The following is a 227,840-nucleotide window of genomic DNA, read 5'->3' as shown; positions in this document are numbered from 1 at the left end:
CGGCGCGCACCACCGGGTCGACGGCGCTGAACGGCTCGTCCATCAGCAGCACCGGCGGGTCGGCGGCCAAGGCCCGCGCCACCCCGACGCGCTGCTGCTGACCGCCCGAGAGCTGCGCCGGATAGCGCTGCGCCAGACCACGATCCAGGCCGACGCGATCGAGCACGTCCAGCGCGGCGGCGCGGGCGTCCTTGCGGGAGGCGCCGAGCAGCATCGGCACGGTCGCCACATTGTCGATCACCTTGCGGTTGGGCAGCAGCCCGCCGCTCTGGATCACGTAGCCGATCCCGAGGCGCAGCCGCACCGGATCGACCGCGGCGATGTCGCGGCCGTCGAGGGTGATGGTGCCCGCGCTGGGCTCGACCATCCGGTTGATCATCCGCATCGAGGTGGTCTTGCCGCAGCCCGACGGGCCGACGAACACGGTGAACGACCCCGACTCGATCCGCAGATCCAGGCCGCGCACCGCCCTGGTGCCATCGGGATAGGTCTTCTCGATTCCGCGGAATTCGATGTCGGACAACGGGTCTCCTAGCCGATGGGGGAGTTCAGCCCCTGCGCGGTGATCCAGGCGAGTGCGGCGGCCTTGGGCTCGATCTTGCTGTCACCGGAGACCGCGGTGTTGAGCGAGATCAGTTCGGTGGTGGTGAGCTTGGCCGAGACGGCGTCGAGCACGGCCACCGCCTTGTCGGTCTTCTTGGCGGAATTGAACAGCGGCACCACGTTCTGGGCGGCGAAGTTGCTCTTCGGGTCGGCGAGCACCACGAGGTTGTTCTGCGCGATCGCGGGCGAGGTGGTGAAGATGTCGGCCGCGGTGACCTGGCCGTCGACCAGCGCGCGCACCGTCGCGGGACCGCCACCGTCGGCGATCGGCACGAAATTGGCGTCGGTGATGTCGAGCCCGTAGTTCTTCTTCAGGCCCGGCAGGCCGCCGGGGCGCTGCGCGAACTCGGCGGGCGCGCCGAACTTCACCTCGGCCGAGTGCGGGGCGAGATCGGCGATGCTGGTCAGCTTCCAGCGGTCGGCCGTCGCGCGGGTGACGACCACCGCGTCGGAATCCTGGCCCGGCGCCGGGGTCGCGATGGCCAGCTCGCTGCCCAGCGCCGCGGTCAGTGCCGCGTTCACCTCGGGCTCGGCGGTGGCGGTGGCGTCCTTGTTCAAGTACTGCAGCAGGTTGCCGGTGTATTCGGGGATCAGCGAGATCGCGCACTGGCGCAGCGCGGGGATGTAGGCCTCGCGGCTGCCGATGTTGAACTTCGTGTCGACCTTGAAGCCGTTGATCCGCAACACCTCGGTGTAGATGTTGGCCACGGTCTCGGACTCGGGGAAGTTGGCCGAGCCGATGATCAGGGCGTCGCTGGCGCAGTCGCCCTTGGCGGCGAGCGGGTCGGAGTTGCCGCAGGAGGCGACGATCATGGCGGCGGCCAGTGCGACGGCGGCGGCGAGCACCCGGCCCGCTCGGACGGCGAGGCGGCGTGCCGGTCGGCGTTGTCCAGGTATGGAGGAGGCGAACGCGGTTTTCACTGGTGTCCTTCCGGCAAAGGCGGGCAGTGCGCTGTGCACGCGGCCACGGGGCCGCGGGTACATTCTGGTTGTTCATACTGCCCCGCGTCGCGCCGAATTGCGTGGGTTGACGGCAAATACAGGAAGGTGGTGTCGGCGGATGGGGTCGCGAGCGGTGCGGAGGACGGTCACCGCGATACTGGTCACCACCTGGTCTTTCGCCCTTGTTTCCTGCGCCGCCGACGAGTCGCGGACGCCGGTCGCGGTGGGCGCCGACGCCTCCACCGAATCAGTTCTGCTCGCCGAGATCTATGCCCAGGCGCTGGCCAGGACCGGCACACCGACCACGGTCGTGCGCGACTCTCCGGCGCCACTGGCCGATCTCGACGCGGGCCGGATCGCGGTCCTGCCCGCCCGCAACGGCGCCCTGCTCGACCGCTGGAATCCCGACGCCCCCGCCCGTACCCCCGAAGCCGTCGGTGGCGCGGTCAATGCCGCCCTGCCGCAGGGCCTGTCGGTCTCCGACCCCGCCGACGGCACCGACCTGCGCCCCCGGCTGCTCGTCACGCCCGAGCTCGGCGTCACCACCGTCGCCGCCCTGGCGCCGCGCTGCGCCGAACTCACCGCCGGATACGCCGCGGTCCCCGGCCTCGCCGCCACCGCGCCGCCCCAGCTCGCCGACTGCGCGTTCGCCGCGAGCAAGCCCTACCCCGACCCGGCGGCACTGCGAAAGGCCCTGCGCGACGGCGAGATCCAGGTGGGCGTCGTCAACGGCCCACCCGCCGACGCGGATTCCGCCGACCTGGTGGTCCTCGACGATCCGAAGTACGCCCTGCGCGCCCAGAACCTGCTCGCCGTCTACCGCTCCGGCATCTTCGACCGCGCCGAATCGAAGAAGCTCAACTACGTCGCCGGTGAACTCACCACCGAGGACCTCGTCGACCTCGTCCACCAGGTCGACACCGGCACCACCCCGGCCACCGCCGCCCGCACCTGGCTCGACGCCCACGGCCTCTGACCTACGGCGAGACCCGCCCCCGATGGCGGGTTCGGACCGGCCTGTCGGGCCGCCGCGTACCGCCGGGCGCATACTCGACAAGTGCACTTGACCGATATCGCGGGCAACGCCCAGGGCGGCGTGTTCTCGTCGTGCGCCCACCGCCGCGTGCCCGGAACCACCCCGGTCGACGACGCCCTCGCGTCGGCCCGCGAGAAGGAACCGCTTCGATGACCACTCAACGAAATCCGTGGCTGGCGCTGTTCGCGCTCGTGGTCGGGTTCTTCATGATCCTGCTGGACATGACGATCGTCGCGGTCGCCAACCCGGCGATCATGGCGGACCTGAACAGCGACATCTCCAACGTCATCTGGGTGACCAGCGCCTACCTGCTCACCTACGCGGTGCCGCTGCTGGTCACCGGCAGGCTCGGCGACAAGTACGGGCCGAAGAACATCTATCTGATCGGCTTGGCGATCTTCACCGGCGCCTCGCTGTGGTGCGGCCTGTCGGGCAGCATCGGCATGCTGATCGCCGCGCGCGCCGCGCAGGGCATCGGCGCGGCGCTGATGACACCGCAGACGATGGCCGTGATCACCCGCACCTTCCCGCCCGACAAGCGCGGTGCGGCCATGGGCCTGTGGGGCGGCGTGGCGGGGCTGGCCACGCTGGTCGGCCCGATCCTGGGCGGGGTGCTGGTCGACAATCTCGGCTGGGAGTGGATCTTCATCGTCAACGTGCCGGTCGGCATCATCGCGTTCGGGCTGGCCGTGTGGCTGGTGCCCGCCCTGCCGACCAACGACCACAAGTTCGACCTCGTCGGCGTGGTGCTCAGCGGCGTCGGCATGACGGCGCTGGTGTTCGGCATCCAGGAGGGCAACACGCACGACTGGTCGCCGCGGATCTGGCTGCTGATCGGGTTCGGCGTGGTGATGCTGGTGGCGTTCGTGATCAACCAGGCCAGGAACCGGGGCGAGCCGCTGGTGCCGATGAGCCTGTTCAAGGATCGCAACTTCTCGCTGTCGAACCTGGCGATCGCCGCCATGGGCGCCGCGGTCACCTCGCAGATGGTGCCCGCCTACTTCTACCTGCAGGGCGTGCGCGGGATGTCGCCGACCACGTCGGCGCTGGTGTTCGCGCCGATGGCGATCGTGACCGGCGTCAGCGCGCCGCTGATCGGCAAGTTCTCCGACCGGCTGCCGCCGCGCCTGGTGCCGACCATCGGCTTCACGCTGTTCGCCGGCTCGATCTTCGGCTTCGCCGCCCTGATGCGGCCGGACTCCTCGATCGTCTGGTTCCTGCTCGTCGCGGCCGTGGCCGGGTTCGCCAACGCCTGCATCTGGGCCCCGCTGGCCTCGACGGCCACCCACAACCTGCCGATCGCGCAGGCAGGCGCGGGCGCGGGCGTCTACAACACGACCCGCCAGGTCGGCTCGGTCCTCGGCAGCGCCGCCATCAGCGCCCTGATCGCGGCCCGGCTCACCGCCAACGGGCTCGGCGGCGACGCCCCGGTCGGCGAGGGCATGGGCACCGGCCCCCTGCCACCCCACGTCCTCGACGAGTTCAGCACCGCCCTGTCCCAGTCGATGCTGCTCCCCGCCGCCATCCTCGTCATCGGCATCATCGCCTCGGCCCTGTTCGTCGGCCACGCCAAGTCCGGCGCGGGCAGACCCACCGAACGCGCCAAGGCCGACACCGCCGCCTGAGCGCGCGACAACGTCATCGGACGAGGTCGGTCAGCCGCTTCCAGTCGATCTCACAGCGCACCGGAGCTTCGATCGTCACCGGCCCGTCCGACGGTCGAAGCTCCAGATGTGGGGTGTACTGACCGAGAACGTGATCGAGAACGAAGATCTTGATCAAGCTGATGCTGTTGTCGGCTACCCACACCAGCCAGTACCAGGGAATGCCGGCGAGCGCGTACTCGGTCTTCTTGTCGGCGATATCGACCATTTCGCTGCCTGGGGACACCACTTCGATCGCGATCTTCACCATGGAGGCGGGTAGCGGGCGCAGGTCGTTGGGAGCGCAGTCGATCAGTGCGACGTCAGGTCGCCTGATCGTCGTCCGCGGTGCCTCCCACAGCACGACATCGAAATCGGTGTCGACATCGAGGCAGCCGCCGTACTGGCTGATATGGGCTTCAGCGGCGGATTCGACGAGATCGGCGAGCCGTCGTGCGGCCTTCTGGTGGGCGCGTTGGGGAGACTCGGCCCGGACGATATCCCCGTTCACCACCTCGACCTGGCGGCAATAGTCCTCCGGCAGTTTGCGCCAGATCTCCAGCGTCACCGGTTCCGGCTGCAGGTTGTCGCTGGTTGCCCAATCGAAGATGGCGGACACGTGCGCTCCTCAGTTGTGCCGTGTTGTGCACGAACATGCACCATCTTGCCAGCACGCGGGGGCGTCTACAGCGGCTACCGCACCTGGATGGTGAGGGTGGGGTAGCCGGTGGCGCCGTCGGGGATGACGTCCTGTTCGACGGCGGTCTGGGGTTGGCCGGTGGTGTCGATGGTGCGGGCACGGAGGGTGTGCTGGCCTGGGGTGGCGTCCCAGTCGAAGGCCCATTGACGCCAGGTGTCGATGGAGACCTCGGTGGACAGGCGGGCGGGTTGCCAGTCGCCGTCGTCGATCTGGACCTCGACGCCGGTCACGCCGCGGTGCTGGGCCCACGCCACGCCGGCGATCACGGTGCGGCCCTGCGGGATCCGGCCGCGGCCGCGCGGGGTGTCGATGCGGGTCCCGGTCTTGATCGGGCCGAGCGCTGACCAGCCGCGGCGGGTCCAGTACGCGGTCGCGCGGTCGAAACGGGTGACCTCGAGTTCGGTGACCCACTTGGTGGCCGACACGTAGCCGTAGAGGCCGGGCACCACCAGCCGAGCCGGATAGCCGTGCTGGACGGGCAGCGGTTCGCCGTTCATGCCGATCGCGAGCAGCGCGTCCCTGCCGTCGGTGAGCACCGAGAGCGGCGTGCCCGCGGTCCAGCCGTCGTGACTGTGGGACAGGACCATGTCGGCCTCGGGCAGCGGGCCCGCCTCGGCCAGTAGTTCGTCGAGCCGGTAGCCGAGCCAGCGGGCGTTGCCGATCAGGTCGCCGTTGACGGGATTGGAGACGCAGGCCAGCGTCACCAGCTTCTCCACCGGCGTGCGCCGGGCGAGATCGTCCCAGCCGACCACGATCTCGCGTTCGACGAGGCCGTGGATCCGCAGCGACCACGACTCGGTGGACACCTTGGGAACCACCAGCGCGGTGTCGATCCGGTAGAAGTCGTCGTTCGGCGTGAGATACGGGGTGAGTTCGGGCAGACGCAGGTCGGCCTCCGGGGGCAGGTCGGGGAGCGGCGCGGCGGGACCGGGAAGGTCGACGGTGGCCCGCTCGGCCGACACATCGGTGCGCGCGCCGCCGAGCATCCGCCCCGCCAGCCCGGCGCCGAGCGCGAACACTCCGGTGGCCGCGATCCCGCCGAGTACCCGCCGCCGACCGGTGCCTTTCGACGCGACGGGAGGGGGATCCGACGGTCCAGGCACCGCGGTGTCTATCTGGTTCGCCTCGTGCTCGTCGCTCGCCTGCGACAGTCCATGGCTGTCCGGTCGGCCTGCCACGTCGCCGGTGTCTGTCGGGTGCGCGGCGTCAGTGGCCGTATCCGCCCGCGCGTCATCCGGTCTGACCGTCCCCGCGCCGGCGAGCGGCGCCGAGTCGGCGGGGTCTGCCCCGCCCTGCACGCGATCGACCGTCGTTGTTCGGGTTCGCCCAGGGCTGACCGGTCGGGTATCACCTGACCGGTCCGAACGCGCGGCGTCGATTCGATGCGTGAGCCCGCGCAACGCGAGAACCCCCGCGGCGGTGCCGATCACAGCGGGCAGCGCGCCGCCGATCCCGCCGATCCGTCCCGCCCCGATGATCGCGGCGACCAGGCCGAAGACGACGAAGAGGGCGGATCCGACCGGCCGGGTGCGGCGCTCGAGCACCCCGGCCAGCGCGGCGACGATCATCGCCACCACACCCATGCAGACGAACAGCACGGCCTTGTCGTTGGTCCCGAAGGTCTGGATCGCCCATTCCCGGAGCCCGTCGGGCGTGTGGTCGACGACGGTCGCCCCGAGCGCGTACGCGGGCGCGCTCTCCGCGCCGACGACGGCCGCGACCAATTCCGCCACTCCGAAAACCATCGCGGCGGCCACGATCCCGGCCACCGCCCGCAACAACGCCATGCGCCGAGCCTACGTCGCCGTGACCGACGCCGATTCGTGACAACCGAACGCCTGCGGGAACGGGCGGCTGAAAACTACACTGCGTAGTAGAACTGATCCCACTCGGCTGGAGAAACCGATGACCGAGACAGCAACCGATTCCACCCTGCGGGTCGCGACCGGCGTGTTCGCCGTCGCCCTGCTCGTCCACGGCGCCGATCATCTACGACGGGGCATGGGCGTCAGCTCCGCCCTGGTGAACACCCTCGGCACCCTGCAACTGCTCTTCGCCCTGCTCACGGTGTTCCTGGTGTTCCGCCGCAGGCCGGAGGCCCCACTCGCGGCGACGATCGTCGGCTTCGCCAGCGCGGTCGGCTTCACCCTCGTGCACGTGCTCCCCGACTGGTTCGGCCCGCTCAGCGACAGCTTCGTCGCCGCCCCGCCCGAAGCCCGCGTCACCGGATTCTCCTGGTTCGCCGCCCTGTTCGAGATCGCCGCCGACCTCGCCATCGGCATCGCCGGACTCCGCGCCCTGCGCGCGGCCAGGCAGCGCCGGGCTTTCGAGCTGAGCGCCGGAGCCGCTCCCCGCTGACCGGGCGTGGATCACCGCCGCCAACCTCCCCGCAGCGCTCGCGGCTGGTGCGCTCGACGCCCCCGGCGAAGGACGAGGTCGCCCTCGCCTCGTTCAGCGACCCCGTCTCCCTGGGGCCGACCGCCGAGCGCGCACCGTCCACGGGCAACGGCGGAACCGCTGAGACGCCCGTCCTCTGATCAGCAGGCCGCGCCGCCGTCGGTCAGATCGAGTCATCGTCCGAAAAATGCTGCCGGAGAGCGTGTTTCGATGCTCAGGAGGCTCCCGCATGGTCGGCGCGCCGAGCCATGGTGTCGATCCTGGTCTGCAGGCGGCGGGTGATCTCGGCGGGCGGGCCGGGGATGACGGTGAAGCTGTCGGCGTCGTGGTACTGCATCAGGTAGCGGCCGTCGTCCGGGTAGTCCAGCCAGAGGAAGGCCGAGCCGTCGTCGGTCGGGCGGGCGTCGAGCGCGAAGCCCGGGTAGACCGTGATCTCGCCCGTGCCGCTGCGGGGACGGCGGAAGAACTTCTGCAGTTGTTCGATCGGTGACAGCCGGGTGGGGTTCCTGGCGTAGACGGGCGCGTCGAGATCGGCGCGACGCCCTTCGAAACGCGGCAGGCTCCCGCCGACGACCTGGGGCAGCGTGGCGACGATCTGCGCCGCGACGGCACTCGCGGGCAGGCGCGTGAGCGTGATGTCGCCGCCGTCCTCTCGCGTGGCCCCCGGCGCCTGGACGGCGAGAGTCGCCTCGGCGCCGCTGATTCCGGCGTAGATGCGGACAGCCTCGGTCTGGCCGGGCCCGGTGAAGCCCTCGATCTCGACGCGGACCCGCGGCTCGAGCAGGACCTCGAACACGCGGTGCAGGTCCTGGTCGTAGATCTCACGCATCCGCAGGGCAGTGGCTCGGCGCCGCTCACCGAGAACCTCGAGCGATTCGGCGAACTCGGGCCTGCGGCGCAGGGGATACGGGATGCGATCGCGACCGTTGCCCTCCAGCGTGAGGGCGAATTCGGCGGGGGACAGCCGCCAACCCGCCGTCGTCGGTGGTTGGTTCACGCGCCGATCACTCCGCCCGGCGGTAGCGTCGGCGGCAACGTGCCGATCAGCTCGCTCTCCCGATCCTGGATCAGGTAGTCGGGCGAGGTGTGCTCATCGTCGTCGTCTCCCTTGGCGCCACGACCGGCGCCGCCCATCATGCCGGGCATCCCCGACATGCCGCGCGCGCCCGCAGTGCCCGTGCCCGCGCGCACCCCGGCTGCCTGCGCCGCGCCACCGCCCGTGGTCCCCGGGCGCGAGGTGCCGGCTCCCGGCACCCCGGCCGCCCCACCACCGGGCGAACCGCCACCCGAGCCGCCGCCGGGTGAACCGCCGCCGGGCGAGCCGGTTCCCGGCGTGCCGTCGCCGAGCTTGGACCCGGTCGGATCCGCCGTCGACGCGGGCGCCGTGGACCCGTCGTCGGTGGTCGTCGGCGTGGTGTCGGTGTCGTCGTCGGTCGTGTCGTCGTCGGTGCTGTCGTCCTCGGTGGTGTCGTCGGTGTTGGTGGGTTGATCGGTGGTCGCCGGGTTCTGTTGCGTCGCAGCGGGATCAGTCGACGGATTGTTCGTGTTGGGGTTGCCGCCACCGTTGTTGGTGTTGTCGCCGTTGTTGGGGTTGCCGTCGCCCCCGGGATCGGTCATGCCGTTCTTCGGCGTTGGCAGCACCGGGGTCTGGCCGTCGACGGTCGTGGCGCCCGGCTGATAGGTGCCGATCATGAACAGCTGCGCGGAGGCCTCGGCTTCGTTGGCGCGGTGACTCGCCATCTTGAGTACACCGTTGCCGGGCATGTGGGAGAGCCAATCGTCGGCGAGGGACAGGTCTTCCGGCTCCGGGATGGTGATCTTCGCCTGCCCCAACAGACCCTGCATCCAGTCGATCCCGTTGGCGACCATCTGGAAACTGGTCGACAACTGCGTCGCCTCGGTCGTGTACGTGCGGATCGCCTCGATGGCCGCGTTCCCGGACTGGCCGGACCACTTCTCCGCCACCACCGCGTCGAACTTGCTGCGGTACGTCGTCACGGCGGTTTCCAGACCGGTGGTGAGCCTGCGCCAGCCGTCGGCTCCGGCATTGACCTGATCGGCGTCAACGGCGCCGTCGGCACCCGCGTTGAGCGCGTCCCAGATCTGCTGGTGCGTCCACGAACTGAACGCTTCCGGTTTCTCGATGGCGGTCTTGGCCCTGGTCAAGGCCGCGCCGTTGGAGAGCCGTGCCCACTCGTCGCTGATGATGCCGCGGTCGCCCTCCCACTGCTGCTTGCCCTGATCGACGAGCTTGCCGCGCTCGGTGGCGGCATCGTGGGATTCGATCTGGTTGAAGATGGTGGCGGTGCCGATGGTGGCGACGGTGGTGCTGACCGCCTCGAGGGGTGAGACGACCACCGCTCCAAGAAAGCTTCCGACGTCGTCCCAGCCCATCAGATCGCCGCCCCGGTCGTGCCGAGCGCACCCGCGGTCTGCTGGTCGACGGCCTGCAATTTGCCGATAGCGGCGAGGAAGGTGTCGCGCTGATCGCGGGCGATGGCGATGTGCTGGTCGATGCGGGCGACGGCGGAGTCGTCGGCGCCGTCGGGACCACCTGCCACGGCCTTCTTCTCGTACTTTGCTCGCAGGTCTTTGGCAGAGGGCAGTCCGCCCCAGCCGGACAGACGGTCGAGGAATCGCGCGTCGTCTCGGAGTATTTCTAGGTCAGTGATGTATTGGCTGGCGACGTCGGCGATGGACTTGCCGAGGTCCTCGTCGATCTTGAACTCGCCGTTGATCGCTTGCTGTTTCATCTGGCGCCAGTAGGCGGCCTGGTCCTGAGTCATCGTTGATCCCCCTTCGGTTACTTCGGCAGGTCCGGTTCGAGCGCCTCGGCATACTGCTGGGCCATGGTGCACAGGTCCCCTACCCGCGGTCCTTCGGTACTGAGCCAAGAGGAGCGGATCTCGAACATTCCTTGCTCGGCGGAGAAGGACACGTAGCACGAATCAACGTCTCTGTTCTGCTGCGACACCAGTCCAGGCCGTGAGTTGACGGTGGTGGCACGAAGTACCGTGGCGTCTTCCTTCTTGCGAAGATCATCGAGCGTGAACCTGGTCGAAGCAATGCCGATGGTGCGCCGCCCCGACCCGTAGCGGTCATCAAGGGGTCGCCAAGTGCATACCCGCCAGGCAGACGCCCCTGTGGGGGGATCGGTCACGACGTGCAGCGTCGCCGGATCGAGGCCTGCCTCGCGCAGAGCGGCATCACTCATCGCCCCCCGGCACGGATTGAACAGATTGTCGCCGGCAGCATTCGCCGAAGTGGTCGCCCCCGACCCACCCCCCTCATTCCCCGAACACCCCGCGAGAACCGCCACCCCGACCATCCCGCCGACCACGACCCGCATCACCGCAACGTTGCGCACAGCTCTCCTACCTGACAACTCCGGCGGAAACCCCACCGCTATCTGTTTGGACGCGCCACCGGCCCGATCGGTTCCCTCGAGTCCCGCCCCGCGCGTAACACCCTATAAGCCCCGCTGCCTGGCTCACGTAAGCGACCGTCGACCCCGAAGCCGATAGCGGCTGGTCACCGTCGTCCTCGGTGAACATCCGCAGATGTCGGAGGTCGGACTGTGCTCCGGCAGGGCGCCGATGGCTCCGATCGGGTTGGGGCGAGGAACGTCAGCTGATCAGTTCGACGCGGCACGGAAGCCCGTGGGACTTGGCGAGTTTCGCGTCGGCGGTCAGCAGTGGGATGTCGAGGCGGGCGGCCAGCGCGGCATAGAGGCCGTCATAGAAGGAGATGCTGTGGCGCAGTTCCCACGCGTGTTCGGCCAGCCAGCCGTGCTGCGCATAGCGGTTGTCGACGACGGTGGTGACCATCCGTAGGCCCAACGCTGCCTCGCCCGCGGTGATCAGTCCTCCGCGTTCGTGGCGGCGCAGCACGTTTCCCACCTCGGCATCGATGAGATGGGGCGCGTGGCAGACGGTGGCCTCGAGCAGTCGGCCGACTGCTGTGCCGACGGCGTCCTTGCGAATGAGTGCCGTCAGTGCGGCGGAGGCGTCGACAACGAACTCCTCACTCGCCACGGGCGTCCGCCAGCGCGTCGAGGATGGATTCGTTCGTGGCTCCTGGACTTTCGGAGTTCGCCAGCGATTCCCTGATCGCCGCCATCGCTTCGGCCTTGGTGCGACGGCGTGCGGCGGCGATCAACTCGCGGCGCATGTACGCCTGCAGTGACATCCCGGCCTCCTCGGCGCGCCGGCGGAAGACTTCGGCGGCTTCCTCGGGGATGTCCCGGATCTGGATGGTGGCCATAGCGCCATAATAGCGCTGAATTGGCGTGTGTGTAGCGTTCAATCCTGAACGGGCTCCGAACGGCCGGAAGGCCGGTCGCGTTCGCACGCGACCGGCCTTCCGGAAGTTCAGCAGACGATCAGCTGTAGATCTTGTCGACCTCGGACGCGTACTGCTTCATGACGACGGCGCGCTTGAGCGACATCTTCGGGGTGAGCTCGCCGCCCTCCTGGGTCCAGTCGACCGGGAGGATGCGGATCTTCTTGATGGCCTCGGCCTTGGAGACCTTCTTGTTGGTCTCGTCGACCGCGGCCTGCACCTCGGCGACCAGCGCCGGGTTCTCGATCAGGTTCTCGATCGCGGTGTCGGCGGGGACGCCGTTGCGCTCCTTCCAACCCGGCAGCGCCTCCGGGTCGAGGGTGATGAGCGCGCCGATGAACGGCTGGCCGTCACCGACCACCATGACCTGGCTGATCAGCGGGTGCGCGCGCAGGGAGTCCTCGAGCACGGCGGGGGAGACGTTCTTGCCGCCCGCGGTGACCAGGATTTCCTTCTTGCGGCCGGTGATGGTGATGAAGCCGTCGGCGTCGATGGCACCGAGGTCGCCGGTCTTGAACCACCCGTCCTCGAACGCCTCGCTGGTGGCCTCGTCGTTGCCCCAGTAGCCGCCGAACACGACCGAGCCCTTGAGCAGCAGCTCGCCGTCGTCGGCGATCTTGGCGGCGTGGCCCTGGATCGGGCGACCCACCGAACCCACCCGGATGTGCTGGGGGGTGTTCACGCTGAACGCGGCGGTGGTCTCGGTCAGGCCGTAGCCCTCGTAGATGGTGACGCCGACGCCACGGAAGAAGTGGCCAAGGCGCGCGCCCAGGGGGCCGCCACCGGACACGGCGGCCAGGCACTGCCCACCGAGGGCGGCGCGCAGCTTGCTGTAGACCAGCTTGTCGAACACGAAGTGCTTGAGCTTCAGGATCAGATCCGGTCCGCCCTTTTCGAGCGCCTCGCTGTAGGCGATGGCGGTCTCGGCCGCGGCGTCGAAGATCTTGCCCTTGCCGCCGTCGTGCGCCTTCTGCTTGGCGGAGTTGAACACCTTCTCGAACACGCGGGGCACCGAGAGGATGAAGTCCGGCTTGAACTCACCGAACTGCTCGACCAGGGTCGTCCAGTCCGAGGAGTGGCGGATGGTCACCTTGGAATCGAAGGCGATCAGCGCCACCGCGCGGGCGAACACGTGCGCCAGCGGCAGGAACAGCAGGGTCTTCTGGCCCTCGGTGACGAACGCCGACAGCTCGATGCCGCCCGAGCGCGACTCGGCCCACAGGTTGGCGTGGGTGAGCTGCACGCCCTTGGGCTTGCCGGTGGTGCCCGAGGTGTAGATCAGGGTGGCCGGGGAGGCCGCGCCGACCTGCTTGCGGCGATCGTGCACGACCGAGTCGTCCAGCTCGGCGCCGCGCTTGGTGATCTCCTCGATCGCGCCCTTGTCGATCTGCAGGGTCTCGGTGAGCGCGGGCAGCGAACCGGCCTCGATCTCCTCGATCGTGGCGCGGTGCTTGTCGTTCTCGACGACCAGGATCTTGGTCTCGGAATCCTGCAGGATCCACTTGGCCTGCTCGGCGGCCGAGCTGTCGTAGATCGCGACGGTGACGCCACCGGCGGCCCAGATCGCGAAGTCGAGCAGCGTCCACTCGTACCGCGTCGCCGCCATGATCGCGACCCGGTCGCCCAGCTCGACGCCGCTGGCGATGAGGCCCTTGGCGACGCCGGTGACGGCCTTCGCGAACTCCTTCGCCGTGACGTCGTTCCAGCCGCCGCTGCCGTTCGGGACGTTGAACAAGACCGTGTTCGGTGACTCCTCGCCGAAGCGGAAGACGTTGTCGGAATTGTTCGCGTTGTCCGGGATGGTGTAGGAAGCCGGAACTTCGAACTCTCGCATCAGTGCCCTTCCAGTGGGTTCTACTCGCCAGTAATCTACGACACGTTCGCGCGGGTCGCGATATCGCCGCCCGAAATGACCTTCACCAGGCCTTATCGTAAATCGTCGATCGATACCGGCTGAATTGCTTCTCGCAGGAATTCCGCGAGTTCGCTGAGTGCCAGCGCGGCCTCGGTGACCAGCGCGGCTTGCAGTTGCGCGACATGCCACAGGCCGCGGGTCTCGGTGAAGCGCACGTGCACCCCGGCGCCGCGCAGCGCCGCGACGAGCCGTCGGCACTGATCGTGTAACAGTTCGCTCACATCGACCTGCACGTAGGTGGGAGGCAGCCCGATCAGGTTTCCCGTGAGCGGAGCGTAGCCCGCCTCGGTCGCGGCGGCGTCGCCGAGGTAGTGCGCGGCACACGCCTGCGACCAGGCCCGGTTGATCACCAGATCGCGCGACTTCGCGGGCACCTGCGTCGGGTCGACCCAGGGCGCGATGAGGCCCAGCGCGGCCGGGGTCATGGCGTGCCGTTCGATCAGGCGCTGGGCCAGCGCGAGCGCGAGCCCACCGCCGGCCGAGTCACCGGCCAGGCTGATCTGCTCGGGCCGGTAGCCGACATTGCGCACCAGATCCAGGAACGCGGCCTCGGCGTCGTCGAGACCGGCCGGGAACGGATGCTCCGGCGCCAGCCGGTAGTCCAGCGAGTACACCGCGCAGGCGGTCTCCCTGGCCAGCCGGGCCACCAGCGACCGGTGCGTGGTCAGCGAGCCGACCACGTAGCCGCCGCCGTGCAGGTACAGCACCGCGCCCGCGGCGCGCTCCGGCGGCACGGCCCCGGTACGCGAACCGGGGATGGCCGTCTCGGCGATGACGCGCTCGGCCGGGCGGCCGCCCAGCTGCAGGTGTTGCACGACGGAACCGTCGGGCACCAGCTGCATCAGGGAGGCCGCGTCGAGCAGGGCGCGCTGCACCGCCACCGGCAGCCGCGCGTTCAGCGTGACCCGGAAGATCGGGTCGAGCAGCACACGGGCGATCGGCAGCGGAATCTTGAACTCGCGCATGGCGTTCCGATTCTCAGTGCGGCATGAAGCGGCCGTTGACCACGGCCGAGATCCGGTTGTAGCCCGAGGCGAGGAAGCGCACGCTCACGTCGAGCACCTTGGCCTCCCAGCCGATCAGCACGCGCGCGTGGCCCTTGCTCACACCCTCGGTGATGGTCTGCGCGGCCATCTCCGGGCTGTGGATCGCCAGGTACTTGTCGAACAGCGAGGCGGTGTTGGCGCCGTCGATGCCCTCGGCATAGGTGGCGTTGCGGGCCACCGCGGTCTTGATGCCGCCGGGGTGCACGCAGGTCACCTTGACTGGCGCCTTGGAGATCTTCATCTCCTGGTACAGCGCCTCGGTGAAGCCGCGCACGGCGAACTTGGCCGAGTTGTAGGCCGCCTGGCCGGGCACGGTGACCAGGCCGAACAGGCTCGACACGTTGACGACGTGGCCGTCACCGGACTCGATCAGCATCGGCAGGAACGCCTTGGTGCCGTTGACGACGCCCCAGAAGTCGACATCCATGATGCGTTCGATGTCTTTGAAATCGGTCTTGACGACGTCACCGTGGTACGCGATACCAGCGTTGTTGTAGATCTGGTGCACGACACCGAAATGCGCCTTCACCGAGTCGGCGTAGAGCAGGAACGCCTCGCGCTCGGCGACGTTGAGCCGATCCGCCTTCACCTGCGCGCCGAGCCCCTCGACGATGCGCACGGTCTCGGCCAGGCCCTCGGCGTCGATGTCGGACAGCGCCAGCTTGGCGCCACGACGAGCCAGGTTCTCGGCCAGCGCGCGGCCGATGCCGGACCCGGCGCCCGTGATCACACAGACCTTGTTCGTGAAGTAAGCATCTTTGCTCACTGTGCTGCCACCACTTTCAGTTCGGTGTCGGAGTCGGTCGAGGAAGTCGTGTTGTAGGCCGCGACGTCGAAATTCTTGGTCAGCCTACGGAACTGGAAGGTGAAGTCCGGCCACAGCGTGGTGTTGTTGCCGTGCTTGTCCAGGTACCAGCTGGCGCAGCCGCCGTTCATCCAGACGCTGCTCGCCATCTTCTCCTGCAGCTCGCGGTTGTACACGCGCACCGCTTCGGGGCTGACCTCGACGGTCTTCAGGTTCTTCTCGTCGATGGTGGCCAGCGCGTCGGCGATGTAGTTGATCTGCGATTCGATCATGAACACCATCGAGGTGTGGCCGAGGCCGACATTGGGGCCGAGCAGGAAGAACATGTTCGGGAAGTTCTCGATGGCCGAGCCCTTGTAGCCGCGCTGGCCGACCTCGTCGAACTGCTCGGACAGCGTCTGGCCGGTGCGGCCGACGATCGTCTCGAACGCGGGGGAGTCGGTGACGTGGAAGCCGGTGGCCACGATCAGCGCGTCGATCTCGCGCTCGGTGCCGTCCTTGGTCACGATCGAGCCGGACTTGACCTCGGCGATCCCGTCGGTGATCACGTCGACGTTGTCGCGGTCGATCGCCGGGTAGTACTCGTTCGAGATCAGCATGCGCTTGCAGCCGATGCGGTAGTTCGGGGTCACCTTGGCGCGCTTGACCGGGTCGCGGACCTCGGCCAGCAGCTTGCCGCGGGAGATGGTCTCGAAGATCTTCATCAGCGCGGGGTACTTGGCCAGGCCGACGACCTGGGTCTCGCGCGCGGCGTAGATGGCCGCGCGGGACAGGCGCTGCACGCCGGGCAGGTACTTGAACGCCAGGCGCTCTGGCAGCAGGTACGGGCGGTCCATGCGGGGCAGCAGCCAGGGCGCGGTGCGCTGGTACAGGTCGAGGTGGGCGACCTTGCTCGCGATGGCGGGCACGATCTGGATCGCCGAGGCGCCGGTGCCGATCACCGCGACGCGCTTGCCGGCGAGCTCGACATCGTGGTCCCAACGGGCCGAGTGGAAGATGTCACCTTCGAAGTCGTTGATGCCCTTGATGTCGGGCAGCGAGGGCTCACACAGCGCGCCGACGGCGGAGACGACGGTGTGGGCGGTGAAGTCGCCCTTGCTGGTGGTGATGTCCCAGCGGTTGGTCTCGGCGTTCCAGCGCATGCCGAGCACGTCGCAGTCGAACAGGTGCTTGTCGAGCACGTCGTTCTGCTCGGCGACCTTGCGGATGTAGGCCTGGATCTCGCCCTGCTTGGAGAACGAGCGCGACCAGTCCGGGTTCAGTGCGAAGGAGTACGAGTACAGGTGCGAGGGCACGTCGCAGGCGGCGCCGGGGTAGGTGTTGTCCCGCCAGGTGCCGCCGACATCGCTGCCGCGTTCGAGGACGAGGAAATCATCGCGACCCTGCTGATGCAGGCGGATCGCCATACCTAGGCCCGCGAAACCGCTGCCGACGATGATCGTCTCGAAGTGGCGCGCGGCGCGGTTGTCGACAGCTTTGTCTGTAACCTTGCGACTCATGTAATCCAGCCTACGTCCCTATTGAGCCCGAGTCAACAGCTATTGAGCACAGTTCAGTAGTGGCTAGGATGGTGGATGTGAGTATCAGGAGTTCGGGAGCGACCAAGCGGGTCCGGCTCAGCCCCGAGGAGCGGCGGCTGCAGCTGATCACCCTCGGTGCCGCGATGCTGGCCGAGCGATCGCTCGAGGACATCGCGGTCGACGACATCGCCAAGCAGGCAGGCATCTCGCGGGGATTGCTGTTCCACTACTTCGCCTCCAAGCAGGAGTTCCACGAGGCGATCGCCCGGCACGTGAGCGCGGAGTTCTTCGCCGCCGTCACACCCAACCGCGAACTCTCGCTGTTCGACATGCTGCGCGACTCGATCGAGCGCTTCGTCGACTACGCGACCGAACACTCGGCCTCCTACCGCGCGGTGCTGCGCGGCCCGGCCAGCGTGGCGCCCGCCGTGGTCGGCTACGTCGACGAAACCCGCGGCGCCATCGCCGATCTCATCGTCAGCGAACTCCCCCTGCCCCCCGACGACCCCGATCTGGCCCGCCTGACCCTGACGGTCCGCGGCTGGATCGCCTTCGTCGAGGAGACCATCCTCACCTGGATGATCGAAAAGCCCATCACCCGTGAACAATTGGTGGACCTGCTGGTGGAGTCGCTACCAGCCCTGGCCCTGAGCCCGGCCCTGATCGCCGCCCTGCAGGGCTGAGACCGTCCGGTGGTCCGAGGTCTCGCATGAATGACCCGGGGACTCCCCACGGGCGACAGCTCGATCGCCCCGATGGTGCGACGCTGCGGGGGCAGGTGCGCGGCGCGGGGCCGAACGTCCTGCTGCTACACGCCGGTGGCGAGCGACGGCAGGTATGGGAGCCGGTGGTCGATCGTCTGGCCGCGGAGGGCTTTCGATGTATCGCCTTCGATCTGCGCGGGCACGGACAGAGTGGTGGTTCCGCGCGGTCGGTGACGACCTGCGCGGCCGACATCGCTGCGATGATTCGCGACGAACCGCCCGGCTGTGTCGTCGTCGGCGCCTCGCTGGGCGGGCTGGCCGCGCTCGCCGCCCTTGCCGATGCCGAGGTGCGCGCGCGGGTCGCCGGTCTGGTGCTGGTGGACGTCGTGCCGACCATGGATCCCGTTCGCGTCCGCGAGTTTCTTTCCGGTGCACCGGATTTCGGTTCGTATGTCGAGATCGTCGAGGACGTTCTCGATCGGATTCCTCAGCTCGAACAGGCTGCCGTGGCGCTGGAAGTGCCCGTACTGCTCGTGCGAGCCGGTGAGCGGACGCCGGTCACCGAGGACTACGTCGACGAGTTCGTGCGCCTGGTGCCGCATGCCGACGTCCACCGGATCGCCGGCGCCGGTCATCTCGTGGCCAGGGAGCGCCCCGGCGAACTCGCCGAGGTCATCGTCGGGTGGCTGCCGCGGGGCTGATCAGTCGGAGCCTTTGGGTCGGGCGCGGAGGTGGGCTCGTTCGCCCTGTTTGCCGAAGAGGCTGAGGAATTCGACGGGGTTGTCGTCGGCGGTGCCGAACCAGTGCGGGACGTGGGTGTCGAATTCGGCGGCTTCGCCCGGGGTGAGGACGATGTCGTTGTCGCCGAGGACCAGGCGCAGGCGGCCGTTGAGGACGTAGAGCCATTCGTAGCCCTCGTGCACCTTCGGTTCCGGGGTGGTGCGGGTGTTGGGGGCGATGATCATCTTGAAGGCCTGGATGCCGCCCGCGCGCTTGGTGAGCGGGAGCATGGTCATGCCGAAGCGGGTGACCGGGCGCAGGTGGATGCGGGGGTCGCCGGTCTGCGGGGCGTCGACGAGTTCGTCGAGGGTCACGCCGTGCGCCTTGGCCAGCGGGAGCAGCAGCTCCAGGGTGGGTTTGCGGTCGCCGGACTCCAGGCGCGAGAGGGTGCTCACCGAGATGCCGGTCTCGGCAGCCAGGTCGGCCAGGGTGGTCTGCCGCTGTTTGCGCAGCGTGCGCAGCCGGGGGCCGACCGCGTCGAGGGCTTGATCGAGGTCGTCCATGCGGATTAGTTTGCCATAACGGCAACAATTGTTGCCAGTGTCGGCGGTGTGGGCGCAAGGTGGAGCGCGAAGGAGGTCGAGATGACTGAGTTGAACGAAACCTATGACGTGGTGGTGCTCGGCGGCGGGGCGGCCGGACTGAACGGGGCGCTCATGCTCGCCCGCTCGCGGCGCTCGGTCGCCGTGATCGATGCCGGGGCGCCGCGCAACGCGCCTGCCGACGGTGTGCACGGATTGCTGGCCCGCGAGGGGATGCCGCCGCTGGAACTGCTCGAGCGGGGGCGCGCCGAGGTGCGCGGGTACGGCGGGCATGTGGTCGAAGGCCGGGTCGTCGGTGTCGAACGTCTGCCTGATGGTTTCACCGAATCGGAATCCGTTGGTGTGGGGCAAGATTCGACGGCCGACGGCCGCCCCGTCGCCGTCGCGCCGGTTTCCGCCGGGTCGGCGCCCGAGTTCCGGGTGACGCTGGAGGACGGGCGAGCCGTGAACGCGCGCCGCATCCTCGTCACCACCGGTCTCGCCGACGAACTCCCCGAGGTCACCGGCCTGCGCGAGCAGTGGGGTCACGGCGTTCTGCACTGCCCGTACTGTCACGGCTGGGAGGTGCGCGACCAGCGCATCGCCATCCTGGCCGCCGGCCCGATGTCGGTGCATCAGGCGCTGCTGTTCAGCCAGCTCAGCGACGACATCGTGTTCCTCACCCACACCGCTCCCGCCCTGTCCGCCGAGGACGCGGAAAAGCTGGTGGCCCGCGGTATCTCGATCGTCGACGGTGAGGTCACCGAGGTGCTGTCCACCGACGGCGCGCTGTCCGGCGTCCGCCTCGCCGACGGCACCGTCATCGCCCGCGACGCCCTCGTGGTGGCTCCGCGCATGAACACCCGCGCCACCTTCCTCACCGACCTCGGCCTCACCCCCGAGCCGCACCCCTCCGGCATGGGCGACCACATCCCCGCCGATCCGGCCGGCCGCACGGCCGTCCCGGGCGTCTGGATCGCGGGCAACGCCACCGATCCCTCCGCCCAGGTCGGCGCGGCAGCCGCGGCCGGCGCCATGGCGGGCGCCCAGATCAATGCCGAACTGGTGATGGCCGAGACGGCAGACGCGGTCGCGGCCCTCCGTGCGGCCGCGACAGTGGGCGTCGAGGCCTGAACCTGTTCACCGCGTTCGGGTGAGGGCCTCGTCGATCGCCCTCGCCAGCGCGGCGCGGGCGGCGTCGGCAGTGAGCTGGCCTACGCTGACGTGCAGAGCCAGCCCGTCGAGGAGGGCGAGAAGGGTCTCGGCCGCCGCGGTCGGGTCGGGGTGGTGGGGGAGCAGGCTCGCGACGTGGTCGCGGAAGGCCATGCCGTTGGCAGCCAATTTCTCGGCGACCTGCGGGCGGACCGAGGCGAAGGCGAGATAGCCGATCATCGTGCGGGTGTCGGCGGCGGACTCGGCGTCGGTGGGCAGGAGTGCGGTGAGCAGGTCGTGCAGGTCCGGGTCGGGGCTCGCAGCCGTCACCCGGGCTTCGATGCGGGCCGCGATGGTGCCTGCCGCGAACTCCATCATCGCGTCCTTGCTGGGGAAATAGTGCTGCACCTGGCCAGCGGAGACGCCCGCCTCGGCGGCGACGTGGCGCAGGCTGATGGATTCGAGGCCGTCGCGGGCGAGCAGGCGCATCACGGCGTCGCTGATCGCGGCCCGGCGAGAACTGTGGTCCACCCTCTTCGGCATCGCGACATTCTTTCACGATGCAGTCGTATTGCTATACCGGCCTCCGGCTCTTTACAATGCAATTGTATTGAATAGGAGGCCGAGATGCGCCAGATCCTGCTGCTCACCCGCCGTTTCGTCCGGTGGGAGATCGATGTGTGGGTGAGCCTCGCGCGGGCGATCGCCCGCAGGGCCGATACCGCCGACGGCGCGCCGATTCGCTACGCGGGCGCGATGTCGGCGGTGCTCTGGGCCTTTGTCATCGTCAGTGCGGTGGAGATCCCCGCGGTGCACCTGCTCATTCCGTGGGCGCCGGTCCGCCTCGCCGCGCTGGCGCTGGGCGCATGGGGGCTGCTGTGGATGCTCGGCCTGCTCGCCGCCCACCACATGTACCCGCACCTGCTCGCCGCCGAACATCTCCGCCTGCGCTACCTGCGCCGCACCGAACTCGCCGTCCCGCTCGCCGCCGTGCGTGCGGTGCGCGGCGACCTGCGTGCCTACGACGATTCGAAGTCGTTGCACCGCACCGAAAACGGCATCATCGCGCTCCCGGTCGGCAGCTCCACGAACGTTCGCGTCGACCTCACCGCGCCCCATACCTTCACCACCGGCCACGGCGAACTCACGTCGGAAACCATCGCCTTTTGGGTCGACGACCCACGCGCAGCCATCGCCGAGATCAGAGCGGCGCTCCCGAAGCAACGCTCCGAAGCCTGATCAGTCGGGCACCGGTGCATCCTCCGGGAACCGCCGGACCACCTCGATCACACCGACGATATTCCGGTTGAACTCCGCGAGATCCTCGGCGGGAATCCAGTATTCGAGGATCTCGCGCCCACCGGCCTGCTGGACTTCGTAGTTGTCCAGAAAGTCCGTGCGCACCTCGAATCGCGTCACGTACCCCGCCCCGGAGGCCGGGACATTCCAGTCCCGCGCGATCAAGACCGCGTAGGCCTCGTTGAGCACCGGATAGAAGATCGGCTGATCCGGCAACCGCGCAGGCCAAGCCCGCCAGCCGGATTCGGCGACCAACCCCAGTTCCGCAGGCCCCGTCGGCCGCCACAGCGTCGTCGTCCGCAGTGCGCTCATCGCCCCTCCCTCGTCGAAGCACGCACCTTATCCCGCGCCCCGCCGCGAAATCACCCGATATTCAGGCGGGGGTGATCCGTTGCCGGCGGGCAGCCAGTGAAAGACCGAGCCGTAGAGCTCGGTGAGATAGCCGAGGTCGGCGGCGTTGCGTGCGCTGAACCGCGCCTCGTCCCTCGTGACTGTCGACGCGCACAGCGCTCCGGTGATCGCGAGTTCGTCGATGGCGCGTTCGACGGCGGCGTTCGTCCGGTAGTGCGACATCACCGAGTGGTCGAGGAGATACCTCGGCCGGACGGTGGCCGCGCTCACCGGCGCTCGGGGCGATCGGCCGCGAGCTCCTCGGCGGTCAGCAACGGGTTGTGGTCCATCCGCTCGAGCCGTGCGAGCGCTTCCCGCTGGCGGTAACCCTGGACGAGCTCGGACATCGCGAGATTGATGACCGCCCTCTTGGTCGGCAGTCCGGTCAGCCGCAGGGCCTCCGCGAGTAACTCGTCCGGGATCTCCACCGTTGTCGCCATCACGCCTCCATATTTGATTCGGAGTTTGAGCCCGGACGGAACGGCGGGGTTATCCCGCGTCGAAGGCTTCGAGGCCGGTGACGCGGAGGAGGTCGAGGGCTGTCGCGGTGGGGGTGTTCGGGGGTGCGGAGTAGATGATGATGGTTTGGTCGGTGTCGGGGACGTGCATGGCGTCGCAGTCGAGGGTGAGAGTGCCCAGGTCGGGGTGGGCGATGGTTTTGGTGAGGCTGTGCATGGTGCTGGAGCGGCCCGCGAGCCAGTGGGACTCGAATTCCGTGCTGCCGGTGCGTAGTTCGGTGATCAAGCGGGTCAGGCCGGGGTCGTCCGGGTAGGTGGCCTTGACCGCGCGCAGGCAGCCGACGCAGGCGGCGGCATTGCTGTCGGCCTCCTCGGGCGTCATGACCACTCGGCCCATGCCCGTGCCGAGGAAGCGCTGCCACATGATGTTGCGCCGCGCCGGCGGAATGGCCGAGAAATCGCCGAGCAGCGCCGCCGACAACGGGTTCCAGGCGAGGATGTCGGATTTCGCCGAGAGGACGAGGACCGGCAGATCCGCCAGCCGGTCCAACAGCCGCTGCACGCTCGGGCGGATCACCAGCGGAATCCGCCCGGCCTGCGGTGGTTCGGCCCCCGCGAGCCGATAGACCAGATCCCGATCGACATCGGTGAGCCGCAGGGCTCTGGTGAGCGCGCCGAGCACCTGATCGGACGGCTTCGGTCCGCGCCCCTGTTCCAAGCGCACGATGTAGTCGACGCTCACGCCGGCCAGGCTCGCGACCTCCTCGCGCCGCAGTCCGGGTACCTGTCTGCGCGCTCCGGCGGGCAGACCCGCGTCGGCGGGGCTGAGCCGGGACCGCGCGCTGCGCAGCACCGTCGCCAATTCCGCTCTGTCCACGTCCTCCATGGTGCCGCAGGTCGGCCTGCCCGGGGTGGTACCGCCCGTCCTAGGCGGAACCGGCACTGGAGCGCGGCCCGGCGCGGCGCGAATCTGGGGGCATGACACAGACGATCGCCCTGGTCACCGGGGCAAACAAAGGGCTGGGCCGGGAAACCGTGCGTCGGCTTGCGGGCTCGGGCTGGCGGGTCTTTCTCGCCGCCCGAGACAAGAGCCGCGGCGAGGTGGCGGCCGCCGAACTCGCCGCGACCGGGCTCGACGTGCGGTTCGTCGCACTGGACGTGACCTCCGACGAATCCGTGGCCGCCGCCGCGGACTTCGTGCGCACCGAGGCGGGCCACCTCGACGTCCTGATCAACAACGCGGGCATCGGCGGTCCACGGGCCGCGCCGAGTGAGACCGGGCCTGATGACCTGCGAGAAGTGTTCGAGACCAATGTCTTCGGCCCGATCCGGGTGACCAACGCGTTCCTGCCGCTGCTGCGCCGGTCCGGCCTGCCGCGGATCGTGATGGTCTCCAGCGGCGTCGGTTCGATCGCCACGATCACCGATCCGAAATGGGCGGGCCTGCTGCCGCCCGCGCTCGGCTATCCGAGCACCAAGGCGGCGCTCAACATGCTCACCGTCATGTACGCGAGCGAGCTCGGCACCATGAAGGTCAATGCCGTCGATCCCGGCTACACGGCCACCGACCTCAACGGGCACAGTGGATTCCAGACCGTCACCGAGGGCACGGATGCGATCGTGGCCATGGCGATGGTCGGCCATGACGGCCCGAGCGGCGGTTTCTTCGACCGTGCCGGGGCCGCACCGTGGTGAGAGCCGGCGCCCTGCTCGCGGCGGTGCTCACGAGTGTCGGTGCCGTCGTGTATCTGATGGGAATGGAGAACGCAGTGGCAGAACAGGATCCGAATTCGGTGCTCTCGATCGGCCTGCACCCGAGCGCCGTCGACTATTCCCGTTATCCGGGACTGGACGAGGCGATCCTGACCGCACGCATCACCGCGGGAGAAACAGCGTTGCGGGAGGCCGGTTTCGACCTCGTCAGCTGCCAGTTGCCCGCAGAACCCGACGCGGCCGAGGCACAGCTGCGCGAGTGCGTGGCCGGCGGGGAGTTCCGCGTCGCGATGATCGGCGCTGGTGTGCGGATGGCCCCCGAACACACGCTGCTGTTCGAGCGCCTGATCAATGTCACGTCCGAGCTGGTGCCGGGAATCCGGTTCTGCTTCAACACCTCTCCGGAGACCACCATCGACGCGCTGCGCCGGTGGGTCCAGCCGGGCTGAACCCGCTCGGCTACTTGTGCCCGCCGCCGTGGCTGTGGCCGTCGCCGCAGGTGTCGGTGCGCCTGCCGTCGGTGGCCGCCTGCCCCGCGCCGTGGCCTTCCAGCGCCGCGAAAGGCCCGCACTCGTGCGGGGCGATCCACACATGCACCATCGGATTCCCCGCCCCGGGATTGATCGAGTTCGGCGGGCAGTTGCCCTGCGCGTCGGTGACACCCGCGACCTGGGGGCCGTTGTCGCCCGCCTTCCAGCACAGATTGTCGTGCACGTGCCACTGCATCAGGCTGCCCGCGTAGTCGGTGAGGGCGGGGTCGTCGATCTTCTTGCCCTTGGCCATGTACATGGCCGAGACGAGGGTGCGATTCTGCCCGTCGACCCGGTAGACCAGCGATTCCGGCCGGGTCGGGTCGAGGAATGCGTCGTCGCGGATGTAGCCGGTGTTGATCCAGTGCTCGTAGCCCGTGGCGGAATCGCCGATCGAGCGGAAGCCGAGCGCGCCGATGGTGGTGACGTCGGCGAAGGCGGGCAGCTTCTCCTGGGTGCGCTGGATCAGCGCGGTCGCGCGCTGCTCCTGCTCGGCCGTGACGCCGGGGACGCCGGAGACGTCGATCGGCTTGGTCGGGTCGAAGGGGCGCGGCCACGCGTCGCCGGTGTCGGCATGGTCGTCGCCCGCGGCGTGCGAATGACCACCTGCCGCGTGTTCGTCGCCGCCGTGGCTGTGCACGTGCCCGACGCCGTTGAGCATGGCCGCCAGCGCGAGGACGCCGACCGCGCTCGCCGCGATCCCGGACCGCAGGGGTGGCAGCGTGGCATCGGGCCGCAGCAGGGCGATACCCGCGGCGATCACGGCCAGCGCGCCCAGGGCGGCGCACGCGGTGTCGGCAACGCCCGGCGCCTCCGCGGTCAGGCCGGTGACCAGCGAGATGTCGGCGAAACGGGTGAACCCCCACACTGCCACCGCGAACGCGTTCACCGCGGCCAGCGCCGACACGATGATCTTGCGTTCGCTCAACAGCACCGCCAGACCGGTGGCGCACTGGATCGCGGCGAGCACGACCATCAGCCTGGCCAGCGTGGCGTGGTCGGTGTGCATGCCGGCGGCCAGGAAGTGCACCGCCCCCGCGCCCACCGACGCGATCCCGCCGAGCAGCAGGAATCCATTACGTCCGCTCACTATGTGCCTCCAGATCCGAGAGTTCGCGGCGGAGGTTACTCGCCGACCGTGTGAGAAGTGTGCCGCGTGGTTGAGAGAACTCTGTGACCCGCGTCTCCGCGACCCGTTGCCACATCGAGACCGTTACGGTGGTTAACGAACGCCGGGCGGGTCGCGAAATCCAGGGCATGAGTCTGAAAAGCACACAAGGACAACGGGTTTCGGTTCAGGTCGGGGTGGCCGCCGCAGCGGCCGTTGCCGCGCTCGTCGGGTTCAGCAGTCCAGCGGCGGCCTTGCCGTCCGACCAAGTCGTCCAGTTCAACCCGACCCTCGCGAGGACACCGGGCATCGGCTGCGCGGCCATCATCAACGCGGAGACGGTGCCCCAGCCCCAGGCGGGGCAGCTCGGGGTCCGGGTGAAGATCGTCCAGACCGGCCAGAGTTGTGAGGGCTATCGTGTCTCGGTCCGGTGGAAGAACCTCGACACCGGCGTCGCCAACGGCCAGTCCCACAAGGTCGACGGCAACGGCGTCGTCGAACACGCCCCCGACGGCGTGATCACCGGCATGGGGATGGCTCCCGGCCCCGGCCGCGTCGAAGCGACGATCGTCGCCACCTCCGACACCTACCCCAACCACCATGACCTGGAACAACTCTCGGGCATGGCCTGGATCACCCTCAACGCCTAGGAAGGCTCGCGGGGGCGGATCCTGAAACGGATCGCCCCCGCCGGTCCACCCGGCTCGTGGCCACCCACCACGGGGAGCGAGTTGCTCCCGGCAGTCGCGTGCACCTAGATTCGACCCGACCCAGGTGCGCCGAGCCTCGTCGCTCTGGACTGCGGCGGTAGAAGGTGGGCAGGGGTGGAACGCGGGACACTGTTCGCCGGGTACACGATCGAACGACTCCTCGGTACCGGCGGAATGGGCGCGGTGTACCTCGCCGAGCACCCGCGGCTGCACCGCCGCGTCGCGATCAAGGTGCTTGGCCACGGACTGTCGCTGGACAGCAAGGCGCGCAACGCCTTCGAACGCGAAGCGACGGTCGCCGCACGGCTCGAACATCCCAATATCGTCTCTGTCTACGACCGAAGCGGTCCGCACGATCAGGTGCTGTGGCTGTCGATGAAATACGTCGCGGGTGGGGACGCCATCGGTCTGCTCGGGGCCGAGCCCACCGGGCTGACCCCGGCCCGGGCTCTGCGCCTGATCCAGGGCGCCGCCGCGGCGCTGGACTTCGCGCATGAGCAGGGTGTACTGCATCGCGACGTCAAACCCGCGAACCTGCTCGTCGAACGTGATGCGGCGGGCGGGGAAACCGCGCTGCTCACCGACTTCGGGATCGCCCGCACGCTCGACGACACCGTCACCCTGTCCGGGATGGCGGCGACCTTCGCCTATGCCGCGCCCGAACGGTTCCACGGGCACACGGTGGACCATCGCGCCGACATCTACTCCCTCGGCTGCACGCTGTTCCAATTGCTCACCGGGCAGCCGCCGTTCCCGCGCGGCGATCAGGCCGCCGTGATCGCCGCGCACCTCGGCGCGCCACCACCGCGCCCCACCGAGCTCCGGCCGGAGCTACCGCGCGCCATCGACGCGGTCATCGCGACGGCGATGGCGAAACGGCCGGAGGATCGATTCGCCCGCTGTGCCGATCTCGCCGCCGCGGCGACCAGAGCGTTCGACACCGTTGCCCCGCCGACATCACCGGCCGATCCGGTCGTGGTCGATGTTCGGGCCGCATCGCCCGGTCGGCGGTGGGCTCGGGGCCGGGCGCTGCTGCCCGCGGCACTCACCGCCGTCCTGACAGCGGCGACGGTCGCGTTGCTCGTCGTCATGACGACCACCGACCTGATCCGTGGCGAACCCACCCGGGTCTACACCACGCAGAGTGTCGGCAACGCCTGTGAGCTGCTCGATCTCACCTCTCTCGAACAGCTCGGCGGGGCACCCGAATCGCCCCTGCACTCCGAATCCGTGGACTCCGAACCGTATTCGAGTCACCACTGCTCGGTCTCCTTTCGCGGTCTGGCGGTCACCGTGCTCGCCAAGGTCGTGAACGACGGGCACGGTGCCGAGGAGTTCTTCCGCGGCGACCGGGAGTTGGCGCGCGCGTCGGGGACCAATTCGGTGGATCGCACGCTCGGCGTCGGTGACGATTCCTATCTCTACCTGCGCCGGCTGGCGTACATGTACGGCCCGACCTGCGAGCTCGGCCTCTTCGACGACAACGTGGTCGTCGCCGTCACGCTGCACACACCGGCGCAGACGACCGTGGACGAATCGGAGATGACGACGGCCTGCGAACATCAGGGACGAATGCTCTGGGAGCGCCTCGCATGACGCCACGACGACGGTTCTCGTTGCCCTGGTCGGCCGCGGCGGTGTCGGCGTGTGTGCTGGCGGTGGTCATCGTGGTCGCCACCGTGATGTGGCTGGGGCGCGAGAACGGAGCGTCGGCGATCTCGCAATGGACGCCGGGCACACCGATCGACATCCCGACCTCGCGCAAGTACCGCGAACTGGAACAGGACAGTCACTGCGAGCTGATGGATCTGGCGGAACTGGCGCGTCGCGGCAGTGCCGGGTGGCAGCAGAACCGCCAGGAGCCCATCGGTTCGACCGGCTACTGCTCCGGCACCTTCGGTGATCTCACCGTGTCGCTGAATCTGGATGTCACGCGGGCGGGCGCCGACCGGCGACGGCAATACGACAACTTCAAATATTTTGTCGGCGAGCGTGTCTCGGACCCGAATGCGAGTTTCGAATACCTGCCCGGGCTCGGCGAGGACGCGTTCGTCCGGGAAGGTGCCAACGAGGACAGGCGCGCGGTGACCGAAGTGCGGATCGGCGTGCTCGACGAAAATCTGTTCGTGGACACCACACTGACGATCCACGGCAGCCGGATCGGCCGCGTCGAACTGCGCAGGCTGACCGAACAGCATGTCCGCACGGTGATGCGGAACCTGCTGGCCTGACAACGGCCGGCATGGCGCGGCGGGAGATGTGGCGGAGCTTGCCGAGGCGGTCGCCCCCACACCGTGTTTCGAGATCTCCTCAGCATCCCGCCCGGAGGAAGAGCTGCCTCTTCTCGCCGGAATCGTGGATGACGACCCACCTGGTCGGGCTCTTGTTCAGCTCGACCAGGTGTTCGTTCCCGGCATCCTGCGCCAGCGACTGCGCCTCACCGATGGCACTCCACGTTTGACGCCAGTAGTTGGGCACCCCCGGTGCGAACTCGGTCAGCTGCGATCGCTGCTTGAATTCCGGGACCGCGGCCGCGGATATCTCGACAACCGCGTCCAGGAGAGTGTCGCCGAAGGTGTCGTTCTCCTGAAACCAGATCACCTTCGCGTCCGCCGGGAACACGAACTCCCCGCAGGTCGCCAGGTTCTGCAAGCTGTCGGAGTCGCCGGAACAGCCGACGACCAGCCCTGCCAGCAGGCACGCCAGAGCGCCCGAGAAGATGCGCTGACGCGCGACCCGGCTCACAGCGATCCGCTCCAGTGGAGCATGGCGGATTGACCCCTGGACTTGAACGCGCGCGCCCACCCCGCCTCCTCCAGTTGCCGCGCTTCGTTGTTGATGGTCTTCGCGGGATTGATGTTGATCAGGTGATCACCTTTGAGGTCGAAGTTGTAGTAGTCGTAGACGTATATCCGGTAGTCCATTTCCGCTCGGAGACCGCCGTCGTCGGCTTGATAGACCGTGGTGTCGGTTCCTACCGCGACGTCGAAGTGTCCGAGAGCATTGGACAGGTCGTCGTCATCGCTGATTTCGACATTGCCGATCCAGGCAGCGGGCGTGATTTCCCTCGTCACGCCGATGCGAGGATCCGCCCGCGCCAGATCTTTCACCTCGTCCAAGCTGGCGGCCGCCGCCCGCTGCACGGCGCTCGTTTTGACGATCTTGCGGATCTCGGCGCTGTCGAATCGGTAGTTGTGGTTGGGACCCTCGTCACGCATATAGATTCGCAGCAGCTTCGGCGCGAGGTCGTAGCCCATCGAATCCCAGGCCACCAGAACGGCCGTGAGGTCGGTTCGTGCCAATCCCGCTGCCACCTTGCTCATGACTCCGGTGTCGGAACCGTAGATGGCCCGGTTGCTCGGCAGTTCCCGGTCTTCAGGCGGATGCAATGCTGTTCTCCCACCACACGTTGTCGTCGAGGCCGTATCGCCGCACACCCACGTCAGCGGCCACCTTGTCCGGGATCTCGAACTCGGTCGCGTTGTAAGTCGGGGTCGCCCGGCCGGGCGAATAGCCCATCGCCTGGGAGATGCGCTCGAGCGCTGTGGTTATCGCATCCCGTCTCGTGTTCGCCGATGTCTTCATCGCGTCGATGGCGGCAACGATCTCCGTGCGGAACGACTCGCGCATCGGCCCGTTGATCATCAGGGCCCAATGCGACAGCGGGAGCGTGATGTCCAGAAAGGTCATCGGCTGTGTGAGCGCGCTGCTGAGCCCCACTGCCTGGTTGTAGACCAGGCGCTCGAGGTAGGCCCCGCCGTTTCGGACGATCTTCGACACTGCGTCCAGGTCATCGCTGCGCGCGGATATCGCTTGTCCGAGGGTGGTTGCGCTCGTCGCAAAAGCTGCGGCCGCAGTCCCGGTCCAGGTGGACTGTAACCACTGGAGTCCTCCGGAGAGATTCTGCGACGACACGAAGTCATTGATGCTGAGCTGGGAGATCCGATTTCCGAGTGGTTGCAGGACCTCCCAGTCCGCGGCCAGCGGGGTCAGGTAGTCCGCGGCGGGTCTGATGCCAATCGCCTCGTTCAGCCTGTCGTCATAGGGCGAGAGAACCTCGATGCCGCTGTTCACCAACTGTCGAACCGTGAACTGGGCATCGTCGGTCGCCGTGAGCGTCGGAAGTTGCAGTCCGGCGAATCTGTTCACCGTCCCGGGGTCGCCGGAGACACTCACCGCCGCACTGTCACTCACCGCGGAAATCGCGTTCGCCGTGGTCGTGTCCAATGTCAGGTACTGGGTCCCGGCCGTGGCGAGACCGGAGCCGAATGCGGCCAGGGTTGTCACATCTTGTCCGTGGCACGACGACAGGGTGCTGTTCAACGTCTCGAATGACGGCGCCACAGTCGCCAGCAGCCCCGTGGTGCCGGCGGGGATCGTGAAAGACGACAGCATTCGTGACGCATTCGATGAGAAGTTCGCGCCGAGTTCCTCCAGGTCCAGCCGGAACCCGGCGAGGCTACCCAAATGGACCGAGAAGTCGTTCACCGCAGCTGCCGATGGCATCGGCCGGAATTGACCTCGAACATCACGAAAACAACTTTCCCCCAGGATGATTCATGCCGGCTCACCCTACCGCGTCGCCCCGACGCGGCCTAGCCGAAAGAGGACGGAAAACGGCTGACGCCGGGGGATCTGGTGATCCTCCGGCGTCAGCCGTTGTGCGGGAAGAACTTACGCGGTCGGCTCGAAGGCCTCGGCGATGATCTCGGCCTGTTCCACGGCGTGCACCTTCGACGAGCCCGAAGAGGGGGCCGACATGGCGCGGCGGGAGATGCGGCGGAGTTTGCCGAGGCGGTCGGGGAGGACCTCGGGGAGGTTGAGGCCGAAGAACGGCCAGGCGCCCTGGTTGGCGGGCTCCTCCTGGACCCACGCGATGTCGGTCGCGTTGGGGTACTTGGCCAGTGCCTCGTTGAGGCGGTACGTCGGGATCGGGTACAGCTGCTCGATCCGGACGATCGCCACGTCCTCGCGCTTGTGCTTGGCTTTCTCCGCGGCCAGCTCGTAGTAGAGCTTGCCCGAGGTCAGCAGGATGCGCTTGACCTTGGCGGTGTCGCCGATGCCCTGTTCGTAGGTGGGCTCGTCGAACACCGAACGGAACTTCGATTCGGTGAAGTCCTTGATGTCGGACACCACGGCCTTGTTGCGCAGCATCGACTTCGGGGTGAAGACGATCAGCGGACGACGGATGCCGTCGAGCGCGTGCCTGCGCAGCAGGTGGAAGTAGTTGGCCGGGGTGGACGGCACCGCGACGGTCATCGAACCCTCGGCGCACAGCTGCAGGAACCGCTCGATGCGGCCCGAGGTGTGGTCGGGACCCTGGCCCTCGTGGCCGTGCGGCAGCAGCAGCACCACGTCGGAGAGCTGGCCCCACTTGGCCTCACCCGAGGAGATGAACTCGTCGATGATCGACTGCGCGCCGTTGACGAAGTCACCGAACTGGGCTTCCCACAGCACGAGCGCGTTCGGGTTGCCCAGCGAGTAGCCGTACTCGAAGCCGACCGCGGCGTACTCGCTCAGCGCCGAGTCGTGCACCGCGAACCAGCCCGGCTTCTCCGAGCCGATGTTGTGCAGCGGGGTGTACTCGTTGGCGTTGAGGCGGTCGATGATCACCGCGTGGCGCTGGGTGAAGGTGCCGCGGCGCGAGTCCTGACCGGTCAGGCGCACATCGTGGCCCTGGTCGATCAGCGTGCCGAAGGCCAGCAGCTCGGCGAAGGCCCAGTCGACCTTGCCCTCGTAGGCCATCTCACGGCGCTTCTCCAGCACCGGCTTGACGCGCGGATGCACGTTGAAGCCGTCCGGCGGGGTGTTGAAGGCGTCGCCGATGCGCTGCAGGACCGACTTGTCGACCGCGGTCTGCACGGTGGCGGGGACCTTCTGGTCGTCCTCGACGGATTCCGACGGCTCGGGGACGTACTTCTCCAGCTCGCGGACCTCGTTGAACACGCGCTCCAGCTGGCCCTGGTAGTCGCGCAGCGCGTCCTCGGCCTCCTTCATGGAGATGTCGCCACGACCGATCAGCGATTCGGTGTAGGCCTTGCGCACCGACCGCTTGGTGTCGATGACGTCGTACATCTCCGGCTGCGTCATCGAGGGGTCGTCGCCCTCGTTGTGGCCGCGGCGGCGGTAGCAGACGAGGTCGATGACGACGTCCTTGCGGAACTTCTGCCGGAAGTCGACCGCCAGGCGCGCGACCCAGTCGCAGGCCTCCGGGTCGTCACCGTTGACATGGAAGATCGGCGCGCCGATGAACTTCGCGATGTCGGTGGAGTACTCGGTGGAGCGGCTGTTCTCCGGCGCGGTGGTGAAGCCGATCTGGTTGTTCACCACGATGTGGATCGTGCCGCCGACGCGGTAACCACGCAGACCCGACAGGTTCAGCGTCTCGGCGACCACGCCCTGACCGGCGAACGCGGCGTCGCCGTGCAGCATCAGCGGCATGACCGAGAAGCCCTCGGGGCCGTCGCCCTTGTCGAGCAGGTCCTGCTTGGCGCGCACCAGACCCTCGAGCACCGGGTCGACCGCCTCGAGGTGCGAGGGGTTGGCGGTGAGCGAGACGGCGATCTCGTTGTCGCCGAACATCTGCAGGTACTGACCCTCGGCGCCGAGGTGGTACTTCACGTCGCCGGAGCCGTGCGTGGCCGCCGGGTTCATGTTGCCCTCGAACTCGGTGAAGATCTTCGAGTAGGGCTTGCCGACGATGTTGGCGAGCACGTTGAGGCGACCGCGGTGCGGCATGCCGATGACGACCTCGTCGAGCGAGTGCTCGGCGCACTGGTCGATGGTGGCGTCCATCATCGGGATGACGGCCTCGGCGCCCTCGAGCGAGAAGCGCTTCTGACCGACGTACTTGGTCTGCAGGAAGGTCTCGAACGCCTCGGCCGCGTTGAGCCGGTTCAGGATGTACTTCTGCTGGGCGACCGTCGGCTTGACGTGCTTCTGCTCGACCCGGTCCTGGATCCACTGCAGCTGCTCGACGTCGAGGATGTGGGTGTACTCCACACCGACGTGGCGGCAATAGGCGTCGCGCAGGATCGACAGCACGTCGCGCAACTTCATGCGCTCCTGGCCGTGGAAGCCCGCGACGTTGAAGGTGCGGTCGAGGTCCCACAGCGTCAGGCCGTGCTGGGTGACGTCGAGGTCGGGGTGGCTGCGGAACTTGTCCTTGACCAGGCGCAGCGGGTCGGTGTCGGCCATCAGGTGGCCGCGGTTGCGGTAGGCCGCGATCATCTCGAGCACGCGGGCGCTCTTGTCGACGCCGCGCTCGGCGATGTCCTTGCGCCAGCGCACCGGCTCGTACGGCACGCCGAGGCCGTGGAAGATCTCGTCGTAGAACTCGTCGGAGATCAGCAGGTTGTGGATGGTGCGCAGGAAGTCGCCCGACTCGGCGCCCTGGATGATGCGGTGGTCGTAGGTCGAGGTGAGCGTCATCAGCTTGCCGACGCCGATGTCGGCGAGGCGCTCGTCGCTCATGCCCTGGAACTCGGCCGGGTACTCCATCGCGCCCGCGCCGATGATCGCGCCCTGGCCGGGCATCAGGCGCGGCACCGAGTGGACGGTGCCGATGGTGCCGGGGTTGGTCAGCGAGATCGTGACGCCGGCGAAGTCGTCGGCGCCGAGCTTGCCCTCGCGGGCGCGGCGCACGATGTCCTCGTAGGCGGAGTGGAACTGGCCGAAGCTCATGTCCTCGGTGCCCTTGATGGCGGCGACGACGAGGGAGCGGTTGCCGTCCTTGCCCGCGAGGTCGATGGCCAGGCCCAGGTTGGTGTGCGCGGGGGTGACCGCGTTGGGCTTGCCGTCGACCTCGGCAAAGTGGCGGTTCATGTTCGGGAACGCCTTGACCGCCTGCACGATCGCGTAGCCGAGCAGGTGGGTGAACGAGATCTTGCCGCCGCGGGTGCGGGCCAGGTGGTTGTTGATCACCAGGCGGTTGTCGATCATCAGCTTGGCCGGGATCGCGCGCACCGAGGTCGCGGTGGGGATGGTCAGCGAGGCCGACATGTTCTTCGCGATGGCGGCGGCGGGGCCGCGCAGCACCTTGGACTCGTCGGCGGTGGCGACGGCGGCGGCCTTGGGCGCGGTGGCCGGTGCGTTGGACACCGGTGCAGGCGTGGTCTGCGGGGTGCGCGTGGTCGCGGGCGCGGGCTTGGCGGCCGGAGCCGGAGCGGGGGCCGGCGCGGGAGCCGGGGCCGGCGCGGGAGCCGGAGCAACCTTCGGCTGCGCGGTCACCTTCGGCGCCGCGGGGGCAGCGGCCGCGGGCGCCGGCGCGGCGGCCGGAGGCTGGCTGTTACCGGATTCGGTGCTCGCCTCCGGGGTGTAGTCCGCGAGGAACTCGTGCCAACTCGCGTCGACCGAGGACGGGTCCTGTTTGAACTTCTGATACATCTCGTCGACTAGCCACTGGTTCTGTCCGAACTGGGAAGTTGAGCTGCTCACAGCTGGTGTTCGCCTCATTTCGTTCTTCGCGCTGCGACGTTTGTGACGTGCCCGGCAGGGGTATCAGCGGATGGCTGCCGATGCGCCCTCACCGAGCATATGCCCAGGGGCATAGTGGCGCTGCTACTGACCCGATCTCCGCGTAGCAGCCCGGTCACCGGGCGAGAATATTCCCTCCTGTTTCCGCGCCGCCGACCAGAGTCGCGCGTAACGTCCGCCGGCGGCCAGGAGTTCCTGATGCGTCCCGAATTCGACGATCCGGCCCTGCGCGACGACGCCGATCAGATCCGCGCGCGCCGCCGTGGCGAGCCGGTGCGCGACCACGACCGTGGTCCGGCCGCGCGCCAGCGATCGGCTCGCTACCAGCACCGACGCCTCGGTGTCCGGGTCGAGCGTGGAGGTCGCCTCGTCGAGTAACAGCAGGTCGGGGTCGACCAGTTCGGCGCGGGCGAGGGCGATCAGCTGACGCTGTCCGGCGGACAATCCCCGCCCTCTTTCGCCGACTGGTTGGTTTGTTTTTTGCGGTAATCCGGCGATCATCTCGGCCGCGCCCACGTTCTGAGCGGCCGCGTCGATCTGCGCCGGTGTGGCGAAAGGTTGTCCGAATGCGATGTTGCTGGCCACGTCGCCGGTGAACAAGTGAGCTTCCTGCGGCACAATTCCCAGCCGCCGCCGGTAGTCGGTGAGCGGAAATTTACGAATATCGACCCCGTCGACCCGGATCGAGCCGGCCGCCGGATCGTCGGGCAGGTCGTACAGACGGGCCAGCAGCTTCACGATCGTCGACTTGCCCGCGCCGGTCTCGCCGACGAGCGCCAGCGTCGCACCCGCGGGCACGGTGAACGAGACGCCGTCGAGCGCCGGATTCGTCGCGCCCGGGTAGCGGAAGACGACGTCGTCGAAGACGACCGCGCCGTCGAGCCGGTCGATCGGCACCGCGTCGGGTGCGTCCGGCGCGATCGAGGACTCCGTCCGCAGCAGCTCGCCGATGCGGCGCAGGCCGACCCTGGCCTGCTGGTAGCCGTCGAAGACCTGGGAGAGCTCCTGGATCGGAGCGAACAGCAGCCCCAGGTACAGCACGAAGGCGACGAGCGTGCCCGCGGTCGTCCGGCCGTCGGCCACGGCATTGGCCCCGAGATAGACCACCACCGCCAGTGCCAGGTCGGCCCAGGCGAGCCCGAAGGAGAAATAGGCCGCGATCGCGCGCTGGGCCCGGATGCGGGCGTCGCGGTAGCGGTGCGAGTACTCGGTGAAGCGCCGCGCCGCGGTCGGTTCGTTGCGGGCGGCCTGCACCGCGCGCAGGCCCGCGATGTTCTCCTGGAAGTCGGCGTTGACCGCGGAGACCCGTTCCCGCGAGACCGAGTAGGCCACCGAGGACACCCGGCGGAAGGCCAGCGTGGCCAGCAGCATCGGCGGCACGGTCGCCAGCACGACCAGCGCGAGCCCGGCATCGATGAAGACCAGCCCGGCGGCGACGCCGACCAGGGTGATCAGGCCGACCAGCCCGGTCGCGACCCCGGTCTGCAGGAAGGTCGAGAGGGCGTCGACGTCGGTGGTCATCCTGGTCATGATCCGGCCGGACAGTTCGCGCTCGTAGAAATCCAGGCCGAGGCGTTGCAGGTGCGCGTAGCTGCGCACGCGCAGGCCGAACAGCACCCGCTCGCCGGTACGCGCGGTGAGCACGGTGACCGCGGCGCCCACCGCCAGCCCGGCCAGCACCAGCACGATGCCGAGCCCGCCCGCCACCGCCAGCGCGGTGCCGTCGCCCGCGGTGACGCCGGTGTCGATGGCGTAGCGGACCAGCGGCGGGAAGGCGACGCCGATCAGCGCATCGATCGCGAGCAGCGCCATGACCGCACACACCAGGCCACGGACCGGGCGCAGCAGTGCGCGCAGGCCGAAGTCGGGTTGCGGCGCGCGCAGGTCACCGGGCAGGCCGGGCTCCTCGGTGGCGGGTGGCAGCGCGTCGACGGCGGCGCGGAGTTCGGGGGTTTCGCTCAGGTCGGCGGAGGCCGCGGCCATCGAGCGGGGACGGCCCAGTTCGGCCGGGCGCTTGACGAGCGAGGGCGCGGCGGGGACGGCCGTGGCGGTGGGCGCGGGCAGCCGGATGACGCGGTCGGCCTGCGCCAACGTCGATTCGCGGTGGGCCAGGATCACGGTCGTCCGGCCGCCGGGATCGGGCAGCCTGCGGAAGATCTCGGCCTCGGTGACGGCGTCGACGGCGGAGGTCGCGTCGTCGAGGACGAGCACGCGCGGCCTGGTCAGCAGCACCCTGGCCAGGGCGATGCGCTGGCGCTGCCCGCCGGAGAGGGTGAGCCCGCGCTCGCCGATGACGGTGTCGTATCCGTCGGGCAGCGCGGTGATGAACTCGTCGGCGGTCGCGGCGGTCGCGGCCGCCGCGATCTCGGCGTCGGTGGCCTCGGGCCTGCCGAGGGCGATGTTGGCGGCGATGGTGTCGGAGAACAGGAACGGGTCGTCGAAGACCACGCCGAGCGCGCCACGCAGTTCGTCGGCGCGCAGGTCCGCCAGGTCGACGCGGGTGCCGTCGGCGCCGACGAGGCTGATCCGGCCCGAGTCGGGCGCGTAGAAGCGGGGGAGCAGCAGTGACAGGGTGGACTTGCCGGAGCCCGCGGGCCCGATGACGGCGACCGTTTCCCCCGGCCGCACGGTCAGATCGAGGTCGCGCAGCACGGGCTGGTCCGGGTCGAAGCCGAAGCTCACGGCATCGAACTCGATGCCGAGCGGGCCCGGCGGCAGCGCGACCGGCTGGTCCGGGTCGACGAGCACGGGCGCGGCATCGATCACCTGGAAGACGCGGTCGACAGCGGCCTTGGTGAGCTGGCCCATGATCACCACCGAGGTGATCGTGCGCGCCGAGGACGTCATGGTGGCGAGGTAGGCGGTGAAGGCGAGGAACGTGCCGACCCCGATCGCGCCGTTCCGGGCCAGCACGCCGCCGACGATGATCACCGCGACCAGGCCGGCCTGCGGCAGCGCCGAGACGACCGGCGCGAATCTGGCGTTGATCCGCGCCGCGCGCAGGCGCTCGGCGAACAGGCGGCGGCTGTGGTCCTCGAGCACGTCGACCATCCGGGCCTCCTGCCCGAAGCCCTTCACCACTCGCACGCCGGTGACGGTCTGTTCGACGTGTTCGGCCAGGTCGGCGGCGCGCTGCTGGGCCGACCAGGTCGCCGCGTACAGCCGCGGCCGCAACCGCAGCACCACCACGGCCATCGCCGGGGCGACGAGCAGCGCGGCCAGTGCCAGCGGCGGGCTCAGCCACACCATCACCACCGCCGACAGCACGAATTGCAGCACCGCCAGCCCCGACCACGGCACCATCGCCAGCAGGCCCTGCACCAGTTGCAGGTCGGTGATCGAGCGCGAGACGACCTGTCCGGTGCGGATCGCGTCCTGTCCGGCGCCGTCGAGGCGCTGCAGCGCGGCAAGCAGCGAGACCCGCAGGCTGTGCTGGACCTCGAGGGAGAGCTTGCCCGCCCACAGCCTGCGCGCGAAGGAGACGAAGAACCGGCCGACGGCGAGCAACGCCAACAGCGCGGCGGCCGTGCCGATCACGCCGGTGTCGCCGGCGACGGCCGCGTCGACGGCGCGTTTGGTGGCCAGCGGCGCCGCGATCGACACCGCGGCGCCCGCCAGCACCGAGGCGAGGATCCCGGCGAGCAGGCGCGGATACGCCAGGCTCAGCCGCCAGAGTCGGCGGATCCAGCCGGGTTCGGTGGCGCCCACCGGCACTACAGGTCGCGGCCGCGCAGGTCCCACCAGCCCGCGGCACCGACCCCGGCGGTCCACAACAGCAGCACCACCAGCGCGGCGGGTGTCGGCGCGAAGACCTCCGCCTCGGCGAAGGAGCCGGCGCTCACCCCCGCGACGGTCGCCGCGACCGGCAGCACCGCGGCGAAGCCACCGGCCCCGAAGCCCTTGGCCACCAGCCAGACCAGCGGTTCCAGCACGAACGCCCAGCCGAGGATCAGCCACAGCGCGCTGTTGACCGTGCGGGTGAGCAGCCCGATTCCGGCGCCGAGCACCGCCCAGCACATGGCCACCAGCAGGCCGGCGCCGAGCACCTCGAGCAGGCGCCAATCGAATTCGAACTTGCCGCGCGCGGCGACCACGAGCGCCAGCAGGCTCGCCAGCTCGGTGGCGAGCGCGACCGCGAAGGCGTACCCGGCGAGCGTGACGTACTTGGCGGTGACCAGCCGATCGCGGTCAGGGGCGAACAGCACGGTCAGCGCCATGGTCTTGCGGCGGTATTCGCCACCGGTCGCGGCGCTACCGAGCAGCGCGGCCGTCACGAAGGCCGCGATCAGTCCGAGGTAGAGCCCGATGGTCGCCGCGCCCGTGGCGGGCTGGCCCTTCGGATCGATCGGTCCGGCCATCAGCCCGGTGATCAGCGTCGCGACCAGCGCCAGCACGACGGGCGCGCCGAGCAGGAGCCGGGACTGGCGCACGGCGAGCACCTTGCGCGCCTCGGACTCGATGCCGGGGACGAGGTCGGCGGGCAGCACAGAGGTCATCGTGGCATCCCGGGGGAGGTCGGGGCCGGGCCGAACACGGCGGGAGCCGCCGGTGGCGTCGGCCTGGTGTGCCGGTGCCTGCGCGGTTTCGTCAGCGAGGCCAGCACCCGGTCGGGGTGGATCGGATCGGTGACGACGCTCGCGATGCGCACCTGCGCGGTCTCGGCGATGGAACGGATGGTCGCCTCGCTCGCCTCGGCGACCGCGAGGCGCCCGTCGGGCCGCATCACGGCGTCGGTGAACCCGCGCGCGGCCAGTGCGGTGGCCAGCGCGATCGAGGGCGCCGCCGCGACGACGAGCCGGTCGGGATGGCCGCGGCGCAGTTTCGTCGGGGTGCCCTGCCAGACGACCGCGCCCTCGCTGAGCACCACCAGCTGATCCGCGCTCGCCACCACGTCGGCGAGCTTGTCCGAGCTCACCAGCACGGTGCCGCCGCGGGCGGTGTGGCGGCGCAGCAGGTCGTGCAGCCAGCCGCGTTCGAACGCCTCGGCGCCGACGAACGGATCGTCGAGCACCAGCAGCGGGGGATCGGCGAGCAGCGCGGTCGCCAGCGCGAGCCGGGTCTGCTGACCGGGCTGCAACCCGGCGATGACGGTATCGGCCACCGCCGCGAGCCCGGTTTCGCCGAGCACCGCGTCGACGCGCCGCCGCGACACCCCGGCCACCGGCGCGTAGCACCGCAGATGGTCGTAGACGGTGCGCGCGGGATGCAGGCCGCGCGGATTGAGGACCGCGCCGATCCGGTGCGGCCCCGTGCCGGGCAGGTCGATCTCGACGGCGCCGGTGCTCGGCCGCCGCAGGCCGACGATCATCCGCAGCAGGGTCGACTTGCCCGCTCCGGTCGGGCCCACCAGTGCCGTGACTGTCCCTGTCTGCACCGCGAAGTCGACCTCGCGCACCGCGTCGACGAGGTCGAACTGCTTGCCGACGCCGCGCACCCGCACGGCGTCGCCGCGGCGCGCGCTCACGGCTTCTTCGCCGGGGCGGCGTCGATGGCGGGCAGCGGGTCGGCGTCGATCACCCGGTGCAGCGGCGTCGGCCAGACCGCGGGCGCGGGCCCGAAGGCCTTGCGCGCGTTGTCGATCGTCACCTTGCCCAGCGCGCGGTTGCCCGCGCCGCCGATGGCCGCGCCGATGCCGGCGGGCAGGATCTTGCCCGCCATCAGCGCGGCGCGCTTGGTGATGAAGCGCTTGATGAACTGCTGCAGCAGCCGGTTGTTGATCGCGGCCATGCCGGGGACCTTGTTGGCGAGGGTGCCCGCCCAGTTCTTGGACGAGGTGCCGAGGCCCTTCTGCACGATCGCCATGCCCGCGTCACCGAGGACGACGGCCAGCACCATCGCGCGCCTGGCCTCCTTGTCCTCCGGCTCGATGCCGTGCACGTAGGCTTCGGCGAGGGTGAACAGAGCCGAGGCCTCCATGAAGAACGCGGTCTCGGCGCCGACCGCGCCGAGCGCGGCCAGGGTGCCGACGCCGGGCACTGCGGCGGTCGCGCCGACGGCGGCGCCGCTGCCGGTGACGGCGAGCAGGTACTGCTTCTCCAGCCGCTCCACGATCTGGGCCGGGTTCTCACCGGGATGACGCTCACGCAGGAATTCGACGTAACGCCGCACGGCGGGCGCCTGCAGTTTCGAGCCGGTGTCGAGCACATCGACCACGGCCTTCTCGATCGCTTTGTTGAACACGGCGTCGTCCTCCTCCTCGCCCCGACGAAACGAACTGTAGGGCACCGTGGTCCCCGACAGTTCATCTTGCCAACGAGTACCGACACCTCGCTGGTTCCGCTGTGTGGGCGCGGTCTCGTTCCGCCGGTTCTAGGCTGACCGGATGAGTGAAACGAACCCGACCCGCCTCACCCGCGAGTTCACCGCCGCCGGCGCCGAGATCGCCACCATCACCCTCGCCCACCCGCCGCTGAACCTGTTCGACCGCGCGCTCATGGACTCGCTGATCGCCGACATCGCCGCAGTGAGCAAGCAGCCGCCGCGGGCCGTGCTGATCAAGGCCGAGGGCAAGGTCGTCTCCGGCGGTGTCGACGTGAACGTCTTCGACGGGCTCAGCGTCGAGCAGGGCGCGCAGCTGTGGCGTGACCTGTTCGGCCAGATCATCCATCCGCTCGAGGCACTGCCGTGCCCGGTGGTGTTCGCCGCGCACGGGCTCACCCTCACCGCGGCGTTCGAGATCTCGCTGGCCTGCGACATCATCCTGGCCGCGCCGAAGGCCAAATTCGGGCTGGTCGAGACGGTCGTCGGGCTGACGCCGTCGATGGGCGGCCCGCAGCGCCTCGCCGAGCGCGCCGGTTCCGGTCGCGCCCGCGAGTTCGTGATGACCGGCGACCTCTACGACGCCGCGACCATGGCCGAGTGGGGCGTGGTCAACGCCGTGCACGAGGACCTCGAGTCCGCGACCACCGCGCTGCTCACCCGCCTGGCCGAGGGCCCGACCCGCGCGCACGCCGCGACCAAGCAGATCATCGAGGCATGGCGCTCCGGCGGTGTGGCACACGCGGATTCGGTGACGCCCGAGGTCTCCGGCGAGCTCTTCGCGACCGCCGACCTGCGCGGCGCGGTGCGCAGTTTCCTCGAGGTCGGCCCCGGTAAGGCGACCTATCGCGGCGAATGACCCGCCCGAGTGACTGACAGCGATGTGATCCACGTCATATAGTCGGTGGTGCGGTACCGCATCGACGTACGTGGAGGTCGGGGATGGGTCAGAACGAGAACGAGCAGGGCGCGACCATCATCGAGTTCCCCGCCAAGGGTGCGGCCGGCCGGCTGACCAGGGGGTCCGACGGCATCCTGCGCTATGGCGATCTCAATCCGGCCCTGACCGAGCTGCTCGACCTACGCGTCCACTCGTTCACCGGCCGCGAGGCGGTGGTGGAGGTCGGTGGTCCGCGCCTGACCTATCGCGAACTGTGGCACAGCGCCTCGCGCATCGCCGGCGGTCTGCAGGATCACGGCATCGGCTACGGCGATCGGGTCGCGGTGCACATGCCGACGAGCGCGCGCTGGGTGCAGGCCTTCCTCGGCGCGCTGCTCTCCGGCGCCGTGCCGGTGCTGGTGCCCGATACGCTGCCCGCCGCGATCGCCGAGCGTGTGATCGCCGACAGCAGCGCAGATTTCGTGCTCGGCCCCGACGGGCCGCTGCCCGACAGCGCCGCCTACATCGACGACGGCGCGGCCCTGGCCGATCCCGCGCTGCTCTGCTACACCGGCACCGCGGCGCGGCAGCCGGTGCCGACCGGCGTCGAGCTGACCAACGAGAACCTGCTCTCGGCGGTGTCCTCGGTGGTCGGCGCGCTGGATCTGCCCGCCGACGGTGTCCGCAATCTGATGCTGCTGCCCTTGGCGCACGCCAGTGGCTGCGTCGATCAGCTGCTGCCGACCTTCGCGGTCGGCGGCACCGTCGTGCTGGCGCCGCGCCCGCACCGCCTCGCCGATGTCCTCGCGGCCGAGCGGATCGACACCGTCTCGGCCACCCCGCGCATCCTCGCGGGCCTGCTGCCCGAACTCGTCGGCAGCGGCGCGGGGCGCGGCGTGCGGCGGATCAGCAAGGCCTGTCACCGCTCCGAACGAGCCGCCGCCGCGGCGCCTGCCTCGCTCACCGCAGCGCTACGCGAACAGTTCCCCGCCGCGCGGCAGTGGTCGGTATGGGGCGCCACCGAGACCAGCGGCATCGGCCTGATGGTCGACGACACCGATCGGGCCGAATCCGGCTCGACCCTCGGATTCGCCTTCGGCGGTACCGAATTGGCGCTCGCCGGGCCGCAGGCGCCCGCGGGTCGCGGCGAATTGCTGTGTCGCGGACCGAATGTCAGCAGGCGGTACTGGAACGATCCCGGCGCCTCGGCGGTGCGATTCAGCGGAACGTGGTTCCACACCGGCAATCTGGTGAGCATCGACGCCGACGGACTGGTCAGCGCCGTGCTGCCGGTCCGTCAGCGCCGGGTCAGCGGGCTCTGACTCAGACCAGCCGCGCGCGCAGGGCCTCGCGCAGTGAGCCGGTGAGCCCGATTCCGCGCAGGTAGCCCTCGGTGTCGCCGTAGCTCTCGCGCACGGTGGTGTCGGCGGTGCGCAGGTAGTCGACCTGCACGCCGAGCAGGTCGTCGGAGAGTTCGGCGCCCGCCGCGATCTTGGGTTCGAGCATGGTGCGCAGCGGCTCGACGGCGGCGTTGCTGGCCAGGTAGTCGGTGTAGACGTCGTCCTCGGTGACGCCGACCGCGCGCAGCAGGGTGGCCACCGCCCAGCCGGTGCGGTCCTTGCCCGCGGCGCAGTGCACCAGGGCGGCGCCGTCGCCGTCCACGAGGGAGTGCGCGAGCCGGATGATCGCCTCGCTGGCCTCCGGCATCACCGGGAACGCCCGGTACACCTCGATCATGTGGTCGCGCGCGGAGACGGCCTCCTCGGCCTCGTGCGGCGGCGCCTCGCCCATCCGGGAGTCGAACGGGGTGACGTGCAGGCGCACGCCCTTGGGCAGCGAGTCGTGCCCGATGTGGTCGATCTCGGGCAGGCCGCGCAGGTCGTGCACGTCGGTGACGCGCAGCGCGCGCAGGGTGTCGTGCCCCTTCGCGTCGAGACCGCTCAGCATGGCCGAGCGCAAGAGCACGCCGGATCGGGTGGCCGCGCCGTCGGCGGTACGGAGTCCGCCCACATCGCGGAAATTGAAGGTGCCGCTCAGGGCGAACTGATCGGCGGGAGGCGAGAGAGTCACTCGACCAGGTTATCGGCGGCATTGTCGCCGCCGCGCCCGAGTTCGCCGTTCCGACACGCACTGTGTTGTGTCCGTTTCGTCGGGTGCCACTGTGCCGTCGCCCACAGGAAGTGGCCGGACCTGCGGTGACTTGTAGTATTGATCGGTAGTCCGACTACGGCCCGGGGCGCCGAAGTCGCCGAATGGACAAATTCAAGCCGTATGGTCGGTTTTACATAAGGTCGCATTCGGGTAACAAAACAATCTTTCAGTCTGAAAAGGGCGGCTGAACCAGTTCGTGAATCCAGAAAACCTTCTAAGATCGAGCTTGTTGGATAGGTTGATCCGCATCCGGACGATCTCTCCGCGAAGCTCGCACCGCCGCGGGCAGCGAAATTTGTTGCCGAGGAGTTGTCGTTGAGCGCCAGTCGTGAACTTTCCGAAACCTCGCTGCGACCTGCTGTATGCCGGGCCGTCGAGGAAGCGGCCGCGAGCTCGGACGCCACCGGCGTACGGGCACTGCGGGTGCTGCTGCATGCCGGGCTCAGTGCGTATTGGCCGCTGGTGAAGGCCGCGCCCGACCGGCAGGTCGCCGCCTACGAGGCCGCGCTGCAGACCCTGCGGCAGCGGTGGTCGCCCGGTGGCGAGACCATCGGCGATCCGACCGCCGCGACGATGTTCCAGCGGATGGACGACGAGGCCATCAGCTTCCTCGGCCTCTCTGCCCGGCTCTCCGGGACCGAGTGGCTCGAACCGCTGGATTCGGTTGCCACGTATATGGTTTCGGTCATCCATGGCGCGGTGCTGCGCTGGCTGGCCGACGGCAACGACGAGACTACCCTGGTCGTCATCGACGATCTCGTCGGCTGCCTGACCCTCAAGGCCGTGGAAGCCTGACACCCGGCAATGCTGGACGACTGACCAGATAGGTGGTTCAGTAGTCAGGTGACCCACACGACATCGCTGCACGATCTGCACGCGGCGACCGCCGAACTCGACCCGCCGCTGGCCGCACTCGACCTCGCCGCGCTCGACGCCAATGCCGCCGACCTGGTCCGCCGCGCGAACGGGGTCGCGGTCCGGGTCGCCAGCAAGTCGGTGCGCTGCCGCGCGGTGCTCGAGCGGGTGCTCGGCACCGGACTCACCGCGCAGGGCGGCTTCGCCGGCATCATGGCGTATTCGCTGCGCGAGGCCATCTGGCTGGCCCGCCTCGGCGCCCGCGACATCCTGCTCGGCTACCCCGTCCTCGACAGGGCCGCGCTGGCCGAACTCGCGGCCGCGCCGACCTTGCTCAGCGCCATCACGTTGATGATCGACGACGTCGCCCAGCTCGAACTCACCCGCGCCGCCCTCGGTACCGACACCGTGCACCCGCGCGTCTGCCTCGATGTCGACGCCGCCCTGCGCATCGGTCCGCTGCACCTGGGCACCCGCCGTTCCCCCGTGCGCAGTCCCGACCAGGCGGCGGTGCTGGCCACCGAGGCGCGCAAGCGCGGCTTCGAGGTGGTCGGCGTGATGACCTACGAGGCCCAGATCGCGGGCCTGCCCGACAGCAATCCCGCCGTGCGGGTGGTCAAGCGCCTGTCGGCCATGGAGATCGGCCGCAGGCGCACGCAGGTGCTCGACGCGGTCCGCATGGTGACCGGGCCGCTCGAGATCGTCAACAGCGGCGGCACCGGGTCGATCGAGGTCTCGATCTCCGATCCGGACGTCACCGAGGTGACCGCGGGCTCTGGCCTGTACGTGCCGACCCTGTTCGACCACTACCGGTCCTTCACCCCGCGTCCTGCGCTGTTCTTCGCCACGCCGGTGCTGCGCAAGCCCACCCCGAGCATCGCCACCGTCTTCGCAGGCGGCTACATCGCCTCCGGCCCCGCCGGGCCGAGCCGGGTGCCGCTGCCGGTCTGGCCTGCCGGACTGAAGCTGCTCGGCGCCGAAGGTGCGGGCGAGGTGCAGACCCCGCTCGCCGGCGGGGCCGAACTCGAGATCGGCGACCGCGTCTGGTTCCGCCACGCCAAGGCGGGCGAGCTGTGCGAACGCTTCGCCGAGATCCACCTGGTCGACGAATCGGGTACGCACACAACGGTTCCCACCTATCGCGGCGAAGGCCAGTGCTTCGGCTGATCGTCAGCCGCGCAGCCGGTCGACGGCGAGGACGTGACTGCTCGGCGGTGACAGCGCCAGCAGCGCCGCGGCCGCCGCGGCACTGAACACCGACGCGTTCAACGGTGTCTCGAAGCCGCTGAAGAAGAACATGGACCCGCCGAACGCGACCAGCGTCACGAAGCTGGCGGTCCCCGTCCAGGCGACATTGCTCGTCCCTGGGTCGCCCCACAGCCCGAATCTGTCCGCGACGGCGGACAGGAATCCCGCGCCGAGCGCGGCGCGGGTGAAAAGGGTTGCCGCGGCCCATGTTCCGCGCCGATCGTCGGTGGTCCGCGGCTTTCCGGTGGTGTCGGTGAACGCCATGCGTCTGCCCTGTCTTTCCTGATGGTCGGGTCGTGTTCGACCGGGAAACGGAAGCGGAATCAACTTCCGATTAAGGAATACGGCAGAGCGGAGGGGCTGTCAAGAGCCCGTAGGCGGCTGGTCAGGCGGAGGGTGTCAGGCCCGCGAGGGTGATGTCGACGAAGCGGTGCCAGTCGCCCAGGTTCGCGCGGGCGACCGTCGCCAGCGCGCCCACGATCATGTAGAGGTCGGCGAAGGTGACGTCCGCGCGGAGGGTGCCGTCGGCCCGGCCCTGGTCGACGAGGGTCGTCCCGAGTTCGCGCAGCGCCAGCGCGACCTCTCCCCGGGGCGCGGTGTCGCCGAGCGTCGACTCGATCAGGCTCGACAGCGTGCGCCCCTCCTCGTGCACCCGGCCGACGCGCAGCAGTAGCGCGCGCACGGCCTCCCGGCCGGTGGGCGCCTGTGCGGATTCCGCCCGCGCGAAGTCGAGGATCTCGACGAAGCGCTGCTCGGCGACGGCCTCGATGAGGGCCTGGCGGGTGGGGAAGTGGCGATAGACGGTGCCGACGCCGACGCCCGCGGCGCCGGCGACCTCGGCCATCTGCACCGCGTCGCCGCGCTCGGCGAACAGCCGGACGGCGGCGTCGAGCACGTTGGCGCGATTGCGCCCGGCGTCGGCGCGGAGGCGGCGCGGGGGAGTCGTCATGGGTCCTCGGCTGATCGGAACGGGATTCCGATTGAGCACAGTACCCGAGGTGGGCGGGCCGAATGTCCGCCGTTGACAGCCCGGTGCCGCGGTGTCATTCTTTCGGAACCGGAATCCTATTCCTATTGTGAACGAGGTGCGCAATGTCCGATGACCGCTTCTTCCTGCTGGACGCCGGCGCTTCCCGGCCGACCCGAGTGCCGCTCCCACCCTGGGCGAGCGTCAAAGCGGGCAGCCGGGACACGCAGGGCCGATTCACCCTGATGGAGAACCGCGGGGGCGGCGACATCCCGCCGCACGTGCACGACACCTTCGACGAGTTCGTCTACGTCGTCGACGGCGCGCTCGGCCTCGACTACGGCGGGGCGACGCACGAGGTCATCGCAGGCATGTGTTTCCTGGTGCCCAGGGGTGTCACGCACGCCATGCGCACGCTCGGTGACGCGCCCGTGCACGCCCTGCAGTTGTCGGCTCCCGGCGGATGGGAGCGCTACCTCGAAGACGTCGCCGAAGCGCGCCAGAGCGGCGACTGGACCGGTGATCGCGACTGGGACAGGGCCAACGAGCTCGGCAAGCCGCACGGCATGCGTTACCACCTGGGCGAGGGCGATCCCGGCGAATGGGGCGACCAGGACCGCTTCTATCTCCTCGGCAAGGGCGAGGCGCGTCCCGGCCGGATCCCCGTACCGCCCGCGTTCAGCGTGAAGGCGCGGACGGGCGACACCGACGGATTGTTCTCGGCACTGGAAGTCTCTGTCGCCCAGCCGATCCCGCGCCACACGCACCACGTCGCCGACGAGTGCGTCTACGTGCTCGACGGCGTGCTCGAGGTGGAGTTCGACGACCGCGTCCACAGCGCCGGCCCCGGGCAGTTCGTGTTGCTGCCGCACGGCGTTCCGTACGCTCTGCGCCCGGGGTCGACCCCGCCGCCGCGCGTCGTGCAGATCTCCTCGCCCGGCGGCTGGGAGTGCGTCGTCGAGGCGATCATCGAGCATCGCGCCGAGGTCAGCGCGGGCGGGCGCTTCGACCCCGCGGCCCTCAATCGGCACACACGCCGCTATCACGTCGTCTACGAGGAGAACTGAGTCAGCTCAGCAGTTCGGTGACCTCGTCGTCGGTGAGCTGGTGGAAGTCGTTGTAGGCCATGCCGACTCCGCCGAGTTCGGCCGGTGTCCACAGGCAGACGAGTTCGTCGCATTCGCGCCGGACGCGGCGGGCCGCCTCCGGGGAGGACACCGGCATCGCCACCACCAGCCGCTCGGGCCGCTGGGCACGGGCGACTCGGCACGCGGCCACGACGGTCGCCCCGGTCGCCATGCCGTCGTCGACGATCACCACGGTGCGCCCGGTCAGCGGGATCGGTTCGGTGGTCCGCAGGGCGGCCTGACGACGGGCCAGCTCGGCACGTTCGGCCCGCTCGACCTCGTCGAAAGCCTCCTCGGTGACGCCGCCGCGCTCGACGACGTCGCGGTTGAGCACCAGCACGCCGGTCTCGCCGAGCGCGGCCATCGCCAGCTCGGGTTGCCAGGGCAGGCCCAGTTTCCGTACCAGCAGCACGTCGAGCTCGCCGCCGATCTCGGCGGCGACCGCCGCGGCGACCGGCACACCGCCGCGCGGCAGCCCGAGCACCACGGGACGCGCGTCCCGCAGGTGTTCGAGGGCCGTGCCGAGGACGCGACCCGCCGCTGCGCGATCCGGATAGACCATCGCCTCGAACGCTACTCCGCCACGGGCTCCGGCGAAACGCGCTCGATCACCTCGAACCGGCGCAACGCCAGGCTCGGGTTGGCGGTGCGGACCCTGGCCACGTGCGCGGGATCCACCGTCGCGGTGAGCACGCCCGGCTCGTCACCGAGTTCGGCGAGCACGCTGCCCGCCGGGTCGACGATCATCGACGCGCCCGCACCGCGCGGCGCGCACTGATCGGCCGCCGCCACGTAGATCGTGTTCTCGATCGCGCGGGCGCGCAGCAACGTCGTCCACTGGTCGACCTTGGCCGGGCCGGGGATCCACTGCGCGGGCAGCAGCAACACCTGGGCGCCCGCCGCGGCGACACGCCGACATCCCTCCGGGAAACGGAGATCGAAACAGGTCTGCATGCCGAAGATCACACCGTCGACGGTGAAGGTGGCGGGCGCGACGAGCGGCCCGGCCTCGACCACGTCCGATTCCTTGTGCCCGAACGCGTCGTACAGATGGACCTTGCGATAGACCGCGACCCGCGCGCCGTCGGGCCCGTGGGCGACGAGGGTGTTGCTGATCCTGGTCGCGCCCGGCGACGGCCGCTCGACGACACCGGCCACCAGATACACCCCGAATTCGGCTGCGAGCGCGCTCAGTCCGCTGGTGAACGGGCCGTCGAGGGGTTCGGCGATCGCCACCACCCGCTCGTCGAGGCGGGTCACCGCGTACATGGAGTACTCGGGGGTGATTACCACCCGCGCGCCCGCCTCGGCGGCCCGGCGGACGTGTTCGCGCAGCGTCGTCAGATTGGCCGCCGGATCGGTCTCCGGTGCGAACTGGACGACCGAGATGGGCACCTCGGCGGGCGCCGGTTCCTGATGTGCTGACCCGTTCTGCAGTTGCATAGGTCTCACCGTATTCACCCGGTGGCCGGGACAGCTACCGCCAGGCAGTAAACTGCTGGTCAATGAGTACCAATGAGGTCGACAGCGTTCCTGCCGACGACGACAGGCACGAAGAAGGCCCGACTTTCGCCGATCTCGGGATCGATGACCGCGTCCTCGCGGCCATCGCCGATGTGGGCTACGAGTCGCCGTCCCCGATCCAGGCGGCGACCATTCCGCCGTTGCTGTCGGGCGCCGATGTCGTCGGTCTGGCGCAGACCGGCACCGGCAAGACCGCGGCCTTCGCGATCCCGATCCTGATGGGTCTGGACACCGCGCAGAAGAAGCCGAGCGCGCTGGTGCTCGCGCCGACCCGCGAGCTCGCCATCCAGGTCGCCGAGGCCTTTGGCAAGTACTCCTCGCACATCCCCGGCCTGCACGTGCTGCCCATCTACGGCGGTCAGAGCTACGGCGTGCAGCTGTCGGGCCTGCGCCGCGGCGCGCACGTCGTCGTCGGCACGCCCGGTCGCGTGATCGACCACCTGGAGAAGGGCACGCTCGACCTGTCGCAGCTGCGCTACCTGGTGCTCGACGAGGCCGACGAGATGCTCAAGATGGGCTTCCAGGAAGACGTCGAGCGCATCCTGCGCGACACGCCGAACGACAAGCAGGTCGCGCTGTTCTCCGCGACCATGCCCGGCGCGATCCGCAAGATCTCCAAGCAATACCTGAACGAGCCGGTCGAGATCACGGTCAAGTCGAAGACGCAGACCAACACCAACATCACCCAGCGCTACGTGCAGGTCTCGCACCAGCGCAAGCTCGACGCCCTGACCCGCGTGCTCGAGGTCGAGGACTTCGAGGCGATGATCATCTTCGTCCGCACCAAGCAGGCCACCGAGGAGCTGGCCGAGAAGCTGCGCTCGCGTGGTTTCTCCGCCGCGGCGATCAACGGTGACATCGCGCAGAACCAGCGTGAGCGCACCATCGGTCAGCTGAAGTCGGGCGCGCTCGACATCCTGGTCGCCACCGACGTGGCCGCGCGTGGTCTCGACGTGGAGCGCATCTCGCACGTCGTCAACTACGACATCCCGCACGACACCGAGTCCTACGTGCACCGCATCGGCCGCACCGGCCGCGCGGGCCGTTCCGGTCAGGCGCTGCTGTTCGTCGCGCCGCGCGAGCGGCACCTGCTCAAGTCGATCGAGCGCGCCACCCGGCACCCGCTCATCGAGATGCAGCTGCCCAGCGTGGACGACGTGAACGCGACCCGCGTCACCAAGTTCGGCGACATGATCACCGAGAACCTGTCCTCGGACAACGTGGCGCTGTTCCGCAAGCTGATCGAGGACTACGAGGCCGAGCACAACACGCCGCTGGTCGACATCGCGGCCGCGCTGGCCGTCGGCGGCTTCGACGGCGACAACTTCTTCATGGAGCCCGAGCCGGAGCCCGCACCGCGCCGCGAGCGTGACCGCGACCGGGATCGTGACCGCGAGCGGGCCCCGCGCCGCTACGACGACGAGGACCGCGGCAGCCGCGGCCCCTCCTTCTCCCGGGAGACCGGTCAGGAGCTGGCGACCTACCGCATCAGCGTCGGCAAGCGGCATCGCGTGGTGCCCGGCGCGATCGTCGGCGCCATCGCCAACGAGGGCGGGCTGCGCCGCAGCGACTTCGGGCACATCAGCATCCGGCCCGACTACAGCCTCGTCGAGCTGCCCGCCGATCTGCCGCACGAGACGCTGGAAGCGTTGCGCCGCACCAGGATCAGCGGCGTGCTGATCCAGCTGCAGCCCGATCAGGGCCCGCCGGCGCAGCGGCTGAACTCGCGCGGCCCCCGGCGGGATCGTGACTTCCGGCCGCGCACGGAGCGGCGCAAGCCGCGGTCCTGAGCGCCGGGCTGCTCGGCGTTTGCTCGACATGTTCGCCGGGCGCGCCCTGGACGCGCGCCGTGCTGGTTAAGGTGTTTGCCGTCGGGTGTGCGTGAACACAGCAGGAGGGCCGCGGTTGTTCGTCTCCGGTGATCGGGTGATCGGTGCCGTCGGCGACCTCGTGCGCGCGGCGGACTGCGAGTTCGCGCTGCTGCGCACCGTCGACGCCGCCCTCGGCAATGTGCCCGGCGTCGCCGAGAATGCGCTGCCGCTCGTGCGCGCGGCCGAAGTGTCCCCGGACGTGCTCCGTCGGTACGGCGATGCCCTGGTCCGCATCGAGTCGCCGGACGCGCCCGGGGCCGCCCCCGCCGCGCGCATCGCCGCACTCACCGCGGCCGCCGAACAGACCCTCGCCGCCGTGCGGGCCGGTGCCGCCGCCATCCAGGGCGCGATGTTCTTCGACGGCCGATTCGCCTGCGGGGTGGATTTTCTGGTCCGTGATGCGGCCACCGGTCGATACACGCTGTGCGCCGGGGCCGGGGGTCCTGTGGGCCTGCCCTCGGTCGCCCCCGATCGGCCGCGTGCGTACGGCGAGCCGGGTGATACCGGGCAAGCGCCGGAGGACGAACAGCGTGCACCGTTTGCGCAGGCGACCGCCGCTCACGCGCACCGCGCGGGGGAGACGGACACTGCCGATCGGGACACCGAACGTGTCGGTGTGTTCGGGTCCGGGGCCGTCGATCGGGCGGCGATGGGTTCGGCAGGTGAGGTTTCCGCCGATGTCGACGAGTCGCGGCCCGGTGGAGACGGTGCCGCGTCGGCTCCCGGCGCAGCGGGGACCTGGATCGACGGCGCGAGAGCGTCTTCGGCCGACCCGAGGGTGATGCGGCGTGAACTGGCGGCGGGCCGGACGCCTTTCGAGCGGGCGACCGCGTCGATCGGTGTGCGCGAAGCCGATTCGGCGCGGATCGTGACGCGGGCGCGGCTCGGGATCGCGGCCTGCGCGCAGATGCTCGCCGCCGCGGACATCGAGGTGGACGCGTGGGCGTCGCTGTCGACGGCGGCGGGGGAGCAGCGCGTGCGGGCCGACGAGCTGGCGCCGGTGTATCTGGCTCGGCGGGCCCGGCTGGAGCGCATCGTCGAGGAGAAGTCGATCGAGCTGCTGCCGGTGCAGTGGGGAGATCCGCGCTACCTGGCGTGTGGACGGTGCGCGCGGTGTCGCGATGCCGTGCGCACCGCGCGGGATCTGCTGCTGGTCGCGGGGATTCGGCCGACCCAGCGCGCCCGGCTGCGCGAGGCGGGCGTGCTGACCATCGACCGGCTCGCCACCACCACGACCCCCGTCGCCGGTCTCACCCCGCGCACGGTGACCTCGCTGCGGCGCCAGGCCGAGATCCAGTTGCAGCGGGAGACCACCGGCGCACCGGCTTTCGCCCTGCGCGACGCGACCGCGCTCGGCGCCCTGCCCGCACCGTCGGCGGGTGACCTCGCCCTGCTCATCGACCTCGACGCGCGGGGCGCCGTCGCCACCGTGGAACTGGCCGACGCGCGGTCGGTCGTCTACCAGCCGACGATGCCCGGCGCCGTCGAGACCGAGGTGCTCGACGAACTCCTCGACATCATCGGCGAGCACCGCGCGATCGACCCGACTGTGCGCGTGTACCACTACGGTTCGGGCGTGCGCACCGCCCTGCTCGACTGGGCCGGGCGCCTCGGCACCGGCGCCGACCTGCTCGACGAGCTCCTCGCCGACGGGGCCCTGGTCGACCTGGCCCCGATCACGCGCACCGCCCTGCTGATCGGCGAACAGTCCTACGACCTCGCCGGCCTCACCGCGCTCCTGCCAACGACCGGGTCCCGGTCCGCCGAGGCGATTCCGGAGGACTCGGCGCCCGGTCGGGTCGTGGCGTCCGGGCACGCCCCCTCGCGGGCGGATGCCGTCGGATCGGACGCGGCAACGGCATTCGATCCGGCGACGAACGCTCCGGGTGACCCGGCGGGTCCGGCCGCGCGACTCGACCGGACTGTCGCCGGCGGCTCAGCGGGTCCGGATGTGTCGGCCGGCGCGAGCACACCCGACGACCACTACCCGGCGGACTGGTCCGTGCGGGCGGGGCGCGTACTCGCGCTGCGTGACTGGTTGCTCGAGCGGGCGGCCGAGGCCGGGATCGAGGTGCCGGGCAGCCGGTTCGCGGTGGCCGAGTCCGACGTGCCGCCGTCCCTGCGGACCGGGTCGCTGGAAGCCGCGCTGACCGAATTCGCCGCGGGCGCCACCGGCGAGGCCGCGCGCGCCGCCGCCGTGACGGCCGCGGTGCTCGGATACCACCGCAGGGAGCGACAACCGCGCTGGTGGGCGCACATCGATCGGCTCGGGCATCCGGTCGGGGAGTGGGCGGATTCGCCGGGCGTGCTCGTGGCCGAGTGGGGCACCGTCGACACCAAATGGCATCGCACGCCGCAACTTCCGACGATGCGGCGCTATCTCACGCTCACCGGCAGGCTCGGCACCGGCGCCACGCTCACCCCGGGCACCCAGATGGTGACCATCTACGACGGGGCCGCCGCGGCGGGCATGACCCAGGCGCTCGGCCGCCGCGCCACCGCCACGGCGACCGTGCTCGGCTGCGCGGTCGACGCCAACTTCGACGACACCGTCCGCCTCGAGGAGCTGCTGCCCGCGGGCTGCCCGCCCTACGACGACCTGCCCGCCGCCATCGCCCCCGGACCGCCCGACGGCGAGGCCGAAATCGACGCGGCGCTGGAACTCACGGCCCAGGACCTGCTGATGACGCTGCCCGGGGTACCCGAGTCGGCCGTCTTCGATCTGCTGCTGCGGCGCGCGCCCCGGCTGCGCGACGGCATGGCGCTGCCCGAGGTGCACGGTGACGTGGCGGCCGCGCTCGCAGGCGCGGTCGGCGCGCTCGATGCCTCGTACCTGGCCGTGCACGGCCCGCCCGGCACCGGCAAGACCGGCACCACCGGTCGCGCGATCGAGCGGCTCGTCACCCGCCACCGGTGGCGGATCGGCGTCGTCGCGCAATCACACGCGGTGATCGAGCGGATCTTCGACGCCGTCGTCGACGCCGGGCTGCTGCCCGAGCTGGTCGCCAAGAAGGACGTCGCCTCGGTGGGCCCGGAATGGTCGGCGATCGACGCCGACCGGTACCCGCGCTTCCTCGACAACGCGGTCAACGGCTGCGTGATCGGCGGCACCACCGCCGATTTCGTCGACGAGAACCTCATCGCGCCCGGCGCGCTCGACCTGCTGGTGATCGCCGACGCGGGCGCGAGCTCGCTGGCCGACACCGTCGCCGTCGCGGTGAGCGCCCGCAACCTGCTGCTGATCGGCGACCCGGTGCCAGCGCGCGCGCAGGCCGCGCACCCCGAACCCGTGCAGGTGTCGGCGCTGGAATGGTTGTGCGACGGTGCCGCCACCCTGCCCGAGGAGCGGGGCTACTTCCTCGACCGCACCTGGCGCATGCACCCGGCGCTGTGCGACCCGGTGTCGGCGAGCTGCTACGACGGCCGCCTGCGGTCCAGCGAAACGATCACGCTCGCACGGGATCTGGCGGGTATCGCGCCCGGTGTGAGCACCGTGCTGGTCGAGCACCGGGGCAGCGCCACCGAATCCGACGCCGAGGCGCGGGAGGTGGTGCGCCGGGTGCGCGCCCTGCTCGGGGAAACCTGGACCTCCGGCGGCCAGGCCAGAAGGCTGCACCCGCACGACGTGTTCGTCGTCGCGCCCTACGCCGCGCAGGTCGCCCGCATCCGAACCCTGTTGGCGCGCGCCAAGATCGAGGACGTGCTCGTCGGCACACCGGATCGCTTCCGTGGGCGCGAGGCCGCCGTCGTCGTCCTGTCGATGACGACATCCACCCCCGCCGACGCCCCCTTCGGCATGCGAACCCTGCTGTCGCGCACCATGATCCACGCGACCCTGTGCCGCGCCATGTGGAAGGCCATCGTCATCCGCTCGCCCCTGCTCACCGAATACCTCCCGGACACACCGGAGGAACTCGACGCACTGGCAGGGTTCCTGCGACTCGGCTGATCCGCTCTCACCGGAGGTCCAGCACGGCCTTTCCGTTCAGGCCGCCCGCGAGCAGCGCGTCGATCGCCTGGTCCGCGTTGGTCCAGTCGCCGCGCCAGGTGATGCCCGGGTCGAGATCGCCGGCGGCCACACGCGCCGCCAGCCAGCTCAGATCGGGGCCGAGGCGCGCGCAGGAGAGCAGGAAGAACGTGGTGAGCGTGCGGTCGTGGCGGCCCTGGTCGCCGAACAGCGCACCGTACGGGAAGGTCTCGCCCTGCTCGGCCGCGTGGCCGACCGCTACCAGCGTGCCGCCCTCGCTGAGTCGCGTATATCCCTCGACCAGCATGGAACCGCCCACCATGTCGATGATTCCGTCGACCTCGGCGGACAGGTCGGCCGGGCCTGCGACGACCTCGTCGGCGCCCAGCGTGCGCAGTGCCGCGCCGCGACCCGCCGGGTCCGCGCTCGTCGCGATGACGTGCGCGCCGCCGCGCGCGGCCAGCTGGACGGCGTAGCGCCCGACGCCGCCGCTCGCCCCGATGATCAGCACGCGCCGCCCCAGGATCGGGCCGAGCCGATGCAGCGCGCGCAGCGCGGTCGCGCCTGCCACCGGGATCGTGCCGATGGCGCCGGGGTCGGCGCCCGCGGGCGCCACGCCGAGCAGATCGGTGTCCACCGCGCGCAGCCGCGCCCACCCGCCGCTCTCGCCGAGGGTGACCACCGGGGTGCCGACCGCGGGCCCCGATCCGTCGGCGGCGGCGCGCACCACGGTCCCCGCGGCGTCCCAGCCGAGAACCGCGCCGTCGGGCGCGCCCGCCAGGCCGAAGCGCACCTCGCCACTGTTGAGCGAGGTCGCCGACACCTCGACGAGGGCTTGATGGGGAGCCGGGACGGGGTCGGGCACCTCGCCGAGCCGTAGCCCGGAGGGGGTGGAGTGGTCGACGACCAGGGCACGCATGGACAACGCCTTTCAACGGAGGATCGCATCCAGAATGTGCCACTGAGTGGCAAATGATGTCAAGGGGCGAAAGCCGCCGAAGGGCATTGCCCGGTTAGACTGGCGACCATGGTTGATGTCGTGGCGCGTCCGCTGCCGTTGCGCGAACGCAAGAAGCAACGGACCAGGCAGGCGCTGATCGACACCGCGCTCGAGCTGTTCGCGGCGCGCGGATTCGAGCACACCACCCTCGACGAACTCTGCGATGCCGTCGAGGTCTCCAAGCGCACGTTCTTCCGCACCTTCACCAGCAAGGAAGACGTGGCCATGGCGCCGCTCCAGGACCTGTGGACGGCCTTTCTCGACGAACTCGCCAGCGCCGATCCCGGCGCGGGCACATTGCTGACCACGTTGCAGGACGCCGTGCTCGCGGTCGTGGCCCGCATGCCCGCCGAGGGCTGGGCCGAACGCGCCGTACTGAGTCACCGTCTCGCGCACGTCACGCCGTCGATGAGCGCGCACAATCTGCAGTTCTGCGACCGCACGGTCCGCGCCGCCCTCGAGCTGCTGCGCGAGCGTTACGACCTCGACCCCGCCACTGACCCGCGCCCCCGGCTGGCGCTCGACATCCTGATCGCCGCGTTCCATTGCGCCCTCGAAACATGGAGCGCGCGAAGCACTCCCGCCGATACCGCGACGCTCACCGCGGAGCTGCGCCACGCCTTCGCCGCGATCCCCGAGGCGCTCACCCTGACCCCGCGGGCGGCTCGCTGATCGGTCGGCGGACTCCGGCGGCACGGAATACGGAAGCGATCTGCCCCGGGCGGCTCAGTGTCTGCTGAGCACCCGGCCGCCACCGAAACCGCCGTGCTCCGGGCGGCGCCCCCTGGGAAGCGCACTTCGCGCGGGTGGCATGGCCGTTTCGGGGGTTGCGGCCGACTCGGGGCAGACGCTGTTCGGGGTGGTCAGACGTTTCGGAGCAGTCTGCGTAACCAGTCGGCCGCGCACTCCGGCGTGGCGGGGGCGATGTCGACGCGGTGGGCGGCGTACACCAGGTATCGGCCGTCGCCGGTGACATCTATCCAGGACAGGACGCCGGTGGGTGATTCGCTCGTGCCGGCCCCGACGAGGATCTGACCGATGCCGGTGCGCGCTCGTTGGAGCAGACGCCGGATACGAGCGGCGTCGGACGGTCCGGCGACTGGCGCTGTGACCAGGTCGCGGCTGTCCTCGCGCACCCTGTCCGCGAGCGCGGACAGCCGGTCACCCGTGCCGGGCGGGTGCGCGGGTAGCCGCGAGAACACCTGGGCGGCGAAGCGTTTCGTGCTGCCGACCTGGACGTGCACGGCGCCGCCGCGGTCCTCGGCGCTGCCCGGTTCCTGGACCGCGAGCACGGCCACGTCACCGGTGACGGCGCCGAGAATCCGGACCGGCGCGGGGGCTCGGCCGCTCACCTCCACGCGGATCTCCGGCTTGGCGAGTACCCGCAAGGCCGCCGACAGGTCGGCGTCGAGCACCCGCGCGCACCAGGCGTCGAGCGCGGGTTGCTTGGCGGCGCGTTCGGCGGTGTCGCGGGCCGAGGCGCGGACCGCGAGCGGATACGGGATCCGGTCGCCGTCGGTGCGCGCCCAGGCCAGCGCGAACTGATCCGGGGTGAGGTGCCAGTTCACTCCCGGCCGGTCCACTCACCGAGCACGGCGGGGCTGGTCGGCTCCATCTTGCCGATCAGGGCGTTCACCTCGTCGGCGGGCTCGAGGTACGTCGGCTCCTCGTCGAGGTAGCGCAGGAAGTCGTCATCGTCGTCTTCCTCGTCCTCGTCCTGCCTGGGCTGCGGACGCGGTCCACCGGGCGGCCTGGTGTGGTCGGCAGCCACCATCGCGCCGCCCATCATCCCGCCGATCGCCCCGGCACTCATCCCCGCCGCGGCCTCCCCGCTCGCCCCGACCGCGTCCTGCCGACCTTCGGCGGAGGCCTGTGCGGTCTCCGTGCCGGAAGTCGCGCTGCTCGTCGCGGCCCCGGTCAGCGGTCCCGGGGAGGACCCGGTCGCCGCGGATTGCGTTGCCGCACCGGCTGCCCCGCTGCCGCCGGCGTCACCGCTGTGGTTGCCGCCGCCGGCCTCAGGGTGGCCGTTGTCGCTGAAGTGGCCGCTGCCGTCCGCATCGTCGCCGGTGTTGCTGTTGCCGGCACCCGTGCCTTCGGTGTCGGCGCCGTACCCCACGGAACCGCCGGTCGCGGTGGTCGACGTGTTGTCACGGCGGCGGCGTGTGTCGGTCGCGGCGAGGTATCCAGGGGGAGCGGTCGTCGCGGCGTGGACGCCGGACACGCTCGCCGGAGCGGTGACGCTCGGAGTCGCGCCGCCGGTGAGCACCTGTGCGGGTGCTGTTGTCGCCTGTCCACTCCCCGTGGCCGCGTATGTCGTTGCCGCCGAGATGGTTCCGTTGACCTGCGCGCTCGCCGCGGTGATGGCGTCGACGGTGGCGTCGACCTCGACAGCGGTATCGGCGCCGACCAGGACATCGGCCGCGGCGACGACGCCCTCCGTCGCGCCGGCGCCGGTCGCCGCCGGGCTCGCGGCGCTCGCCGAGAATCCGAGGCCTGCGACGGGTACCTCCGCACCCCCTGGCCCCGACGTGACGTCCGGGAACGCCGGCACGCCCGACCCCGTCGGTACGAAGGCCCCGGCGTAGATCGTCTCCATCGCCCGCACCGCGTCCAGCCGCGCGTTCTCGGCCTGCCGCACGATCGCGGCATTGGTCCCGGCCTGCTCGGAATCGATGAGGGCGGCCGACGGATCGGGTTGTGCCGCCGCGGGTTCGGCGACGGCGGCGCGGACCGATTCGGCCGCGTCGCCCGCCTGGCACAGGCGCACGCCGACCGCGGTCAGCACATCGGCGATCTTCCTGCCCGCCTGCTCGAAGTCGCGGACCGCGTCGACGGCCTGCTGGGCGGCGGCGCCGCGCCAGCCGTCGGCGATGGCGGCCCTGATCTCGCCGTGCGCGTTCTCCACCTCGTCCCCGAGCCCGGTGGACGTGGACAGGAACAGCTGACCCGCGTTGCTCAGCGCCGCCGGATCGAGCTGACGGACGGCCTGATAGATCTCGGTGTGCGAGAGATTGTCGAAGACCTCGATGACGGGCACGTAGTCGGGATCGGTGCCTGGCGTGCGGCCGGAGATGCTACGCATGGCTCTCACCCGGCACTTCGAGCTTGGCGACCGAGTCGGACAGCGCCCGGTCGCCTTCCTGATACGCCGCGCCCGCCGCGCGGAACACCGCGGCCAGTTCGCGCGCGGTGCTCGCGTAGGCGCGCAGCTGCGTCAGCGCGTCGGCCGCCTTGCCCTCGAAGCCGGTGCGCAGCGCGGCGCCGGAGGGGAGCCCGCCGAAGCCGGGAATGACCTCGGTGGCGCCGAGGGCCGCCAGCTGGGCGTCCACCGCGTCGGCGAGGCGCTCGTAGCGCTGGGCGCAGCGTTCCGGCGCGCCGTCGGCGACCAGCAGGCCGTCGATCCACAGCCCGCCCTCGTCCACGGCCTGGCCGAGCGCGGCCGTATTCGGCAGTCCTGTTCGATTCGGTTGCACCGGTTCCCCCTTCATCGTTCATCGCACCGCGGCGACGACCCACTCCGCGATATCGACAGCCACCCGCTGCTGTACCGGTTCGTGCAACAGGTCGTGCCCGGCGTCGGCGTACTCGCGCAAATCTACCGATCCGTGCCGCGCTGTCCATAGCCGGATCACATCGATGGGCGCCCGCCGATCGTCGACGCCGTGCACCGCGAGCACCGGCAATCGCGTGGGCGGCGCGAGCTCGGCGGCGCGGCGCGGCGTCCCGCAGACGACGAGTCCGCCCAGGTCATCGGGGTTCGCGGCGGCGACGGTGAGCGCGGTGACCGCGCCGAGTGAATGTCCCATCAGCACCGGTCTGGTTCCGGCGCCGACCTCGGCGAGCAGCCCGCGGGCGTCGGCGGCGAGTTCGTCGATGGTGCCCGGTGCGTCCGGGTCGCCCTCGCTCAGGCCCTGGCCCGCCGTGTCGAGCGTCCACAATTCGATCCGCGCCGTCCGCTCCAGCGCCGCGGCGAAGCGGTGGTAGTGCCCGCTGTGCTGACCCGTGCCCGGCAGCAGGACCACCGTGGCGGCCGCGGCGTCGACCGACCAACGCCGGTAGTGCAGCCGTCCACGGGCGCTGTCGAAGTAGGGCACCCTCCGATTATTACCGCTGGTCGAATCGTCCTGCGCGACAAGGGCACCACCTCGCGTGATCGTTGTGGTCGCGGCCAGACGGGACCCCCACGCATTCGGACAAACCACTACCCGGCGGTAGCCGTTAGACTTTCGCGCGTCGAGCCGGGTCAACAAGAGTCGAGGTCTTCCATGTCGTCGTTCCGCCGTTGCGTCGCCCACGTTGCCGTCGGCGCGGCCCTCGTCACCACCGCCGCCCTCGGCAACGGCACCGCGAACGCCGCCCCCGCCTCGAACTGCGGGCGCGCCGGCCAGGATGTCGCCATCCGCTCGAGCGTCCCGCTGCTGGACTGGTCGGAGAACTTCGGCATCGACGCCGATGGCGCCCTGTGGGTCTCGCGAGTCCTGCGCGGGGAGGTCCAGCGCTACGACCGCGACGGCAGACTGACAGCGACGGTGGAAGTGGCCGCCCCAGGCGCGGTCCGGCTCGGCCCCGACGGGCTGCTCTATGTCGTGACGGGGAATTCGCCGCTTGCGGGTTCGGGCGGCATCGTCCGCTTCGACCCGGCCGCCGCGAATCCGACGCCGACGCCGTTCGCCACCGGCTTCCCGCAACCCAACGGCGCCGCCTTCGACGCCGACGGCAACCTCTACGTGACCACCGCCAACGGCGTGCACCGCCTGCGCGCTGACGGCAGCGAGGACATGGACTGGTGGGCCGCGGTCTCGATCGACGGGCCCAACGGTGTTGTCGTCTCCGGTGATTCGGTCTACGTGACCGCCAACCACGTCGCGGGCGGTGGCGCACCGGTCGGCCGGGTGCTGCGCCTGTCCCGCTCGAATCCGGCCCAGGCCACCCCGATCGCCGACCTGACCTCGTTCGGCGCGCTGCCCGATTTCGTCGACGACCTCGTGGTGCGCGACGGCGACCTCTACGTCACCACGCTGGCCGGGCACCTCGTGCGCGTCGACCCGACCACCGGCGCTACCTGCACGGTGCTCGCCACCCAGCCACTGACCGCGGTCGTCGCCGATCCCACCGACTCGTCCGCGCTGCTCGCCGGTTCCGAGGAAGGCACCGTCCTGCGGATCCGCCCCGTCGGCTGATCGCTCAGGCGGTAGCCGGGCGGATCAGCCGCCGACGGTGACCGCGGACGGCGCGGGCGGGGGAGCCGGCTGCGAGGTCTGCGCGGGAGCGGGCGCCGGAGCCGGTGCGGGAGCGGGGGTTTCGGGTGCGGCCGCCTTCGGTGCGCCGCCGTTCGCCTCGCCGGAGCCGGGGTTGGCGGCCTGCGGTTCGGGCGCGGGCGGCGCGGCGGGCGCGGGCGCGGGCTCGACGGGCAGATCCGGGACGACGAACGTGCCGACGGTCGGCGTCATCACGCAGCGCGCGCCCGGGTAGTCGATCGTGCCCCACATCGAGGCGACCACGGTGCCGGCGCCGCTGTGCACGGTCTTCGACAGCGAGGGCGAACCGAACTCGGTCAGATCGTCGAGCGGGACGATGCCGCTCTGGCCGGTGTTCACGTTCACCCAGGCCACGTTCAGGCCGGAGGACAGCGCGAAACCGGTGTGCCGCGGGCTGGCGCTGAACCGGATGTCACCGGGGGTCAGGCTCGTCTCGGTGCGCGGGCCCGGACCCTCGAAGGTGGCGGCGGCGATGATCGTGGTGATCGGGCCGTTGCTGCCGCAGCCGAACGTGGGCGCGGCGTAGGAGAACGGGATGAACTGCGCCGAGATGTCGCGCAGGGTGTCGGAGCCGACCATCTTCGTGAAGCTGTCGAGCGCGCCGACGCCCGCCTTGGCGGCGGTGTCCTCGCCGGCGACGTGGGTCAGGTGGGTGATGGCGTCATCGATCGGGGCCGCGCTCGCGGACGGTGCCAGCAGTGCCAGCGCGCCCATGCTCGCCGCGGCGACCGCCGCTGCCCTGCCTGCGATGGATCTGCCGTTCACCCGTGACTCCTCGGTGGCTGCTCTCACGCCGGTGCCCCGGCCCGTCTGGGAAGGTACCAGGTCCGTGTCCGGGTCGCCGTGTCACCGGCTGGCGTGCCGTCGTTGGCACGGCGGCACGGACAAGTGTGATGTAGTCGACACTGCGGCTTACCCGGGGGTAAGTTTTTGTCGACGGCTACCAACCACGCTGGGAGACCCGGATGAAGATAGCCCTTTCCCCTGAAGAGGTCGCCTTCCGCGACGAGCTCCGGCATTTCTACACGACCGAGATCCCGGTCGAGATCCGTGACCGCGTGAGGTACGGACACGAGCTGTCCCGTGACGACATCGTCACCGCCAACAAGATCCTCAACGACCACGGCCTGGCCGTACCCAACTGGCCGGTGGCCTGGGGCGGCAAGGACTGGACGCCGATGCAGCGCCACCTGTGGCTCGACGAGATGCAGCTGGCCTCGGTGCCCGAGCCGCTCACCTTCAACGCCTCCATGGTCGGCCCGGTGATCGCCCAGTTCGGTTCCGAGGAGCTCAAACAGCGCTTCCTCCCGCCCACCGCCGCGCTCGACATCTGGTGGTGCCAGGGCTTCTCCGAGCCAGACGCCGGGTCCGACCTCGCCTCGCTGCGCACCACCGCGGTACGCGACGGCGATTCCTACATCGTCAACGGCCAGAAGATCTGGACCACCCTCGGCCAGTACGCCGACTGGATCTTCTGCCTGGTGCGCACCGACCCGAACGCGCCCAAGAAGCAGGCGGGCATCTCGTTCCTGCTGTTCGACGTGAAGTCGCCCGGTGTCACCATGCGCCCGATCAAGCTGATCGACGGCAGCTACGAGGTGAACGAGGTGTTCTTCGAGAACGTCCGGGTGCCCGCCGACCAGCTCGTCGGCGAGGAGAACCAGGGCTGGACCTACGCCAAGTTCCTGCTGGGCAACGAGCGCACCTCGATCACCGGCGTCGGCAAGACGAAGGTCAAGATCGGGCTCGCCAAGGACTACGCGCGCCAGACCAGGACGGGCCACGGCACCCTGATGGAGGACCCGGTCTTCGCCGCCAGGGTCGCCGAACTGGAGAACGAACTGCTCGCGCTGGAACTGACCCAGCTGCGCGTGGTCTCCAATTCCGCCGACGGCAAGCCGAATCCGGCCTCCTCGGTGCTCAAGCTCAAGGGCACCGAGCTACAGCAGGCGGCCACCGAACTGCTGCTCGAGATCGCGGGCGCCGACGCGCTCCCGGTCGAGGCCGACGGCATCGCCTCGCCCGGCTGGGCCCAGCACGCCGGACCCGGCTATCTGAACTATCGCAAGGTCACCATCTACGGAGGCTCGAGCGAGGTCCAGCGCTCGATCATTTCCTCCACGATCCTCGGATTGTGAGGCGCTGACATGGATCTCCAACTCACCGAAGAACAGACGATGCTGCGGGACACGGTGCGCGAACTGCTGCACCGGTCCTACGACGCCGAGGCGCTGACCAAGATCGGCGACACCGACCTCGGCTGGAACCGCACGGTCTGGAAGCAGCTGGCCGACCTCGGCGTGCTCGGCCTGACCATCGACGAGGACGACGGCGGGGTCGGCGCCGGTCCGGTCGAGGCGATGCTGGTGCAGGAGGAACTCGGCCGCGCCCTCGCCCCGGAACCGGTGCTCGACGCGGTGGTCGTCCCCGCCGAGCTGCTGCGCCTGGCAGGCAGCGCCGAGCAGCGCTCCCGGCTGCTGCCCGCGCTGGCCGCCGGGGAGACGTTGCTGGCCTTCGCCCACGACGAACCAGGGCAGCGCTGGCCGTCCACCGAGGTCACCACAGCCGCGAACGCCCAGGGCGACGGCTACGCGCTGAGCGGGGTGAAGAACCCCGTCCTGCGCGGCGACTGCGCCGACGAACTCATCGTCAGCGCGGTGCTGCCCGGCGGCGGGGTCGGCCTGCTGCTGGTCGATCCGAACGGCGCGGGCGTGCGCAAGACCACCTACCGGACCTTCGACGGCAGGCGCGCCGCGCAGTTCGAATTCGACGGCGCCACGGGCGAACTGCTCGGCGACACCGTCGACGCGGCCGAACAGATCGCGCTGGCCCAGGGGCACGCGCAGGTGGCGCTGTGCGCGGAGGCGGTGGGCGCGATGGAGGTCGCGTTGACCCTGACCGCCGAATACCTCAGGACCCGCAAGCAGTTCGGGGTCACGCTGTCGAAGTTCCAGACGCTCACCCAGCGCGCGGCCGACTGCTACGTCTCGCTCGAACTGGCCCGCAGCATGAGCCTTTTCGCGACGGCGGCGCTGGCCGACGGCGGCAACGATCCGGTGGTGGCCTCCCGCGCCCGGCTGCAGGTCGGGCGATCGGCCGACCACATCGGTCGCGAAGCGATCCAGATGCACGGCGGTATCGGCGTCACGGCCGAGTATCCGGTGAGCCACTACGTCGCCCGGTTGACCGCGATCGGGCAGACACTCGGCGGCGCGCTGGAGCATCGGCGGGTGCTGGCCGACCGCGTCGGCGAGTACGACCTGCCGGAGCTGTAGGACCGAGCGGTGATGGTGCGTGCCCCGCCGGGGTGCGCACCATCGCTGTGTCAGCCCGCGTCGACGGTGACGGCCGGTTCCGTGGTGGTGGGTTCGACCGGGGTGGTGGTGGTCGGGACGGCGCGGTCGTGGGATTGGGTTGTCGGCAGGTCCGGTTCGGTCGTCTCGGTGGTTTCCTCGACCTCGGGTTCGGTCGTGGGCCGGATGGTGCGCGGCGGGGTGGTGAACGTGGGCCGCGGCCGGGTGGTGGTGGGGCGCGGCGCGGTCGTCGTCGAGTGATCCTCGGTGGTCGTCTCCGGCGGGCGCGATTCGGTGGTGGCGGCCTCGGGCGGGGCGGACTCGGTCGACTCGCCCTCGGGCGGCCGCTCCGACGGGGAGGTCTCGGTGGAGCTGAGGCTGAACGGTTTCCGCGGCGACATGTACGGCGCGATCCGCCAGGTGGGTGACGGCGGGATCGGCACCCGGGTCGTGGTCGATGTCGTCTCGTCGGCGACCGGGCTCGGCGCGGCGGCGAGATTCGCCCGCAGGGGCGGTGGCGGGACGTAGACATCCTGCTGTCCCACACCGCAGGCGCCGATGACGATCAGACCGAGCGACACCGCGCCAACAGCGATTGCCGGACCTACGATCTTGGCCCTGCTGTCATCCATCGCGTGCACTCCTCGTCGACTTCGAGTCGCCTCACAGTAGTGCAGGAGTGGCGAAAGATAGCATTTTAAATGCTCATGAGTCAGATATCGGATTGATTTCGTCAGCGTGTCGCGGGGACGTGTCGCGCGCGATCGGCGTCGCCGAGTCGTAGCGTGTGTGAGCAAAGTTACGCATGAGACGCCCGGAACGAGACCCCTGACGCGCGAAGGTTGCGCGACGCAAGAATCTGATCGGCGTCACCGAGGAGAATCTGATGGGAGCTTACTCGACACCCCGGCTGGAACCCGCAGCGGCGAACGGCGATTCGGTCGCGGCGGCAAATGTTCAGCACGCACTGTCGAACCCGCCGGGCAATCGCGCTGTCGCGGTCGTCGCGCGGGTCATGGGCTGGTTGTTCTTCGTCGGCGGACTCGTCGGCGCCGGGCTCGGTATCGCGGGCCTGCACGTGGAGGTCACTGTCGCGGGCCTGATCCTGGCCTGCACCGCGGGACTGATCCTGCTGAAGCTGCGCACCGACCGCGAGGCGCTCGGGAAGAGCTGAACCGCAGCACAATTCGAGTGCGATCCGCCCGCTCCGGGCCTACCGTCGAACCCATGCGGATCGACATCACCGGAGACGCGGCCCAGTTCATGACCACCGCCGAGGCCTTCCTGCGGCGCGACCCGTTGCGGCACACGGTGATCGCGACCGGCGTGGCCAACGAGCTCGCCGGTCGAGCGGGCGGCGCCGGGATCAGATTCCTGACCGTGCGCGACGACACCGGTGCGGTGGTCGGCGTCGCCACCAGCGCCTACGGCGGGCGGGTCTACCTCGGCGACCTGCCCGCGGGCAGTGTCGCCGCCGTGGCCGACGCCTTCGCGGCCGAGGGCACCGCGTCCACCAGCGTCGAAGGCGTGCAGGCCGATGCGGCGGCCTTCGCGCGGCATTGGACCGAAAGCACCGGCGGTTCCGCGTCGCCCTTGTTCTCCGCGCGGTTGTTCCGGCTCGGCACCTTGACGGTGCCGCCCGCCGAGGGGAAGCCACGGCTGGCCACCCTCGATGACCTCGCGCTGTGCTGGTCTTTCGCGCAGGAGTTCTATCGTGAGATCGGCGACCCGCCGCACCTGGACGAGAACGCCGTCCGGCAGCGGATCGAGGGCGGGTTCTGGTGGCTGTGGGAGCACGGCGGCGAGGCGGTCGCGCTGGTCGCCCGGCAGGTGCAGGTCCTCGGCTGGGCCAGGATCGGGCCGGTGTACACGCCTCCGCAACACCGTGGCAACGGGTTCGCGAGCGCGCTGACGGCCGCCGTCTCCGGCGTCATCCGGGCCGAGGGCGGCGATGCCTGCCTGTTCACCGACCTGGCGAATCCGACCTCGAACAAGATCTACCAGGCCATCGGATACGAGCCGGTCCGCGACTTCACCTACTTCACCCTGACGCGGGCCGCCGCGCGCTAGACCAGCGGCGCGCGCTGCCACCATTGGAGCATCTCGGCCTCGTCGGCGATGAAGCCGCGGCTGTACATGAGCACGGCCGCGCGGTCCGGGTCGGCGTCGAAGCGGGTGACCATGCGCGGCGAGAGCGGCTGGCTGTCGTGCAGCACGAAATTCGTGTAGCCGTGGCCGGTGTGGGACGCGGCGCGGGCGTCGTTGGCGGGCAGCGCGTCGACGGCCCGCGCCGCCTCGGCCGCCGACGGGTACAGGAAGAACTCGTAGATCGCCTTGTTGCCGCCGCCGAAGCAGTGCCACATGACCAGCCAGTCGCCCATGTCGGCGTCGTCGGTGTCGCGGCTTGCGGTGGTGCGGTCGTAGGCGAAGCAGCCCGCGTTGTCCAGGCCCGACCCGGCGTGCACCAGGGTGCTCGCGGTGGTGGCCGGCAGCATTGCCGGGAACTCGGCGCTGAGGGTGGCCGCGTTGGCACCGACGATCTGGCGATCGGTGGTGGGCTTGGTGGTGGTCGTGGGGCGCTGGGCGGCGGCAGTGGTGGTGGGCGTGGGTGATTCGGTCGTGGTCGTACCGGCGCTCGCGTCATCCGGCCCGGTCAGCTGCCCGAAGATCAGCCAGCCGACCATCCCGAACAGCACCAGCGCCGCCACCCACCCCACCGGCGTCGCCTTCCACCGCGAATGCCGGTCGCGTCCGAGATAGTCGTCGGCCACATTCGACCGCCGCACACCCCGATCCTGCGGCCGCCCCGATCCGCCACCAGCCCCCACCCCACCCGCCCGGGGCGGCGTGAACGATTGCGGCGCACCACTCCATACACCTTCCACCGGCGACGGCTGGGTACCGGCCCAGGAACCCTGCGGCATGCCCGGCCGCGCCACGCCCCACGCGGCCTCTGGTGATGACGGCTGCGGCGCAGCGCCTGACGAAGCCTGCGATGCTCCGGGTGGGAACGGCTGGGCCCCGCTCGACGGGGACGGTGCCTGCCACGCGCCGTGCGAGGCTTGCGGTACCTCCGGTGATGACGGCTGAGCCCCACCCCATACGGCCTGCGGCATGCCAGGTGTCGACGGGGAAGCGTTGGCGTGCGCGGGATTCGGCGTTCGGGGGTCTGGACCGGTGAACGGCGTTCCTGCGAGCGGGTACCCGGATGCGGGGGTGTACTGGTAGGCCGCGGTCGGCGAAGACGGTGGGAACGGTTGTGCGGCGGCGGGATTCGCCAGGGCCCGGGCGGCGGCCGCGGCGAACTCCGCGCAGGTGGGGAAGCGTTCGGCCGGTCGCTTGGCCATGCCGCGCGCGATCACGGCGTCGAGGGCGGGCGGCAGGCCGGGGCGCAGGGCGCTCGCGCGGGGCGGCGGCTGCTGCAGGTGGCCCTGGATGACCGCGACGGGGTTGCCCGCCTCGAACGGGGTGGCGCCGGTGAGCAGTCGGAACAGGGTGCAGGCCAGGGAGTACTGGTCGGCGCGGCCGTCGAGGGCGATACCGGACAGCTGCTCAGGGGACGCGAAAGCCAGGGTGGCCGTGAAGGTTCCGGTCTGGGTGAGTTTGGCGGCCTTGTCGTCGTGCAACCGCGCGATACCGAAATCGGTGAGATACACCCGCTCCCCGCCGTCGACGGGCTCGAGCAGGATGTTGGCCGGCTTCACATCGCGGTGCAGCACGCCCCTGCTGTGCGCGAAGTCCAGCGCCGCCGCGGTCTCGGCGACGATGCGCACCGCCCTGGCCGCGTCGACCGGCGGCGGCAGTGAGGCCGCGTCGGAACCGTCGATGTAGCGCATCGAGATCCACAGCTGCTCGTCCTCGACACCGCGGTCGTACACGGTGACGATGTTCGGATGCTCGAGCTGCGCGACCAGGTCGGCCTCGCGTTCGAACCTGGCCCTGATCTCGGTGTCGAAGAACAGTTCCCGGTTCAGCAGCTTCATCGCCGTGCGCCGTGGCAGCCGGGGATGCCGGGCCAGATACACCGAGCCCATGCCGCCGCGGCCGAGCAGCCGCTCGATGGTGTATCCGGCGAAGACGCCGCTCTCGTCGATCATCCAGGTCAGTTCAGCGGCGCGGAACGCCACCAGCGCAACAACTCGTCGGCCTCGCCGTAGCCGTCGGTGAACATCAGGAACTGGGCGCGGTCGGGATCGCCGGTGAACTGGGTGATGATCTTGTTGCCGTTGTCGGTGAACTTGTAGTTGGTGTACTGCTTGCCGCCGTTGGTGTCGAGCGACTTGGTGTTGGTGGGCAGCCCGTTGATCACTGCCTGCACATCGGCGGCCGAGTTGTAGACGTAGATCCGGTAGAACGGGTCGTTGCCGTTGCTGCCGCCGCCGTCGTAGCAGCGCCACTGCCAGGCCCAGGCCCCGAAGTCGGGGTCGCCCTCGTTGGCCGAGGGCGTGTAGCTGGAATCGGTCTCCCAGCAGGAGGCGCCGTTGTAGCCGATGTCGCCGTCGGTGGTGGCGGGCACCATGCGGCTGAACTCGGCGCTGATCGCGTCGGCGTTCGGGGTGACGTGCTTGCCCGCGGCCGTCGAGGTCGTCGTGGAGGTCCCACCGCCACCGGAATCACTGCCGCTGAGCGCGACACCGACCACGACCAGCAGCACCACCACGACCACGGCGACGATGATGCCGACGATCAGCCCGGTGTTGGACTTCGACGGCGGGCGCTGCGGATACTGCGTGAAGTTGCTCGACGGCGGACGCGGCGGCGCGGGCGGTGTCTGGTTGTACTGCGGCCGCGACTGCTGGGTGTACGGGTTCTGCGTCGCGGCACCACCGGTGAGCTGCTGATTCGGCATCGGACCCGCGGTCAGCGGACCCTGGGTGTGCATCGGCCCGCCGGTCATCGGGCCCTGGGTGGCGGTGTGCATCGGGCCGCCGGTCATCGGGTTCTGATTGGCCACGGGATACGGCGCGCCGGTCTGCGGGATCGCGCCGCCCGTCGTCGGGCGCTGTCCGCCGCCGGTGATCGGCATCGCACCGCCGGTGGTGGGGCGCTGGCCGACGATCGGCAGCGCGGGCGCGCTGGGATTGTTCAGCGCGGTCAGGGCGGCGGCCGCGAAGTCCGAACAGGAGTCGAACCGGTCGTCGGGCCGCTTGGCCATGGCCTTGGCGAGCACGCTGTCCAGCGCGTACGACAGGCCGGGCCGCACGCTGCTCAGCGGTGGCGGCGGTTGCTGCAGGTGCCCCTGGATGACGGCGGCGGGATTGGTCGCGGTGAACGGTCCCGACCCGGTGAACAGCCAGAACAGCGTGCACGCCAGTGAGTACTGGTCGGAGCGGTGATCCAGCGACGCGCCGGTGAGCTGCTCGGGGGAGGCGTAGGCGAGGGTCGCGGTGAAGGTCCCGGTCTGGGTGAGATGACCGGTGTCGTCGCGCAGGCGGGCGATGCCGAAGTCGGTGAGGTAGACGCGTTCGCCGCGGCCGGCGCCGGAGCGGGCGAGCAGGATGTTGGCCGGCTTCACGTCGCGGTGCAGCACGCCCATGCCGTGCGCGTAGTCGAGCGCGTCGGCGGTCTCCTTCACGATCTGCAGCGCGCGGGCGGGCGGCAGCGTCTGCGGGTCCACCGAGGCGGCGTCGACACCGTCGATGAACTGCATGGAGATCCACAGCTGTTCGTCGTCGAGACCGCGGTCGTACACGGTGACGATGTTCGGGTGGTCCAGGCGCGAGACCAGATCGGCCTCCCGCTCGAACCGCGCGCGGACCTCCGCGTCGAAGAACATCTCCCGGTTGAGCAACTTCAGCGCTGTCATCCTCGGCAAGCGCGGATGCTTGGCGAGGTAGACCGATCCCATGCCACCACGGCCGAGCTGCCGTTCGATGACGTAGCCGGCGAAGACATCTCCGTTGGCCAGCATTGTCTGCTCCACTTCCCGCCGTGCTCCGGGACCCACCAGCGCACGCGCGTACAGCAAGAAAGCCGCGGCCGGGTGGCCCGCCACGGGAAAATCAACGAAACCTTAGCAGTCGCCGACCGCGCGGATGGTTGCTCGCGCGGGGACCGACGCGACGCCGCCGATCACGGTGGCCGCCGGGGCTGGGGCGGCACGATGTAGCCGGGATGATTACGGCCGCCGGGGAAGTCGATCGTGCCGCGGCGCTGGGTGCCCCGGCGCGGCGGGACGGCGGTGTTGCCCGTCGACGGTCGCGGCGGCGCCGGTTGCGGATGTGGCTGCGCCGGGGTGACGTGAGTGTGCGGCGGTGCCTGCGGATACGGCTGCGGCGGTGTGGCCGGACGCGAATACTGATGCGGCGGATAGGGTTCGCGCGCACGCAGGATCACCCCGGTCGCGGTGGGCTGCCTCATCTGCTGCCACGGGCCCGGCACCGCGAACAACGCGGCCTTGGCCGCCTCGGCGAATTCGGCACAGCTGTCGTAGCGCAGGTCGGCGCGCTTGGCGGTGCCCCTGGCCAGCACGGCGTCCAGGGTCGGCGGCAGATCGGGGCGCAGGCTGCGCAGCGGCGGCACCGGCCTGCTCAGGTGGGCCTGGATCACCGCGGCCGGATTGGGCCCGGCGAACGGCACCGACCCGGTGAGCATCCAGAACAGCGTGCAGGCCAGCGAGTACTGGTCGGCCCGGTGATCGAGCGGGGCGCCTGCCAGATGTTCCGGCGCGGCGTAGGCCAGGGTGGCGGTGATGCTGCCCGCGGAGGACAGCGTCGTCTCGCTGTCGCGCACGGCCGCGATGCCGAAGTCGGTGAGCACCACCCGTTCCGGGCGCCCGATCGGCGGTTTGGCCAGCAGGATGTTGGCCGGTTTCACATCGCGGTGCAGCACCCCGCTGGCGTGCGCGAAGTCCAGCGCGGTCGCGGTCTCGGCCACGATCTGCACGGCCCGGCCCGGCGTGAGCACATTGACATCGGCCGTGGCCACATCGGTGCCCGCCACGAACTGCATCGAGATCCAGAGCTGGTCGTCCTCGGTGCCGCGGTCGTAGACGTTGACGATGTTCGGGTGCTCGAGCTGGGCGACGAGGTCGGCCTCGCGTTCGAAGCGGTGCCGGATCTCCGCGTCGGCCGACAGGTCGCGACTGAGCAGCTTGAGCGCGGTGAGCCGGGGCAATCGGGGATGACGGGCCAGGTAGACCACCCCCATCCCGCCGTGGCCGAGCACGCGCCGGATCGTGTACCCGGCGAACACGTCGCCTTTGCGCAACACCGCGAAGTCACCCCCTCCAGGGCAAGAGCACCCGTCGAAATTCTACCGATGTATCTCTCGAAGCCCCCGGTCCGCAACATCCGGCGATCGGTGTCGGTGCCGCGGATTAGGGTGGCATCATGCGCATTGGAGCACACGTTCGTGACGAGAGCGATCCGATCGGCTTCGGTGAGAAGCTCGGCGCCGAGGTCATCCAGATGTTCGTGGTCGATCCACAGAGCTGGGACAAACCCCAGCCGCATCCGAAGACCGCCGAGATCCTGGCCAGTCCGATCGATGTCGTCGTGCACTCGTCGTATCAGATCAATGTGGCCAGCCTCAACAATCGGCTGCGGATGCCCTCGCGCAACGCCGTGGCCCAGCAGGCGAAGGCCGCCGCCGAGCTCGGCGCGTTCGGCCTGGTCGTGCACGGCGGGCACGTGCGCTCCGACGCCGAGCTCGACACCGGAATCGACAACTGGCGCAAGCTGTTCGAACGTCAGCAGGACAAGGGCGGCTTCGCGGTGCCGATCCTGATCGAGAACACCGCGGGTGGCAATCACGCCATGGCGCGGCACTTCGACACCATCGCCCGCCTGTGGGACGCGGTCGGTGACTACGGCGCCGGGTTCTGCCTCGACACCTGCCACGCGTGGGCGGGCGGGGAGGACCTGGTCGGCATCGTCGAGCGGATCAAGGGCATCACCGGCCGGATCGACCTGGTGCACCTGAACTCCTCGCGCGACGAGTTCGATTCCGGCGCCGACCGGCACGCCAACTTCGCCGAGGGCACCATCGATCCGCAGCTGCTGGCCGAGGTGTGCCGCACCGCGGGCGCGCCGGTCATCCTGGAGACCCCCGTCGACGGTGTCGCCGACGACCTGGCCTACCTGCGGGAGAACCTCGGCTGAGCCGTTCCGATCACCCCGAGAGAAAACCTGTCAGTGGAACGGATTTCGCGGTGTGCTTGACGCGCATCAACCGTTCCACAACGACAGAGGTGATCCCCATGACGGTCGACCACGCCACCCCAGCCACCGTGACGGTGACCAAGCTCGGCGCCCACATCGGCGCGCGGGTCGACGGCGTCCGCCTCGGCGGTGACCTCGACGCGGCGACCGTCGCGACCATCCGGCGCGCGCTCAACGAGCACAAGGTGATCTTCTTCCGCGGCCAGGACCACCTCACCGAGGACGGTCAGCACGAGTTCGCTCAGTTGCTCGGCAGCCCGACCACCCCGCACCCGACGGTGACCTCACAGGGGGTGAAGAGTCTGGCCATCGACTCCGAGAACGGCCGCGCCAATTCCTGGCACACCGACGTCACCTTCGTCGACCGGGTGCCCAAGGCCTCGATCCTGCGCGCCGAGTACCTGCCGACCTACGGCGGCTCGACCACCTGGGCCTCGACGGTGGCCGCGTACAACTCGCTGCCCGAGCCGCTCAAACTGCTCGCCGACAATCTGCGCGCGGTGCACACCAACGTCTACGACTACGCCGCCCGCAATGTCGAGCCGCTGCGCCCGAAGTCCGAGGAGTACCGGGCGGAGTTCCAGTCCACCTACTACGAGACCGAGCACCCGGTGGTGCGCGTGCACCCGGAGACGGGCGAGCGCGCGCTGCTGCTCGGGCACTTCGTGAAGAACTTCGTCGGCCTGTCCACCAGCGAGTCGCAGGCGCTGTTCCGCCTGTTCCAGGACCGGGTGACGCGGCTGGAGAACACCACCCGCTGGACCTGGGCCGACGGCGACGTCGCCATCTGGGACAACCGCGCCACCCAGCACTACGCGATCGACGACTACGACGACCAGCCCCGCCGCCTGACCCGCATCACCCTCGCCGGCGACATCCCGATCGGCGTCGACGGCCGCGCGAGCACCGTCATCGCGGGCAACGCCGAGCACTACTCGATCGTCGAGGAGCCCGAGCTCCTGGCCAGCTGAGACCTCCCGCCGCATCGCGCGGCGGCGGGCAGGCGCTAAGGTCGCTGGGTGGCGGACAACTCTATTCGGCCGTTGGACGGAGTGCGGGTCCTGGAACTCGGCAACTATGTGGCCGCTCCCACCGCCGGACGCATCCTTGGTGATTTCGGCGCCGAGGTGATCAAGGTCGAACGGCCCGGAACGGGCGATGAGCTGCGCAATTGGCGGCTCTACGGTGGCGACACGTCCATGCTGTACCGCACCGTGAACCGCAACAAGAAGTCGATCGTGCTCGACCTGCGCACCGAAGCGGGCCGGGCGGTGGTGCTCGACCTCGTGCGGCACTGCGATGTGCTGCTGGAGAACTTCCGGCCCGGCATGCTCGAGAAGTGGGGGCTCGGTCCGGAGGTGCTCGAGGAGGCGAACCCGAAGCTGGTCATCACGCGGATCTCCGCCTACGGCCAGACCGGGCCGATGGCCGCGCGGCCCGGTTTCGCCGCGGTCGCGGAGGCGGTCGGCGGCCTGCGTGAGCTGGTCGGCGATCCGGACCGGCCGCCGGTGCGCGTCGGTGTCTCGATCGGTGACTCGATCGCGGGCATCTACGCGGCCTTCGGCACCGTGATGGCGCTGTTCCAGCGGGAACGGGTCAGCGGGCCGGTGCCGCAGGCCGAGCGGATCATCGACGTGGCGCTCAACGAGTCGATCCTGTCGGTGATGGAGTCGCTGGTACCCGACCACCTCGCCTACGGGATCAATCGCGAGCGGGTGGGCGGCCGGATGGAGGGCATCGCGCCCAGCAACGCCTACCCGACCAGCGACGGCTACAGCATCATCATCGGCGGCAACGGCGACGCCATCTTCCAGCGGTACATGGGGCTCATCGGCCGCACCGACCTGGCGGCCGATCCCGAGCTGGCCGACAACGCGGGCCGCTGGCGGCACCGCGAGCGGCTCGACGCCGCGATCGCCGAATGGACGATCCGGCACACCCGCGACGAGGCGCTGAAACTGCTCGACGACGCGGCCATCCCGTGCGGCCCGATCTACACCGCCGCCGACATCGTGGCCGACGAGCAGTACCGGGCACGGAATATGATCCAGACGTTCCCCGTCGACGTGGGCGAGCCGGAACCCAAGCAGGTGGGGTTCCCCGGCATCGTCCCGGTGATCGGGGAACAGTCGCTGCCGATCCGGAACGTCGGCCCCGATCTCGGCGAGCACACCAGAGCGGTGCTCGGCGAACTGCTCGGGATGAGTGACGACCAGATCGACGCGCTGGAGGCGAAGTGAGCAGGCGAGTACACGGCAGGCGCCGCCCACCGGTGCGCAGCAAGTGGGAACAGCGCGGTCCGGGCCATGTGCGCCCGACCGTCCATCCGACCCCGGCCAGCGTCGGCGACAAGCCGTGCGGCGGGGTGATGTGTGTGCCTGCGCGGGAATCGGATCCGCGATGACGGCCCCGCTGCTGCGGGATGTGACGCTGCGCGACGGTCTGCAGCTCACCGGCAAGGTGCTCGAGACCGAGCGCAAAGTCGACATCGTGCGGCGGCTGCTCGCCGCCGGGGTGCCCGCGCTGGAGATCGGTTCGATGGCCCGGCCGGATCTCGTGCCGCCGATGGCCAACTCGCTCGAGCTGATCGCCGCGCTCACCCCCGATGAGCTGGCGAAATGCTGGGTGTGGGTGGCCACGCCGCGCCATGTCGAGAAGGCGGCGGCGGCCGGGGCGCGCAATTTCCAGTACTGCTTCTCGGTATCGGACGCGCACAACCAGGCCAATATCGGGCGCGACACCGAAGCCTCGGTGGCCGCGATGCCCGACGCGATCCAGCTGGCGCGCGAGGCGGGCGGCGAGATCCAGCTGTGCCTGGCCACCACGTTCACCTGTCCGTTCGACGGTCAGGTGGACCCGGCCAGGGTGCTCGCCATCGCCGCCGACCCGCGTACCGAGGGCGCCGCGGACATCGTCCTCGCCGACACCCTCGGCCAGGCCCACCCCGGGCAGGTGAACGCGCTGGTCGCGGCCGTGCGGGCGCAGACGCCGCCGCGCCGGATCGTCTTCCACGGCCACGACACCTGGGGCATGGGTGTCGCGAACACCCTCGCAGCCGTCGCGGCGGGCGCCGACATGGTCGACGGCGCGCTCGGTGGCCTCGGCGGGTGCCCGTTCGCGCCCGGCGCCAGCGGCAACACCGCCTCCGAGGACATCCTGTTCGCCACCCGCCCGGACTGGTTCACCCCGGACACGCTGGCGAGCCTGGTCGGCCTCACCGAGGAACTGCTCGCCGAACTCGGCGAACCGAACCGTTCCCGGACGGCGGAGGGCGCGCGCTCGAAGTCTCCGGCGTTCGAATGGGTTATTCCTGGGGCCTAGGGGGAATCCCGGATGGCGCGGTGCGCGGTGGACAGACAGACTGGACACCATGACTTCGCACGCCACGGGCACCGAGGCCGCCGACGCGGCTCCCGCCACCTCGATCGCGGCCGCCGCGCACGATCTGGTCAAGCTGTACGGCTCGGGAGATACCCAGGTCAAGGCCCTGGACGGGGTGTCGGCCGACTTCGCCAGGGGCGAGTTCACCGCGATCATGGGCCCCTCCGGCTCGGGCAAGTCCACGCTGATGCACTGCCTGGCCGGTCTCGACAGCGCGAGCGCGGGCTCGGTCCGCATCGGTGACACCGCCCTGACCGGCTTGTCGGACAAGCAGATGACGGCCCTGCGCCGCGACCGCATCGGCTTCGTCTTCCAGGCGTTCAACCTGGTCCCGACGCTGACGGCGCTGGAGAACATCACCCTGCCGCTCGACATCGCCGGCCGCAAGCCCGATCAGGAGTGGCTCGACACGGTGGTCAAGCGGCTCGGTCTCGGTGACCGGCTCGATCACCGGCCGAGCGAGCTGTCCGGTGGTCAGCAGCAGCGCGTCGCGTGTGCGCGCGCGCTGGTCGGCAAGCCGGAGATCATCTTCGGCGACGAGCCGACCGGCAACCTGGATTCGCATTCCTCCGGTGAGGTGCTGTCGATCCTGCGCGCCTCGGTCGACGAGTTCGGGCAGACCGTGGTCATCGTGACCCACGATCCGCGCGCCGCCGCCTACGCCGACCGGGTGGTCTTCCTGGCCGACGGCCGGATCGTCGACGAGCTGCGCGATCCGACCCAGGATTCGATCCTCGACCGGATGAAGGCGCTGGAGACCAGGTGAACACAGCATCGCGAAGCGGTTCGATGAGGGGCGGCGGTCGGGTGGCGGGTCGGGCCAACCCCATGCGCAAGGTGGCCTTGCGCAATCTCGCCGCGCACAAGGTGCGGCTGGCGCTGACGCTGCTGTCGGTGGTGCTCGGCACCGCCTTCATCTCCGGGTCGTTCGTCTTCACCGACACCCTGCAGCGCACCTTCGACGGCATCTTCGAGGGCCAGGCCCAGGGCGTCGACGTGCGCGTCGGACCCAAGGAGCGGCAGTCGCTCGGCCTGCCGACCAATATCGTCGACGCGCTGGCCAAGGCCGACGGCGTCGACCGGGTCGCGCCCGCGGTGAACGGGCCGGTCGTGCTGCTCGAGCCCGACGGCAAGAAGGCCGTGCAGACCGGCGGCGCACCGAGTTTCGGCCTGTCCTACCTGCCGCCGGAGCAGGCGGTCGAGGATCCGGAGACCTTCGTCGCCGGTCGTCCGCCCGCCGAGACCGGCGAGATCGCGCTCAACAGCAGCGGCGCCGAGAAGGCGGGCTTGCAGGTCGGGCAGCGGACGAAGGTGCTCATCCCGTCCAAGGGCGACCCGTTCGACGTCACCCTGACGGGCATCTACGAGATGCCGGGCGCCGAGAGCAGCGGTGTGGTCGCGGTGATGTTCACCGAGCAGCAGGGCCGCAAGCTGTTCACCGACGGCTCGCATGTCGCCTACGCCGACATCGCCGCCAAGCCCGGCGTCGATCCCGACGATCTGCGCGATCAGCTGGCCGCCGGACTGCCCAACTACAAGGTGCAGAACGCCGACGAGGTCCGCGAGGACATGAAGAAGGAGATCTCCGAGGCGCTCACCTTCATCAACTACTTCCTGCTCGCCTTCGGCGCGATCGCGCTGATCGTGGGCACCTTCATCATCTACAACACCTTCTCGATGATCGTGGCCCAGCGGCTGCGCGAACTGGCGCTGCTGCGCGCGATCGGGGCGAGCAGGGAGCAGGTCGGGCGGTCGGTGGTCGGCGAGGCCGTCGTGATCGGCCTGATCGGCAGCGTGATCGGTCTCGCCGCGGGCATCGGGCTGGCGTTCGGCCTGTCGGCGCTGCTCAACGCCTTCGATCTGGGCCTGCCCACCGGATCGCTGACGGTGCTGCCGCGCACCGCGATCGTCGCGCTGCTCGTCGGCCTGATCGTCACCGTGGCCAGTGCCTACGCGCCGGCGCGCCGCGCGGCCAAGGTGCCGCCGGTGGAGGCGATGCGTTCCGAATTCGCCAGCGCGGGTGACTCGTTGCGGCTCCGCACCGTGGTCGGCGCGGTCATGGCGGTGGCCGGTGGCGTGCTGGTGTACCTCGGCGCGCAGGGCACCGGCAAGAGCGCGGCGGTGACCGTCGGCGTCGGCGCGCTCGGGTTGATCCTGGCCGTACTGCTGGCCGCGCCCGCGTTGTCGCGGCCGATGGTGCTGGTGCTCGGCGTGCTCACCCGGCCGTTCGGGCCGATCGGGCAGATGGCGCGCAACAACGCGGTGCGCAATCCGCGCCGCACCGCCGCGACCGCGTTCGCGCTGACGCTGGGTCTGATGCTGGTCTCGGCGATCGGCATTCTCGGCGCCTCGGCCAAGACCAGTGTCGGGGTGCTCATCGACAAGGGCGTGAAGGCCGAGTACGTGCTGGCGGGCCCGCAGATGATCGGCGCCCCGATCGGCGCGGTCGACGCCGTGCGCTCGCAGGTGCCCGGGGTCAGCGACGTCACCGGGATCCGGGTCGTCGCGTTCAAGGTCGACGGCGAGCAGATCGGCGCCACCTCACCCGACGGGCCGATCGATCCGGTCATGGACATCGACGTGATCAGCGGCTCCACCACGATCGCGGCGAACGGGCTGCTCGTCGACGAGACCGCGGCGACCGAGCGCGGCTGGAAGGTCGGCGACAAGGTCACCGTGACCAGCCTCGACAACCAGAAGCTCGAGCTCACCGTCGGTGGCATCTACGCCAATTCGCCGCTGCTCGGCCCGATGGTCGTCGATCCCGGCGTGTACGAGAAGCTGATGCCGCAGAGCCTGCGCACCAACATCTTCGTGCTGGTGAAGGCGGAGCCGGGCACCGATCTCGCCGCCATGCGGACGAGTCTGGAGAAGGCCACGGAGCCGTTCGTGGTGGTGCAGGTGCAGGACCACGAGGAGTTCAAGGGCGCGCAGGGGCAGCAGATCAACACCCTGCTCGCCATCCTCTACGGCCTGCTCGCACTCGCGGTGGTGATCGCGGTACTCGGCATCATCAACACCCTGGCCCTGTCGGTGGTGGAACGGCGCCGCGAGATCGGCATGCTGCGCGCGGTCGGCACACAACGCTCCCAGGTGCGCCGCACGATCTACCTGGAATCCATGCTGATCGCGATCTTCGGCGCCATCGTCGGCCTGATCCTCGGCATCGCCCTGGGCGTCGGCTTCCTGCGCACCCTGCGCGACCTGGGCATCGACCAGATCACCATTCCGTGGTCGCAGCTGGTCGCGGTGCTGATCGCCTCCGGCGTGGTGGGTGTGCTGGCCGCGGTGTGGCCGGGTGTGCGGGCGGCGCGCACGCCACCGCTCGCGGCGATCGCCGACCTGTAAAGCGGAACGAGTCCTCGGGCCCTGGCGGAACAGTCCGTCGGGGCCCGAGTGCGTGTGTGGCCGAGGGGCGATCGCGCAGCGGTGTCGGTGGCATCGTTCGCTGGCCCGAGTGCGTGGCGGCCGGCAGTGATCGCGCGTCGGCGCTGTCGAGGCGCGGTGGCGGATCGTGGCGCCGCCCGCTCATGGAAGGCGGACCGGGCGCGCGGCCGCGCGAACGCCTCCGCTCGCGACGATCGCGGACCTGTGGGCGGAACGGATCATCGGGCCCCGGCGGATTCGTCCGTCGGGCCTGAATGCGTGATGGGCCGGGAGTCAGGCCGGGTAGCGATCGAACCAGTCGCGGGTGGGCTGGCCGTGCTCGTCTCGCGGTGGGGTGAGGCCGAATTCGGTGCAGTAGTCGGTGGCGAGGCGGTCGAGGGCCGGGCGGGCGTCGACGGTGCGGGCCCAGCGGCGGGGGAGGGCGGTGTGGCCGTAGCGGGCGCCGAGCAGGCTGCCCGCGAGGGAGCCGGTCGCGTCGCTGTCGCCGGAGTGGTTGACCGACAACAGGAGTCCGGCGCGCACGATGTCGTGCGCGGGGCCGCCGAGGCTCTCGGCGGCGAGTACCGCGAAGACCGCGATGGCGAGGGCCTCCGGACCGATCCAGCCCGCGCCGAGGGATTCCACGTCTTCCGGTGTCGGCGTTCGCTGTTCGCGCTCGATCCGGGCGGCCAGTGCGGTGGCGGCGGCGAGCGCGGTCGAGGTCTCCTCGTGGTCGGGGTAGCTCGCCAGCTCGGCGCGCGCGTGGGACAGCGCCGTCGGGGTGTCGTTACCGCGGGCGAGGCGGTAGATCAGCGCGGACAGGGTGCCCGCGGGCAGCCAGCCACTCGGGTGGCCGTGGGTGAGAGCGGCGGCGTCGCAGCCCAATTCGAAGATGGTGCCGGTCGCGGCGCCGGAACGGTCCGCCGCGTAGCCGAATCCACAGGGCGCCGCCCGCATCACCGCGCCGCTGCCCTTGGAGTTGTTGATCGGGCGCTCGCGAGTGCCGAGCGGATTCGTCGGCGCCTGCCGCTGGGCCGCCTGCCGCAGCGCCGTGTACACCGAATTCGCCACGCCCCGTTGCTCGATCAGCTCCCGGTGCCCGCTGAGCGAACTGAACAGTGTGACCGGCTGCTCGCTCACCTCGCCGACCTGCCCCCGCAACCACACCAGCATGCCCTGCTGCAACAACCCCATGGTCGCCCCGCCGATGCCCTTGGCCCTGGCCCGCACCGACCCGCGGATCAACGCCTCCACCGTGAACGCGGTCAGCTGCGTCTCCTCGGAGATGCGCGGCTCGTCGACATCGGTGACACCGTCGCGGCCGTACACCTCCCGGATCCGGCGCAGCGACAGCGCTTCCACCGGCGCGCCGAGCGCGTCGCCGACCGCGCCACCGAGCAGGCAGCCGTGCACCGCGTCGAGCCACACCGACGCCGCGCTGGGCACCGCGTCGCTGCTCCGACTCGCTCGGGCGGGGTGAGCGGTCGCCGCCGCGGAGTTGCCGCCCGCCTCGCGTTCGGGGCCAGCGGCCGCCGCACCCATGTGGTGGCGGCGGTCGGCGGACAGGTCGCCCGCAGGCCGTTCGCTGTGCCGGTGACGGGCGGATCGGTTGTCGTTCGGCGCATCAGGTCGCGCTTGGCCGAAAGCCGCTGTTCCCGAAGATCTTCCGATCGCGGGGTGCGGGCCGGGGCGACGGGTGTCGGCTGGGGCGTCGGCCCGCGCGGCGCCGGAATCCGGTGTTCCCAGCGACCTTCCGGCGACGCGGCGGGAAGCCTGGTCGTGGTCGACCGGCGGTGGGTTCGCCACGGCGCTGTGGCCCGAGCCTGGGTGGCGGTCCGGGTGCCGGGTGTTGATTCTGGGGCGGCCGTCGGCCGGGGTCGCCGGGCCGGGGGCCGTCGGGTCGAGGCGGCGGGCGAGATCACCCGCACCGAGCGGGAGGCCGCCCGTCGACGGACGCGATCGACCGCGCAGGGCGTCGGTGAGGGCTGTGGCGAAGTCGGTGCAGGTGGCGAAGCGGTGGGACGGGTCCTTGGCCATGGCCTTGGCGAGGACGGCGTCGACGGCGGGCGGCAGGGTGTCGCGCCGGGCGCTGGCGGGCGGGGGTGGGGCGTTGAGGTGGCCGAGCATCACGGTGGCGGGGTTCGGCGCGTCGAACGGGCCGGTGCCGGTGAGCAGCCGGAAGACGGTGCAGGCCAAGGAGTACTGGTCGCAGCGGTGGTCCAGCGGGGAGCTGGTGAGCTGTTCGGGGGAGGCGTAGGCGATGGTGGCGGTGAACTGGCCGGTGCGGGTGAGGCCGCCGGTGTCGTCGAGAAGTTTCGCGATGCCGAAGTCGGTGAGCACGACCCGCTCGTCGAATCCGGCGCCGACGCCGGCGGTCTGGGAGAGCAGGATGTTGGCCGGCTTCACGTCGCGGTGCAGCACGCCGCGCCGGTGCGCGTAGTCCAGCGCGCTCGCCGTCTGGGCGACGATCTGCGCGATCCGCTCCGCGCCGAACCGCGCGGCCGGGACCGCCGACGCGTCGACACCGTCGACGAACTGCATCGCGATCCACAGCCGATCCTCGTCGAGCCCACGGTCGTAGACGGTGATGATGTTCGGATGGTCGAGTTGGGCGACCAGGTCGGCTTCGCGCTCGAACCGGGCGCGGACCTCCCGATCGGTGAACAGGTCCCGGTGCATCAGTTTGAGCGCGGTCAGCCGCGGCAGTCTGCGGTCGCGGGCGGCGTACACCGCGCCCATGCCGCCGCGACCCAGCTCGCGTTCGATGACGAACCCGGCGAACACCTCCCCGCGCCGCACCATCGCCTGCCCCCGTTCACCGAAACCGATCGTTCGCAGCCTAGCGAACCTCGGGCCGTCACACGGCGGGAGCGTTGCGGTCGGCCCAGTGGGTGATATCGGCGCGCTCGAGCGCCGCGGCCAGCAGATCGGGGAACTTGTCCGGGGTACACGCGAAGGCGGGGATGCCGAGCGCGGCCAGCGCGGCCGCATTGTCGTGGTCGTAGGCGGGGGCGCCCTCGTCGGACAGCGCCAGCAGCACCACCACCTGCACGCCCGCCTCCTTCATCGCGTGGCAGCGCCGCAGCATCTCCTCGCGCACGCCGCCCTCGTACAGGTCGGAGATGAGCACGAACAGGCTGTCGGTGGGCCGGGTGATCAGCGACTGCGAGTACGCGATGGCACGATTGATGTCGGTGCCGCCGCCGAGCTGGGTGCCGAACAACACGTCGACGGGGTCGCTGAGCTGCTCGGTGAGGTCGACGATCTCGGTGTCGAACACCACCAGCGAGGTCTTCAACGACCGCATCGAAGCCAGCACCGCGCCGAAGACCGAGGCGTAGACGACGCTGGCCGCCATCGACCCGGACTGGTCGATCGCCAGCACCACGTCGCGCTGGATCGACTGCGCCTTGCGCCCGTAGCCGACCAGCCGCTCGGGGACGACGGTGCGGTGCTCGGGCAGGTAGTTGGCCAGATTCTTGCGGATGGTCCGGTCGAAATCGATGTCGCGCAGCTTCGGCCGGTGCGTGCGCGCGGCACGGTTGACGGCGCCGCTGACCGCGGCCACCGTCTTGGCCGCGATGCGGCGTTCGATCTCGCGCACCACCTTCTCGACCACCATCCGCGCTGTCGCCTTGGTGGTTTCGGGCATCACCCGATTGAGGCCGAGCAGCGTACCCACCAGGTGCACATCGGGTTCCACCGATTCCAGGAGCTCCGGTTCGAGCAGCAGCTGGGTGAGGTTCAACCGCTGCACGGCATCGCGCTGCATCACCTCCACGACGGTCGCGGGGAAATAGGTGCGGATGTCACCGAGCCAGCGCGCCACCCGTGGCGCCGAACCACCCAGGCCGCCGGACCTTTTCGTGGAGCCGCTCGACTCGCCGGTGTTGTACAGGGCGGCGAGCGCCTGGTCCATCGCCTGATCGGGGCCGCCGGACAGCCCGCCGAGCTGTTCCTCGGCGGCGGTGCCGAGCACGAGTCGCCAACGGCGCGCGTGGGATTCGTCGATATCGGTCATCGCAGCTCCTGGGGGACAGGGTGGGGCGCGACGGTGGGCGCCGTCGCGCGGTGGGATCGGTCTCCGGACGCGGGGTTCATCCTGTTGCCCCCAGGATCGCGGCGGCCGCTCGCAGCGCCAGCTGCCCGCGGGCCGGGTCGACAGCGGTGGTGGCCGCGGCCGGTGTCGTGGGCCCCGTATCGCGCAATGCCTGGCCGATGGCGCGGCGCTCGCCCGATTCGAACGAGCCGAAAGTGCGGCGCAGCAGGGGAAGGGTGGCGACGAACTGGTCCTCGGTGAGTTCGCGCAGCCATTCGTCGATGCGGCGCAACAACTCCCGATCGTGCACCAGCAGCAGGCCGCGGCCGCCGAGGAAACCGTCGATCCAGGCGGCCTTGGCGGCGGGGGTGTTGCCGACGGACAGGGCGGCGGCGAGCCTGCGCGCCGAATCGGCGTCGTCGATGCGCTCGGCGTCGCAGAGCAGCCGCACCGCCCGGCCCGCGATCGCGCCGTGCACGTCGTCACGATCGGCGATGCGCTGCAGGGTCGCGAGCCATTCGGTGCTCGCGTGCTCGTCGTCGCGGGTGCTGATGGCGGTGTGCGCGGCGTCGATCTGGGCTCGCAGAGCCTCGGCCGCGTCGGTGTCGAGGCCGGTGACGGCGCCGGGCAGCCCGGCGCAGATCCGCACCAGCAGGCCGTCGGCGACGTGCGCGAGCGCCTTGGTATCGGTGCCGCGGACGTCGCCGTAGCGCAGGGTCCGCGTCAGGCCGGGGAGCGCGCCGAGCAGGTGGGTGACGTCGTGGTCGAGGGCCGCGGCCGCCTCCAGCCGGGTGATCAGGCCCTCGGTGGCGCCGCCGAGATCGGCGAGCAGCGCGGTCTCGAGCGCGTCGGCGAGCTCGGTGACCGAGACACCGTCACGGCTCGCGGTGTCCAGGATCTTGGCCTCGGCGGCCGTGCGCAGCGTGGTGCCCCAGACCGCGGCCTCGACGATGCGCACCGCGAATTCCGGTTCCCAGCGCAGCGCCCACGTCTCGCGGAAGGTGCCGGTGTTGCGGACCTCGCCCACCGTCGGTGTGCCCCAGTCGATCCCGAGCAGGCGCAACCGGTGCAGCAGGTGCGAACGTTCGACGTCGCGGTCCTTGCGCAGGTCCAGGTCGACGGTGCGGGCGAGGGCCTCCTGCTTGAGCCGCAGGGTCTTGATCCTGGCCCGCAGGTCGGCCGCCAGCGGAACCGTCGGGGTGTCCTCGGGCACGCCGCCGAGGGTCTCGCCGACCACCAGTTCGTCGATCACCAGCCGCAGCATCGTCTCGTCGCCCGCGCACATCACCGACCGCACGGCCTCGGTGACCTCGGACAAGCCCGGCAGCGGCCGGTCCCGCAGCGCCGCCAGGGTGTCGGCCAGCCGGACGGATTCGATGATGTGCGCGCTCGACACGGGCAGATCGTGGGCTCGCAGTACCCCGGCGACCTTGGTCAGCCAGCGGGCCACCGGCCGCTCGGTCTCGGTGAACAGGTGGTGGTACCAGCCCGGCGAGGTGACGCCGGCGCCGTATCCGGAGCTGGTGGCCAGCCGCGAATGTGTCCACGGCACCCACGTCAGCGCGGCCTTGGTCTTCGGCATCCCCTTGAGCAGCCGGGCATCCGGCGCCGCGGGGCCGAGCGGCCCGGTCAGCGCGGGCGCGTGCCATGCCCCGCACACCACCGCGACTCGCTGGGCCCCGTCCTTCAGCGTCTGCCGCAACACCTGCCGCATGTACGCCTCACGTCGCAAGGTGTGCTCGTCGACGACCAACGGCGCCCACCGGGCGGGCCTCGAATCCCCGTGCTCGGGACCGGAATCCGGGTCCGGCGACAGTACGGCGGCCGGCTCCACTCCCGCGCTGTCCGTGGGGCCGGGCGCATCCTCGCGCAGGGCGGCCATGGCTTCGGTGATGGCGTCGAAAGCGGCGCTGTCGGGCACGGATTCGACGACCGAGTCCCACCAGCGTTCGGCGTCGTCGTAGCCGGCGGCCGCGGCGAGGGTGCCCAGCGGGTCGGTGCGGTCAGCGCGGGTGTCCTCGTCGGCGGCCAGGACATGGGATGCGGGCAGATCGCAGAAGCGAACCGGCACCGCGTGATCCACGCCGTAGCGCAGGGCCTGCCACTCCGGGGAGAACACCGCGAACGGCCAGAAGGCCGCGCGGGCAGGCGAGTCCGGCACATACGCCAGCAGTGCCACGGGCGGGTGCATGGTGTCGGCCGCGACGAACCCGACGAGGGGATCGGCGTCGGCGGGCCCCTCGATGAGGATGGCGTCGGGCTCGAACTCCTCGAGCGCCTGCCGCAAGGACCGCGCCGATCCGGGGCCGTGATGCCGGATCCCGAACACCCGGGTGACGCCGCCCTTCTCCGCGCCCCTGCGACGCGCCGCCCCCGTGACCGGGCCTGCTGTGGTGCCGAGACCCTCGCTCGCCGGTTCCCGGGAGTCCGTCGCCGCGCCCGTCCCGGCTCGACCCGCGCCGAACGCGGCTTCCGCATCGATCCCGGTCCCACCGCTGTGTTCACTCATCGAAAGTCCCTGTGCGCTTCGTGTTCCGTTCTCCCTGGCCTCGGTGTCAGTCGGCGATCTCGCGGCAGGCGCGATAGAAGTCGGCCCAGTCGGGGCGTTCGCGGACGACGGCCTCGAGGTACTCGGTCCAGATCACGGAGTCGGCGGCCGGGTCCTTGATGACCGAACCGAGAACAGCGCCGGCGATGTCGGAGGCGCGCAGCACGCCGTCACCGAAGTGGGCCGACAGCGCCAGTCCGTTGGTGATCACCGAGATGGCCTCGGCCGTGGACAGCGTGCCCGACGGCGTCTTGAGCTTGGTGCGGCCATCGGCGGTGATGCCGGAGCGCAGCTCGCGGAACACCCGCACCACCCGGCGCACCTCCTCGGCGGCCGCGGGCACGGTCGGCAGTTCCAGTGCGGCGCCGAGCTGTTCGACCCGCCTGCTCACGATGGCCACCTCGGAGTCCTCGTCGGCGGGCAGCGGCAGTACCACGGTGTTGAAGCGGCGGCGCAGCGCCGAGGACAGATCGTTGACGCCACGGTCACGATCATTGGCCGTGGCGATCACGTTGAAGCCCTTGGCCGCCTGTACCTCCGCGCCCAGCTCGGGCACCGGCAGCGTCTTCTCCGACAGGATGGTGATCAGCGCGTCCTGCACATCGGACGGGATACGGGTGAGTTCCTCGATCCGCGCGATCGCTCCCGTGCGCATCGCCGTCATCACCGGCGAGGCCACCAGCGCCGCGTCGCTGGGCCCCTCGGCGAGCAGCCGGGCGTAGTTCCAGCCGTAGCGGATCGCTTCCTCGGCCGTCCCCGAGGTGCCCTGCACCAGCAGCGTCGACTCGCCGCTGATGGCCGCCGAGAGATGTTCCGACACCCAGGTCTTGGCGGTGCCGGGCACGCCGAGCAGCAGCAGCGCCCGGTCCGTGGCCAAGGTCGCGACCGCCACTTCCATCAGCCGCCGCGGCCCGACGTACTTGGGCGTGATCACCGTTCCGTCGTCGAGTGTGCCGCCGAGAACATAGGTGACGACCGCCCACGGCGAGAGCCGCCAGGACGGCGGCCGCGGCCGATCGTCGACGCGGGCCAGCGCGGCCAGCTCGTCGGCGAAGGCCTGTTCGGCGTGCGGACGCAGCAGGGTGGTTGCCGGTTCGGTGGTGGTCATCGCAGCTCCTCGAGCATGGTCGCGCGGTCGGTGAGATCGTGGGCGAGTCGGTGGAAGGCCTGTTGCCAGGCGGGGTCCTCGGTGGTGTCGGCGAGCGCGGTGACGCGCGCGGCCAGGTCGACGGGCAGGTGTACGCCCGCGGCGGTGAGCAGCGCGCGGTCGGTGTAGACCCCCGCGCTGGCGTGCGGTTGACGGCCCGTGGTGCGGGCCCGTTCGCTCAGCAGCCGCAGCACGTGCGCGGCGACCGGCGCGGGCCACGGATGGTCCAGGCCGGGCAGGATCGCGTGCAGTTCGGTGAGCTGGTGCGCGTCGAGATCGAGGACGTGCTCGATCCGGTCGGCGGCGGCGAGCAGGCCGAACAGCTCACGGCGGCGCAGCACGGCCTGCTCGGTGGGGGTGGCATTGGCGAACAGCGCACGCGCCCAGCCGGTCTCGCGCTGGGCGATGGCCGCGTCGACCCAGCCGTCGACGATCGCCTTGGCATAGCGCGGCGGCAGGGAGAGCGCCATGGCCGCCGCGGCGGTCGCCGAGCCGGCGGCGCCGACCAGCGGCGCCCAGGCCGTGAGCGGCGCCGCCGACACGGCCTGATGCAGGGTCGTCACCGTCGAATCGGGGGTGTCCCAGCGCAATCGGGCCTGGTCGGTGCCGTCGGTGATGCCGTCGCGCCGGGCCTGTGCGTCGACCTCGGTGGGCACGCTGACCTCGACGCCGCCGTCGGCGTCGACCCGCACCCACGCGGCCACCAGGGCGGCCATCCGCTGCCCGTACGCGGAGCCGGGCAGGCGGGCCAGCAGGTTCGCCGCCGTGCGCCGGACATCGCCGCGGCGGTCGTCGAGCGCCCGCTCGAGCAAGGGCTCGTCGGCCGTGTTCAGGCCGTGTTCGAACAGCGCGAGCAGCTCTGCCTTGATCGGGCCGGACTCCTTGGCCCACGCGGCGCTCAAGACCTCGAGCGCGGCGGCCGGATCGCTGCGCCGCAGCTGGGCCAGCCAGTCCTTGCGCTCGCCCGGTGCGCCGAACAGCCAGACATCCTGGGCGACCACCGCGCTCTCCCCGTCGACGACCTCGCCGGCCCGGTCCACCGGGAACGAATCCAGCAGTGCCGACCACGCCGGATTGCGGGCCGCGAGCCAGCGCCCACGGCGACCGGCCAGCCGCAACAGCGGACCGCGCAGCTGCACGTCGGAGGCGGCCGTGAGCGCCTGCACGCACAGCACATCGGGCAGCCGGAAATCGGACGGCGCCGCGGCGGCGAACCACTCGGGCAGGAAGGCCGACTTGTCCGCCAGCATCCGGCGCAGCCGTTCGGCGGCCTTGCGCGGGAGCATCGGACGCGGATCATCCGCGGCGGCTTCGGGTTTCGGCGCGGTGCCGGGGAGCCTGCCGCCGCGCAGGTACAGGTCCTGGAGCGCGGCGGTGTCGAGCAGCCGGACGGCCGGTTCGCCCGAGCGGCGCGGCACCGCGTCCGCGACCGCCACTGCCACCTCGAGGCCGTCGACCCCGCGCCGCGCGGTACCGAGCAGCGCGACCGAAACCAGTTCGGCCAGTTCGGGAGACGGGGCGGACCCGCTCGGGAACTCGGTCTCCAGATCGCTCACCTCGCCCGCGCTGAGCACCGAGATCGGGTCGAAACCGTCGGCGCGCCACTCTCCGGTGACCGTCACCGGATGACCACCCGACACCGCGATCAACCGCCACGGCCGCACCCCGGCGGGCAGCGGCAGGGCCGTGCCCTCGTCGTCGACCAGTTGCCAGCCGTGTTCGTCGAGCACCGGGACGACCTCGGCCAGCACGGCGGGCCACGCCCGCAACCAGGGATCGGCGCCCAGCGCGGCGGCGTAGGCGTCGAGCGCGTCGGTGATGGTGCTGCCGCCGAGCGCGGGCACGGTGGTGAACGGTTCGGGCACGCCGTGGCGGGCGCCCCACTGCACGCGCAGCGGCGCCGCGCCGGGATAGAAATGCACGTCGGCGTCCACCTCGTGGCCGGGTGCGGGCACCTCACCGGTGAAGTTCGGGGAGCCGAAGGAGTGCTCGACCAGCACCGCCCAGCGCCCGCTGCCACGGCCGCGCAGCCAGGTGCGCCGGGTGTGCAGCCGTTCCTCCTCGCTGACCCGCATGCCGAGCACCTGCCAGCGATCCCGGACCGCGGGCTCGGCCAGCACGGTCTCCGCGTGCGTCGGATAGCCGACATGGGTGCGCACGCCCGCGCGCAGCGGCTCGGGCAGCGCGTCGATACCGCGATGGGCCAGCACCAGCAGATGCAGCCGGGCGTACTCACGCAGCAGCAGCTCCGGCCAGTGCTCGGTCGACATCATCGCGGCGGGTAGCCGGCGCAGCGTGGCCGCGACCCCGGGCGCCTGGGCGTCGACCATGCGCGCCGCGATGGCCTCGTAGGCGGCGAACGACCTGTCGGTCTGGGCGAGGCCGGTGCGGATCTGGTCGGTGAGCCACACCTCCAGCTCGGTCAGCCCCGCCGACACCCGCGCCCTGCGTTGCTCGACGGTCGCCTGCGACGGTGTCGTGGACGCCTTGGCCTTGGCGGGCGCGGCGGCCTTGGCGGCCCGGCCGGCCAGCCATTCGGCCGCGAAGCCGGCGGGCGCGTCCCGCTCCGGCACCGCGCCGCCCGACCAGGCGAGCAGCAGCGACAGGGCGTGCTTGCAGGGGAATTTCCGGCTCGGGCACGAGCATTTGTACGCGGGCCCGGCCAGGTCGACGACGGTCTGATACGGCTTGGCACCGCTGCCCTGACACAGCCCCCACACCGCGCTCCCGTCGGCACCGGTCTCGCGCCAGCGACCGGCCAGCTTGCGCGCGGCAGCCAGTGAGCTCGCGTCCGGCGCGAGTGCGCGGACCTGTTCCTCGGTCCAGGGCGCCTGTCGGTCGGTCATCGCCTTCCCCCGTTCTGTGTCGCCGCAATATCTACCGCAGCGCACCGACAACTGCCGCTCACGTCGGTGAACCACCTGGAAAACGCTGGTGCTGTGGCGGATTCACGTTTTCCCTCTTGCTGCCTGCGGCAAAGTCTGGCATTCTGACCTGTTCGGCTCGCCCGGACCGCCCACGCCGCTCAACGGAGCGTATCGCGGGTGTGAACACCTCATCGAGCTGCCCGCCGGGGTGGACGAGGGGTGGACATCGATGGGCCCGCCGCGGCTCAACGATGGCCATTCCACTCCCGCGGGCAGATTCGCTGGGGCACTGCGCATCCCCTGGGCGAACGCACCGCGATCGGGTAGCGTTTCCCGCGAGGATCTGGCCGGCCGTACAGCGGCCGCCGTGGTGCGCACGGGCGCGAAGGGGGATGTCGCAGGGTGTGCTCGGATCGGATCGCCGAGGTGGTCGCGCGCGAGCTCGCGGCCGATCCGGCCGTGGACGCGCAGGTCGCCGAGTGTGTGATGGCCGCGCTCGCCGAGGCCGACGACGACAGGGCCGAACCGGACACCGGTGACACCGGCGTCTTCCTGCGCGCCATCTCCGTGCACGGCTTCCGCGGTATCGGACCCACGGCGACGCTGCGGCTGAACCCGGGGCCCGGGCTCACCCTGGTCGTCGGCCGGAACGGCAGCGGCAAGTCGAGCTTCGCCGAGGCGGCGGAATTCGCCCTGACCGGCGGCAACCGGCGCTGGGACGGCCGGTCCACCGCGTGGCGGGAAGGATGGCGCAACCTGCACGAACCCGACCTCGCCCGGATCGAGGTCGACCTGCTCACCGCGGGCGCGGACACCGAGCTCACCGTCGCCGCGCACTGGGCGCCGGGCGGCGACCTCACCGACGCGCAGTGGACCGAGCGGCGCGGCGCCGCGCCGTCGACCCCGGTGGACCCGCGCAGCAGCCGTCAGCGGCTGGATCTGTACCGCCCGTTCCTGTCCTATAGCGAACTGGGCGCGCTCGTCGACGGCAAGCCCAGCGATTTGTTCGACGCGCTGCATCGCCTGCTCGGCCTCGACGAACTCGCCGCCGCCGCCGAACGCATCCGTCTGCGCAAGCTGGAACTCGAACGGGCCGTGAAGGATTCGCGCCAGTCGCGGACCGAGTTGCTGGCCGAACTGGTCGAGGTCGACGACGACCGCGCCCGGCGCGTCGCCGAGCTGCTGCGTGCGCCCGACCCCGACCTCGACGCGGTGGCCGCGGCCGTCGCCGGTTCGGTGCTGGACGTCGACGGGCCCGAGGGACTCCGCGCGATCCTGCGCCTGGCCCTCCCCGGCGCCGCCGAGGTCGAGGCGGCGGTGGATCGGCTCGCCGACGCCTCGGCGGAACTCTCACGACACGCCACCACCGACGCCGAGTCCGACCTGCGTGTCCTCGAATTGCTCATGCGCGCACGCGAACACGCGGCTCTCGCGGGCGCCTGTCCCTGCCCGGTCTGCGGCCGCGGCGACCTCGACGAGGCCTGGCTCACCGCCGCCGATGCCGAGATCGCCGAGCGCGGCGCCCATCTCGCCGCCTTGCGTGCGGCCCGCGCCGAGTTCGAGTCCGCGCTGGCCGGCGTCCGGGCGTTGTTCTCCCGGGTACCGGCCGAGCTGACTCCACCGCTGCCCGAGGGAACTGTCGCCCGCGATGCCGTGGAAGCCGGCGAAGGGCACGAGGCCGGCGGTACTCCGGTCGTCGGCGGTGACGCGACATGCGTGCTCAGCGCTCGGCTCGCGAGCGTCCGACGCTGCTGGACGGCGTGGGAAGCGCTGCGCGAAACCGACTTCGACGAGGACCTGCCGAAACGGATCCGCGCGACACACGCCGAACTCGCGGCGGAGCTCGCCGCCCTGCACCGCGAGACCGGCGCCGAACTCGAGCGGCTCGACGCGGTGTGGTCGCCGCTGGTCCCGCGCATTCTCGACTGGCTGCGCCCGGCGCGAACCGTGTCCGCCGACGCGGGCGAACTGCGGGTCGTGAAGAAGGCCGCCGACTGGCTCAAGTCCGCGACGGCGACCATCCGGGGCGAGCGGATGCGCCCGTTGGAGAGCACCGCCCGCTGGGTGTGGAGCACGCTGCGCCAGCAGAGCAATGTGGAACTCGGCGCGATCCGGCTGCAGGGCAGCGCGGGCACGGCGCGACGGGTGCTGCTCGACGTCACGGTCGACGAGGTCGACGGCGCCGCGCTCGGCGTGATGAGCCAGGGCGAGCTGCACGCGCTCGGGCTGTCGCTGTTCCTGCCGCGAGCAACCATGGCGCACAGCCCCTTCCGCTTCGTCATGATCGACGACCCGGTGCAGGCCATGGATCCGGCGAAGGTGGACGGGCTGGCCAGGGTGCTGGCCGAGGTGGCGATCACCCGGCAGGTGGTGGTGTTCACCCACGACGAGCGCCTGGCCGAGGCGGTGCGGCGGATGCAGCTCGACGCCACCGTGCTCGAGGTCCAGCGCCGCGAACGTTCCGTCGTCGAGGTGCGGGTGACCGGTGACCCGGTCCGTCGCTATCTCGACGACGCGCGGTCCCTGCTGCGCACTCCGCAGCTGCCGCCCGCCATCGCCGACGAACTCGTCGCCACCTGCTGCCGCTCCGCGATCGAGGCCGCCGGGCTGGCCAAGGCCCGCCACGAACTGCTCGCCACCGGCCTCGACCACGCCGAAGTGGAACGACGGGTGCGCAAGGCCCACACCACGCGCGCCATGCTCACCCTCGCGCTCATGGGTACCGGCGCCCGCGTCGACGACCTCAACAAGCATCTCAGCGCCGTCGGTGGCCGCTGGCTGGTCGGTGTGCTGCGCGACGCCACCGCGGGCGCGCACGTCCCGATCGACCGTCCGATGCGCGAATTGATCAGCGACACCGAACGATTCATCGCCTGGTTGCGGGCGCACGAACCCGCCGCGGTGCGCTCGTGAATCGGCGCACCCGCCGTCGCGGCCCGCGATACACCCCCCGCCCCTCGGTCGCCGAGCGGCTCGAGGCGGCCGAGCATCTGCTGTCCGGTTCCGTCTCGGACGCGGGTGGGGTGTGGTCGCGAGCGGTCGCGTGGATCCTGCGCCTGGCGCTGGAACAGGCCGTCGACGAGCTGTGGGCGCAGATCGCGCCCGAACTCATGCGCTGTCCGATGCGCGCCCAACTGCTGGCCTTGCGCGTGTACGCGGGGCCGGAGACCGCGGGGCAGGTGGGCGCGGTGTGGGCGGCGCTGTCGCGGGCCGCGCACCACCTCGACTACGAGATGGCCCCGAGCGTGACCGACCTGCGGCGCTGGCGGGACCAGACCGCGGAGCTGGCACGGGCGCTCGAGCTGGTCCCGCTGGCCCACCAGCCCTTCGCCTGACCACCCGCCGGCTCCCACCGGCCGACCGGGCAGGATGGGCCGCATGGGTGAAGCGAAACCATGTCCGTGCCGGCGCGGCGAACCGTTCGACGCCTGCTGCGGCCCGATCCTGGCGGGCGCCACACCGGCGCCGACCGCCGAGGCCCTGATGCGTTCGCGCTACACCGCCTACGTCGTCGGCGACGTCGGCTACCTCCTGCGTTCCTGGCACCCGAACACCCGCCCCGCCGAGCTCGAACTCGATCCGGCGCAGCGGTGGCTGTTCCTGGAGATCGTCGGCACCCAGCGCGGCGGCCCGTTCGACGACAACGGCACCGTCGAGTTCATCGCCCACTACAAGCTCGACGGCGTCCGCGACGCGATGCACGAGCTGAGCACGTTCGTGCGGGTCGACGGCGCGTGGGTGTATCTCGACGGCACCTTCCAAGCCTGACAGACTGACCCGGTGCCCCGGATCGCGATCGAGTACTGCACCCAGTGCCGCTGGCTCCTGCGCGCCGGCTGGATGGCGCAGGAACTGCTCACCACCTTCGCCACCGACCTCGACGAGGTGGCGCTGGTTCCCGGCCAGGGCGGCGTCTTCCGCATCACCCTCGACGACGAGCAGCTGTGGGAACGCAAGGCCGACGGCGGCTTTCCCGACATCGCGAGCCTCAAACAGCGCGTGCGCGACCGCATCGACCCCGACCGCGACCTCGGCCATTCCGACCGCCGCGACTGAGCGCTCCCGCGCGGATCAGCAGCAGCCGCCGCCTCCGCAGCAGCCACCGCCTGCGGGGCGGGGCGCCGCGACCGGGGCCGGGGCGGCGCCGCGGCCGGTGGTCGCGAAGGTGGTCAGCAGTTTGACGGTGTCGTCGTGGCCCGCGGGGCAGGCGGCCGGGTCCGAGGCCTGCGCCATCGGGCGGTTCACGTCGAACGTGTCGCCGCAGGAGCGACACCGGAAGCTGTAGTTCGGCATCGGCACAGTGTAGGCAGACGGGGCGAGCTGCGACACGGCGATATCAGCGCATTTCCAGCTAACTGTTACCTGCGGGAATGGTGCGTTGGGAGGCCCTCCGGCGCGGGTCGACGTACCCTCGAAGTGAGTCACCAGGTGCTGCGGCCTGCGGGAGCAAATACACAGGCACCCGTGGGGTCGCGCCGGCAAGGAGGTGTGCGATGAGCATTCAGTCCGATCTCGACCCCGACCTGCGGACACACGAGGCCGAGCCGCTGGCGCGCACGGAGTACGGAATGGTCAGCGGAATCTGGGACGGGCCGGTCGCCGTCTGGCGCAGCGTCCCCTACGCCGCCGCACCCGAAGGACCAGCGCGTTTCGCCCTGCCGAAGCCCCCGCGGCCGTGGGAGGGCGTGCGTGACTGCGCCGTCTTCGGCGACATCGCGCCGCAGGCGATGGGCGCGATGGTGCCGGTCGACTCCGATCTGGCCATGGGTGAGGACTGCCTGTGGGTCAACGTCTGGTCCCCGCGGCCGGAGCCCGGCGACGACGAGCCGCGACCGGTGATGGTGTGGCTGCACGGCGGCGCCTACTGTCTCGGCACGGCCGCGCAGAGCATCTACGACGGCCGCAAGCTGGCCGAGGCGGGCGACGTGGTGGTCGTCTCGGTGAACTACCGGCTCGGCGTGCTCGGCTTCCTCGACCTGTCCTCCTTCGGGGACGAGTTCGCCGCCAATCTCGGCCTGCACGACCAGCTGGCCGCGCTGGCCTGGGTGCGCGACAACATCGCCGCGTTCGGCGGCGATCCCGGCAACGTCACTGTCTTCGGCGAATCCTCGGGCGCCGGCTGCGTCACGGCACTGCTCACCTCACCCGCCGCGAAGGGGCTGTTCCACAAGGCGATCGCCCAGAGTCCGCCCGCCACCACGGTTTTCGGACAGGAGCGGGCAGCCGTCGTCGCACAGCGCTATCTCGAACTGCTCGAGCTGGGGCCGGGGGAGGCGCAGCGGTTGCTCGAGCTGCCGATCGCACAGCTCGTCGAGGTCGGCGCGGTGCTGCTCGACGAGGTGCCGATCAAAGAACCGGGCAGGCTGGCGGCGGCGCCCGTGGTCGACGGTGAGCTGTTGCCCGGCTATCCGATCGACCGGTTCCAGCAGGGCCGATCCCATCAGGTGCCCCTGCTGATCGGCACCAACCGCGACGAGGCCTCGCTGTTCCGGGTCCTGCGCTCACCGATCATGCCGGTGACGCCCGACGCCGTGAACGCCATGCTGCGCGATGTCGCCGCCTCGCATCCGGAGATGTCGCCGGAACGGATCGCCGAGATCACCTCCGCCTATCCGGATCTGATGAAAACCCGTGGCGCGCTGGCGATGTCCACCGACGCGGCCTTCCGGATGCCGGCCGCCTGGGTCGCCGAGGGCCACGCCCAGCACTCACCGACCTGGATGTACCGCTTCGACTACGCGACCCCGATGTTGAAGGCGGCCAGGGTCGGTGCGGGCCACGCCACCGAATTGCCGTATGTCTTCGGCAATTTCGGCACACTCAACCACGACCCCACCTTCTGGCTCGGTGGTCGCAAGGCCTCGCTCGCGGTCTCGGGTCGCATGCAGCGCCGCTGGCTGGCCTTCGCCGAACACGGCGTCCCCGCCGCCCTCGACGGTTCCAAGCACTGGCCGCACTACCGCCCCTCGGCCCGCACCACCCTGCTCATCGACACCATCGACCACGTCGTCGACAACCCCGACGCCGACCTGCACACCGCCTGGGGCGACCACGCCGTCGGCTTCAGTTAGGCGAGACACCGCGGGGCCCCGCCGGATGTCCGGCAGGGCCCCGCGGCGCTCGACTCACACGTCGGTGGAGAAGCGGATGCCGCCGTCGGGGATTTCGACGCCCGGCCACACGCGGGCGCCGCGCAGGAGTTCGCAGCGGGCGCCGACGTTGGCGCCGTCGCCGATCACGCCGTCGCGGACCAGCGCGCGGGGGCCGATCCTGGCGCCGAAGCCGACGATGGAACGTTCCACGGTCGCGCCCGCCTCGACGACAGCGCCGTCGAAGATGACCGCGCCGTCGAGCCGCGCGCCGGCGCCGATCTCGGCGCCGCGGCCGACCACCGTGCCGCCGATGAGCAGCGCGCCCGGCGCCACCCCGGCGCCGGGATGGACCAGCGACTCACCACGCTGACCGGGAAGGGCGGGGGAGGGGGCGATGCCGCGGACCAGGTCGGCCGAGCCGCGCACGAAGTCCTCCGGGGTGCCCATGTCGCGCCAGTAGGAGGCGTCGACGTGGCCCTGCACGCGGGCGCCCTCGGCGAGCAGCGCGGGGAAGACCTCGCGCTCCACCGACACCGGGCGCCCGGTGGGGATCTTCTCGATGTACTCGCGGCGGAACACATAGCAGCCCGCGTTGATCTGATCGGTCGGCGGATCCTGGGTCTTCTCCAGGAACGCGGTGACCCGGCCGTCGGCGTCGGTCGGCACGCAGCCGAACGCGCGCGGGTCGCTCACCCGGACCAGGTGCAGGGTGACATCGGCATTGGTCGACTCGTGGGTGTCGAGGATCGCGCCGAGGTCGGTGCCGCCGAGCACGTCACCGTTGAACACCATGACGTTGTCCGCGCGCAGCTTGGGCAGCACGTTGCGGATGCCGCCGCCGGTGCCCAGCGGCTCGGTCTCGGTGACGTACTCGATCTCGAGACCGAGGTCGGCGCCGTCACCGAAGTGCTCCTCGAACACCTCGGCCTTGAACGAGGTGCCGAGCACCACGTGTGTGATCCCGGCCTCGGCGATGCGGGCCAGCAGGTGGGTCAGGAACGGCAGTCCTGCCGTCGGCAGCATCGGCTTGGGCGCCGAGAGGGTGAGCGGACGCAGCCGCGTGCCCTGTCCGCCGACGAGGATGACCGCGTCGGTGCCTGCATTGCCTGCCATCGAGTTTCCCCTGTTCACAGTGGACCGGTACCTGCTCAGGCGCCGGTTCGCGCTTTCTCGCGCAGCGCCGATCGAACCGCAATCCGGGAGCGAACCGCAAGTCCGGCGCGCAGCGCGCCCCGCAACGGCGCCTGCCACCAGTGCGGATGCCGGTCGGCCTGGAATCGGTAGGCGCTGGCGTGGTGGGCGGGCAGCATCAGCTCGGGATGCTTGCCCGCGGCGTGACCCTTGGCGTGGGTCACCTCGGCGTCGGGGACGAACACATTGTGCCAGCCCGCCTTGCCCATGCGGTCACCGAAGTCCACGTCCTCCATGTACATGAAGTAGCGCGAATCGAAGCCGTCGATGGTGTCGAACGCGGCCCGGCGCACCAGCAGGCAGGAGCCGGACAGCCAGCCGACGACCCGCTCGGAGATCTCCTCGTTCTCCTGGCGGTAGCGCACCGACCAGGGGTTCTTCGGCCAGATCGTGCCGAGGATCGCGTGCCCGGCGCCGTCGGCCAGACCGGGGACCCGGCGCGCGGAGGGATAGATGCTGCCGTCGGGCTCGCGGACCATCGGCCCGAACGCGCCCGCCCGGGGCCAGCGCTCGGCGGCCTCGAGCATCTTGTCGATGGAGTCGACGCCCCAGCGGATGTCCGGGTTGGCCAGGATCACGAACTCGATGGAGGGGTCGATCTCGGCGACCGCGCGGTTGATCGCGCCGCCGTAGCCGATGTTGCCCCCGGTGCGCAGCAGCCGCACGTGCGAGTTGGCCTCGGCGACGAGTTCGGGCACACCGTCGGTGGAGCCGTTGTCGGCCAGGATGACCTGCGGCTTCTCGCTGGTGGCGTCGGCCAGGGTGGTGATGAAGTGCTCGAGGTGCTCGCCAGGTGAGTAGGTCACCGTGACGACGGCAAGGCCAGCAGGGGCCGCGGATTCGGCTGCGTTCACGACTGGGCAGCCTAGCCGGACACCGGCCGCAGTGCGTCGGTCAGCGCGGATTCCCAGGAACGCAACGGAGTGAGCCCGGCCGCGTTCCAGACCGCCGGGGAGAGCACCGAATAGGCCGGGCGCGGGGCAGGTCGGGGGAAGGCGTCCGAGGTGCACGGCAGCACCCGGGCGGGGTCTGCGCCGAGCTCGCCGAAGACCGCGCGGGCCAGGTCGAACCAGGTGGCGGTGCCCGCGTTGGTGGCGTGCAGGACGCGGGGCGCGTCGGGGCGGGTGGTGAGTTCCAGCAGCGCGGCGGCCAGGTCGGCGGCGCGGGTGGGTGAGCCCACCTGGTCGTCGACCACGGTGACGGTGTCGCGCTCGGCCTCCAGCCTGCGCATGGTGGCGACGAAATCCCCCTCGACACCGGAGTACACCCAGGCGGTCCGGACGACCTGGGCGGCGGGGCACAGCTCGAGTACTGCCTGTTCACCCGCGAGCTTCGACTGCCCGTAGACGGTGGCGGGGCCGGTGGGGTCGTCCGGTTCGTAGGGTGCGCGCGCCGTGCCGGGGAAGACGTAGTCGGTGGACACCTGGATCAGCCGGGCGCCCGCGGCGGCACAGGCGGCAGCCAGCACCGCCGGTCCGGTCGCGTTCGCGGCGAAGGCGGCCTCGCGATCGGTTTCGGCGGCGTCCACGGCGGTGTAGGCGGCGCAGTTGAGCACCACCGCGCCCGGCGTGAGGGCCGCGTCGACGGCGGCCCGGTCGGTGATGTCCAGATCGGCTCTGGCCAGCCCCGTTGCCTGCGGCGCGAGCCGCAGGATCTCGCGCCCCAGCAGCCCGCGCGCTCCGGTTACGATCAGGCGAGTGGGGGCGGGGGAATCGGCGTTCACGCGGCAAGTCTGGCACGCCGGGACACCTGCGGTTCGGCCCGAGTGTGGTAACTGTTGGTTAGCCTGTGATGGCCGGTTTCGGCGGACGAGCCCGGGTGCGCGAGATGGCGGGGTTTGCCGGGGGAGATGCGGAGCTGGGCGCGGAGTTCGTCGAGAGGATGCACGATGCGAGAGTCGACCCGACCACCGACGGTGGCCACACCCGTTGGCGCCTTCGGCCCCGCGAAAGTGATGGTGGCGATCGCGGCGGTCCTGGTGCTGGCTCTCACCGGCTTCGCCTGGCGCAGCGTCGACAATCTGATCGCCAACATCGACCGCATCGGCGGCCTCGGGCTCGGCGGCGGCCGCGACGGCGCGGTCGACATCCTGCTCGTCGGCGTCGACAGCCGCACCGACGCCCACGGCAACCCGCTGACCTCCGCCGAGCGCGCCATGCTGCACGCGGGCGACGAGGTGGGCACCAACACCGACACCGTCGTGCTGGTCCGGGTGCCCAACGACGGCCGCTCGGCCACCGCGATCTCGATCCCGCGCGACTCCTACGTCGACATCCCCGGCCAGGGCAAGGGCAAGATCAACTCCGCCTACGGCGCCACCAAGGAGACCGAGCGGGCGAAGCTGCTGGACAAGGGCGCCTCCGAGGCCGACGCCGAACGCGATTCCACCAAGGCGGGCCGCACCGCGCTGATCAAGTCGGTGGCCTCGCTCACCGGCATCACCGTCGACCACTACGCCGAGGTGAGCCTGCTCGGGTTCGTGCTGCTCACCGATGCCGTCGGCGGGGTGGAGGTGTGCCTGAACAACGCGGTCGACGAATACATGTCGGGTGCGGACTTCCCCGCCGGACAGCAGCGCCTCGACGGCCAGCAGGCGTTGAGCTTCGTGCGGCAACGGCACGGACTGCCGCGCGGTGACATCGACCGCATCGTGCGTCAGCAGGTGTTCATGGCACAGCTGGTCGGCCAGCTGCTCAACGCCAAGATCCTGGCCAATCCCGGCAAGCTGAGCGAGATCAGCGAGGCCGTCGGCCGGACCGTCGTCCTCGACGAGGGCTGGGACGTGCTGGCGTTCCTGCAGCAGCTCAAAGATCTCTCCGGCGGCAAGGTGGAGTTCGACACCATCCCGGTGGCCGACCTCAACTCCATGACCTCGGCGGGCGAATCGGTGGTGCGGGTGGAGCCCAAGGCGGTGCAGGACTACGTCGCCGGGCTGGTCGGTGACGAGAAGCCGAAGGACGACGAGCCGAAGGTCGACCCGTCGACGGTCACGGTGAGCGTGTTCAACGCCGGCGGCGCGACGGGCCTGGCGGCCAAGGTGTCGACGGCCCTGACGGGGAAGGGTTTCCGCGAGGGACTGGTGGGGAACTACACCGGGGGAAGCGTCAGTTCGAGCCGGGTGCTCGCCGTCGACGCCGAGGATCCGAAGGCGGCCGCGGTCGCCGAGGCACTGGGCGGTCTCCCGGTGATCGCGGACCCGTCGCTGTCGGCGGATACCGTGAGCGCCGTCCTGGCGAGCGACTACTCTGGTCCGGGCTCGGCCGCCGGCGAGATGTTCGATTTCGACGGAACGTCCTCCGCGACCGCGACGCCAGTACCGCCAGCCCCGCCGATCGACGCAGGCCAGAACGGACCGAAATGCGTGAACTGAACAATGCGTGAGCCGACCTCCACCCTCACCGACGCCCTCCTCGACCCGATCCTCGAACGCGATCCCGCGGGCCCCCGCGTCACCTGGTACGACGACGCCACCGGCGCGCGCATCGAGCTGTCCGGGCTGACGCTGGCAAACTGGGCCGCCAAGACCGCCAACCTGCTGCGTGACGAGTTCGCGCTCAGCCCCGGCGCCCGGGTCGCGGTGCTGCTGCCCGCGCACTGGCAGACCGCCGCGGTTCTGCTCGGATGCTGGTGGGCGGGAACCGAAGTCGTGCTCGCCCCCGATCCGGACGCCGACCTGGCGCTGGTCACCCCCGACCGGCTCGACGACGCCGACGGTGTCGACGAGGTGGCGGTGCTGTCGCTGGACGCCATGGGCACACCGGTGCGCGATCTACCGGTCGGCGTCACCGATTTCGCGACCGCGGTGCGCGTGCACGGTGACCAGTTCCATCCCGGCGGGTTCCGGGCCGCGCTGGACGGGCGCGCGGTCGCCGAGGTGCTCGTCGACGCCAGGAAATCGGCCGCGCTGCAGGGGATCACGGCCGGTGACCGGGTGCTGTCGAGCACGCCGTGGGACACCGCAGTGGAGCTGATCGACGGCTACCTCGCGGTGCTGGTGGCAGGCGCCTCGCTGGTGCAGGTCGTCAACCCCGATCCGGGCGCGCTGGAACACCGCGTCGCGACGGAGCGCGTGACAGTGCGCCGCTGAGGCTCCTACCCAGGTATAGGTCGAACTCCGACTGGAACACGTTTCGCTCTGTCGGAGAAGTCCGTACGGTGGAGGAATCCATTCGGCAGAGCGGCAGGGGTGGCCCATGATCGCGCAGTATTGGTTGCGATGGTCGGCGGAGCACGGTGCGGCGCGCGCGATCCTGCGCTGGCGCCGCCGCAAGGGCGATCCCTTCGCCGACCTGCTCAGCGGCCGGCGTGGGCTGCACGATCCCTATCCGCTGATCGACGAATTGCGCGCGTCCGGCGGGCTGATCCGCACCGCGGTGTCCTATGCCGCCTTCGAGCATCCCCAGGTCCGGGCGATCCTGCGCGACAACCGATTCGGGGTCCGTCAGGCTCTCGGTGGCGACCTGCCCGCGCCGTGGCGGTCGCTGGCCGCGCGGGTCACGGTCCCGCCGAATCCGGTCGAGCCGCCCTCGATGCTGGTGCTCGACCCGCCCGAGCACACCAGGATGCGCAAGCCGGTGGCCTCGGCGTTCACCCCGCGCGCGATCGCCCGGCTGCGCGATCGGGTGGAGGTGGTCACCGCCGAGCTGCTCGACGCGATGCCCGCGCACGGTTCGGTCGACCTGATCACCGATTTCGCGGCCAGGGTGCCGATCGCGATCATCGCCGAGATGCTCGGCTTCCCGGCCGAGGATCGGGAGATGTTCCTGCGCTGGGGCGACCGGGTGACGCCGCTGCTGGACATCGGCACCCCGTGGTCCGCCTACCGCGACGCCATGGTCGCCATCGAGGCGATGGACGAGTACCTGGCCGCGCACATCGGCAAGCTGCGCCGGGACCCCGGCGACGACATCCTCTCGACCCTGGTGGTCTCGGGTGATCTGAACCTGCGCGAGCTCCAGGCCGGGGCGAGCCTGTTGATGGGAGCCGGTTTCGAGACCACGGTCAACCTGATCGGCAACGCCGTCGCCGCGCTCTCGGCCCATCCCGAGCAGCTCGCGATCGCGCAGCGCGATCCGGATCGCTGGGCGGACGTGGTGGAGGAGACGCTGCGGTTCGATCCGCCGGTGCAGACCACCGCGCGCGAGACGCTCGAGGCGGTCGAACTCGACGGCGTGCGGCTGCGGCCGGGGAGCACGGTCATTCTGTCGCTGGCGGGCGCCAACCGCGACCCGGCCGTGTTCCCCGACCCGCACCGCTTCGACATCGACCGCCCGAACCTGAAGGATCACGTCGCGTTCAGCAGCGGCGTCCACTCCTGTCTCGGCGCGAGCCTGGCGCGGATGGAGGCGGTGCACGCGCTGCGTGCCCTCTACACCCGCTACCCGGACCTGCGCTTGCGCGGCGAGCCGACCCGGCGAAACCTGTTCACCCTGCACGGTTTCGAACACATGCCGGTCGACCTCGGCCCGGTCGCGCGCGAGACGTCGCCGGACGGACTGGCCGGCGCGGCGCGGCAGTCCTGAGTTCCTAGGCCCCCGCTCGCCAGCGGTAGCGGGTCTTCGGACGGCCCGCGCGGCCGTAGTCGGCGCGGCGCTCGGCCAGCCCGTCGTCGGCGAGTTTCTCCAGGTAACGCCAGGCGGTGATGCGCGAGACGCCGACGGCGGCCGCGGCATCGGTGGCGGTGATGCCGGCCTCGGCCGAGCGCACGGCCCGCGAGACCTCCTCGAGGGTGTGCTGGACGACGCCCTTCGGCGCGCCCGCCCGCTGGTCGGCGGTGCGCAGGGCGCCCAGGGCCCGGTCGATGTCGTACTGCGACAGGGCGGCCTCGCCCGCGGGCAGGGCGGTGTCGAAATCGCGGTAGCGCTCCAGCTTCTCGCGGAACGCCGCGAAGGTGAACGGCTTGAGCAGATACAGCACCACGCCGTGCGCGACGGCGTTGCGGACCATGGTGAGTTCGCGGGCCGAGGTGATCGCGATGACGTCGGGGCGCGGTTCGAGACCGTTGAGCGCGGCAGCGACCTCGAGGCCGCTGATGTCGGGCAGGCCGATGTCCATGAGCACGAGGTGGAACGGCCTGCCGTCGGCGATCGCCTCGGCGGCCAGCGTGAGCGCGTCGCGTCCGGTGTGCGCGACACCGCCGGTGACGAAGCCGTCGAGCCGCTCGAGGTAGGCCCGGTGCGCCTGCGCGATCAGCGGTTCGTCCTCGACGATCAGGACGCGGATCATGATTTCTCCCTCAGCGGAATGCGAACGATGACCGCGCTGTGTGGTGCGGCCGTGGTGGTGATGGTGCCGCCGTGTCGGTCGACGAGGCGGTGGACGAGCGCCAGGCCGAGGCCGGCGTGATCGGTCTTGGTGGTGTAGCCGCGTTCGGCGGCGCGCGAGAACATCTGAGCCGACATGCCCGGTCCGCTGTCGGCCACCCGGACCAGCAGCTCCCGGTCGCGGTGCCGCACCGAGACCTCCACGCGCTTGTCGACCGTGCCCGCGGCGGCATCGATCGCGTTGTCGACCAGGTTGCCGACCAGGGTGACCGATTCGTGCGCGGAGAGCGGATCGGTGGAGTCCAGCGCGGTGTCCTCGCTGATGGACAGGCTCACCCCGCGTTCGGCGGCCTGGTCGACCTTGCCGAGCAGCAGCGCGGCCAGCGCGGCGTCGCCCACGGAGGCCAGCAGCCGGTCGATCAGGACCTGGGAGAGCTGCAGTTCGGCGGTCGCGAAGGCCACGGCTTCCTCGGGCCTGCCCAGCTCGACCATGGTGACGACGGTGTGCAGCCGGTTGGCCGCCTCGTGCGCCTGGGCGCGCAGCGACTCGGCGAAGCCGCGTACCGAGTCGAGCTCGCCGAGCACTGCGCGCAGCTCGGTCTGATCTCGGATGGTGAGCACCGTGCCGATGGCCTTGCCCTCCCAGCTCACGACGTCCTGGTTCACCAGCAGCACCCGGTCGGTGGTCACGTGGGTCTCGTCGCGCACCACGCCCCAGCGCATCTGCCGCAGCGAGACCGGTAGGTCGCTGCGGTGCACGGCGCCGTCGGGCAGGTCGAGCAGGGTGCGCGCCTGGTCGTTGACCACCTCGGCCGGACCCGGGCCCGCCCCGAACACCACCAGGCCCTCGTGCACCGAGTGCAGCACCGCGTCGTGGTGCTCGTACATGGCGCGCAGTTCGTCGGGCGCCAGGCCGTGCGTCTGGCGGCGCAGCCTGCGGCTGATCAGGAACGACGACAGCGCGGCCAGCGCGAGACCGGCGGCGGAGACCCCCAGGATCACCGGCAGCTGGGAGGCGACCTGGGTGCTGATCTTGGCGCGGGTGACGCCCGCCGAGACCAGCGCCACCACCCGGCCGCTGTCGTAGACCGGGGTGACCGCCCTGATCGAGGGACCGAGGGTGCCGGTGAAGGTCTCGGTCAGTGTCTGCCCGGCCAGGGCGCCGTCGATGCTGCCGATGAACGGTTTGCCGATGAGTTCGGGGTTGGTGTGGGTGTAGCGGGTGCGGTCCGTCGCCATGACCACGATGAAATCCATCCCGGTGTCGACCCGGATCCGCTCGGTGGTCGGTTGCAGCAGGCCGCTGGGGTACGGCGAGTTCACCGCGGCCAGCGTGGACGGAGCGCGCGCGACCGTGACGGCCACGTCGCGGACCTTCAGCTCGGTGGCCACGTCGTGGTCGTGCCTGGCGTCGAGGACGGCCAGGGCGGTCCCGGTGCCGATCATCAGCGCCAGCACCACCAGCTGCCAGAGGAAGGCCTGTCCGGCGAGCGACAGCCGCCGACCTCGCATCTTGCCCTCCGACCTCATCCTCTGAACCTTATGCACCAATTGTGATGGGCATCACAACACATGCTCATGATTGGTCCCCATGAGCACAACCGCCGCATCAACACGAAAACGCGACCATACCCACTGGCTGTACATCGCGGTGATTATCGCCGTCCTTGCGGGCATTGTGGTCGGCCGGGTCGCGCCGGAATTCGGGCAGTCGTTGGCGCCGCTGGGCACCCTGTTCGTGAATCTGATCAAGATGATGATCGCGCCCGTCATCTTCTGCACCATCGTGCTCGGTATCGGTTCGGTGCGCGCGGCGGCCACCGTCGGCAAGGTCGGCGGGCTGGCCATCGGCTACTTCCTGGTGATGTCGACGATCGCGCTGGGCATCGGGCTCGTGGTCGGCAATCTGATCGAACCGGGGTCGGGGCTGGGTACCGGGAAAGCCGGGGCCGGGGCGCAGTACGCCGAGCAGGCGCACGGCGCGGGCGGCACCTGGGACTTCATCCAGAACATCGTGCCGACCACGCTGGTGTCCTCGCTGACGGCGGGCAGCGTGCTGCAGGCGCTGTTCGTCGCGCTGCTGGTCGGGTTCGCCGTGCAGGCGATGGGGGAGACGGGCGCGCCGATCCTGCGCGCGGTCGCGCTCGGGCAGAAGCTGGTGTTCCGGATCCTGGCGATGATCCTGTGGCTGGCCCCGATCGGCGCGTTCGGCGCCATCGCCAATGTCGTCGGGCGCACCGGCTGGTCGGCGGTGGTGGAGCTGGCGACGCTGATGATCGCGTTCTACCTGACCTGCCTGGTGTTCGTCTTCGGCGTGCTCGGTGTGGTGCTGCGGGCGGTGTCGGGGGTGTCGATCTTCAAGCTGTGCCGGTACCTGGCGCGGGAGTACCTGCTGATCGTGGCGACCTCGTCCTCGGAGTCGGCGCTGCCGCGATTGGTCGCGAAGATGGAGCACGCGGGCGTCGAGCGCACCACCGTCGGCGTGGTCGTGCCGACCGGCTACTCGTTCAACCTCGACGGCACCGCGATCTACCTCACCATGGCCTCGATCTTCATCGCCGACGCGATGGGCAAGCCGCTGAGCATCGGCGAGCAGATCGGCCTGCTGCTGTTCATGATCATCGCCTCGAAGGGCGCCGCGGGCGTCACCGGCGCCGGCCTGGCCACGCTCGCCGGCGGCCTGCAGAGCCATCGGCCCGAACTGCTCGACGGTGTCGGCCTGATCGTCGGCATCGACCGCTTCATGTCCGAGGCCCGCGCGCTGACCAACTTCTCCGGCAACGCGGTGGCCACCCTGCTCATCGGCACCTGGACCAAGACCGTCGACGCAGACCGCACCCAGCGTGTCCTGAACCGCGAACTGCCCTTCGACGAGGAGACCATGGTCGACGACCACCCGGTCGAGCCACCCGTCACCGACGCGAAACCCCCTGTCCCCGCGCGCTGACGTACGCGAAAAGCCCCGCGCGAGACGCGGGGCCTTTCGGCGTGCCAGGGCTCAGGCGCGCGCCCACTTCTCCGGATGCAGGTGGTACTGCACGAGCGCGGTGGCGTGGCCGTGGCCCATGCCGTGCTCGCCCTTGAGCCAGGTGACCAGCGCCGCGTGGCCGGTCGGCTCGGCCGTGCCGAGCAGGGTCAGCCACTCGTCCACGGTCCGTCCGTACTTCGCCTCGATGCTGGGGAAGTAGGACGCGGGGCCCTTCGGTGCGTCGGCCATGGTGGTTCCTCCTCGGTACGTGATCTTCTTCCGTGCAGACGGCGCGGCCGGACCGAATTCATCGCGGGCGCCGACCCGCTTTCCCTAGCGTTGCTAGGATTCGGGTATGGGCACACAGCTGCGCAAGGAACGGGAACGGGCCGAGCGGCATCAGCGGATCATCGACACCGCGCGGGAGCTGGCGGAGGCCGAGGGGTGGGAGGCGGTCACCATTCGCAAACTGGCCGAGCGCATCGAGTACAGCCAGCCGGTGCTCTACAGCCATTTCGCGAACAAGGCGGCCATCGTGGGCGCGGTGGCGCTGCAGGGCTGTATCGAGCTGGCCGAGGAGGTGCGGCTGGCGCGTGAGAGCGCCACCTCGCGAACCGACATGTTCGACAAGGTCGCCCGCGCCTACCTCGACTTCGCCGTCGCCAACCCGGCCCGCTACGACGCCATCTTCGTGCTCACCACCGATCTCACCTTCGGCCTGGACGCCCCGCAGCCCCTGCGGGACGCCTTCGCCGGTCTCGAGGCGATGTTCCGCTCGGGCGCCGAGGGCGACGAACTCGGCGCGCGCACCGAGGTGGCCTGGGCGGGTCTGCACGGCATCGCCACGCTGGAACGCAGCGATCGCCTGCGTCCGGAACTGCGCGAGCGGCGGATCGCCCTGCTGGTCGAGAGCTGGGCTGCGTTCGCGTAACCCGGCATCGCGGTGACCGACGACTCGTCGGCGCCGGTCCGCGCGCCGCGTAGGTTGGAGACAACGACGCAGGTCCAATGGCGAAGGGGACGACGGATGGCGGAAGTCGTAGTGGTCGGCTCTGGCCCGAACGGATTGGCGGCGGCCGTGATCGCGGCGCGCGCCGGGCTCTCGGTGCGCGTGCTCGAGGCCCAGGACCAGCCTGGCGGCGGGTCGCGCACCGCCGAACTCACCCTGCCGGGATTCCACCACGACGTGTGCGCGGGCGCGCATCCGATGGCCCTGGCGTCCCCGTTCTTCCGTGCCTTCGACCTCCCCGCACACGGCGTCGAACTGCTGACCCCGACCGTCTCCTACGCGCATCCGCTCGACGGCGGCGTCGCCGGACTCGCCTGGCGCAACCTGGAATCGACCGTCGCCGACCTCGGCGTCGACGGCGCCGCCTGGCGCGGGCTGTTCGGCCCGCTGGTCGAGCACTGGCCCGATGTGGTCGACCTGGCGATGTCGGACCTGCGGCACCCGCCGCTGCGGCCCGCCACCGCCGTCCGGTTCGGCCTGCGCCTGCTCGAGCAGGGATCGCCGCTGTGGAACAACCGCTTTCGTGAGCAGGTCGCCCCCGCGCTGCTCACCGGCGTCGCCGCGCACGCCATCACCCAGCCCCGCGCGCTGCCCGCCGTCGGCGCCGGGCTGCTGCTGGGCACCCTCGCGCACGCGGGCGGCTGGGTGATCCCGCGCGGTGGCAGCCAGGCGATCCCGAACGCGCTGATCGCGGAGTTGCGACGGCTCGGCGGCGAACTCGTCACCGGCCATCGCGTCGACGATTTCGCGGAGCTGGCGCGAGCGCGCGCCGTCCTGTTCGACACCTCGCCCGCCGAACTCCTGCGCGTGGCGGGCGACCGGCTGCCGGACCGCTACCGCAACGGGCTCGGCCGGTTCCGCTACGGCGGGGCGGCCTGCAAGGTCGACTTCGCGCTGGCGGGCCCGGTCCCGTGGGCCGCGCCGGGCTGCGAACTCGCGGGCACGCTGCATCTGGTCGGCACCCGCGCGGAGGCCATGCGGGCCGAACGTCAGGTCGCCGCGGGCGAATTCGCCGAGCGGCCATATGTCCTCGCCATCCAGCCCGGCGTCGTCGACAGCACCAGGGCGCCCGAGGGCAAGCACACCTTCTACACCTACGCCCACGTGCCCAACGGGTCCGACCGTGACATCAGCGAGGCCGTCATCGCCCAGGTCGAACGTTTCGCCCCCGGCTTCCGCGACCTCATTCTGGCCACCCACGTCACGCCCGCGGCCTTCATGCCCGCGCACAACGCCAACTACATCGGCGGCGACATCTCGGCGGGCGCGATGACCCTGCGCCAGACCGCCTTCCGCCCGCTGGCCCGCTGGAATCCGTACGCCGCCCCGATCCCCGGCACCTACCTGTGCTCGTCGTCCACCCCGCCGGGGCCCGGCGTGCACGGCATGCCGGGACTGCACGCCGCCCGGCACATGCTGCGCGAGCGCTTCGGCATCGTCACCGATCCGCTGGACCTGCTGCGCGGGGCGGCGCCCGCCTACCACTGAATCAGGGTGCCGCCGACGTGGATTCGGGATCGACCACGTGCGGTTCGAGATAGACGGTGTAGACGTTGGGCGCGGCGGCCCTGATCCGGCTGTCGGCGGCGTCGATGGCCGCGCCCACCTCGGCGATGTCGAGGTCGGGCGTCAGCGCGATCCGCGCGTTGACCAGCAGGTCCTCCGGGCCGAGGTACTGCGACTGCATGCGCGGCACCGCCACGATGCGCGGATCTTCGAGCAGGGCCGCGCGAATCGCGGTGTCCTCCTTGGCCGTCGCGCCCTCGCCGATGAGCAGGCTCTTGGTCTCCACGATCAGCACGATCGCGTTGACGCCGAGCAGCAGGCCGATCAGCAGGGTGCCGACACCGTCCCACACGCCGTTGCCGGTGAGCACGGTCAGGCTCACCCCGCCGAGGGCGAAAAGCAGGCCGACCAGCGCGCCCATGTCCTCGAGCAGCACCACCGGCAGTTCCGGATTGCGGGTGTTGCGGATGAAATGCCACCAGGAGTGCTTGCCCTTCAACGGCGCCGACTCCCTGCGCGCGGTGCGGAAGCTGACGGCCTCGAGCACCATCGACACCAGCAGGATCACGATCGCGACCGACGGCGACTCGAGCTCGTGCGGGAAGCGGATCTTGTGGACCGCCTCGTTGAGCGCGAACAGGCTGCCCATCGTGAACAGGATCAGCGCCACGACGAACGAATAGAAGTACCGGTTGCGGGAGTACCCGAAGGGATGCAGCGTGTCGGGGTCCTGCTCGGCCCTGCGCCGCCCGACCAGCAGCAGCGCCTCGTTGCCGGTATCGGCCACCGAGTGCACGGCCTCGGCCAGCATCGACGAGGAACCGGTGATGAACGCACCGACGAACTTCGCGATCATGATGCCCGCGTTCGCGCCGAGGGCGGCCAGGATCGCGATCTTGCTGTCTCCACCTTCGCCCGCCATGGCACCGAACGGTACCCGGAAAGCGCCGCCGCACCGGCCGCGCGCCGGACCGTGTCGCCCAGACGCCGATCGCCGCCGCCCCGGGCGGGACGACGGCGATCGGCGGGCCGGATCAGACGGACTGGGTCCGGTACAGGTCGGGCTCGAGGTAGATCAGCCGGGCGGTCGGCACCGCGGCGCGCACCCGCACCTCGGCCGCGTCGATGGCCTCGGCGATCTCGGCGATGTCGAGATCGGGCGCGATCGCGACCTTGGCGGCGATCAGCATCTCCTCCGGGCCCAGGTACTCGGACTTGAGGTGGATCACCGAGGTGATCTTCGCGCCGTCGACCAGGTTGTCGCGGATCGCGCGATCCTGCTCCGGCGTGGCGCCCTCACCGATCAGCAGGCTCTTCATCTCCACGATCAGCACGATCGCGATGAGGCCGAGCAGCACACCGATGGCCAGGGTGCCGATGCCGTCGTAGACCGGGTCGTCGGTGACCATGGTCAGACCGACCGCGCCGAACGCGAGGATCAGACCGATCAGCGCGCCCGTGTCCTCGAGCAGCACCACCGGCAGCTCCGGGCTGCGCGAGTTACGGATGAAGTGCCACCAGCTGGCTTCGCCCTTGAGCGGCTTGGATTCCCGCACCGCGGTGATGAAGCTGAAGGTCTCCAGACCGATCGCGATGCCGAGGATGACGATCGCGACGATCGGCTGACTCAGTTCCTCGGGATGCTGGATCTTGTGGATGCCCTCGTAGATCGCGTACACCGAGCCGAGGGTGAACAGCACCAGGGCGACGACGAACGAATAGAAGTAGCGGTTGCGGCCGTAGCCGAACTGATGCAGTTCGTCGGCGTCCTTGGCGGCCGCGCGCTGGCCGAACAGCAGCAGACCCTGGTTCGACGTGTCGGCGACCGAGTGCACCGCCTCGGCGAGCATCGATGCCGATCCCGTGATCGCCGCGCCGATGAACTTCGCCACCGCGATTCCCGCGTTGGCCGTCAACGCGGCGAGAATCGCCTTCTTGCCACCACCAGCCGACATCCTGGCCCGCCCTTCTGCTCCGCTGGACACGTTCGTGCCCGCAACAGCCTAAGCGTCGATCCCGGTGGGCGCGAAGGCGGCAGCGCAGTGTGACCACGCAGCGCCCTCGGGGGTCGGCGCGGTACAGCACAGCGGATGGCGGCGAAAGACGCGCCTCGAGGTCAGTTCTCGCGGCCGACGCAGGCGCTGAACAGCTGCGCCGCGCCACCGACCGCGCGCGCCTTGATCTCGCTGTCGGCCGCCGAGATCCAGGCCGCGCTGCCGCACTCGACGGTGAGGGTGCGCCCGTCCTGGGACAGCTCGACCGTGCCCGCGGTGCACAGCACGATCCCGGGCCCGGCGTCGGCGAGCACGATCGGTTCGGCGTCGGCGGTCAGGTCGAATCGGCACAGCGCGAATTCCGGTGCGGGCGTGCGGTACCGCGCGCCGCCGTCGGGGTCGAGCTCCGGTTCGATCACCGGCAGGTCGATCGGCTCGAAGTCGAGCACGCGCAGCAGCTCCGGCACGTCGACGTGCTTGGGGGTCAGGCCACCGCGCAGGACGTTGTCGGAGTTGGCCATGATCTCCACGCCCACGCCGTGCAGGTAGGCGTGCAGGTTGCCCGCGTCGAGGTAGAGGCCCTGTCCCGGTTCGAGGGTCAGCCGGTTGAGCAGCAGGGCGGCGAGCACGCCCGCGTCGCCGGGATACACCTCGGCCAGTTCCAGCGCGGTGCGCACCTCGGCGGAGAACTCGCGCGGGCCCTTGCCCGACAGGTAGCGCACGCAGCCCTCGAGCACCGCGGGCAGCAGTGTCGACAGGGCGGCGGCGGGCAGGGTGATCCAGGTCGTGAACAGCGTGCGCAGGCCGGCCGAATCGGGCTGGGCGGCAAGCAGTTCGGCGTAGACGTCGAGCCCGGGCACGGCGAGCGCGCGCAGCAGCTCGACGGTGCGGTGCGGGTCGCGGAACCCGGCCAGCGCCTCGAAGCGATCCAGCGCGACGACCAGTTCCGGCTTGTGGCTGTCGTCGCGGTAGTTGCGCAGGGGCGAGTCGACCGGGATGCCGCTGCGGTTCTCCCGTTCGAAGCCGACCCGCGCCTGCGCCGAGCTGGGATGCGCCTGCAGCGACAGCGGTTCCTCCGCGGCCAGGATCTTGAGCAGGAACGGCAGCCGCGCGCCGAAGGTGTCGGCGACGGCGCCGAGCTCACGGACCGGGTCGGCGCTGACGACGTCGAGCAGCGAACGCCGGCCGTCGCCGTCTTTCACCCGCGCGGGGTCGGCGGGGTGGGCGCCGAACCAGAGTTCGGCCTCGGGATGGGCCGAGGGCACCGGCCGTCCGCACAGCTGAGCGAGCGCGGTGCGCGAGCCCCAGGCGTAGGAACGCAGCGCACCAACGAGTTCCTGCACTAGTAGCGTCCCCCGTCGTGGTATCGATCCGGGTCCGGCGCGGTTCCACCGCGCGCACCCGTCAGTCGGAGATAGGCGGCGGCCATGTCCAAGCGCACCGCGAGCACCGCCAGCTGCTCGATCTCGCTGCCGTGCCCGCCCCCCGCGGCGGACGTGGCGGCGGCGCCCTCGGTGGTCGGTGCCGTGCCCGGCTCGGCCAGCTGGGCCTGCAGGACGTCGACGTCGGCGTGCACCAGATCGGCGTCGACGAGCCCGCGGCCCGCGCCCTCGAACACGGCCAGCTTGCGGCGCGCGGCGGCCTGATCCGGATGCACGCTCAGCGCGAGCACCCGCACCCGGTCGACCGGGGCCGGACCGTCGAGTTCCTCGTCGTGGAACAGCGGATCGAAACCGGGCGCCGCGCCACCGGCGGCCTCGCCGAGCCTGGCGACGGCGGCGACCGTGTCGGCCAGATCGGCGGCGGCGACCACCTTGCCCGCCGACTGCAACAGCACCTCGGCGCCGTGCCCGGCCAGTTCGACCGCGGCGGGCGCGTCACCGGCCAGCACCACGCCCACCCCGTGCATGCGGGCGGCGAGGGTCTTGGCCGGATTGCGGAAGACCTCGTTGTGCGGGCCGTCGCGCAGCGCCTCGGCGTCGAGCATGTCGGCCAGTTCGGTGAGCTCGGGTGTGGCGGGCACGCTGCGCTGGGCGTCGATCCCGCGCAACACCGCGATGCCGACCGCGAGGAAACGCAGCAGGCGATTGTGGTCGAGCACCGGAACGCGCGGTTCCAGCACGATCGCGCGGCCGGCGGCCACCGCGCGCAGCGGACCCTCGTTCGGCGCCGCGATCACCACCTCGGCGCTGCGGCGGATGGCCCGGTCGACGGCGTCGATCAGGCGCGGGTCGCCCGCGTCGTCGCCGGCGACGAGTACCACGTCCAGCGGGCCCACCCACGGCGGCAGCGAGGTGACGGGCACGATCGGCAGCCCGGCCCGGTCACCGAGGGCGGCGACCAGCAGTCCGGCCGCGCGGGTGGCGCGGCCCGACCCGGAGACGAGGACCAGGCTGCGCGGACGCAACTCCGCCAGCCGATCGATCAGCGAGGTCTCGGCGACCGCCGCCGCGGTGGCGCGCACCTGCGCACCGCCGGAGGCCGCCGAACGTAAGGCACCGCCCGTATCGGCCGCCTCCAGCGACGCGGCATCGTCGAGGTCGAATACCGGTGTTCCAGCGATCATCGCCGATCCCACCTCCCCTCATCGCGCTGTGTCGTCTGCCGATCCGTCGGCGAATACAAGGTCTGTGATTCCACTATTCCAGTCAGGCGCGGACGATGGCGAGGATCTCAGTCACGAGTGTGTTTACTTCGGCCTGCGATCCGGCTTCGACGTTGAGCCGAAGCAGCGGTTCGGTATTCGAGGCGCGCAGATTGAACCAGGCGTGCTCGCCCAGATCCACGGTCACACCGTCGAGGCGATCCACCGAGACGGTCCGGTCGGCGAAGGCGGCCAGCACGGCGTCGGTGCGCTCGGCGGCGTCGGCCACGGTCGAGTTGATCTCGCCGGAGGCCGCGTAGACATCGTAGGCGGCCATCAGCTCCGAGACCGGACGCTGACCCTCGCCGAGCGCGGCCAGCACGTGCAGCGCGGCCAGCATGCCCGAATCGGCGCCCCAGAAATCCCGGAAGTAGTAGTGCGCGGAGTGCTCGCCGCCGAACACCGCTCCGGTCGCCGCCATCTCCTGCTTGATGAACGAGTGGCCGACCCTGGTGCGCACCGGCTTGCCGCCGAGCTCCTCGACCAGCTCGGGCACCGCGCGCGAGGTGATCAGGTTGTGGATGACGGTCGCGCCCGGCTCCTTGGCCAGCTCGCGCTGGGCCACCAGCGCCGTGATCGCCGAGGGCGAGACCGGCTCGCCGCGCTCGTCGACGACGAAGCAGCGGTCGGCGTCGCCGTCGAAGGCCAGGCCGATGTCGGCGCCGCTGCGCCGCACCAGCTCCTGCAGGTCGACCAGGTTCTTCGGATCGAGCGGGTTGGCCTCGTGGTTGGGGAAGGAGCCGTCGAGCTCGAAATAGAGCGGCACGACGGTGATCGGGCCGAGCGTGCCGAGCACGGCGGGGACGGTGTGGCCGCCCATGCCGTTGCCCGCGTCGACCGCGATGGTCAGCGGACGGATCTCGTCGAGGTTCACCAGTTCGCGCAGGAAGTTCGCGTAGTCGGCCAGCAGGTCGACAGTGCTCGCGGCGCCGGGCGCGCCGTCGTAGGCGGGCACGCCCTCGACGATCTCGGCCGAGATGGTGGCCAGCCCGGTGTCCTGGCCCACCGGCAGCGCGTTCGCGCGGCAGAGCTTGATGCCGTTGTAGCGGGCGGGGTTGTGGCTGGCGGTGAACATGGCGCCCGGACAGCCGAGCTTGCCCGAGGCGAAGTAGAGCTGGTCGGTGGAGGCCAGGCCGATGTGCACGACATCCAGGCCCTGGGCGCGCACGCCCTGGGCGAAGGCCTCGGCCAGTTCGGGGGAGGACTCCCGCATGTCGTGGCCGATCACGACCCGGCCCGCGCCCTCTTCGCGCATCAGCCGGGCGAACGAGGCGCCCACGTCTTTGACGAACCCCGCGTCGATCTGTTCGCCCACCACCCCGCGGACGTCATAAGCCTTGATCACGGCGTTCACGAGTTCGCCAGAGCGCGCGACAGTCGTCATGGCAGTAACCCTAGCTGGTCCGCCTCTCCGCGTACTCAGGCCATACGAGTCCGGGAGCTCGGCAGTTTTCGGCAGGTCCCGCGTGGGAAGCGCCACGGCCGGGAGGGGTGCGGAGTTACCCATGTGCTCCGGAGATCAGTGGGTTGCGCGTGTCTACGGGTCGGGCAGGACGCGCAGGTGGCCGCGGCGGCCGGTGCGGGTGGTGCGCGGCGGCGGGGGCGTGGCGTCGCGGTAGCCGGGCTGGTCGGCCTCGGCCGGACGGCGGCGCAGGCCTGCCTCGCGGACGGCTTCGGCCAGTGCGGTCAGGTCGTCGTCGTCCGGGGTGCTCGAGGAGAACCCGCCTTCGTGGCGCACCAGTTCCCAGCCCTTGGGGGCGGTGATGCGGCAGGCGTGGGTTTCGCACAGATCCCAGGAATGCGGTTCGGCGACGGTGGCCAGCGGTCCGACGACGGCGGTCGAGTCGGAGTACACATACGTCAGCGTCGCTACAGCCGGGTTCTTGCAGCCGGGTCGGCAGCAACGACGCATGGGGATCACGACGTCGAGATTAGCCGTCCGTATCGCAAAAGTGGATACGGACACGCCCTTATTCGGGCTCCGGATCGATCAGATCGGGGTCTACGCCGAGATAGGTGGCGATCTGCTGGACCAGAACCTCGCGCAACAATTCGACGAGATCGTCGGGATCGGCGGCGCGCAATTCCAGTGGTTTCCGGAACAGCACCACCCTGGCTCGGGTGGCCGCGCCGTGCCGGTCCACCCCGGCGGGGATCAGCCGCGACAGCGGCACCGGGCCGTCGGCCACCACCTCGTCCGGCCAGGTGACCGAATCAGGGTGCAGCGGACGGATTTTCGGGACGTCGTCGACGGCGATGTCGAGCTTGGTGAGCCGGTCGTGCCACCGGGTGTCCAGGGGCGCGAAGGCCTCCAGCACGAGCCGATCGAATTTCTGGCCCCTCGTGCGCCACGCGGGAACGGTGGGCGGGAGCATGGGTCCGCGGACACCACGGCCGCGGCGGGTCACCGAACGCGCGGTGGGTGCCGGGGGATGACGCCGGGAACGTGCCATGGAACTCGTCCACCTCTCTCGCCTGCACTGCATCGTGCCCGTCGAGCCGGTAGACGGCGCGACCCTGGGCGTTCGCCCGAAGCACCGACGTACTGCGCCTGCGTGCTCCGGGCTGGAGCCTCAGAGTCTACTTTCGAACATTCTCTCAGCCGATTCCACGCTTCAGCCTGCGACGCTCCCGTTCGGAGAGACCGCCCCAGATACCGAAACGTTCGTCGTGCGCCAGCGCGTACTCCAAGCACTGGTCACGTACCTCGCAGCCCAAGCAGATGCGCTTGGCCTCACGGGTCGAGCCGCCCTTCTCGGGGAAGAACGCCTCGGGGTCTGTCTGGGCGCACAGTGCACGTTCCTGCCACTGCTCTTCGATGGAGTCGAACATCTCGTCGAAGCCCGGCACGACCAGACTCAGCCGGGGAGCCGCGACCTCGTTCGCCACGTCCGGTTCCGGCCAGCTCATATCGGCGCAGACAGCGTGAGCTGCGCCTGCTGTGGAATCGGTCGGCGAGACCATGTCTTCGGTCATCGTTCCGCCTCCTCACTATGTGTTAGCGCAGAATGATTCTTTCCGCCGGGCGGCCGATGCAGACCCCGGCAGCAAAACACCGCGACGTAGTCTCGCGGGCTTCCCCGAACCTGTCTTCCGGCGAGCCAACTCGCTCTCGCAAACGCCCCCGCGCCATGTCTTCTCGCGGTGACCGGAATGACATGTCTGTGATTAGACACGCCGCACGCGCCGGTGGTCAACCCGCCGTCACCCTTCCGTTACACTCGCGACCCGCCTTTCGTTTTGATCTTGTTATGTGCTGTGGCAAATGACCAGCAACTTTGCCGGAATTCGCCGCGGAACAAGTCCGCCACGCGCACCGCATAGGCTGTGACCCTGTGACTGCACAACACGCGGTGCGCAAGCCCCAGATCGCCGTTCTCGTCGGCGGCGTCGGCGGTGCGCGGTTCCTCCAGGGCGTCAGGCGGCTGCTGCCCGACGCCGACATCTCGGCCATCGTCAACGTCGGCGACGACGTCTGGATGCACGGTCTGCGGATCTGTCCCGACCTCGACACCTGCATGTACACCCTCGGCGGTGGCATCGACCCCGAGCGCGGCTGGGGCCACGCGAACGAGACCTGGCACGCGAAAGAGGAGCTGGCGAAATACAACGCCCAGCCCGATTGGTTCGGCCTGGGCGATCGCGACATCGCCACCCATCTCATCCGCACCGAGATGCTGCGCGCCGGATATCCGCTGTCCGCGGTCACCGAGGCGCTGTGCAATCGGTGGCAGCCGGGTGTCCGTTTGATCCCGGCAACCGACGACCGTTGTGAAACCCACGTCGTCGTCAGCGATCCCGACAACGCCGGCGAACGTCGCGCGATCCATTTCCAGGAATGGTGGGTGCGGTATCGCGCGGCGCTGCCGACTCACGGATTTGCCTCGATCGGGGCGGAACAAGCCTCCCCGGCCCCGGATGTGACCGAAATCATAGCCTCCGCTGACGCGGTGTTGCTGGCCCCGTCGAATCCCGTCGTGAGCATCGGCGCGATCCTCGCGGTGCCCGGGATCAGGGGCGCGCTGCGCACCACCGAGGCCGCGGTCATCGGGCTCTCGCCGGTGATCGACGGAAAACCGTTGCGGGGCATGGCCGATGAATGCCTGTCGGTGATCGGCGTGGAATCCACCGCCGAGGCGATCGGGCGCCACTACGGCGCGCGCTCGGCCACCGGCATCCTCGACGGCTGGCTGGTGCACTCCACCGACACCGCCGAGGTCCCCGGTGTCGAGGTGCGCAGCGTGCCGCTGCTGATGTCGGACCCGGACGCCACGGCCGAAATGGCCCGCGCCGCACTGGAACTGGCGGGAGTGAAACCGTGACCGTGCTGCCCGACCACGCGGCCGACGAGCTGCGGATCCTTCCGGTGACCGGGCTGCCGGAGTTCCGGCCCGGCGACGACATCGCCGAACACCTTGCGGCCCAGGCACCGTGGCTGGCCGACGGCGACGTCGTCGTGGTGACGAGCAAGATCGTCTCCAAGGCCGAGGGCCGCATCGTCACCGCCCCGACCGACCCCGACGAGCGCGACACCGCGCGCCGCAAGCTCGTCGACGACGAGGCCGTGCGGGTGCTCGCCCGCAAGGGCCGCACCCTGATCACCGAGAACCGGCTCGGCATCGTGCAGGCCGCCTCCGGCGTGGACGGTTCCAATGTGGCCGAGGGCGAACTCGTGCTGCTGCCCACCGATCCCGACGCCAGCGCCAAGGCGTTGCGCGCCGCGCTGGCGCAGCGGCTCGGGGTGAACGTGGCCGTCGTCATCACCGACACGATGGGCCGGGCCTGGCGCAACGGCCAGATCGACGCGGCCATCGGCGCGGCGGGTCTGCGGGTGCTGCACGACTACGCGGGCGCGGTCGACGGACAGGGCAACGAACTGCACGTCACCCAGGTGGCCGTGGCCGACGAACTCGCCGCGGCCGCCGATCTGGTCAAGGGCAAGCTCGGCGGCGTCCCGGTCGCGGTGGTGCGCGGGCTGCGCACCGACGACGACGGGTCGAGCGCGGCGGCGCTGCTGCGCGGCGGCGTCGACGACCTGTTCTGGCTCGGCACCGCCGAGGCCATCGAGCGGGGCCGCAAAGAGGCTGTGCCGCTGCGGCGTTCCGTGCGCGCGTTCGCCGCCGAACCGGTCGAGCCCGAGCGGATCAGGGCGGCGATCGCGGCCGGCCTCACCGCGCCCGCTCCGCACCACACCCGCCCTGTGCGCTTCGTCTGGCTGCGCACGCCCGAGCTGCGCACGCGCCTGCTCGAGGCGATGGCGGCGAAGTGGCGGGCCGATCTCACCGCCGACGGACTCGCGCCGGAGCGGGTGGCGCGCCGGGTCGCGCGCGGGCGCATCCTGTTCGACGCGCCCGAGGTCGTCATCCCGTTCTGCGTTCCCGATGGCGCGCACGACTATCCGGACGCCCGCAGGCAGGCCGCCGAGCGGACGATGTTCACCGTGGCCGTCGGCGCCGCGGTGCAGGGGCTGCTGGTGGCGCTGGCGGCCGACGGTCTCGGCAGCTGCTGGATCGGGTCGACGATCTTCGCCCCCGAGGTCACCCGCGAGGTGCTCGGCCTCGACGATGACTGGACGCCGTTGGGCGCCATCGCGATCGGGCACCCGCTCGACGAGCCCGCGCCGCGCGAGGTCGGCGAGCCCGGCGCCGGACTGGTGGAACTGTGAGCGCGGAGTCGCTGCACGCCTCCGCGACCGCCCTGCTCACCGAATGGAAACCGGGAGCGGGGCAGGACGGCTCGCTGCGCGAGGCGATGCTCGCCTTTCTCGGCTCCGCGCCGCGCGGGTGCCTGCGCGAGCACGCGCCGGGCCACATCACGGCGTCGGCGATCGTGTTGTCGCACGATCGGCGCGAGGTGCTGCTGACGCTGCACCCCCGGGTCGGTCGCTGGATCCAGCTCGGCGGTCACTGCGAGCCGTCGGACGAGACCGTCGCCGACGCCGCGCTCCGGGAGGCGGTCGAGGAGTCCGGCATTCCCGACCTGCGGCTGACGCCCGGTCTCTACGGCGCCCAGGCCCATCCGATCACCTGCTCGCTCGGCGTTCCGACGCGGCACCTGGACCTGCTCTTCGAGGTGATCGCGCCGGCCGGCGCCGTGCCGGTGCGCAGCGCCGAATCGGCGGATCTGCGGTGGTGGCGGGTCGACGAGCTACCGGCTGGCGCCGATGTCCTGTTGCCACCGTAAAGGGCTCTTGCAATAGATCTGTGACCTGCGAAGACAGCGACCGCGCCCAGGTGGGTGCGGTCGCTGTTCCGTTATCGGGCGGTTGCGGCTTTACAAATCTGCTGATTTGTCTAGACGCCGGACAAATCGACCCCTATCGTCTGTGACAGAGAGTTACGCACATCACAGGTGTGATCTGTGCCGCAGGATGGAGACGACGATGTCTACAGATGCCAACGCGTCCGAACAGCGGGTGGCGCCCCCGCAGTGGCGCGATTCCAAGCGCTATCTCTGGCTGTGGGGCCTGTTCGCCCCGACCGGCCTGTTCACGATCGCGATCCCGCTGATCTGGGGTCTCAACCAGCTCGGCTGGCACCGGCTGGCCGAGGTGCCGTTCTGGCTCGGCCCGGTGCTGGTGTACCTGGTCATCCCGCTGGCCGACCTGTTCTTCGGCCCCGACGGCAACAATCCGCCCGACGAGGTGATGGAGTACCTGGAGAACGACAAGTACTACCGGTACCTGACCTATCTGTACCTGCCGTTCCAGTACGCCTCGCTGGTCTTCGCCTGCTACATCATCACCGCCGACAACCTGCACTGGCTGGGCTTTCCCGGCGGCGCGAACGTGATCGACAAGATCGGCATCGCGATCAGCGTCGGCATGATCGGCGGCATCGGCATCAACACCGCGCACGAACTCGGCCACAAGAAGGTCGACCTGGAACGTTGGCTGGCCCGCATCGCACTGGCGCAGTCGTTCTACGGGCACTTCTACATCGAGCACAACCGCGGCCACCACGTCCGCGTCGCCACCCCGGAGGACCCGGCCAGCGCCCGCATCGGCGAGACCTTCTGGGCCTTCTGGCCGCGCACCGTCGTCGGCAGCCTCCGCTCCGCCTGGCATCTGGAGAAGGAGCGGCTGCACCGCCTGGACAAGGGCCCGTGGACGCTGCGCAACGACGTGCTCAACGCGTGGGCGATGTCGGTGGTGCTGTGGCTGGGGCTGATCCTGGCCTTCGGCATCGAGGTGCTGCCGTATCTGATCCTGCAGGCCGTCATCGGGTTCAGCCTGCTGGAGTCGGTGAACTACCTCGAGCACTACGGGCTGGTCCGGCAGAAGACCCCGTCGGGGCGCTACGAACGGCCCGCGCCCGAGCACAGCTGGAACAGCGACCACTTGGTCACCAACATCTTCCTGTACCACCTGCAGCGGCACAGCGACCACCACGCGTACCCGACCCGGCGGTACCAGACGCTGCGCAGCTGGGACGGCGCGCCGAACCTGCCGAGCGGCTACGCCAGCATGATCCTGATCGCCTACTTCCCGCCGATCTGGCGCAGGGTCATGGACAAGCGCGTGCTCGCGCACTATTCGGGTGATGTCACCCGGGCCAATATCGAACCCACGCGCCGGGAGAAGGTCCTCGCGCGCTACGGCCGGCAGGGAGATCCGGCATGAGTGCGTTTCGTTGCCCCGTCTGTGATTATGTCTACGACGAGACGAAAGGAGCCCCGCGGGAGGGATTTCCGGCGGGCACGCCGTGGGCGTCGGTTCCCGACGACTGGTGCTGCCCGGACTGCGGGGTGCGGGAGAAGATCGACTTCGAGGCGGTAGGAGTATCGCGGTGACCGAGTACAAGCTCTACCAGTGTGTGCAGTGTGGTTTCGAGTACAACGAGGCGCAGGGCTGGCCCGACGACAACATCGCGCCGGGCACCAAGTGGGAGGACATCCCCGACGACTGGACCTGCCCGGACTGCGGCGCCGCGAAATCCGACTTCTTCATGGTCGAGATCGAACGTTCGTGAGCGTGGCGGGCACGTCGCGCACGGGAGCGCGCATCCCGTACCAGGAGGCGGCGCGGGAACTGCTGCGCAGCTCGGTCCTGGACGGGATGCGCGAGCTGCTCACCGAGCGGGACTGGTCCAAGATCACCCTCGGTGACGTCGCCGCGCGCGCCGGGGTCAGCAGGCAGACGCTCTACAACGAGTTCGGTTCGCGCGCGGGCCTCTCGCAGGCCTACGCGCTGCGCCTGGCCGACGAGCTCGTCGATCACGTCCGCGAGGCGCTCGACGACAATGTCGGCGACGCGCGCGCCGCGATCCGGGTCGGCATGACCGGCTTCTTCTTCGCCGCCGCGGCCGACCCGCTGGTGCGCTCGCTGCTGGCGGGGGAGATGAAGCCGGACCTGCTGCGCCTGATCACCCTCGACGCGGGGCCGTTGCTCGCGCACGCCACCGCGCGGCTGGCCAATGTGTTCCAGCACAGCTGGGTCGACGCGACCGATTCGGAGGCCGATGTCCTCGCGCACGCGCTGGTGCGCATCGCGCTGAGCTACATCCCCAATCCGCCCGTGCCGGAGCGGGACGCGCCCGCGGAGATGAGCGCTCTGCTCAGCCCGTACGTCGAAGCGATCGTGCAGGTACGCGGCATCCGGACCCCCGTGGGTGACGCCGGTCACTCCGGTGCCTGAGGCGGCCTGAATCGCCCGCGTGTAACCATCACCACGTTTGCCGAATTGGCGCTGTGTAACGCGCCCGGGGTCTGTCAGTATTCACATCGGTCGGCGATTGGTCTTTTTACAGCGGAGCGGGTGTGCAAGCGGTTGGCAAACCGGGGGGATTTCGCGATCCCAAGCGGTATCTCTGGGCTCTAGGGTTGATCGCGCCGGCGTGCGCGCTTCTGCCCTCCCAGCTCGTGTACCGCACCGGTGCCGAGGTGTTCTGGTGGATCGGTCCCGCGATCGTGCTCATCGCCATCCCCGTGCTGGACTGGATCGTCGGCGAGGACGGCAACAACCCGCGCGACGAGGACTACGAAGCGCTGTCCAACGACCGCTACTACCGCTGGTGCACCTACCTGTTCCTGCCGATCCAGCTCATCGGCCTCGTCATCGCCTGCGCCATGTGGGCAGGCGACGAGCTGGACCTGATCGACAAGCTCGGCTTGGCGGCCACCGTCGGCTTCGTGAGCGGGATCGGCATCAACGCCGCCCACGAACTCGGCCACCGGGTGGAGCGTGCTGAAAGATTGCTGTCGAAGGTCGCGCTCGCCCAGTCGGGGTACGGGCACTTCTTCGTCGAGCACAATCGCGGCCACCACGCCCGCGTCGCCACCCCGGAGGACCCGGCCAGCGCCCGGCTGGGCGAATCGCTGTGGGAGTTCTTGCCGCGCAGCGTGTTCGGCGGCTTCCGCTCGGCGCTGCAACTCGAGCGCGTGCGCCTGGCCAGGCAGGGGCGCGGCTGGTGGTGCAGGCAGAACAACATCCTGCAGGCGTGGGCGATGAGCGCGGTGCTCTTCGGTTCGCTGGTCGCGGTGTTCGGGCCCGCCATCCTGCCGTGGCTGGCGCTGCAGGCCGTGGTCGGGATCGGTCTGCTCGAGGCCGTCAACTACGTCGAGCACTACGGGCTGCTGCGCGAGCGCAAGCCCAACGGCCGGTGGGCGCGCTGCTCCCCGCGCGACAGCTGGAACAGCGATCGCCTGGTCACCAACATCTTCCTGTTCCATCTGCAGCGCCACAGCGACCACCACGCCAACCCGGGCCGCCGCTATCAGACCCTGCGCAGCAGCAGCGAATCGCCGCAGCTGCCCGCCGGCTACGCCACGATGCTGCTGCTCGCCGCCGTCCCGCCGCTGTGGCGGGCGGTGATGGACCCGAAGGTGGCCGCCCACTACGGCGGCGACCTGACCCTGGCCAACCGCGCCCCGGCCAAGCCGCGCCGTTTGCTGGCCCGATACCGCGCCACGGCCTGAGCGCACCGCCCGACCGACCGGGGAACGAGCGCGCCCACAGGCGGTAGCCTTGCCTCGGTACTGACTACCAGGAGAGGCTGATGACGACCTCAGAACTTCCCGCGCGCACCGAGCTCACCGCTGACGTCCGCAACGGCATCGATTACAAGGTGGCAGATCTCTCGCTGGCCGATTTCGGCCGCAAGGAGATCCGCCTCGCCGAGCACGAGATGCCCGGCCTGATGGCACTGCGCCGCGAATACCACGATGTGCAGCCCCTGAAAGGCGCGCGCATCTCCGGTTCGCTGCACATGACCGTGCAGACCGCTGTCCTGATCGAAACGCTGGTCGCTCTCGGCGCGCAGGTGCGCTGGGCGTCCTGCAACATCTTCTCCACCCAGGATCACGCCGCCGCGGCGATCGTCGTCGGGCCCAACGGCACCGTCGACGAGCCCAAGGGCACCCCGGTCTTCGCCTGGAAGGGCGAGACGCTGGAGGAGTACTGGTGGGCCGCCGAGCAGATGCTCACCTGGCCCGGCGAGCCGGCCAACATGATCCTCGACGACGGCGGCGACGCCACCATGCTCGTGCTGCGCGGCGCGCAGTTCGAGAAGGCGGGCGTGGTCCCGCCCGCCGACGAGGAGCACTCGGCCGAGTACACGGTCTTCCTGAACCTGCTGCGGGATCGGTTCGAGACCGACAAGGGCAAGTGGAGCGCCATCGCCGAGTCGGTCAAGGGCGTCACCGAGGAGACCACCACCGGCGTGCTGCGGCTGTACCAGTTCGCCGCCGCGGGCGAGCTGGTGTTCCCGGCGATCAACGTCAACGACTCGGTCACCAAGTCGAAGTTCGACAACAAGTACGGCACCCGGCACTCGCTCATCGACGGCATCAACCGCGGCACCGATGTGCTCATCGGCGGCAAGAAGGTGCTGATCTGCGGGTACGGCGATGTCGGCAAGGGCTGCGCGGAGTCGCTGGCGGGCCAGGGCGCGCGCGTGCAGGTCACCGAGATCGACCCGATCAACGCGCTGCAGGCGCTGATGGACGGCTACGACGTGGTCACCGTCGAGCAGGCGATCGGCCAGGCCGACATCGTCATCACCTCGACGGGCAACAAGGACATCATCACCCTCGAGCACATGAAGGCGATGAAGGACCAGGCCATCCTCGGCAACATCGGTCACTTCGACAACGAGATCGACATGGCCGCGCTGGAGCGCTCGGGCGCGACCCGCCTCGAGATCAAGCCACAGGTCGACCTGTGGACCTTCGACTCGGGCAAGTCGATCATCGTGCTGTCGGAGGGTCGTCTGCTGAACCTGGGCAACGCCACCGGCCACCCCTCGTTCGTGATGTCGAACAGCTTCTCCAACCAGGTCATCGCGCAGATCGAGCTGTGGACCAAGCCGGAGGAGTACGACAACGAGGTCTACCGCCTGCCCAAGCACCTGGACGAGAAGGTCGCGCGCATCCACGTCGAGGCCCTCGGCGGCACGCTGACCAAGCTCACCAAGGACCAGGCCGAGTACATCGGCGTGGACGTGGAGGGGCCGTACAAGCCGGACCACTACCGCTACTAGGTCGCGAAACGCGAACTGGCCCAGCGACTTCCCATGTCGCTGGGCCAGTTTCGGTCAAGCGCCGGGGTTCGGGCCGGTGCACCAGGTGTTGCTGTCGGATCCGGAGCTGATCGAAGTCACAGCGCACAGCAGCGCCCATGCGATGGTGGAGGAGCCGGTCGCGGAGGCGGAGCCGCTGTCGACCCCTTCGGCCGGGGCGGCGAGCGCGGGGCCCGCCGTGAGCACGGTGGTGGCGGCCAGAGCCGCGAGGGAGATGGTGAACGTGCGGAACATCGGCGGTCCTTCGGCGGTGCTGGTGCGATATGCGCACACGATGCCGCGCGGTCACATCGGACTCCAGACCCGAAAAGCCGGGGCATGTGAAATGTACTCACTTCTGACCCTGTGTGCTACCGGCGCCTTCGCCAACGGCGTGGACGTGGAAGGCCGTACAAGCCGGACCGCTACCGAGCACGCAGTGAACCGGCCCGCCGACACTGTCGGCGGGCCGGTTCCGTTGTCGGGGGACGTTCAGCCGACGGGGCCTGTGGTGCAGATCGTCGGACCGCCGTCCGCGCTGGCCGTCAGGGCGCCGCACAACAGGGCGCCGAGCAGGTCGGACGAGCCGGTCGCCGCGCCGAGCGCGTTGCTCCCGGTGATCACGGCCTGTCCCGAGCCGGACATGACCAGGTCGTTGAACAGCGGCAGGACGGCGTCGGACCCGCTGGCGACCTCGGTGCCGGTGTGCGCGGCCTCGCCCGCGCCGCAGGAGGAGCCGCACTGGAGGACGTCGAGCAGGCCGGCGAGGAAGCTCAGTGGGGCGAGCAGCGCGCTGCCGCTGTCGGCGACCGCGGTGGTCGGTGCGGGCGGGGGCTGCTGCGCCGTCGCGGGGCCCGTGCCGAGCAGGGCGACGGCGGCCAGGGCGGCGGTCGAGGTGGTCAGTGTGCGAACGAGCATGGTGTGCCTTCGGGGAGAGCGTTCGGGTCCGGTGCCTGGCTCGGTCAGCCGATGATCACGCCGGTGCAGAAGATGTTGTGCTGGCTGCTGAGGCCGAGGACGGCGCACATCACGGAGTTGAAGGCCTCCGACGAGCCGGTGGCGGGGCCGGCGACCGGGGTCTCGGCGGTGGCGGTGGCGGTGCCGCAGGCCAGGGCGGCGGTGAGGGCGAGCGTGGCGGCGGTGGTGCGGACGATCTTGTGCATGGCGGAATCCTCGCCGGGTGCGGTGGGCACGGACCAGACCGCAGTTCTGGTGGCAGGGTCCGTGCCCGTCGCGCTCAGCTGAGCAGCAGGCACACCGGCAGCGGGACGACGGCCTCGAGCAGCACGCAGGCGGCGAGTTCGGCCGAGCCGCGGGCGGCCGAGCCGAGCGCGGAGGACCCCGCTTCGGCGGAACCGGAGAGCAGGCCGGAGCGATCGTGGTGACCGTGCCGGATCGGTTCGGCCGTCGGCGCGGCGGCGGCGAGGCCGCTGCCGGCGAGGGTGAGTCCGAGAGCCGCGGCGGCGACGGCGGCGCGGCGGGTGGTGCGGTGGCGCATGGTGACTCCTGGGTCGAGCGGGTCCCGGCCGGGCCGGGGGTGGTGCGCCCGCGGAGCCGGGGCGGGCGCCGGCTCCGCAGACTCTGGAATGAGAACACTTCACATATCCGCGAATGGCGGAATCGGCGAATTTCGCCCCGCTCGGAGCGTCAATGGGCCTACGTGACCCGCCCGCCGCGCCGCTCGCGGTCACACCGGCGTCGGGCACGTTCGCCGGCCGGGTAATCTCACCGATCATGGGCGTACTGATAGCGGTGGAAGGACTCGACGGCGCCGGCAAGCGCACGCTCATCGACGGCCTGATCGAAGACCTGTCCGGTAAGGGCCTGCGCGCCGCGAGCCTGGCGTTCCCGCAGTACGGCCGTTCGATCCACGCCGACCTCGCCGCCGAGGCGCTGCGCGGCGGCCACGGCGACCTGGCCGGCTCGATCAACGCGATGGCGATCATGTTCGCCCTCGACCGCGCCGACGCGCGCGCGGAACTGTCGAACCTGTTGGATGCCAACGACATCGTGATCCTGGACCGCTGGGTGGCCTCCAACGCGGCGTATTCGGCGGCCAGGGCCGCCCAGGACGCCGACGGCGAAATCGTCGGCTGGGTGGGCGATCTGGAATACGGCAGGCTGCGCCTGCCCGAGCCCGATCTCACCGTCCTGATCGACATCCCCACCGAGGTCGCCGCCGAACGTGCCCGGCGCCGTGGCGAAATGGACGCCACCCGCGCCCTCGACGCCTACGAGCGCGACGGTGGCCTGCAACAGCGCACCGGGGAGGTCTACCGGCAGCTGGCCGACCGGGACTGGCACGGCCGGTGGTGGACATACCGATCCGATGACGACAGGCCGACCCTGCTCACCCTCTGCTCGGAAATCTTTGCCGGATAAGGTTGGATACGCCAGGAGGTTCGCGCGATTAATGGCGTGGCGGCCCGATCCTGGCCTGGGAGATGACAACATAGGACTATGAAGCCCAAGATTCTGGTCGTCGACGACGATATGGCGCTCGCTGAGATGCTGACCATCGTCTTGCGCGGGGAAGGGTTCGACCCGCACGTGGTCGGCGACGGCACGCAGGCCCTGTCGGCGGTGCGGGAGATCCGCCCCGACCTGGTTTTGCTGGACCTGATGCTGCCCGGCATGAACGGCATCGACGTGTGCCGGGTCCTGCGGGCCGATTCCGGCGTCCCGATCGTGATGCTCACCGCCAAGACCGACACGGTCGACGTGGTGCTCGGTCTGGAGTCCGGCGCCGACGATTACATCGTCAAGCCGTTCAAGCCCAAGGAGCTCGTCGCCCGCGTGCGCGCGCGGCTGCGCCGCACCGAGGACGAGCCGGCCGAGCTGCTCTCGATCGCCGACATCGTCATCGACGTGCCCGCGCACAAGGTGACCCGCGGCGGCACGCAGATCTCGCTCACCCCGCTGGAGTTCGACCTGCTGGTCGCGCTCGCGCGCAAGCCGCGGCAGGTGTTCACCCGCGAGGTGCTGCTCGAGCAGGTCTGGGGCTACCGGCACGCGGCCGACACCCGCCTGGTGAACGTGCACGTGCAGCGACTACGCGCCAAGGTCGAGAAGGATCCGGAGAACCCGGAGATCGTGCTGACCGTCCGCGGTGTCGGCTACAAGGCCGGACCGCCGTGATCGGTACCCGCGAGGCGCCGCTGTGACCGACGGTCGACCTGCCGGTACAGCGTCAGCGCCTCCAGCGCACGACGGACGTGCGCACACCTTCGTCACGCGGTTGCGGCGATGGGCGGATCCCGTCATGGCCTGGTTCCAGGCCGTCGGGACCGCGCTGGGTCATCTCTGGCGCCGGTCGCTGCAGCTGCGTGTCATCGTCTCGACGCTGACTCTCTCGCTCATCGTCATCACGATCCTCGGTGTCGTGCTGACCGGTCAGATCACCGACCGGCTGCTCGAGGCCAAGATCAACGCGGCGGTCGAGGAGATGGATCGTGCGCGCAGCACGATCGAGAACATCCTCTCCGGCGTGCACGACGCCACCAGCCAGCAGCAACAGCTGGCCGACGCGCGGGCCGCGCTGTCGAGCCGCAGCGGCGGGCAGTCCAGTGGTGCCGCGGGCAGCTTCGACTCGGCGCTGGCGATGGTCGGCGGGACGCCGCCGCAGGAGATCGCGACCAGTTCCATCTCCGAGGTGCCCCAGGAGCTGCGCCGCTTCGTGCAGCGCAACCAGGTGTCCTACCAGTTCACCACCGTCGCCGACCCGGACGGCTACCGCGGCAGGGCGCTGATCATCGGCAGCCCCAGCGCCGAGGTGGCGACGCTGGAGATCTACCTGATCTTCCCGCTGGCCAGCGAGGAGTCGAGCCTGTCGCTGATGCGCGGCACGATGCTCATCGGCGGCGTCGTACTGCTGGTACTGCTCGCCGCGATCACGGCGCTGGTCACCAGGCAGGTGGTGCTGCCGATCCGGTCGGCGGCGCGGATCGCGGGCCGCTTCGCCGACGGCAGGCTCAAGGAACGCATGCTGGTGCGCGGCGAGGACGACATGGCCCGGCTCGCGCAGGCGTTCAACGAGATGGCCGAGAGCCTGTCCAACCAGATCACCCAGCTGGAGGAATTCGGCAATCTGCAACGCCGGTTCACCTCCGATGTCAGCCACGAGCTGCGCACGCCGCTCACCACGGTCCGGATGGCGGCCGACCTCATCCACGGCTCCAGTGACGACCTGGATCCGGCGCTGGCCCGCAGCTCCGAACTGCTGGTCAACGAGCTGGACCGATTCGAGGGCCTGCTCAACGACCTGCTCGAGATCTCCCGGCACGACGCCGGCGTCGCCGAACTGCAGGTGGAATCGCTGGACATGCGGATGTGCGCGCGGGCCGCGATCACCACGGTGCGGCACCTGGCCAAGGAGGCCGGGGTCGAGCTGGTCATCGACCTGCCCGAGGAACCGGTCGTCGCCGAGGTCGACCCGCGGCGCGTCGAGCGAGTGCTGCGCAACCTGCTCGCCAACGCCATCGACCACAGCGAGGGCAAGCCGGTGCTGATCCGGATGCGCGGCGACAGCGAGGCCAACGCGGTCGCGACCGTGGTCCGCGACCAGGGCGTCGGCCTGCGGCCGGGCGAGGAGAAGCTGGTGTTCAACCGGTTCTGGCGCTCGGACCCCTCGCGGGTGCGCCGCTCCGGCGGCACCGGCCTCGGCCTGTCGATCAGCGTCGAGGACGCCAACCTGCACGAGGGCAGGCTCGAGGCGTGGGGCGATCCCGGCGTCGGCGCCAGCTTCCGGCTGCTGCTGCCGATGGTGCGCGGTCGCAAACTGGGTGGCAGCCCACTCGCGCTGGAACCCATGCTGCGCAAGGTGCCCGCGCTGCCCGAGGTCGGCCAGGACGACGAACCCGATACCGTCGAGCCCGCGGGGGCCACGGCACCCGAGGCCCCCGGGCCCGCCGGCGCGGCCGAGCCGCCGGCCACCGGGCCGGCCGCCACCGACGACGAGGAGCCGATGTCCACCGAGACCGGAGACCGACAGTCATGACGAACGCGGGTCGTGGCGCAGCCCTGCTGGCGACCGTGCTGGCGGGCCTGCTGGTCCTGAGCGGCTGCGCCAGCCTGCCGGAGTCCTCGGCGCCGCAGGCACTGGGCACCATCAACCGCGCGCCGACCTCCGAGGGCCCGCCGCCGCCGCAGTCCGGCCGCGACCCCGACCTGCTGGTCGGCGACTTCCTCACCGCCAGCGCCGATCCGGCGAACCGGCACGCGGCGGCCAGGCAGTACATGGCGCCCGACGCGGCGGCCGAGTGGAACGACGAGGCGAGCACCACGATCGTCGACCGCCCGGACACCCTGCGCGAATCGCGCTCCGGCGACAAGGCCAGCTACGTGATCCGCGCGCGCAAGGTCGGCGAGCTGGCGGGCGACGGCAGCTATCGCGCCGTCGAGGGGACGCTCGAGAACAAGATCGAGATGAGCAAGATCGACGGCGAATGGCGGATCACCGATCTGCCCGACGGTGTCGTCTTCGACTCCAGCACCTTCGAGAAGGTGTACCGCCGCTACGTGCTGCAGTACGTCGATCCGGCCAGCTCGGTACTGGTCCCGGACCCGCGCTGGGTGTCGGTGCCGCGCGCCCAGCTCACCGAGCGGCTGATCGCGATGCTCGGCAGCGGTCCGCAGTCGACCATCGCCCCCGTCGTGCGCAATCAGCTGGCCGCGCCGATCAGCGTCCGCGGCCCGATCACCAAGGCCAACAACGAACCCGGCGAGGTGGGCATCGGCATCGGCGGGGTGCGCATCGACTTCGCCGGGGCAGGCACTCTCGGCCAGCGCGAACGCGAGCTGCTCGCCGCGCAGGTGGTGATGACCCTGGCCGGCGCCGACATCCTCGGCCCGTACGTGTTGCTCGCCGACGGCAAGCCACTCGACGACCGGTACGCGGCCAACGGCTGGTCGGTCGCCGACCTCGACCAGTTCAGCGCCTCGGCCCCCGGCCAGAACCGGATCGGGCTGCACGCGCTGCGCAACGGCACCCTCGTGCAGGTGACCCAGGACGGCATCGTCACCCCGAGCGGCTCCTTCGGCGAGGCGACCAACCTGCAGTCGGTCGGGATCTCCGCGGACGGTCAGTTCGTCGCCGCCGTGGCCGACACCGGCCGACCGGCTCCGGAGCCGGGCCGGACTCTGCTCATCGGCAACTACGGCGCGAAGGCGTTCGGGGTGGCGGAGGGCGCCACCATCGCGCGCCCGTCGTGGACCTCCGACGGCGGCGCGGCCTGGACGGTGGTCGACGGCGACCGCGTCATCCGGGCGGTCACCGATCGCGCGACCGGAAATGTCTCGGTGCAGGATGTCGACACCTCCGCGCTGTTCGAGGGGTCGGGCGCGCCCCGGCCGCCGATCTCGGAGGTGGCGGTGTCGCGCACCGGCGTGCGGGCGGCACTCATCGCCGACGGCAAGGTCTACGTCGCGGTGGTCGAACGCGGCGGCGACGGCCGATACGCGCTGACCAGGCCGGTGCCGGTGGCGCTCGGTCTGAGCACCCGCGCGGTCTCGCTGAGCTGGGTCACCGGGGACACCCTGATGGTCGCCCGCGAGGGCAATGTCGACCCGGTCTTCACCGTCTCCATCGACGGCTCCCAGTTCAGCCCGGTGACCTCGCAGAACCTCACCCCGCCGGTGCGGGTGGTGACCGCCGCGCCCGCCACCCAGTACGTCGCCGATTCCCGGGCCGTGCTGCAACTGCAGACCGCTGATCCCGCTCGCAACGACCGCTTCTGGCGCGAGGTGCCCGGCCTGACCGGCGACAGCGTCGTACCCGTGCTGCCCAGCTGATCTGTCGGTGGCCGGGGTGATACTCGGTCGCTGTGAACACGCTGCTCGATCTGGTCATCCCGGCCCGGTGTGGCGGTTGCGGGGCGCCCGGCACCGCCTGGTGCGACGTCTGCGCCGCCGTGGTCGGCCGCGGTCCGGTACGGGTGCGTCCGCGCACCGATCCCGGCGTCCCGTGCTGGGCGCTGGCGCCTTACGCGGGGCCCGCGGGCCGGGCGGTGCTGGCCGCCAAGGAGCACGGTAGGCGCGATCTGGCCGACCCGCTCGGCCTGGCACTGGCGACCGCGCTGGCCGCCTTGCGGGCCCCTGAGCGCCCGCTGGTGCTCGTTCCGGCGCCCACCCGAGCCACGGCGGCCCGGCGCCGCGGTGGCGACCCGGTGACGCGCTGCGCGGCCGCGGCGACGCGGTGGCTGATCGATAGCCGGACCCTGCCACTGCTGCGGACGAGCCGGGGTGTGCGCGATTCGGTCGGCCTCACGACGAGGGAGCGAGCACACAATCTGCGGGGCCGGATCATGATGGTTCACCACGAGGCCGCGGCCGCCGCGATCGCCGCGAACGCCGAGGTGATCCTGGTCGACGATGTGCTCACGACCGGGGCGACCGTGACCGAATCGGTCCGTGTCCTTAGCCGGTTCGGAGTACGTCCGCGCGCGGTTTTGGTGACTTGCACGGCTTGACTCCGCGAAATTTGCGTGAACAGTGGCGCACTTGCCCGTGGCGGACTAGCGTCGCGATCACACACCGAACGAGCAAGTTTTGGGAGGTGGCGCCGCGGACATCTGGTGCCGAGCGATTCCCGATCGGCACAGCTCAATCCCGCTGTACACATTCGATCGTGTACAGCCATATCCGGGAGGTACGCGTGACGACTTCTGCACGGGCATCAGTACGAGATGCTGACCCCACGGCGCTGGAGGACAGCGCCGACACCTCGACCCAGAGTCCCAACGCCGAAGTGGTGGTCTCCGGTCGAAATGTCGAAGTCCCCGACCACTATCGAATCCACGTCGCGGAGAAGCTGGCTCGGCTCGAGCGCTTCGATCCGTCGATATTCCTGTTCGATGTGGAACTGTTCCACGAACGTAACCGTCGTCAACGCAAGGCCTGCCAGCGTGTGGAGATCACCGCACGCGGACGTGGCCCGATCGTGCGCGCGGAAGCCTGTGCAGACAGCTTCTACGCGGCGCTCGAATCGGCCACCCAGAAGATCGAGAGCCGACTGCGCCGCAGCAAGGACAAGCGCCGCGTCGTGCACTACGGCGACAAGACGCCGGTCTCGGTCGCGCAGGCCACCGCGACACTCGTCGACGACGCACTGTTCACCGCGCCCAACGGCGCGGCCGCGCACGACCACGGTGAGGAACAGGAGGACCTCAGCGGTCCCGGCCACATCGTGCGCACCAAGGTGCACACCGCGACACCCATGTCGGTCGACGACGCGCTCTACCAGATGGAGCTGGTCGGGCACGACTTCTTCCTTTTCCACGACCGCGAAACCGACCGCCCCTCGGTGGTCTACCGCAGACACGCCTTCGATTACGGCCTGATCCGACTGGCCTGATCGCACCGACCGAATCCGGGCATCCGCCACCAGCGGGTGCCCGGATCGTGTTCAGCCCCCGAAGGTTTCGCGGTGCACGGCCTCGGTGAGCGCCCGCCCGGAGCGCCAACCGAACCGTTCCAGGTCCGGCACCCGCTGGAACTCGCGCACCGGACCGACACACAACCAGGCCACCGGCTCGATGCCCGCGGGCAGGTCGACCAGCGCGCGCAGGAAGTCCGGATCGTAGAACGACACCCAGCCGACGCCGACCTGTTCCGAGGTCGCCGCGAGCCACAGGTTCTGGATCGCCAGCACCGTCGAGTACACGCCGGTCTCCGGCACGCTCGCCCGTCCGAGCACCTGCGGTCCGCCGCGGCGATCGTCGTGGGTGACGACCACGCCGGTGCCGCTCTCGACGATGCCCTCGATCTTGATCGGGTCGAAGGTCGCCGCGCGGTCGGCGGGCAGGGCGTCGCGGAACTCCACCCGCTTGTCCGCGACGTGCTCGGCGAAACGGCGCAGGGTGTCCGCCTGCCGGACCACGACGAAGTCCCACGGCTGGGAATTGCCGACGCTGGGCGCGCGATGGGCGGCGTCCAGGATGCGCCAGAGGGTCTCGTCGTCGACGGGCTCGCCGGTGAATTCGGCGCGCACGTCACGGCGCAGGCGGATCGCGTCGTAGACGCTGAGCTGGTCGGCACACACGCCGATCAGTCAACCAGACGGTCAGGCCGCCGAACGGCGGGCCAGCTTGCGGCCCGCGGCCAGCGCGGTGCGCAGGCCGCGCCGGCGACCGGTCACCGGGTCGACGGTGGCGACGGCGTTGCCGCCGAACAGCTTCTCCGACTTGGTCTCCGGCGCGTCGTCGGTGGTGTGGCGCAGGTACTTGTTCGGCAGCGACAGCTTGAGGATCGTGCGCCACGACTTGAAGTACTGCACCGGCAGCGAGCCGGTGGTGTAGGGCAGGTCGTACTTCTCGGCCAGCTCGCGCACCCGCACCGCGATGGCGGCGTAGCGGTTGCTCGGCAGGTCGGGGAACAGGTGGTGCTCGATCTGGTGGCTGAGGTTGCCGGTCATGAAGTGCATGATCGGGCCGCCGCTGATGTTGGCGCTGCCGAGCATCTGGCGCAGGTACCACTCGCCCTGGGTCTCACCCTCGATGTCGGCCTTGGTGAACTTCTCGGCGCCGTCGGGGAAGTGCCCGCAGAAGATCACCGCGTTGGTCCACACATTGCGGACCACGTTGGCGGCCAGGTTGGCGGTGAGGGTGGTGAAGAACGACGGGCCGGTGAGCAGCGGGAAGATCAGGTAGTCCTTGGCGGCCTGCTTGCCGATCTTCTTCAGCACCAGCTTGCGATCGGCGTCGAACTGCTGCCACTCCGGCGAGTCCTTGGACCACTTCTTCTTGGCGACCTTGCCCAGCTCCAGGTGCTGGATGGCGACGCCGTACTCGAACAGCATCTGCAGCAGCAGGTTGTAGATCGGGTTGCCCAGGTAGAACGGCATCCAGCGCTGGTCGCGGGTGACGCGCAGCAGGCCGTAGCCGATGTCGTCGTCCATGCCGAGCACGTTGGTGTACTTGTGGTGCAGGAAGTTGTGGGTGATCTTCCAGTGCGCCGAGGGGCCCGCGTTGTCCCATTCCCACGAGGTGGAGTGGATCTCCGGATCGTTCATCCAGTCCCACTGCCCGTGCATGACGTTGTGCCCGATCTCCATGTTCTCGATGATCTTGGCGGTGCCGAGCAGGGCGACGCCGGCGAGCCAGGCGGGCGGCAGGAAGCTGGCGAACAGGACCGTGCGCCCGCTGATCTCGAGCGCGCGCTGTAACCGGATGACATTGCGGATATAGCGCGCGTCGTCCGCTCCCCGCGAGGATTCGATTTCGCGGCGGATCGCGTCGAACTCCGCTCCGAGGGCTTCGACATCCGCAGCGGTGAGGTGCGCGTATTCCTTGACATCCGAGATCGCCATGCCGGTTACACTACCGTAGGTTACGAGAGCGTAGGTTGGCGATTTCGGGTCTGGAATGTGTGAAACGTCCTATTGCGGAATCGAAACCGAGATGTTATCTCAGCCCTGGCGCGCCATCCGCCGGGCCGCCTTGTCGCGCAGCGCGCCCCGCTCCTGCTTGGCCCGCTCGCCCAGCGCGCGCTTGGCCTCGCGCAGCGCCAGCTTCTCCTGCCTGGCCCGCGCCTTCAGCGTCGCCTTGGCCTCACGCAGCACTTCCTTCTCGTGCCGCGCCTTGATCTCGAGTGACACCTTCGCGTCGTGCAGCGCCGAGCGCAGGCCGAAGCGCTTGCCCGTGTCGGGGTCGACCCGCAGCGCCTCCGGCAGGGTGATGCCCGCGAACTTGCGCTCCGAGGAGGTCTCCGGGGCGTCGTCGGCGGTGCGCTTGAGGAAGCGGTCCGGCAGGGCCAGCTTGTGGATGGTGCGGAAGGCCAACAGGTACTGCTTGCCCAGCGAGCCCGTGGTGTAGGGCAGGTCGTACTTGTCGCACAGTTCGCGCACCCGCACCGCGACCTCCGGGTACCGGTTGCTCGGCAGATCGGGGAACAGATGGTGCTCGATCTGGTAGCAGAGGTTGCCGCTCATGAAGGCCATCACCGGACCGGCCTTGAAGTTGGCGCTGCCGAGCATCTGGCGCAGGTACCACTCGCCCTGGGTCTCCCCGTCGAGCTGCTCGATGGTGAACTTCTCCGCGCCGTCGGGGAAGTGGCCGCAGAAGATCACCGCGTAGGCCCACAGATTGCGGACCAGGTTGGCGGTGGCATTGGCCTTCAGGGTCGACTTCCACGCGGGCCCGGTCAGTGCCGGATACAGCACGAAGTCCTTGACCACCTGGCGGCCCGCCTTGCGGGCGAACTCCTTGTTCGGTTCCGAGAGGACCTGCTTGGCCGGAACGCCCGCCAGCTCCTTCTCGATGCCGAGATCGTGCAGCGCGATGCCCCACTCGAAGGTGGCGGCCAGCAGCAGGTTGGCGGCGGGCTGCACCAGGTGCTTCGGGTGCCAGGCCTCGTCGCGGGTCATCCGCAGGATGCCGAAGCCGAGGTCCTCGTCCTTGCCGAGGACGTTGGTGTAGGTGTGATGGGAGTAGTTGTGGGCCCGGCGCCACTGCGCCGAGGTGCCGGTCATGTCCCACTCCCAGCTGGTGGAGTGGATCTCCGGATCGTTCATCCAGTCCCACTGCCCGTGGCTCACGTTGTGCCCGAGCTCCATGTTCTCGATGATCTTGGCCACCGACAGCAGCGCGGTGCCGCCGAGCCAGGCCCAGCGGTTGCGGCTGCCGAACAGCACCGCGCGCCCCGCGACCTCGAGCGCGCGCTGGGCGGCGATGGTGCGGCGGATGTACTTGGCGTCGCGCGCACCGCGCGAGGTCTCCACCGAGCGGCGGATCGAATCGAGTTCTTTCCCCAGGGTCTCGATGTCGGCCGCCGTGAGATGGGCGAAGGCCTGGATATCGGTGATGGCCACCGGGGTCCTCTCTTGTCGGTGTGGCGGCTGGTGGTCCGGATACGGAGCGAGCCGGAAACGAGCGGCCGTGCCGCTGTTCCCGGCCCTGGCGCGCCGGTCGGCACACGGGCCCTTGACCAGCCGCTGTCGGCCAGTCATATGGCCGACGTATGACTCCGAGGGTACCTGGTGCCCGGTGCGGATGGGGTGTTCAGATGTCGAGCGTGCAGTCACCCGCGGCGGCGGAGATGCAGGTCTGCACCTTGTCGCCGGGCTGACGTTCGTCGCCGTTGCGCAGGTCGCGGGCGTGTCCGGCCGACAGCGTCACCACACAGGTCTGGCAGATGCCCATCCGGCAGCCGAACGGCAGCTGCACGCCCACCGACTCGCCCGCCTCGAGCAGGCTGGTCGCGCCGTCGACGGTGAGGGTGCGGCCGGTCGTGCCGAAGGTGACGGTGCCGCCCTCGCCGATGGCCGAGCGCTCCACCTCGAAGCGTTCGATGTGCAGCTTCTCCGGGATTCCCGCTGTCTTCCAATGCTGTTCGATCGCGTCGAGCATCGGCGCCGGACCACATGCCCAGGTCTCGCGCTCGCGCCAGTCGGGGTAGAGCTCGTCGAGGCTGGCCAGGGAGAACAGGCCCTGGGCGTCGGTCAGTTGCAGGTGCGAGACGAAGCTCGGGTGCTTGTCGTGCAGGGCGCGCAGTTCGGCGCCGAACATCACGTCGGCGTCGGTGGGCGCGGAGTGCACGTGCACCACGTCGGTGACGCCGTCGCGCCGGTCCATCGTGCGCAGCATCGACATCACCGGGGTGATGCCGCTGCCCGCGGTGAGGAAGAGTACCTTGGCCGGGGTCGGCTGGGGCAGCACGAATCCGCCCTGCGGGGCGGCCAGCCGCACGATGGTGCCCGCGGGCACCCCGTTGACGAGGTGGCTGGACAGCTTGCCCTCGGGCATGGCCTTCACCGCGATGGAGATGAGCCGCTTGCCGCCCTCGCCGGTCCAGTCCGGCGGGCAGGTCAGCGAGTAGGAACGCCAGTTCCAGCGGCCGTCGATCAGTACGCCGATGCCGATGTACTGGCCCGGCTGATACTTGAAGTCGAAGCCCCAGCCCGGCTTGATCACCAGCGTCGCCGAGTCCGCCGTCTCCTTGCGCACCTCGACGATCCGCCCGCGCAGCTCCCGCGCCGACCACAGCGGGTTGGCCAGGTGCAGGTAGTCGTCGGGGAGCAGGGGAGTGGTCACCCGGGCGACCGCGCCGCGCAGCACATTGAGCTTGCCGCCGCGGTCGGCGACCTGCGCCGCCGGCGCTTCGAGCCATTCCCGGAACTTGTTCATGACCATGCTTGCCGTTGTCTCCCTGTTGTGCATCCGAGCCGCCGTGGGGTGGCTCGCTCGCTGCAAGGTTACGGCATCGTAGGTTTTAGAGCAGATCCAGCAGGAAGGGCAGTTCCTGGGTGGCGTACCAGGCCAGTTGGTGGTCCTCGGCGTCGCCGAGCACGAACTCGGCGTCCGGATCGCCCAGATCCGCGGCGTCGATCACGTCGACGGCCTTGGCGACCTGGGGTTCGGCCTCGATCAGGTCGACGTGCACCGAGGCCACCTGGTCGTAGGTGATCGGCCCGGCCAGCTTCACCACGGCGTCGTCGAGGTCGGGGCGCAGCTTCGCGCCGGTGACGTCGGCGGCGATCACCGCGCGCCGGTACACCGGGCCGCCGGGCGTGCTCTCCGCGCCGTCGGCGGTGTCGTCGTCGCCCTCGCGCTCGGCGGCGAGCAGGCGCAGCGAGGCCCTGGCCGCCTCCTGCATCGCCACCTCGGCCAGTTCGTCGTCGTCGCCGGCGGCGTAGGCCTCGCGCAGGGCGGGCGTCACGGCGAACGCGGTCGCGCCGAGCGGGAACAGTTCCCGGTCGGCGACGAGCTGACGCAGCATCGGGATCGTCGCCGGGACGTAGACCCGCAACTTGCCGTTCTCAGAGACAGGCACCGAGCAACTCCTCCATCGATTCGTGCACCGACGCGGCGAGAACGTCGATATCGGCCATGGCGTCGCGGTCGGCGTTGAGTCCGTAGAAGACCTGACCGTCGTACGAGGTGAGCCCGAAACTCAACGTCTGGTTACGCAACAGCGGCGAGACCGGATACATCTCCAGCATGCGCGCGCCGCCGATGTACATCGCGGTCTGTGGTCCCGGCGCGTTGGTGATCACCAGGTTGAACGTGTTGTCGGCGAAGGTACTCGCCGCGCGCACGCTCATCGCGTGCAGGCTGGCCGGAGCGAACCCGGCCAGGTGTACGAGCGTACGGGCGCGCACGCCGCGGCGCTGTCGTCCGGCGGCTTCGGTGGCGTGCGAGATGTGCGACAGGCGCATCACCGGATTCGGTTCCCCGACGGGCAGATCGATGAGGAACGACGACACCTCGCTGGCCGGCGTCGGCTGGTCGCCGCCGTCGACATAGACCGACATCGGCACCACCGCGCGCAGATTCGTCGACTCCACCAGCGCCTCGTTGCGCGAGAGCAGCCAGTTGCGCAGCGCCCCGGTGACCACCGCGAGCACGGTGTCGTTGATGGAGCAGTCGAAGTGACGGCGGATGGTGCGGTAGTCCTCGAGATCGGTGCGGACCACGTCGAAGCGGCGGCTGCGCGAGGTGCGGGCGTTGAGCGGGCTGTCGGCGACGCCTGAGGTCGCCGCGCGCACCGCGTTCGCCGCCGCCTGTACCGCCATCCTGGTGCCCCTGACCAGTCCGAACGCGTTGGACCCCGCGTCGCGGGCCACCTTGTAGGCCTCGCGCGGCTGGGCGGCCAGCTGACTCAGCGCGCCGGCGAGCAGTTCCACGTCGGAGGGTTCGCGCGGCGCGCGCCACGCGTCGGCGGCCAGCTCGCGCGGCAGCGGGCTGTTGTCGAGGATCACGTGCCCGATCTCGAGCGCCGTGTCCCCGTCGACGAGCGCCGAGTGCGATTTCGTGAACACCGCGCTGCGCCCGTCGGACAGGCCCTCGATCAGATACATCTCCCACAGCGGCCGCCCCTGGTCGAGCGGCCGGGAGGCCAGCCGGGCGACCAGGTCGTAGAGCTGTTCGTCGCTGCCGGGACCGGGCAGCGCGGAGCGGCGGATGTGGTAGCTGATGTCGAAGCGGCTGTCCTCCACCCACACCGGACGGCCCAGGTCCAGCGGGATCTCGCGGACCTTGCGCCGGTAGCGCGGGACCAGCGGCAGCCGGGATTCGACCAGGTCGAGGAGCTTGTCGTAGTCGAGGACCGGGTCGGTCGCGCCGGGCACGGAGTTCTGCAGGATCGCGAGAGAGCCGATGTGGATCGGGTTGCTGCTCGATTCGAGCCGATAGAACGACGCGTCCTGCGGCGTCAATCTCGTGATCACGCGCTCCGATACTCCTTCCGGTGCCGAATGGCGCAGATCGGGCACGTGGCCCATCCTACGTCACGGCAGGTGAAACGCGGTGCCGGGCAACGAGCCTCGTCGGCCGCCGTGACCTGGGCCGATGCGTCCGCCCGGTACGCCGGGCACGGGTACTCCCGGCCGGGTACGGTGGTCTGCGGACTACGATGGCCCATAACACCGTGGCTCACTAGCCGAACACACTCCGACCAGAGGACTGACGAGACCCGTGCCTGCGCTGACACTGACGAGGTTGCTACGGATTGGTGAAGGTCGCATGGTCAAGCGGCTCTCGAACCTCGCCGACGAGGTCATCGCGTACGGCGACGAGATCGAGCAGCTGACCGACGACGAGCTGCGTGCCAAGACCGACGAGTTCCGGCATCGCTACGCCGACGGTGAGACCCTCGACGACCTGTTGCTCGAGGCCTTCGCGGTGGCTCGTGAGGCGTCCTGGCGCGTGCTGAACCAGAAGCACTACAAGGTCCAGATCATGGGCGGCGCCTCGCTGCACCTCGGCAACATCTCGGAGATGAAGACCGGTGAGGGCAAGACCCTGACCTGTGTGCTGCCCGCCTACCTCAACGCCATCTCCGGCGACGGCGTGCACGTGGTCACCGTCAACGACTACCTCGCCAAGCGCGACGCCGAGTGGATGGGCCGTGTGCACCGCTTCCTCGGGCTCGAGGTCGGTGTGATCCTCGGCGGCATGACCCCGGCCGAGCGCCGCGTGGCCTACAACGCCGACGTCACCTACGGCACGAACAACGAGTTCGGCTTCGACTACCTGCGCGACAACATGACCCACTCGCTCGACGATCTGGTCCAGCGCGGGCACAACTTCGCCGTGGTCGACGAGGTCGACTCCATCCTCATCGACGAGGCCCGTACGCCGCTGATCATCTCGGGCCCGGCCGACGCCTCGTCCAAGTGGTACGCCGAGTTCGCGCGCATCGCGCCGCTGCTGAAGAAGGACGTCCACTACGAGGTGGACATCAAGAAGCGCACCATCGGTGTGCACGAGGCGGGCGTGGAGTTCGTCGAGGACCAGCTCGGCATCGACAACCTCTACGAAGCCGCGAACTCGCCGCTGGTGAGCTACCTGAACAACGCCATCAAGGCCAAGGAGCTCTACACCCGCGACAAGGACTACATCGTCCGCGACGGCGAAGTGATCATCGTCGACGAGTTCACCGGCCGCATCCTGGTCGGGCGCCGCTACAACGAGGGCATGCACCAGGCGATCGAGGCCAAGGAGAAGGTCGAGATCCAGCCGGAGAACCAGACCCTGGCCACGATCACCCTGCAGAACTACTTCCGCCTCTACAACAAGCTGTCCGGCATGACCGGTACCGCCGAGACCGAAGCCGCCGAGCTGCACTCGATCTACTCGCTCGGCGTGGTCCCGATCCCGACGAACAAGCCCATGGTCCGCAAGGACCAGGCCGACCTGATCTACAAGTCGGAGGAGGCCAAGTTCGCCGCCGTCGTCGACGACGTGGTGGAGCGGCACGAGAAGGGCCAGCCGGTCCTGATCGGTACCACCAGCGTCGAGCGCTCCGAGTACCTGTCCAAGCAGTTCACCAAGCGCGGTGTGGCCCATTCGGTGCTGAACGCGAAGTTCCACGAGCAGGAAGCGCAGATCATCGCCGAGGCAGGCCGGCCCGGCGCGGTCACCGTCGCCACCAACATGGCCGGTCGTGGTACCGACATCGTGCTCGGCGGCAACGCCGACATCATCGCCGACATCCTGCTGCGCAAGCAGGGCCTGGACCCGGTGAACACCCCGGACGAGTACGAGGCCGCCTGGCACTCCGCGCTCGAGCAGGTCAAGAAGCAGACCGAGGACGACGCCGAGAAGGTGCGTGAGGCAGGCGGCCTGTACGTGCTCGGCACCGAGCGCCACGAGTCGCGCCGCATCGACAACCAGCTGCGTGGTCGTTCCGGCCGCCAGGGCGACCCGGGTGAATCCCGCTTCTACCTGTCGCTGGGTGACGAGCTGATGCGCCGCTTCAACGGCGCCGCGCTCGAGGCGATCATGACCCGCCTGAACCTGCCCGACGACGTGCCGATCGAGGCGAAGATGGTCTCCAAGGCCATCAAGAGCGCGCAGACCCAGGTCGAGCAGCAGAACTTCGAGATCCGCAAGAACGTCTTGAAGTACGACGAGGTGATGAACCAGCAGCGCACCGTCATCTACGGCGAGCGCAACCGGATCCTGCGTGGCGAGGACATGGAGGGTCAGGTCCAGAACATGATCACCGACGTGATCACCGCCTATGTCGACGGCGCGACCGCCGAGGGCTACGTCGAGGACTGGGATCTGGACAAGCTGTGGACCGCGCTCAAGACGCTGTACCCGGTGAGCCTGGATCACAAGGAGCTGGCGGGCGAGACCGTCGCCGGTGACGCGGGCGAGCTCACCCGCGACGAACTGCGTGAGGCCCTGCTCGAGGACGCGCACAACGCCTACGAGAAGCGCGAGCAGGAGATCGACGGGCTGGCGGGCGAGGGCGCGATGCGCAATCTCGAGCGTCAGGTGCTGCTCTCGGTCCTGGACCGCAAGTGGCGCGAGCACCTCTACGAGATGGACTACCTCAAGGAGGGCATCGGCCTGCGCGCGATGGCCCAGCGTGATCCGCTGGTCGAGTACCAGCGCGAGGGCTTCGACATGTTCGCCGCGATGCTCGAGGGTCTGAAGGAGGAGTCGGTCGGCTTCCTGTTCAACCTGCAGGTCGAGGTGCAGCAGCCGCAGCCCGAGGGCGTCTCGGTCGGCACCGGCCTGCGTTCCCCGGTCGGCGCGACCCGCCCGCAGGACACTCCCGCCGAAACCCAGGCCCCGCCCGCCCTGCGCGCCAAGGGCATCGGCGACTCCACTCCGCGCGGCCTGAACTACTCGGGCCCCGCCGAGGACGGCCGCGCCGAATCCCATTCCGACGCCCAGGAATACGGCGGCCAGCAGCAGTCCGGCACCCGCCGCGAGCGCCGCGAAGCCGCCCGCTCCGACGCCAAGGGCAAGCGCCGCCGCTGAGGCGTGGATCGAACAGCGCGGGCTCCCACGGATTCCGTGGGAGCCCGCGCTGGGTACCGACCGAACTAGGCCCTGTCCAAAGCGTCGAACGTGACGGCCAAGGTCACCGGACTGTCCAGAACCAGTGCCGTTCGATGAACTCGATGCGGCATATACCGCATCCCCGACCAGTCGAGTCGATACTCCTCGACTCGGTCGATGGCTTCCCAGCTCTTGTCGAAATGCACGATCAGATAGACCGGAATGCCTGCACGCGCGTACATCTGCCGTTTGATTCCGGTATCGCTGTCGACGGTTTCGCGTGACGCCACTTCGACGACCAGCTGGATGTGATCGCGGACGGTGCTCACGTCATACGGTTCGCAGTCGCGAACGAAGATGTCGGGATACCGAACATTCAATCTGCGATCGGCCGACTTGTCGTCGGCGTCGGCGAATCGCACCGCGACGTCGGATCCGACCCGAAGACAAGGGCCCGCGGGGTCGCGCGCGTCCTCGAGAGCCGACGCGAGGCGCCGTACCACCCGACTGTGCGCCCGACTGTGCGCCTCACTCTGCGCCATCGCTCGCACAACGCGACCGTCCACGACCTCGAAATCACCGAAGGTACTGCTGAGTGCATCCGGCTCACCCGCCAGAAACTCCTCGGCAGTGATGCGCTGCGGCTCCTCGGGGTGCACCGCGGTCATGGTCGACTCCTCCTCGTAGCAGGCGACCACAGCCTACTGCGGTCGAGGACTCCTCATCCGATCGGCGAACGCGCTGGGCATCACGTTCCCGGTGCGGCTCCTCGACGACCTGGAAGACGTGCGCCCCCGCGGCGGCTAGTGCAACGAACGAACCGTCACGCCCGGTGCGCCCGACGCGGCGAACCACGAGGCGAGGGCGGCGCCGTCGAGCCACTGGGGGCTGCGCTCGCCGACGTCGACGGGGCCGTCGATGGTGCCGATCGCGTCCGTCACGTCGCAGCCTGCCAGGCGCGCGCGGTGGAAGCTGGCACTGTCGATGCGGCAAGCGCGCAGGCTCGCACCGCGGAAGTCGGTGTCGCTGAACGTGGCTCGGCGCAGATCGGCACCGGTGAGGTCGGCGCGATGGAAGTCCGAGCTCGCGAAGTCGGCCTTCATCAGGCGGGCGCCGTGCAGGCGGGATTCGCGCAGGGTGCAGTCACGGGCCTGGGCCTTGCCGAGGTCGGCGCCGGTGAGGTCGGCGCCGGACAGATCGGTGGACAGCATCCACGCGCCGAACAGGTCGGTGTCGACCAGGCGCACCCCGGTCAGCCGCGCTTCGCCCAGTTCCGCGCCGCCGAGGTCGAGGCCGGACAGGTCGCTGCCGCCGAGGTCGAGTCCCCAGCCGTTGAACAGCATTTCGGTGGTGCGCGGCGCGGTCGGGTCGGCGGGGAGCCGGTCGAGATAGCGGGCCAGCGCCTGTCGGGCGTCCGGGTCGGAGGGCCAGCGTGGGACCGGGTGCTGATCGCCTTTCGGCCGGCGCCGCCAGAAGCTCATGGGAGATGTTCTACACCGTGTGCTCAGCTGGCTCGGTGGATGGGATGTACTCGTGACAATGCCCGCTTCGCCTCGGCGAGCGAGATCAGCTGATCCTCGTCGTCGATCTCGGCGACGGCGGCCTCGGCCCACTCCCGCAGCAGCGTGGACACCCCGACGCGGCGTTCGTCGGCCAGGTCTTTCAACCGCGAATGCAGTCCGAGGGGCAACCGGATGGAGGTGGTCACCATGATGTCCTCGTTGGCGGGCAGCCGGGGCGGAGCGTCGGCGGGCTCGTCGGAGAAACTCAGCCGGTCCATGAAATCGGCCAGTTCTTCCTTGCTCGACGGATAGTCCTGATCGCTCATGAGGCTTTCCCACTTTCCCACTGCTCGAATTGCGCCAGTTCCTCGGCGCGCATCGCACGTGCGCCGATGATCACCCACGTCCAGTCGTCGCGCTGTCGTGTCACCACGATGAGCGGACGTCCGGCCGTGGTGCGCCCCCACACCGTCAGCACGGCCACCCTGCCGTCGAAGGCCGGGCGCGGCCACCGTCGTGACGCTGCGAGGACCTGCCGAACCTCGCTGGGTTCGATGCTGATCAGGTGAGCGATCGCCCAATCAGGCCACTCGAAACCCATGAGTCCATAATACGCACGTAGTAACACCCTGGGAACACGCCGTGGATTTCCGTGTGTAGGTTGCGCTGAATGCTGACCATCAGTCGCCTCGTCGCCGATCCTGCGCTCGGGCTGCGGGTGGTGACGCCGGAGCTCGGGGAGCGGCTCGGCGCCGAGATCCGCTGGCTGCACACCACCGAACTGCCCGATCCGTCGCCGTATGTGCGCTCGGGGGAGCTCGTGCTCACCAACGGGCTGTGGTACCCGCATGTCGCCGCGGAGCGGTTCATCGACGCGGTGGCGCGCGCGGGCGCGGCGGGGCTGGTCTTCGGGCTGACGGCGCAGACGCCCACGCTGCCCGCGGATCTGGCGTCGTTGTGTCTGGCGCGCGGTTTGCCGCTGGTCGAATTGTGTATCGGCGTTCCGTTCGCCGCGCTCACCCGGGCCGCGGCCCGCATCCAGAACGAGGTGCTGCAGGCGGAGCTCACCGCGACGGTGCGCCGCGGTGACGCCCTGGCGACCGCGTTGTCGCGGGGCAGCGGCGCGGCCGGGGTGCTCGAGATCCTGCGGGGCGATACGGAATTGCCGCTGCTGGTCGTCGACCGGCGCGGTCGCTGTCTGGCCGCCATCGGGTGCGAACCGGAGGGCGAGCAGATCCGGCTGGCCGCCGCCGCGCTCAACCGCACCCCGCCGCCGCTGGAGGTGGACCTGCTCGGGGCAGGCCCGTCGGCGTTGTATCTCGTCGAGGGCGCGATGGGTGAGATCGACGCCGGGCTGTACTGCCTGGAACCGGCCTCGGCGCTGACCGCGGCCGATCGCGAGGCGCTCGATCAGGCAGCGCGTTTCCTGAGCCTGGAGGTGACCAAACAGCAGGCGGTACAGGCCATCGAGGCGCGCTTCGCGACCGAGCTGCTGGAGATGATCCTGTCCGGCCCGGCCCGCGCCGACGAGGTGAGTCAGCGGCTGCGCGCCTACGGTGTGCCGCCGGACGGACCGCTGGCGGTGTTCGCGCTGGCCCCGGGCGACCCGACGCCCCTCGACGACGTCGCCGACGCGGCGGGCGCCCTCTTCGCCACCCACGGCCTCCCCGTGTTCACCGCCGCGGGCAGCCGGGACGTGGTGGCGGTGTGCCCGTGGGAGCGCGGCGCCGCGGAGCTGTCGCGCTTCACCGAGTCGCTCCCGGCCGATGTCGGCCGGCGCGCCGGCGCGGGCCGGATCGTGATCGGTCTCGGTGACATCGCGTCCACGGCGACCGAGCTGCGGGATCCGCTGGTCCGCGCCAGGGAGGTCTGCCAGGTACTGCGTTCCCAGAACGGCCCCGACACAGCCACTTTCGCCGACATCGCCACCCACCGCATGCTGCTCGGACTGCTCGACGCCGACGTGCTCGCCCGCTTCGCCGACCAGGTGCTCGGCGCGGTCCGCGCCCACGATGCCCGCGCGGGCGCCGAACTCGAGCACACCCTGCGCGTGTTCCTCGCCAACGACGGCCAGTGGAGTGTCACCGCGGCCGCGCTGCACGTGCACGTGAACACGCTGCGCAACCGGATGGGCCGGATCGCGGAGCTGACCGGTCGCGACGTCAACCGGCTCGACGATCTCGTCGACCTGTTCCTCGCCGTGTCCACCCGGGAGCGATCCGCGCGCGGGTGAACCGCCGCCGTCCGTTCAGTGCGGATAGACCGCCGCATCGATCTCGTACGCGGGCAGCGGGCGCACCGGGGTCGCCGGGTCGGCGCGCGCCCACTCCGCGACGTCGCGACAGCGCGCGAAGGTCACGTCGCCGCAGTCGCGGGCATGCTCGATCAGCCTGCGCAGCACCAGCATCCGGCTCGGGCGACCGGTGAGGAACGGATGCAGGCACAGGTTGAACAGGCAGCCGTAGTGCCGCATCCCGTCGAGTTCGGCACGCCACATCCGCTCGACCTTGTCGGGTTCCTCGATGACCGACCCGATGCGCGGCTCCGGCAGGAACGCGTACTGCTCCCAGTCGTCGAGCGACCAGTGCACCGGCAGCTCCACCACCGGCTCGCCCGCGCCGGGCACCAGGTACGGCCGGTCGTCGCCCATGAGCGAGGAGTCGTAGGTCAGCCCGTATTCGGCCACCAGGGACAGGGTTTCCTCGCTCGCGCTCCACATCGCGGCTCGATGCCCGCTGATCGGAATGCCCTGCGCGGCGAAGACCTCCAGTGCCCGAACGAAATCCGCGCGTTCGGCGCCCGCCGGCAGCGAGGTCGGGGCGCGGTGGCTGTAGGAGTGGTGGGCCACCTCGTGGCCGCGCTCCACGATCGAGGCGGCCAGGCCGGGACGCTGTTCGGCGACCCAGCCCGGGACGAAGAAGGTCGCGGGAACGGCCATCTCGTCGAGCAGCTCCAGGATGCGCGGCACCCCGACATCGGGTCCGTACGACTGGTGCGACATCACCATCGGATGCGCCGCGTAGCGCCCGCCCTCGGCGAGGACGGGGGTCTCCGCGTCCACGTCGAAGGTCAGGGTCGCCACCGCCGCGGCGCCGCGCGTCCAGGTCATCGCCGTGCGCGCCAGGCCGCGGTGCTGTCCAGATTCGCCATGGGATGCAGCATCTCACGGTCGAACGGCGTCAACGGCACCCCGGTCTCGACCCGGCGGGGCAGGTCGGGGTTGGCCAGCGCGCCGGTGCCCACCGAGAGCAGGTCGGCGTGCCCGCCGGTGAGGACATCGGCGGCCTGGGGGAGGGCGTGCATGCCGCCGTTGGCGATGACCGGCCTGCCCGACACTTCGCGAGCGAGCTGGGTGATGGTCGCGCCGTCGGCCAGCCGCGCCGTCTCCAGGAAGTTGCGTCCCTCGCTGGCGATGTGCAGGTAGGTGGCGTCGGTGAGCGCGCCGAAGATCACCCGGGCGTCGGCCTCGGCGCCGGGCCAGCGGTAGGTGAAGTCGTTGACCTTGGTCTGCGAAAGGCGAACGCCCACCGGCAGATCCCCGACCGCCGCGCGCACGGCCGCCAGCACTCGCGCGGTCAACCGGATCCGGTTGGCCACCGAACCGCCGTATTCGTCGGTGCGCTGATTCGTGTAGTCGGTGAGGAACTGGTCGAGCAGATAGCCGTTGGCGCCGTGGATCTCGACACCGTCGAACCCGGCCCGCTCGGCGTTCACCGCGGCCGCGGCGAACCCGGCGATCACGTCGTCGATGTCGGCCTCGGTCATCTCCGCCGGCGCGGCCCAGGCTCCGCCGACGCCGCCGTAGTCGGCCATCATCCGCCCGCGCGGCGTGACCGCCGAGGGGCCGATGGTGCCGAAGCCGTAGTGGTTGCCCTGTGAGATCGCCCCGGCGTGCATGAGCTGGGCGACGATCGGCGCGCCCGCCGCGTGCACGCCGTCGACCACCGCGCGCCAGCCCGCGACATGCTCGTCGGTGACCAGGCCGGGCTGGTTCAGGTAGCCCTGGCTGTGGGTGGCGTCCGGGTAGATGCCCTCGGTGAGGATCAGGCCGAAGCCGCCCTCGGCGTATTCGCGGTAGTACGCGGCCATCTGGTCGGTGGGCGTGCCGTCCGGCGTCGCCGAGATCCTGGTCATCGGGGCGACGGCGAAGCGGTTGCGCAGGCGCAGGTCGGCGAGGTCGAACGGGGCGAGGGCGGGGTGGGCGAGATCGGTGGTGGTCATCGGTGGTTCTCCTCGGTGGTCTGGACGGTCAGGGTCAGCGGGCTCGGTCCGGTCCCGTTGATGACGTTGTGGTCCTGGGGGCAGGCGGAGACGACGAGCAGGCAGTCCAGCTCGGCGCGGAAGGTGATCGCGTCGCCGGGGCGGGTGGCGGCGGGCAGCCAGGCCAGGTTCGCGTCGGCGTCGACGGGGATGCGCATGAACACGTTGATCGGCTGCGGGATGTGCGCGGGCGCCGGATACCCGCGCTCGGCCAGGGCCGCGATCAGGTTCTGCGCGCAGCTGGCGTGGTCCAGATCGCCGTACGCCGCATAGCGTTCCGGGTCGCAGGCGGCGATCAGCATGTCGTGCGTGCCCGGTGAGGTGTCGGCCAGGTAGGTCAGGATGGGGCGGCGCCGGTTCGTCACGAACGCCTCGCCCAGCGCCGGGAACAGGCGGCTGGTGTGGGTGCGGGTGTGCTCGGCGCTGTGGTACTCGGTGAGATCGCCGGCGTGGTAGGCGAAGACGTCGCCGACCTGGCCGCCGGCGACATCGGTGATCCGGACGGTGTCGCCGGTGCGCAGGAGCACCGACCTGGCCTGCCTGGCCGGTATCGTCACCGGCTCGGTGTAGCTCGCTGTCATGCCGTTCAGTCAACCGGTCCGCGCACCGCCTCGCCATGGAGATATACACACCATCTCGGCTTTCGGATGGATGTTTCTCCATTTCCGCCGGTGGTGGTGCGCGATAGCTTTCGAGAGTTAGCTTCTCGATGACGCCAGGAGTTCCGATGACCACTGCGACCGCGTCGGCGCGAGCCGTCACCACCGGCGAGACGACCGCGGTCGAACTGGCCGAGGGAGCGATATCTCGTGCACGGCAACTTGATTCGTCCTCGGTGTTGATCACGCTGACCGCCGAGCGTGCGCTTCGGCAAGCCGAGGCCAGTGACCGGCGCGCCGGTCGCGGCGTCCGTCGCGGGATGCTCGACGGGGTGCCGATCGTGTGGAAGGACCTGTTCGACATCCAGGGCACCGTCACCACTCTCGGCTCGGCCAGCCACCTGTACGACGAGCCCGCCGCGGTCGACAGTCCGCTGGTGCGCCGGGCGCACGACAGCGGCCTGGTCACCCTGGGCAAGAGCACGCTCAGCGAATTCGCGTTCTCGGGTCTCGGCATCAACCCGCGCTTCGGCACGCCGGCCAACCCGCTCGATCCCGCGGTCGTGCCCGGCGGCTCGTCCTCGGGGTCGGCGGTCGCGGTGGCGAACGGCCTCGTCCCGCTCGCGGTCGGCACCGACACCTCCGGCTCGGTCCGGGTGCCCGCCGCGCTGTGCGGAATCGTCGGATTCCGCGCCAGCCCAGGGCGTTACGGCCCGCACGACTTCGCGCCGCTGTCCCCGACCCTCGACAGCGTCGGCCTGTTCGCGACCACCGTCGCCGACATCGCCGCCCTCGACAGCGTGCTCCTCCCCGCCGGTTCGCCCCGCTTCCGGCCCGCACCGCGGCCGAGATTCGTCGTGCCCGCCGGAGAATGGTCCGAGGATCTCGCCCCGCCGGTGGCCGCCGCCTTCACCGCCGCCGTCGCCCGGCTGCGCGCCGCGGGCGCCGAGATCGAGACCCGCGTACTCCCGTCCCTGCGCACGGCCCAGCACCTGATGGACGCCCACGGCACGATCGTCGGCGCGGAGGCCTACCGCCTGCACGGCCACCGCCTGTCCTCCACGCTGCCGATCGACGAGGCCACCCGCCGCCGCCTCGCGGCCAACGCCGACACCCCCGACACCATCACCCCCGTCTACACCGCGATGCCCGACCTGCGCACCGCCTTCGCCGCCGACCTCGCCGGCGCGATCCTGCTCTGCCCGACCGTCCGCCACCCACCCCCGCGCCCGGCCGCCCTCCACGCCGACCCCACCCACTACGACACCGCCAACGCCACCCTCCTGCGCACCACCATGCTGCTGAGCTACCTGGCCACCTGCGGCATCTCCCTCCCCACCCCCCACCCCCACACCGCCGTCCTCCTCTCCCTTCCGCCGACCACCGACCCCGTTCTCCTCGCCACCGCCGAGTGGACCGAACGAGCGCTCGGCACCCCGCACCCTGTGCCATGATCGCTGGTGGTCACCCCACCGACAGGCCGGTGACCTCGACGATCCACGGTCGCCGAGCATCGAGACGCCGTGACTGCGCGCAGTGAGGAGTTCGAGATGGCCCGGTCCGAGCAGTCGACGAGGCGCGTGCGGACCGGGGCCCGGTGAGCCTCGAGGTGGGGCGGGCGTTGTCGGCGGGGGAGCGGTGGTTCTGGCTGGTGGATCAGTTGTCGCCGGCGAATTGTGTGATGCGGGTTCGGGTGCGCGGGGCGATCGGGGGTTACGGGCTCGAGGAGGGGGCCGCGGCGTTGGTCGCGGAGTTTCCGCTGTTGCGGGCGGTGGTGGTGCCGGGGCCGCGGTTCGCGCGGTCGGCTGATCCGCATCTGCCGGTGCTGCACCGGATCGTCGACGATCCGGAGGAATGGCGGCGGGTCTTCGACGAGCAGTTGGCGGAGCCGGTGGATATCGCCACGGCCCCGGGGCGGATCATCGATCTCGCTTGGCGGCCAGGGACTTCCGAGGAGATCCACGACGTGATCGTGGTGTTCTCGCATGTGTTCGTCGACGGCCGTTCGATGGCGTCGCTGGCTTCCCGGCTGCTCGCCTACACCTTCGGCGCACCGCCGCCGGGCGGTTCCCGTGCCCCGATCCCGGCGCCGGACGACCTGATCCCGCCCGAGTACGCCCGCCTCACGCGCTGTCTCCGGGTGAATCTCTCCGGGCAGTTCGGCGCCGTCGCCCGCCGGGCGCTCGGCATCCCCGGCACCCCACCGCCGCTGCCGATCCGCCGCACCCGCACGGTGATCCGCACGATCAGCGGCGACCGGCTTGCCGCCCTGCGTGCGCGCTGCCGCGCGGAGGGCGTCACGGTCAACGCGGCCCTTGTGGCCGCTCTGGCCGCGGCGATGGGCGAGCTCTTTCGGCCCGGTCGTGACGGCACCGCCGGGATCGGCATTCCGGTGGACCTGCGCACCCGCCTCGACCCGCCACCCGACGACGAGGAACCGGGCATGTTCACCGGCGTCGTCCCCACCTTCGTCCCCTTCGGCCCGAAGCGCACGATCTGGGCCGCGGCCAGGACCGTGAAAGACCAACTGACCCAGCGCATCACCCGAGGCGCAGACCTCACCGCCCTGGCCGCCATCCGCTACGGCTGCCCCCGCAGCCTCGAATCCGGCAGGCGTACCATCGAACTCATCGACCGCCGCGCACCGTGGAACGTCACCTTGAGCAACCTCGGCCGACTATCCGCCCCGAAAACCCCTGAGCCTTCGGACCTGACCGATCTCACTGTCGCGGGCACGAACTCCTGCGCCAGCGCCCTCACTGTAGCCGTCGCCACCCTGGGCGACACCCTGTCGATCACCTTCTGCTACGTCGACACCCTGCTACCCCGCCCCACCATCAACGCCCTCGCCGACCGCACCCTCGTGTCCCTCGCCCAGTGACCGCACTCAGCCCAGGCGGGTGCGGAGGAGGGTGCGGAGGGCGGCGCGGTCGGGCTTGTTGGTGCGGCCGGTGACCGGGACGCGGTCGACGAGGACGATGTCGTCGGGGACGGCGGTGGTGTCGATGAGGTGGGGGAGGTCGCGGCGCAGGCGGTCGGGGAGGTCCTCGGCGCCGGGTTCGGCGACGACGGCGAGCACGATGCGTTCGTCGCCGATCTCGTCGGGCAGGCCGACCATGATCGCCTCGCGGACGCCGTCGATCGCGGTGATCACCGGTTCGTAGAGGCCCGGATAGATGTTGGTCTTGCCGCGGATCATCATGTCCTTCTTGCGGCCGGTGAGGACGAGCTGTTCACCGTCCCAGCGCGCGAGGTCGCCGGTGTGGATCTCGGCGAGGGGCTCGGCGCCGAGGTAGCCGCGACACAGGTTGGGACCGGCGAGGACCAGCTCGCCGTCCTCGGCGATCCGGGCACGCACGCCGGGGACGGGGGCGCCGAGCAGGTCGCCGGTGTGCGCGAGCTTGGCGGCGTGGTTGGTGACGGCGACCGGCAGGATCTCCGTCATCCCGTAGACGGCGAGGAATTCGGTGTAGGGCAAGGACTCTCGCGCCCGGCGCAGCAGCGCGGCGGTGACCGGCGCCCCGCCGAGCGCGACCTGGCGCAGATGCGAGGGCGGGGTGATCGTCCCAGCTTCGAGCGCGTCCAGGGCGACGGCGAGATCGGCGGGGGTGTAGAAGGCGTGGGTCGCCGAGCCCAGGGACGCGGTGAACCGCACCGGGTCGATGTGGGTCCCCAAGCGCGGATAACGCGGCATGGCCCAGCGGGCGCCCGCCATCAGCGCGGGCAACCCCATCATGAGCTGTTCGGTGTGCAGGAACGCGCCGGGCGCGAGACTGGTCCGCCCGCCCATCGCGGCCAGCCCCGCGCTCAGCGAAGCGCGCGTGTGCACAACGGCTTTGGGTTCCTCGGTGGTGCCGGAGGTGAACACGATCAACGCGGGCGCTTCGGGATCGGCGCGTACCCGCGCGGTGCGTTCGGCGCCACCGGTGAAGCGGCGCAACGGCATCGAGCGCAGCGGTGTGCCCGGCAGCCACGCGCCGCTGTGGATGTGGCGGACATCGAGCGAGCCGAACCGGGGCAGGCTCAACCCCCGCCTGCGTCCGAACCCTGCCAGCGGACCACTCACGGCGTACAGCAGTGATTCGGTAGCGGCCCAGGTCGGTTCGACCAGGGTGACCCGCCGCGCGAACAGCTCCGGTCCGACCCCCGGATCGACGAACACGATGGACCCGCCCGCCGCGATCACCCCGAAGATCAAGCTCACCGACGCCACGCTCGGCCGGATCGAGAACAGCATCCGATCACCCGGCTCGAACCCGGCCGCCCCGAGATTGGCGGCCACCCGCCCCACCGTGTCGACCAGTTCGCGATAGGTGAGCGCGCGGGCCCCGACCGCGCCGAGCGCCGAGGCGTCGGGAATGCGGTCGGCCTGCATGGCCAGGAGGTCGAGGAAGTCGGCGGTCATCGGATGTCGACGACGTCGGGACGGTAGCGGTGGTCGGCGTACCAGGCCAGGGTCTTGCGGATGCCCCAGGCGCGCACCCGCCGGTTCGAGCCGAAAACCCGGACGTCGCGGCGCAATCCGTACTCGGTGGTGATGGTGCGCACCGCGTTCACGAGCGCGCGGTCCTCGTGCAGGTCTTCGATCGCGGTGCGCGGGAACCCGCCGGCGGCCAGGTACAGCTCGGCGGTGATGGCCATGTTGCAGCCGGGCGTCATCACATACGGCCCCAGATACTTCGGGTCACGGTTGCCCGAGCGCACCTTGCCGAAGGCCGACGCGACCTCGAGCGCCACCCGGATGATCACGCGGTCGCGCCACGAGACACCTTCGTCGGTGCGGGGAATCAACTGTCCACTCACCAGCCGCAATCCCGACGCGAACGCCACCTTGATCCGCTCGGTCCAGTCGGGCGCGGGCAGGCAGTCGGCGTCGGTGCGGGCCAACAGGGTCGCGCCGCGCTCGATCGCGTACCGCATGCCGGTGTCGGCGGCGGCGCCGGTGCCCTTCTGCGGTTCGGTGATCACCTCGATCGGGGGCACGGGATGCGCCGCGGCGAACGCGCGCACGATCTCGACGGTGCGATCGGTGGAGTTGTTGTCGACCACGACCACGGTGAAGTGGGTATCACTTTGCGCCGCTACGGCTTCCAGCGTCGCACCGATGCCGCGCTCCTCGTTGAACGCGGGAATCACCACCCACAGCCCGCTCACGACCGCACCTCGCTGACGCTCGCTCACAGCTCCTCCAGCAGCCGGTCGAGCCCGCCGATCTCGGTGACCCACGCGTGGAATCGATCCAGTCCCTCGGCGAACGAGACGGTCGGCCGGTAGCCGAGTTCGCGTTCGGCGCGGGAGATGTCGTAGGTGGCCGAGCGGGAGACCAGCGCGACCGCGTACCGCGACAGCGGGGGCGTCCACCGCCGCGCGATCGCGGGAATCCGCCACACCGTCTCGATCGCGGCCACCGCGCCACCGAGGACCGGTGCGGGCAGGGTGAGGCTCGGCGCGGGCAGCGCGAACCGGTGGGCCACCGTCGTCAGGGTCGGCCAGACCTCGATCGGCTCGGCATCGGCCACGAAATAGGCTCGCCCACCGACGTTCTCGGCGTCCAAGGCCAGCGCGACCGCCCGCACGAGGTGGTCGATGTAGCACAGCGAGGCCAGCACGTCCTTGCCGCCGGACAGGTCGGGCAGCCGCCCGGCCCGCAGCTTCGCCAGGAGCTGCACCACCGGGCCGCGCCGGTCACCGGGCCCCCACACGGCCCTCGGCCGCAGCGAGCAGGTGGTGAACTCCGGCGTATTCGCGGTGAGCACGAGTTGCTCGGCGACCGCCTTGGTCTCGCAGTAGCTGTTGAGGAATCGCGAGGGATAGGGCTCGGTCTCATCGATCCCGAGCTGATCGCCACCGTCGGGCGCCATGAGGGCACTCGGGCTGCCGAGGAACACGAACCGCCGCACCCCGGCCGCCGCGGCCTCCTGGATGAGCCGGTCGGTCCCGGCGACATTGACTGCGAAGAAGTCCGCGGGCCGCCCGAATTCCCCGAGCAGCGCCGCCGCGTGTACCACCGCGCTCGTGCCGGCGACCGCCGCCGCGAGCGCGCCCGCGTCGGCGAGGTCGGCCACCGCGACCTCGGCGCCGGCCGGCGCGGTGGCGGCATCGCGCACCATCGCCCTGACCGGTACCCCGCGCGCCAGCAGCTCGCCGACGACGGCCCCGCCGACGAACCCGCTCGCCCCTGTCACCAGCACTGTCATCGCGCCAGCCTAGGACAGCTGCCGCGCGTGGGGGCGGCTCATCGCGGCTCCTCGCCGAGGGTCTTCCACCAGGTCGCGCCGAACAACATCGTCATCACCGCGGCCCGGCCCGGCGCGATCCCGCGCTCGGCGGCCACCCGGCGCGCGGCCGGGATCTGGGCCGCGTGCACGCCGACGCTGAGCACCACGTCGATCCAGAACGCCACCCGCAGCAGCCGCGAACGGAACGGCCGGACCACGCCGAGGAGCAGGAACGCCCACCCGAACACCGGGATCGACCGCAGCGCGAGCACGGTGCCCCGGCTCGGTGACGGCGCGCGATGCCTGGCCTGTTCCTGCCGGGGCGCGTCGAGCGTCCAGACCCGGCCGTCGTCGCCCCTGTCCGGGACCGCGTGCATGGCCATCACCGCACCTCCGGTCCGCGATAGGTGACCGCCGCGGCGGTCGGCCCGCCGTCGGCGGCGACGAACAGCAGCGGACGATCGATGAGCCCGGCCTCGCGTGCGGCCACGTAGGCAGCCGTCAGCGCGGAGGTGTGGGCGTCGCCGGCGAAGTCGTCGGTGACCACGGTGTCGATGCCGAGTTCGGCGGCGAGCTGCCCGGCGTACTCGGGGGTCGGCTTGCCGCACACGAGCACCACCTGGTCGAGGTCGAGGTGGTCGGCGGCCAGCGCTTCGCGCGCGGCCGTGGCGGCGTGCTCGACGAGTTCCGGTGTGCTGGTGCCGAGTTCGAGCGTCAGTGCCGAACGTCCGGTGGCGCCCATAGCCGACAGCGTCACGTAGCCCTGCGGATCGGGCAGCGTGTCACCGGCACTCACATGGACCGCGCCGAAACCCGCTGCGGTGGGATGGTTCTCGAGGACCAGCGCCGCGCCGACGGGCTCGAACGCGAACTCCGCCTCCGCCGCGCCCGAGGGATGCGCGTCACCGGACACCACCACCACGTGCCCCGCGGGCAGGTCGGCCAGCAGCGAGGTGGCGACACCCACCGCGTTGACGAGTCCGCACGCGCCGTTCATCAGGTCGAACGACAGGCACGGCACATCGCCGGGCCGGTATTCCAGGCCGATCCCGGCGGCCTGCTGGATGAGCGCGGCCACCGCCGGTTCCACGAGGTTGGCGTCGCGGTACACCCCGACATTGATCAGCGCGTCGACCTGTTCCGGCGGACAGCCCGCGCCGGTGAGCGCCGCCTTGGCCGCCTCCGCCGCCTGGCCGACGGAGCTGACCCCGCCGGTCTGTGTCACGGCCGAAGAAATGATGATTCCCATACTGTCCTATACCCGAAGATCGCCGATTGTCACCGAAAGGAACCCGGCGACCACCCCGGAGGCGGCCGGGACGAGCAGTACTTTGGACCCCGGTGCGATGAGTCCCTGGCGCAGCGCGTCGTGCAGCACCACGAAGTGCGAGGTCGAGGCCGTGTTGCCGTACTTGTCCAGCACGGCGAGCTTGGGCGGCATCACCGAGTCGAACTCGCGCTCGGCGATCTTGTCGATCAGTTCGACCGCGGGACCGCTGAACTGGTGGTGGATCAGGTAGTCGTAGCCCTCCGCGGTGAAGCTGGAGCCCCGTTCGGCGAGGAACTCGCGCTGCCGCGAGGTCCACAGCAGGTACCTGGACTCGTTGTGCATCGCGCGGTTGTCGGTGTAGAGCGCGACGCCGGGACCCTGATCGCTGGGCATGCCCAGGCACAGTTTCGCGAAGGCGGCGCTGGTGTTGAGTTCCACGTAGTCCAGACCGGGACCGTCGGTGCCGTCGAGCAGCACCGCCGCGCCCGCGTCACCGACGGTGAGCGAGGCGAACTGCGGGTCGTACTTCTGCGAGATCTCGCGCACGGCGGTGTCGGAGATCGGGGTGATGCACTCACCGGAGACCACCAGTCCGCGGCGGACCGCGCCGGCGCGAATCATCCTGTCCAGCAGCAGGACTCCGGTCAGCATGCCCGCGCAGGCGTTCGACACGTCGAAGTGGATCGCGCGGGTGGCGCCGAGGGTGTTGCGCAGCATCAGGGCGAAGGACGGTTCGAAGCAGAAGTCCTCGCCGCGGGTGCGGGTGATCGAGCAGGAGATGATCACGTCCAGGTCGGCGGCGGCGTAGCGGGAATTGGCCAGCGCCGAGCGCGCTGCCGCCAGGGCGATGGTGAACGAGTCCTCCTCGGCGCCCTCGGCGTCGCGGCCGCGCACCCGCCGGGCGACCACCCCGCTGACCTTCTCCAGGTCCAGTGGCGCGTCGACGGCCAGCCGGCTCATCAATTCCGCCGTGGTCACTTCGCGGGTCGGCAGATACGCGCCGACCGCTTCGATTGTGGATCTCACCATGTGCCAGTTCACTTCCCCGGATAGCGCGCGTGATGCGAAGTCCTCCATCCGCGCATCTCGCCGATCCTAGTCACAGACCTTCACTATTCGGTCACGCTCGACTAGATTCTGCCGGGGTGTGGAGCGCTGCCCGACGCCATGAACTCACCCTACTAGCCGCAGGTCAGCCATGGCTGCCGGGAGTTCTGCTGCTCGGGCGGGTCGCGCGCCCGATCCGCAAGGTCCCCAAGCTCGGCTGGTTCGTCGCCGATCCGCTGGTCGCGAGGCAGATCTACAACGACAGCACGCACTTCAGCATCGTCTCCGAGGGCGCGGCGGGGCACTGGTGGGCGCAGGTCATCGGGGACTGGGTGGAGGACCTCTTCGAGGGGCCGGGACACACCGAACTGCGCGCCAAGGTGCGCGATCTGTTCACCCTCGCCCACACCGATGCCCTGGTCGAGCGGGTGATCGGGCCCGACCTGCGCGATCTGCGGGCGCGGCTGGCCGCGGGCGAGACCGTCGACATCGCCGCGCGGGCCCAGATCCTGGTCGGTCGCAGTGTCTCCGACCTGGTCGGCATGCGCCCCGAGGACATCGCCGCGGCCATCGGCGGCGACCCCACCGCAGACACCGACGCGCTGTTCCTGCGGCTGTTCCACCACGTCGAGGAGCTGGTCAACCTCGGTTTCGGCACCATGGCCTCGACCACCCTCGACCCGGTCGCGGTGGCGCGGGCGCGGAAGCTGGCGAGCCAACTCGCTGTCAATGTCCCTAGCGCCTACGAGCGGGCCGACCCCGACACGACGCTGGGGCGCTGCCGCGAGCTCGGGCTCGAGGTGCAGCACGCGGCCGGGTTGGCGATCCTGATGGCCGTCGCGGGCACCGACACCCTGGCCAGCGCCATGACCAGGATGGTCGCGATCATGCACGACTCCGGCCAGCATCGCGCGCTGATCGCCGCGCCGGACCGGATGCCCGACGCGGTGCGCGAGATCCTGCGCGTCACCAGCCCCGCCTATCTGGTCGGGCGCTCGGTCACCGCCGATGTCACCGTCGCCGGGCGGGAACTGCGCGCCGGCGAGCACGTCAAGATCCTCACCTGGACCATCAACAACGCGGTCGGTGAGTTCGACATCGCGCGTGACTACGTGCCGGAGACCCGTCAGCTCTGGTTCGGCGGCGGCCGCCACCTGTGCCTGGGCGCGCAACTCGTGCACTCCGAGCTCACCGCGCTGCTCACCGCGCTCACCGCGGAGGGACGGCCCTGGAAGATCGTCGAGCGGCGCTATCGCCGCAAGGTCTTCATCCCGACCTACGAGACCCTGCGGATCCGGCTCGCGCGCTGAGACTCAGTCGGCGGTCACCAGGCGCAGGCGGCGCGAGAGATCCGAGGCGAACACCCGCTCCGGGTCGACCCGGTCGCGCACCCGCCGCCATTCGTCCAGGCGCGGGTACATGGCCGCGATCATCTCCGGCGTGGTGCGCGAGTCCTTCGCGAAGTACAGGCGCCCGCCCGCCGCGAGGACCCGCTCGTCGAGCCCGGCGCAGAACCGGTCGAGCCCGGGCGTGAGCGCGAAGTCCAGGCTCAGCATGTAGCCGGGGTGCGGCCAGGACAGCGGTGCGGGGTTGCCCGGGCCCATGCGCTTGAAGACGTTCAGGAACGAGTGGTGTCCGGACTCGGCGATGGCCCGCACGGCGTCGGCGAGCTGCTGTTCCGCGCCGAACGGCATGGAGAACTGATACTGCAGGAAGCCCCGCTTGCCGTAGGCGCGATTCCACTCCCCGAGCAGATCCAGCGGGTGGTAGAACTGCGTCAGATTCTGGATGCGCCCACGCGCCCGGCGCGGGAACAGCCGGTACGCCGCCTCGGCCGCGATCCGCGTGGTGACGCTGTTGACCATCCCGTTCGGGAAGATGTCGGGCACCGTGAACAGTTGCGGCGCATCGAAATTCAGCGGTCGGCTGCGCAGCTTCGGTGGCAGCTGGTCGAGCGTGGCCAGCGACCCGCGGCTGAACCCGGCGCGGCCGAGCGACGGTCCGGTGGAGATCGTGTCCGGCACCGACATCGAGTAGTCGTAGCCGTCGTCGGACCCGCCGGTGAGCAGCTCCATCGTCTCGTCGAGGTCGCGGGTGCGGTCGTTGTCGACGAGGAAGTACGCGGTCTCGGTGTGCTTCAAGCGGATTCGGGCGCCGGTGATGATGCCGGTCAAGCCCATGCCGCCGACCGTCGCCCAGAACAGGTCGGCCTCGGCGCCCTCCGGGGTGAGCGTGCGCACCGATCCGTCGGCGGTGAGCAGGTCCAGCGACACCACGTGATTGCCGAAGCTGCCCTGCGAATGATGGTTCTTGCCGTGGATGTCGGAGGCGATCGCCCCGCCGACCGTCACCTGCCGCGTCCCCGGCAGCACGGGGACCCACAGGCCGTGGGGCAGTGCGCACCGCATGAGCGTGTCCAGGCTGACCCCGGCGTCGACCTCGACGATGCCGCTGTCCGGATCGATGCGGTGGATGCGGTCGAGCGCGGTCATGTCGACGACCACGCCGCCGCCGTTCTGCGCGGGGTCGCCGTAGCTACGTCCGAGTCCACGCGCGATCACTCCGCGCGGTCCCGCCGACCGCACCCGCTCGGCGATCGCCGCGACGTCCGGCGTGCGCACCACCTCCGCGACGGTCGGCGCCGTCCGTCCCCACCCGCTCAGCGCCCGTCGTGATCCCGTCTCGTACCCCTGCGTGAAAGTCACAGGAGCACACGCTAAGACGGCTTCCTGAGGACACGCTGAGCGGTGGGCCGTTGAGTCAGCGGGGCGTGAGGCTGCCATCGGCGACGGTGGTGATCTCCGTGCAGACGGCTTCCAGCAGTGGCTGGTCGTGGGTGATGAAGACGATGGCGAGGTCGCGGGCGCGGGACTTCAGGAGGTGGATCAGGGTGGCGGTGGTGGCGGCGTCGAGCATGGCGGTGGGCTCGTCGAGGAGGAGATAGCGCGGGGCTTGGGCGAGAGCCCTCGCCACGCAGGCGCGTTGGAGCTGGCCGTCGCTGAGGGCGTGCGGGCGGCGGTCGAGGAGGTCGGGGGTGAGGCCGACCGAGGCGGAGAGGGCCGCCAGGTCCGGCGGGGGAGTGCGCCGGATCTTCGTCGGCTCGGTGATGATCTCGGCGAGGGTGAAGTGGGGATTGGTCGCCGCGCGCGGATTCTGGAAGACCATCGCGATCTCGCCGCGCGCTTGTCGGGGCGGCCGGCCGTCGACGGTGACCCGCCCTGCGGTCGGCGCGAGCAGCCCGGCGAGGGTGCGGGCCAGCGTGGTCTTCCCCGACCCCGAATCGCCGGTGACGCCGACGATCTCACCGGGCGCGACCCGGAGGTCGACGCCGGTGAGTACGGGTGCCCCCCGGTAGCCCGTGGACACGGCGTCGGCGATGAGCATCAGGACCTCGCTCGGCGGATCAGGCGCCGGTCCTCGCGGAACAGCGCGGTGGGGCCGCCCGCGTACGGGCAGTCCGCGGACAGGTTGGTGAGCGCGCGCGGCGGATGGGGCAGTGGGGTGAGCCCGCGTTCGGGGAGCGCGCCGAGCAGGTCACCGGTGTAGTCGTGCCAGGGATCGGCGAGCACCTGGTCGGCGGGGCCCACCTCCATCAGCCGGGAGGCGTACATGATGGCGAGGGTGTCGGCGATTCCGGCGCGCAGCAGATGACTCAGATCGTGGGTGATCAGCAGGACCGCCGCGCCCCCGTCGGCGCAGTCGCGCAGCAGCTCGCCGATCTGATCGGTACGCGCCCGGTCCAGTCCCGAGGTGGGTTCGTCGGCGACGATCACCTCGGGATCCCCGGCCAGCGCCGCCGCCACCGCCGCCCGCTGCGCCATCCCGCCCGACAGCTCGTGCGGATACAGCGATAGTGCCGAGGCGGACAGTCCGGCCCTGGACACCAGGTCTTCCGGGCTGTGCCCGGTGCCGAGCGCCGCGATCGTCTCCGCCAGCTGCGAGCCGATGGTGCGGACGGGAGTGAAGTGCGTGCTCGGTGACTGTGGGATCAGCGCGATGTGCCGCCCACGGAACGATCGCGCGCCGGAGTCGGCGGGTTGGAGAGGGCGTGGCGGCGCGGTGTTCGTGGCGCGGCCACGTTTCCACACTCCACCGAGAACGATACGGAGGGATCGTGATTCGCTCCCGCCGCTCTCGCCCCGCGCCGGATCTCCGGACGGATGGTCGAGCACGTCGATGGTCCGATCGCCCACGCCGACCCGCACCGACCCGCTGACCACGGCCTCCGGCGGCAGCACGCCGAGCACCGCACTCGCCACGATCGACTTCCCACAGCCGGATTCGCCGACCAGCGCGGTGATCGACCCCGCGGGCACATCGAGCGACACGTCGGTCGCCGCATGCACGACGTCCTTGCCGCGCAGGGGAATTCGCACGGTCAGCGAGTCGATGGTCAAGCTCATCGGGGCATCCTCGACGGTTTCGGCGGGAGCAGCACTCCGCGCAGCGACGATCCGGCGACGGCGACCGCCACGGTGGTGAGCACCAGGAATCCGGCCGGGAACACCAGCGTCCACCAGCCGCCGAGCAGCAGCGAGGTGCGCGCCTCCGCGAGGAGCGTGCCGAGGCTCGGCTCGTGCGGCGGCAGACCGAAACCGAGGAACGACAGCGTCGACTCGTGCCAGATCGCGTGCGGCAGGAGCAGTACCACCGCGATCAGCGCCTGCGGCGCGACGGCGGGCAGCAGATGCCGCACCAGCACATGTCGCCGTCCCGCCCCGGCGAGCACCGCCGCCGCCACGTATTCGCGTTCGCGCAGGCTCAGGCTCTCCGCGCGCACGATCCGCGCCACCTGCACCCAGTGCGTGAGCCCGATCGAGAGCACCACGGCGAGGGTGTTGCCACGGAACAGGGCCACGATCACGATCCCCAGCAGCAGATGCGGCAGCGCGTTGGCGGTGTCGGCGAACCGCATGACAACACGGTCGACCCACCCGCCCGCCAGCGCCGACACCGCGCCGATGAGCACGCCCAGCGCCGTCGACACCGCCGCCGCGCAGGCCGCCACGAGCAGCGAGGTGCGAAGCGCCGCGGCGATCCGTGGGAACAGCGACCGGCCCGCCGCGTCGGTGCCGAACCACCACTGCCCCGACGGTGCCTGTCTGGCCGCGGCGAAGTCGGTGAGCCGATCGTCGACGCCGCCCAGCCACGGCACCAGCACCGCGTAGAGCACCACCGCGCCGAGCACCGCCAGGGCGAGGGTCAGCCGCCGCTCAGCCATCGGCCCGCACCCGTGGATCGAGCACGACGACGGCGATGTCGGCCAGCAGCGACCCGAGCATGACCGCGCAGGTCGTGCCGATGGTGAGCACCGCGAGCAACGCCATGTCCAGGTCCTTCGCCGATTGCACGAACGCGCCCGCGACGCCGGGCCAGGAGAAGATCTCCTCCACCAGCACCGCCCCGACGACGACCTCCGGCAGTCGCACGCCGAGGATGGTCACGAACGGGGCCAGCGAGGTGGGCAGGATGTGCCTGCGGGTGATCGTCGACGTGTCGATGCCGCGCGTCGCCGCGCCGACCACGAAATCCTCGCCGCGCCGGTCCGACACCGACTCCCGCACCGCCAGCAGCAGCCAGGGCAGCTGGGAGACCGCCAGCGCTGCGGCGGGCAGCACGAGATGCCGTGCCACCTGGCCGAATTCGGCGTCGGCGCCCGCGTCGGTCAGTCCAGCGGGCGGCAGCCAGCCGAGGCCGACGGCGAACAGCGCGATCGCGCCCAGCGACACCACGAACGGCGGCAAGCCCTGCAACGCCACACAGGTGGCGGCCACCAGTCGGTCGACCGTCCCGCCGCGATGCATGCCCGCCCACACACCGACGCCGAGCGCGACCGCCACGGCCGCGCTCATGCCGACGACCACGAGTAGCGCCGTCCACGGAAGACGTTGGGCGAGCAGCTCACTCACCGGCTGCCCGAAACTGCGGGAGAAGCCGAGATTGCCGGTGAGCAGATCGGCCGCCCAGTGCCAGTACAGCTGGTACCAGGGCGCGTCGAGGCCGAGCTGGTCGGTGAGCAGGGCGCGGTCGGCCGCGCTCGTCGACTCGTAGCGGGCGCCGAGGTAGCCGACCAGCGGATCGAACGGTGACACCGCGGCCGCCGCGAACAGGGCGGCCGAGACCGCCGCCAGCACCGGGACCAGGGTCAGCACCCGTCGCCGGGTCATCGCCCCGATGCCGCGGCCACGCCAGCGGCGGCGTCTCACTTGCGCGTCCACGTCTGCACCGACCACCACGGACCCCAGGTGACGCCATGGGTGTGTGGCTCGAGAATCGGGCCGGAGGTGTTCCAGGCACCGTCCTTCACCACATAGGTGTGATCGAGGTGGACGAGGAACACGTGGCTCGGGTCGCGTGCGTAGTCGGTCTGCACCTCGCGGTAGGCACTCGCCCGCGCGGCCGGATCCGTAGTGCGCCTGGCGGTTTCGAGGAGAGCGTCGACGGCGGGGTCGACGTGCCTGCTCGCGTTGTCGTACGGGCTGCCCGCGCCGGGGTCGGACGCCGGTGAGTGCAGGGTGGCGTAGGCCTGGGTGTCGGGATCGAAGGGTTCGCTGCCGCCGCCGAGCAGAATGCCGGCCTGCCCGATCCGCGGCTCGATCCGATCCCAGGACAGCGCCTCCAGATCGACCTCGACGCCGACCCGCTTGGCGTCGGAGGCGAAGGCCATGGCGAGATCGCGGCGCAGGGTGTCGGTGGAGTTGTACATCACCGTGAACCGGGCGCGCACACCGTCTTTCGCGCGGACGCCGTCGGCGCCGAGCCGCCAGCCCGCGCCGTCGAGGATCTGTTCGGCCTTGCCCCGGTCGAACGCGAAAGACACCGCCGGGTTGTGGGATTCGCCGAAGACCTCAGGGAACGGGGTGTAGGCGGGGCGGCCGTAGCCACCGAGGATGTTGTCGATCATCGCCTGCCGGTCCACGGCGTGATTGAGCGCGAGCCGCACCGCGGGATCACCGGCGACCGGGTCCGCGGCGGGCAGGGACACCCCGCGCCAATCGGCGGAGGTGTTGGCGCGCACCGTCATCGGCGGGCGTTGAGCGAAGGTCGCGGCGAGCAGGGGCGGCAGGGTGGTGCCGTCGAGCTCACCGGTCGCCATGCGCTGCGCGCGGGTGTTGTCGTCGGGGACGTACAGCAGCGTCAGCCGCTTCACGGCAGGCGCTCCGCCCCAGTAGCTTTCGTTCGCTTCGAATACCGCCCTGGTGGGCTCCAGCGTGGTCAGCCGGTAGGGGCCGGTGCCGATCGGGGCGGTGTTCAGCGACGACTCCGCGGCGGGGCCCGGCGTCGCGACCGACTCCGCCGGGACGATGCCGATGAGCAGCTTCGTCGGGAACGCCGCGTACGGGTGCCGCAGGGTGAAGCGGACCGAGGACGGGTCCACGGCCTCCACCCGCTCGATCATCGAGAACGAGGAGCGGGCCTCCGAGGCCGACGCCGGATCGAGGATCGCCTGGTATGTGGCGACCACGTCGGCGGCGTCGAAGGTGGAACCGTCACTGAACCGCACGTCGGTCCGCAGGGGCGCGGTCCATACCGTGGCGTCGGCGTTGGATGTCGGCAACTCGGTGGCCAGTGCGGGCGCGAACCCCGGCATGCCCTCGCCGCCCGTCAGCCGCAGCAGGCCGTCGTAGACCTTGGCCTCCCCGGCGGCGCCGTAGCCGGCGATCGGGTTGTATCCGCCCAGTTCGTAGGCATCGGCGAGGACCAGTGCGTCGGTGTTTCCGGTGGTCGGAGTCCCGCACGAGGACAGTGTCACAGCCAGCGCGCACGCGGCCCCCACAGCGAAAAACGGCCTGGCGCGGAGCTTCATCTGGCAGTCCCAACTGTTTATCTGAACAGATGGACAGATGATAGACGAGTTGTAAGCTGAAAGCGCCATGGGAGAGCCACGCACACTGGACGGATCGCCGGTCGAACTCGGCCGTCGCGCGATCAGTGATGTCGAAATCGCCGCCTGGGCACAGCGATTCGACCTGCTCTCGGATCCGAACCGGCTGGAGATCCTGCTCTGCCTGCACCGCACGCCCGGAATCAGCGTCGGCGAACTGGCCGCCGCCGTCGGCCGTACCGAGAACGCCATCTCCCAGGCGCTGCGGGTGCTCCGCCACGAAGGCTGCGTGACGTCGAGCCGGGAGGGCCGGACGGTCACCAACCGCCTGACCGACCCGATCATCCACGACATCCTGCACAGCATCGGCGCCGGGCACGACTGAACCAGCGGTGGCTAGCCCGCTCCGGGGCGCACGATCATGAGGACGACCACCACGGCCCACAGCAGGTTGTAGATACCCGCGAGCATCGAGAGGGTGCGCAGCCGGCTGCCGTCGTCGGGGGTATCGAGCGCCGCGCGCTGGAGCGGATGGATCTGCAGGGCGAGCAGGCCGCCCGCGACGGCGGTGAGGATCATCGCCAGGGTGATCCAGATTTCGTTCATCCGGCCCTGGACCGTGGCCAGGACGATGCCCACCACCGGAACGATGATCGCGAGTTTGGCGTAGTTGCCGGTGATGCGGTGCATCGCCACCGCGACGGCGCCGCTGCGCACGGATTCGGCCTGTTCCGCCCCGGCGAGCACCGGGGCATAGCGCGGGAACAGGCTCGCGGCGACGGCCGAGCCGCCGACGAAGACGATGCCCGCCAGGACATGTACGGACAGCAAGACGTGTTCCACCCGACCTCCAACCTTCAGTGTGGCTGAAGCCTAACTCGAGCTTCAGCCTATTTGAAGGTTGTCTGGGTCACGATTCTACGAATCGCCGGGCTCAGCACCGGTGAAGGCGGCGACGATCGCGGCGCCGACCTGGCGCTGGATGGGGTCGGCGTCGGGGCCGAACAGCTGGGAATCGACCCGGCTCACCACTTTTCGCGCCTCGCCGAGCAGCCGGATGCCCGCGTCGGTGAGTTCGATCGCCGAGGCCGAACCGGCCCGCGCGGTCCGGTCCTGCACCAGGCCCGCGGCGACCAGCGACTTCACCGCGGTGTGCACGCTCTGCACGCTGGTGCCCGACATCCTGGCCAGCTCGCTGAACGACGCGCCCGGCACTCCGTTGATGTGGCCGAGCAGGCCGAGTCTGGCCACCGTGAGTTCCAGCGGCGCCAGCGCCGCCGCCAGTTCCGCCTCGACCCGTCGGCTCAGCGTGATCACCAGGATGGTGGGGCTGATCGCCGGTGGGCCGGGTCGGGTGTTCTCGGTGGTCACCGGAGCATTTTCCCGCACACGCCCGCGCCGGGGCCCACCGGCCGGGGCACGGGTCGCACGCGGAATCAGATTCCCGAGCGGATCATCCCCTTGCAGCGCATGAGGAATTCGGCCAGGTAGCCGTCGTGCGGGACGCCGGGGCGCAGCCAGGTGGTCGGGTTGTCGCCGAGGTAGAGGTTGGTGATCGTCGGTTCGTTCAACAGGGCGTCGACGAGCTCGGCGCGGGTGGTCATGGCCGTGAGCACCAGCGAATCCCGCAGGGGCGCGATGCCGTCCGACGGCCGCCACGGGCCGACCCAGACGCACGGGAAGGCCAGTTCGATGCCCAGTTGGGGCGCGTTCGCCGAGTCGACGAGGTGCACCGTCGGCCGCAGCACCGCGCCGCCGCCGGGCAGTTCGTCGACGATGCTCTGCCCGCCCAGCAGCGGAGTCGCGGTCCCGGCGACCTCGTGCAGGTAGGCGTCGATCGCGGTGACCGTCGGCACCGGCTGCACGGTCAGCAGGGCGTCGGGGTGCTCGGCGGGCAGGCTCGGGATCCGGTCGAGCCGTTCGGCCAGGGCTTCGGCCAGCGGCTCCGGATCGCCTTCGACCAGGATCCCGGTGGTGCAGGTGCAGGCCGTGCCGCCCAGATGGCTCACCGAATCGGCGATCACGTCGAGGTGTTCGCGCCAGTCCACGTCGGCGGTCACCAGGATCTTCGATCGGCCGGGACCCTGGGTGAGCACGCGCGGACTTGCCCCGTACTTGTCGACGACATCCTGCCCGCCGTACACGATCGCGTAGTCGGCCTCGGCGATGATCACATCGGCCGCCGCGTAGTCGGTGGGCAGCAGCACGATCGACTCGGCGGGGAAGCCCGCCGCGCGCAGCGCGCTCACGAGCCGGAACGCGGTGAACGGTTCGCGCGCCGACGGCCGGACGACGACCTTGTACCCCAGCGCCAGCGCCTCGGGCCAGAGCCCGTGCACCGCCGGGGTGTTGCCGGCCGCGTGCACCGCGAAGACATCGCCCTTGCGCACCCACACCGCCGCGCCCGCGCGCGTGCGCTCGTCGGACCATTCGGCGACCGCGCCGCGAGGCATCGCCGATGCGATGGTGTCGCACTGGGATCGGAGCACCTCGGCGACCCACTCGACCGATTGCCGCACCACCTGACGGGGCACGCCGGACACGGTCGAGACGATCCGGACGTACTGCTCGGGATCGAGTCCGCCGATCGTGGCGGTGGTGAACAGCTCGGCCGCCTTGCTCATCAAGGCGAACCGGTCCGCGGCGGGGACCGTCGGCGCGGCACGCATAGCGGCCAGCGCGCGACGCACGTACAGCGCCGGAACCTGGCCGAGCGCACCGACTTCGGTGCCGTCGAGCGCGGTGATCGGGACGCGCTGCCTGGCGCGATACGGACCGGCGGGGCCGAGGGCGTCGATCTCGATCATCAGTACACCCCCTCGATGACGGACTTGTCGGCGAAGGTCGCCACCGGGCGCACATCGGCTACCGCGCAGCCGAGGGCGCCCGGCGCGGGTTCGGCGGACACGGCGGTGTCGCGTTCCAGATTGTTGGGCAGCAGCGCGTATTTGGTGAGGTGGTTCATCACGACCTGGCCGCGTTCGCCGTGCGCGAGGTCGTCACCGGTGGCCGGGTCGACCACGCGGAACGCGATGAACGGGCTCGGGGTGTCGAACACGGCGAGGCCGTCCGCGCGCTCGTCGTCGCGTTCGCGGGACATGCCGAGAATGGTGGTGCTGCCGTACAGACCTTTGAGGGGGATGCCGGGAAAGACCTCCTGGCGCAGGATCTCTCGGGTGTCGGCGTCCATGTGGGCGCCGCTCCAGCACAGGAATTCCACCTGCTCGCGGACGGCGTCGACCAGTTCCGGGCGCCGGGCCAGGCGTTCGAGCAGCGGCGGGGTGGCGATGAGGATGCCCACCGACTGCGTGGTCAGGATCGCGGCGGCCTGGTCGATGAGGTGCTCGGCGTAGCGGTCGGCGCCCTCGGTGTCGCCGGAGCCGATCAGGTGCTTGATCCAGCGCGGGTCGAGGTCGACGGTGAACTTCACCCCCTGGTGCCTGCGGGCGCGGCGAGTGGCGAACTCGCCGAACATGTGTGGGCCGCTCGGCGCGATCGCCAGGGTGTTCATCGGGCCGAGGTCGGCGTAGTGGTGCTCGTCCCAGGACAGCGCGAACTCCATCCACGGCTCGAACATCACGAACCGCTTCGGCGCCCCCGTCGTCCCGCCGCTCTCGAAGATTCCCGCGATCTCCCGATCCGCCCCGGTCAGGCCGCGTGGAACGAGGTCCTCGACGGCGACCGTGCGGAACTCGTCGATCACATTCGGGAACAGCCGCAGATCATCGAAGGTCCGCACGTCCACCCGCGGATCGAAGTCGAGCCCCTCGGCCCGCCGTAGCCAGTACGGACTCCCCGTCTCGGCATCGAAATGCCACCTCATCACCGCCCGGACGTAGTCGTCGGGATCGACGTCGACAGCGTCCAGCTCGAGTATGTCGGACCACATGGCACAGCCTCCGGAGTGCGCAAACAATGGGCGTTTTGCGAGCTTCATCGTTGCGCCGCACCACCTTCCGCAACGCCCGCGCCGACCCACGTCGATCAGACGATAGGAAGGTCTATGCCGAGCCCGGAGATCCGCTCCCGATCGCGGCGATCGTGGTCCGGGCCGCGGGGCATAATGACGGCAGGTTATCGATCGGGCTCGTGGGGGCAGGATGAGGTATCGGCGTTCGGGTTCGGTGGTCTTCCTCTGGGTGCTCGCCGGGGTCTGGTTCGTCGCGTGCGTCGCGGCGAGCATTTCGATAGCGATCGATCCCTCCATCGGGGAGAGCGACCGCGCCGCCACGGCGCTCGGGACGCTGGTCGTCGGACTCCTCCCCGGCGCCGGTGTGCAATGGCATGACAAGGGGCTCGAGCGTCGCTTCGCTCTCATGGCGGTTCGTGCCGCTCCGCCACCGGTGCCGATGCGGCCGCCGGGTCCACGTCCCGAGCCCGTTCGTGCTCCGCAATTGCCGCCCCGGTTGCAACCGGCGTGGAATCGCCTGAGCCAGGCCTGGAATGTGGTGTCCGAACTTCAACGACAGGGCTGGGTCGACGCCGACAGCACCCGTGGGCTGCCCCAGTCGATGGCGCGGCTGCATCAGCTCGGCGTCGCCGATGGTATGACCGACCACCTCGGCGGCCGGCGGTCGAGTTCGGTCGAGCAGCAGATCGGCAGGCTCGCCGATCTGCTCGTCGCGCTCGCCGACGAAGCCGTCGAGCACCAGGCCACGATCGGCGCGGGTGACTTCACTCCGGCCACGCTGGCCGCCGCCGCGCAGCGTCTGGCCGCCGACTCCGCGGCCTATCGAGAACTCATGGAGCTCAGCGGAACTTGGACCGCGCCGCCGAGCTGACGTCAGGCGCGCAGGGCTGGGGCGGTGCGGGGGTGGGTGGTTTCGGGGGTGACGGTGATGAGGTCGCAGACGGCGAGGAGGGGGTCGGGGAAGCCGTCGAGGTGGGAAAGGGTGGGGGTGACCACGGCGGCGGCCTCGGAGGCGGTGACCACGTCGAGGAGGCGGCCGATGGGGTCGACCGTGCGGTCGCTGAAGACGACCGTCTTGGTGAAGCGGTAGCCGAGACGTTCGGCTAGGGAACGGATCTGCGTTTCGTCCCAGGATTGGGCGACACCCGAGATGTCGCGGCGCAGATAACCGATCGCCGGTGGCTTCATGGGGGTAGACGGTACCGGCGCGCAGTGTCCGTTACCGGGTACGTACGTGAACGTGAGGCTGATTCGCAATCTGACTGAGACATGTTTCGGAATTTGGTCCACGGGGAACCCTGCCGTGATCTACTGCTGGCCACGCGGACGCGACAGCGCATCGACGACGGGGTCGAGCGGCGTCCGGGGCCATGTGGGAGACAACGATGGTGGACAGCAGAATGCAGCGGGCGGCCGGTTCGATGGCCGTGTTCGCGGTGGCGGCGGGCTTCGCGGTGGCGGCGATGCCGGGAACGGCCGCGGCCGCACCCGGCTCGATCACCTGGAGCGACGGGAACAGCAAGTTCACCCGCACCGTCTCGAACACCACACCGGTCGTCGGTGACACGATCACCGTGACCACGAAATTCGAGCGGACCGGGATTCCGGTCGAATACATCTACAACATCAAGGATCTGCACCCCGCCTGCCTCACGCCGGTGGCGGGCTCGGCCAGGATGGGCGGTGACGTCGTCACCCTCGACACCTCGTCCTCGGACTGGGTGCGCGCCGAGTTCGGCATCACCAAGTACCCGGTGTATCCGAACATCGAGCCGAAGTCCCAGACCTTCGAGGTGCAGTACAAGGTGGGCGTGAACTGCGCCCGCGACACTCCGCTGCCGACCTCCATGCACTACGGCGGCTCGCTCGGCGACGGCACGTATCAGGGCAAGGGCCCGGCGATCACGGTGTCCAGCGACGCGGTGTCGAACACCGCGCTCGCCGAGGTCACCGGCGCGCAGGTCGGCAAAGCCGTCACGCTGGAGGCGACCGTCACCCCGGCGGGCGCGGGCGGCACGATCCAGTTCAAGGCGGGCGACCAGGTGCTCGGCGACATCCCCGTCGCCGCCAACGGCAAGGCCTCGCTCGTCTGGACGCCCGGCGCGGCCGGCTCGTACACCATCGGCGCGACGTTCTCCGGCCGCAGCGGCGTGGCGAGTTCGTCCACCACCAAGGTGGTCACCGTGGCCGAGGTGCCGACCGAGCCCGAGCCCGGTGGCGGGGACGGCGGTGGCGGCTTCGGTTCGCTCGGCTTCTGAGCACCGCCCCGGCGCGGAAACGGTTGCTAATACGTCTCGTTGGAGATCAACGCGGTGAGCAGCTGACGGATCGCGGCGACGCGCCGTTCCGCGCCGGGGAGCTGGTCCAGGGCGCACTCGGGATCGGCGGGTGGACCCAGGTGGGTGCAGCCGCGCGGACAGTCCTCGATGGCGTCGGCCAGATCGGTGAACGAGGCGATCACGTCGTCGGGCGTGATGTGCGCCAGCCCGAACGAGCGCACGCCGGGCGTGTCGATCACCCAGCCGCCGTCGGGCAGCGGTAGCGCCACCGACTGGGTGGAAGTGTGCTTGCCCTTGCCGACCCCGGACACCTCGCCCACGGCCCGATAGGCATCGGGCACAAGACGATTCACCATCGTCGACTTGCCGACCCCGGAGTGCCCGATGAGGGCGGTGAGCCGGTCGTCGAGCAACTCCCGCACCGGCTCGATCGGATCGTCGATGCCTGCGTAGAGGATCTTCAGGTCCAAACCCTCGAAGGCGGAAGCGAATTCGGATTCCGCGGCCAGATCCCGTTTGGTGAGCACCAGGATCGGCTCCAGCCCGCCGGCGTAGGCGGCCACCATGGCCCGCTCGACGAAGCCGGTGCGCGGCGGCGGATCCGCGAGCGCCACCACGATGAACAACTGCTCGGCGTTGGCGACGACGATCCGCTCGAACGGATCGGTGTCGTCGGCGGTGCGGCGCAGCACCGTCGAGCGGTCGGCGACCCGCACGATCCGGGCGAGCGTGTCGGGTTTGCCCGTCAGATCGCCGACCACGTCGACCTGATCGCCGACCACGATCGGTGTGCGCCCCAGTTCCCTGGCGCGCATGGCGACGATGCGCCGGTCGGCGTCACCGTCGAGCACGCACCCCCAGCGCCCGCGATCCACCGCGACCACCATCGCGGCCTCGGCGTCGCTGTGCTGGGGGCGGGTCTTGGTGCGCGGACGCGAGGCCTTGCCGGGACGGACCCGGACATCGGATTCGTCGTAGCTGGCTGCGGTGCGGCCGCGGCGGCTCAGCGCGCCGCTCCCTCACCCGATAAGGCGGGTGCCAGCATCTGCTCCCACAGGGTGACGAAGGTCGGCAGCGTCTTGGCCGTGGTGCCGATGTCCTCGATCTCCACGCCGGGCACTCGCAGGCCCAGAATCGCGCCCGCGGTGGCCATCCGGTGATCGGCGTAGGAGTGCCACTGTCCGCCGTGCAGTGGGGCGGGCACGATCTCGAGCCCGTCCTCGGTCTCGGTGACGTCGCCGCCGAGCCGGTTGATCTCCGCCGACAGCGCCGCGAGGCGGTCGGTTTCGTGGCCGCGCAGGTGCGCGATGCCGCGCAGGACGGACGGGGAGTCGGCCAGCGCGGCCAGGGCGGCGACCGTGGGGGTGAGCTCGCCGACGTCGTGCAGGTCGATGTCGATGCCTGCCAGGCGCTCCGGGCCGCGCACGGTGAGCACGCCGTCGAAGATGCGGGCCTCGGCGCCCATCCGCACCAGGATCTCGCGGATCACGTCACCGGGCTGGGTGGTGCCGCGCGGCCACATCGGGATGCTCACCTCGCCGCCGGTCACCGCGGCGGCCGCCAGGAACGGGGTGGCGTTGGACAGGTCGGGCTCGATCTCCCAGTCGACCGCGCGGATCGGGCCCGGCTCCACCGTCCAGGTCTGCGCGCTGCGGGAATCGGCGGGGGTGTGCACGCGCACGTCGGCGCGGCGCAGCATCTCCACCGTCATCTCGATGTGCGGCATCGAGGGCAGCTGCTTGCCGTCGTGGTGGACGGTGATGCCCTCGTCGAAGCGCGCCGCGGAGAGCAGCAGGCCCGAGACGAACTGCGAGGACCCGGAGGCGTCGATGGTGACGGCGCCGCCGCGCAGGCTGCCGGTGCCGTGGACGACGAACGGCAGGGCGTCACCGTCGACATCGAGGCCCAGCTTGCGCAGGGCGTCGAGGATGGTGGTCAGCGGGCGGTGCTTGGCCTGCTCGTCACCGAAGAACGCGACGTCACCGGTCGCCAGCGCGGCGGCGGGCGGCAGGAACCGCATGATGGTGCCCGCCAGGCCGCAGTCGACCGCCGCGCTGCGCAGCGGGGCGGGGGTGACCTCGAGGGTCTCGGCGTCCCCGATGATCTCGGTGCCGAGGCTCTGCAGAGCCTTGATCATCAGGTCGGTGTCGCGGCTGCGCAGCGCACCGGTGAGGGTGGACGGGCCATCGGCCAGTGCGGCGAGGATGAGCGCGCGGTTGGTGATGGATTTCGAACCGGGCAGGGTGACGGTCGCGTGGACGGGGACCTCGACGTGGGGCGCTGGCCAGAAACTCACTCGCCCATCTTCGCGCATGTGCGGCCGGGACACACGGGTGGTGGTGAATTCGGCGTGGTCGGCACTTGTCACCGGCTGGTGCGACGATGGCCTCATGTGCGGACGATATGCGACGACCACCAACCCCGGTCGCCTCGCGGCCGACCTCGACGCCATCGACGAGACCGACCTCGACGCGGCTCAGCAGGAGTCCACCGTCAGCTACAACGTGGCGCCGACCACCCAGGTGCTGACCGTGGTGGAACGGCACGAGCACGGCGCCCCGGATGACGATCCGGCCCTGCGCGTGCGGCGGATGCGCTGGGGCCTCATCCCGTCCTGGACCAAGGCGGGGGAGCCGGGCGTCCCCGCCAAGGGCAAGCCGCTGTTCAACGCCCGCGCCGACAAGGCGATCACCGCGCCCTCGTTCCGTGACTCGGCCAAGCACAAGCGGTGCCTGGTGCCGATGGACGGCTGGTACGAGTGGTTGGTCGAGCCGGATCCGACCGCCAAGGGCAAGGCCGTGAAGCGGCCGTTCTACATGTCGCACGCCGACGGATCACGGTTGTACATGGCCGGGCTCTGGTCGGTGTGGCGCGATCGCGAGGTGCCCGACGCCCCGCCGCTGCTCTCGTGCACCATCCTCACCACCGACGCGATCGGCGAGCTGGCCCGCATCCACGACCGGATGCCGCTGCCGATGCCGCGCGAGCACTGGGACGCCTGGCTCGATCCGGACCGGCCCGCCCCGGCCGAGCTGCTGAGCGGCGCCTCGCCTGCCGAGGTGGACGCGATCGTGGCGCGGCCGGTCTCCACGCTGGTCAACAACGTGCGCAACAACGGCCCGGAACTGCTCGAACCCGCCGACACCACGGGCGGCACTCCCGCGCTGTTCTAGTCACCGAAAGCAGAGGGGCCGGACCAGCGGTCGCTGGTCCGGCCCTACTGCTTGGCGTGCTCAGAGCTTGCAGGGCACCGAATCGGTGGCGATGTTCAGTCCGCACTTGATGATTCCGGTGGCCAGGTCGATCAGTTCGGTGGCGACCCCGCCACCGAGCTTCTCCGCCTTCTCGGCCTTCTCGTCCTCCTGGGGCGCGGCCTGCGGGGAGTTCTTCGGGGTGCCCTGCCCGTTGAGCGGGTAGTCGCCGGGCTCGGTCGGCGCCGAGGGCGCGACCGGGGGGACGGCGGTGGCCGGCGCGGCGAAGGCGAGGGCGCCGAAGGTCAGGACGAGAGCACCGGACAGGGTGGCGATCGTCGAACGAGTGGACATTTCTCGCATCACATCCTCGGGTCGAATCGGTCGTACCGGGCGCGGAATGCGTCGCAGTGAATTCGGAACCGGACCACTATCGGATGGCTGCCGCGCCGGTTCAGCTCGTGACGGGCGCCGTCACGGCCCCGGCCGCGCGGACCAGATCGGCGGGGGCGAGCTCGATCTCCAGGCCGCGCTTGCCCGCGCTGCACAGCACTCGGTCCCAGCTCAGCGCCGAGGCGTCGACGACGGTGGGCAGCTTCTTGCGCTGTCCGAGCGGGCTGACCCCGCCGAGGACGTACCCCGTCGTGCGCTCGGCCTTGGTCTTGTCCGCCATCGCGGCCTTCGGCGCCCCGAGCGCCGCCGCGGCCGCCTTCAGCGACAACTTGGCGGGCACCGGCAGCACGGCGACCGCCAGCGCCCCGGTGGAGAGCTCGATCACCAGCGTCTTGAAGATCTGCTCGGCCCGCACGCCCAGCTCCGCGCCGAGGGCGTCCACCGCCTCGTCGCCGAAGGATTCCGCGCGCGGATCGTGGTGGTAGCTGTGCACGCGGTGCGCGATCCCCGCGGCGGCGAGGGCCTTGATCGCCGGAGTCGATGCCATGGGCGTCACAGTAACCACGCGCCGCACCCGGGCGGCAAACAATTTTCGCGCGGCCCGGGAACACGGATCCGGGGGTGCATGTTGCACACGAATGACGAACACCCGCCCGTGACCCGTGAAGGAGAGAGCGTGACACTGCTGCTCGAGGAGCGTCCCAGCTCGCCCGGGGGTGCGCGATTGCCGCTCGATTCCGTGGTGCCGGTAGATTCGGTGACTACGGCGATCGAAGGGATTGGTGTGACGAGCGACGATGACGTGGTGCCTGCCGAGGCATCCGGCTCAGGAGTCGACGAAGCCGAGCTGGCGGCACGGTTCGAGCGCGACGCGCTCCCGATGCTGGACCAGCTCTACGGCGCCGCCCTGCGGATGACCAGGAACCCGGCCGACGCCGAGGACCTGGTGCAGGAGACGTATGTCAAGGCGTTCCAGGGATTCAAGTCCTTCAAAGAGGGCACCAATCTGCGCGCCTGGCTCTACCGCATCCTGACCAACACCTACATCAACTCCTACCGCAAGAAGCAGCGCCAGCCCGCGCAGTACCCGACCGACGAGATCACCGACTGGCAGCTCGCGGCAACCGCCGAGCACTCCTCGACGGGCCTGCGCTCGGCCGAGGTGGAGGCGCTCGACGCCCTGCCCGACGACGAGATCAAGGCCGCGTTGCAGCAGCTGCCGGAGGAGTTCCGGATGGCGGTGTACTACGCCGACGTCGAAGGTTTCCCGTACAAGGAAATCGCCGACATCATGGGCACCCCGATCGGTACCGTGATGTCCCGGCTGCATCGCGGCCGCAAACAACTCAAGGGTTTGCTCGCCGATGTGGCGCGCGAACGTGGATTCGACCGTGGGGAACGCCAGGAGGTAGTCAAGTGAGCGACCCCGATATGGAGATGGACTGCACCGCGGTACTCGCGGACGTCTGGCTCATGCTCGACGGCGAATGCGACCAGGCCACCAGGGACCGGCTCCAGGAGCACATGGACCACTGCAGTCCGTGCATCGAGGCCTACGGCATCGAGGAGAAGATCAAGAGCCTGCTCAGCCGCAAATGCGGTGGTGAGCACGCGCCGGAGGGTCTGCGCGACCGGTTGAAGCTGGAGATCCACCGCTCGATCACGGTCACCAGGATCGAGACCACCGAGGGCTGAGCACTCGGACCGGACACAGAAAAGGGGCACCCGTCCGGGTGCCCCTTTTCCAGCTTCTGAGCGCGGCTCAGGAGTTGGGCCGCTTGCCGTGGTTGGCTGCGTTGCCCTTGCGGCTGCGCTTCTTACGTCCACGCTTACCCATAGGTGGCTCCCTTCTTCGGTCTGATCGACGGCCATTGTTCCACGTGTGGTTGGCTGTAGCTTCGGCGGATACGGCCAGCACCGCACGGCGGGGGCCGAACGACTACCTGAACGGGGTGCCATGTCTGAAGAAGTGCGCGCGGAGATGGTTTCGACCGTGCTCGCTGTCGAGGTCTCGGTGGGCGAGCACGTCACGGTCGATCAGACCCTGGTGCTGCTCGAGTCGATGAAGATGGAGATCCCGGTGCTCACCGAGGTCGAGGGAGATGTCACCTCGATCGACGTCACGCCGGGCCAGGTGCTGCAGGCGGGCGATCTGATCGCCACCATCGCGTAACGGCCCGACGGAAACGAAGCGGTAGATCCAGCGTGGCAACACTGAGCGAGCTCCTGGCCGAACACACCGACCTCCCCGGCATCGCCGTGGATCATCTGCAGCGGGTGGTGGGCGACTGGCAGTTGCTGGCCGACCTCTCGTTCTCGGATCTGCTGCTGTGGGTGGGCGCGGGACCGGTCGCCGACGGCGCCGACGTGGTGTGCGTCGCCCAGATCCGGCCGACCACCGCGCCCACCGTCCACCTCGACGACAAGGTCGACACCACGGCCTCGCGCGCGGACTTCCCGCAGGTCTTCGAGGCCCTGCTCACCGGGAACACGGTGCGCACCGACACCGAGGTCGAGGTGAGCGGGGTCTATCACCCCAGCCCGGTGCACGCGGTCCGCGAGGCCATCCCGGTGCGCTGTGGTGACGACGTGATCGCGGTGCTCAGCCGCGATTCCGATCTGGCGCGCTCGCGGGTCCGCAGCACGCTGGAGACGGCGTACGTGTCCTGCGCCGACGACCTGTGCCAGATGATCGCCGACGGCAGCTTCCCGACGCCGGAGGATCGCGCGGCCACCCATTCCAGTCCGCGCGCCGGCGACGGGTTCATCCGCCTCGACACCGAGGGCATCGTCGTCTACGCCAGCCCGAACGCGCTGTCGGCCTATCACCGGATGGGGATGCAGGCCGATCTCGTCGGCCAGGACCTCGCGGTGACCACCCGCTCGCTGATCACCGATCCGTTCGACGCGCAGGAGGTGGTGGCCGACATCCAGGCCGCGCTGGCCGGGCGCACCGGGCGCCGGATGGAGGTCGAGGCGCGCGGGGCCACCGTGCTGCTGCGCACGCTGGTGATGCGGCCCGGCGGAGAACTGGCCGGGCCCGCGGTGCTGGTCCGCGACGTCACCGAGGTGAAGCGCCGCGACCGCGCACTGCTCAGCAAGGACGCGACGATCCGCGAGATCCACCACCGGGTGAAGAACAACCTGCAGACGGTGGCGGCGCTGCTGCGGCTCCAGGCCCGCCGCACGGAGAATCCGGAGGCGCAGGTCGCGCTCACGGAGTCGGTGCGCCGGGTCACCTCGATCGCGTCGGTGCACGAGATGCTCTCGATGTCGGTGGACGAAGAGGTCGACCTCGACGAGGTCGTCGACCGGCTGCTGCCGATCATGGCCGATGTGGCCACGGTGCACACCGCCAGGATCAAGGTGCGCAGGGCCGGTTCGCTGGGAGTGTTCTCCGCCGAGCGGGCGACGCCGCTGGTGATGGTGCTGACCGAGCTGGTGCAGAACGCCATCGAGCACGCCTTCGACCCGGGCGAGAACGGTACCGTGACGATTCGGTCGGAACGGTCGGCCCGCTGGCTCGACGTGATCATCAGCGACGACGGCCGTGGCCTGCCCGCCGGCTTCAGCCTGGAGAGTTCCGACCGGCTCGGCCTGCAGATCGTGCGGACCCTGGTGACCTCCGAACTCGGCGGCTCGATCGGCCTGCACCCCGGCGCCGACGTGGGCACCGACGCGGTGCTGCGGGTTCCGCTGGGGCGGCGTTCCGCGCGCTGAGAAACGCCGAAAACCGCTGTGGGGCAACAATAAACCCGGCACCGCGAGGTGCCGGGTTCTCACATGCGTTACCGGGCCGGGGCTGCTGGCCCGGCAACGCCTCCTCGTCGACTAGACGGAAGTACGCGTACGGGTGCGCGCGTTGCGCCGCTTGAGCGCGCGACGCTCGTCTTCGCTCATTCCACCCCACACGCCGGCATCCTGTCCGGACTTCAGGGCCCACGACAGGCAATCGGCAGTGACGGGGCAGCGGGCGCAGACCAGCTTGGCATCGGCAATCTGCGCGAGCGCAGGACCACTGTTACCCACCGGGAAGAACAGCTCGGGGTCCTCGTCGCGACAGATGGCCTTGTGGCGCCAGTCCATTCCTCTGCTCCTTTGCACGGGCGCCACAAAGGGCACCGCTGGTTAGTGGATCGTTCACTTGTGCGACTCGAATGTTTCCGCACGGTTGCTTGTGAATGCTTTCACGAACACCGTAGATGTCAATAGGTGTCCGGCGCACCGTGGGGGAGATCACGCTCTAGAGACCCCGTAAGGGGAACCCGCCCGGTCCTTTGTACTCGCGTCTCCCGGTTTTCGCAGCGCAACCGGGAGATTTTTCCGCGTGTCCCGAGCTCAGGACGGTTTCGGCGCCACCACGTCGAGGATGCCGGGCACGGATGTGAAATGCACCATCTTGCGTTTTCCGATGAAGTCGCCATCGATTTGCAGGCCGATCTCACCGTCGGCCTCGACATGCACCGACGGCACGTCGTCGACCCGGAACAGCTTGTCCGACTGGGGATTTCCATTCTCGGCCAGCAACTGCCGAGCAAGCAGCAGCGTGCGGGTGACACTCATCGATCGCATCGCGAACACCCCGAGTCCGCTTTCGAAGGTGGTCCCCGGATTGGTGCGAACCGGACGGTCCTCGAGATAGGTCCACGGGCTCGAATTCGTGACGAAGGCGTAATAGACCGACTCCACCGGATCGTGTCCGTCGACCTCCACGGTGACGCGCGGTTCCTCGCGCCGGGCGCGGAAGAACTGCGCGACGGTGGTGCGCAGATAGCGCGCCGGCGTGGCTTTGCGGCCCTTCGCCCTGGCGACATCGATCGACTCGCACACATCCGCGTCGAGCCCGACGCCGGCGCTGAAGGTGAACCACCGATCGTCGGCGAGGCCGAGACCGATCCGGCGGTCGGCGTCGCGCGCCAGCAGATCGATGAGCTGGTTGGTCGCGGTGACCGGATCGGGCGAGATGCCGAGCGCGCGCGCGAACACGTTCGCCGAGCCACCGGGGATGATGCCGAGGCGCGGTCGCCAGACCTGGTCGTCCCCGACCTGCGGCAGCGGCAGGAAGCCGTTGATGGTCTCGTTGACCGTCCCATCGCCACCGTGCACGACGATCAGGTCCATCTCCTGCGTGGATGCCCACTGGGCGAGCTCGGCCGCGTGGCCGCGATGCTGGGTGTGCGCGACGGTCAGCTGGGTTCGGCTCTCCAGCGCATGGGCGAGCAGATCCCGGGTCGCCGGGGTGGTCGAAGTGGCATTCGGATTGACGATGAGCAGCGTCCGCACGAGTCGAGGGTAATGGGAGATCGTGAACAGACCGCGCGGTGCGGTCGAGCGCTGCGGTGCCGCGCGTGCGCCGAGGGGCGCGTCGTAGGCTTGGCCGTGTGGTGGAGCGCGACGTGACAGACGGTGACCAGCAGTCCGGCGACGGCCCGCGTCCGGGCGGTATCCCGACGGCGATCCGGGTGGCAGGCGCGCTGGTGACCTTCGAGGGCCTGGTCGGCGTGATCACCGCGATCGTGCTCGTCGTGCGGGCGCTCACCGGCCACGACCAGTCCGTGGCCAGCGGCGCGGGCACCGCCATCTGGTTCGGTGTGCTGTTCGGCGGCGTCCTCGCCGCGGGCGTCGGGCTGCTGCGCGGCAAGCGCTGGGGCCGGGCCATCGCGGTCATCGCGCAGGTGCTGCTGTTGCCGGTGGCGTGGTCGTTGCTGACCGACTCGCATCAGCCGCTGTGGGGCACGCTGCTGGCGATCGTGGTGGTCGGTGCGCTCGGCGCGCTGTTCGCGCCCGCGTCGAGCCGGTACATGGCCCAGGACTACGGCGAGATCCCGGACGAGCGGCCCTAGCCCGCCGTCGCCGCGCGCAAGGCCGCGCGGCACAGGTGATCGGCTCTGCGGGTGGTCTCCGGCTGCCGGAAACCCTGGGTGAGGGCGAGCACCTGCGCGCACGCGGTGTCGAGGTCGATGAGATGTCCGACCGAGACGAACAACGGCTTCACCTCGTCGCGGGTGCGCAGCGCGCGGCCGACGACCTCGCCGTCGATCCGGATATCGCTGACATCGCCGCGCCGTGGCCCCGGCGGCTCGTATTCACCCCACACCGATTTGGCCACGCCGATGGTCGGAATTCCGGTCAGCAAACCGATGTGACAGGCCAATCCGAAGCGCCGCGGATGCGCGATTCCCTGCGCGTCGCACACCAGCAGATCCGGTGTGCCGGTGAGTTTCCCCAAAGCCGCGACGGTGGCAGGGAGTTCGCGAAACGCGAGCAGTCCCGGGACATAGGGAAATGTCGAAATTCCCTGTGCCACTGCGGTTTCCACAGTTTCCATCGTCGTGAGGTCGAGTACGACCGCCGCGGTGGCGACGGTGCCGTCCTCGGCATAGGCCGAATCGATGCCCGCCGCTGTCGAGAAACGCGGCGGCGCCGGGTTTTCCGCGCGCACCAGTGGCCGCAGCTCATCCTGTAGTGCGGCCGCCTCCGCCGGGGTGCGCGGCCATTCGTCCGGTACGTCGACGCGCACGCGATTCAGCTCGCGGTCGCGGCCAGCGCGGTGAGTTCGGCGCCGGAGATCCGGTAGCCGATCCACTCGTCCTGCGGTGCGGCACCCAGGGATTCGTAGAACGCGATCGACGGCGTGTTCCAGGTAAGCACCGACCACGACACCCTGCTGTACCCGTGCTCGACCGCCTCCGCCGCCAGCGCCGCCACCAGCGCCCGCCCGAGCCCGGTCCCGCGCGCCTCCGGCCGCACGTACAGGTCCTCCAGATAGATCCCGTGCACACCGTCCCAGGTCGAATAGTTCAGGAACCAGATCGCGCACCCGACCACCACGCCCTCGTGCTCGGCGACATGCGCGAACAACGCGGGCGCCGCCCCGAACAACGCCGTGCGCAGCTGCTCGTCGGTCAGCGTGCACTCGTCCGGCGCCTTCTCGTACTCGGCCAGCTCGTGCACGAGCCCGACCATCGCGGGCACATCGGCGGGTGTAGCGCGGCGAACGCTCATCGGGCTCCCTCGGACGGTTCGGTGCGGGTGGTGAGGTTGTGGGCCCAGATGGTGTGGGCGTCGTGGTCGTAGCCGAGTTCGCTGATCGCGCCGGTGGTCATCGCGAAGCGGCGGCCCTCGGTGACGGCCAGTTCGGCCCAGCGGGCGATGAGGACGCGGGAGAAGTGGCCGTGGCCGACGAGGATCACGTCGCGTTCGGCCAGCATCGGCTCGGCCTTGCCGAGGACCCGGTCGGCGCGGGCGCCGACCTGCTCGGCCGTCTCGCCGCCGGGGGTGGGCGCGGTCCACACGGTCCAGCCGGGGACGGTCTCGCGGATCTGGGCGGTCGTGAGGCCCTCGTAGTCGCCGTAGTTCCACTCGGCCAGGTCGTCGTCGATCTCGGCGTGGCCGAGCCCGGCCAGTTCGGCCGTGTGCCTGGCGCGCAGGCGGGGGCTGCTGAACACGATCGGATCGCGCAGGTCGAGGGAAGCCAGTACCAGCCCGGCCGAGCGGGCCTGGGCCTCGCCGCGCGGGGTCAGCGGCAGATCGGTGTGGCTGGTGTGTCGGCGCTGACTGGACCAGGTGGTTTCGCCGTGGCGCAGCAGGACCACTCGGGCGTCGGGTGTGGACATGAGTCCATCATGGCAGGCGCCGCCTGCTCAGCCGAGCGCGTAGAGCTCACCGCCGCGGCGTTCGAGCACCGTGGTGCCGAGCACGGCGGTGGAGATGGTGCCGCCGTCGTAGTCGTTGCGCTGGACCGGGATCCGGGCGACGGTCGCGCCGCCGGCGGTGTCGACCGCGAGCAGCCCGTCGGGGACGGGAACGAGCAGCCTGCCCGCCATCAGCGCCGGGGTGCCGAGCGCGTCCGGGACGGTCCAGACGGGCTGTAAAGTACTGGCGCTCAACGCGATCAGGCTCTTGCCGGTGAAGACGTAGAGGGCCGAACCCAGCTTGGTGACGGTGGCCCGGTCACTCCACGGCTCGGCCAGCTGGTGCACCGCGATCTCGTTGCCGGTGCCGTCGTGCACGGCGATCCGGGCGGGCTGGCCGAGGCCGGTGGCCGTCGCGGGGGCGGGCGGGTAGTAGACGGCCACCTTGTTGTCCGAGACGGCGAGCACCCGGACCTCGGGGGAGTCGGCGCCCGGCGCGGTGAGCACGCGCGAGCCGTGCTCCTCGGGCTGGGTTGCCTCCTTCGGCGCCGGATTGAGCACGGTGAGCCGGGCGGTCGCGTCGGCGGGGCAGCGTTCCAGCACCGCGAGCCGCGAGGAACTCGACGCGGCCGAGGTGAGCGCGCAGCCGCTGCGGGGCTGGTAGCCCGGATTGATCGGCGCGTCGACGTAGCCGTATTCGAGGGTGCGCACCAGGTCGGAACGCCACATCTCCAGCCGGTCGGTGCCGAGGGCGACCAGGTAGGTGCCGTCGCCGGTGACCCGGACGGCGTCGTCCATGTAGCTGCTGCGGGCTGCCTCGCGCTTGCCGGTGTCGGCCTCGAGCATGGTGGTCTGGCTGCACCCGCGCTGATCGCGATAGGTGGCGATGACGGTGCCGAACTGGGATTCCACCGCGCACAGCGGCATGTCGCGGTGATACCACCACAGCTGCTCACCGCTCACCGGATCGCGCCCGCTCACCGTGCCCGCGTCGCCCGTCACCACCACGTTGGCGGAGGTGAGCGCCCGGCTGCTCGCGGTGTCGGCCGCGTGCCACATCTCGCGCAGCGAGGTGGGCAGCTGCGTCGCCGCGGTGACGGTCGGCGCGGGGGAGTCGGCGGTGACCGAATCGGTCCCCGTGACATCGGCCCGCGCCCACACCACGATCGCCGCCACCACAAGGATGACGGCGATCGCTACTGCGGCAAAGATATCGGCGCGCGTCCGCCGCTCGGGTGCGAGCACGTCAGCGAGACTAGCCGATCGGGACTACTGGACCGATCCGGCGGTCGCGGGCACCTGCGCCTCGGCGGCGCCGGTTTCGCCCTCGCCACCTGCGGGCTTGCGTCGACGCCTGCGACGAGCCGGCTTGGCCGCGGCGGCCGTGTCGTCGGACTCGGCCGCGGCCTCGGGCGCGGTGCCCTCGTCGGCGTTCGTGTCGGCGGCGGTCGCCTCGTCCTCGGTGGGCTTGCGGCGGCGACGCCTGCGGCGGGCGGGCTTGTCACCCTCGGCGCTGTCCTCGGCGGGGGCCGCCTCGGTGCCGGCTTCGGTGTCGGTCGCGGTCGCCTCGGTGGTGGTCGCGTCCGCCGGCTTGCCGCCGCGGGTGCGGCGCCGGCTGCGGGTCGACTTGGGACGCTCGGGGCGCTCCTCGACCACGTCGCCCTCCTCGCGCGCCGGCTTCGGCTTGCGGATGACGCCGGTGACGCCCTCCGGGATGCCGAGATCGGAGTACAGGTGCGGCGAGCGCGAGTAGGTCTCGGCGGGCTCGGGGATGCCGAGGCCGAGCGCCTTGTCGATGGACTCCCAGCGGTGCAGCTCGTCCCAGTCGATCAGGGTGATCGCGACACCGGTGCGGCCGGCGCGGCCGGTGCGGCCGATCCGGTGCACGTAGGTCTTCTCGTCCTCGGGGCACTGGTAGTTGATGACGTGGGTGACGTCGTCGATGTCGATGCCGCGCGCGGCGACATCGGTGGCGACGAGCACGTCGATGGTGCCCTTGCGGAACTTGGTCAGCGCCTTCTCGCGGGCGATCTGGCCCAGGTCGCCGTGCACGGCGCCGACCGCGAAACCGCGCTCGGCCAGGTCGTCGGCCACCTTCTGCGCGGTGCGCTTGGTGCGGGTGAAGATCATCGTGGCGCCGCGGCTCTCGGCCTGCAGCACACGCGCGACCAGCTCGCTCTTGTCCAGCGCGTGCGCGCGGTAGACGAACTGCGCGGTGCGGTCGTGCACCGCCGAGTCGCTGGCCTCCTCGGCCCGGATGTGGGTCGGACGGGTGAGGAAGGTGCGGGCCAGGGTGATGATCGGGCCGGGCATGGTCGCCGAGAACAGCATGGTCTGGCGGGCGTCCGGAACCATCGACAGGATGCGCTCGATATCGGGCAGGAAGCCCAGGTCGAGCATCTCGTCGGCCTCGTCCAGGACCAGCACGCCGATCTTGCCGAGGATCAGGTGGTTCTGGTTGGCCAGGTCCAGCAGGCGCCCGGGGGTGCCGACGACCACGTCGACTCCGTCGCGCAGCGCGGCGATCTGGGTGTCGTAGGGGCGGCCGCCGTAGATGGCGGCGACCTTCAGCGGGCCCTGGTGGTTGGTCAGGTACTTGCTCGCGTTCTCCAGGTCCTTGGTGACCTGGATGCACAGCTCGCGCGTCGGCACGATGACCAGCGCGCGCGGGGTGCCGTCGAGCGGGGTGGTGCCGGTGTCGGCGGTGGCGATGCGGTGCAGCAGCGGCACGCCGAAACCGAAGGTCTTGCCCATGCCGGTGCGGGCCTGACCGATGAGGTCCTCGCCGGCCAGCGCCAGCGGCAGGGTCAGCTCCTGGATCGCGAAAGTGCGCTCGATCCCGATCTCGCCCAGCGCGCGCACGATTTCTTCCCGCACGCCCAATTCGGCGAAACTCGGCGGGATGTGGGTGTTGTCCAGTTCGGCCGTCAGGAGTGTGTCGGTCAAACCGGGTTCCTGTTCGACAGTGATCTTGCTCAGGGTTCGTGCCTTCCTCGTCATTGCATCTCGCACGCACGAGGTGGGGCGGGCCGGTCGGCCCGCGACGACCACATATCCGCCTGTGATATTCACCGGGCCTGCACCGAGCGCTATCGCGTCATCGGCGCGGCACATCGGTGATGCGGATTCGGTGCGCGCACATTTTCCGTGGACTTCGCCGCCGCCGTCCGCCCGCATGTCGCGCGGGTGGAGGCTTCGCCAGCCGCGTCCGCACAGTGCGCCGGAGCGATGAATCTAGCGTTGTCCACGGTGATTGTAGCGTGATAATGTGCGCAACCCGAATTTCGGGAGCGGCGCCGGTCTCGTGAAAACGGGTGTGACCTTCGCTTTCGGCGGTGGAACGGTGTGTCACAGCACAATTCGGAGCACCGGATTTTCGCGCGTGTCCGCCGATGTAACAGAACTCACTTGGTACCGCCGGTACCAGGTATGAGACATTTCTTGTCGTGAGCATCACCGAGACCGTCACCACCGCCGCGCGCAACGCGTGGGCGCTGAGCTTCGGCGCGGGCATCGAGGCGCCCGATCCGGCGCCGTCGACCGTGCTGTACGACGAGCCGCATCGCCTGTTGCGTCGCTACGACGCCGGAACGACCTCGGCCACAACGGATTCCGCGGTGCTGCTGGTGCCGCCGCTGGCCGCGCCCGCGACCTGTTTCGACCTGCGGCGCGACCAGAGCCTGGCCAGGCATCTGGTGTCGAACGGCCGCCCCACCTATCTGGTCGACTACGGCGACATCTCCTTCGCCGACCGTGCCATGGGCTTCGAGGACTGGGTCACCGACATCCTGCCCGAGGCGATCCGGCGCGTGAGCGCCGATCGCGGGGGCGCGCCCGTCGACCTGGTCGGCTGGTCGATCGGCGGGGTGTTCTCGTTGCTCACCGCCGCCGCGAATCCGGACTTGCCGATCCGCTCGGTCACCGGGGTCGGCGCGCCGCTCGATTACGACAAGATGCTCGGCATGCCGCAGGTGCGCGCGGTCGCGAGCCTGACCGGCGGGTGGGCCACCACCGCGGTCGTCCGCGCGGCGGGCGGAATCCCCGCGCCGCTGACCAAACTCGCCTACCGGATCGCCGCGATCGACCGGGAAATCGCGCGGCCGCTGTTCGTCGCGAGCAATATCGCGCGCACCGAGACACTGGCGAAAATGGAATCCATCGATCGTTTCCAGGCGGCCATGCCCGGCTATCCCGGTCGCTTCTACGGCCAGATCTGGGGCCGGTTCATCCTCGCCAACGACATCGGCAAGGGCCGCCTGACGCTGCGTGACCGCACGATCGAACTCGCCGATGTGCGGGTGCCGGTGCTGCTGGTCGGCGGGACGGCCGACGTGATCACCCCGAAGGCCGCTGTCGAGGCCGGTCTACGCACACTCAGCGGCTCGCCGTCGGTGACCTACGAGGTGGCGCCGGGTAGTCACCTGGGCATCCTCGCCGGTCCCGACGCCCGCCACACCACCTGGACCTATCTCGACAAGTTCCTGGCGGAGCGCGACTGATCATCGATCGGGACTAAGGTATGTAGCCATGGGAGCACAGACCTCTGCCGCGCCGGATGTTGTCTCGACCGAACCGCTCGCCGCGGACCACCCCGGGGTGACCGAACTGTTCGCGGTCCTCGCCTACGGCGAGCTGACCGCGTTCTATCGCCTGGCCGAGGAAGCCAAGCTGGCGCCCTCGCTGCACGGGCGGGTGGCGGTGGCCAAGATGGCGGCCGCCGAACTGGCGCACTTCGAGGCGCTCGAGGCCGCGCTCACCGCGCGTGGCGCCGACGCGGAGTCGTCGATGGCGCAGTACCAGGGCGCGCTGGACTCCTATCACGCGTCCACCGATCCCTCGACCTGGCTCGAGTCGATGGTGAAGTTCTACGTCGGTGACGGGCTGGCCGCCGACTTCTACTCCGAGATCGTCGGCGTGCTCCCCGCCGAGGTCGCCGATGTGGTGCGCGAGGTGCTCGCCGAGACCGGCCACTCGCAGTTCGTCGTCGACGAGGTCCGCGGCGCCGTCGCGGCCAGCCGCTCCGAGCGCGACCGGCTCACGCTGTGGGGTCGCCGGCTGCTCGGCGAGGCGATCACCCAGGCGCAGTACGTGATGGCCCAGCGCGACGAGCTCGCCGAACTGGTGCTCGCCGCGACCGGCGACCTCAACGGCATCGCCACCCTGTTCGACCGCATGCAGGAGCGGCACGCCGCCCGCATGGCCGAACTCGGGCTGTAGGTCCTACTCGCCCGCCGCGCGGCCCTGCACCAGGCGGAGTTCCGGTGCGCGCGCGGCGGTTTCGCGCGGCAGCCAGATGACGACCTGCTGGTCGCGTTCCGCCGACAGGGTCTGCACGGTGAAGGTGAGGGTGCCCCGGGTCGGGTGTTCGAAGCCGAGCAGGCTCGGGACGTCCTCGGCCAGGCGGTGTGGTTGCCAGCGGCGCGCGAACTCCGGTTCGGTGCACAGGAACGCGATGATCGCGGCGACCCGCTCGTCGTCGGGGCGGCGCAGGCGGGTGCGGGCCAGCTGGTCGGCCAGGTGATCGGCGAACTGCGGCCAGTCGGTCACGGTGTCGCGTGCCGTCGGATGCCGGAAGGCCCAGACCGCGAGGTTCACCTGATCCCGATCATCGAGCAGGCCGAGCGGGGCGACCAGGTCTTCCCAGGCGCTGTTCCAGGCGAGGATGTTGGCGCGGGGGCCCAGTGCGAACGCGGGCGTCGGCGCGAGCGCGTCGATGACACCGCGCAGCGCGGCGGGTACCTGGTCCAGTGCCGGGTCGAAGGCGGTGCTGGGGCAGCGGGCCTCGGCGCTCGAGGTGAGTGCGAGCCAGCCGAAGTGCGAGCGGTCGGTGTCGTTGAACCGCAGGGCGGTGGCCAGTGCGTCGACCACGGCCATCGACGGATTGGTGTCGCGGCCCTGTTCCAGCCGGGCCAGGTAGTCGGCGCTCACCCCGGCCAGCACCGCGACCTCCTCGCGGCGCAGTCCCGGGGTGCGGCGGCGCCCGCCTGCGGGCAGGCCGACGTCCTCGGGACGCAGCTCGGCGCGGCGGGCGATCAGCAGTTCGGCGAACGCCGACCGGGCGCCCGGCTTGTCTGTCATCTCCGTACCCGCCATCCCTCGATCGTGCCCGGTCTCCGGCGCGGCAGCCACGCCCTGCCGGGTCCAGGATAAGCGCGGTCTGGTTAGCGGACCGCGGTCCGATCAGGGTGGTGGCATGACTTCCTCGACACAGACCCAGCAGCTGAAGACCGGATCCTGGGCGCTGGACGCCAGCCACTCCACCGTCGCGTTCACCGTGCGCCACCTCGGCATCGCCAAGGTCCGCGGCGGATTCACCCGCTTCGAGACCGAGTTCGTCGTCGACGAGAGCGGCGCGGCGACCATCGGCGCCACCATCGACCTCGACTCCTTCGACACCGGCAACGCCGACCGCGACGCCCACGTCCGCAACGCCGATTTCCTCGACGTCGCCAACCGGCCCACCCTGGCCTTCCGCGCCACCGGCCCGGTCCAGGTGTCCGAATCGTTCACCGTCACCGGCGAGGCCACCCTGGGCAGCATCACCAAGCCGCTGACCCTCGAGGTCGAATGGGGCGGCGTCGCCGACTTCATGGACGGCACCCGGCACGCGGGCTTCTCGGCCACCGGTTCCATCAAGCGCACCGACTTCGGCGTCGGCGGCCCGATGCCCGGCATGCTCTCCGACACCGTGAAGATCGAACTCGATATCGAGCTGATCGAGCCCGCCTAGTTCGCTCTCAGCGCAGGCCGGAGTGTCACCGGCGTCGTCGCGCTCGACTAGCCTGGTGTGGACAACACAGGACTCTTACGTTCGGAGGTTGGCCGTGGAGGTCAAGATCGGTATTTCGGATAGCCCGCGTGAGCTCGTGATCAACAGCGCGCAGAGCCCCGAAGAGATCGAAACGCTGGTGACCGAGGCGCTGACCAGCGCGAGCGGCGTCGTCGCGCTCACCGACGAGAAGGGTCGCAAGTTCCTGATCCAGTCGGCCAAGGTCGCCTACGTCGAGATCGGCTCCCCGGCCGTCGGCCGGGTCGGCTTCGCCACCATCTGAGTCCTGACACCGAAAAGCCCCGCACCGGAACCGGTGCGGGGCTTTTCGTCTGTCTGTCACCCGATGGGGTGCAGCGGCACGTGCTTGAGGCCGCCCCAGGCGAGCGCGACGGTGGTGTCGACGGCTTCGTCCTTGGGGATCGGGCGGTCGGCCTCGAGCCAGTAGCGGGCGGTGAACTGGCTCGCGCCGACCAGGCCGACGGCCAGGATGCGGGCCCGGTACGGATCGAGGCCCGAGTCGTGGGCGACCAGGTCGAAGACCGCGTCGACACAGGCTTCGGTGGCCTGCTCGACCCGGCGCTGCACCTGCGGCTCCGAGGTCAGGTCCGACTCGAAGACGAGACGGAAGCCCTGCATCTCGTTGTCGACGAAATCGAAATAGGCGGCGACGGCGGCGCGCACGCGCTGCTTGTTGTCGGTGGTGGAGCGCAGCGCCTGGCGCACGCTCGACACCAGGATGTCGACGTAGTTCTGCAGCACCGCCAGGTACAGCTCGAGCTTGGAGGTGAAGTGCTGGTAGAGCACCGGCTTGCTGACACCGGCCACCTGCGAGATCTCGTCCATGCCCGCGGCGTGGTAGCCGCGCTGCACGAACACTTCGCTGGCCGCGAGCAGCAGCTGCTGGCGCCGCTCGTCACGGGGTAGCCGGGTGCCGCGCTTGGCCGGGACCGTTTCCGGCACCGATCGGCGCGAGGTCATGCGGTCCACGAGGTCTGTCATCTCGGCTCTCTTTGTCGTTTACTCCGCGGCAGGGGTACGCCACCGGTGTCCCACGAACGATACCCGCCTGGTGTTCCCGATAAGTTTCGCCCTGGAAATGTAGTACCAGGCCGAGGGGTTCGCCGGGCCGTAACCGCGCGATCGCGCGCGGCCGCCGCGCGAGCCCACCGACCCACTGTGAGAATCTGATGGGGTGACCGACCGCCCGGAACGACCATCCGGCGGCGGGCGCGATGCCGCTCGCCCCACGCCACCCACCGAGTCCGGTTCTGTGACATCGGCGCCAGAAGGGCGAGAACTCGAGGTCTACGACCCGCTGGGGCTGTACACGCCCGCCGACCGATCCCGCCAGCCGCTGCGTGCCCGCTGGGACCCCACCGACGCCGACACCGGCAGGCCGCGCAGCCCGCAGCGCGACGCGAAGAAGCAGAGCGCGCTGGGCCGTTTCGTCTCCCGCTACGGCTGGCGCGCCTACGCGCTGCCGGTGCTGCTGGCCGTGACGGTGCTCGTCGTCGTCGACGCCGTGCGCGCCGGGCGCACCGCCCCGCCCACCGAACCAGGTTTCGGCGCGCTCAGTCCCGGCGTCGCGCAGTCGGGCATCATCGGCGCCCCGCCCGGGGACGGGAAGTTCCCGGCCGATCTGCCGCTGGGCGCGCTGCCGGAGGGCGGCGAGTTCGTCGAACGGGCCGCGGGCACCTGGCATGTCGTGCCGGGCACCACGGGTCAGGTGGGGGCGGGCACCGAACGCGTCTTCCGCTACACCGTCGAGGTGGAGGACGGCATCGACACCACGCCCTTCGGCGGCGACGCGGCCGTGGCGAAGATGATCGAGACCACCCTGGCCAACCCGAAGAGCTGGACCAACGACCCCCGCTTCGCCTTCCAGCGCGTCGACGCGGGCGAGCCCGACTTCCGGCTCTCGCTCTCCTCGCGCGAGAGCACCCGCGCCGCCTGCGGATTCGAGATCCCGATCGACTCGTCGTGCTACAACGCCGACATCGACCGGGTGGTGCTCTCGGAGGTGCGCTGGGTGCGCGGCGCGCTCGCCTTCGACGGCGACATCGGCTCGTATCGGCAGTACCTGGTCAACCACGAGGTCGGCCACGCGATCGGCTACCACGGTCACCAGCCCTGCGAGAGCGACGGCGGGCTCGCGCCGATCATGATGCAGCAGACCTTCGGCACCAGGAACAACGACATCGCCCAGCTCGATCCGCACGGCGTGGTCCCCGCCGACGGCAAGACCTGCCGCTTCAATCCCTGGCCGTACCCGAGGGGGTGAGCGCTCCCACGATGCGCGACCATGGACGGGAAGAACCCCGCGGCCCGGCATGTTGCATGTACCAGGGAACGCCGCCGATAAACACAGGAGCTCTGACGTGTCATTCAACGGGTCTCTGCCGCCGCTCGTGGAGCCGGCCGCGGAACTGACCAAGGACGAGGTCGCTCGCTACAGCAGGCACCTGATCATTCCCGATCTGGGCGTCGACGGTCAGAAGCGGTTGAAGAACGCCAAGGTGCTCGTGATCGGCGCCGGCGGCCTCGGCTCGCCCGCGCTGCTCTACCTGGCCGCGGCCGGGGTCGGCACGCTCGGCATCGTCGAGTTCGACGAGGTCGACATGTCGAACCTGCAGCGCCAGGTCATCCACGGCGAATCCGACATCGGCCGGTCCAAGGCCGACAGCGCCCGCGATTCCATCCTGGAGATCAACTCCGGCATCGACGTGCGGCTGCACAAGATCCGCCTCGAGCCCGACAACGCGGTCGAGTTGTTCCGTGAGTACGACCTGATCGTCGACGGCACCGACAACTTCGCCACCCGCTACCTGGTCAACGACGCCGCCGTCCTCGCGGGCAAGCCCTACGTGTGGGGCTCGATCTACCGCTTCGAGGGTCAGGTGTCGGTGTTCTGGGAGGACGCCCCCGACGGCCGCGGCATCAACTACCGCGACCTGTACCCGGAGGCCCCGCCGCCGGGCATGGTCCCGTCCTGCGCCGAGGGCGGCGTGCTGGGCGTGCTGTGCGCGTCGATCGGTTCGGTGATGGTGACCGAGGCGATCAAGCTCATCACCGGCATCGGCGAGACGCTGCTGGGCCGCCTGATGGTCTACGACGCACTGGACATGAACTACCGCACCATCAAGCTGCGCCGCGATCCGGAACGTCAGCCGATCACCGAACTGATCGACTACGAGGCGTTCTGCGGTGTGGTCTCCGAGGAGGGCATGGCCGCCGCGGCCGGGTCGACGATCACCGCCGCCGAGCTGAAGCATCTGCTCGACGCCGACAAGATCGAACTGATCGACGTCCGCGAACCGGTCGAGTGGGACATCGTGCACATCGAAGGCGCGACGCTGATCCCCAAGGACCGCATCCTGTCCGGCGAGGCGCTGGCCGAGCTGCCGCAGAACAAGCCGATCGTGTTGCACTGCAAGACCGGTATCCGTTCGGCCGAGGCGCTGGCCGCGCTCAAGCGGGCCGGTTTCGCCGATGCCACGCACCTGCAGGGCGGCGTCGTCGCCTGGGCCAAGCAGGTGGATCCGTCGCTGCCGGTGTACTGATCGAGTAGCTGCGCCGTTGCCGACCTCGCCGAAGATTGCGGCGAGGTCGCAATGTGCCGGTGTGCCAGCGTGCCTTCGGGCTTCGGCGGCGACACCGGGGTTACGGTACGGCCGTGACCTCAGTCGAACCTCCGGAACATGTGCGAGCCACGTTCGGGCTTCGCGAAGTGACACCGGTGTCCCTGGGCGATTGGGACGGCGGCTGGCGGCTGGGCGAGGTGGTGCTGAGCCCGGTCGCCGATCACGCGCGGGCCGCCTGGTCGGCGAAGGTGCGTGAGACGCTGGTGGTCGACGGTGTGCGGTTGGCCCGGCCGGTGCGCGCCACCGACGGCAGGTACGTGGTCTCCGGCTGGCGGGCCGACACCTACATCGATGGCGCCCCGGAGCCCCGGCACGACGAGGTGGTGTCGGTCTCGCTGCGATTACACAAGGCCACAGCGCAATTGGAGCGGCCGCGGTTCCTGGTGCAGCCGCCGGTCGCGCCGTGGGTCGACGTCGACGTGTTCGTCGCCGCCGACCGTGCCGCCTGGGAGTCGGTGCCGCTGCGCAGCCTGCGCGCGGGCGGCGTGCCCATCGCCCCGACCCCCGACGGTCAGCGCAGCCTGGAACTGATCGGCCAGTTGGCCACCCTGCGCAAGCCGGTGCGCAGTCCCGACCAACTGGTGCACGGCGACCTGTTCGGGACGGTCCTGTTCGCGGGCGCGCACACCCCCGGCCTCACCGACATCACCCCTTACTGGCGGCCCGCGGCCTGGGCGGCCGGCGTGGTCGTCGTGGACGCCCTGGCCTGGGGCGGCGGCGACGACGGACTCCTCGACCGCTGGTCGACCCTGCCCGAATGGCCGCAGATGCTGTTGCGCGCCTTGATCTTCCGTCTGGCCGTCCACGCCCTGCACCCCCGCTCCACCCCCGAAGCCTTTCCCGGCCTGGCCCGCACCGCCGACATGGTCCGTTTGGCACTGTAAGGGCGGATTGCGCCGATCGTGACCGATGGGTCGGATGTGGTTTCAAATCCATTGAGACCCAACGTTTCCTGGCGTAGCGCGTGCTATCTTCATCGAGCATCGCCGCCATGTGTCCTGCGCCGGACCGGGGGACCCACCGCGGCCCGTCACGAGCGGTGAGGATTGCTGCGGGTGAGAATCCAGCCCAGACAACAGATTCTGGATATTTGGAGCGCCATGCTCTCGGCCTGCTACCGGGACGAGAAATGGCACTGGGACGGCGTGCTCGCCGCGAATTCCATCAGCGATTCCGAGCAGCTGCTGTGCCTGCTCTATCCGGCGACCGAGATCGAGAGCTTCGCGCTGGACCGGCCCGAGGCCATGTCCGACGACGTGAAGTTCGTCCTGGAGGCCTTCGGCGGCCAGGCCAGGATCGGCATCACCGTGCTCGGCCTCGTCGAGGAATACCTCGCCCGCAACACCGATCCCGACGGCTTGCCCCGCTTCGACGCGGGCAGTTACCTGCGCGCGCCCGGTGACGGCGAACCCACCCAGGCCCAGCACACCCTCGAAGTGGTGGACGGCTACTCCATGTCGGTGACGCTGTGCATCGCGGCGCTGGGCTTCGCGCGCGTGTTCGACCGGTGGGCGCGCACCGAACGCCGCAAGGACATCAGCGCGCGGATCACCGAGCTCAGCGCAGGCCTGAGCACCCGCCTGACCGCCGCGATGACGGGCCTGGTGCGCAGTTTCGTGGTCAACACGGCCTCGCCGCGCTCGCCCGCGGGCAAGGTGATGCTCGGGATGCTCAACCAGTCGGGACAGTCGGAGAAGGCGGTCGTCGACGCGGTGGCCCGCAGCCTCGACCGCGTGCGCGCCCGCCTGCGCAACGACGTCACGTTGGGCAGGGCGCCGGAATCCGAACTCGACGACGAGGATCTGCTCTTCGAGTGCGGGTGGAGCTGGGGCGTGGTGCAGGGCGCCGACCCGGTCGACTTCGTCCCCGACGAAATCGGTTCCAGCATCGGCTACGCCGATCCCCGCCCCTACCTCTACTTCACCATCACCGCCCTGGACGGCATCAACGACGTGCTCTCCCAGCGCACCAGGGAGCTCGACCTGCTCGACGACACCCAGTACCGCCTGGCCGAGGCGCTGCGCATCCGCTGGGACATCACCCAGCGCTACTGGGCCACCGTCGCCCGGTTCGGCAGCGGCACCTGGCCGCTCGAGGACATCCCGTGGCGGACCTCCGACGGCGAGGAATCGGACTACTTCTCGCTGATCGTGTCCGCGGTCCTGATCCAGGAACTGGTCGCCCGCACGGCCTCCGACGACGACCTGACCCGCGCGATCGGCATCTTCGACGAGCTCGCCCGGCGGGGCCGCATCATCCGGCGGACCACCCAGGACGACCCGTCGGTGGCGCTGCATCACCCCGGCGTCCGGATGACGCTGCGCGGCAGCGAACTCGTCGAAGGCGGCGGCCCCCGGCTGGAGTGGATCGCCTCGGACTTCGCGCCGGTGCTGCTCAAGCGCAGTCTGCAGGCGGCGCGCCTGTCCGGCAACATCACCGCGCGCGACCGGCTGATGGAACTGGCCAAGAAGGTGATGGACCATCTCGACCTGCGCATGATCTCCGAGGGCGATGCCGCGGGCCTGTGGGACGACCCCGGCGCCGTCTTCGGCACCGCGGCCGCGCCCGGCCAGACCCGCCCCTCGTGGTACATGACCGAGCGCGTCATCGAATGCCTGGTCACCGCCGACCGCACCTACCGCGAGCCGCCGCTGCGCTCACCCGCCATGGTCGTGCGCGCCGTCGAACTGCTCAACGAGGCCGAGCACCTGCTCAACCAGGAGATGCTCAATGTCAGCGTCGAGGACACCTCGGCCAATCGCACCGCGCTCGACGGCGTCGAGCAGCAGCTGGCCAGGGCCAGAGACGTGGTGAATCTGCAACCGGGAACGGCGTTCACGCTCGCCTCGGCGGCTCTGATCGAACTCGACCGGCTCGCCTACGCTCGTCTCGACGCGATGAGGAGCACCTGACCCGATGATCGTTTTCGCCACCTCGGACAAGGGCGGCACCGGACGGTCGGTGACCAGCTGCAATCTGGCCTACCGGCTCGGGCTGCGCGGCATCAGCACGGCCTATCTCGACTTCGACTTCGGGTCGCCCACCGCGGGCGCGCTGTTCGAGCTCAGCGCCGTCGAACGCGGCACCCAGCCGGGCAGCGGCCTGCACTCGTATCTGCGCGGCCACAACACCCTGCCCCAGCGCATCGACGTGCGGGCCAACACCAATCGGGATGCCCTGCGCAGTCAGCGTTCTCGCGGCGGCAAGCTGGTCCTGCTGCCCGGCGACGAGGGCGGCGGCGAGGCCATGTCGGCCAACGACCAGCACGTGGTGCGGCGCTGCCGCGAACTGCTGCTCGACCTCGACAGCACCTACAAGGTGGTGATCGTCGACCTGAGCGCGGGCCGGTCGGTGGCCATGCAGATCGCGCTGGAAGCGACGCGGCCGCAGGACATGCCGGACAAGGAGGTGTGCTGGCTGGTCTACCACCGCTGGACCCGCCAGCACCTGATGGCCGCGCAGGGCCTGGTCCACGGGCCCAAGGGCCTGTTGAAGACGGGGGTGGAACTCGGCTACGCCCCCGACGACCTGCTGGCCCGGATCCGCTTCGTGCGCACCGCCGTTCCGCGCGTCACCGACGAGCACGCGGCCAGCGGCGGCCCGCAGGCCGCGTGGCTGCTCAAGCAGAACGACGCGCTGCGTTCCCTCGCGGCCGAGTACCGCCTCGGCGCCGGTGCGCTGCTGGGGGAGACCCCGGTGGAACCGGTCCTGCAGTGGCGCGAGCAGATCGTGCTCGACGCGGATGTCAACGCGGGCATCGCCAATCGCGCGACGGTGGAGGCGTTCGAGGAACTCGCGCGGCGGCTCTGGGATCGCGCGACCTGGGTGCGCGTCTAGCGTTAGAATCCGCTCCGGTTCTGTCCGGTCGGGTAGGCAAGGGGTTGCGGTGGTTGGTGGCGCTGTCTACGCCGAGTCGACGGCGTCCGTGCGGGTGGAGGACGTTCCGCTCGCGCATCTGTCGATCGAGGTCGGGCACTTCTACATGTCCGATCTGCTCAACGGCGAAGCGGCCATCGCCGCCCAGTTCAGCAAGGTCGCCCCGCTGCTCGAGGCGTTCACCGACATCGCCAGGCGGGAGTTCGCCGAGGTTGCGGGCGGCCCGTCGCGCGTGCGGGTGAGTACCTGTTTCCTGCTCGACGACTACTTCCAGACCGACGCCGACCCCAGGCAGATCGTGCCCAAGCTGCTGCGCATCGCCCGCGAATGCGGTGTGCGGATCGACTACCTGGCCAGCGAGGCCGGGTGCAGCCGGTATCTGCGCCGTCAGCACGACGAACCGCGGATTCCGCTGGCGCAGATGGTCGCCGACTCGATCGTCGCCGAACCCGCGCCGGGCAGTACCGGGCGGCGGCCGCCCACCGCGGAATCCGGGTGGCTGTGCAACGGTGAGCGTTCCAGCGACCACGAGCCGGGCCAGGCCATGGAGGTCAACTACCGGCCGCCGGTGGAGTTCGCGGCGCGCAATCACTCGATCTTCCTCGACGTCGAGATGTGGCGCGACCGCGGCGCCGGGCAGGACGTGCTCTGGTCGTGCCCGTTCCTGGCCTCGGTGTGGCAGCTGCTGCGGCTGGGCATGCTGCGCTACGAGGGCAGGGCCGTCGTCGACGCCGAATACTGGGAGCCCGAGCACGACTGGCCCGCACGCTGGGAGGACTTCCCGAGCGTGATCCGGCTCCAGGAACGGGCCGCGCCGTTCGCGGCGTTCCGTTCGCTGTCGCTGCTGCCGCAGCGGTACGTGGGCATCGAACACGCGGTGCGCATGATACTCGATCATGTGCAGCCCGATCCCGCCGTCGTCGCGCTCATCGCCCGGCGCGCGAACGAGCAGGGCGTCACGATGACCGACGACGTCACCGACCGCCTCTCGCATTTCTTCCTCAGCACGGTGTGATCGCCGTGCCGTGGCCCGGGCGACCGGTTACGCTGCAGCAATGCAACTCAGCGGTGGTCCGCTGGCACTTCTGGGTGAAGTGCGCACCGGCCTGCTCCCGGAGTCGGCGGCCCTGAGCCGCGGGTCGGCGGCGGAATTGCTGACCCTGGTTCGCGGCCGCCGCGTGCAATCGCGCGAGCGGCCGGTGAGCTGGGCGCAGTCCCCGGTCATCGCCGAGGGAGTCGACTGCCGGCTCGCCACCCCGTCGCGTGGCCGGGTCCGCGGGGTCGGCACCGTCGCGGCGCACGCGGTCGTGCTCGGCGGCCGGATTCTGCAGAGCTCGGCCATGGCCACCGTCACCGCGGCCGAGGGCACGCACCGGCGCGGCTGGGGCCACTATCTGAGCCGGATCGGTCTCGTCGAGATCCTCACCCGGATTCCCGCCGACATCGGCGCCCAGCTCGTCGACGGTTTCCTCGGCCCCGGCGATCCCACCGTGGCGACGCTGGATCCCGGCGCGATCGCGGCCCGCCTGCACATGCGGGTGCGCACCGATCCGATGCTGAATCAGAAGCCGCCCATCCAGACCGGCGCGTCCCGGCTGCGCTGGGCGGCCAGGGTGGAGCGCGGCGCGGCGCCGAGCATGTCGTTCGTGCTCGTCGACGACGAGACCAGGCTCGCCTCGGTCGTCGTCGGCGACGACGCGGAACTGCCCGCGGTGCAACGCTTCTGCGAAGACCTGGCCATGCACGACTGGCTGCTCACCGTGCTCACCGAAGTGATCGACGAGGCCGAGATGGCCGAGCTGTCGCGCAGTTCACCCGCCCAGGTGCTCACCCCGCTGCTGGAACACCTGGTCCACCTGTGGCTGCCGGGCGCGTTCACCCCGCCGCCGCTGCGCGGTCTGTGGACCGGTCTGGAGAGCAATCCGGGCTTCACCGTGCAGTGGAACTCGCGGATCGGGCAGCTGCGCGACCGGGTGGCGGTGGCCACGCTCGGCGCGCTGACCCGCAGCCAGAGCCGGTGGTGATCAGAGCCGGAACAGCTGACGCACGAGCAGAGCGAAGAACACCGAGGTCGAGACGATGCCCGCGTAGGACTCGACGATCAGCGTCGCCTGCGCGAACGAGCTCAGCGTGGGCAGGTCGTCGGTACCCACCGGATTCAGGAAGTTGAGCAGCCCCACCCTGGTGGCCGTGGCGAACCCGATCCCGGTGCTGGACAGGTAGAAGACCGCGACGAAGACCGCGATCTCGAGCGCGATCCACGCCAGCAGCAGGAACGGCCGATACCCGTAGCCGCACAACAGATCCGAGACGGTGCCGGGCAGCCGCCGCCAGCGCGGACTGCGCGCCCTGGTCTTGGCCCGCGCCATGTTCAGCCCGCACCGGTCCTGACCGCGCGGGTTCTCGGTGCTGGTGTGCAGGCGGTAGGCCTGCCGGTAGGCCAGGGCGGCGTGTGCGGGGAGCCGGTGTGCCGAAAGCTGTTCGCCGAGTTCCTCGTACACCTCGGCGAGCAGGGTGGACTGGGTGCGGCTCAGACGCAGCGGACCGCGGAATTCGACCTCGGCGGCGAACAGCGCGGTGAGCACGGTCTCGCAGGCCAGCTCGCGGCCCGCGTTGTCCAGCACGTCGGGGTCGGCGTCGCGGTAGAGGTGGGCGAAGACGAGGCTGTCGCCGACTCGGCGCGAGGACGGCGGGACATAGTCGGCGAGGAACTGTTCCACGCGGTGGTTGAGCTCGTCGAGCAGCGTGTATTCGGTGGCGGCGCCGGGCGCGCGCTGGAAATCGGCGATCACCTCGGCGAAAGCCCCGGCGTGCCTGCGGATGAGCGTGGTCTTGGAGGCGACGAAGTCGCCGAGCCGGTCGTGTTCGGCGTACTCGCTCATCCGTCGTCGACCGGTCCGCGATCTTTGCGCCAGCGCCGATCGGCCGGGTCGGCGGCGGACCACTCGGGAGATATGCGGTGCACCAGCAGGTCTCGTGGCTCACCCGCGCCGAAATACTGTTCCTCGTGGTCGAGCCAGGTGAAGCCGGAGTCTTTGTAGAGATTGGCCGCGGGCACGTTCGACGGCCGCACGGTGATGAAGATGGCCTCGACCTGCGAGGACCGGCAGCGTGCGAGCGCGCGGTCCAGGAGTGAACGGCCGAGCCCCTGACCCTGAAAGTGTGTCGACACGGCAAGCCCGATCAGCCACGCGCTGCGCCTGCCGACCGCGACGAGTGCGTACCCGCAGATCGCGCCGTCCAGATCGGCGACCACCCATTGTGATCCGTGAATATCGAACAGTTGCCGTAGTGCGAAATAGGGGTAGGCCAGCGGCGTGAATTCTTTCGATTCGAGCTCGGCGATCGCGGCCAGATCATCGATGGTGGCGGACCGGAATCGTAGCTCCGCCTGCTCCTTCGAGATGTTCAATACCGCTCACCTCTGCCGCCCCGGTGCAAGTCCGCTTTCCAGAGTAAAGCGCGGCACCGGTCGCGGCCACCACGATGGCCGAAATGTGTTGGCACACAGCCGAAGGCCGCGTCCGGGGAGGGGAACCCGGGCGCGGCCTTCGTGGTCGGAGAGCTGGGGGTCAGACGTTGGCGTAGGCCAGGGAGGGGACCTTCTCGATGGCGAAGGAGCTGCGCAGGTAGTACCACCAGGTGACAGCGGCCATCACCAGGAAGGCGCCGGCGTAGGCCCAGAAGGCGGGAGCCATGGTGCCGAAGTTGATGTTGGACAGGCGAAGTGCCTGCTGCAGCAGGTAGCCGCCGGAGGCGCCGATCGCGCCGATGACGCCGATCGCGGCGCCGGCCTGGCGGCGGGCCGAGGCGTTGGCCTCGGTGAGGTCGAGGCCGTGTTCGGAGGCGTGCTTCTTGGCGGTGGCGCTGAAGATGGACGGGATCATCCGGTAGGTCGAGCCGTTGCCGATGCCGGTGAGCACGAACAGCAGCAGGAACGCGGCCAGGTAGAGCGGGAAGCTCTTCAGGTCCAGCGCCACCATGATCAGCGCGACCGCGACGGCCATGCCGGAGAACACGAACACGGTGATCTTGGCGCCACCGATCTTGTCCGAGACCCAGCCGCCGAACGGACGGCTGAACGAGCCGACCAGTGCGCCGAGGAAGGCCAGGTTGCCCAGCGTGGTGATCCAGCCGATCTTGGCCAGGTCGGGGAAGTTCGCCTTGATCAGGGTGGGGAAGGCGAAGGAGAAGCCGATGAACGAGCCGAAGGTGCCGATGTAGAGGAACGACATGATCCAGGTGTGCGGATTGGTCAGCGCCAGCCGGTAGGACTTGCCGTCGGACTTGGCGTTGGTGATCGAGTCCATGTAGCGCAGCGCGCCGAACGTGGCGACCAGGATGAACGGAATCCACACCAGCACAGCGAGAGTGATGCCGAACCGGTAGCCTGCCGCGTCCTTGGCCGTCAGGTGCGTGCCGAAGGTGATCAGCAGCGGCAGGACCAGCTGGGTCTGCGCGACGCCGAGATTGCCACCGGCGGCGTTGATGCCGAGCGCGGCGCCCTTCTTGCCCTCGGGGAAGAAGAACGAGATGTTGGCCATCGAGGAGGAGAAGTTGCCGCCGCCGAAACCGGCGAGCGCGGCGAGCACCAGGAACACCCACATCGGGGTGCCGGGCTGGTTGACGAAGTAGGCCAGGCCCAGCGTCGGGATGAGCAGCATGGCCGCGCTGAAGGCGGTGAACGCCCGCCCGCCGAAGCGGGGGATCGCGAAGGTGTAGGGGATGCGCAGGGCCGCGCCGACCAGCGTCGGCGTCGAGGTCAGCAGCAGCGCGTTGCTCACCGCGACCGGGTTGCCCTTGCCGAGGCCCTCGAGGAATCCGAAGCCGGCGGCACCCATGCTGGTGACGACCGTGCCCCAGATGACCCAGACGCTGAAGCCGAGATTCTCGGCGAAGACGGAGAAGATCAGATTCTTGCGGGCGGTCTGCTTACCGCCGGATTCCCAGAATTTCAGGTTGTCGGGTTCCCAGTGGGTCAGCCAGCGACCCTTCTTCTCATATGCGAAGGACGGGTTGTCCGTCTCCTGGCCGGTGGCGGCAATCGCGGTCATCGGCTTCCTCTCGATCGAGCGCGTAACGCGGGGTCGAGTCAACGGTAGGAAGCGGTTGTTGCGTAGCCGTGGCCTCAGGTGACGATCCAGCCAACTCGGGCTCACCGGGGAAAGCGGCGGCTGGTGACCGTCCGGTTACATCAGCGATCGGGGTACTGGCCGATGAGGGTGGCCAGGAAGCAGCGGGTGGCCTGCATCGCCTTGTCGGCGTCGCCGTCGATGACGGCCTGCACCAGTTCGGCGTGCTCGGTGTCGTAGGCGTCGTCGGAGCGGGAGGTCCGCGCGTGGATCACCTGCTCGATGATCGGCAGCAGCGAATCGTAGAACTCCAGGTATACCGCGTTGTGGCTGGCGACGACGATCGCGCGGTGCAGTTCCACGTCGGCGGCGATGGCCACCGGGTCCGGCTCGTTCCAGGTGCGGTTGCTGCGTTCGGCCAGCAGGCGGCGCAGGTTGGCGATGTCGGTGTCGTCACGACGACGGGCGGCCAGGCCCGCCGCGGTGGTGTCGAGGGCCTGCCGGAGCTCGAGGATGTCGCGCTCCTCGGCGTCGGCGAAGTACTTGGCCAGGGTGCCGCCGACCTCCGAGGTGGCGATCACATAGGTGCCCGAGCCCTGACGGCGCTCGAGCATGCCTGCGTGGACGAGGGCTTGCACGCCCTCGCGGACGGTGTTGCGCCCGGTCCCGGTGAGCTCGGTGAGTTCCGGTTCGGTGGGGATCCGTTGGCCCACTGGCCAACGGCCGGAACGGATTTCGGCCCGAAGCTGCTCGGTGACCTGGGCGATGAGGCTGGTTCGCCGGACGGGTTGCACGACAGCAAGGGTACCGCTGCTCACAATCCATTGCCCCGATCATCGGGTCATCCTATGATTTACCGGTGACCGCGACCCTCCCCGATTCCCGAACCCTGCCCGATTCCGGCACCCGCAACCGTGCCCGCGCACTCCTCGAAGGCCGCCTGCTCGTGCTGGCGGCCATCGTCATGTCGGCGCTCACCCTGCGGGCCGCGGTCACCGCGTTCAGCCCGCTGGCGGAGGAGATCGGCGCCGACGTCGGGTTCGGGACGGCGATCGTCGGCGTCTTCGGCATGCTGCCGACCGCCATGTTCGCCGTCGCCGGACTGGTCACACCGGTGCTGGTGCGCCGGTACGGGCTGGAGCGGACGGTCCTGGTCGCCATGTTGCTCGCCGGTGTCGGCTCGCTGACCAGGGTGTTCGCGCACAGCACCGGCGAACTGCTGGCCTTCTCCGGCGTGGTCCTGCTCGGTATGGGCATCGGCAACGTGGTGATCCCGCCGCTGGTGAAGCGGTATTTCGCCGACCAGCTGGCCGCGATCAGCTCCCTCTACATCGTGATGGTGCAGCTGAGCACCGTTGTGCCCGCCTTCGTCGCGGTGCCGCTCGCCGAGGACCACGGCTGGCGGATCTCGATGGGCGTGTGGGCGCTGGTCGGCTTCGCCGCCGCGGTGCCGTGGTTGTTCGTGCTGCGCGACCGCAAGGGGCGCGACCTGGTCGACGTCACCGCGCTGCCCGCCGAACCCGCGCCCGCCGCGGGGAAGGCCTGGCGCTCGCCGGTGGCCTGGGGCATGGCCGCGATGTTCGGCATGACGTCGCTGACCACCTACGCCATGTTCGCCTGGCTGCCCAAGATCCTGTCCGACGCGGGCGCGAGCGCGGGCTTCGGCGGCAGCATGGTCGGGCTGTTCGCACTGATGGGTCTGATTCCCGCGCTCGCCGCGCCGACGGTGGTCTCGCGGATGCGCAACCCGTTCCCGGTGGTCGTCGGCTGCGTCGCGCTGTTCGTCATCGCCTTCGCCGGCCTGCTGATCGCGCCCATGGGCGCGCCGGTGCTGTGGGTGGTGCTGCTCGGCCTCGGCCCGAGCACCTTCCCCATGGCGCTCACCCTGATCAACCTGCGCACCCGCACCCCGCAGGGCTCGGCGGCGCTGTCCGGGTTCACCCAGGGCGTCGGATACGCGGTCGCCTGCGTCGGCCCGCTGCTGTTCGGCATGCTGCACACCTGGACCGGTGGGTGGCTGGCCCCGTTCGGTCTGCTCATGGTGGCCCTCGCCATCCTGCTGGCCGGGGCCTGGCAGGCGTGCAAGCCGCGCATGCTCGAAGAGACCTGGTGACGGCGAACTCCTCACCGTCGGCCATTTCCCGAAGTGCGCTTTCCGCGACTCTGGTCTAGAGTCGCGGAAAGCGGCGTAGCTCACACCCTCACCGGCGCATACCCCGAATTCTCGCCGCTTCCTTACCGGCGGAAATCGGCGTGTCACACGGCGGAAACAAACGCCTCGATCTCACCCCCGTAAATCGGGAATCGTGAGAAACCGTTGATTCAGGCGACATTTCCCGCAGCATTCCGGCAATACCCATTTCCTACCGTTGGGCCATCGCACTTTTGGGAGGCCCAACTTGAGGACGCTGCAGCGTAACCACGACATCGCGGACTGGGATGCCGAAGATGTCGCGGCCTGGGAGGCCGGCGGCAAGGACATCGCCAAGCGCAACCTGATCTGGTCGGTGATCGCCGAACACATCGGGTTCTCGGTGTGGTCGATCTGGTCGGTGATGGTGCTGTTCATGCCCACCGACAAGTACGGCATCGACGCGGCCGGGAAGTTCTTCCTGGTCGCCATGCCGACCCTGGTCGGCGCATTCCTGCGGATCCCCTACACGGTGGCGACGGCCCGTTTCGGCGGCCGCAACTGGACGATCTTCAGCGCGTTGATGCTGCTGGTCCCGCTGCTGCTGACGCTGTATTTCGTGAACCAGCCCGGCACCTCGTACACGACCTTCCTGATCGTGGCGGCGTTCGCGGGCTTCGGTGGCGGCAACTTCGCCTCCTCGATGACCAACATCAACGCGTTCTACCCGCAGCGGCTCAAGGGCTGGGCGCTGGGCATGAACGCCGGCGGCGGCAACATCGGCGTCCCGGTGATCCAGCTGCTCGGGCTGCTGGTGCTGGTCACCCTCGGTGGTGAGTACGCCTCGGTCATCTGCGCGATCTACCTGGTGTTCGTCGGCCTGACCGCGGTCGGCGCCGCCCTCTTCATGGACAACCTGACCAATCAGAAGGCGGACCTGTCCTACATGGGCAAGGCGCTGCGGGTGCCGCAGTCGTGGGCGATCGCCTTCCTCTACATCGGCACCTTCGGGTCGTTCATCGGTTACAGCTTCGCCTTCGGCCAGATCCTGCAGATCAGCTTCAAGGCCGGTGGCGACACTGCTGCCCAGGCCGCCGTGCACGCCGCGTCGATCGCCTTCATCGGTCCGCTGCTCGGATCGCTGTCGCGCCCCTACGGCGGCAAGATGGCCGACCGGATCGGCGGCAGCAAGGTCGCGCTCGGCACCTTCGGCGCCATGATGGCCGCCGCGCTGATCGTGATCGCCGCTTCGACGATGGCCGACCGCAACGGCGGCGTCGCCTCCGGTGCCACGATGACCGTCCTGGTCATCGGCTTCATCGCGCTGTTCGTGCTCTCCGGTTTCGGCAACGGCGCCGTCACCAAGATCATCCCGTCGGTGTTCGAGGCCAAGTCCAAGAGCCTGCCGCTCTCGCGGACCGAGCGGGCCGCCTGGTCACAGAACACCGCGGGCGCCCTCATCGGGTTCGTCGGCGCGATCGGCGCGCTGGGCGGTGTCGGCATCAACATGGTGCTGCGCTCGTCCTACTCCTCCACCAACTCCGCGACCACCGCGTTCTGGGTGTTCCTCGCCTTCTACGTGGTGTGCGCCGCGGTCACCTGGACGGTGTTCCTGCGCCGTCCCCGCCCGTCCGCCGACGCCGATGTCGTGGTCGAGGCCGAGTCCCTGGTCCTCGAGGCCGAACACACCGCTTCGTCGGCTCGCTGACAACCGGCCCACACCCTGGAGGTCACCCTCATGAACAGCACGCGCAAGACAGTGGTCGTGGTCGGCCACGGCATGGTCGGACACCGTTTCGTCGAGGCACTGCGGTCCCGCGACGAGGCAGGACAGTGGCGGATCGTCGTCCTGTCCGAGGAGAAGCTGCCCGCCTACGACCGGGTCGGCCTGTCCTACTACGTCGGCAACTGGAACCCCGACGAGCTGGCGCTGCCCGGCAACTCCTACGACGGCGACGACCTGGTCGAGCTGCGACTGGGCCAGCGCGGTGAGTCCATCGACCGCGCGGCCAAGACCGTCACCAGCTCCACTGGTGAGGTCATCGCCTACGACGCGCTGGTGATGGCGACCGGCTCCTACGCCTTCGTGCCGCCGGTGCCCGGCCACGACCTGCCCGAGTGCTTCGTCTACCGCACGATCGAGGATCTCGACGGCATCCGCGCCGCCGCCGACGCCGCCGGACCCGGCGCGCACGGCGTGGTCATCGGTGGCGGTCTGCTCGGCCTGGAGGCGGCCAACGCGCTGCGCCTGATGGGGATGACCCCGCACGTCATCGAGTACAACGACCGCCTGATGCCCGCCCAGGTCGATGCCGGTGGTGGCGCGATCCTGGAGAAGCTGGTCTCCGACATCGGCCTGAACGTGCACACCGGCGTCGGCACCGCCAAGATCGAGTCGATCGAGGAGGAGACGGGCGGGGTGAAGCTGCACCTGTCCGACGAGTCGGAGATCCACGCCTCGCTGGTCGTGTTCTCCGCGGGCATCCGTCCGCACGACGCCGTCGCCAAGGCCGCGGGCCTGGAGCTCGGCCCGCGCGGTGGCATCCTCACCGATGTCAGCCTGCAGACCTCCGACCCGCACATCTGGGCGATCGGTGAGTGCGCCGCCGTCGAGGGTGTCTGCTACGGCCTGGTCGCGCCGGGGTACACCACCGCGGAGATCGTGGCCGATCGGCTGCTCGGCGGCGCGGGGGAGTTCCCCGGCGCCGACATGTCGACCAAGCTCAAGCTGATGGGCGTGGACGTGGCCTCCTTCGGTGACGCGCACGCCACCACCGAGGGCGCGCTCTCGGTCGTGCTGCACGACGCCGCCAAGGGCACCTACGCCAAGCTCGTCGTCTCCGACGACGCCCAGACCCTGCTCGGCGGCATCCTGGTCGGTGACGCCAGCCAGTACGCGGCGCTGCGCCCGCTGGTCGGGCGTCCGCTGCCCGCCGACGCGGCCGCGCTCATCTCGCCCGCGGGCGCCGAACTCGGCGCCGACGCGCTGCCCGACGACGCCCAGATCTGCTCGTGCAACAACGTCAGCAAGGGTGCGATCTGCGGCGCGATCGCCGAGGGTGCCTGCGACATCCCCGGCGTGAAGAGCTGCACCAACGCGGGCACCTCGTGTGGTGGCTGCGTGCCGATGATCAAGAAGTTGCTCGAGCAGAGCGGTGTGGCGCTGTCGAAGGCGCTGTGTGAGCACTTCACCCAGTCGCGCGCCGAGCTGTTCGACATCGTGAACGTCACCGGCATCCGCACCTTCTCGGAGCTGATCGCCAAGTACGGCACCGGCTCGGGCTGCGACATCTGCAAGCCGACGGTCGCCTCGATCCTCGCCTCCACCTCGAGCGAGCACATCCTCGACGGCGAGCAGGCCGCGCTGCAGGACACCAACGACCACTTCCTGGCCAACATGCAGAAGAACGGCACCTACTCGGTGGTGCCGCGGATGCCCGGCGGCGAGGTCACCGCGGAGCAGCTGATCGTGATCGGCGAGGTCGCCAAGGAATTCGACCTCTACGTCAAGGTCACCGGCGGTCAGCGCATCGACCTGTTCGGCGCGACGGTCGAGCAGCTGCCGCTGATCTGGAAGCGGCTGGTCGACGCGGGCATGGAGTCCGGGCACGCCTACGGCAAATCGCTGCGCACCGTGAAGAGCTGCGTCGGGTCCACCTGGTGCCGCTACGGCCAGCAGGACTCGGTCGGCATGGCCGTGCTGCTGGAGAAGCGCTACCGCGGCCTGCGCTCGCCGCACAAGCTGAAGCTGGCCGTCTCGGGCTGCGCGCGCGAGTGCGCGGAGGCGCGCGGCAAGGACGTCGGCGTGATCGCCACCGAGAACGGCTGGAACCTCTACGTCGGCGGCAACGGCGGCCTGACCCCCAAGCACGCGGTGCTGCTGGCCGGCGATCTCGACGACGAGACGCTGATCCGCTACATCGACCGCTACCTGATGTTCTACATCCGCACGGCCGACCGCCTGCAGCGCACCGCGCCCTGGCAGGAGGCGCTCGAGGGCGGCATGGACTACCTCAAGGCCGTCGTGTGCGAGGACAGCCTCGGCATCGCCGCCGACCTGGAGGCCGCCATGGCCAAGCACGTCGAGGGCTATCGCGACGAGTGGGCCGCGGTGCTCGAGGACGAGAACAAGCTCTCGCGGTTCGTCTCCTTCGTCAACGCCCCTGAGGAAGCCGACCCGACCATCTCGTTCGACGACAGCGGTGAGCGCAAGGTGCCTGTGCTGCTCGGGCTGCCCGGGATGCCGGTCGGTGTTGGCTCGGACACAGCCGCGGCTGCGAAATAAGCGCTTAACGCTGCGGAAACAGGGCGCCTGTACCAATAGATGAGGCGTTCGGAGGAGGAACCGATGACCGTTGTCGATACACCCACCATCACCACCGAGACCACCACGACCTGGACCCAGGCGTGCCGGCTCGATTTCCTGATCCCGGGCCGCGGCGTCGCCGTGCTGCTCGCGGGCGGCAAGCAGGCCGCGCTGTTCCTGCTCGCCGACGGCACCCTCGCCGCTGTCGGCAACATCGATCCGTTCGGCCGGGCCGCGGTGATGTCGCGCGGCATCGTCGGTGACCGCGGCGGTGTGCCCGTCGTCGCGTCGCCGCTGCTCAAGCAGGCGTTCTCGTTGATCGACGGCCGCTGTCTGGACGACCCGACCCAGTCCCTGCCGGTGTACGCCGTGCGCCTCGACGGCGGCGTTGTCGCGGTCTCGGACGAACCGGTGAGTCCATGACACTGCCGACCGAACCCCGCCCGGCGCTGGCCGGTTTCACCATCGGTGTCACCGCCGCGCGCCGTGCCGAAGAATTCAGCACCTTGCTCAACCGGAAGGGCGCGACCGTGGTGTCCGCGCCCGCCATCCGGATCATCCCGCTGGCCGACGACACCGAGCTGGCCCGCGTCACCGAACAGCTGATCGCCGATCCGCCGCAGATCACCGTCGCCACCACCGGCATCGGGTTCCGCGGGTGGATGGAAGCCGCCGAAGGGTGGGGGCTGGCCGAGTCGCTGCGTGACACGCTCGCCGCCACCCGGATGCTGGCTCGTGGCCCCAAGGCCAAGGGCGCCATCCGCGCCGCCGAACTGCGCGAGGAATGGTCGCCCGCGTCGGAGTCCTCTGCCGAGGTGCTCGACCACCTGCTCGCCGAGGGCGTGGAGGGCGTGCGCATCGCGGTCCAGCTGCACGGCGCGACCACCGAGTGGGAGCCGGTCCCCGACTTCTGCGAGGTGCTGCGCTGCGCGGGCGCCGATGTCGTCCCGGTGCCGGTGTACCGGTGGGAGCCGCCGACCGATCGTGGTCCGATGGACTCGATGATCGAGTCGATCGTGGCGGGCAGCCTGGACTGCGTCACCTTCACCAGCGCGCCCGCCGTGGCCTCGATGTTGATGCGCGCCAAGGAAACCGGGCTGCTCGACGCGCTGCTGCACGCGCTGCGCGGGCGGGTGCTCGCGGCCTGCGTCGGCCCGATCACCGCGGCTCCGCTCGAAGAACTCGGCGTGCCGACCACCATGCCGGGTCGCGCGCGGCTCGGCGCCCTGGCCCGCCACGTCGCCGAGGAACTGCCGCGCCGGGCCAGCCGGATCTACGCGGCCGGTCATCTGATCAGCGTGCGGGGCGGCTGCGTGGTCGTCGACGGCGAGGTGCGCCAGCTCGCGCCCGCCCCGATGGCGTTGATGCGCTCGCTGGCGCGGCAGCCGGGCCGGGTCGTCTCCAGGGAGGACCTGCTCTCGGCGCTGCCCGGCGGTGGCGACGACACCCACGCGGTGGAGACCGCGATCGCCCGGTTGCGGGCCGGGCTCGGCACGCCCAAGGCGATCCAGACCGTGGTCAAGCGCGGCTACCGGCTCGCCCTCGACGCCGCCGACTGCTCCGACACCGACATCCCGCCGCGGCCGCCGGTGCGGCCGCCACATCCCGCCGGCATCGGCACGCCCGCGCGTTCGCCGCGGCCCGCGCACGCGATCGGGGCCTGGTGAGTGCGGGGCGGCCGGGTGATCCGGCTTCGGTGCGTGCCGTGACCGGCGCGGCGCACGGTGGTGTGCCGCGGCCGGGTGCGGCGTCCGGTGATGTGGTGCGTGCCGGAGATCCGGCCTTGGTACTCGTTGCGCACGGCACCCGCAGTGCGCGAGGGGTGGAGATGATCGCGGCGCTCGCCGAGGCCGTGGGCGCCGAACTCGGCGCCGCCGTGACGGGCGCGGAATCGGCTGGGGCGGCGCCCAATCCGGCGCTGCGCACCGCGTTCGTGGACGTGCTCGGCCCGTCGCCGTCGGAGGTCCTGCGCGATCTCGACGCCCCGGCCGTGGTGGTTCCCGCGTTCCTCGCCTCGGGCTATCACGTCTATCAGGACGTGCCGCGCGAGGTCGCCGAGAGCGGTCACCCGTCGGTGGCGGTGACCGCCGCGATGGGGCCGGATCCGGCGCTGACCAGGATCATGGCGGTGCGCCTTCGCGCCGCCGGTTGGCGACCCGGTGACGCGGTGGTCTTCGCGGCCGCCGGTTCCTCGGACGCCCGCGCCCGCCAGGACGTCCGTCGCGCGGCGGGCATGCTGGCCGAGCAGCTCGGCGCCCCGGTCCGCATCGCCTACGTGGCGACCGGCACCCCTCGCGTCCCCGAAGTCGTTGCCGCCCTGCGTGATTCGGGTGCCGAACGTGTCTTCATCGCCTCCTATCTGCTCGCCCACGGCCTGTTCCACCAGCGCCTGCACGACGCGGGCGCCGACGGCGTGGCCGAGCCCATCGGCGTGCACCCCGCGGTCGTGCGCCTGATCGCCGATCGCTACCGCACCGCGGCCCGCGATCTGGTCCACGTGCGCTGAGCGCCACGGTCGTCCGGGATCTCCTTCGCGTGCGACGGCCCGAGCGGCCGGTTCGATCACCGCAGCGGTCCTCGGCGCACTCACTTCGGCGATACCCCGAACACCTCGCCTGCGCCCGGCCCGCGTGGCTACCGATCCTGCACGGGTGGACGGCGGTCGTACCGGGGCGGGTCGCCGCTGGTCTGACGCCCGACGCGGTGACCTGGGCATTTGCCGGCTCGATCAGCACTGCGGTCGACGGGGCGGCAGCGCGACTTCGACGCAGGCGACCCGAGCGACGGCTGCCGGTGCCGTGTCGCCACTTCGATGCTCTCGCTTTCGAGGCGGTCGTGGTGATGGGTGGGCGCCGCTGGTCGGAGGCCAGACGCGGTGACCCGAGCGAACACCGCAGCGGTTGGCGGGGTGCCGGTCTCGGCACTGCGATGGCGCCACTGTCGCTCGTGCGGGGGCGTGGGCGGGTCGCCGCTGGTCAGGCCGGTTGCCGTGGAGCCGACTAGAGTTGGTCTGACTTCACCTAGAGGGGGCAGACACTGTGCCGGAATCGTCCGCGGAGCATGATCCGCGACCACAGGATGAGCTGACGTCCTACCCGGACGAGGTGCCTTCGCCCGCACCCGCGCCGGGGCACATCCCGCAGCCACCACCGGGCTCACCCCACGCCACCGGTCAGCCCCCTTACCCGCCCTACCCGGGCGTGCCTGGCCAGCCGCCGTATGCCGGCGTGTCCGGGCAACCGCACGCAGGCGTGCCGGGCCAACCGCCGCACGCAGGTGTGCCTGGGCAACCGCCGCACGCAGGTGTGCCCGGCCAACCGCCACACCCTGGAGTTCCTGGTCAACCGCCCCACCCGGGCGCGCCTGGTCAGCCGCCGCAGCCTGGCGGGCTCAGCCAATCGCCACCCCCTGGTCTGCCTGGTCAGCCGCCGCAGCCCGGCGTGCCTGGCCAATCGGCGCACTCTGACGGGACCGGCGCACCGGCGAACGCGGGTGCCGCCGGTGCGACCTCGTACCCGGGGCCGGGCGGTGAGCAACCGCCGCATCCGGGTGCGGTCGGTGCGCCGCCTTACCCCGTGCCCGGACAGTCGTCTCATCCGGCTGCACCCGGCGGCCAGCCGCCTCATCCGAGCGCGGCTGGTGCGCCGTACCTCGCGCCTGGGCAGTCGCCGGTGACCGGTGGCCAGTTGGCGGGCGCCGGGACGGGTGATCAGACGGCTCATCCGGCTCCCGAGGCGCCGGGCGTGGTACCCAACCCGGTCGGACAGCCACCGCATTCGGGGTTCGGTGGCCAACCGCCGTATCCGGGTGCGTACCCGCCGGGTGTCCAGATGCCTTATGTGGGGCAGGTTCCCGGGCAGCCGTATCCCGGTGCCGCGCCGTTGGCTGCCTACACGCCGGTGCCCGCCGACCAGGGACCGCGGGTGGTGCCCGAGGGCGTCCGGATGGCGTTCTTCGTAATGCTGGCCGGTGCCGTGGTGACACTGCTCAGTGCCGCGTACATGCTGACGACCATCGATCAGATCCGGGAGGAGGCGCTCGACGCCTCTGGTGGGGTGCTGCGCGGCAACGACCTGGATGTGGCCGTGTACGCCGGGATCGGCGGCGGGCTGCTCACCTCGGCGGTGTCGGCGGGGTTGTGGGTGTGGATGGCGTTCGCGTGCCGGGCCGGGAAGAACTGGGCCAGGATCACCTCCACCGTGTTCTTCGGCATCAACGTGCTGTTCTCGCTGATCGCGGTGGTCGGCGTGTTCGTGGGCAACAGTCTGGGTTCCGGCGGCGGTGACGTGCAGTCCATGATCTTCACCGGCGTCACGTTCCTCATCGGCCTGGCCGCCGTGGTGCTGCTGTGGCAGCCGCGCTCGGCCGCCTTCTTCGCCCCGCCCGTCCCGCCGGGCTACCAGCCGTACCCGCCTACCGGGCCGTGGTGAAGTTCGCGCGGTAGGTGCTCGGCGGCACACCGAGGTGCCGGATCATGTGCTGGCGCAACGATTCCGCCGTCCCGATCCCACTGTGCCTGGCCACCTGTTCGATCGGCAGCGAGGTCGATTCCAGCAGGGCACGGGCCCGGAGCAGGCGCTGGTGCAGCAGCCACTTCTGCGGGCTGAGCCCGGTTTCCTCGTGGAAGCGCCGGGTCAGCGTGCGCACGCTGGTGTTGGCGTGGCCGGCGAGTTCGCGCAGCGACAGGGGAGTGTCGAGGCGCTGCATGGCCCACGTGCGCGTCGCCGAGAGGGACAAATCCTCGTCGGCGGGGAGCGCGGTGTCGACGAACTGCGCCTGACCGCCGGGCCGCACCGGCGTCACCACGGCGGCGCGCGCGGCCGCGTTCGCGACGGCAGCGCCGTAGTCGGCGCGAATCAGGTGCAGGCACAGGTCGATTCCCGCCGCCGCGCCCGCCGAGGTGGTCACCGGACCGTCCTCGATGAACAGCGCGTCGGCGCGCACGGTGACGGCGGGAAAGGCCGTGGCCAGTTCGTCCGCCAGCCCCCAGTGCGTGGTCGCGGTGCGGCCGTCGAGGAGTCCGGCCTGAGCCAGCACGAACGCGCCGGAGCAGATCGAGGTCACCAGCGTGCCGCGGTCGACGGCCGCGCGCAGGGCGGACAGCACGGCCGGGCCCACTCCGGCGCGGCTGCCGGTGCTCGGCACGATCACGATGTCGGCGGTTTCGAGCGTCTCGAGCCCGTGCGGGATCACCACGTCGAAGCCGCCCGAATTCGCGGGCACCACACCGGGTTCCGCCGTGCACACGATCACCCGGTACCCCGGCTCGCCGTCGACGAGCGCCGATTCCAGCAGGGTGCCCGGCATCGCCAGATCGAACGACTTCACCGGCGGGACGGCGAGCACGGCAACGGTCTTCATGGCCTGATCCTTGGGATGGCTGACAATCTGGCCACTAGTGTAGGCCCAGCCCACCCGGCATCGTGGATTCCGTGCCCGGCGAGACCGGGAAGCGCATCGAAATATGCTGCTGGGAAAGGGAATCAACATGACTTCGCATGTCGTGATCGGCCGGGGCGCCACCGCCTCCGCCACCGCTGTCTCGCTCGCCGAGTCCGGCGACCAGGTGACGATGATCAGCCGCAGCGGCCTCGGCCCCGAGCATCCCCTGGTGCGCCGGGTCGCCCTCGACGCGCTCGACACCGACGCCCTGATCGCCGCGGCCGCCGGCACGCGGACCGTCTTCAACCTCGCCATGCCGCCGTATCACACCTGGCCGGAAACCGTTCCGCCCCTGTTCGGTTCGATCCTCGCGGCCACCGAGGCCGTCGGGGCCGACCTGGTGATGATGGGCAATCTCTACGGCTACGGCCCGGCCGACGGCATCGTCGACGAGAGCGCGCCGCTGGCCGCCACCGGCAGCAAGGGCGAGGTCAGGGCCAGGATGTGGACCGAGGCCCGCGCCGCGCACGAGGCGGGCAGGCTGCGCGTCACGGAGGTGCGGGCCGGGCAGTTCCTCGGCGCGGGCGCGGTGTCGATCTTCTCGCTGCTGGTCCAGCCCGCCGTCCTGGCCGGACAGCGGGCACGGGTGCCGCAGGAACTGGACCTCGCGCACTCGTTCACCGCGATCGACGACGCCGCCGCGGCCCTGGTCGCCGTCGCAGGCGACGACCGCGCGTGGGGCCGCGCCTGGCACGCGCCGATGATCACCACCACGGTCCGCGCGGCCGCGCGCAGGCTGGCCGAGCTGGCCGGTGCGCCCGACCCGGACCTGGCGGTGCTGTCGGACGCGGAACTCACCGCGCTGGCCGCCGACGACCCGTTCTGGGCGGAGCTGTTCGAGACGAAGCACATGTCGCATCGCGAGTTCGTTGTCGACGATTCCGCGCTGCGCGCCACGTTCGGCCTCACCGCTGCCGAGATCGACGACGTGCTGCGCGCCGTCGTCCCCGCGGCCGAGAGGGCGGGGATGCCCTAGGTTTGCCCCCGGCCCGACCGTGCGTCGACACGTGTCGGTCAATGCCGGATACCGGGGGTTCGGTGCGGCATGCTGAGAGGATGCGTCAGCTCCTGTGCTGTGTGCTCGTGCTGCTGGGCTGTGGGGTCCTCGCACCGGACGCGAGGGCGGAGGCGGGAATTCTCGACGTCAGGTCGCTCGGTGGCCGCCAGCTGGAAGTGGTCGTGTATTCGGCGGCGATGAACCGGCCGATCACGCTGTGGATGTCGCATCCGGGCGCGGGCGCGCCCGCCCTGTACCTGCTGAACGCGGTCGACGGCGGGGAGAACGGCGGGCCGTGGATGCGGCGCACCGACGTCGCCGGATTCTTCGCCGACAAGCCGGTGAACGTGATCGTCCCGATCGGCGGCCGCGCCAGCATGTACGCCGACTGGCAGCGCGACGACGCGATGCTCGGTCGCAACAAGTGGGCCACCTTCCTCACCGGCGAGCTGCCGCCGCTGCTGAACGCCCGCTTCGGCATGACCGGCGCCAACGCCATTGCCGGACTGTCGATGTCGGCCACCTCGGCGCTCAACCTCGCGATCGCCGCGCCGGGCCTGTACCGGGCGGTGGGCGCGTTCAGCGGCTGCACGCAGACCGCGAACCCGCTGGCACAGGCGCTGGTGCGGGCCCAGCTCGCCCTCTTCGCCGCCGACGCCACCAATATGTGGGGCTGGCCGGGCGATCCGGCGTGGGCGGCCAACGACCCGGTCGTGCACGCCGAGCGCTTGCGCGGCACCGCCGTCTACCTGTCCACGGGCAACGGCCTGCCGGGTGAGCACGAGGCGCTCAACGATCCGAGTATCGCGGGCAATCTCGGCGTTCTCGTCGACCGGCTGCTGGTCGGCGGCACCATGGAGGCCGTCGCAGGCAGCTGCACCGGCCCGCTGGCCGCGCGGCTCTCGCAGCTCGGCATCCCCGCCGACGTGCGCTTCCGCGCCGCGGGCACACACGCCTGGCCGTACTGGCAGGACGACGTGCACGATTCCTGGCCGATGTTCGCCGCCGCGCTGGGTCTGTGAACCTGTCGGTGCCCCGGCGCACACTGTGTCCATGGCCTACGACGAAGAGCTCGCCGACCGGGTCCGGGAGATCGCCTACCCGGGGCGCACGCTCACCGAGCAACGGATGTTCGGCGGGCTCGGGTTCCTGACCGGCGGCAACATGGCCGTCGCCGTCAGCGGTAAGGGCGGTCTGCTGGTGCGGGTCGATCCCGGCGAGTTCGAGTCGCTACAGGACGGGGACGCGGTCGCGCCCATGGTGATGGGCGGCCGGGTGAGTCGTGGCTGGCTGCGCGTCACCGCCGCGACCGTGGCGGACGACGCGGCACTGCGCGAGTGGGTCGAGCGCGGTCTGGACTACGCCGAGAAATTGCCGCCGAAAAAGAAGCGAAGTGTGTCGAAGTGACGGCATCGGCTCCGACCAGTGGGTGAACCGCAACCACCACCCAAGGAGTACACCATGACCGTCAGCACCTTCCTCTGGTTCGACACCGACGCCGAAGCCGCCGGCGAGCTCTACGCCGCGACCGTGCCGAACTCGCGCGTCGTCGAGATCACCCGGCAGGGCGACGGCTCGGCCTTCGTCGTCAGCCTCGATCTGGACGGCCACGCCGTCACCCTGATGAACGGCGGCCCGGGGCATCCGCACACCGACGCGGCGTCGCTGCAGATCACCGTCGACACCCAGGACGAGATCGACGCCCTGTGGGACGCGCTCACCGCCGACGGCGGTGAGCCCGGCCCGTGCGGCTGGCTGACCGACCGCTTCGGCGTGTCCTGGCAGGTCGTTCCGGCGGAACTGCCGAAGCTGTTGGCCGGCGAGACCGAGCGCGTCATAGCGGTGGGCACCGCCCTGCGCGCGATGTCCAAGCTGGACATCGCGGCCCTGCGGCGGGCCCACGACCAGGCCTGAACGCGACGCGGACCGGTCACGGCGCCTTCGTCGCGACCGGTCCGCCGCAGGTTCACCCCGAGCGGATGAGGCGATCGGACGCGCCCGCGTCAAGACTGGGAGACATGTCGACGTCGGGCCCGATTCGCTTCCAGTTCGTCCTCGAGGGCGAACTGTCCGAGCGCGCCGTCGCCGCCTTCCCGGAACTGCGTCGCAGCGCGCACTCGTCCACCGGCACCACCACCCTCTACGGCGAACTGGCCGACAACACCGCCATGCGCGGCGTGCTCGCCCAGATCGACGCTCTCGGGCTCACCCTGCTCGGCATGTCCCGCCTGCCCGACTGATTGCCGAAAATTAGCTGAATTCCGGTCGGCCGACGTCATGACGACGATCTGATAACCATCACGCCCACGCCTCGCGACAGGCAAACGCGCAGGTCAGGTTTGGCCTACCGTCGAACCTGCTGGCGGATCGACCCGGAGAACAGGCGACGAACGCAGGAGTGTGGGTGGTGGCAACCTCGTACCGTGCGATTGCTGAGGGTGTCGCGGCGTCCCGCATCCCGGAGTTGTCGTTCACCTCCGTCCGGTCCACCGAGCTGGCCGCGCGCCTCGACCACACGCCGAGCGGGCACACCGTGCTGATGTGTGCTCCGGCGGGCACCGGCAAGACCGTCGCGCTCGTCGACTGGGTGACCAGGTCCCGCCGCGCCCGCGCCGTGTCCGTCGCCTGGCTGACGGTCACCGAGCAGCTGGCCGAAGGCGGCGAACTGATCCCCGCGATCGCGCGGGCCCTCGACCGCGCGGGCGAGGTCGCCGACGGCGCCCTGTGCACCCCCGTCGACCAGGCCGCCGATCTCGCGCTGGCGCTGTCCGGCGCCGACCCGTCGGTGCTCGTGCTCGACGACGCCCACCTGCTGCGCGATCCACTCCAGCTCGCCGGTCTCGAACACCTGCTCACCCACCTGCCCGCCACGGTGACCGTACTGGTCGCGGCCCGATTCGACCCGCCGTTGCGCTGGCACGCGCTGGAACTGGACGGTAGGCTCCTGCGGATCGGGGGCGCCGATCTCGCCCTGTCGCCGGATCGGATCGCCCGGCTCTTCGCCCAGCACGGGTGCCTGCTCGACGACGACGAGCTCGCCCTCGTGTCCTCGCTCACCCGCGGGTGGGCCGCGCTCGTGCGGATCGCCGCGATCTACCTGGCCGCCGATCCCGAGGACCGCGACACCGCGCTCGCCACGCTGGCCAGACCCTCACACGCGGTCGCCGATTTCCTCGTGGCCGAGCTGATGGCCGCGTTGCCCGCCGAGACCCTCGAGTTTTTGCTCGTGACCGCGGTGCCCGCCCGGTTCTGCCTGCCGCTGGCCGAGGAACTCGCCGGCGAGGGCGCGGCGCGCGTCATCGACGAGCTCTCGCGCGCCAACTTCCCCATGCACACGGTGGCCGACGGCGGGGAACTGTGGTACTCCTACCATCCGCTGCTGCGCGCCTACCTGCTCGCCGAGGCCGCCCACACCCGGGCCGAGCGGCTGCCCGCGCTGCATCGCCGGGTCGCGGCCTGGTTCGGCGCCGCCGCGCTGCCCGGCCCCGCGCTGGAGCATGTGCTCGCCGAACCCGGCGCGCCGGGATTGGCGGGGTTCCTTCGTGAGTGGGGCCCGCGCCTGGTGCTCGACGGGGCCGGGCATCGGTTGCTGGCCGCCGTCGAGCACGTCCCCGAACTGGCCGAGGACACCTTCGTGCGGCTGCTGCGCGCGGCCGTCGCGATCGAGGCGGGAGAGAGCGCCGCGGCGGAGGTGTATCTCGAGGCCGCGCACGTCGGCTCCGGCGCCGCCTCGCGCCTGGTACCGGCGGCGTGGACCGACGCGCTGGACCACGCGGTCAGCGCGGGAGTCGCCGTGCTGGTGGGGGATTCGGCCTCGATGCGCTGGCCGCTGCCCGAGGTGACCGGGCAGGCGGACCTCGATTGCTTCGCCGCGCTGCACTGCGGCTGCGCGGAGGTGTCCGGTGGGGCGCTCGACAGCGGTGTCGCGGCTCTGCGGCACGCGATAGTGCACGCGGAGGAGGTGGGGCTCGGCCGCACCGCGGTGCGCGCCAGGACCGCCCTCGCCGTCGCGGCGGGCTTGGCGGGCCGGATCGGTGAGCAGTACGCCCTGGCCGAGGCCGCGCTGGACTGCGCCGATCGCCACGACCTGTCCGGCGCGGCCGAGACGATCTTCGCCGCGACGACCGGCGCCTACGCCGCCCACCAGCGCGGCGAGCAGGTCACGCGGGTGCTCGGCGTGCTGCCGGGTGACGCGGAATTCGAGATCGCCACCCCCGCGCCGCTGCGGCAGGCGGCGATCGTCACCGGCATCCTGGCCTTCGCGGACGCCACCGACCGCGCTTCGGCCGCCACGGCGCTGGCCAAGCAACTGCACCGGCTGCTCGACGAGACCCCGACCCTGCTCGGCACCGATGCGCTGGTCACCGATGTGCTGTGGCTGCTGCTGCGGGTGCAGGCGAAGATCGACGCGCAACAGCTGGTCGAGCATGCCGTGCGGGTGCTCGGCGACACCCCCGAAACCCTGGTCGCCGCCGCCGGTCTGGCGTTGTCCACGCAGCGGCCGACGGCGGCGCTGGCTCTGCTGGAACCGCTGCTCGCCGGTGCGCCGACCTGGCGGTCCGCCCACGAGGTGACGGCCTGGCTGGTGGTCGCGGTGGCCGCCGAGCGGCTCGACCGGCCGCGCAAGGTCGACGATGCCCTCGCCCACGCGCTGGCACTGGCCAGCGGTGACCAGCTGATCCGCCCGTTCCTCGACGTCCCCGGCGCCGCCGAGACCCTCGACCGGCTCAGCGGCCGCTTCGGCCACCACGACGCCTTCGCCGACCAGGTCCGCGCGCTGCGTGGCCCCGCCGCCGACGCGCCCCACCTCACCGACACCGAATTCGCTGTCCTGCGCCAGCTTCCGTCCGGCATGACCGCGGTGACCATCGCCGCCGGCCTCGGCGTCTCGGTGAACACCGTGAAGACCCACCTGCGCGGCATCTACCAGAAGCTCGGCGTCAACGCCCGCGCCGACGCCATCGCCACCGCTCGCGCGCTCGGCCTCATCTGACCGGCACCGCCGCGAACTTCACCCTGTTCGGATGAGGTCGCGCGGGCGGCGCGGTGTGATGCTGCGGGTGCGGTCGACTCGGCGGCCTCCACCCTGTCGCCGCGAGCCGCTCATCTGTCGTGGGAAGGGAACTGATGACCAGTCAGCAGGAAGCCTCGGCCAGTATCGAAGCGGGCAACGAGCAGGCCGCGCGCACACTGCCGTTCGGCGACACCCAGGACTTCGCCGACGCCGAGCGCGGTTTCATCGCCGCGTTGTCGCCGGGCGTCGTGCGTGACGCGGACGGCGATGTCGTGTGGGACAGCGGCGCGTACTCCTTCCTCGACGACGAGTGCCCGCCCACCGTCAACCCGAGCCTGTGGCGGCAGTCGAAACTCGTGGCGATGCAAGGCTTGTACGAGGTGAGCGAGGGCATCTACCAGATCCGCGGGCTCGACCTGTCGAACATGACTCTGATCGAGGGCGATTCGGGCGTGATCGTGATCGATCCGCTGATCTCGGCGGAGACGGCCGCCGCCGGGCTCGCGCTGTACCGCGAACACCGCGGCGACCGTCCGGTGACGGGCGTGATCTATTCGCACTCCCACATCGACCACTTCGGCGGCGTGAAGGGTGTGACCACCCAGGACGACGTCGACGCCGGAAAGTGCCCGATCATGGCCCCGGTCGGCTTCACCGAGCACGCGGTGGAGGAGAACGTCTACGCGGGCACGGCGATGGCCCGGCGCGCGGCGTTCATGTACGGCGCGGCGCTGCCGCGCGGGCCGCTGGGCGCGGTCGGCGCCGGCCTCGGGCCGACGACGTCGACCGGTAGCCCGACGCTGATCCTGCCGACCGTCCACATCGACCACACCGGCCAGACCGTCACGGTCGACGGTGTCGACATCGAGTTCCAGATGACGCCGGGCACCGAGGCGCCCTCGGAGATGAACTTCTACTTCCCGGCCCGGCGCGCACTGTGCATGGCCGAGAACGCCACCCATACCCTGCACAACCTGCTGACCCTGCGCGGCGCGCTCGTGCGCGACCCGCACGTGTGGTCGAAGTACCTGACCGAGGCGATCAACCGGTACGCGAGCCGCTCCGATGTCGTGTTCGCCTCGCATCACTGGCCCACCTGGGGCACCGAGCGGCTCACCGAATACCTGTCGATCCAGCGCGACCTCTACGGCTACCTGCACGACCAGACGCTGCGCGCGTTGAACAAGGGCGCCACCGGGATCGAGATCGCCGAGGACATCCAGCTGCCGCCCGCGATCGAGAACTCCTGGTCGACGCACGGCTACTACGGCTCGGTCAGCCACAACGTGAAGGCGATCTATCAGCGGTACATGGGCTGGTTCGACGGCAATCCGGCCAATCTGTGGCAGCACCCCCCGGTCGAATCCGCCCGCCGCCACGTGGATTTCATGGGTGGCGCGGACGAGGTGATCGCCAAGGCGCGCAAGGCCTACGCCGACGGTGATTTCCGCTGGGTCGCCCAGGTGCTCAACTACGTGGTCTTCGCCGACCCCGGCAACACCGAAGCCATCGCGCTGCAAGCGGATACCTACGAACAGCTCGGCTACGGCTCCGAGAACGGCACCTGGCGCAACTTCTTCCTGATGGGCGCCTACGAGCTGCGCAACGGCAAGGTCGGCACGCCGACGGTGGCCGCCGCGCCCGACATCCAGGCGGCGCTGTCGGTCGAGCAGCTCTTCGACGCCATGGCGCTGCGCATCGACGGCCCGCGCGCCTGGTCGGCGACGATCGTCATCGACTGGCGGGTCGAGGGCGGGCCGGTGCACCGCACGAACCTGCGCAACGGGCTGCTCGTCCACTTCGATGTCGAGGGCGACTTTCCGCCCGCCGACGCGACGTTCACCCTGACCGAACAGGACCTGCAGGCGGCCCTGCTCGGCGGCGAGTCGTTGCCGGACCTGATCGCCGCGGGCCGCGTGGCGGTCGAGGGTGACGCGAGCAAGCTGGCCGAACTGGTCGGCTACCTCGACGATCCCGACCCGGACTTCTCGATCGTCACACCCTGAGCGCCATGCTGGGATTCCTGGTTCCCGACCAGCAGCGCCGCACGCTCGACGAACTCACCGACAAACTGGATCTCTCCGTCGGTGACGTGACGGCGAAGCGGTCGGCGTTCTGGATCATGCTGGTGCTCTCGGCGGTCATCGCCATCTCCGGCGTCGTCGGCGACTCCACCGCCACCGTGATCGGCGCGATGATCGTCGCGCCGCTCTCGGTGCCCATCCTCGGGGTCGCCCTCGGCGTGGTCACCGGCCGGGCCGCGCTGGTCGGGCGCAGCCTGATCTTGGTCCTGGCCGGGATCGTCGTGGTGGTCGCGCTCGGGTTCGTCTTCGCGCAGGTGCTGCCGAACCCGGTCAACGTGCTGTCGAACGCGCAGGTGGTGGGTCGTACCTCGCCGAAGCTGATGGATCTCACCGCCGCGCTGGCCACCGGGCTGGTGGCGGCGGTGGCGATCACCCGGCGCGATGTCGGCGATGTGCTGCCCGGCGTGGCGATCGCGATCTCGCTGGTGCCGCCGCTCGGCGTGGTCGGGGTGTGCCTGGGGTCGGGGGCGCCCTCGCTCGCGCTCGGCGCGTTCGTGCTGTTCGCCTCGAATGTCGTGGCCATGATCATCACCGTGACGGCGGTGCTGCTCGTCGCCGGCTACGCCGGGGAGGCCGAGGCGGCAAGTGCCCGTCGCGGGCGCGCGTATCTGGTGCTCGGTGCCGCGCTGGTACTCGTCGCGATCCCGATGGTGATCAATTCGCTGTCGACGCTGTGGGCCAGGCAGATCGCCGACGCGACCACGGACTGGCTGGGCGACGCGCCGGGCGCGCAGGTCGTCGACGTCACCGTGCACGGCGACACCGCGACGGTCTCGGTGCTCGGGCCCGAACAGTTGCCGCCGGTGGCCGAGCTCCAAGCGGCCGTCGACGATCTCGTGCCGCTGAATCCGCGCGTGATCGTCGTCCACACGGTGGGCGCGCGCCTGCAGGAGTGAGCTCTGCGCGAAAAGCGCCGCGCCCCTGGATCATCCGGGGGCGCGGCGATCAGGGGATGTGATCAGCCGAGCAGCTGGGCCTTGGCCGCGGCGAACTCGGCGTCGGACAGCGCGCCGGCCGAATGCAATTCGCTCAGCTGCTTCAGCTTGCCGACCAGGTCGACCGGCTCGGCGGGCGGGGGCGCCTGCGGCGGGGGCGCGTACGCGGCCTGCTGCGCGGCGGCCTGCTGCGCGTGGGCCTGCTGCTGTGCGGCGGCCTGCTGATCGGCGTAGGCCTGTTGCTGGGCCGAGCGCTGGGCGGCCCGATTGTTGATCGCGTTGGACGTCGCGGTCGCGGTGCCGGCGACCACCGCCGTCCGCGCCACCGTCCCGAGTAGTCCGGGCCGACCGATGCGGCCCCGTCGTAGCGGCATGTCTGCTCCTCCCTAGGCCGTCGTCGCGGCGGACACCGCGGATTCGACGACGTCGCGCGGGACCGGCACCTGCAACGCGACCTCGCCCTCGGCGCCGCGCACCGCCGAGGCCAGCCGCACGGCCCAGGTCTGCTCGAAGACCAGGATCAGGGCCGTACTCCCCGGTTCCAGCGACGCGCGCACGACCTCCACGTCGGAGTCGCTGACCAGATCGATGTCGGCGGCGGTGAGCCCGGTCAAACCCACCTCGGTCAGGTTGTCATCGATCTCGGACTCGGTGATCGTGCCCGCCTCGTCCATCGTCAGCACCACCATGTCCAGCAGCGTCACCAGCCCGTTCCCGACCACCTCGGCGATCGCGTCGGTGACCGCGGAATCGATGCTGGTGCCGGGAAAGGCGAGGACGAGGAATTCGACCGGGCCGATCGCAGGTGTTGATCCCATCCCGCGATGCTGCGCCGATCGCGCCTGCCGCGCCTCACCCGATACGGGTGAACCCGGGCCATCTCATCCGATTCGGATGATGCGTACGGTCGTTCGCGCTTGCGATGATCGCCGGACCTGCACCATCCGGCGGGCCAGGAGGAGCGTGGCATGCGTAACCCATTCGCGGGTCAGCGCATGACGAAAGCCGATGTCGTCGCGGGGATCCCCGGGGCGATCGGCGGCGTGCCCGACGGGATGGCGGCGGGGCTGCTGGCCGGGGTGAGCCCGGTGCACGGGTTGTACGCGAGTCTGGCCGGACGGTTCTTCGGCGGCATCGGCACCAGCACCCGGCTCATGGTGATCACCACGACCAGTGCCTCGGCGCTGGCCGCGGGTTCGGTGCTGACCGATGTCGCGCCCGCGGACCGGTCGGCCGCCATGGTCGTGCTGACCTTGATCGCGGGCGTCGCGATGATCGCGGCCGCCGCACTGCGGCTCGGCCGCTACACCCGGTTCGTCTCCCATTCGGTGATGACCGGGTTCCTGCTCGGTATCGCGGCCAACATCGTGTTCGGGCAGTTACCGGTGCTCCTCGGCGCGCCCTCGGAAGGATCGGTGGCCGCGCTGAAGGCACTGCACGTGGTACTGCATCCGCGCCAGATCCACTGGCCGTCGGCGCTGGTCGGCGCGCTCGCGGTGGCACTGCTGGTCGCGGTGGCGCGCACCAGGTTCCGCACCGTCGCCGCGCTGGCCGGACTGCTCGTGCCGATGGCGCTGGTGCTCGGCTTCGGCTGGGACGGGGTGGCCACGGTCTCCGACGCGGGCGCGATACCGCGCGGGTTCCCGCTGCCGCAGGTGCCCGAGGCGAGCCTGCTGTCGCCGTCGCTGATCGCGGGCGCCCTGGCGGTGACGGTGATCGTGCTGGTGCAGGGCGCCGGCGTCGCCGAGGCCGCGCCCAATCCCGACGGCACGCGCGCGAAGACCGACCGCGACTTCTGCGCACAGGGGATCGGCAATGTCTTCGCCGCCCTCTTCCGGGGCATGCCGGTGGGTGGTTCGGTGGGGCAGACCGCGATCAACGTCACCTCCGGCGCGCGGACCCGGTGGGCGGGGATGTGGTCGGGCCTGTGGATTCTGGTCATCCTCGTCGCGCTCAGCGGCGTGGTCGGCCGGGTGCCGATGCCGACGCTGGCGGCCATCCTGATCGTCGCCGCCGTCGGCTCGATGAACGTGGACCAGGTCGTGGCGATCTGGAGCAGCGGCAACATCTCCCGCACGGCCCTCGTGGTCACCTTCGTCGCGACCCTCGTGCTGCCGGTGACCACCGCGGTCGGGGTGGGACTCGCCGTCTCCCTGCTGATGCAGATGAATCAGGAAGCGATGGACCTGCGGGTGGTCCGGCTGCGGGTCCAGGGCGAGTACCTGGTCGAATCGCCCGCGCCGAAACACCTGTCCGACAACGAGATCGTGATCCTGGATGTATACGGCAGCCTCTTCTACGCGGGCGCCCGCACCCTGCAGACGCGGCTGCCCGATCCGGCCGGGGCGCGCAACTGCGTGGTGATCCTGCGACTGCGCGGCCGGACCACGGTCAGCTCCACCTTCCTGCACATCATCGCGGACTACGCGCGTCGCCTCGACGCCGTGGGCGGCCGCCTCTACCTCAGCGGCGTCGACCCGCGGGTGCGCACGGTGTGGACCGACGAACTGCTCGACAGTCAGGGCATGAGGATCGAGTTCTTCCCCGCCTCGAGCACCGTCGGGGAATCGACCCTGTCGGCCTACGCCGACGCCGAGGTCCGGGTCGACGAGCGACGGAGGAGCTGACATGGGCGGCCTGCTGATCATGCTGTTGCCGGAGATCGTGGGCCTGATGATCACGCCCGGCGCCGTCATCGGCTGTGTGCTGCTGCTGCGCTCGCGCGAGCCGGTGCGCAACGCCTCGATGCTCGGCACCGGATTCCTGGTCGTCTACTTCCTCGTCGCGCTGGCCGCCGTGCTGGGCGGCGCGTCCGATCCGGCCGCCACCTCGGCGCGGTCCTCCGCGTTCGCCGGACTCGTCGTCGGCCTGCTGTTCCTCGCGGGTGGCTGCTGGCTGCTCTACCGCAAGCCGCGGAAGACCGCCGAACGGCCCCGGCTGCTCGCGGAACTCGAATCGGCCGGGCCGCGCAAGGCCTTCGCGCTCGGGGTCGTCCTCGGCGTTCTCAATCCGAATCTGTTCATCATGCTCGCGGGGATGAGCGCCATCTCCAGCTCCGCCGTCAGCGTCCGCGCGGCGCTCGTGGCCACCGTGGTGTTGCTGCTCGCGGCGGTCGCCGACTTCATCATTCCGATCGGGGTCTTCGCCCTCCTCGGCGAGCGCGCCGAACGCGGCCTCGCCGCGCTGGAGACGTGGATGCTCGCGCACAGCCGGGCGCTGACCTTGGCGGTGCTGTTCGGTTTCGGGGCCCTGTTCGCCGTCCGCGGCGTGCTCGACCTCGCCGGCTGACGCCTCGATCTCATCCAGAAGGTGTGAGGCGGGCCCGGGTCCGCGTTCCTACCGTCGTGGCATGG

Annotated in this window: 220 protein-coding genes (2 of these 220 cut by a window edge); 101 read left to right on the top strand and 119 right to left on the bottom strand. The window is 70.3% G+C overall.

The window, feature by feature from the left end; genetic code table 11:
• A protein-coding gene (locus DFR69_RS06950) for an ABC transporter ATP-binding protein (RefSeq protein ID WP_110036581.1) crosses the window boundary here: on the bottom strand, positions 1-523 show its 5' end (the start). The gene continues 626 nt to the left of window position 1, outside the view; only the first 523 of its 1,149 coding nucleotides appear in the window; its start codon is at positions 521-523; the stop codon falls past the left edge of the window.
• Positions 524-531: 8 nt separating this feature from the next.
• Complete coding sequence (locus DFR69_RS06945; RefSeq protein ID WP_233001525.1) at positions 532-1,416, bottom strand: ABC transporter substrate-binding protein; 885 nt, start codon at positions 1,414-1,416, stop codon at positions 532-534.
• A 247-nt stretch (positions 1,417-1,663) separates the two neighbouring features.
• Between DFR69_RS06945 and DFR69_RS06940 the strand changes: the two genes are divergently transcribed.
• The 3 genes from DFR69_RS06940 to DFR69_RS06935 all read left to right on the top strand — a co-directional run bounded on the left by DFR69_RS06940 (position 1,664) and on the right by DFR69_RS06935 (position 4,206).
• The gene (locus tag DFR69_RS06940; protein WP_167456177.1) at positions 1,664-2,521 is read left to right on the top strand and encodes a glycine betaine ABC transporter substrate-binding protein; all 858 of its coding nucleotides are present in this window, start codon (positions 1,664-1,666) and stop codon (positions 2,519-2,521) included.
• A gap of 81 nt (positions 2,522-2,602) precedes the next feature.
• Positions 2,603-2,734 (top strand): hypothetical protein, encoded by a 132-nt coding sequence (locus DFR69_RS35495; RefSeq protein ID WP_261774659.1) that lies wholly within the window; start codon positions 2,603-2,605, stop codon positions 2,732-2,734.
• Positions 2,731-4,206, top strand: coding sequence for a DHA2 family efflux MFS transporter permease subunit (locus DFR69_RS06935; RefSeq protein ID WP_110036579.1), 1,476 nt, complete (start codon positions 2,731-2,733; stop codon positions 4,204-4,206). Before DFR69_RS35495 ends, DFR69_RS06935 begins: the two co-directional genes overlap by 4 nt.
• A 13-nt stretch (positions 4,207-4,219) precedes the next feature.
• On the opposite strand, the gene DFR69_RS06930 is transcribed toward DFR69_RS06935, so the two are convergent.
• A complete protein-coding gene (locus tag DFR69_RS06930; RefSeq protein ID WP_110036578.1) occupies positions 4,220-4,843 on the bottom strand; it encodes a Uma2 family endonuclease in 624 nt (207 codons plus the stop codon).
• A gap of 74 nt (positions 4,844-4,917) precedes the next feature.
• On the bottom strand, positions 4,918-6,711 hold the full coding sequence (locus DFR69_RS06925; protein ID WP_110036577.1) for a molybdopterin-dependent oxidoreductase: 1,794 nt from the start codon (positions 6,709-6,711) through the stop codon (positions 4,918-4,920).
• A 118-nt stretch (positions 6,712-6,829) separates the two neighbouring features.
• Here DFR69_RS06925 and DFR69_RS06920 point away from each other — a divergent pair, with 118 nt between their 5' ends.
• Positions 6,830-7,282: a hypothetical protein gene (locus DFR69_RS06920; RefSeq protein WP_110036576.1), complete on the top strand. Its 453-nt coding sequence runs from the start codon at positions 6,830-6,832 to the stop codon at positions 7,280-7,282.
• A gap of 253 nt (positions 7,283-7,535) precedes the next feature.
• Here the strand turns inward: DFR69_RS06920 and DFR69_RS06915 are convergent, their stop codons facing one another.
• The 10 genes from DFR69_RS06915 to DFR69_RS06870 all read right to left on the bottom strand — a co-directional run bounded on the left by DFR69_RS06915 (position 7,536) and on the right by DFR69_RS06870 (position 16,927).
• Positions 7,536-8,318, bottom strand: a complete 783-nt coding sequence (locus tag DFR69_RS06915; RefSeq protein WP_244198123.1) for an ESX secretion-associated protein EspG — start codon at positions 8,316-8,318, stop codon at positions 7,536-7,538.
• Complete coding sequence (locus DFR69_RS06910) at positions 8,315-9,679, bottom strand: PPE domain-containing protein (protein ID WP_167456176.1); 1,365 nt, start codon at positions 9,677-9,679, stop codon at positions 8,315-8,317. The genes DFR69_RS06915 and DFR69_RS06910 overlap by 4 nt, the downstream gene beginning before the upstream one ends.
• 35 nt (positions 9,680-9,714) lie before the next feature.
• The gene (locus DFR69_RS06905; protein ID WP_110036574.1) at positions 9,715-10,107 is read right to left on the bottom strand and encodes a hypothetical protein; all 393 of its coding nucleotides are present in this window, start codon (positions 10,105-10,107) and stop codon (positions 9,715-9,717) included.
• A 17-nt stretch (positions 10,108-10,124) separates the two neighbouring features.
• Positions 10,125-10,688, bottom strand: coding sequence for a DUF3558 domain-containing protein (locus DFR69_RS06900; protein ID WP_146229211.1), 564 nt, complete (start codon positions 10,686-10,688; stop codon positions 10,125-10,127).
• Positions 10,689-10,947: 259 nt separating this feature from the next.
• On the bottom strand, positions 10,948-11,355 hold the full coding sequence (locus DFR69_RS06895; RefSeq protein WP_110036572.1) for a type II toxin-antitoxin system VapC family toxin: 408 nt from the start codon (positions 11,353-11,355) through the stop codon (positions 10,948-10,950).
• Entirely contained in the window at positions 11,345-11,584 is a 240-nt protein-coding gene (locus DFR69_RS06890; RefSeq protein WP_110036571.1) for a FitA-like ribbon-helix-helix domain-containing protein, read from the bottom strand. The genes DFR69_RS06895 and DFR69_RS06890 overlap by 11 nt, the downstream gene beginning before the upstream one ends.
• Before the next feature lie 118 nt (positions 11,585-11,702).
• Positions 11,703-13,496: an AMP-dependent synthetase/ligase gene (locus DFR69_RS06885; RefSeq protein ID WP_110036570.1), complete on the bottom strand. Its 1,794-nt coding sequence runs from the start codon at positions 13,494-13,496 to the stop codon at positions 11,703-11,705.
• Between the two features lie 92 nt (positions 13,497-13,588).
• On the bottom strand, positions 13,589-14,542 hold the full coding sequence (locus DFR69_RS06880) for an alpha/beta hydrolase (protein ID WP_110036569.1): 954 nt from the start codon (positions 14,540-14,542) through the stop codon (positions 13,589-13,591).
• Positions 14,543-14,555: 13 nt separating this feature from the next.
• Complete coding sequence (locus DFR69_RS06875; RefSeq protein ID WP_110036568.1) at positions 14,556-15,389, bottom strand: SDR family NAD(P)-dependent oxidoreductase; 834 nt, start codon at positions 15,387-15,389, stop codon at positions 14,556-14,558.
• Complete coding sequence (locus DFR69_RS06870; protein WP_110036567.1) at positions 15,386-16,927, bottom strand: flavin-containing monooxygenase; 1,542 nt, start codon at positions 16,925-16,927, stop codon at positions 15,386-15,388. The genes DFR69_RS06875 and DFR69_RS06870 overlap by 4 nt, the downstream gene beginning before the upstream one ends.
• A gap of 68 nt (positions 16,928-16,995) precedes the next feature.
• Here DFR69_RS06870 and DFR69_RS06865 point away from each other — a divergent pair, with 68 nt between their 5' ends.
• Complete coding sequence (locus DFR69_RS06865; RefSeq protein WP_110036566.1) at positions 16,996-17,631, top strand: TetR/AcrR family transcriptional regulator; 636 nt, start codon at positions 16,996-16,998, stop codon at positions 17,629-17,631.
• Positions 17,632-17,657: 26 nt separating this feature from the next.
• The gene (locus DFR69_RS06860) at positions 17,658-18,353 is read left to right on the top strand and encodes an alpha/beta fold hydrolase (protein ID WP_110036565.1); all 696 of its coding nucleotides are present in this window, start codon (positions 17,658-17,660) and stop codon (positions 18,351-18,353) included.
• Here the strand turns inward: DFR69_RS06860 and DFR69_RS06855 are convergent, their stop codons facing one another.
• Positions 18,354-18,935, bottom strand: a complete 582-nt coding sequence (locus DFR69_RS06855; RefSeq protein ID WP_110036564.1) for a helix-turn-helix domain-containing protein — start codon at positions 18,933-18,935, stop codon at positions 18,354-18,356.
• Between the two features lie 81 nt (positions 18,936-19,016).
• On the opposite strand from DFR69_RS06855, the gene DFR69_RS06850 reads away from it, so the two are divergent.
• Positions 19,017-20,087, top strand: a complete 1,071-nt coding sequence (locus tag DFR69_RS06850) for an NAD(P)/FAD-dependent oxidoreductase (protein WP_110036563.1) — start codon at positions 19,017-19,019, stop codon at positions 20,085-20,087.
• A 6-nt stretch (positions 20,088-20,093) separates the two neighbouring features.
• Here DFR69_RS06850 and DFR69_RS06845 read toward each other — a convergent pair whose 3' ends face one another.
• Positions 20,094-20,648 carry a TetR/AcrR family transcriptional regulator gene (locus DFR69_RS06845; RefSeq protein ID WP_110036562.1) on the bottom strand — a complete coding sequence of 185 codons (555 nt, stop codon included), beginning with the start codon at positions 20,646-20,648 and terminating at the stop codon, positions 20,094-20,096.
• A gap of 84 nt (positions 20,649-20,732) precedes the next feature.
• Here DFR69_RS06845 and DFR69_RS06840 point away from each other — a divergent pair, with 84 nt between their 5' ends.
• Positions 20,733-21,344 (top strand): hypothetical protein, encoded by a 612-nt coding sequence (locus DFR69_RS06840; protein ID WP_110036561.1) that lies wholly within the window; start codon positions 20,733-20,735, stop codon positions 21,342-21,344.
• Here DFR69_RS06840 and DFR69_RS06835 read toward each other — a convergent pair whose 3' ends face one another.
• From DFR69_RS06835 to DFR69_RS06820, 4 genes are read right to left on the bottom strand one after another with little or no spacing between them, the layout of a single operon-like run.
• Positions 21,345-21,716: an ADP-ribosylation/crystallin J1 gene (locus DFR69_RS06835; RefSeq protein ID WP_110036560.1), complete on the bottom strand. Its 372-nt coding sequence runs from the start codon at positions 21,714-21,716 to the stop codon at positions 21,345-21,347.
• A gap of 27 nt (positions 21,717-21,743) precedes the next feature.
• Complete coding sequence (locus tag DFR69_RS06830; RefSeq protein WP_110036559.1) at positions 21,744-22,025, bottom strand: PIN domain-containing protein; 282 nt, start codon at positions 22,023-22,025, stop codon at positions 21,744-21,746.
• Entirely contained in the window at positions 22,022-22,234 is a 213-nt protein-coding gene (locus DFR69_RS06825; RefSeq protein ID WP_110036558.1) for a type II toxin-antitoxin system VapB family antitoxin, read from the bottom strand. The genes DFR69_RS06830 and DFR69_RS06825 overlap by 4 nt, the downstream gene beginning before the upstream one ends.
• 49 nt (positions 22,235-22,283) lie before the next feature.
• Positions 22,284-23,129, bottom strand: a complete 846-nt coding sequence (locus DFR69_RS06820; protein ID WP_110036874.1) for a helix-turn-helix transcriptional regulator — start codon at positions 23,127-23,129, stop codon at positions 22,284-22,286.
• Between the two features lie 101 nt (positions 23,130-23,230).
• Here DFR69_RS06820 and DFR69_RS06815 point away from each other — a divergent pair, with 101 nt between their 5' ends.
• Both DFR69_RS06815 and DFR69_RS06810 read left to right on the top strand, forming a co-directional pair.
• On the top strand, positions 23,231-23,947 hold the full coding sequence (locus tag DFR69_RS06815; protein ID WP_110036557.1) for an SDR family oxidoreductase: 717 nt from the start codon (positions 23,231-23,233) through the stop codon (positions 23,945-23,947).
• 74 nt (positions 23,948-24,021) lie between these two features.
• Positions 24,022-24,414 carry a hypothetical protein gene (locus tag DFR69_RS06810; protein ID WP_208643918.1) on the top strand — a complete coding sequence of 131 codons (393 nt, stop codon included), beginning with the start codon at positions 24,022-24,024 and terminating at the stop codon, positions 24,412-24,414.
• Between the two features lie 10 nt (positions 24,415-24,424).
• Here DFR69_RS06810 and DFR69_RS06805 read toward each other — a convergent pair whose 3' ends face one another.
• A complete protein-coding gene (locus tag DFR69_RS06805) occupies positions 24,425-25,585 on the bottom strand; it encodes a hypothetical protein (protein ID WP_110036556.1) in 1,161 nt (386 codons plus the stop codon).
• A gap of 83 nt (positions 25,586-25,668) precedes the next feature.
• Between DFR69_RS06805 and DFR69_RS06800 the strand changes: the two genes are divergently transcribed.
• The 3 genes from DFR69_RS06800 (at position 25,669) to DFR69_RS06790 (ending at position 28,544) form a co-directional block, all read left to right on the top strand.
• Positions 25,669-26,253, top strand: coding sequence for a hypothetical protein (locus DFR69_RS06800; RefSeq protein ID WP_244198122.1), 585 nt, complete (start codon positions 25,669-25,671; stop codon positions 26,251-26,253).
• 174 nt (positions 26,254-26,427) lie between these two features.
• Entirely contained in the window at positions 26,428-27,909 is a 1,482-nt protein-coding gene (locus DFR69_RS06795) for a serine/threonine-protein kinase (RefSeq protein WP_110036554.1), read from the top strand.
• Between the two features lie 71 nt (positions 27,910-27,980).
• The gene (locus tag DFR69_RS06790) at positions 27,981-28,544 is read left to right on the top strand and encodes a hypothetical protein (protein ID WP_208643917.1); all 564 of its coding nucleotides are present in this window, start codon (positions 27,981-27,983) and stop codon (positions 28,542-28,544) included.
• A 79-nt stretch (positions 28,545-28,623) separates the two neighbouring features.
• Here DFR69_RS06790 and DFR69_RS06785 read toward each other — a convergent pair whose 3' ends face one another.
• The 8 genes from DFR69_RS06785 to DFR69_RS06750 form a co-directional block, all read right to left on the bottom strand.
• Positions 28,624-29,118 (bottom strand): hypothetical protein, encoded by a 495-nt coding sequence (locus DFR69_RS06785; RefSeq protein ID WP_146229209.1) that lies wholly within the window; start codon positions 29,116-29,118, stop codon positions 28,624-28,626.
• Entirely contained in the window at positions 29,055-29,636 is a 582-nt protein-coding gene (locus tag DFR69_RS06780; protein WP_146229208.1) for a hypothetical protein, read from the bottom strand. Before DFR69_RS06780 ends, DFR69_RS06785 begins: the two co-directional genes overlap by 64 nt.
• 52 nt (positions 29,637-29,688) lie before the next feature.
• Positions 29,689-30,801, bottom strand: a complete 1,113-nt coding sequence (locus DFR69_RS06775; protein WP_110036550.1) for a hypothetical protein — start codon at positions 30,799-30,801, stop codon at positions 29,689-29,691.
• A 186-nt stretch (positions 30,802-30,987) separates the two neighbouring features.
• Entirely contained in the window at positions 30,988-34,767 is a 3,780-nt protein-coding gene (locus DFR69_RS06770; RefSeq protein ID WP_167456175.1) for a multifunctional oxoglutarate decarboxylase/oxoglutarate dehydrogenase thiamine pyrophosphate-binding subunit/dihydrolipoyllysine-residue succinyltransferase subunit, read from the bottom strand.
• 105 nt (positions 34,768-34,872) lie between these two features.
• Positions 34,873-38,496 (bottom strand): ABC transporter ATP-binding protein, encoded by a 3,624-nt coding sequence (locus DFR69_RS06765; protein WP_110036872.1) that lies wholly within the window; start codon positions 38,494-38,496, stop codon positions 34,873-34,875.
• A 5-nt stretch (positions 38,497-38,501) separates the two neighbouring features.
• Positions 38,502-39,284: an ABC transporter permease gene (locus DFR69_RS06760; protein WP_110036548.1), complete on the bottom strand. Its 783-nt coding sequence runs from the start codon at positions 39,282-39,284 to the stop codon at positions 38,502-38,504.
• Complete coding sequence (locus tag DFR69_RS06755) at positions 39,281-40,252, bottom strand: ATP-binding cassette domain-containing protein (protein WP_110036547.1); 972 nt, start codon at positions 40,250-40,252, stop codon at positions 39,281-39,283. The genes DFR69_RS06760 and DFR69_RS06755 overlap by 4 nt, the downstream gene beginning before the upstream one ends.
• Positions 40,249-40,968, bottom strand: a complete 720-nt coding sequence (locus DFR69_RS06750; protein WP_244198121.1) for a hypothetical protein — start codon at positions 40,966-40,968, stop codon at positions 40,249-40,251. The genes DFR69_RS06755 and DFR69_RS06750 overlap by 4 nt, the downstream gene beginning before the upstream one ends.
• Positions 40,969-41,110: 142 nt before the next feature.
• Here DFR69_RS06750 and DFR69_RS06745 point away from each other — a divergent pair, with 142 nt between their 5' ends.
• The gene (locus DFR69_RS06745) at positions 41,111-41,905 is read left to right on the top strand and encodes an enoyl-CoA hydratase/isomerase family protein (protein ID WP_110036546.1); all 795 of its coding nucleotides are present in this window, start codon (positions 41,111-41,113) and stop codon (positions 41,903-41,905) included.
• 83 nt (positions 41,906-41,988) lie between these two features.
• Complete coding sequence (locus tag DFR69_RS06740; RefSeq protein WP_110036545.1) at positions 41,989-43,248, top strand: class I adenylate-forming enzyme family protein; 1,260 nt, start codon at positions 41,989-41,991, stop codon at positions 43,246-43,248.
• Position 43,249: 1 nt separating this feature from the next.
• Here DFR69_RS06740 and DFR69_RS06735 read toward each other — a convergent pair whose 3' ends face one another.
• A complete protein-coding gene (locus DFR69_RS06735) occupies positions 43,250-43,996 on the bottom strand; it encodes a tyrosine-protein phosphatase (protein ID WP_110036544.1) in 747 nt (248 codons plus the stop codon).
• 396 nt (positions 43,997-44,392) lie between these two features.
• Here DFR69_RS06735 and DFR69_RS06730 point away from each other — a divergent pair, with 396 nt between their 5' ends.
• Positions 44,393-44,872 (top strand): TetR family transcriptional regulator, encoded by a 480-nt coding sequence (locus DFR69_RS06730; protein WP_244198120.1) that lies wholly within the window; start codon positions 44,393-44,395, stop codon positions 44,870-44,872.
• Between the two features lie 48 nt (positions 44,873-44,920).
• Positions 44,921-46,099 carry an alanine racemase gene (locus tag DFR69_RS06725; RefSeq protein WP_110036543.1) on the top strand — a complete coding sequence of 393 codons (1,179 nt, stop codon included), beginning with the start codon at positions 44,921-44,923 and terminating at the stop codon, positions 46,097-46,099.
• Between the two features lie 3 nt (positions 46,100-46,102).
• Here DFR69_RS06725 and DFR69_RS06720 read toward each other — a convergent pair whose 3' ends face one another.
• A complete protein-coding gene (locus DFR69_RS06720) occupies positions 46,103-46,444 on the bottom strand; it encodes a hypothetical protein (RefSeq protein ID WP_244198119.1) in 342 nt (113 codons plus the stop codon).
• A gap of 121 nt (positions 46,445-46,565) precedes the next feature.
• The gene (locus DFR69_RS06715; RefSeq protein WP_110036542.1) at positions 46,566-47,129 is read right to left on the bottom strand and encodes a TetR/AcrR family transcriptional regulator; all 564 of its coding nucleotides are present in this window, start codon (positions 47,127-47,129) and stop codon (positions 46,566-46,568) included.
• 143 nt (positions 47,130-47,272) lie between these two features.
• On the opposite strand from DFR69_RS06715, the gene DFR69_RS06710 reads away from it, so the two are divergent.
• Positions 47,273-48,214: a cupin domain-containing protein gene (locus DFR69_RS06710; RefSeq protein ID WP_110036541.1), complete on the top strand. Its 942-nt coding sequence runs from the start codon at positions 47,273-47,275 to the stop codon at positions 48,212-48,214.
• A 1-nt stretch (position 48,215) separates the two neighbouring features.
• On the opposite strand, the gene DFR69_RS06705 is transcribed toward DFR69_RS06710, so the two are convergent.
• A complete protein-coding gene (locus DFR69_RS06705) occupies positions 48,216-48,836 on the bottom strand; it encodes a phosphoribosyltransferase (protein WP_110036540.1) in 621 nt (206 codons plus the stop codon).
• 11 nt (positions 48,837-48,847) lie between these two features.
• Positions 48,848-49,717, bottom strand: coding sequence for a carbon-nitrogen hydrolase family protein (locus tag DFR69_RS06700; RefSeq protein WP_110036539.1), 870 nt, complete (start codon positions 49,715-49,717; stop codon positions 48,848-48,850).
• Between the two features lie 62 nt (positions 49,718-49,779).
• Between DFR69_RS06700 and DFR69_RS06695 the strand changes: the two genes are divergently transcribed.
• The gene (locus tag DFR69_RS06695) at positions 49,780-51,588 is read left to right on the top strand and encodes a DEAD/DEAH box helicase (RefSeq protein ID WP_110036538.1); all 1,809 of its coding nucleotides are present in this window, start codon (positions 49,780-49,782) and stop codon (positions 51,586-51,588) included.
• Between the two features lie 91 nt (positions 51,589-51,679).
• A complete protein-coding gene (locus DFR69_RS35090; RefSeq protein WP_244198118.1) occupies positions 51,680-55,618 on the top strand; it encodes a bifunctional RecB family nuclease/DEAD/DEAH box helicase in 3,939 nt (1,312 codons plus the stop codon).
• Between the two features lie 7 nt (positions 55,619-55,625).
• On the opposite strand, the gene DFR69_RS06680 is transcribed toward DFR69_RS35090, so the two are convergent.
• Positions 55,626-56,555 (bottom strand): zinc-binding dehydrogenase, encoded by a 930-nt coding sequence (locus DFR69_RS06680; RefSeq protein ID WP_110036537.1) that lies wholly within the window; start codon positions 56,553-56,555, stop codon positions 55,626-55,628.
• 108 nt (positions 56,556-56,663) lie between these two features.
• On the opposite strand from DFR69_RS06680, the gene DFR69_RS06675 reads away from it, so the two are divergent.
• Complete coding sequence (locus tag DFR69_RS06675) at positions 56,664-57,308, top strand: TetR/AcrR family transcriptional regulator (RefSeq protein WP_110036536.1); 645 nt, start codon at positions 56,664-56,666, stop codon at positions 57,306-57,308.
• 191 nt (positions 57,309-57,499) lie between these two features.
• Here DFR69_RS06675 and DFR69_RS06670 read toward each other — a convergent pair whose 3' ends face one another.
• The 4 genes from DFR69_RS06670 to DFR69_RS06655 are packed head-to-tail and all read right to left on the bottom strand — an operon-like array spanning position 57,500 to position 60,730.
• The gene (locus DFR69_RS06670; RefSeq protein WP_110036869.1) at positions 57,500-58,204 is read right to left on the bottom strand and encodes an ESX secretion-associated protein EspG; all 705 of its coding nucleotides are present in this window, start codon (positions 58,202-58,204) and stop codon (positions 57,500-57,502) included.
• Positions 58,201-59,718, bottom strand: a complete 1,518-nt coding sequence (locus tag DFR69_RS06665; RefSeq protein ID WP_110036535.1) for a WXG100 family type VII secretion target — start codon at positions 59,716-59,718, stop codon at positions 58,201-58,203. The genes DFR69_RS06670 and DFR69_RS06665 overlap by 4 nt, the downstream gene beginning before the upstream one ends.
• Positions 59,711-60,109, bottom strand: a complete 399-nt coding sequence (locus DFR69_RS06660; protein WP_244198117.1) for a hypothetical protein — start codon at positions 60,107-60,109, stop codon at positions 59,711-59,713. Before DFR69_RS06660 ends, DFR69_RS06665 begins: the two co-directional genes overlap by 8 nt.
• A gap of 18 nt (positions 60,110-60,127) precedes the next feature.
• Positions 60,128-60,730 carry an alpha/beta hydrolase gene (locus tag DFR69_RS06655; RefSeq protein WP_110036534.1) on the bottom strand — a complete coding sequence of 201 codons (603 nt, stop codon included), beginning with the start codon at positions 60,728-60,730 and terminating at the stop codon, positions 60,128-60,130.
• Between the two features lie 171 nt (positions 60,731-60,901).
• Here DFR69_RS06655 and DFR69_RS06650 point away from each other — a divergent pair, with 171 nt between their 5' ends.
• On the top strand, positions 60,902-61,816 hold the full coding sequence (locus tag DFR69_RS06650; protein ID WP_110036533.1) for a Vgb family protein: 915 nt from the start codon (positions 60,902-60,904) through the stop codon (positions 61,814-61,816).
• Positions 61,817-61,840: 24 nt separating this feature from the next.
• Here DFR69_RS06650 and DFR69_RS06645 read toward each other — a convergent pair whose 3' ends face one another.
• On the bottom strand, positions 61,841-62,659 hold the full coding sequence (locus DFR69_RS06645; RefSeq protein WP_110036532.1) for a hypothetical protein: 819 nt from the start codon (positions 62,657-62,659) through the stop codon (positions 61,841-61,843).
• 200 nt (positions 62,660-62,859) lie between these two features.
• Between DFR69_RS06645 and DFR69_RS06640 the strand changes: the two genes are divergently transcribed.
• Complete coding sequence (locus tag DFR69_RS06640) at positions 62,860-64,032, top strand: acyl-CoA dehydrogenase family protein (RefSeq protein ID WP_110036531.1); 1,173 nt, start codon at positions 62,860-62,862, stop codon at positions 64,030-64,032.
• Positions 64,033-64,041: 9 nt separating this feature from the next.
• Positions 64,042-65,169, top strand: a complete 1,128-nt coding sequence (locus DFR69_RS06635; RefSeq protein WP_110036530.1) for an acyl-CoA dehydrogenase family protein — start codon at positions 64,042-64,044, stop codon at positions 65,167-65,169.
• 50 nt (positions 65,170-65,219) lie between these two features.
• Here the strand turns inward: DFR69_RS06635 and DFR69_RS06630 are convergent, their stop codons facing one another.
• Positions 65,220-65,819 carry a hypothetical protein gene (locus tag DFR69_RS06630; RefSeq protein ID WP_146229207.1) on the bottom strand — a complete coding sequence of 200 codons (600 nt, stop codon included), beginning with the start codon at positions 65,817-65,819 and terminating at the stop codon, positions 65,220-65,222.
• Between the two features lie 254 nt (positions 65,820-66,073).
• On the opposite strand from DFR69_RS06630, the gene DFR69_RS06625 reads away from it, so the two are divergent.
• Both DFR69_RS06625 and DFR69_RS06620 read left to right on the top strand, forming a co-directional pair.
• Entirely contained in the window at positions 66,074-66,361 is a 288-nt protein-coding gene (locus DFR69_RS06625) for a hypothetical protein (protein ID WP_110036528.1), read from the top strand.
• 53 nt (positions 66,362-66,414) lie between these two features.
• Positions 66,415-67,257, top strand: coding sequence for a GNAT family N-acetyltransferase (locus DFR69_RS06620; RefSeq protein ID WP_110036527.1), 843 nt, complete (start codon positions 66,415-66,417; stop codon positions 67,255-67,257).
• Here the strand turns inward: DFR69_RS06620 and DFR69_RS06615 are convergent.
• The 3 genes from DFR69_RS06615 to DFR69_RS06605 all read right to left on the bottom strand — a co-directional run bounded on the left by DFR69_RS06615 (position 67,254) and on the right by DFR69_RS06605 (position 72,399).
• Positions 67,254-69,284 carry a serine/threonine-protein kinase gene (locus tag DFR69_RS06615; protein ID WP_110036867.1) on the bottom strand — a complete coding sequence of 677 codons (2,031 nt, stop codon included), beginning with the start codon at positions 69,282-69,284 and terminating at the stop codon, positions 67,254-67,256. The two genes, DFR69_RS06620 and DFR69_RS06615, sit on opposite strands and share 4 nt — an antisense overlap.
• A gap of 5 nt (positions 69,285-69,289) precedes the next feature.
• Complete coding sequence (locus DFR69_RS06610) at positions 69,290-71,098, bottom strand: serine/threonine-protein kinase (RefSeq protein ID WP_110036866.1); 1,809 nt, start codon at positions 71,096-71,098, stop codon at positions 69,290-69,292.
• A gap of 161 nt (positions 71,099-71,259) precedes the next feature.
• A complete protein-coding gene (locus DFR69_RS06605; RefSeq protein WP_110036526.1) occupies positions 71,260-72,399 on the bottom strand; it encodes a serine/threonine-protein kinase in 1,140 nt (379 codons plus the stop codon).
• A gap of 119 nt (positions 72,400-72,518) precedes the next feature.
• On the opposite strand from DFR69_RS06605, the gene DFR69_RS06600 reads away from it, so the two are divergent.
• The 6 genes from DFR69_RS06600 (at position 72,519) to DFR69_RS06575 (ending at position 80,078) form a co-directional block, all read left to right on the top strand.
• Complete coding sequence (locus DFR69_RS06600) at positions 72,519-73,289, top strand: deoxyribonuclease IV (protein ID WP_110036525.1); 771 nt, start codon at positions 72,519-72,521, stop codon at positions 73,287-73,289.
• 98 nt (positions 73,290-73,387) lie between these two features.
• A complete protein-coding gene (locus DFR69_RS06595; protein WP_110036524.1) occupies positions 73,388-74,320 on the top strand; it encodes a TauD/TfdA dioxygenase family protein in 933 nt (310 codons plus the stop codon).
• 48 nt (positions 74,321-74,368) lie between these two features.
• A complete protein-coding gene (locus tag DFR69_RS06590; RefSeq protein WP_110036523.1) occupies positions 74,369-75,589 on the top strand; it encodes a CaiB/BaiF CoA transferase family protein in 1,221 nt (406 codons plus the stop codon).
• A 160-nt stretch (positions 75,590-75,749) separates the two neighbouring features.
• Positions 75,750-76,670: a beta/alpha barrel domain-containing protein gene (locus DFR69_RS06585; protein WP_110036522.1), complete on the top strand. Its 921-nt coding sequence runs from the start codon at positions 75,750-75,752 to the stop codon at positions 76,668-76,670.
• Between the two features lie 49 nt (positions 76,671-76,719).
• Positions 76,720-77,496, top strand: a complete 777-nt coding sequence (locus DFR69_RS06580; protein WP_110036521.1) for an ABC transporter ATP-binding protein — start codon at positions 76,720-76,722, stop codon at positions 77,494-77,496.
• A gap of 62 nt (positions 77,497-77,558) precedes the next feature.
• Entirely contained in the window at positions 77,559-80,078 is a 2,520-nt protein-coding gene (locus tag DFR69_RS06575; RefSeq protein ID WP_110036865.1) for an ABC transporter permease, read from the top strand.
• 312 nt (positions 80,079-80,390) lie between these two features.
• Here DFR69_RS06575 and DFR69_RS35655 read toward each other — a convergent pair whose 3' ends face one another.
• The 5 genes from DFR69_RS35655 to DFR69_RS06545 form a co-directional block, all read right to left on the bottom strand.
• The gene (locus DFR69_RS35655; protein ID WP_208643916.1) at positions 80,391-82,898 is read right to left on the bottom strand and encodes an ADP-ribosylglycohydrolase family protein; all 2,508 of its coding nucleotides are present in this window, start codon (positions 82,896-82,898) and stop codon (positions 80,391-80,393) included.
• A gap of 55 nt (positions 82,899-82,953) precedes the next feature.
• Positions 82,954-84,117: a VWA domain-containing protein gene (locus tag DFR69_RS06560; RefSeq protein WP_110036520.1), complete on the bottom strand. Its 1,164-nt coding sequence runs from the start codon at positions 84,115-84,117 to the stop codon at positions 82,954-82,956.
• A gap of 76 nt (positions 84,118-84,193) precedes the next feature.
• Entirely contained in the window at positions 84,194-86,644 is a 2,451-nt protein-coding gene (locus DFR69_RS06555) for a DUF5682 family protein (RefSeq protein WP_222596499.1), read from the bottom strand.
• Positions 86,645-86,690: 46 nt separating this feature from the next.
• A complete protein-coding gene (locus DFR69_RS06550) occupies positions 86,691-87,791 on the bottom strand; it encodes an ATP-binding protein (protein ID WP_110036519.1) in 1,101 nt (366 codons plus the stop codon).
• On the bottom strand, positions 87,788-90,676 hold the full coding sequence (locus tag DFR69_RS06545; RefSeq protein WP_110036518.1) for an SWIM zinc finger family protein: 2,889 nt from the start codon (positions 90,674-90,676) through the stop codon (positions 87,788-87,790). The genes DFR69_RS06550 and DFR69_RS06545 overlap by 4 nt, the downstream gene beginning before the upstream one ends.
• Positions 90,677-91,099: 423 nt before the next feature.
• On the opposite strand from DFR69_RS06545, the gene DFR69_RS06540 reads away from it, so the two are divergent.
• From DFR69_RS06540 to DFR69_RS06525, 4 genes are read left to right on the top strand one after another with little or no spacing between them, the layout of a single operon-like run.
• Positions 91,100-93,610 carry an AAA family ATPase gene (locus DFR69_RS06540; RefSeq protein ID WP_110036517.1) on the top strand — a complete coding sequence of 837 codons (2,511 nt, stop codon included), beginning with the start codon at positions 91,100-91,102 and terminating at the stop codon, positions 93,608-93,610.
• Entirely contained in the window at positions 93,607-94,032 is a 426-nt protein-coding gene (locus tag DFR69_RS06535) for a hypothetical protein (protein WP_110036516.1), read from the top strand. The genes DFR69_RS06540 and DFR69_RS06535 overlap by 4 nt, the downstream gene beginning before the upstream one ends.
• A 34-nt stretch (positions 94,033-94,066) precedes the next feature.
• A complete protein-coding gene (locus DFR69_RS06530) occupies positions 94,067-94,465 on the top strand; it encodes a YchJ family protein (protein WP_110036515.1) in 399 nt (132 codons plus the stop codon).
• A 12-nt stretch (positions 94,466-94,477) separates the two neighbouring features.
• The gene (locus DFR69_RS06525) at positions 94,478-94,753 is read left to right on the top strand and encodes an Rdx family protein (protein WP_110036514.1); all 276 of its coding nucleotides are present in this window, start codon (positions 94,478-94,480) and stop codon (positions 94,751-94,753) included.
• A gap of 15 nt (positions 94,754-94,768) precedes the next feature.
• Here DFR69_RS06525 and DFR69_RS06520 read toward each other — a convergent pair whose 3' ends face one another.
• Positions 94,769-94,990 (bottom strand): FmdB family zinc ribbon protein, encoded by a 222-nt coding sequence (locus DFR69_RS06520; protein ID WP_110036862.1) that lies wholly within the window; start codon positions 94,988-94,990, stop codon positions 94,769-94,771.
• 200 nt (positions 94,991-95,190) lie between these two features.
• On the opposite strand from DFR69_RS06520, the gene DFR69_RS06515 reads away from it, so the two are divergent.
• A complete protein-coding gene (locus DFR69_RS06515; RefSeq protein WP_110036513.1) occupies positions 95,191-96,768 on the top strand; it encodes a carboxylesterase/lipase family protein in 1,578 nt (525 codons plus the stop codon).
• 54 nt (positions 96,769-96,822) lie between these two features.
• On the opposite strand, the gene manB is transcribed toward DFR69_RS06515, so the two are convergent.
• From manB to rfbD, 3 genes are read right to left on the bottom strand one after another with little or no spacing between them, the layout of a single operon-like run.
• A complete protein-coding gene (gene manB, locus DFR69_RS06510; protein ID WP_110036512.1) occupies positions 96,823-97,902 on the bottom strand; it encodes a mannose-1-phosphate guanylyltransferase in 1,080 nt (359 codons plus the stop codon).
• 35 nt (positions 97,903-97,937) lie between these two features.
• On the bottom strand, positions 97,938-98,834 hold the full coding sequence (locus tag DFR69_RS06505; RefSeq protein ID WP_110036511.1) for a glycosyltransferase family 2 protein: 897 nt from the start codon (positions 98,832-98,834) through the stop codon (positions 97,938-97,940).
• Between the two features lie 11 nt (positions 98,835-98,845).
• A complete protein-coding gene (rfbD, locus tag DFR69_RS06500; protein ID WP_110036510.1) occupies positions 98,846-99,703 on the bottom strand; it encodes a dTDP-4-dehydrorhamnose reductase in 858 nt (285 codons plus the stop codon).
• A 165-nt stretch (positions 99,704-99,868) separates the two neighbouring features.
• Here rfbD and DFR69_RS06495 point away from each other — a divergent pair, with 165 nt between their 5' ends.
• The 3 genes from DFR69_RS06495 (at position 99,869) to DFR69_RS06485 (ending at position 103,502) form a co-directional block, all read left to right on the top strand.
• Positions 99,869-101,350 (top strand): LCP family protein, encoded by a 1,482-nt coding sequence (locus DFR69_RS06495; protein ID WP_444980187.1) that lies wholly within the window; start codon positions 99,869-99,871, stop codon positions 101,348-101,350.
• 3 nt (positions 101,351-101,353) lie between these two features.
• Entirely contained in the window at positions 101,354-102,067 is a 714-nt protein-coding gene (locus tag DFR69_RS06490; RefSeq protein WP_110036509.1) for a TIGR03089 family protein, read from the top strand.
• A 106-nt stretch (positions 102,068-102,173) separates the two neighbouring features.
• Positions 102,174-103,502, top strand: a complete 1,329-nt coding sequence (locus DFR69_RS06485) for a cytochrome P450 (protein WP_110036508.1) — start codon at positions 102,174-102,176, stop codon at positions 103,500-103,502.
• 4 nt (positions 103,503-103,506) lie between these two features.
• Here DFR69_RS06485 and DFR69_RS06480 read toward each other — a convergent pair whose 3' ends face one another.
• Together DFR69_RS06480 and DFR69_RS06475 are read right to left on the bottom strand one after the other, a co-directional pair.
• Positions 103,507-104,205 (bottom strand): response regulator, encoded by a 699-nt coding sequence (locus DFR69_RS06480; RefSeq protein ID WP_110036507.1) that lies wholly within the window; start codon positions 104,203-104,205, stop codon positions 103,507-103,509.
• Positions 104,202-105,755: a sensor histidine kinase gene (locus DFR69_RS06475; protein WP_110036860.1), complete on the bottom strand. Its 1,554-nt coding sequence runs from the start codon at positions 105,753-105,755 to the stop codon at positions 104,202-104,204. The genes DFR69_RS06480 and DFR69_RS06475 overlap by 4 nt, the downstream gene beginning before the upstream one ends.
• Before the next feature lie 79 nt (positions 105,756-105,834).
• Between DFR69_RS06475 and DFR69_RS06470 the strand changes: the two genes are divergently transcribed.
• The gene (locus DFR69_RS06470; RefSeq protein ID WP_110036506.1) at positions 105,835-107,190 is read left to right on the top strand and encodes a cation:dicarboxylate symporter family transporter; all 1,356 of its coding nucleotides are present in this window, start codon (positions 105,835-105,837) and stop codon (positions 107,188-107,190) included.
• 51 nt (positions 107,191-107,241) lie between these two features.
• On the opposite strand, the gene DFR69_RS06465 is transcribed toward DFR69_RS06470, so the two are convergent.
• Positions 107,242-107,460: a DUF4287 domain-containing protein gene (locus DFR69_RS06465; RefSeq protein WP_110036505.1), complete on the bottom strand. Its 219-nt coding sequence runs from the start codon at positions 107,458-107,460 to the stop codon at positions 107,242-107,244.
• A 106-nt stretch (positions 107,461-107,566) separates the two neighbouring features.
• Here DFR69_RS06465 and DFR69_RS06460 point away from each other — a divergent pair, with 106 nt between their 5' ends.
• Positions 107,567-108,142, top strand: coding sequence for a TetR/AcrR family transcriptional regulator (locus DFR69_RS06460; RefSeq protein WP_110036504.1), 576 nt, complete (start codon positions 107,567-107,569; stop codon positions 108,140-108,142).
• Positions 108,143-108,238: 96 nt separating this feature from the next.
• A complete protein-coding gene (locus DFR69_RS06455) occupies positions 108,239-109,708 on the top strand; it encodes a phytoene desaturase family protein (protein ID WP_110036503.1) in 1,470 nt (489 codons plus the stop codon).
• Position 109,709: 1 nt separating this feature from the next.
• Here the strand turns inward: DFR69_RS06455 and DFR69_RS06450 are convergent, their stop codons facing one another.
• The 8 genes from DFR69_RS06450 to DFR69_RS06415 all read right to left on the bottom strand — a co-directional run bounded on the left by DFR69_RS06450 (position 109,710) and on the right by DFR69_RS06415 (position 117,196).
• Positions 109,710-110,648 (bottom strand): cation diffusion facilitator family transporter, encoded by a 939-nt coding sequence (locus tag DFR69_RS06450; RefSeq protein ID WP_110036502.1) that lies wholly within the window; start codon positions 110,646-110,648, stop codon positions 109,710-109,712.
• A 112-nt stretch (positions 110,649-110,760) separates the two neighbouring features.
• On the bottom strand, positions 110,761-111,681 hold the full coding sequence (locus tag DFR69_RS06445) for a cation diffusion facilitator family transporter (RefSeq protein ID WP_110036501.1): 921 nt from the start codon (positions 111,679-111,681) through the stop codon (positions 110,761-110,763).
• 161 nt (positions 111,682-111,842) lie between these two features.
• Positions 111,843-113,063, bottom strand: coding sequence for a mannose-6-phosphate isomerase, class I (gene manA, locus DFR69_RS06440; RefSeq protein ID WP_110036500.1), 1,221 nt, complete (start codon positions 113,061-113,063; stop codon positions 111,843-111,845).
• On the bottom strand, positions 113,063-114,286 hold the full coding sequence (locus DFR69_RS06435; protein ID WP_110036859.1) for a tobH protein: 1,224 nt from the start codon (positions 114,284-114,286) through the stop codon (positions 113,063-113,065). Before DFR69_RS06435 ends, manA begins: the two co-directional genes overlap by 1 nt.
• 82 nt (positions 114,287-114,368) lie before the next feature.
• Entirely contained in the window at positions 114,369-115,748 is a 1,380-nt protein-coding gene (locus tag DFR69_RS06430; protein ID WP_110036499.1) for a phosphomannomutase/phosphoglucomutase, read from the bottom strand.
• A gap of 153 nt (positions 115,749-115,901) precedes the next feature.
• Entirely contained in the window at positions 115,902-116,276 is a 375-nt protein-coding gene (locus DFR69_RS06425; protein WP_373867096.1) for a DUF3499 domain-containing protein, read from the bottom strand.
• A gap of 58 nt (positions 116,277-116,334) precedes the next feature.
• On the bottom strand, positions 116,335-116,817 hold the full coding sequence (locus DFR69_RS06420; protein WP_208643915.1) for a metallopeptidase family protein: 483 nt from the start codon (positions 116,815-116,817) through the stop codon (positions 116,335-116,337).
• 145 nt (positions 116,818-116,962) lie between these two features.
• Positions 116,963-117,196 (bottom strand): WhiB family transcriptional regulator, encoded by a 234-nt coding sequence (locus DFR69_RS06415; protein ID WP_167456194.1) that lies wholly within the window; start codon positions 117,194-117,196, stop codon positions 116,963-116,965.
• A gap of 503 nt (positions 117,197-117,699) precedes the next feature.
• On the opposite strand from DFR69_RS06415, the gene cofD reads away from it, so the two are divergent.
• From cofD to ahcY, 9 genes are all read left to right on the top strand, one after another.
• Positions 117,700-118,686 (top strand): 2-phospho-L-lactate transferase, encoded by a 987-nt coding sequence (gene cofD / locus DFR69_RS06410; protein ID WP_244198116.1) that lies wholly within the window; start codon positions 117,700-117,702, stop codon positions 118,684-118,686.
• Positions 118,683-120,029 carry a coenzyme F420-0:L-glutamate ligase gene (locus tag DFR69_RS06405; RefSeq protein ID WP_110036495.1) on the top strand — a complete coding sequence of 449 codons (1,347 nt, stop codon included), beginning with the start codon at positions 118,683-118,685 and terminating at the stop codon, positions 120,027-120,029. The genes cofD and DFR69_RS06405 overlap by 4 nt, the downstream gene beginning before the upstream one ends.
• Positions 120,026-120,547, top strand: coding sequence for an NUDIX hydrolase (locus DFR69_RS06400; protein ID WP_110036494.1), 522 nt, complete (start codon positions 120,026-120,028; stop codon positions 120,545-120,547). Before DFR69_RS06405 ends, DFR69_RS06400 begins: the two co-directional genes overlap by 4 nt.
• A 199-nt stretch (positions 120,548-120,746) precedes the next feature.
• The gene (locus DFR69_RS06395; protein ID WP_110036858.1) at positions 120,747-121,985 is read left to right on the top strand and encodes an alkane 1-monooxygenase; all 1,239 of its coding nucleotides are present in this window, start codon (positions 120,747-120,749) and stop codon (positions 121,983-121,985) included.
• On the top strand, positions 121,982-122,155 hold the full coding sequence (locus tag DFR69_RS06390) for a rubredoxin (RefSeq protein ID WP_110036493.1): 174 nt from the start codon (positions 121,982-121,984) through the stop codon (positions 122,153-122,155). The genes DFR69_RS06395 and DFR69_RS06390 overlap by 4 nt, the downstream gene beginning before the upstream one ends.
• A complete protein-coding gene (locus tag DFR69_RS06385) occupies positions 122,152-122,334 on the top strand; it encodes a rubredoxin (protein ID WP_110036492.1) in 183 nt (60 codons plus the stop codon). Before DFR69_RS06390 ends, DFR69_RS06385 begins: the two co-directional genes overlap by 4 nt.
• Positions 122,331-122,999, top strand: a complete 669-nt coding sequence (locus DFR69_RS06380) for a TetR/AcrR family transcriptional regulator (protein WP_244198115.1) — start codon at positions 122,331-122,333, stop codon at positions 122,997-122,999. The genes DFR69_RS06385 and DFR69_RS06380 overlap by 4 nt, the downstream gene beginning before the upstream one ends.
• A gap of 122 nt (positions 123,000-123,121) precedes the next feature.
• Positions 123,122-124,279: an alkane 1-monooxygenase gene (locus DFR69_RS06375; protein WP_167456174.1), complete on the top strand. Its 1,158-nt coding sequence runs from the start codon at positions 123,122-123,124 to the stop codon at positions 124,277-124,279.
• An 80-nt stretch (positions 124,280-124,359) separates the two neighbouring features.
• Positions 124,360-125,841: an adenosylhomocysteinase gene (gene ahcY / locus DFR69_RS06370; RefSeq protein ID WP_110036491.1), complete on the top strand. Its 1,482-nt coding sequence runs from the start codon at positions 124,360-124,362 to the stop codon at positions 125,839-125,841.
• 54 nt (positions 125,842-125,895) lie between these two features.
• On the opposite strand, the gene DFR69_RS34350 is transcribed toward ahcY, so the two are convergent.
• From DFR69_RS34350 to DFR69_RS06350, 4 genes are all read right to left on the bottom strand, one after another.
• Positions 125,896-126,114, bottom strand: a complete 219-nt coding sequence (locus tag DFR69_RS34350) for a hypothetical protein (RefSeq protein ID WP_167456173.1) — start codon at positions 126,112-126,114, stop codon at positions 125,896-125,898.
• 237 nt (positions 126,115-126,351) lie between these two features.
• Positions 126,352-126,777 carry a hypothetical protein gene (locus DFR69_RS06360; protein WP_110036490.1) on the bottom strand — a complete coding sequence of 142 codons (426 nt, stop codon included), beginning with the start codon at positions 126,775-126,777 and terminating at the stop codon, positions 126,352-126,354.
• 44 nt (positions 126,778-126,821) lie between these two features.
• Positions 126,822-127,052, bottom strand: a complete 231-nt coding sequence (locus tag DFR69_RS06355; RefSeq protein ID WP_110036489.1) for a hypothetical protein — start codon at positions 127,050-127,052, stop codon at positions 126,822-126,824.
• 44 nt (positions 127,053-127,096) lie between these two features.
• On the bottom strand, positions 127,097-127,357 hold the full coding sequence (locus DFR69_RS06350; RefSeq protein ID WP_110036488.1) for a hypothetical protein: 261 nt from the start codon (positions 127,355-127,357) through the stop codon (positions 127,097-127,099).
• A gap of 236 nt (positions 127,358-127,593) precedes the next feature.
• Between DFR69_RS06350 and DFR69_RS06345 the strand changes: the two genes are divergently transcribed.
• The 6 genes from DFR69_RS06345 (at position 127,594) to hpf (ending at position 134,209) form a co-directional block, all read left to right on the top strand.
• A complete protein-coding gene (locus DFR69_RS06345; RefSeq protein ID WP_110036855.1) occupies positions 127,594-128,241 on the top strand; it encodes a dTMP kinase in 648 nt (215 codons plus the stop codon).
• A gap of 78 nt (positions 128,242-128,319) precedes the next feature.
• A complete protein-coding gene (gene mtrA, locus DFR69_RS06340) occupies positions 128,320-128,997 on the top strand; it encodes an MtrAB system response regulator MtrA (protein ID WP_067491393.1) in 678 nt (225 codons plus the stop codon).
• Positions 128,998-129,121: 124 nt separating this feature from the next.
• A complete protein-coding gene (gene mtrB / locus DFR69_RS06335; RefSeq protein WP_110036487.1) occupies positions 129,122-130,855 on the top strand; it encodes an MtrAB system histidine kinase MtrB in 1,734 nt (577 codons plus the stop codon).
• Entirely contained in the window at positions 130,852-132,648 is a 1,797-nt protein-coding gene (gene lpqB, locus DFR69_RS06330) for an MtrAB system accessory lipoprotein LpqB (RefSeq protein ID WP_110036486.1), read from the top strand. Before mtrB ends, lpqB begins: the two co-directional genes overlap by 4 nt.
• A 32-nt stretch (positions 132,649-132,680) precedes the next feature.
• Positions 132,681-133,325, top strand: a complete 645-nt coding sequence (locus DFR69_RS06325; RefSeq protein ID WP_110036485.1) for a ComF family protein — start codon at positions 132,681-132,683, stop codon at positions 133,323-133,325.
• 185 nt (positions 133,326-133,510) lie between these two features.
• Complete coding sequence (hpf, locus tag DFR69_RS06320) at positions 133,511-134,209, top strand: ribosome hibernation-promoting factor, HPF/YfiA family (RefSeq protein WP_167456172.1); 699 nt, start codon at positions 133,511-133,513, stop codon at positions 134,207-134,209.
• 51 nt (positions 134,210-134,260) lie between these two features.
• Here the strand turns inward: hpf and bluB are convergent, their stop codons facing one another.
• The 6 genes from bluB to DFR69_RS06290 all read right to left on the bottom strand — a co-directional run bounded on the left by bluB (position 134,261) and on the right by DFR69_RS06290 (position 141,019).
• Positions 134,261-134,896: a 5,6-dimethylbenzimidazole synthase gene (bluB, locus tag DFR69_RS06315; protein WP_110036484.1), complete on the bottom strand. Its 636-nt coding sequence runs from the start codon at positions 134,894-134,896 to the stop codon at positions 134,261-134,263.
• 21 nt (positions 134,897-134,917) lie between these two features.
• Entirely contained in the window at positions 134,918-136,162 is a 1,245-nt protein-coding gene (locus DFR69_RS06310; protein ID WP_110036483.1) for a fatty acid desaturase family protein, read from the bottom strand.
• Positions 136,163-136,261: 99 nt separating this feature from the next.
• Positions 136,262-137,662, bottom strand: a complete 1,401-nt coding sequence (locus DFR69_RS06305) for a fatty acid desaturase family protein (RefSeq protein ID WP_110036482.1) — start codon at positions 137,660-137,662, stop codon at positions 136,262-136,264.
• Positions 137,663-137,852: 190 nt separating this feature from the next.
• Positions 137,853-138,983 (bottom strand): ferredoxin reductase, encoded by a 1,131-nt coding sequence (locus DFR69_RS06300; protein WP_110036481.1) that lies wholly within the window; start codon positions 138,981-138,983, stop codon positions 137,853-137,855.
• Between the two features lie 79 nt (positions 138,984-139,062).
• Positions 139,063-139,599: a DUF6912 family protein gene (locus tag DFR69_RS06295; protein ID WP_110036853.1), complete on the bottom strand. Its 537-nt coding sequence runs from the start codon at positions 139,597-139,599 to the stop codon at positions 139,063-139,065.
• A gap of 10 nt (positions 139,600-139,609) precedes the next feature.
• Positions 139,610-141,019 (bottom strand): WS/DGAT/MGAT family O-acyltransferase, encoded by a 1,410-nt coding sequence (locus DFR69_RS06290; protein WP_110036480.1) that lies wholly within the window; start codon positions 141,017-141,019, stop codon positions 139,610-139,612.
• Between the two features lie 247 nt (positions 141,020-141,266).
• Here DFR69_RS06290 and secA point away from each other — a divergent pair, with 247 nt between their 5' ends.
• Positions 141,267-144,068, top strand: a complete 2,802-nt coding sequence (gene secA / locus DFR69_RS06285) for a preprotein translocase subunit SecA (protein ID WP_110036479.1) — start codon at positions 141,267-141,269, stop codon at positions 144,066-144,068.
• A 65-nt stretch (positions 144,069-144,133) separates the two neighbouring features.
• Here the strand turns inward: secA and DFR69_RS06280 are convergent, their stop codons facing one another.
• The 4 genes from DFR69_RS06280 to DFR69_RS06265 form a co-directional block, all read right to left on the bottom strand.
• On the bottom strand, positions 144,134-144,757 hold the full coding sequence (locus DFR69_RS06280) for a Uma2 family endonuclease (protein WP_110036852.1): 624 nt from the start codon (positions 144,755-144,757) through the stop codon (positions 144,134-144,136).
• A 135-nt stretch (positions 144,758-144,892) separates the two neighbouring features.
• Positions 144,893-145,570 (bottom strand): pentapeptide repeat-containing protein, encoded by a 678-nt coding sequence (locus tag DFR69_RS06275; RefSeq protein WP_110036478.1) that lies wholly within the window; start codon positions 145,568-145,570, stop codon positions 144,893-144,895.
• A 23-nt stretch (positions 145,571-145,593) separates the two neighbouring features.
• Positions 145,594-145,917, bottom strand: coding sequence for a hypothetical protein (locus tag DFR69_RS06270; protein WP_110036477.1), 324 nt, complete (start codon positions 145,915-145,917; stop codon positions 145,594-145,596).
• Positions 145,914-146,192: a hypothetical protein gene (locus DFR69_RS06265; protein WP_110036476.1), complete on the bottom strand. Its 279-nt coding sequence runs from the start codon at positions 146,190-146,192 to the stop codon at positions 145,914-145,916. The genes DFR69_RS06270 and DFR69_RS06265 overlap by 4 nt, the downstream gene beginning before the upstream one ends.
• Positions 146,193-146,261: 69 nt before the next feature.
• Between DFR69_RS06265 and DFR69_RS06260 the strand changes: the two genes are divergently transcribed.
• A complete protein-coding gene (locus DFR69_RS06260; protein ID WP_110036475.1) occupies positions 146,262-147,824 on the top strand; it encodes a PucR family transcriptional regulator in 1,563 nt (520 codons plus the stop codon).
• A gap of 15 nt (positions 147,825-147,839) precedes the next feature.
• On the opposite strand, the gene DFR69_RS06255 is transcribed toward DFR69_RS06260, so the two are convergent.
• The 3 genes from DFR69_RS06255 to DFR69_RS06245 are packed head-to-tail and all read right to left on the bottom strand — an operon-like array spanning position 147,840 to position 150,432.
• Positions 147,840-148,700: a polysaccharide deacetylase family protein gene (locus DFR69_RS06255; RefSeq protein WP_110036474.1), complete on the bottom strand. Its 861-nt coding sequence runs from the start codon at positions 148,698-148,700 to the stop codon at positions 147,840-147,842.
• Positions 148,697-149,812 carry an oxidoreductase gene (locus DFR69_RS06250; RefSeq protein WP_110036473.1) on the bottom strand — a complete coding sequence of 372 codons (1,116 nt, stop codon included), beginning with the start codon at positions 149,810-149,812 and terminating at the stop codon, positions 148,697-148,699. The genes DFR69_RS06255 and DFR69_RS06250 overlap by 4 nt, the downstream gene beginning before the upstream one ends.
• The gene (locus DFR69_RS06245) at positions 149,809-150,432 is read right to left on the bottom strand and encodes a DUF1989 domain-containing protein (RefSeq protein WP_110036472.1); all 624 of its coding nucleotides are present in this window, start codon (positions 150,430-150,432) and stop codon (positions 149,809-149,811) included. The genes DFR69_RS06250 and DFR69_RS06245 overlap by 4 nt, the downstream gene beginning before the upstream one ends.
• Before the next feature lie 146 nt (positions 150,433-150,578).
• Between DFR69_RS06245 and DFR69_RS06240 the strand changes: the two genes are divergently transcribed.
• Both DFR69_RS06240 and DFR69_RS06235 read left to right on the top strand, forming a co-directional pair.
• A complete protein-coding gene (locus DFR69_RS06240; protein WP_167456171.1) occupies positions 150,579-151,904 on the top strand; it encodes an amidase family protein in 1,326 nt (441 codons plus the stop codon).
• 227 nt (positions 151,905-152,131) lie between these two features.
• Positions 152,132-153,331 carry a phthiocerol/phthiodiolone dimycocerosyl transferase family protein gene (locus DFR69_RS06235; RefSeq protein ID WP_146229206.1) on the top strand — a complete coding sequence of 400 codons (1,200 nt, stop codon included), beginning with the start codon at positions 152,132-152,134 and terminating at the stop codon, positions 153,329-153,331.
• Between the two features lie 6 nt (positions 153,332-153,337).
• Here the strand turns inward: DFR69_RS06235 and DFR69_RS06230 are convergent, their stop codons facing one another.
• From DFR69_RS06230 to DFR69_RS06205, 6 genes are read right to left on the bottom strand one after another with little or no spacing between them, the layout of a single operon-like run.
• The gene (locus DFR69_RS06230; protein ID WP_110036469.1) at positions 153,338-154,855 is read right to left on the bottom strand and encodes a class I adenylate-forming enzyme family protein; all 1,518 of its coding nucleotides are present in this window, start codon (positions 154,853-154,855) and stop codon (positions 153,338-153,340) included.
• The gene (locus tag DFR69_RS06225; RefSeq protein ID WP_110036851.1) at positions 154,852-155,604 is read right to left on the bottom strand and encodes a glycosyltransferase family A protein; all 753 of its coding nucleotides are present in this window, start codon (positions 155,602-155,604) and stop codon (positions 154,852-154,854) included. The genes DFR69_RS06230 and DFR69_RS06225 overlap by 4 nt, the downstream gene beginning before the upstream one ends.
• 23 nt (positions 155,605-155,627) lie before the next feature.
• Positions 155,628-156,647, bottom strand: coding sequence for an NAD-dependent epimerase/dehydratase family protein (locus DFR69_RS06220; protein WP_110036468.1), 1,020 nt, complete (start codon positions 156,645-156,647; stop codon positions 155,628-155,630).
• Positions 156,648-156,685: 38 nt separating this feature from the next.
• Positions 156,686-157,051: a hypothetical protein gene (locus tag DFR69_RS06215; protein ID WP_244198114.1), complete on the bottom strand. Its 366-nt coding sequence runs from the start codon at positions 157,049-157,051 to the stop codon at positions 156,686-156,688.
• Complete coding sequence (locus DFR69_RS06210; protein ID WP_244198113.1) at positions 157,051-157,893, bottom strand: beta-ketoacyl-[acyl-carrier-protein] synthase family protein; 843 nt, start codon at positions 157,891-157,893, stop codon at positions 157,051-157,053. Before DFR69_RS06210 ends, DFR69_RS06215 begins: the two co-directional genes overlap by 1 nt.
• Before the next feature lie 30 nt (positions 157,894-157,923).
• On the bottom strand, positions 157,924-158,967 hold the full coding sequence (locus tag DFR69_RS06205) for a 3-oxoacyl-ACP synthase III family protein (protein ID WP_167456170.1): 1,044 nt from the start codon (positions 158,965-158,967) through the stop codon (positions 157,924-157,926).
• A gap of 116 nt (positions 158,968-159,083) precedes the next feature.
• Between DFR69_RS06205 and DFR69_RS06200 the strand changes: the two genes are divergently transcribed.
• Positions 159,084-160,295, top strand: coding sequence for a cytochrome P450 (locus DFR69_RS06200; RefSeq protein WP_244198112.1), 1,212 nt, complete (start codon positions 159,084-159,086; stop codon positions 160,293-160,295).
• Between the two features lie 3 nt (positions 160,296-160,298).
• On the opposite strand, the gene dprE1 is transcribed toward DFR69_RS06200, so the two are convergent.
• From dprE1 to DFR69_RS06170, 6 genes are read right to left on the bottom strand one after another with little or no spacing between them, the layout of a single operon-like run.
• Positions 160,299-161,690, bottom strand: coding sequence for a decaprenylphosphoryl-beta-D-ribose oxidase (gene dprE1, locus DFR69_RS06195; RefSeq protein WP_244198111.1), 1,392 nt, complete (start codon positions 161,688-161,690; stop codon positions 160,299-160,301).
• A 55-nt stretch (positions 161,691-161,745) separates the two neighbouring features.
• A complete protein-coding gene (locus tag DFR69_RS06190; RefSeq protein WP_110036464.1) occupies positions 161,746-162,369 on the bottom strand; it encodes an ABC transporter ATP-binding protein in 624 nt (207 codons plus the stop codon).
• The gene (locus DFR69_RS06185; protein WP_110036463.1) at positions 162,369-163,388 is read right to left on the bottom strand and encodes an ATP-binding cassette domain-containing protein; all 1,020 of its coding nucleotides are present in this window, start codon (positions 163,386-163,388) and stop codon (positions 162,369-162,371) included. The genes DFR69_RS06190 and DFR69_RS06185 overlap by 1 nt, the downstream gene beginning before the upstream one ends.
• Complete coding sequence (locus DFR69_RS06180; RefSeq protein WP_110036462.1) at positions 163,385-164,206, bottom strand: ABC transporter permease; 822 nt, start codon at positions 164,204-164,206, stop codon at positions 163,385-163,387. The genes DFR69_RS06185 and DFR69_RS06180 overlap by 4 nt, the downstream gene beginning before the upstream one ends.
• Positions 164,199-165,152, bottom strand: coding sequence for an ABC transporter permease (locus DFR69_RS06175; RefSeq protein ID WP_110036461.1), 954 nt, complete (start codon positions 165,150-165,152; stop codon positions 164,199-164,201). The genes DFR69_RS06180 and DFR69_RS06175 overlap by 8 nt, the downstream gene beginning before the upstream one ends.
• 35 nt (positions 165,153-165,187) lie before the next feature.
• Positions 165,188-166,792, bottom strand: a complete 1,605-nt coding sequence (locus DFR69_RS06170) for an ABC transporter substrate-binding protein (protein WP_110036460.1) — start codon at positions 166,790-166,792, stop codon at positions 165,188-165,190.
• Positions 166,793-166,859: 67 nt separating this feature from the next.
• On the opposite strand from DFR69_RS06170, the gene DFR69_RS06165 reads away from it, so the two are divergent.
• Positions 166,860-167,195, top strand: coding sequence for an ArsR/SmtB family transcription factor (locus tag DFR69_RS06165; protein WP_110036459.1), 336 nt, complete (start codon positions 166,860-166,862; stop codon positions 167,193-167,195).
• 11 nt (positions 167,196-167,206) lie between these two features.
• On the opposite strand, the gene DFR69_RS06160 is transcribed toward DFR69_RS06165, so the two are convergent.
• The 4 genes from DFR69_RS06160 to DFR69_RS06145 form a co-directional block, all read right to left on the bottom strand.
• On the bottom strand, positions 167,207-167,653 hold the full coding sequence (locus DFR69_RS06160; RefSeq protein ID WP_110036458.1) for a hypothetical protein: 447 nt from the start codon (positions 167,651-167,653) through the stop codon (positions 167,207-167,209).
• Positions 167,654-167,728: 75 nt separating this feature from the next.
• Positions 167,729-168,181 carry a MarR family winged helix-turn-helix transcriptional regulator gene (locus DFR69_RS06155; protein ID WP_110036457.1) on the bottom strand — a complete coding sequence of 151 codons (453 nt, stop codon included), beginning with the start codon at positions 168,179-168,181 and terminating at the stop codon, positions 167,729-167,731.
• Positions 168,182-168,246: 65 nt separating this feature from the next.
• Positions 168,247-169,617: an aldehyde dehydrogenase family protein gene (locus DFR69_RS06150; RefSeq protein WP_110036456.1), complete on the bottom strand. Its 1,371-nt coding sequence runs from the start codon at positions 169,615-169,617 to the stop codon at positions 168,247-168,249.
• On the bottom strand, positions 169,617-170,699 hold the full coding sequence (locus DFR69_RS06145) for an AMP-binding protein (RefSeq protein WP_110036455.1): 1,083 nt from the start codon (positions 170,697-170,699) through the stop codon (positions 169,617-169,619). Before DFR69_RS06145 ends, DFR69_RS06150 begins: the two co-directional genes overlap by 1 nt.
• Positions 170,700-170,910: 211 nt before the next feature.
• Here DFR69_RS06145 and DFR69_RS06140 point away from each other — a divergent pair, with 211 nt between their 5' ends.
• The gene (locus DFR69_RS06140) at positions 170,911-171,591 is read left to right on the top strand and encodes a hypothetical protein (protein WP_110036454.1); all 681 of its coding nucleotides are present in this window, start codon (positions 170,911-170,913) and stop codon (positions 171,589-171,591) included.
• A gap of 2 nt (positions 171,592-171,593) precedes the next feature.
• Here the strand turns inward: DFR69_RS06140 and DFR69_RS06135 are convergent, their stop codons facing one another.
• Positions 171,594-171,908 (bottom strand): hypothetical protein, encoded by a 315-nt coding sequence (locus tag DFR69_RS06135; protein WP_110036453.1) that lies wholly within the window; start codon positions 171,906-171,908, stop codon positions 171,594-171,596.
• 197 nt (positions 171,909-172,105) lie between these two features.
• Between DFR69_RS06135 and DFR69_RS06130 the strand changes: the two genes are divergently transcribed.
• A complete protein-coding gene (locus DFR69_RS06130; protein ID WP_167456169.1) occupies positions 172,106-172,978 on the top strand; it encodes an Ig-like domain-containing protein in 873 nt (290 codons plus the stop codon).
• 26 nt (positions 172,979-173,004) lie between these two features.
• On the opposite strand, the gene rsgA is transcribed toward DFR69_RS06130, so the two are convergent.
• Together rsgA and aroA are read right to left on the bottom strand one after the other, a co-directional pair.
• Positions 173,005-174,006 carry a ribosome small subunit-dependent GTPase A gene (gene rsgA / locus DFR69_RS06125; RefSeq protein ID WP_110036451.1) on the bottom strand — a complete coding sequence of 334 codons (1,002 nt, stop codon included), beginning with the start codon at positions 174,004-174,006 and terminating at the stop codon, positions 173,005-173,007.
• Positions 174,003-175,313 carry a 3-phosphoshikimate 1-carboxyvinyltransferase gene (aroA, locus tag DFR69_RS06120; RefSeq protein WP_110036848.1) on the bottom strand — a complete coding sequence of 437 codons (1,311 nt, stop codon included), beginning with the start codon at positions 175,311-175,313 and terminating at the stop codon, positions 174,003-174,005. The genes rsgA and aroA overlap by 4 nt, the downstream gene beginning before the upstream one ends.
• Before the next feature lie 76 nt (positions 175,314-175,389).
• Between aroA and DFR69_RS06115 the strand changes: the two genes are divergently transcribed.
• On the top strand, positions 175,390-176,172 hold the full coding sequence (locus tag DFR69_RS06115) for an SOS response-associated peptidase (protein WP_110036450.1): 783 nt from the start codon (positions 175,390-175,392) through the stop codon (positions 176,170-176,172).
• 60 nt (positions 176,173-176,232) lie between these two features.
• On the opposite strand, the gene DFR69_RS06110 is transcribed toward DFR69_RS06115, so the two are convergent.
• Together DFR69_RS06110 and ybaK are read right to left on the bottom strand one after the other, a co-directional pair.
• Positions 176,233-176,544 (bottom strand): hypothetical protein, encoded by a 312-nt coding sequence (locus DFR69_RS06110; protein ID WP_110036449.1) that lies wholly within the window; start codon positions 176,542-176,544, stop codon positions 176,233-176,235.
• Positions 176,545-176,644: 100 nt separating this feature from the next.
• Positions 176,645-177,130, bottom strand: coding sequence for a Cys-tRNA(Pro) deacylase (ybaK, locus tag DFR69_RS06105; RefSeq protein ID WP_110036448.1), 486 nt, complete (start codon positions 177,128-177,130; stop codon positions 176,645-176,647).
• A 78-nt stretch (positions 177,131-177,208) separates the two neighbouring features.
• Between ybaK and DFR69_RS06100 the strand changes: the two genes are divergently transcribed.
• Together DFR69_RS06100 and rsrA are read left to right on the top strand one after the other, a co-directional pair.
• On the top strand, positions 177,209-178,003 hold the full coding sequence (locus DFR69_RS06100; protein ID WP_233000366.1) for a sigma-70 family RNA polymerase sigma factor: 795 nt from the start codon (positions 177,209-177,211) through the stop codon (positions 178,001-178,003).
• A gap of 11 nt (positions 178,004-178,014) precedes the next feature.
• Entirely contained in the window at positions 178,015-178,278 is a 264-nt protein-coding gene (rsrA, locus tag DFR69_RS06095; protein ID WP_110036847.1) for a mycothiol system anti-sigma-R factor, read from the top strand.
• A gap of 67 nt (positions 178,279-178,345) precedes the next feature.
• Here the strand turns inward: rsrA and DFR69_RS35740 are convergent, their stop codons facing one another.
• On the bottom strand, positions 178,346-178,420 hold the full coding sequence (locus tag DFR69_RS35740) for a 50S ribosomal protein bL37 (RefSeq protein WP_110293457.1): 75 nt from the start codon (positions 178,418-178,420) through the stop codon (positions 178,346-178,348).
• Positions 178,421-178,540: 120 nt separating this feature from the next.
• On the opposite strand from DFR69_RS35740, the gene DFR69_RS06090 reads away from it, so the two are divergent.
• Both DFR69_RS06090 and DFR69_RS06085 read left to right on the top strand, forming a co-directional pair.
• Positions 178,541-178,756: a biotin/lipoyl-binding carrier protein gene (locus DFR69_RS06090; RefSeq protein ID WP_110036446.1), complete on the top strand. Its 216-nt coding sequence runs from the start codon at positions 178,541-178,543 to the stop codon at positions 178,754-178,756.
• Positions 178,757-178,788: 32 nt separating this feature from the next.
• Positions 178,789-180,303 carry a sensor histidine kinase gene (locus tag DFR69_RS06085; protein WP_110036445.1) on the top strand — a complete coding sequence of 505 codons (1,515 nt, stop codon included), beginning with the start codon at positions 178,789-178,791 and terminating at the stop codon, positions 180,301-180,303.
• A gap of 111 nt (positions 180,304-180,414) precedes the next feature.
• On the opposite strand, the gene DFR69_RS06080 is transcribed toward DFR69_RS06085, so the two are convergent.
• Positions 180,415-180,669: a WhiB family transcriptional regulator gene (locus DFR69_RS06080; RefSeq protein WP_022567051.1), complete on the bottom strand. Its 255-nt coding sequence runs from the start codon at positions 180,667-180,669 to the stop codon at positions 180,415-180,417.
• Between the two features lie 252 nt (positions 180,670-180,921).
• Positions 180,922-181,866 carry a diacylglycerol/lipid kinase family protein gene (locus tag DFR69_RS06075; RefSeq protein WP_110036444.1) on the bottom strand — a complete coding sequence of 315 codons (945 nt, stop codon included), beginning with the start codon at positions 181,864-181,866 and terminating at the stop codon, positions 180,922-180,924.
• 113 nt (positions 181,867-181,979) lie between these two features.
• Between DFR69_RS06075 and DFR69_RS06070 the strand changes: the two genes are divergently transcribed.
• The gene (locus tag DFR69_RS06070) at positions 181,980-182,426 is read left to right on the top strand and encodes a hypothetical protein (protein WP_244198110.1); all 447 of its coding nucleotides are present in this window, start codon (positions 181,980-181,982) and stop codon (positions 182,424-182,426) included.
• Here DFR69_RS06070 and DFR69_RS06065 read toward each other — a convergent pair.
• From DFR69_RS06065 to DFR69_RS06045, 5 genes are read right to left on the bottom strand one after another with little or no spacing between them, the layout of a single operon-like run.
• Positions 182,423-183,103 (bottom strand): endonuclease V, encoded by a 681-nt coding sequence (locus DFR69_RS06065; RefSeq protein ID WP_110036443.1) that lies wholly within the window; start codon positions 183,101-183,103, stop codon positions 182,423-182,425. The genes DFR69_RS06070 and DFR69_RS06065 overlap by 4 nt on opposite strands.
• A gap of 5 nt (positions 183,104-183,108) precedes the next feature.
• Positions 183,109-183,588 (bottom strand): GNAT family N-acetyltransferase, encoded by a 480-nt coding sequence (locus DFR69_RS06060; RefSeq protein ID WP_110036442.1) that lies wholly within the window; start codon positions 183,586-183,588, stop codon positions 183,109-183,111.
• Positions 183,585-184,199, bottom strand: coding sequence for an acid phosphatase (locus DFR69_RS06055; RefSeq protein WP_110036441.1), 615 nt, complete (start codon positions 184,197-184,199; stop codon positions 183,585-183,587). The genes DFR69_RS06060 and DFR69_RS06055 overlap by 4 nt, the downstream gene beginning before the upstream one ends.
• A 27-nt stretch (positions 184,200-184,226) precedes the next feature.
• The gene (locus DFR69_RS06050; protein WP_110036440.1) at positions 184,227-185,462 is read right to left on the bottom strand and encodes an Rv3212 family protein; all 1,236 of its coding nucleotides are present in this window, start codon (positions 185,460-185,462) and stop codon (positions 184,227-184,229) included.
• 24 nt (positions 185,463-185,486) lie between these two features.
• Positions 185,487-187,217 carry a DEAD/DEAH box helicase gene (locus DFR69_RS06045; protein ID WP_110036439.1) on the bottom strand — a complete coding sequence of 577 codons (1,731 nt, stop codon included), beginning with the start codon at positions 187,215-187,217 and terminating at the stop codon, positions 185,487-185,489.
• Positions 187,218-187,663: 446 nt separating this feature from the next.
• Between DFR69_RS06045 and DFR69_RS06040 the strand changes: the two genes are divergently transcribed.
• Both DFR69_RS06040 and DFR69_RS06035 read left to right on the top strand, forming a co-directional pair.
• Positions 187,664-188,716, top strand: a complete 1,053-nt coding sequence (locus DFR69_RS06040) for an alpha/beta fold hydrolase (protein ID WP_110036438.1) — start codon at positions 187,664-187,666, stop codon at positions 188,714-188,716.
• A gap of 28 nt (positions 188,717-188,744) precedes the next feature.
• The gene (locus DFR69_RS06035) at positions 188,745-189,434 is read left to right on the top strand and encodes a ferritin-like fold-containing protein (protein ID WP_110036437.1); all 690 of its coding nucleotides are present in this window, start codon (positions 188,745-188,747) and stop codon (positions 189,432-189,434) included.
• A gap of 3 nt (positions 189,435-189,437) precedes the next feature.
• Here the strand turns inward: DFR69_RS06035 and DFR69_RS06030 are convergent, their stop codons facing one another.
• Positions 189,438-190,310: a helix-turn-helix transcriptional regulator gene (locus DFR69_RS06030; protein WP_244198109.1), complete on the bottom strand. Its 873-nt coding sequence runs from the start codon at positions 190,308-190,310 to the stop codon at positions 189,438-189,440.
• 100 nt (positions 190,311-190,410) lie between these two features.
• Between DFR69_RS06030 and DFR69_RS06025 the strand changes: the two genes are divergently transcribed.
• Both DFR69_RS06025 and DFR69_RS06020 read left to right on the top strand, forming a co-directional pair.
• Positions 190,411-190,947: a YceI family protein gene (locus DFR69_RS06025; protein ID WP_110036435.1), complete on the top strand. Its 537-nt coding sequence runs from the start codon at positions 190,411-190,413 to the stop codon at positions 190,945-190,947.
• 94 nt (positions 190,948-191,041) lie between these two features.
• Positions 191,042-191,269: a DUF3107 domain-containing protein gene (locus tag DFR69_RS06020; protein WP_110036434.1), complete on the top strand. Its 228-nt coding sequence runs from the start codon at positions 191,042-191,044 to the stop codon at positions 191,267-191,269.
• Positions 191,270-191,325: 56 nt separating this feature from the next.
• Here the strand turns inward: DFR69_RS06020 and fasR are convergent, their stop codons facing one another.
• Positions 191,326-191,988: an HTH-type transcriptional activator FasR gene (fasR, locus tag DFR69_RS06015; protein ID WP_110036433.1), complete on the bottom strand. Its 663-nt coding sequence runs from the start codon at positions 191,986-191,988 to the stop codon at positions 191,326-191,328.
• A 193-nt stretch (positions 191,989-192,181) separates the two neighbouring features.
• On the opposite strand from fasR, the gene DFR69_RS06010 reads away from it, so the two are divergent.
• The 7 genes from DFR69_RS06010 to DFR69_RS05980 all read left to right on the top strand — a co-directional run bounded on the left by DFR69_RS06010 (position 192,182) and on the right by DFR69_RS05980 (position 200,530).
• Complete coding sequence (locus DFR69_RS06010) at positions 192,182-193,270, top strand: DUF3152 domain-containing protein (RefSeq protein WP_167456167.1); 1,089 nt, start codon at positions 192,182-192,184, stop codon at positions 193,268-193,270.
• A gap of 49 nt (positions 193,271-193,319) precedes the next feature.
• Positions 193,320-194,549, top strand: a complete 1,230-nt coding sequence (moeZ, locus tag DFR69_RS06005) for an adenylyltransferase/sulfurtransferase MoeZ (RefSeq protein WP_373867018.1) — start codon at positions 193,320-193,322, stop codon at positions 194,547-194,549.
• Between the two features lie 113 nt (positions 194,550-194,662).
• Positions 194,663-195,514, top strand: coding sequence for a TIGR02569 family protein (locus tag DFR69_RS06000; RefSeq protein WP_110036430.1), 852 nt, complete (start codon positions 194,663-194,665; stop codon positions 195,512-195,514).
• 171 nt (positions 195,515-195,685) lie between these two features.
• A complete protein-coding gene (locus tag DFR69_RS05995) occupies positions 195,686-197,542 on the top strand; it encodes an SCO2524 family protein (RefSeq protein WP_261774411.1) in 1,857 nt (618 codons plus the stop codon).
• A 4-nt stretch (positions 197,543-197,546) separates the two neighbouring features.
• Positions 197,547-198,467, top strand: coding sequence for an SCO2523 family variant P-loop protein (locus tag DFR69_RS05990; protein ID WP_110036428.1), 921 nt, complete (start codon positions 197,547-197,549; stop codon positions 198,465-198,467).
• A gap of 49 nt (positions 198,468-198,516) precedes the next feature.
• Positions 198,517-199,521, top strand: coding sequence for an SCO2522 family protein (locus DFR69_RS05985; protein WP_110036427.1), 1,005 nt, complete (start codon positions 198,517-198,519; stop codon positions 199,519-199,521).
• A 40-nt stretch (positions 199,522-199,561) separates the two neighbouring features.
• Complete coding sequence (locus DFR69_RS05980) at positions 199,562-200,530, top strand: SCO2521 family protein (protein ID WP_110036426.1); 969 nt, start codon at positions 199,562-199,564, stop codon at positions 200,528-200,530.
• Here DFR69_RS05980 and DFR69_RS05975 read toward each other — a convergent pair whose 3' ends face one another.
• The 4 genes from DFR69_RS05975 to DFR69_RS05960 all read right to left on the bottom strand — a co-directional run bounded on the left by DFR69_RS05975 (position 200,531) and on the right by DFR69_RS05960 (position 204,372).
• Positions 200,531-201,388, bottom strand: a complete 858-nt coding sequence (locus DFR69_RS05975) for a hypothetical protein (RefSeq protein ID WP_110036425.1) — start codon at positions 201,386-201,388, stop codon at positions 200,531-200,533.
• On the bottom strand, positions 201,385-201,918 hold the full coding sequence (locus DFR69_RS05970) for a GNAT family N-acetyltransferase (RefSeq protein ID WP_110036424.1): 534 nt from the start codon (positions 201,916-201,918) through the stop codon (positions 201,385-201,387). Before DFR69_RS05970 ends, DFR69_RS05975 begins: the two co-directional genes overlap by 4 nt.
• Positions 201,919-202,078: 160 nt before the next feature.
• On the bottom strand, positions 202,079-203,560 hold the full coding sequence (locus DFR69_RS05965; protein ID WP_110036423.1) for an MFS transporter: 1,482 nt from the start codon (positions 203,558-203,560) through the stop codon (positions 202,079-202,081).
• Positions 203,561-203,700: 140 nt separating this feature from the next.
• On the bottom strand, positions 203,701-204,372 hold the full coding sequence (locus tag DFR69_RS05960) for a FadR/GntR family transcriptional regulator (RefSeq protein ID WP_110036422.1): 672 nt from the start codon (positions 204,370-204,372) through the stop codon (positions 203,701-203,703).
• 65 nt (positions 204,373-204,437) lie between these two features.
• On the opposite strand from DFR69_RS05960, the gene DFR69_RS05955 reads away from it, so the two are divergent.
• The 7 genes from DFR69_RS05955 to DFR69_RS05925 all read left to right on the top strand — a co-directional run bounded on the left by DFR69_RS05955 (position 204,438) and on the right by DFR69_RS05925 (position 214,445).
• Positions 204,438-205,691: an MFS transporter gene (locus DFR69_RS05955; protein WP_244198108.1), complete on the top strand. Its 1,254-nt coding sequence runs from the start codon at positions 204,438-204,440 to the stop codon at positions 205,689-205,691.
• 286 nt (positions 205,692-205,977) lie between these two features.
• Positions 205,978-207,417, top strand: coding sequence for a nitrate/nitrite transporter (locus DFR69_RS05950; RefSeq protein ID WP_110036421.1), 1,440 nt, complete (start codon positions 205,978-205,980; stop codon positions 207,415-207,417).
• Positions 207,418-207,447: 30 nt separating this feature from the next.
• The gene (nirB, locus tag DFR69_RS05945) at positions 207,448-209,994 is read left to right on the top strand and encodes a nitrite reductase large subunit NirB (RefSeq protein WP_110036420.1); all 2,547 of its coding nucleotides are present in this window, start codon (positions 207,448-207,450) and stop codon (positions 209,992-209,994) included.
• Between the two features lie 63 nt (positions 209,995-210,057).
• Entirely contained in the window at positions 210,058-210,438 is a 381-nt protein-coding gene (nirD, locus tag DFR69_RS05940) for a nitrite reductase small subunit NirD (RefSeq protein WP_110036419.1), read from the top strand.
• Positions 210,435-211,682 (top strand): uroporphyrinogen-III synthase, encoded by a 1,248-nt coding sequence (locus DFR69_RS05935; RefSeq protein WP_110036418.1) that lies wholly within the window; start codon positions 210,435-210,437, stop codon positions 211,680-211,682. Before nirD ends, DFR69_RS05935 begins: the two co-directional genes overlap by 4 nt.
• Positions 211,683-211,843: 161 nt before the next feature.
• On the top strand, positions 211,844-212,521 hold the full coding sequence (locus tag DFR69_RS05930) for a sirohydrochlorin chelatase (RefSeq protein ID WP_110036844.1): 678 nt from the start codon (positions 211,844-211,846) through the stop codon (positions 212,519-212,521).
• 1,324 nt (positions 212,522-213,845) lie between these two features.
• The gene (locus DFR69_RS05925) at positions 213,846-214,445 is read left to right on the top strand and encodes a hypothetical protein (RefSeq protein ID WP_146229205.1); all 600 of its coding nucleotides are present in this window, start codon (positions 213,846-213,848) and stop codon (positions 214,443-214,445) included.
• Here DFR69_RS05925 and DFR69_RS05920 read toward each other — a convergent pair.
• Positions 214,429-215,376 (bottom strand): GlxA family transcriptional regulator, encoded by a 948-nt coding sequence (locus tag DFR69_RS05920; RefSeq protein WP_110036416.1) that lies wholly within the window; start codon positions 215,374-215,376, stop codon positions 214,429-214,431. The genes DFR69_RS05925 and DFR69_RS05920 overlap by 17 nt on opposite strands.
• A 127-nt stretch (positions 215,377-215,503) precedes the next feature.
• Between DFR69_RS05920 and DFR69_RS05915 the strand changes: the two genes are divergently transcribed.
• The 8 genes from DFR69_RS05915 to DFR69_RS05880 all read left to right on the top strand — a co-directional run bounded on the left by DFR69_RS05915 (position 215,504) and on the right by DFR69_RS05880 (position 224,448).
• The gene (locus tag DFR69_RS05915; protein WP_110036843.1) at positions 215,504-216,433 is read left to right on the top strand and encodes a Rossmann-fold NAD(P)-binding domain-containing protein; all 930 of its coding nucleotides are present in this window, start codon (positions 215,504-215,506) and stop codon (positions 216,431-216,433) included.
• A gap of 80 nt (positions 216,434-216,513) precedes the next feature.
• Positions 216,514-217,476: an alpha/beta hydrolase gene (locus DFR69_RS05910; RefSeq protein ID WP_110036415.1), complete on the top strand. Its 963-nt coding sequence runs from the start codon at positions 216,514-216,516 to the stop codon at positions 217,474-217,476.
• Positions 217,477-217,507: 31 nt separating this feature from the next.
• A complete protein-coding gene (locus DFR69_RS05905; protein WP_110036414.1) occupies positions 217,508-217,861 on the top strand; it encodes a TfoX/Sxy family protein in 354 nt (117 codons plus the stop codon).
• Between the two features lie 54 nt (positions 217,862-217,915).
• On the top strand, positions 217,916-218,368 hold the full coding sequence (locus DFR69_RS05900) for a VOC family protein (RefSeq protein WP_110036842.1): 453 nt from the start codon (positions 217,916-217,918) through the stop codon (positions 218,366-218,368).
• Between the two features lie 104 nt (positions 218,369-218,472).
• On the top strand, positions 218,473-218,694 hold the full coding sequence (locus DFR69_RS05895; protein WP_110036413.1) for a hypothetical protein: 222 nt from the start codon (positions 218,473-218,475) through the stop codon (positions 218,692-218,694).
• 167 nt (positions 218,695-218,861) lie between these two features.
• Positions 218,862-221,447 (top strand): winged helix-turn-helix domain-containing protein, encoded by a 2,586-nt coding sequence (locus DFR69_RS05890; RefSeq protein ID WP_146229204.1) that lies wholly within the window; start codon positions 218,862-218,864, stop codon positions 221,445-221,447.
• Positions 221,448-221,581: 134 nt separating this feature from the next.
• Positions 221,582-223,474 carry an alkyl/aryl-sulfatase gene (locus tag DFR69_RS05885; RefSeq protein ID WP_110036411.1) on the top strand — a complete coding sequence of 631 codons (1,893 nt, stop codon included), beginning with the start codon at positions 221,582-221,584 and terminating at the stop codon, positions 223,472-223,474.
• 5 nt (positions 223,475-223,479) lie between these two features.
• Positions 223,480-224,448, top strand: coding sequence for a DUF389 domain-containing protein (locus DFR69_RS05880; RefSeq protein WP_110036410.1), 969 nt, complete (start codon positions 223,480-223,482; stop codon positions 224,446-224,448).
• Positions 224,449-224,510: 62 nt separating this feature from the next.
• On the opposite strand, the gene DFR69_RS05875 is transcribed toward DFR69_RS05880, so the two are convergent.
• Together DFR69_RS05875 and DFR69_RS05870 are read right to left on the bottom strand one after the other, a co-directional pair.
• Positions 224,511-224,861: an SHOCT domain-containing protein gene (locus DFR69_RS05875; protein ID WP_110036409.1), complete on the bottom strand. Its 351-nt coding sequence runs from the start codon at positions 224,859-224,861 to the stop codon at positions 224,511-224,513.
• A 12-nt stretch (positions 224,862-224,873) separates the two neighbouring features.
• Positions 224,874-225,305: a DUF6325 family protein gene (locus DFR69_RS05870; protein WP_110036408.1), complete on the bottom strand. Its 432-nt coding sequence runs from the start codon at positions 225,303-225,305 to the stop codon at positions 224,874-224,876.
• Positions 225,306-225,455: 150 nt separating this feature from the next.
• Here DFR69_RS05870 and DFR69_RS05865 point away from each other — a divergent pair, with 150 nt between their 5' ends.
• From DFR69_RS05865 to DFR69_RS05855, 3 genes are all read left to right on the top strand, one after another.
• A complete protein-coding gene (locus DFR69_RS05865; protein ID WP_110036407.1) occupies positions 225,456-227,114 on the top strand; it encodes a SulP family inorganic anion transporter in 1,659 nt (552 codons plus the stop codon).
• A gap of 1 nt (position 227,115) precedes the next feature.
• Entirely contained in the window at positions 227,116-227,775 is a 660-nt protein-coding gene (locus DFR69_RS05860) for a GAP family protein (protein WP_110036406.1), read from the top strand.
• A gap of 61 nt (positions 227,776-227,836) precedes the next feature.
• Positions 227,837-227,840: the 5' portion of a GAP family protein gene (locus tag DFR69_RS05855; RefSeq protein WP_110036405.1), read on the top strand. 656 nt of this gene lie beyond the right edge of the window; the window shows 4 of its 660 coding nt (coding positions 1-4); it begins with the start codon at positions 227,837-227,839; the stop codon falls past the right edge of the window.

Source organism: Nocardia neocaledoniensis (assembly GCF_003182135.1).
GTDB classification, from domain to species: domain Bacteria; phylum Actinomycetota; class Actinomycetes; order Mycobacteriales; family Mycobacteriaceae; genus Nocardia; species Nocardia neocaledoniensis.
This window is presented reverse-complemented; position numbering and strand designations above follow the sequence as displayed.

Coding starts and splice junctions, on each gene's coding strand:
- DFR69_RS06395 (WP_110036858.1), top strand. CDS start 120,747: ATGTCTACAGATGCCAACGCGTCCGAACAGCGGGTGGCGCCCCCGCAG.
- mtrA (WP_067491393.1), top strand. CDS start 128,320: ATGAAGCCCAAGATTCTGGTCGTCGACGACGATATGGCGCTCGCTGAG.
- DFR69_RS06115 (WP_110036450.1), top strand. CDS start 175,390: ATGTGCGGACGATATGCGACGACCACCAACCCCGGTCGCCTCGCGGCC.
- DFR69_RS06150 (WP_110036456.1), bottom strand. CDS start 169,617: ATGATCGAGATCGACGCCCTCGGCCCCGCCGGTCCGTATCGCGCCAGG.
- DFR69_RS06890 (WP_110036571.1), bottom strand. CDS start 11,584: ATGGCCACCATCCAGATCCGGGACATCCCCGAGGAAGCCGCCGAAGTC.
- DFR69_RS06635 (WP_110036530.1), top strand. CDS start 64,042: ATGGATCTCCAACTCACCGAAGAACAGACGATGCTGCGGGACACGGTG.
- DFR69_RS06845 (WP_110036562.1), bottom strand. CDS start 20,648: ATGCCGAAGAGGGTGGACCACAGTTCTCGCCGGGCCGCGATCAGCGAC.
- DFR69_RS05865 (WP_110036407.1), top strand. CDS start 225,456: ATGCGTAACCCATTCGCGGGTCAGCGCATGACGAAAGCCGATGTCGTC.
- DFR69_RS06700 (WP_110036539.1), bottom strand. CDS start 49,717: ATGCAACTGCAGAACGGGTCAGCACATCAGGAACCGGCGCCCGCCGAG.
- DFR69_RS06235 (WP_146229206.1), top strand. CDS start 152,132: ATGCGGGTTCGGGTGCGCGGGGCGATCGGGGGTTACGGGCTCGAGGAG.
- DFR69_RS06425 (WP_373867096.1), bottom strand. CDS start 116,276: ATGCGTCGTTGCTGCCGACCCGGCTGCAAGAACCCGGCTGTAGCGACG.
- DFR69_RS05930 (WP_110036844.1), top strand. CDS start 211,844: ATGATCGCGGCGCTCGCCGAGGCCGTGGGCGCCGAACTCGGCGCCGCC.
- ybaK (WP_110036448.1), bottom strand. CDS start 177,130: ATGGCATCGACTCCGGCGATCAAGGCCCTCGCCGCCGCGGGGATCGCG.
- DFR69_RS05920 (WP_110036416.1), bottom strand. CDS start 215,376: ATGAAGACCGTTGCCGTGCTCGCCGTCCCGCCGGTGAAGTCGTTCGAT.
- DFR69_RS05965 (WP_110036423.1), bottom strand. CDS start 203,560: ATGACCGCGATTGCCGCCACCGGCCAGGAGACGGACAACCCGTCCTTC.
- DFR69_RS06025 (WP_110036435.1), top strand. CDS start 190,411: ATGACTTCCTCGACACAGACCCAGCAGCTGAAGACCGGATCCTGGGCG.
- DFR69_RS05910 (WP_110036415.1), top strand. CDS start 216,514: ATGCGTCAGCTCCTGTGCTGTGTGCTCGTGCTGCTGGGCTGTGGGGTC.
- DFR69_RS06560 (WP_110036520.1), bottom strand. CDS start 84,117: ATGACCGATATCGACGAATCCCACGCGCGCCGTTGGCGACTCGTGCTC.
- DFR69_RS05885 (WP_110036411.1), top strand. CDS start 221,582: ATGACCAGTCAGCAGGAAGCCTCGGCCAGTATCGAAGCGGGCAACGAG.
- moeZ (WP_373867018.1), top strand. CDS start 193,320: ATGTTGCATGTACCAGGGAACGCCGCCGATAAACACAGGAGCTCTGAC.
- DFR69_RS06665 (WP_110036535.1), bottom strand. CDS start 59,718: ATGCGTAGCATCTCCGGCCGCACGCCAGGCACCGATCCCGACTACGTG.
- DFR69_RS06870 (WP_110036567.1), bottom strand. CDS start 16,927: ATGAGTCGCAAGGTTACAGACAAAGCTGTCGACAACCGCGCCGCGCGC.
- DFR69_RS06815 (WP_110036557.1), top strand. CDS start 23,231: ATGACACAGACGATCGCCCTGGTCACCGGGGCAAACAAAGGGCTGGGC.
- DFR69_RS06840 (WP_110036561.1), top strand. CDS start 20,733: ATGCGCCAGATCCTGCTGCTCACCCGCCGTTTCGTCCGGTGGGAGATC.
- DFR69_RS06650 (WP_110036533.1), top strand. CDS start 60,902: ATGTCGTCGTTCCGCCGTTGCGTCGCCCACGTTGCCGTCGGCGCGGCC.
- DFR69_RS06185 (WP_110036463.1), bottom strand. CDS start 163,388: ATGAGCTTGACCATCGACTCGCTGACCGTGCGAATTCCCCTGCGCGGC.
- DFR69_RS06600 (WP_110036525.1), top strand. CDS start 72,519: ATGCGCATTGGAGCACACGTTCGTGACGAGAGCGATCCGATCGGCTTC.
- DFR69_RS06595 (WP_110036524.1), top strand. CDS start 73,388: ATGACGGTCGACCACGCCACCCCAGCCACCGTGACGGTGACCAAGCTC.
- DFR69_RS06140 (WP_110036454.1), top strand. CDS start 170,911: ATGAGGTATCGGCGTTCGGGTTCGGTGGTCTTCCTCTGGGTGCTCGCC.
- DFR69_RS06745 (WP_110036546.1), top strand. CDS start 41,111: ATGAGTGAAACGAACCCGACCCGCCTCACCCGCGAGTTCACCGCCGCC.
- DFR69_RS06175 (WP_110036461.1), bottom strand. CDS start 165,152: ATGACCCGGCGACGGGTGCTGACCCTGGTCCCGGTGCTGGCGGCGGTC.
- DFR69_RS06435 (WP_110036859.1), bottom strand. CDS start 114,286: ATGATCGCTGGAACACCGGTATTCGACCTCGACGATGCCGCGTCGCTG.
- DFR69_RS06310 (WP_110036483.1), bottom strand. CDS start 136,162: ATGGCGATCTCGGATGTCAAGGAATACGCGCACCTCACCGCTGCGGAT.
- DFR69_RS05905 (WP_110036414.1), top strand. CDS start 217,508: ATGGCCTACGACGAAGAGCTCGCCGACCGGGTCCGGGAGATCGCCTAC.
- nirB (WP_110036420.1), top strand. CDS start 207,448: ATGAACAGCACGCGCAAGACAGTGGTCGTGGTCGGCCACGGCATGGTC.
- DFR69_RS06515 (WP_110036513.1), top strand. CDS start 95,191: ATGAGCATTCAGTCCGATCTCGACCCCGACCTGCGGACACACGAGGCC.
- DFR69_RS06550 (WP_110036519.1), bottom strand. CDS start 87,791: ATGACCACCACCGAACCGGCAACCACCCTGCTGCGTCCGCACGCCGAA.
- lpqB (WP_110036486.1), top strand. CDS start 130,852: ATGACGAACGCGGGTCGTGGCGCAGCCCTGCTGGCGACCGTGCTGGCG.
- DFR69_RS06205 (WP_167456170.1), bottom strand. CDS start 158,967: ATGGTGAGATCCACAATCGAAGCGGTCGGCGCGTATCTGCCGACCCGC.
- DFR69_RS06230 (WP_110036469.1), bottom strand. CDS start 154,855: ATGACCGCCGACTTCCTCGACCTCCTGGCCATGCAGGCCGACCGCATT.
- DFR69_RS06265 (WP_110036476.1), bottom strand. CDS start 146,192: ATGGGTTTCGAGTGGCCTGATTGGGCGATCGCTCACCTGATCAGCATC.
- DFR69_RS06415 (WP_167456194.1), bottom strand. CDS start 117,196: ATGTTCGACTCCATCGAAGAGCAGTGGCAGGAACGTGCACTGTGCGCC.
- DFR69_RS06615 (WP_110036867.1), bottom strand. CDS start 69,284: ATGATCGACGAGAGCGGCGTCTTCGCCGGATACACCATCGAGCGGCTG.
- DFR69_RS06465 (WP_110036505.1), bottom strand. CDS start 107,460: ATGGCCGACGCACCGAAGGGCCCCGCGTCCTACTTCCCCAGCATCGAG.
- DFR69_RS06430 (WP_110036499.1), bottom strand. CDS start 115,748: ATGACGACTGTCGCGCGCTCTGGCGAACTCGTGAACGCCGTGATCAAG.
- DFR69_RS06715 (WP_110036542.1), bottom strand. CDS start 47,129: ATGACGACTCCCCCGCGCCGCCTCCGCGCCGACGCCGGGCGCAATCGC.
- DFR69_RS06170 (WP_110036460.1), bottom strand. CDS start 166,792: ATGAAGCTCCGCGCCAGGCCGTTTTTCGCTGTGGGGGCCGCGTGCGCG.
- DFR69_RS06350 (WP_110036488.1), bottom strand. CDS start 127,357: ATGCGCCACCGCACCACCCGCCGCGCCGCCGTCGCCGCCGCGGCTCTC.
- DFR69_RS06760 (WP_110036548.1), bottom strand. CDS start 39,284: ATGACCTCTGTGCTGCCCGCCGACCTCGTCCCCGGCATCGAGTCCGAG.
- DFR69_RS06945 (WP_233001525.1), bottom strand. CDS start 1,416: ATGATCGTCGCCTCCTGCGGCAACTCCGACCCGCTCGCCGCCAAGGGC.
- DFR69_RS06165 (WP_110036459.1), top strand. CDS start 166,860: ATGGGAGAGCCACGCACACTGGACGGATCGCCGGTCGAACTCGGCCGT.
- DFR69_RS06675 (WP_110036536.1), top strand. CDS start 56,664: ATGGTTGATGTCGTGGCGCGTCCGCTGCCGTTGCGCGAACGCAAGAAG.
- DFR69_RS06390 (WP_110036493.1), top strand. CDS start 121,982: ATGAGTGCGTTTCGTTGCCCCGTCTGTGATTATGTCTACGACGAGACG.
- DFR69_RS05980 (WP_110036426.1), top strand. CDS start 199,562: ATGCAACTCAGCGGTGGTCCGCTGGCACTTCTGGGTGAAGTGCGCACC.
- DFR69_RS06740 (WP_110036545.1), top strand. CDS start 41,989: ATGGGTCAGAACGAGAACGAGCAGGGCGCGACCATCATCGAGTTCCCC.
- fasR (WP_110036433.1), bottom strand. CDS start 191,988: ATGACAGACCTCGTGGACCGCATGACCTCGCGCCGATCGGTGCCGGAA.
- DFR69_RS06825 (WP_110036558.1), bottom strand. CDS start 22,234: ATGGCGACAACGGTGGAGATCCCGGACGAGTTACTCGCGGAGGCCCTG.
- DFR69_RS05900 (WP_110036842.1), top strand. CDS start 217,916: ATGACCGTCAGCACCTTCCTCTGGTTCGACACCGACGCCGAAGCCGCC.
- DFR69_RS06710 (WP_110036541.1), top strand. CDS start 47,273: ATGTCCGATGACCGCTTCTTCCTGCTGGACGCCGGCGCTTCCCGGCCG.
- DFR69_RS06130 (WP_167456169.1), top strand. CDS start 172,106: ATGGTGGACAGCAGAATGCAGCGGGCGGCCGGTTCGATGGCCGTGTTC.
- mtrB (WP_110036487.1), top strand. CDS start 129,122: ATGGCCTGGTTCCAGGCCGTCGGGACCGCGCTGGGTCATCTCTGGCGC.
- DFR69_RS06520 (WP_110036862.1), bottom strand. CDS start 94,990: ATGCCGAACTACAGCTTCCGGTGTCGCTCCTGCGGCGACACGTTCGAC.
- DFR69_RS06625 (WP_110036528.1), top strand. CDS start 66,074: ATGGGAGCTTACTCGACACCCCGGCTGGAACCCGCAGCGGCGAACGGC.
- DFR69_RS06110 (WP_110036449.1), bottom strand. CDS start 176,544: ATGTCCACTCGTTCGACGATCGCCACCCTGTCCGGTGCTCTCGTCCTG.
- DFR69_RS06055 (WP_110036441.1), bottom strand. CDS start 184,199: ATGTCCACACCCGACGCCCGAGTGGTCCTGCTGCGCCACGGCGAAACC.
- DFR69_RS06030 (WP_244198109.1), bottom strand. CDS start 190,310: ATGGCGGGTACGGAGATGACAGACAAGCCGGGCGCCCGGTCGGCGTTC.
- DFR69_RS06045 (WP_110036439.1), bottom strand. CDS start 187,217: ATGACGAGGAAGGCACGAACCCTGAGCAAGATCACTGTCGAACAGGAA.
- DFR69_RS35655 (WP_208643916.1), bottom strand. CDS start 82,898: ATGGTGCGGCGCGGGGAGGTGTTCGCCGGGTTCGTCATCGAACGCGAG.
- DFR69_RS06925 (WP_110036577.1), bottom strand. CDS start 6,711: ATGGCGTTGTTGCGGGCGGTGGCCGGGATCGTGGCCGCCGCGATGGTT.
- DFR69_RS05990 (WP_110036428.1), top strand. CDS start 197,547: ATGATCGTTTTCGCCACCTCGGACAAGGGCGGCACCGGACGGTCGGTG.
- DFR69_RS06220 (WP_110036468.1), bottom strand. CDS start 156,647: ATGACAGTGCTGGTGACAGGGGCGAGCGGGTTCGTCGGCGGGGCCGTC.
- DFR69_RS06835 (WP_110036560.1), bottom strand. CDS start 21,716: ATGAGCGCACTGCGGACGACGACGCTGTGGCGGCCGACGGGGCCTGCG.
- DFR69_RS05935 (WP_110036418.1), top strand. CDS start 210,435: ATGACACTGCCGACCGAACCCCGCCCGGCGCTGGCCGGTTTCACCATC.
- manB (WP_110036512.1), bottom strand. CDS start 97,902: ATGGCAGGCAATGCAGGCACCGACGCGGTCATCCTCGTCGGCGGACAG.
- DFR69_RS06610 (WP_110036866.1), bottom strand. CDS start 71,098: ATGCTGGCCAACGGAGATGTCTTCGCCGGCTACGTCATCGAACGGCAG.
- DFR69_RS06620 (WP_110036527.1), top strand. CDS start 66,415: ATGCGGATCGACATCACCGGAGACGCGGCCCAGTTCATGACCACCGCC.
- DFR69_RS06240 (WP_167456171.1), top strand. CDS start 150,579: ATGACCACTGCGACCGCGTCGGCGCGAGCCGTCACCACCGGCGAGACG.
- DFR69_RS06905 (WP_110036574.1), bottom strand. CDS start 10,107: ATGACTCAGGACCAGGCCGCCTACTGGCGCCAGATGAAACAGCAAGCG.
- DFR69_RS05875 (WP_110036409.1), bottom strand. CDS start 224,861: ATGCCGCTACGACGGGGCCGCATCGGTCGGCCCGGACTACTCGGGACG.
- DFR69_RS06270 (WP_110036477.1), bottom strand. CDS start 145,917: ATGAGCGATCAGGACTATCCGTCGAGCAAGGAAGAACTGGCCGATTTC.
- DFR69_RS06640 (WP_110036531.1), top strand. CDS start 62,860: ATGAAGATAGCCCTTTCCCCTGAAGAGGTCGCCTTCCGCGACGAGCTC.
- DFR69_RS06260 (WP_110036475.1), top strand. CDS start 146,262: ATGCTGACCATCAGTCGCCTCGTCGCCGATCCTGCGCTCGGGCTGCGG.
- DFR69_RS06460 (WP_110036504.1), top strand. CDS start 107,567: ATGGGCACACAGCTGCGCAAGGAACGGGAACGGGCCGAGCGGCATCAG.
- DFR69_RS06275 (WP_110036478.1), bottom strand. CDS start 145,570: ATGAGCTTCTGGCGGCGCCGGCCGAAAGGCGATCAGCACCCGGTCCCA.
- DFR69_RS06575 (WP_110036865.1), top strand. CDS start 77,559: ATGCGCAAGGTGGCCTTGCGCAATCTCGCCGCGCACAAGGTGCGGCTG.
- DFR69_RS06695 (WP_110036538.1), top strand. CDS start 49,780: ATGAGTACCAATGAGGTCGACAGCGTTCCTGCCGACGACGACAGGCAC.
- DFR69_RS05860 (WP_110036406.1), top strand. CDS start 227,116: ATGGGCGGCCTGCTGATCATGCTGTTGCCGGAGATCGTGGGCCTGATG.
- DFR69_RS06555 (WP_222596499.1), bottom strand. CDS start 86,644: ATGAGTGAACACAGCGGTGGGACCGGGATCGATGCGGAAGCCGCGTTC.
- DFR69_RS06135 (WP_110036453.1), bottom strand. CDS start 171,908: ATGAAGCCACCGGCGATCGGTTATCTGCGCCGCGACATCTCGGGTGTC.
- DFR69_RS06080 (WP_022567051.1), bottom strand. CDS start 180,669: ATGGACTGGCGCCACAAGGCCATCTGTCGCGACGAGGACCCCGAGCTG.
- DFR69_RS06360 (WP_110036490.1), bottom strand. CDS start 126,777: ATGCTCGTTCGCACACTGACCACCTCGACCGCCGCCCTGGCCGCCGTC.
- DFR69_RS06245 (WP_110036472.1), bottom strand. CDS start 150,432: ATGACAGCGAGCTACACCGAGCCGGTGACGATACCGGCCAGGCAGGCC.
- DFR69_RS06940 (WP_167456177.1), top strand. CDS start 1,664: ATGGGGTCGCGAGCGGTGCGGAGGACGGTCACCGCGATACTGGTCACC.
- rsrA (WP_110036847.1), top strand. CDS start 178,015: ATGGAGATGGACTGCACCGCGGTACTCGCGGACGTCTGGCTCATGCTC.
- DFR69_RS06630 (WP_146229207.1), bottom strand. CDS start 65,819: ATGGATGACAGCAGGGCCAAGATCGTAGGTCCGGCAATCGCTGTTGGC.
- DFR69_RS06585 (WP_110036522.1), top strand. CDS start 75,750: ATGACGGCCCCGCTGCTGCGGGATGTGACGCTGCGCGACGGTCTGCAG.
- DFR69_RS06190 (WP_110036464.1), bottom strand. CDS start 162,369: ATGCTCATCGCCGACGCCGTGTCCACGGGCTACCGGGGGGCACCCGTA.
- ahcY (WP_110036491.1), top strand. CDS start 124,360: ATGACGACCTCAGAACTTCCCGCGCGCACCGAGCTCACCGCTGACGTC.
- DFR69_RS06345 (WP_110036855.1), top strand. CDS start 127,594: ATGGGCGTACTGATAGCGGTGGAAGGACTCGACGGCGCCGGCAAGCGC.
- DFR69_RS05975 (WP_110036425.1), bottom strand. CDS start 201,388: ATGAGCGAGTACGCCGAACACGACCGGCTCGGCGACTTCGTCGCCTCC.
- DFR69_RS06215 (WP_244198114.1), bottom strand. CDS start 157,051: ATGGCCATGCACGCGGTCCCGGACAGGGGCGACGACGGCCGGGTCTGG.
- DFR69_RS06490 (WP_110036509.1), top strand. CDS start 101,354: ATGCGTGAGCCGACCTCCACCCTCACCGACGCCCTCCTCGACCCGATC.
- DFR69_RS06280 (WP_110036852.1), bottom strand. CDS start 144,757: ATGACCGCGGTGCACCCCGAGGAGCCGCAGCGCATCACTGCCGAGGAG.
- DFR69_RS06090 (WP_110036446.1), top strand. CDS start 178,541: ATGTCTGAAGAAGTGCGCGCGGAGATGGTTTCGACCGTGCTCGCTGTC.
- DFR69_RS06705 (WP_110036540.1), bottom strand. CDS start 48,836: ATGGTCTATCCGGATCGCGCAGCGGCGGGTCGCGTCCTCGGCACGGCC.
- DFR69_RS06485 (WP_110036508.1), top strand. CDS start 102,174: ATGATCGCGCAGTATTGGTTGCGATGGTCGGCGGAGCACGGTGCGGCG.
- DFR69_RS05915 (WP_110036843.1), top strand. CDS start 215,504: ATGACTTCGCATGTCGTGATCGGCCGGGGCGCCACCGCCTCCGCCACC.
- DFR69_RS06475 (WP_110036860.1), bottom strand. CDS start 105,755: ATGCGAGGTCGGCGGCTGTCGCTCGCCGGACAGGCCTTCCTCTGGCAG.
- DFR69_RS06720 (WP_244198119.1), bottom strand. CDS start 46,444: ATGGCGTTCACCGACACCACCGGAAAGCCGCGGACCACCGACGATCGG.
- DFR69_RS06100 (WP_233000366.1), top strand. CDS start 177,209: ATGTTGCACACGAATGACGAACACCCGCCCGTGACCCGTGAAGGAGAG.
- DFR69_RS05925 (WP_146229205.1), top strand. CDS start 213,846: ATGCCTTATGTGGGGCAGGTTCCCGGGCAGCCGTATCCCGGTGCCGCG.
- nirD (WP_110036419.1), top strand. CDS start 210,058: ATGACCGTTGTCGATACACCCACCATCACCACCGAGACCACCACGACC.
- DFR69_RS06545 (WP_110036518.1), bottom strand. CDS start 90,676: ATGACCGACCGACAGGCGCCCTGGACCGAGGAACAGGTCCGCGCACTC.
- DFR69_RS06860 (WP_110036565.1), top strand. CDS start 17,658: ATGAATGACCCGGGGACTCCCCACGGGCGACAGCTCGATCGCCCCGAT.
- DFR69_RS34350 (WP_167456173.1), bottom strand. CDS start 126,114: ATGTTCCGCACGTTCACCATCTCCCTCGCGGCTCTGGCCGCCACCACC.
- DFR69_RS06880 (WP_110036569.1), bottom strand. CDS start 14,542: ATGCGCGAGTTCAAGATTCCGCTGCCGATCGCCCGTGTGCTGCTCGAC.
- DFR69_RS06920 (WP_110036576.1), top strand. CDS start 6,830: ATGACCGAGACAGCAACCGATTCCACCCTGCGGGTCGCGACCGGCGTG.
- DFR69_RS06455 (WP_110036503.1), top strand. CDS start 108,239: ATGGCGGAAGTCGTAGTGGTCGGCTCTGGCCCGAACGGATTGGCGGCG.
- DFR69_RS06770 (WP_167456175.1), bottom strand. CDS start 34,767: ATGAGGCGAACACCAGCTGTGAGCAGCTCAACTTCCCAGTTCGGACAG.
- DFR69_RS06580 (WP_110036521.1), top strand. CDS start 76,720: ATGACTTCGCACGCCACGGGCACCGAGGCCGCCGACGCGGCTCCCGCC.
- DFR69_RS06480 (WP_110036507.1), bottom strand. CDS start 104,205: ATGATCCGCGTCCTGATCGTCGAGGACGAACCGCTGATCGCGCAGGCG.
- DFR69_RS06865 (WP_110036566.1), top strand. CDS start 16,996: ATGGTGGATGTGAGTATCAGGAGTTCGGGAGCGACCAAGCGGGTCCGG.
- DFR69_RS06855 (WP_110036564.1), bottom strand. CDS start 18,935: ATGGACGACCTCGATCAAGCCCTCGACGCGGTCGGCCCCCGGCTGCGC.
- DFR69_RS06450 (WP_110036502.1), bottom strand. CDS start 110,648: ATGGCGGGCGAAGGTGGAGACAGCAAGATCGCGATCCTGGCCGCCCTC.
- DFR69_RS06850 (WP_110036563.1), top strand. CDS start 19,017: ATGACTGAGTTGAACGAAACCTATGACGTGGTGGTGCTCGGCGGCGGG.
- DFR69_RS06060 (WP_110036442.1), bottom strand. CDS start 183,588: ATGAGCGTTCGCCGCGCTACACCCGCCGATGTGCCCGCGATGGTCGGG.
- DFR69_RS06180 (WP_110036462.1), bottom strand. CDS start 164,206: ATGGCTGAGCGGCGGCTGACCCTCGCCCTGGCGGTGCTCGGCGCGGTG.
- DFR69_RS06935 (WP_110036579.1), top strand. CDS start 2,731: ATGACCACTCAACGAAATCCGTGGCTGGCGCTGTTCGCGCTCGTGGTC.
- DFR69_RS06420 (WP_208643915.1), bottom strand. CDS start 116,817: ATGGCACGTTCCCGGCGTCATCCCCCGGCACCCACCGCGCGTTCGGTG.
- aroA (WP_110036848.1), bottom strand. CDS start 175,313: ATGCGCGAAGATGGGCGAGTGAGTTTCTGGCCAGCGCCCCACGTCGAG.
- DFR69_RS06255 (WP_110036474.1), bottom strand. CDS start 148,700: ATGACCTGGACGCGCGGCGCCGCGGCGGTGGCGACCCTGACCTTCGAC.
- DFR69_RS06530 (WP_110036515.1), top strand. CDS start 94,067: ATGGGCCGCATGGGTGAAGCGAAACCATGTCCGTGCCGGCGCGGCGAA.
- DFR69_RS06885 (WP_110036570.1), bottom strand. CDS start 13,496: ATGCGAGAGTTCGAAGTTCCGGCTTCCTACACCATCCCGGACAACGCG.
- DFR69_RS06445 (WP_110036501.1), bottom strand. CDS start 111,681: ATGTCGGCTGGTGGTGGCAAGAAGGCGATTCTCGCCGCGTTGACGGCC.
- DFR69_RS06470 (WP_110036506.1), top strand. CDS start 105,835: ATGAGCACAACCGCCGCATCAACACGAAAACGCGACCATACCCACTGG.
- DFR69_RS06300 (WP_110036481.1), bottom strand. CDS start 138,983: ATGGTCATGAACAAGTTCCGGGAATGGCTCGAAGCGCCGGCGGCGCAG.
- DFR69_RS06680 (WP_110036537.1), bottom strand. CDS start 56,555: ATGCGTGCCCTGGTCGTCGACCACTCCACCCCCTCCGGGCTACGGCTC.
- DFR69_RS05870 (WP_110036408.1), bottom strand. CDS start 225,305: ATGGGATCAACACCTGCGATCGGCCCGGTCGAATTCCTCGTCCTCGCC.
- DFR69_RS06495 (WP_444980187.1), top strand. CDS start 99,869: ATGCGAGAGTCGACCCGACCACCGACGGTGGCCACACCCGTTGGCGCC.
- DFR69_RS06250 (WP_110036473.1), bottom strand. CDS start 149,812: ATGACCACCACCGATCTCGCCCACCCCGCCCTCGCCCCGTTCGACCTC.
- DFR69_RS06145 (WP_110036455.1), bottom strand. CDS start 170,699: ATGTGGTCCGACATACTCGAGCTGGACGCTGTCGACGTCGATCCCGAC.
- DFR69_RS05880 (WP_110036410.1), top strand. CDS start 223,480: ATGCTGGGATTCCTGGTTCCCGACCAGCAGCGCCGCACGCTCGACGAA.
- DFR69_RS06035 (WP_110036437.1), top strand. CDS start 188,745: ATGGGAGCACAGACCTCTGCCGCGCCGGATGTTGTCTCGACCGAACCG.
- DFR69_RS05895 (WP_110036413.1), top strand. CDS start 218,473: ATGTCGACGTCGGGCCCGATTCGCTTCCAGTTCGTCCTCGAGGGCGAA.
- DFR69_RS06780 (WP_146229208.1), bottom strand. CDS start 29,636: ATGAGCAAGGTGGCAGCGGGATTGGCACGAACCGACCTCACGGCCGTT.